Annotated in this window: 184 protein-coding genes, 2 tRNA genes, 2 other RNA genes, 23 pseudogenes and 2 riboswitches (2 of these 213 running past the window's edge); of the genes and pseudogenes, 136 read left to right on the top strand and 75 right to left on the bottom strand. The window is 64.6% G+C overall.

Translation table 11 applies throughout. From position 1 onward, the window contains the following. Positions 1–717: the 3' portion of an NAD-dependent epimerase/dehydratase family protein gene (locus D1F64_RS16940; protein ID WP_117413375.1), read on the top strand. The gene continues 261 nt to the left of window position 1, outside the view; 717 of the gene's 978 nt are visible here — the last part of the coding sequence; the start codon falls outside the window, past its left edge; the stop codon is at positions 715–717. A gap of 123 nt (positions 718–840) precedes the next feature. Here the strand turns inward: D1F64_RS16940 and D1F64_RS16935 are convergent. From D1F64_RS16935 to coxB, 10 genes and pseudogenes are all read right to left on the bottom strand, one after another. After that, a tRNA-Arg gene (locus D1F64_RS16935) sits at positions 841–917 on the bottom strand. Between the two features lie 313 nt (positions 918–1,230). Next, on the bottom strand, positions 1,231–2,445 hold the full coding sequence (locus tag D1F64_RS16930) for an HlyD family efflux transporter periplasmic adaptor subunit (RefSeq protein ID WP_117413374.1): 1,215 nt from the start codon (positions 2,443–2,445) through the stop codon (positions 1,231–1,233). A 3-nt stretch (positions 2,446–2,448) separates the two neighbouring features. Next, positions 2,449–4,827, bottom strand: a complete 2,379-nt coding sequence (locus tag D1F64_RS16925; RefSeq protein ID WP_117413373.1) for an FtsX-like permease family protein — start codon at positions 4,825–4,827, stop codon at positions 2,449–2,451. Between the two features lie 6 nt (positions 4,828–4,833). After that, a complete protein-coding gene (locus D1F64_RS16920; RefSeq protein ID WP_117413372.1) occupies positions 4,834–5,577 on the bottom strand; it encodes an ABC transporter ATP-binding protein in 744 nt (247 codons plus the stop codon). A gap of 575 nt (positions 5,578–6,152) precedes the next feature. After that, positions 6,153–6,356, bottom strand: coding sequence for a dodecin family protein (locus tag D1F64_RS16915; protein WP_117413371.1), 204 nt, complete (start codon positions 6,354–6,356; stop codon positions 6,153–6,155). A gap of 239 nt (positions 6,357–6,595) precedes the next feature. Further along, positions 6,596–6,963 (bottom strand): annotated as a pseudogene (locus D1F64_RS16910) (cytochrome C oxidase subunit IV family protein). A 10-nt stretch (positions 6,964–6,973) separates the two neighbouring features. Next, positions 6,974–7,645 carry a heme-copper oxidase subunit III family protein gene (locus tag D1F64_RS16905; RefSeq protein WP_117413370.1) on the bottom strand — a complete coding sequence of 224 codons (672 nt, stop codon included), beginning with the start codon at positions 7,643–7,645 and terminating at the stop codon, positions 6,974–6,976. Between the two features lie 88 nt (positions 7,646–7,733). Continuing rightward, complete coding sequence (locus tag D1F64_RS16900) at positions 7,734–8,393, bottom strand: cytochrome-c oxidase (RefSeq protein ID WP_117413369.1); 660 nt, start codon at positions 8,391–8,393, stop codon at positions 7,734–7,736. Next, positions 8,390–10,210, bottom strand: coding sequence for a cbb3-type cytochrome c oxidase subunit I (locus tag D1F64_RS16895; protein ID WP_117413368.1), 1,821 nt, complete (start codon positions 10,208–10,210; stop codon positions 8,390–8,392). Before D1F64_RS16895 ends, D1F64_RS16900 begins: the two co-directional genes overlap by 4 nt. Positions 10,211–10,313: 103 nt before the next feature. Beyond that, positions 10,314–11,180, bottom strand: a complete 867-nt coding sequence (gene coxB, locus D1F64_RS16890; RefSeq protein ID WP_117413367.1) for a cytochrome c oxidase subunit II — start codon at positions 11,178–11,180, stop codon at positions 10,314–10,316. A 199-nt stretch (positions 11,181–11,379) separates the two neighbouring features. On the opposite strand from coxB, the gene cyoE reads away from it, so the two are divergent. Together cyoE and D1F64_RS16880 are read left to right on the top strand one after the other, a co-directional pair. Continuing rightward, positions 11,380–12,243 carry a heme o synthase gene (gene cyoE / locus D1F64_RS16885; protein WP_117413366.1) on the top strand — a complete coding sequence of 288 codons (864 nt, stop codon included), beginning with the start codon at positions 11,380–11,382 and terminating at the stop codon, positions 12,241–12,243. A gap of 515 nt (positions 12,244–12,758) precedes the next feature. Beyond that, positions 12,759–13,766 (top strand): hypothetical protein, encoded by a 1,008-nt coding sequence (locus D1F64_RS16880; RefSeq protein ID WP_205470511.1) that lies wholly within the window; start codon positions 12,759–12,761, stop codon positions 13,764–13,766. A 368-nt stretch (positions 13,767–14,134) separates the two neighbouring features. Here D1F64_RS16880 and D1F64_RS16875 read toward each other — a convergent pair whose 3' ends face one another. From D1F64_RS16875 to D1F64_RS16860, 4 genes are all read right to left on the bottom strand, one after another. Further along, complete coding sequence (locus D1F64_RS16875; protein WP_117413365.1) at positions 14,135–14,929, bottom strand: DUF2189 domain-containing protein; 795 nt, start codon at positions 14,927–14,929, stop codon at positions 14,135–14,137. Between the two features lie 478 nt (positions 14,930–15,407). Continuing rightward, the gene (locus tag D1F64_RS16870) at positions 15,408–16,718 is read right to left on the bottom strand and encodes a lytic murein transglycosylase (RefSeq protein ID WP_346432257.1); all 1,311 of its coding nucleotides are present in this window, start codon (positions 16,716–16,718) and stop codon (positions 15,408–15,410) included. A gap of 93 nt (positions 16,719–16,811) precedes the next feature. Then, positions 16,812–19,268 carry an EAL domain-containing protein gene (locus tag D1F64_RS16865; RefSeq protein WP_162901619.1) on the bottom strand — a complete coding sequence of 819 codons (2,457 nt, stop codon included), beginning with the start codon at positions 19,266–19,268 and terminating at the stop codon, positions 16,812–16,814. Between the two features lie 660 nt (positions 19,269–19,928). Next, complete coding sequence (locus tag D1F64_RS16860; RefSeq protein ID WP_117413363.1) at positions 19,929–20,186, bottom strand: hypothetical protein; 258 nt, start codon at positions 20,184–20,186, stop codon at positions 19,929–19,931. 248 nt (positions 20,187–20,434) lie between these two features. On the opposite strand from D1F64_RS16860, the gene ettA reads away from it, so the two are divergent. Beyond that, the gene (gene ettA, locus D1F64_RS16855) at positions 20,435–22,087 is read left to right on the top strand and encodes an energy-dependent translational throttle protein EttA (protein WP_117414672.1); all 1,653 of its coding nucleotides are present in this window, start codon (positions 20,435–20,437) and stop codon (positions 22,085–22,087) included. Between the two features lie 362 nt (positions 22,088–22,449). Here the strand turns inward: ettA and D1F64_RS16850 are convergent, their stop codons facing one another. Next, positions 22,450–23,097: a hypothetical protein gene (locus D1F64_RS16850; protein WP_117413362.1), complete on the bottom strand. Its 648-nt coding sequence runs from the start codon at positions 23,095–23,097 to the stop codon at positions 22,450–22,452. Positions 23,098–23,642: 545 nt separating this feature from the next. Between D1F64_RS16850 and D1F64_RS16845 the strand changes: the two genes are divergently transcribed. Both D1F64_RS16845 and D1F64_RS16840 read left to right on the top strand, forming a co-directional pair. Beyond that, complete coding sequence (locus tag D1F64_RS16845) at positions 23,643–24,008, top strand: hypothetical protein (protein WP_117413361.1); 366 nt, start codon at positions 23,643–23,645, stop codon at positions 24,006–24,008. A gap of 58 nt (positions 24,009–24,066) precedes the next feature. Continuing rightward, complete coding sequence (locus D1F64_RS16840) at positions 24,067–26,661, top strand: M10 family metallopeptidase (protein ID WP_117413360.1); 2,595 nt, start codon at positions 24,067–24,069, stop codon at positions 26,659–26,661. A gap of 110 nt (positions 26,662–26,771) precedes the next feature. Here D1F64_RS16840 and D1F64_RS16835 read toward each other — a convergent pair whose 3' ends face one another. Beyond that, positions 26,772–27,089, bottom strand: coding sequence for a DUF2293 domain-containing protein (locus D1F64_RS16835; RefSeq protein WP_117413359.1), 318 nt, complete (start codon positions 27,087–27,089; stop codon positions 26,772–26,774). A 225-nt stretch (positions 27,090–27,314) separates the two neighbouring features. On the opposite strand from D1F64_RS16835, the gene D1F64_RS16830 reads away from it, so the two are divergent. The 5 genes from D1F64_RS16830 (at position 27,315) to D1F64_RS16810 (ending at position 33,375) form a co-directional block, all read left to right on the top strand. After that, positions 27,315–29,063, top strand: a complete 1,749-nt coding sequence (locus D1F64_RS16830; RefSeq protein ID WP_117414671.1) for a radical SAM protein — start codon at positions 27,315–27,317, stop codon at positions 29,061–29,063. Positions 29,064–29,435: 372 nt separating this feature from the next. Further along, positions 29,436–30,044, top strand: a complete 609-nt coding sequence (locus tag D1F64_RS16825; RefSeq protein ID WP_117413358.1) for an MOSC domain-containing protein — start codon at positions 29,436–29,438, stop codon at positions 30,042–30,044. 159 nt (positions 30,045–30,203) lie between these two features. After that, complete coding sequence (locus tag D1F64_RS16820; RefSeq protein WP_117413357.1) at positions 30,204–31,169, top strand: GAF domain-containing protein; 966 nt, start codon at positions 30,204–30,206, stop codon at positions 31,167–31,169. A 152-nt stretch (positions 31,170–31,321) separates the two neighbouring features. Continuing rightward, the gene (gene adh, locus D1F64_RS16815) at positions 31,322–32,839 is read left to right on the top strand and encodes an aldehyde dehydrogenase (protein ID WP_117413356.1); all 1,518 of its coding nucleotides are present in this window, start codon (positions 31,322–31,324) and stop codon (positions 32,837–32,839) included. 197 nt (positions 32,840–33,036) lie between these two features. Beyond that, positions 33,037–33,375 (top strand): DUF779 domain-containing protein, encoded by a 339-nt coding sequence (locus D1F64_RS16810; RefSeq protein WP_117414670.1) that lies wholly within the window; start codon positions 33,037–33,039, stop codon positions 33,373–33,375. Positions 33,376–33,391: 16 nt separating this feature from the next. Here D1F64_RS16810 and D1F64_RS16805 read toward each other — a convergent pair whose 3' ends face one another. Continuing rightward, positions 33,392–34,333: a hydrogen peroxide-inducible genes activator gene (locus D1F64_RS16805; RefSeq protein WP_117413355.1), complete on the bottom strand. Its 942-nt coding sequence runs from the start codon at positions 34,331–34,333 to the stop codon at positions 33,392–33,394. 272 nt (positions 34,334–34,605) lie between these two features. Here D1F64_RS16805 and katG point away from each other — a divergent pair, with 272 nt between their 5' ends. Then, the gene (gene katG, locus D1F64_RS16800; RefSeq protein ID WP_117413354.1) at positions 34,606–36,789 is read left to right on the top strand and encodes a catalase/peroxidase HPI; all 2,184 of its coding nucleotides are present in this window, start codon (positions 34,606–34,608) and stop codon (positions 36,787–36,789) included. A gap of 278 nt (positions 36,790–37,067) precedes the next feature. Here katG and D1F64_RS16795 read toward each other — a convergent pair whose 3' ends face one another. Further along, the gene (locus D1F64_RS16795) at positions 37,068–37,877 is read right to left on the bottom strand and encodes a DUF1194 domain-containing protein (protein WP_162901618.1); all 810 of its coding nucleotides are present in this window, start codon (positions 37,875–37,877) and stop codon (positions 37,068–37,070) included. 131 nt (positions 37,878–38,008) lie between these two features. Then, on the bottom strand, positions 38,009–38,470 hold the full coding sequence (gene tsaA, locus D1F64_RS16790; RefSeq protein ID WP_346432329.1) for a tRNA (N6-threonylcarbamoyladenosine(37)-N6)-methyltransferase TrmO: 462 nt from the start codon (positions 38,468–38,470) through the stop codon (positions 38,009–38,011). A 337-nt stretch (positions 38,471–38,807) separates the two neighbouring features. On the opposite strand from tsaA, the gene D1F64_RS16785 reads away from it, so the two are divergent. The 6 genes from D1F64_RS16785 to D1F64_RS25165 all read left to right on the top strand — a co-directional run bounded on the left by D1F64_RS16785 (position 38,808) and on the right by D1F64_RS25165 (position 47,903). Then, positions 38,808–39,896, top strand: a complete 1,089-nt coding sequence (locus tag D1F64_RS16785; RefSeq protein ID WP_117414669.1) for a DUF2336 domain-containing protein — start codon at positions 38,808–38,810, stop codon at positions 39,894–39,896. A gap of 517 nt (positions 39,897–40,413) precedes the next feature. Next, a complete protein-coding gene (locus D1F64_RS16780) occupies positions 40,414–41,541 on the top strand; it encodes a metalloregulator ArsR/SmtB family transcription factor (protein WP_248304493.1) in 1,128 nt (375 codons plus the stop codon). Between the two features lies 1 nt (position 41,542). Then, positions 41,543–42,451 carry a methylenetetrahydrofolate reductase [NAD(P)H] gene (metF, locus tag D1F64_RS16775; protein ID WP_117413351.1) on the top strand — a complete coding sequence of 303 codons (909 nt, stop codon included), beginning with the start codon at positions 41,543–41,545 and terminating at the stop codon, positions 42,449–42,451. Continuing rightward, positions 42,451–46,200 (top strand): methionine synthase, encoded by a 3,750-nt coding sequence (metH, locus tag D1F64_RS16770; RefSeq protein ID WP_117413350.1) that lies wholly within the window; start codon positions 42,451–42,453, stop codon positions 46,198–46,200. The genes metF and metH overlap by 1 nt, the downstream gene beginning before the upstream one ends. A gap of 636 nt (positions 46,201–46,836) precedes the next feature. Then, positions 46,837–47,805, top strand: coding sequence for a DUF2336 domain-containing protein (locus D1F64_RS16765; protein WP_117413349.1), 969 nt, complete (start codon positions 46,837–46,839; stop codon positions 47,803–47,805). After that, positions 47,781–47,903, top strand: coding sequence for a hypothetical protein (locus D1F64_RS25165; RefSeq protein ID WP_256372876.1), 123 nt, complete (start codon positions 47,781–47,783; stop codon positions 47,901–47,903). Before D1F64_RS16765 ends, D1F64_RS25165 begins: the two co-directional genes overlap by 25 nt. 59 nt (positions 47,904–47,962) lie before the next feature. Here the strand turns inward: D1F64_RS25165 and D1F64_RS16760 are convergent, their stop codons facing one another. The 3 genes and pseudogenes from D1F64_RS16760 to D1F64_RS24755 form a co-directional block, all read right to left on the bottom strand. Continuing rightward, positions 47,963–49,153: an osmoprotectant NAGGN system M42 family peptidase gene (locus tag D1F64_RS16760; RefSeq protein ID WP_117413348.1), complete on the bottom strand. Its 1,191-nt coding sequence runs from the start codon at positions 49,151–49,153 to the stop codon at positions 47,963–47,965. A 50-nt stretch (positions 49,154–49,203) separates the two neighbouring features. Further along, positions 49,204–50,975, bottom strand: a pseudogene (gene ngg, locus D1F64_RS24760) (N-acetylglutaminylglutamine synthetase). Between the two features lie 10 nt (positions 50,976–50,985). Continuing rightward, a pseudogene (locus D1F64_RS24755) lies at positions 50,986–52,752 on the bottom strand (N-acetylglutaminylglutamine amidotransferase); the annotation flags it as partial. A gap of 221 nt (positions 52,753–52,973) precedes the next feature. Between D1F64_RS24755 and D1F64_RS16750 the strand changes: the two are divergent. Both D1F64_RS16750 and D1F64_RS23535 read left to right on the top strand, forming a co-directional pair. Beyond that, positions 52,974–53,393, top strand: coding sequence for a MarR family transcriptional regulator (locus D1F64_RS16750; protein WP_346432256.1), 420 nt, complete (start codon positions 52,974–52,976; stop codon positions 53,391–53,393). A gap of 91 nt (positions 53,394–53,484) precedes the next feature. Continuing rightward, positions 53,485–53,661 carry a hypothetical protein gene (locus tag D1F64_RS23535; RefSeq protein ID WP_162901617.1) on the top strand — a complete coding sequence of 59 codons (177 nt, stop codon included), beginning with the start codon at positions 53,485–53,487 and terminating at the stop codon, positions 53,659–53,661. Positions 53,662–54,011: 350 nt separating this feature from the next. On the opposite strand, the gene D1F64_RS16745 is transcribed toward D1F64_RS23535, so the two are convergent. Then, on the bottom strand, positions 54,012–54,815 hold the full coding sequence (locus D1F64_RS16745) for a sulfotransferase (protein WP_117413346.1): 804 nt from the start codon (positions 54,813–54,815) through the stop codon (positions 54,012–54,014). Positions 54,816–55,202: 387 nt separating this feature from the next. On the opposite strand from D1F64_RS16745, the gene D1F64_RS16740 reads away from it, so the two are divergent. The 3 genes from D1F64_RS16740 (at position 55,203) to arsH (ending at position 56,788) form a co-directional block, all read left to right on the top strand. Beyond that, a complete protein-coding gene (locus tag D1F64_RS16740) occupies positions 55,203–55,586 on the top strand; it encodes a metalloregulator ArsR/SmtB family transcription factor (RefSeq protein WP_117413345.1) in 384 nt (127 codons plus the stop codon). 70 nt (positions 55,587–55,656) lie between these two features. Next, on the top strand, positions 55,657–56,073 hold the full coding sequence (gene arsC / locus D1F64_RS16735; protein ID WP_117413344.1) for an arsenate reductase (glutaredoxin): 417 nt from the start codon (positions 55,657–55,659) through the stop codon (positions 56,071–56,073). Between the two features lie 4 nt (positions 56,074–56,077). Next, positions 56,078–56,788 carry an arsenical resistance protein ArsH gene (arsH, locus tag D1F64_RS16730; RefSeq protein ID WP_117414667.1) on the top strand — a complete coding sequence of 237 codons (711 nt, stop codon included), beginning with the start codon at positions 56,078–56,080 and terminating at the stop codon, positions 56,786–56,788. Between the two features lie 42 nt (positions 56,789–56,830). Here the strand turns inward: arsH and ppk2 are convergent. Then, positions 56,831–57,600, bottom strand: a pseudogene (gene ppk2 / locus D1F64_RS16725) (polyphosphate kinase 2); the annotation flags it as partial. A gap of 403 nt (positions 57,601–58,003) precedes the next feature. Here ppk2 and D1F64_RS16720 point away from each other — a divergent pair. Continuing rightward, positions 58,004–58,987: a zinc-dependent alcohol dehydrogenase family protein gene (locus tag D1F64_RS16720; protein WP_117413343.1), complete on the top strand. Its 984-nt coding sequence runs from the start codon at positions 58,004–58,006 to the stop codon at positions 58,985–58,987. A 21-nt stretch (positions 58,988–59,008) separates the two neighbouring features. Here the strand turns inward: D1F64_RS16720 and D1F64_RS16715 are convergent, their stop codons facing one another. Next, positions 59,009–59,635: a LysE family translocator gene (locus tag D1F64_RS16715; RefSeq protein WP_117413342.1), complete on the bottom strand. Its 627-nt coding sequence runs from the start codon at positions 59,633–59,635 to the stop codon at positions 59,009–59,011. A gap of 419 nt (positions 59,636–60,054) precedes the next feature. Here D1F64_RS16715 and D1F64_RS16710 point away from each other — a divergent pair, with 419 nt between their 5' ends. Next, entirely contained in the window at positions 60,055–61,011 is a 957-nt protein-coding gene (locus D1F64_RS16710) for an extensin family protein (protein ID WP_162901616.1), read from the top strand. Here the strand turns inward: D1F64_RS16710 and D1F64_RS16705 are convergent. Beyond that, positions 61,005–61,340: a hypothetical protein gene (locus D1F64_RS16705; RefSeq protein WP_117413340.1), complete on the bottom strand. Its 336-nt coding sequence runs from the start codon at positions 61,338–61,340 to the stop codon at positions 61,005–61,007. The two genes, D1F64_RS16710 and D1F64_RS16705, sit on opposite strands and share 7 nt — an antisense overlap. A gap of 497 nt (positions 61,341–61,837) precedes the next feature. Here D1F64_RS16705 and D1F64_RS16695 point away from each other — a divergent pair, with 497 nt between their 5' ends. After that, on the top strand, positions 61,838–63,061 hold the full coding sequence (locus tag D1F64_RS16695; RefSeq protein ID WP_117413338.1) for an alanine racemase: 1,224 nt from the start codon (positions 61,838–61,840) through the stop codon (positions 63,059–63,061). A gap of 205 nt (positions 63,062–63,266) precedes the next feature. Here the strand turns inward: D1F64_RS16695 and D1F64_RS16690 are convergent, their stop codons facing one another. Together D1F64_RS16690 and D1F64_RS16685 are read right to left on the bottom strand one after the other, a co-directional pair. Further along, positions 63,267–63,629 carry a cytochrome c gene (locus D1F64_RS16690; protein WP_117413337.1) on the bottom strand — a complete coding sequence of 121 codons (363 nt, stop codon included), beginning with the start codon at positions 63,627–63,629 and terminating at the stop codon, positions 63,267–63,269. A 164-nt stretch (positions 63,630–63,793) separates the two neighbouring features. Then, on the bottom strand, positions 63,794–65,047 hold the full coding sequence (locus D1F64_RS16685) for a PQQ-dependent sugar dehydrogenase (protein ID WP_117413336.1): 1,254 nt from the start codon (positions 65,045–65,047) through the stop codon (positions 63,794–63,796). A gap of 366 nt (positions 65,048–65,413) precedes the next feature. Here D1F64_RS16685 and D1F64_RS16680 point away from each other — a divergent pair, with 366 nt between their 5' ends. Together D1F64_RS16680 and D1F64_RS25515 are read left to right on the top strand one after the other, a co-directional pair. After that, a complete protein-coding gene (locus tag D1F64_RS16680; protein WP_346432255.1) occupies positions 65,414–66,391 on the top strand; it encodes an MFS transporter in 978 nt (325 codons plus the stop codon). Then, the gene (locus tag D1F64_RS25515; protein ID WP_346432328.1) at positions 66,295–66,747 is read left to right on the top strand and encodes an MFS transporter; all 453 of its coding nucleotides are present in this window, start codon (positions 66,295–66,297) and stop codon (positions 66,745–66,747) included. Before D1F64_RS16680 ends, D1F64_RS25515 begins: the two co-directional genes overlap by 97 nt. A gap of 15 nt (positions 66,748–66,762) precedes the next feature. Here the strand turns inward: D1F64_RS25515 and D1F64_RS16675 are convergent, their stop codons facing one another. Further along, positions 66,763–67,335: a BA14K family protein gene (locus D1F64_RS16675; protein WP_117413335.1), complete on the bottom strand. Its 573-nt coding sequence runs from the start codon at positions 67,333–67,335 to the stop codon at positions 66,763–66,765. 300 nt (positions 67,336–67,635) lie between these two features. Further along, positions 67,636–67,686 (bottom strand): annotated as a pseudogene (locus D1F64_RS24750) (BA14K family protein); the annotation flags it as partial. Positions 67,687–67,778: 92 nt separating this feature from the next. Between D1F64_RS24750 and D1F64_RS24745 the strand changes: the two are divergent. Continuing rightward, on the top strand, positions 67,779–68,144 hold the full coding sequence (locus D1F64_RS24745; protein WP_248304492.1) for a hypothetical protein: 366 nt from the start codon (positions 67,779–67,781) through the stop codon (positions 68,142–68,144). Positions 68,145–68,219: 75 nt separating this feature from the next. Here the strand turns inward: D1F64_RS24745 and D1F64_RS16665 are convergent, their stop codons facing one another. Both D1F64_RS16665 and D1F64_RS16660 read right to left on the bottom strand, forming a co-directional pair. Next, positions 68,220–69,518, bottom strand: coding sequence for an FAD-binding oxidoreductase (locus D1F64_RS16665; protein ID WP_117413334.1), 1,299 nt, complete (start codon positions 69,516–69,518; stop codon positions 68,220–68,222). A gap of 110 nt (positions 69,519–69,628) precedes the next feature. Next, complete coding sequence (locus D1F64_RS16660) at positions 69,629–70,144, bottom strand: MauE/DoxX family redox-associated membrane protein (RefSeq protein ID WP_205470509.1); 516 nt, start codon at positions 70,142–70,144, stop codon at positions 69,629–69,631. Between the two features lie 204 nt (positions 70,145–70,348). Here D1F64_RS16660 and D1F64_RS16655 point away from each other — a divergent pair, with 204 nt between their 5' ends. Beyond that, positions 70,349–71,485: a hypothetical protein gene (locus tag D1F64_RS16655; protein ID WP_205470508.1), complete on the top strand. Its 1,137-nt coding sequence runs from the start codon at positions 70,349–70,351 to the stop codon at positions 71,483–71,485. Between the two features lie 159 nt (positions 71,486–71,644). Here D1F64_RS16655 and D1F64_RS25510 read toward each other — a convergent pair whose 3' ends face one another. The 3 genes and pseudogenes from D1F64_RS25510 to D1F64_RS16640 form a co-directional block, all read right to left on the bottom strand. Continuing rightward, positions 71,645–72,163: a BA14K family protein gene (locus D1F64_RS25510; RefSeq protein ID WP_117414664.1), complete on the bottom strand. Its 519-nt coding sequence runs from the start codon at positions 72,161–72,163 to the stop codon at positions 71,645–71,647. Between the two features lie 519 nt (positions 72,164–72,682). After that, positions 72,683–76,278: pseudogene (locus tag D1F64_RS16645) on the bottom strand (hydantoinase B/oxoprolinase family protein). A 790-nt stretch (positions 76,279–77,068) separates the two neighbouring features. Continuing rightward, entirely contained in the window at positions 77,069–77,755 is a 687-nt protein-coding gene (locus D1F64_RS16640; RefSeq protein ID WP_117413332.1) for an MBL fold metallo-hydrolase, read from the bottom strand. A gap of 204 nt (positions 77,756–77,959) precedes the next feature. Between D1F64_RS16640 and D1F64_RS16630 the strand changes: the two genes are divergently transcribed. From D1F64_RS16630 to recN, 33 genes and pseudogenes are all read left to right on the top strand, one after another. Continuing rightward, positions 77,960–78,952, top strand: a complete 993-nt coding sequence (locus D1F64_RS16630; protein ID WP_117413330.1) for a TRAP transporter substrate-binding protein — start codon at positions 77,960–77,962, stop codon at positions 78,950–78,952. Between the two features lie 100 nt (positions 78,953–79,052). Then, entirely contained in the window at positions 79,053–79,610 is a 558-nt protein-coding gene (locus D1F64_RS16625) for a TRAP transporter small permease (protein WP_117413329.1), read from the top strand. Beyond that, positions 79,610–80,914, top strand: a complete 1,305-nt coding sequence (locus D1F64_RS16620) for a TRAP transporter large permease subunit (protein WP_117414663.1) — start codon at positions 79,610–79,612, stop codon at positions 80,912–80,914. Before D1F64_RS16625 ends, D1F64_RS16620 begins: the two co-directional genes overlap by 1 nt. 213 nt (positions 80,915–81,127) lie before the next feature. Continuing rightward, positions 81,128–81,661 carry a winged helix DNA-binding protein gene (locus D1F64_RS16615; protein WP_117413328.1) on the top strand — a complete coding sequence of 178 codons (534 nt, stop codon included), beginning with the start codon at positions 81,128–81,130 and terminating at the stop codon, positions 81,659–81,661. 162 nt (positions 81,662–81,823) lie between these two features. Then, positions 81,824–81,931, top strand: a riboswitch (guanidine-I (ykkC/yxkD leader). Between the two features lie 104 nt (positions 81,932–82,035). Continuing rightward, positions 82,036–83,117, top strand: a pseudogene (locus tag D1F64_RS16610) (putative urea ABC transporter substrate-binding protein). Positions 83,118–83,337: 220 nt separating this feature from the next. Continuing rightward, complete coding sequence (locus D1F64_RS16605) at positions 83,338–84,159, top strand: ABC transporter permease (RefSeq protein ID WP_117413327.1); 822 nt, start codon at positions 83,338–83,340, stop codon at positions 84,157–84,159. Then, positions 84,156–84,935 carry an ATP-binding cassette domain-containing protein gene (locus tag D1F64_RS16600; RefSeq protein WP_117413326.1) on the top strand — a complete coding sequence of 260 codons (780 nt, stop codon included), beginning with the start codon at positions 84,156–84,158 and terminating at the stop codon, positions 84,933–84,935. Before D1F64_RS16605 ends, D1F64_RS16600 begins: the two co-directional genes overlap by 4 nt. Before the next feature lie 12 nt (positions 84,936–84,947). Continuing rightward, the gene (locus tag D1F64_RS16595) at positions 84,948–86,180 is read left to right on the top strand and encodes an agmatinase family protein (RefSeq protein ID WP_117413325.1); all 1,233 of its coding nucleotides are present in this window, start codon (positions 84,948–84,950) and stop codon (positions 86,178–86,180) included. A 163-nt stretch (positions 86,181–86,343) separates the two neighbouring features. After that, a complete protein-coding gene (locus D1F64_RS16590) occupies positions 86,344–86,850 on the top strand; it encodes a hypothetical protein (protein WP_248304491.1) in 507 nt (168 codons plus the stop codon). Positions 86,851–86,937: 87 nt separating this feature from the next. After that, positions 86,938–87,628: pseudogene (locus D1F64_RS16585) on the top strand (DnaJ family molecular chaperone). Further along, positions 87,628–88,386, top strand: coding sequence for an N-acetylmuramoyl-L-alanine amidase (locus D1F64_RS16580; protein ID WP_117413324.1), 759 nt, complete (start codon positions 87,628–87,630; stop codon positions 88,384–88,386). The pseudogene D1F64_RS16585 and the gene D1F64_RS16580 overlap by 1 nt, the downstream one beginning before the upstream one ends. A gap of 346 nt (positions 88,387–88,732) precedes the next feature. Continuing rightward, a complete protein-coding gene (locus D1F64_RS16575) occupies positions 88,733–89,311 on the top strand; it encodes a lytic transglycosylase domain-containing protein (protein ID WP_117413323.1) in 579 nt (192 codons plus the stop codon). Positions 89,312–89,419: 108 nt separating this feature from the next. Further along, positions 89,420–89,819, top strand: an RNA gene (gene rnpB, locus D1F64_RS16570) — RNase P RNA component class A. 459 nt (positions 89,820–90,278) lie between these two features. After that, positions 90,279–90,767, top strand: a complete 489-nt coding sequence (locus D1F64_RS24735) for a division/cell wall cluster transcriptional repressor MraZ (RefSeq protein ID WP_248304490.1) — start codon at positions 90,279–90,281, stop codon at positions 90,765–90,767. Next, positions 90,764–91,789, top strand: a complete 1,026-nt coding sequence (gene rsmH, locus D1F64_RS16565; RefSeq protein WP_248304489.1) for a 16S rRNA (cytosine(1402)-N(4))-methyltransferase RsmH — start codon at positions 90,764–90,766, stop codon at positions 91,787–91,789. The genes D1F64_RS24735 and rsmH overlap by 4 nt, the downstream gene beginning before the upstream one ends. Positions 91,790–91,794: 5 nt before the next feature. Further along, complete coding sequence (locus tag D1F64_RS16560) at positions 91,795–92,154, top strand: hypothetical protein (RefSeq protein WP_117413321.1); 360 nt, start codon at positions 91,795–91,797, stop codon at positions 92,152–92,154. Between the two features lie 124 nt (positions 92,155–92,278). Next, positions 92,279–93,880, top strand: a complete 1,602-nt coding sequence (locus tag D1F64_RS16555; RefSeq protein ID WP_248304790.1) for a penicillin-binding protein 2 — start codon at positions 92,279–92,281, stop codon at positions 93,878–93,880. An 81-nt stretch (positions 93,881–93,961) separates the two neighbouring features. Next, entirely contained in the window at positions 93,962–95,437 is a 1,476-nt protein-coding gene (locus D1F64_RS23530) for a UDP-N-acetylmuramoyl-L-alanyl-D-glutamate--2,6-diaminopimelate ligase (RefSeq protein WP_162901615.1), read from the top strand. Further along, positions 95,437–96,663 (top strand): UDP-N-acetylmuramoylalanyl-D-glutamyl-2,6-diaminopimelate--D-alanyl-D-alanine ligase, encoded by a 1,227-nt coding sequence (locus D1F64_RS23525; protein ID WP_346432254.1) that lies wholly within the window; start codon positions 95,437–95,439, stop codon positions 96,661–96,663. Before D1F64_RS23530 ends, D1F64_RS23525 begins: the two co-directional genes overlap by 1 nt. Beyond that, entirely contained in the window at positions 96,660–96,884 is a 225-nt protein-coding gene (locus tag D1F64_RS25505; RefSeq protein ID WP_346432253.1) for a hypothetical protein, read from the top strand. The genes D1F64_RS23525 and D1F64_RS25505 overlap by 4 nt, the downstream gene beginning before the upstream one ends. A gap of 13 nt (positions 96,885–96,897) precedes the next feature. Further along, a pseudogene (mraY, locus tag D1F64_RS16545) lies at positions 96,898–97,985 on the top strand (phospho-N-acetylmuramoyl-pentapeptide-transferase). Between the two features lie 7 nt (positions 97,986–97,992). Then, positions 97,993–99,396: a UDP-N-acetylmuramoyl-L-alanine--D-glutamate ligase gene (gene murD, locus D1F64_RS16540; protein ID WP_117413319.1), complete on the top strand. Its 1,404-nt coding sequence runs from the start codon at positions 97,993–97,995 to the stop codon at positions 99,394–99,396. Continuing rightward, positions 99,396–100,496 (top strand): annotated as a pseudogene (gene ftsW, locus D1F64_RS16535) (putative lipid II flippase FtsW); the annotation flags it as partial. The gene murD and the pseudogene ftsW, both read left to right, overlap by 1 nt. 67 nt (positions 100,497–100,563) lie before the next feature. Next, positions 100,564–101,691, top strand: coding sequence for an undecaprenyldiphospho-muramoylpentapeptide beta-N-acetylglucosaminyltransferase (gene murG, locus D1F64_RS16530; protein WP_117413318.1), 1,128 nt, complete (start codon positions 100,564–100,566; stop codon positions 101,689–101,691). Then, a pseudogene (gene murC, locus D1F64_RS16525) lies at positions 101,688–103,105 on the top strand (UDP-N-acetylmuramate--L-alanine ligase). The gene murG and the pseudogene murC overlap by 4 nt, the downstream one beginning before the upstream one ends. Then, a pseudogene (gene murB, locus D1F64_RS16520) lies at positions 103,102–104,060 on the top strand (UDP-N-acetylmuramate dehydrogenase). The pseudogenes murC and murB overlap by 4 nt, the downstream one beginning before the upstream one ends. Positions 104,061–104,077: 17 nt before the next feature. After that, positions 104,078–105,006 (top strand): annotated as a pseudogene (locus tag D1F64_RS16515) (D-alanine--D-alanine ligase). After that, entirely contained in the window at positions 105,003–105,902 is a 900-nt protein-coding gene (locus D1F64_RS16510) for a cell division protein FtsQ/DivIB (RefSeq protein ID WP_205470507.1), read from the top strand. The pseudogene D1F64_RS16515 and the gene D1F64_RS16510 overlap by 4 nt, the downstream one beginning before the upstream one ends. Next, the gene (gene ftsA, locus D1F64_RS16505) at positions 105,902–107,221 is read left to right on the top strand and encodes a cell division protein FtsA (RefSeq protein ID WP_117413317.1); all 1,320 of its coding nucleotides are present in this window, start codon (positions 105,902–105,904) and stop codon (positions 107,219–107,221) included. Before D1F64_RS16510 ends, ftsA begins: the two co-directional genes overlap by 1 nt. Before the next feature lie 105 nt (positions 107,222–107,326). Continuing rightward, on the top strand, positions 107,327–109,048 hold the full coding sequence (gene ftsZ, locus D1F64_RS16500; RefSeq protein ID WP_117413316.1) for a cell division protein FtsZ: 1,722 nt from the start codon (positions 107,327–107,329) through the stop codon (positions 109,046–109,048). A 340-nt stretch (positions 109,049–109,388) separates the two neighbouring features. Next, on the top strand, positions 109,389–110,339 hold the full coding sequence (gene lpxC, locus D1F64_RS16495) for a UDP-3-O-acyl-N-acetylglucosamine deacetylase (protein WP_117413315.1): 951 nt from the start codon (positions 109,389–109,391) through the stop codon (positions 110,337–110,339). Positions 110,340–110,673: 334 nt separating this feature from the next. Beyond that, complete coding sequence (locus tag D1F64_RS16490) at positions 110,674–111,456, top strand: outer membrane protein assembly factor BamD (protein WP_248304789.1); 783 nt, start codon at positions 110,674–110,676, stop codon at positions 111,454–111,456. Between the two features lie 29 nt (positions 111,457–111,485). Beyond that, positions 111,486–113,153: a DNA repair protein RecN gene (recN, locus tag D1F64_RS16485; protein ID WP_117413314.1), complete on the top strand. Its 1,668-nt coding sequence runs from the start codon at positions 111,486–111,488 to the stop codon at positions 113,151–113,153. A gap of 18 nt (positions 113,154–113,171) precedes the next feature. On the opposite strand, the gene D1F64_RS16480 is transcribed toward recN, so the two are convergent. Further along, the gene (locus D1F64_RS16480; RefSeq protein ID WP_117413313.1) at positions 113,172–113,384 is read right to left on the bottom strand and encodes a hypothetical protein; all 213 of its coding nucleotides are present in this window, start codon (positions 113,382–113,384) and stop codon (positions 113,172–113,174) included. Between the two features lie 310 nt (positions 113,385–113,694). On the opposite strand from D1F64_RS16480, the gene D1F64_RS16475 reads away from it, so the two are divergent. The 5 genes from D1F64_RS16475 (at position 113,695) to D1F64_RS16455 (ending at position 120,932) form a co-directional block, all read left to right on the top strand. Continuing rightward, positions 113,695–114,540 (top strand): arylamine N-acetyltransferase, encoded by an 846-nt coding sequence (locus D1F64_RS16475; RefSeq protein ID WP_162901613.1) that lies wholly within the window; start codon positions 113,695–113,697, stop codon positions 114,538–114,540. A gap of 63 nt (positions 114,541–114,603) precedes the next feature. After that, positions 114,604–116,760, top strand: coding sequence for an NAD-dependent DNA ligase LigA (gene ligA / locus D1F64_RS16470; RefSeq protein ID WP_117413311.1), 2,157 nt, complete (start codon positions 114,604–114,606; stop codon positions 116,758–116,760). A gap of 105 nt (positions 116,761–116,865) precedes the next feature. Next, complete coding sequence (locus tag D1F64_RS16465; RefSeq protein ID WP_117413310.1) at positions 116,866–117,417, top strand: cytochrome b; 552 nt, start codon at positions 116,866–116,868, stop codon at positions 117,415–117,417. Positions 117,418–117,534: 117 nt separating this feature from the next. Then, positions 117,535–119,985, top strand: coding sequence for a UvrD-helicase domain-containing protein (locus D1F64_RS16460; RefSeq protein ID WP_117413309.1), 2,451 nt, complete (start codon positions 117,535–117,537; stop codon positions 119,983–119,985). A 659-nt stretch (positions 119,986–120,644) separates the two neighbouring features. Continuing rightward, complete coding sequence (locus D1F64_RS16455) at positions 120,645–120,932, top strand: GIY-YIG nuclease family protein (protein ID WP_117413308.1); 288 nt, start codon at positions 120,645–120,647, stop codon at positions 120,930–120,932. 172 nt (positions 120,933–121,104) lie between these two features. Here the strand turns inward: D1F64_RS16455 and D1F64_RS16450 are convergent, their stop codons facing one another. Then, positions 121,105–122,034 (bottom strand): IS110 family transposase, encoded by a 930-nt coding sequence (locus D1F64_RS16450; protein WP_117411581.1) that lies wholly within the window; start codon positions 122,032–122,034, stop codon positions 121,105–121,107. Positions 122,035–122,365: 331 nt separating this feature from the next. Then, positions 122,366–122,848 (bottom strand): tetratricopeptide repeat protein, encoded by a 483-nt coding sequence (locus tag D1F64_RS23520; protein ID WP_162901612.1) that lies wholly within the window; start codon positions 122,846–122,848, stop codon positions 122,366–122,368. A 274-nt stretch (positions 122,849–123,122) separates the two neighbouring features. On the opposite strand from D1F64_RS23520, the gene D1F64_RS16440 reads away from it, so the two are divergent. After that, on the top strand, positions 123,123–124,010 hold the full coding sequence (locus D1F64_RS16440; RefSeq protein WP_117413306.1) for a 50S ribosomal protein L11 methyltransferase: 888 nt from the start codon (positions 123,123–123,125) through the stop codon (positions 124,008–124,010). Between the two features lie 54 nt (positions 124,011–124,064). Here D1F64_RS16440 and D1F64_RS16435 read toward each other — a convergent pair whose 3' ends face one another. Beyond that, positions 124,065–124,283: a hypothetical protein gene (locus tag D1F64_RS16435; protein ID WP_117413305.1), complete on the bottom strand. Its 219-nt coding sequence runs from the start codon at positions 124,281–124,283 to the stop codon at positions 124,065–124,067. Positions 124,284–124,666: 383 nt separating this feature from the next. On the opposite strand from D1F64_RS16435, the gene D1F64_RS16430 reads away from it, so the two are divergent. Both D1F64_RS16430 and D1F64_RS16425 read left to right on the top strand, forming a co-directional pair. Then, the gene (locus D1F64_RS16430; RefSeq protein ID WP_117413304.1) at positions 124,667–126,481 is read left to right on the top strand and encodes an aminopeptidase P family protein; all 1,815 of its coding nucleotides are present in this window, start codon (positions 124,667–124,669) and stop codon (positions 126,479–126,481) included. A 70-nt stretch (positions 126,482–126,551) separates the two neighbouring features. Next, positions 126,552–127,589, top strand: coding sequence for a phytanoyl-CoA dioxygenase family protein (locus tag D1F64_RS16425; protein ID WP_117413303.1), 1,038 nt, complete (start codon positions 126,552–126,554; stop codon positions 127,587–127,589). A gap of 14 nt (positions 127,590–127,603) precedes the next feature. Here D1F64_RS16425 and phaZ read toward each other — a convergent pair. Next, a pseudogene (gene phaZ / locus D1F64_RS16420) lies at positions 127,604–128,817 on the bottom strand (polyhydroxyalkanoate depolymerase). A 127-nt stretch (positions 128,818–128,944) separates the two neighbouring features. Between phaZ and D1F64_RS16415 the strand changes: the two are divergent. From D1F64_RS16415 to D1F64_RS16390, 6 genes are all read left to right on the top strand, one after another. After that, complete coding sequence (locus D1F64_RS16415) at positions 128,945–129,595, top strand: glutathione S-transferase (protein WP_117413302.1); 651 nt, start codon at positions 128,945–128,947, stop codon at positions 129,593–129,595. 1,055 nt (positions 129,596–130,650) lie between these two features. Then, positions 130,651–132,309 (top strand): chloride channel protein, encoded by a 1,659-nt coding sequence (locus D1F64_RS16405; RefSeq protein ID WP_117413300.1) that lies wholly within the window; start codon positions 130,651–130,653, stop codon positions 132,307–132,309. 70 nt (positions 132,310–132,379) lie between these two features. Further along, positions 132,380–133,234, top strand: coding sequence for an AraC family transcriptional regulator (locus D1F64_RS16400; protein WP_117413299.1), 855 nt, complete (start codon positions 132,380–132,382; stop codon positions 133,232–133,234). Between the two features lie 281 nt (positions 133,235–133,515). Further along, positions 133,516–133,647, top strand: coding sequence for a hypothetical protein (locus D1F64_RS25160; protein WP_256372875.1), 132 nt, complete (start codon positions 133,516–133,518; stop codon positions 133,645–133,647). Beyond that, entirely contained in the window at positions 133,629–134,279 is a 651-nt protein-coding gene (locus tag D1F64_RS16395) for an AzlC family ABC transporter permease (RefSeq protein WP_248304488.1), read from the top strand. The genes D1F64_RS25160 and D1F64_RS16395 overlap by 19 nt, the downstream gene beginning before the upstream one ends. Positions 134,280–134,305: 26 nt before the next feature. Beyond that, positions 134,306–134,611, top strand: coding sequence for an AzlD domain-containing protein (locus D1F64_RS16390; RefSeq protein WP_117414659.1), 306 nt, complete (start codon positions 134,306–134,308; stop codon positions 134,609–134,611). Between the two features lie 80 nt (positions 134,612–134,691). On the opposite strand, the gene D1F64_RS16385 is transcribed toward D1F64_RS16390, so the two are convergent. Then, positions 134,692–135,198: a thioesterase family protein gene (locus tag D1F64_RS16385; RefSeq protein WP_117413298.1), complete on the bottom strand. Its 507-nt coding sequence runs from the start codon at positions 135,196–135,198 to the stop codon at positions 134,692–134,694. Positions 135,199–135,370: 172 nt separating this feature from the next. Here D1F64_RS16385 and D1F64_RS16380 point away from each other — a divergent pair, with 172 nt between their 5' ends. From D1F64_RS16380 to D1F64_RS16370, 3 genes are all read left to right on the top strand, one after another. Continuing rightward, positions 135,371–136,783 (top strand): FAD-linked oxidase C-terminal domain-containing protein, encoded by a 1,413-nt coding sequence (locus D1F64_RS16380; protein WP_117413297.1) that lies wholly within the window; start codon positions 135,371–135,373, stop codon positions 136,781–136,783. 128 nt (positions 136,784–136,911) lie between these two features. Continuing rightward, positions 136,912–140,628 carry an AsmA family protein gene (locus tag D1F64_RS16375; protein WP_117413296.1) on the top strand — a complete coding sequence of 1,239 codons (3,717 nt, stop codon included), beginning with the start codon at positions 136,912–136,914 and terminating at the stop codon, positions 140,626–140,628. Continuing rightward, complete coding sequence (locus D1F64_RS16370; RefSeq protein WP_117413295.1) at positions 140,625–140,897, top strand: hypothetical protein; 273 nt, start codon at positions 140,625–140,627, stop codon at positions 140,895–140,897. The genes D1F64_RS16375 and D1F64_RS16370 overlap by 4 nt, the downstream gene beginning before the upstream one ends. A 24-nt stretch (positions 140,898–140,921) precedes the next feature. Here D1F64_RS16370 and D1F64_RS16365 read toward each other — a convergent pair whose 3' ends face one another. The 5 genes from D1F64_RS16365 to ssrA all read right to left on the bottom strand — a co-directional run bounded on the left by D1F64_RS16365 (position 140,922) and on the right by ssrA (position 144,440). Then, positions 140,922–141,137, bottom strand: a complete 216-nt coding sequence (locus D1F64_RS16365; protein WP_117414658.1) for a ribbon-helix-helix domain-containing protein — start codon at positions 141,135–141,137, stop codon at positions 140,922–140,924. A 175-nt stretch (positions 141,138–141,312) separates the two neighbouring features. Then, positions 141,313–141,501 carry a DUF4169 family protein gene (locus tag D1F64_RS16360; RefSeq protein WP_117413294.1) on the bottom strand — a complete coding sequence of 63 codons (189 nt, stop codon included), beginning with the start codon at positions 141,499–141,501 and terminating at the stop codon, positions 141,313–141,315. 185 nt (positions 141,502–141,686) lie between these two features. Next, positions 141,687–143,087, bottom strand: a complete 1,401-nt coding sequence (fumC, locus tag D1F64_RS16355) for a class II fumarate hydratase (protein WP_117413293.1) — start codon at positions 143,085–143,087, stop codon at positions 141,687–141,689. 135 nt (positions 143,088–143,222) lie between these two features. Then, positions 143,223–143,864, bottom strand: a complete 642-nt coding sequence (locus tag D1F64_RS16350; RefSeq protein WP_117413292.1) for a ClpXP protease specificity-enhancing factor SspB — start codon at positions 143,862–143,864, stop codon at positions 143,223–143,225. A 208-nt stretch (positions 143,865–144,072) separates the two neighbouring features. Beyond that, positions 144,073–144,440: a transfer-messenger RNA gene (ssrA, locus tag D1F64_RS16345) on the bottom strand. A gap of 152 nt (positions 144,441–144,592) precedes the next feature. Between ssrA and D1F64_RS16340 the strand changes: the two genes are divergently transcribed. The 7 genes and pseudogenes from D1F64_RS16340 (at position 144,593) to D1F64_RS16310 (ending at position 151,365) form a co-directional block, all read left to right on the top strand. Beyond that, positions 144,593–145,399 carry a thymidylate synthase gene (locus D1F64_RS16340; protein WP_117414657.1) on the top strand — a complete coding sequence of 269 codons (807 nt, stop codon included), beginning with the start codon at positions 144,593–144,595 and terminating at the stop codon, positions 145,397–145,399. After that, complete coding sequence (locus D1F64_RS16335) at positions 145,396–146,499, top strand: NAD(P)/FAD-dependent oxidoreductase (RefSeq protein ID WP_117413291.1); 1,104 nt, start codon at positions 145,396–145,398, stop codon at positions 146,497–146,499. The genes D1F64_RS16340 and D1F64_RS16335 overlap by 4 nt, the downstream gene beginning before the upstream one ends. 33 nt (positions 146,500–146,532) lie before the next feature. Next, positions 146,533–147,074 (top strand): annotated as a pseudogene (locus D1F64_RS16330) (dihydrofolate reductase). Positions 147,075–147,396: 322 nt separating this feature from the next. Further along, positions 147,397–148,548, top strand: a complete 1,152-nt coding sequence (gene hflK, locus D1F64_RS16325; RefSeq protein WP_117413290.1) for an FtsH protease activity modulator HflK — start codon at positions 147,397–147,399, stop codon at positions 148,546–148,548. Continuing rightward, on the top strand, positions 148,545–149,471 hold the full coding sequence (locus D1F64_RS16320) for a protease modulator HflC (protein ID WP_117413289.1): 927 nt from the start codon (positions 148,545–148,547) through the stop codon (positions 149,469–149,471). The genes hflK and D1F64_RS16320 overlap by 4 nt, the downstream gene beginning before the upstream one ends. Continuing rightward, positions 149,468–149,653 carry a DUF2065 domain-containing protein gene (locus tag D1F64_RS16315; RefSeq protein ID WP_117413288.1) on the top strand — a complete coding sequence of 62 codons (186 nt, stop codon included), beginning with the start codon at positions 149,468–149,470 and terminating at the stop codon, positions 149,651–149,653. Before D1F64_RS16320 ends, D1F64_RS16315 begins: the two co-directional genes overlap by 4 nt. A 236-nt stretch (positions 149,654–149,889) precedes the next feature. Beyond that, positions 149,890–151,365, top strand: a complete 1,476-nt coding sequence (locus tag D1F64_RS16310) for a Do family serine endopeptidase (protein WP_117413287.1) — start codon at positions 149,890–149,892, stop codon at positions 151,363–151,365. An 80-nt stretch (positions 151,366–151,445) separates the two neighbouring features. Here D1F64_RS16310 and serB read toward each other — a convergent pair whose 3' ends face one another. After that, positions 151,446–152,345, bottom strand: a complete 900-nt coding sequence (gene serB / locus D1F64_RS16305) for a phosphoserine phosphatase SerB (protein WP_117413286.1) — start codon at positions 152,343–152,345, stop codon at positions 151,446–151,448. Between the two features lie 20 nt (positions 152,346–152,365). Here serB and miaA point away from each other — a divergent pair, with 20 nt between their 5' ends. Beyond that, positions 152,366–153,310, top strand: a complete 945-nt coding sequence (gene miaA / locus D1F64_RS16300; RefSeq protein WP_248304487.1) for a tRNA (adenosine(37)-N6)-dimethylallyltransferase MiaA — start codon at positions 152,366–152,368, stop codon at positions 153,308–153,310. Further along, complete coding sequence (locus tag D1F64_RS16295; protein ID WP_205470506.1) at positions 153,310–153,765, top strand: GIY-YIG nuclease family protein; 456 nt, start codon at positions 153,310–153,312, stop codon at positions 153,763–153,765. The genes miaA and D1F64_RS16295 overlap by 1 nt, the downstream gene beginning before the upstream one ends. Here the strand turns inward: D1F64_RS16295 and D1F64_RS16290 are convergent. From D1F64_RS16290 to D1F64_RS16265, 6 genes and pseudogenes are all read right to left on the bottom strand, one after another. Continuing rightward, positions 153,762–154,505: a pseudouridine synthase gene (locus D1F64_RS16290; RefSeq protein WP_117413284.1), complete on the bottom strand. Its 744-nt coding sequence runs from the start codon at positions 154,503–154,505 to the stop codon at positions 153,762–153,764. The two genes, D1F64_RS16295 and D1F64_RS16290, sit on opposite strands and share 4 nt — an antisense overlap. Continuing rightward, on the bottom strand, positions 154,502–155,431 hold the full coding sequence (locus D1F64_RS16285) for a class I SAM-dependent methyltransferase (protein WP_117413283.1): 930 nt from the start codon (positions 155,429–155,431) through the stop codon (positions 154,502–154,504). The genes D1F64_RS16290 and D1F64_RS16285 overlap by 4 nt, the downstream gene beginning before the upstream one ends. 136 nt (positions 155,432–155,567) lie before the next feature. Continuing rightward, a pseudogene (locus tag D1F64_RS16280) lies at positions 155,568–157,123 on the bottom strand (2-isopropylmalate synthase). A gap of 410 nt (positions 157,124–157,533) precedes the next feature. Further along, positions 157,534–157,995: a DUF305 domain-containing protein gene (locus D1F64_RS16275; RefSeq protein ID WP_117413282.1), complete on the bottom strand. Its 462-nt coding sequence runs from the start codon at positions 157,993–157,995 to the stop codon at positions 157,534–157,536. A gap of 85 nt (positions 157,996–158,080) precedes the next feature. Further along, complete coding sequence (locus D1F64_RS16270; RefSeq protein WP_117413281.1) at positions 158,081–158,503, bottom strand: hypothetical protein; 423 nt, start codon at positions 158,501–158,503, stop codon at positions 158,081–158,083. Positions 158,504–158,537: 34 nt separating this feature from the next. Next, positions 158,538–159,452 (bottom strand): PhzF family phenazine biosynthesis protein, encoded by a 915-nt coding sequence (locus D1F64_RS16265; RefSeq protein WP_117413280.1) that lies wholly within the window; start codon positions 159,450–159,452, stop codon positions 158,538–158,540. 641 nt (positions 159,453–160,093) lie between these two features. Here D1F64_RS16265 and D1F64_RS16260 point away from each other — a divergent pair. Both D1F64_RS16260 and D1F64_RS16255 read left to right on the top strand, forming a co-directional pair. Next, positions 160,094–162,031: a cache domain-containing protein gene (locus D1F64_RS16260; RefSeq protein ID WP_162901611.1), complete on the top strand. Its 1,938-nt coding sequence runs from the start codon at positions 160,094–160,096 to the stop codon at positions 162,029–162,031. 450 nt (positions 162,032–162,481) lie between these two features. Then, positions 162,482–166,090 (top strand): tetratricopeptide repeat protein, encoded by a 3,609-nt coding sequence (locus D1F64_RS16255; RefSeq protein ID WP_162901610.1) that lies wholly within the window; start codon positions 162,482–162,484, stop codon positions 166,088–166,090. Between the two features lie 66 nt (positions 166,091–166,156). On the opposite strand, the gene ilvC is transcribed toward D1F64_RS16255, so the two are convergent. Both ilvC and D1F64_RS16245 read right to left on the bottom strand, forming a co-directional pair. Next, entirely contained in the window at positions 166,157–167,176 is a 1,020-nt protein-coding gene (ilvC, locus tag D1F64_RS16250) for a ketol-acid reductoisomerase (RefSeq protein WP_117413277.1), read from the bottom strand. A 103-nt stretch (positions 167,177–167,279) separates the two neighbouring features. Beyond that, positions 167,280–167,915 (bottom strand): TetR/AcrR family transcriptional regulator, encoded by a 636-nt coding sequence (locus D1F64_RS16245; RefSeq protein ID WP_117413276.1) that lies wholly within the window; start codon positions 167,913–167,915, stop codon positions 167,280–167,282. 464 nt (positions 167,916–168,379) lie between these two features. Here D1F64_RS16245 and D1F64_RS16240 point away from each other — a divergent pair, with 464 nt between their 5' ends. Together D1F64_RS16240 and D1F64_RS16235 are read left to right on the top strand one after the other, a co-directional pair. Further along, on the top strand, positions 168,380–169,006 hold the full coding sequence (locus D1F64_RS16240) for a LysE family translocator (protein ID WP_117414655.1): 627 nt from the start codon (positions 168,380–168,382) through the stop codon (positions 169,004–169,006). A 164-nt stretch (positions 169,007–169,170) separates the two neighbouring features. Then, a complete protein-coding gene (locus tag D1F64_RS16235; RefSeq protein ID WP_117413275.1) occupies positions 169,171–170,415 on the top strand; it encodes a cation:proton antiporter in 1,245 nt (414 codons plus the stop codon). A 150-nt stretch (positions 170,416–170,565) separates the two neighbouring features. Here D1F64_RS16235 and D1F64_RS16230 read toward each other — a convergent pair whose 3' ends face one another. Continuing rightward, positions 170,566–171,189, bottom strand: a complete 624-nt coding sequence (locus D1F64_RS16230; RefSeq protein ID WP_162901609.1) for a quinoprotein dehydrogenase-associated SoxYZ-like carrier — start codon at positions 171,187–171,189, stop codon at positions 170,566–170,568. A 510-nt stretch (positions 171,190–171,699) separates the two neighbouring features. Here D1F64_RS16230 and D1F64_RS16225 point away from each other — a divergent pair. Continuing rightward, on the top strand, positions 171,700–171,882 hold the full coding sequence (locus tag D1F64_RS16225) for a hypothetical protein (protein ID WP_117413273.1): 183 nt from the start codon (positions 171,700–171,702) through the stop codon (positions 171,880–171,882). A 16-nt stretch (positions 171,883–171,898) separates the two neighbouring features. Beyond that, complete coding sequence (locus D1F64_RS16220) at positions 171,899–172,609, top strand: HAD family hydrolase (RefSeq protein ID WP_117413272.1); 711 nt, start codon at positions 171,899–171,901, stop codon at positions 172,607–172,609. A gap of 35 nt (positions 172,610–172,644) precedes the next feature. Here D1F64_RS16220 and serA read toward each other — a convergent pair. The 4 genes and pseudogenes from serA to D1F64_RS16200 form a co-directional block, all read right to left on the bottom strand. Beyond that, positions 172,645–173,888, bottom strand: a pseudogene (gene serA, locus D1F64_RS16215) (phosphoglycerate dehydrogenase). Positions 173,889–174,154: 266 nt separating this feature from the next. After that, positions 174,155–174,424: a hypothetical protein gene (locus D1F64_RS16210; protein WP_205470505.1), complete on the bottom strand. Its 270-nt coding sequence runs from the start codon at positions 174,422–174,424 to the stop codon at positions 174,155–174,157. A gap of 143 nt (positions 174,425–174,567) precedes the next feature. Further along, entirely contained in the window at positions 174,568–175,140 is a 573-nt protein-coding gene (gene ilvN, locus D1F64_RS16205; protein ID WP_117413271.1) for an acetolactate synthase small subunit, read from the bottom strand. A 26-nt stretch (positions 175,141–175,166) separates the two neighbouring features. Next, complete coding sequence (locus tag D1F64_RS16200; protein WP_117413270.1) at positions 175,167–176,933, bottom strand: acetolactate synthase 3 large subunit; 1,767 nt, start codon at positions 176,931–176,933, stop codon at positions 175,167–175,169. A 632-nt stretch (positions 176,934–177,565) separates the two neighbouring features. Between D1F64_RS16200 and D1F64_RS16195 the strand changes: the two genes are divergently transcribed. From D1F64_RS16195 to D1F64_RS16155, 9 genes are all read left to right on the top strand, one after another. Further along, positions 177,566–177,641 (top strand) — tRNA-Lys (locus D1F64_RS16195). A gap of 234 nt (positions 177,642–177,875) precedes the next feature. After that, a complete protein-coding gene (locus D1F64_RS16190) occupies positions 177,876–178,514 on the top strand; it encodes a TetR/AcrR family transcriptional regulator (RefSeq protein ID WP_117413269.1) in 639 nt (212 codons plus the stop codon). Beyond that, positions 178,511–179,119 (top strand): dihydrofolate reductase family protein, encoded by a 609-nt coding sequence (locus D1F64_RS16185; protein ID WP_117413268.1) that lies wholly within the window; start codon positions 178,511–178,513, stop codon positions 179,117–179,119. Before D1F64_RS16190 ends, D1F64_RS16185 begins: the two co-directional genes overlap by 4 nt. A gap of 58 nt (positions 179,120–179,177) precedes the next feature. After that, complete coding sequence (locus D1F64_RS16180; RefSeq protein ID WP_117413267.1) at positions 179,178–179,657, top strand: VOC family protein; 480 nt, start codon at positions 179,178–179,180, stop codon at positions 179,655–179,657. Positions 179,658–179,687: 30 nt separating this feature from the next. After that, positions 179,688–180,092: a DUF1428 domain-containing protein gene (locus tag D1F64_RS16175; RefSeq protein ID WP_117413266.1), complete on the top strand. Its 405-nt coding sequence runs from the start codon at positions 179,688–179,690 to the stop codon at positions 180,090–180,092. A 2-nt stretch (positions 180,093–180,094) separates the two neighbouring features. Next, the gene (locus D1F64_RS16170; protein ID WP_117413265.1) at positions 180,095–180,538 is read left to right on the top strand and encodes an SRPBCC family protein; all 444 of its coding nucleotides are present in this window, start codon (positions 180,095–180,097) and stop codon (positions 180,536–180,538) included. Positions 180,539–180,640: 102 nt separating this feature from the next. After that, complete coding sequence (locus D1F64_RS16165) at positions 180,641–181,006, top strand: hypothetical protein (protein WP_117413264.1); 366 nt, start codon at positions 180,641–180,643, stop codon at positions 181,004–181,006. A gap of 143 nt (positions 181,007–181,149) precedes the next feature. Further along, complete coding sequence (locus D1F64_RS16160) at positions 181,150–181,431, top strand: type II toxin-antitoxin system RelE/ParE family toxin (protein ID WP_117413263.1); 282 nt, start codon at positions 181,150–181,152, stop codon at positions 181,429–181,431. A gap of 64 nt (positions 181,432–181,495) precedes the next feature. Then, positions 181,496–181,771 carry a HigA family addiction module antitoxin gene (locus D1F64_RS16155; protein ID WP_117413262.1) on the top strand — a complete coding sequence of 92 codons (276 nt, stop codon included), beginning with the start codon at positions 181,496–181,498 and terminating at the stop codon, positions 181,769–181,771. Between the two features lie 10 nt (positions 181,772–181,781). On the opposite strand, the gene D1F64_RS16150 is transcribed toward D1F64_RS16155, so the two are convergent. Together D1F64_RS16150 and znuA are read right to left on the bottom strand one after the other, a co-directional pair. Then, positions 181,782–183,335: an adenylate/guanylate cyclase domain-containing protein gene (locus D1F64_RS16150; protein WP_248304788.1), complete on the bottom strand. Its 1,554-nt coding sequence runs from the start codon at positions 183,333–183,335 to the stop codon at positions 181,782–181,784. A gap of 149 nt (positions 183,336–183,484) precedes the next feature. Further along, the gene (gene znuA, locus D1F64_RS16145) at positions 183,485–184,426 is read right to left on the bottom strand and encodes a zinc ABC transporter substrate-binding protein ZnuA (RefSeq protein ID WP_117413260.1); all 942 of its coding nucleotides are present in this window, start codon (positions 184,424–184,426) and stop codon (positions 183,485–183,487) included. A 219-nt stretch (positions 184,427–184,645) separates the two neighbouring features. On the opposite strand from znuA, the gene D1F64_RS16140 reads away from it, so the two are divergent. From D1F64_RS16140 to D1F64_RS24730, 6 genes and pseudogenes are all read left to right on the top strand, one after another. Then, positions 184,646–185,524, top strand: a complete 879-nt coding sequence (locus D1F64_RS16140; protein WP_117413259.1) for a metal ABC transporter ATP-binding protein — start codon at positions 184,646–184,648, stop codon at positions 185,522–185,524. Next, positions 185,514–186,340: pseudogene (locus D1F64_RS16135) on the top strand (metal ABC transporter permease). Before D1F64_RS16140 ends, D1F64_RS16135 begins: the two are co-directional and overlap by 11 nt. Beyond that, entirely contained in the window at positions 186,337–186,765 is a 429-nt protein-coding gene (locus tag D1F64_RS16130; RefSeq protein WP_117413258.1) for a Fur family transcriptional regulator, read from the top strand. Before D1F64_RS16135 ends, D1F64_RS16130 begins: the two are co-directional and overlap by 4 nt. Before the next feature lie 12 nt (positions 186,766–186,777). Next, positions 186,778–188,061, top strand: a complete 1,284-nt coding sequence (locus D1F64_RS16125; protein WP_117413257.1) for an adenylate/guanylate cyclase domain-containing protein — start codon at positions 186,778–186,780, stop codon at positions 188,059–188,061. 80 nt (positions 188,062–188,141) lie between these two features. Next, complete coding sequence (locus tag D1F64_RS16120; protein WP_117413256.1) at positions 188,142–189,227, top strand: isocitrate/isopropylmalate family dehydrogenase; 1,086 nt, start codon at positions 188,142–188,144, stop codon at positions 189,225–189,227. 31 nt (positions 189,228–189,258) lie between these two features. Next, positions 189,259–190,227 (top strand): annotated as a pseudogene (locus D1F64_RS24730) (Ldh family oxidoreductase); the annotation flags it as partial. 117 nt (positions 190,228–190,344) lie between these two features. Here D1F64_RS24730 and D1F64_RS23515 read toward each other — a convergent pair. The 3 genes from D1F64_RS23515 to D1F64_RS16105 form a co-directional block, all read right to left on the bottom strand. Further along, a complete protein-coding gene (locus D1F64_RS23515) occupies positions 190,345–190,800 on the bottom strand; it encodes a GNAT family N-acetyltransferase (protein ID WP_248304787.1) in 456 nt (151 codons plus the stop codon). Between the two features lie 136 nt (positions 190,801–190,936). After that, positions 190,937–192,388 (bottom strand): HWE histidine kinase domain-containing protein, encoded by a 1,452-nt coding sequence (locus D1F64_RS16110; protein WP_248304486.1) that lies wholly within the window; start codon positions 192,386–192,388, stop codon positions 190,937–190,939. A gap of 216 nt (positions 192,389–192,604) precedes the next feature. Then, positions 192,605–193,531 (bottom strand): AraC family transcriptional regulator, encoded by a 927-nt coding sequence (locus tag D1F64_RS16105; RefSeq protein ID WP_117413253.1) that lies wholly within the window; start codon positions 193,529–193,531, stop codon positions 192,605–192,607. A 237-nt stretch (positions 193,532–193,768) separates the two neighbouring features. Between D1F64_RS16105 and D1F64_RS16100 the strand changes: the two genes are divergently transcribed. The 8 genes and pseudogenes from D1F64_RS16100 to D1F64_RS24725 all read left to right on the top strand — a co-directional run. Further along, a complete protein-coding gene (locus D1F64_RS16100) occupies positions 193,769–195,220 on the top strand; it encodes an aldehyde dehydrogenase (protein ID WP_117413252.1) in 1,452 nt (483 codons plus the stop codon). A 46-nt stretch (positions 195,221–195,266) separates the two neighbouring features. Continuing rightward, positions 195,267–196,469, top strand: coding sequence for an amino acid ABC transporter substrate-binding protein (locus D1F64_RS16095; protein WP_117413251.1), 1,203 nt, complete (start codon positions 195,267–195,269; stop codon positions 196,467–196,469). 77 nt (positions 196,470–196,546) lie between these two features. Beyond that, positions 196,547–197,413, top strand: a complete 867-nt coding sequence (locus D1F64_RS16090) for a branched-chain amino acid ABC transporter permease (protein WP_117413250.1) — start codon at positions 196,547–196,549, stop codon at positions 197,411–197,413. Then, positions 197,410–198,402, top strand: coding sequence for a branched-chain amino acid ABC transporter permease (locus D1F64_RS16085; RefSeq protein ID WP_248304485.1), 993 nt, complete (start codon positions 197,410–197,412; stop codon positions 198,400–198,402). The genes D1F64_RS16090 and D1F64_RS16085 overlap by 4 nt, the downstream gene beginning before the upstream one ends. Next, positions 198,399–199,133: an ABC transporter ATP-binding protein gene (locus tag D1F64_RS16080; RefSeq protein WP_117413249.1), complete on the top strand. Its 735-nt coding sequence runs from the start codon at positions 198,399–198,401 to the stop codon at positions 199,131–199,133. The genes D1F64_RS16085 and D1F64_RS16080 overlap by 4 nt, the downstream gene beginning before the upstream one ends. After that, positions 199,126–200,181: an ABC transporter ATP-binding protein gene (locus D1F64_RS16075; protein WP_117413248.1), complete on the top strand. Its 1,056-nt coding sequence runs from the start codon at positions 199,126–199,128 to the stop codon at positions 200,179–200,181. The genes D1F64_RS16080 and D1F64_RS16075 overlap by 8 nt, the downstream gene beginning before the upstream one ends. 36 nt (positions 200,182–200,217) lie before the next feature. Next, entirely contained in the window at positions 200,218–201,678 is a 1,461-nt protein-coding gene (locus D1F64_RS16070) for an aldehyde dehydrogenase family protein (protein ID WP_117413247.1), read from the top strand. Positions 201,679–202,258: 580 nt separating this feature from the next. After that, positions 202,259–202,399 (top strand): annotated as a pseudogene (locus D1F64_RS24725) (BA14K family protein); the annotation flags it as partial. Between the two features lie 30 nt (positions 202,400–202,429). Here D1F64_RS24725 and pgi read toward each other — a convergent pair. After that, positions 202,430–204,054 (bottom strand): annotated as a pseudogene (gene pgi / locus D1F64_RS16060) (glucose-6-phosphate isomerase). 365 nt (positions 204,055–204,419) lie between these two features. On the opposite strand from pgi, the gene D1F64_RS16055 reads away from it, so the two are divergent. Continuing rightward, a complete protein-coding gene (locus D1F64_RS16055; protein ID WP_162901608.1) occupies positions 204,420–206,123 on the top strand; it encodes a long-chain fatty acid--CoA ligase in 1,704 nt (567 codons plus the stop codon). 114 nt (positions 206,124–206,237) lie between these two features. Beyond that, a complete protein-coding gene (locus tag D1F64_RS16050) occupies positions 206,238–207,152 on the top strand; it encodes a helix-turn-helix transcriptional regulator (protein ID WP_117413246.1) in 915 nt (304 codons plus the stop codon). A 15-nt stretch (positions 207,153–207,167) separates the two neighbouring features. Here the strand turns inward: D1F64_RS16050 and D1F64_RS16045 are convergent, their stop codons facing one another. After that, positions 207,168–208,163 (bottom strand): DMT family transporter, encoded by a 996-nt coding sequence (locus D1F64_RS16045; RefSeq protein WP_117413245.1) that lies wholly within the window; start codon positions 208,161–208,163, stop codon positions 207,168–207,170. Positions 208,164–208,332: 169 nt separating this feature from the next. Further along, positions 208,333–208,485, bottom strand: a complete 153-nt coding sequence (locus D1F64_RS23510; RefSeq protein WP_162901607.1) for a hypothetical protein — start codon at positions 208,483–208,485, stop codon at positions 208,333–208,335. A 210-nt stretch (positions 208,486–208,695) separates the two neighbouring features. Between D1F64_RS23510 and D1F64_RS16040 the strand changes: the two genes are divergently transcribed. The 3 genes from D1F64_RS16040 to D1F64_RS23895 all read left to right on the top strand — a co-directional run bounded on the left by D1F64_RS16040 (position 208,696) and on the right by D1F64_RS23895 (position 212,121). Then, a complete protein-coding gene (locus D1F64_RS16040) occupies positions 208,696–211,005 on the top strand; it encodes a xanthine dehydrogenase family protein molybdopterin-binding subunit (protein WP_117413244.1) in 2,310 nt (769 codons plus the stop codon). A 136-nt stretch (positions 211,006–211,141) separates the two neighbouring features. After that, positions 211,142–211,951: a DMT family transporter gene (locus D1F64_RS16035; RefSeq protein ID WP_205470504.1), complete on the top strand. Its 810-nt coding sequence runs from the start codon at positions 211,142–211,144 to the stop codon at positions 211,949–211,951. After that, entirely contained in the window at positions 211,948–212,121 is a 174-nt protein-coding gene (locus tag D1F64_RS23895) for a hypothetical protein (protein WP_205470503.1), read from the top strand. The genes D1F64_RS16035 and D1F64_RS23895 overlap by 4 nt, the downstream gene beginning before the upstream one ends. Positions 212,122–212,136: 15 nt before the next feature. Here D1F64_RS23895 and D1F64_RS16030 read toward each other — a convergent pair whose 3' ends face one another. The 3 genes from D1F64_RS16030 to D1F64_RS16020 form a co-directional block, all read right to left on the bottom strand. Then, positions 212,137–212,400, bottom strand: coding sequence for a hypothetical protein (locus D1F64_RS16030; protein WP_117413243.1), 264 nt, complete (start codon positions 212,398–212,400; stop codon positions 212,137–212,139). An 87-nt stretch (positions 212,401–212,487) separates the two neighbouring features. After that, on the bottom strand, positions 212,488–212,886 hold the full coding sequence (locus D1F64_RS16025) for a hypothetical protein (RefSeq protein ID WP_117413242.1): 399 nt from the start codon (positions 212,884–212,886) through the stop codon (positions 212,488–212,490). Positions 212,887–212,995: 109 nt separating this feature from the next. Then, complete coding sequence (locus D1F64_RS16020) at positions 212,996–213,232, bottom strand: Lrp/AsnC ligand binding domain-containing protein (protein ID WP_117413241.1); 237 nt, start codon at positions 213,230–213,232, stop codon at positions 212,996–212,998. Positions 213,233–213,408: 176 nt separating this feature from the next. Next, positions 213,409–213,507, top strand: a riboswitch (TPP riboswitch). A gap of 159 nt (positions 213,508–213,666) precedes the next feature. On the opposite strand from D1F64_RS16020, the gene thiM reads away from it, so the two are divergent. From thiM to D1F64_RS16005, 3 genes are read left to right on the top strand one after another with little or no spacing between them, the layout of a single operon-like run. Beyond that, positions 213,667–214,476: a hydroxyethylthiazole kinase gene (gene thiM, locus D1F64_RS16015; RefSeq protein ID WP_205470502.1), complete on the top strand. Its 810-nt coding sequence runs from the start codon at positions 213,667–213,669 to the stop codon at positions 214,474–214,476. Continuing rightward, positions 214,473–215,285, top strand: coding sequence for a bifunctional hydroxymethylpyrimidine kinase/phosphomethylpyrimidine kinase (thiD, locus tag D1F64_RS16010; RefSeq protein ID WP_117413240.1), 813 nt, complete (start codon positions 214,473–214,475; stop codon positions 215,283–215,285). Before thiM ends, thiD begins: the two co-directional genes overlap by 4 nt. Continuing rightward, positions 215,282–216,403: a TRAP transporter substrate-binding protein gene (locus D1F64_RS16005; RefSeq protein WP_117413239.1), complete on the top strand. Its 1,122-nt coding sequence runs from the start codon at positions 215,282–215,284 to the stop codon at positions 216,401–216,403. The genes thiD and D1F64_RS16005 overlap by 4 nt, the downstream gene beginning before the upstream one ends. A gap of 82 nt (positions 216,404–216,485) precedes the next feature. Here the strand turns inward: D1F64_RS16005 and D1F64_RS16000 are convergent. Next, positions 216,486–217,327, bottom strand: a pseudogene (locus D1F64_RS16000) (fumarylacetoacetate hydrolase family protein). 563 nt (positions 217,328–217,890) lie between these two features. On the opposite strand from D1F64_RS16000, the gene D1F64_RS25155 reads away from it, so the two are divergent. Both D1F64_RS25155 and D1F64_RS25150 read left to right on the top strand, forming a co-directional pair. Then, positions 217,891–218,634, top strand: a complete 744-nt coding sequence (locus D1F64_RS25155) for an outer membrane protein transport protein (protein WP_205470501.1) — start codon at positions 217,891–217,893, stop codon at positions 218,632–218,634. Positions 218,635–218,645: 11 nt separating this feature from the next. Next, a complete protein-coding gene (locus D1F64_RS25150; protein WP_256372874.1) occupies positions 218,646–219,125 on the top strand; it encodes an outer membrane protein transport protein in 480 nt (159 codons plus the stop codon). Between the two features lie 88 nt (positions 219,126–219,213). On the opposite strand, the pseudogene D1F64_RS15990 reads toward D1F64_RS25150, so the two are convergent. After that, positions 219,214–219,992, bottom strand: a pseudogene (locus D1F64_RS15990) (SDR family oxidoreductase). 171 nt (positions 219,993–220,163) lie between these two features. Between D1F64_RS15990 and D1F64_RS15985 the strand changes: the two are divergent. The 3 genes from D1F64_RS15985 to D1F64_RS15975 are packed head-to-tail and all read left to right on the top strand — an operon-like array spanning position 220,164 to position 223,025. Further along, complete coding sequence (locus tag D1F64_RS15985; protein WP_117413238.1) at positions 220,164–220,967, top strand: UDP-2,3-diacylglucosamine diphosphatase; 804 nt, start codon at positions 220,164–220,166, stop codon at positions 220,965–220,967. Further along, the gene (locus D1F64_RS15980; RefSeq protein ID WP_117413237.1) at positions 220,964–221,989 is read left to right on the top strand and encodes a glycosyltransferase family 1 protein; all 1,026 of its coding nucleotides are present in this window, start codon (positions 220,964–220,966) and stop codon (positions 221,987–221,989) included. The genes D1F64_RS15985 and D1F64_RS15980 overlap by 4 nt, the downstream gene beginning before the upstream one ends. Positions 221,990–222,047: 58 nt before the next feature. Further along, positions 222,048–223,025, top strand: a complete 978-nt coding sequence (locus D1F64_RS15975) for a threonine/serine dehydratase (protein WP_117413236.1) — start codon at positions 222,048–222,050, stop codon at positions 223,023–223,025. A 125-nt stretch (positions 223,026–223,150) separates the two neighbouring features. On the opposite strand, the gene D1F64_RS15970 is transcribed toward D1F64_RS15975, so the two are convergent. Next, a complete protein-coding gene (locus D1F64_RS15970) occupies positions 223,151–224,518 on the bottom strand; it encodes a protein phosphatase CheZ (protein WP_117413235.1) in 1,368 nt (455 codons plus the stop codon). Between the two features lie 111 nt (positions 224,519–224,629). On the opposite strand from D1F64_RS15970, the gene D1F64_RS15965 reads away from it, so the two are divergent. The 5 genes from D1F64_RS15965 to D1F64_RS15945 all read left to right on the top strand — a co-directional run bounded on the left by D1F64_RS15965 (position 224,630) and on the right by D1F64_RS15945 (position 230,483). Next, positions 224,630–225,808: an MFS transporter gene (locus D1F64_RS15965; RefSeq protein WP_117413234.1), complete on the top strand. Its 1,179-nt coding sequence runs from the start codon at positions 224,630–224,632 to the stop codon at positions 225,806–225,808. 147 nt (positions 225,809–225,955) lie between these two features. Further along, positions 225,956–227,101: an ABC transporter permease gene (locus D1F64_RS15960; RefSeq protein WP_117413233.1), complete on the top strand. Its 1,146-nt coding sequence runs from the start codon at positions 225,956–225,958 to the stop codon at positions 227,099–227,101. A gap of 14 nt (positions 227,102–227,115) precedes the next feature. Then, the gene (locus D1F64_RS15955) at positions 227,116–227,922 is read left to right on the top strand and encodes an ABC transporter ATP-binding protein (protein WP_117414649.1); all 807 of its coding nucleotides are present in this window, start codon (positions 227,116–227,118) and stop codon (positions 227,920–227,922) included. A gap of 110 nt (positions 227,923–228,032) precedes the next feature. After that, on the top strand, positions 228,033–229,697 hold the full coding sequence (locus tag D1F64_RS15950) for an MlaD family protein (RefSeq protein WP_117413232.1): 1,665 nt from the start codon (positions 228,033–228,035) through the stop codon (positions 229,695–229,697). Positions 229,698–229,862: 165 nt separating this feature from the next. Then, the gene (locus D1F64_RS15945; RefSeq protein ID WP_117413231.1) at positions 229,863–230,483 is read left to right on the top strand and encodes an ABC-type transport auxiliary lipoprotein family protein; all 621 of its coding nucleotides are present in this window, start codon (positions 229,863–229,865) and stop codon (positions 230,481–230,483) included. A gap of 86 nt (positions 230,484–230,569) precedes the next feature. On the opposite strand, the gene D1F64_RS15940 is transcribed toward D1F64_RS15945, so the two are convergent. Continuing rightward, positions 230,570–230,686: the end of an antitoxin gene (locus D1F64_RS15940; RefSeq protein WP_117413230.1), read on the bottom strand. It continues 5,001 nt past the right edge of the window; 117 of the gene's 5,118 nt are visible here — the last part of the coding sequence; its start codon lies beyond the right edge, outside the window; the stop codon is at positions 230,570–230,572.

Here is a 230,686-nt window from a genome sequence, read left to right as displayed (position 1 = left end):
GAAAATGCCCGTGGTGCCGAGGCCGTCATGTGCGCGGCTTCAAGTGCCGGTCTCCGGCGCCTTGTTTACATCAGTTCGGATTCAGTACTGCAGGACGGCCGCCCCCTTCGGAATGTCAATGAGGGCCATCCAGTGCCCGCACGTCATGCGGGGGCCTACTCCTCCGGCAAGGCCGAAGCAGAGCGGATCGCACTGAAAGCCAACAGTGACACTATGGCCGTGATTGCCCTCAGACCCCGCATGATCTGGGGGCGCGACGACACTACAGCACTGCCGACGCTCGCGGCCATGGTGCGAAGCGGACAATTCGCCTGGATCTCCGGCGGTCATTACCTCTGCTCCGCAACGCATGTGGGCAATCTGTGCCATGCGGTCGGCCTGGCACTGACCAATGGGCGCGCTGGCGAAGTTTATCATATCTCCGATGGCCCAGCCCGGTCGTTTCGCGATACCGTGACAGGCTTGCTTGCGACACAGGGTATTTTACCCCCGGACAAGTCAGTACCGCGCCCGCTTCTGCGCCTGCTGGCGCGAGCGGGTGATGGTCTTTATCGTCTGTCCGGAGGCCGTCTGCGCGGACCTCTAAGCTTTCAGGAATATGCGACGAGTGCTGTTGAGATCACGCTCAACATTTCCAAGGCGAAACAGGAGCTCGGCTATCTGCCGATCGTCGGCTGGGAAGAAGGCCTGGAAGAGCTCAGGGCCCGAAACCGATAAGCGCGCGAGGCAGGCACATATTCGCCTGAATCGCGCCTCCGCATACCGCTGTAATGCTTTCGAAGCCGTCACGCTGTGATGCGCTAGGTTCTTGCGTCGCAAGGCACCGAATTTAACTGGAAATGGTGCACCCGACAGGATTCGAACCTGTGACCTCTGCCTTCGGAGGGCAGCGCTCTATCCAGCTGAGCTACGGGTGCGGCGCGGCGCATGATGCCGGTGCGGTTTCAATAGCGGATCGGCGCGGGACAGGCAACCGGTTTGCGCGGGGCCCGTCCGCTCATCCACCGGAGGCGGAAGGATCAATTCCCCCGGGATCGAGCCCAGGATCCAGCGCCTTGCCACGGCAGGCATCGGGAGGAGCAATCCCGACCCGGTTTCTCAGCGTCGCTTGGCCGTCCGGGCGAGCACGCTCCGTGCGTTTGGCATCCTCGGAGGGCGTGCATCATGAAATCGCAAGGGGTCTTCGCGTGGCTGCCTGCAGATCGGCCTGGTCCCTGTACGCCGCGCGCCTCACTCCTGCTGCCGCGCGGCGACCCGCGTGCCGTCGGCGATCTGGTTGGCGGGGTGGACGACCACGGTGTCGCCTTCGCCGAGCCCCTCGAGCACCTCCACCTGCAGCCCGTTGGCGTGGCCGATGCGGACTTCGGTGGCATGGGCGCGGCCGTCGCGCACGGCGAACACCGTCCAGGCGCCGTCCTTGCGGAACAGCGCGGTCAGCGGCAGCACCAGCACGTCCTCGCCGCGCCACAGGACGATGGAGGTCTCCACCCGGAATCCATGCGCCAGCCGCGCGTAGGCCCCGGGCGGGTCGGTCAGGTCGATCACCACCTTCACCCGCTGCTCCTCGATGCCGAGCGCGGAGACCTTGGTGAAGCCGAAGGGCTCCACCCGGCGCACGACGCCCGACAGCGGCGCCTCGCCGCCCCAGTCGTCGATGATCACCGCAAGCCCCGGCTCCACGCGCACCGCGTCCGCCGACAGAAGGTCCGTCACCACCTCCAGATTGCGCGGATCGCCGATTTCGGCGATCGTCGCGCCGGCGTTGATCACGCCCTCGCTGGTCTGCATCAGCCGCAGGATCTTGCCGTCGATCGGCGCCTGCACCGGCACGCAGGCGCAGCCGTCGCGCTGGTCGATCAGCTCGCCCGGCGGGATCAGCTGCGCCCTGGCGCGTTCCAGTTCGTGCATGCGCATGTCCAGCGTCGCCTGGGCCGTGGCCAGCTCCGCCTGGCGGGTGTCGTACGTCAGCTCGGCCTGGTCCAACTGCCGCCTGGAGGCGGTCTCGGTTTCCGCCAGCTGGCGGATGCGGGCGCGGTCGGTCTCCGCGAAGGCCAGCTCGGCGCGCGCGCGGGCCACATTGGCCTGGGCCAGGTCGCGCGCGGCTTCCGCCGCCTGCAGCGCCGCGCGCATTTCGGCCTCGGTGCGCAGATCGAGAAACGCCGGATCGATCGGCTGCAGCTGCGCGATGATCGTCTGGTTGGCGACCACGTCGTCGCCCACCTCCAGCGTGATGCGCAGCACCCGCCCGGTCACCGGCGCCGAAACCTCGTAGATGTCGCGGATGCGGGTCTCGGCCTCCTCATCGATGCTGACGGTCAACGGCCCGCGGTCGATCCGCGCCAGATCCACCGGAACCGGCCGCGGCCACAGGGCGTAGGCGATGCCCAGCGCCACGAGAAGCGCGAGAATTCCCCACAGGATCAGACGGCGAAGGGTGATGCTCATTGGTTATTCCCGTGTCTTGAGAACGGCGATCAGGTCGAGCCGGTCGAGCCGCCGGCGCACCATCAGGGCGGAGACGGCGGCGGCCGCCAAGGTCACCAGCATGGCGATGCCATAGGACGAGGGCTCGATGACGGCGGGCACCCGGTAGAGTTCGGTGTCGAAGGAGGCCGCCATGCCCAGCGCCAGCCAGGTGCCCAGCAGACAGCCGACGGGCAGGGCGGCAAGGGTCAGAGCCAGGCTCTGGCCCAGCAAAATGTAGGAGATCTCGAAGCGGGTGAAGCCGATCACCCGCAAGGTGGCCAGTTCGCGGCCGCGTTCCGACAGCGCGATGCGCGCGGAATTGTAGACCACGCCCACGGCAAGGGCTGCCGCGAAGCCGGCGAAAATGCCGACGAAGACGTAAAGCGTGCGCGCCATGGTGTCGTTGAAGAGCGTGATCGCCGCCTCGCGCAGATTGACGAAGGAGACATAGGGCGTGTCCTTGAGCCTTTTAAACAGCGCTGCCTGGTCGCGCGGGTCGACGCGCAGGTGAACGGTGGTGATCGTGTCGCCCTCGCGCATCAGCCGGTTGACCGCGGCAAGCCGCATGTAGGCGGGATAGCCGATGTAGGTCTCAAAAATCTGCACCACGGGCACGGTAACGGTGGGCCGCCGGCCCTCCAGCACCTCGAGCGTGATCCGGTCGCCGACCCGGGCGTTCAGGATCTCGGCGAGTTTAGACGAGATCACCAGCCCGCCGGGCGGCATGTCGATGGCGCCGCCGGCCTCGTCATAGACCCGGTTGAGGCCCTGGTGCGCCGGCACGCCGTTCAACCGCAGCCGCTTGGAGCGCGCCTGAAAGCGCAGCCGCACATCGATGCCGCGCTCGCCTTCCACCGCCATCACCCCGGGCAGGCCCTCGAAGGCGCGCAGCACGGATCCGTCGCGCACCTCCGTGAGGCTGATGCTGACGTCCTGGCGCTGGGCGGCGATGAAATAGGTATCGACCATGCGCGCGATCGAGTCCATCCACTGCAGCGCCATCACCAGCACCGCGACGGACATGCCGATGCCCAGCACGGTGAGGCTCGAGCGCAGCGGCCAGCGGAAGATCTGGCGAAAGATCATCCGCGTCGGCTGGTCCAGGCTCGCGGCGATGCGGCTGCTGGCCAGAAGGCTCCGGGCGAAGACGGGCGGGGCGGGCGCGCGCATCGCCTCGGACGGCGCCAGTCTCACCGCCCGGCGCACGGCGCTCAGCGTTCCCAGCACCGCCGCGGCAAGGCTCAAGCCGCCGGCAATGGCGAAGCTCTCGGGCGCGGGGCGGAAGATCAGGAACGGGAAGGCGTACATCTCGGCGTAGATGCCGGTGGTCATGTGCCCGAGCGCCGCGCCGAGCGCCGCGCCCAGCGCGATCCCGATGCCGGCGATGGCCATCACCAGCTTCATGTAATGCCAGCCGACCTCGAGATCCGAGTAGCCGAAGGCCTTCAGCAGGCCGATGACGCCTCGCTCGGTGGCGATCAGCCGGTTGATGACCATGTTGGTGAGAAAGGCGGCGACGGCGAGAAAGATCGCGGGCAGCAGCCGCGCCATGACGCTGAGCTGGTGGATTTCGCTCATCAGGAACCAGTTGGATATCTGGTCCTTGCGGGCATAGGCGCCGCTGCCGCCGTAGCGCGCCAGCATCCGGTCCAGCCGCTGGATGACGTCCTCGGGATCCGTGCCCGCCAGCAGCGTCAGCGTCACGTCGTTGAAGGCGCCGTCGAGATCAAACGCGCCCGCCAGCGCCCGCTCGCCCATCCAGAAGATGGCATAGCGCTTGTCGTCGGGCATCAACTGGCCGGGGCCGATGGCGTAGGTGTGTTCGGGCGACAGCGCGATTCCGACGATCCGCAGGGTGCGTTTCTGCGTGTTGATGAGCGCGCGCACCGTGTCGCCGATGTCGAAGCCGTAGGCCTCGGCGAACCGCGTGTTGACGATCACCTGGTCCGGCTTCGAATGATCGACCAGACGGCCCTTCTTCAGCGTCAGGCGGTTGAGCACGGGTTGCGATGCGTCGGGCAGGGAGGAGAGCAGGGCGGTGGCCGGTTCCCCGAAGCCGTCGATGTCGAGCGTGGCGTATTGGACAATGCGCGGTTCCACGCTTTGCACGCCCGGCAGCGCCGCGATCTTGCGCGCAAGCGCCTTGGGCGCGCGTTTCACATGCGCGAAGACGTCGGCGAAGCGGTTGCGTTCATAGTAGGCGTCCGCCGTCGCCTCCAGCGAATTGGTGACCCCCAACGCCATCACCAGAACGCCGACGCCGGTGGCGATCACCACGGCGATGGCCAGCACCTGGCCCTTCAGATGCCACAGGTCGCGCAGCAATTTGCGGTTCAGCGGGTGCGCGATGCCTCGGATCATCGGGGTCTACCAGTCGATCTGCGATGCGGCGGTTTTTGTCTCGTTGCGCGAGACGCCGGTGATGCGGCCGTCGGCCAGCCGCACCACCCGGTCGGCCATGGCGCTGATGCCCGCGTTGTGGGTGATCAGCGCCGTCGTGGTGCCCAGCTCCTTGTTGATGCGCTCGATGGCTTCCAGCACCACGACGCCGGTTTCGCTGTCCAGCGCGCCCGTCGGCTCGTCGCACAGAAGGATGCGCGGCCGCTTGGCGATGGCCCGCGCGATCGCCACCCGCTGCTGCTCGCCGCCGGAAAGCTGGGCGGGGAAATGGGTGAGCCGGCCGCCGAGACCGACGAGTCGCAGTGCATCGGCCGGTGTCATCGGATCGGCGGCGATCTCGGTGACGAGTGCGACGTTCTCCTCCGCCGTCAGGCTCGGCACCAGGTTGTAGAACTGGAACACGAAGCCCACGTGGTCGCGCCGGTAGCGGGTCAGCGCCGCGTCGTCAAAGCCGGTGACCTCGGCGCCGTCAAAGGCCACCGTGCCGTCGCTGGGGCGGTCCAGCCCGCCGATGATGTTGAGAAGTGTCGACTTGCCGCTGCCCGAAGGCCCCAGCAGCACGATCAGCTCGCCCTCGTAAAGCTCGAGATCAACCCCGCGCAGAGCCCAGACGGCCAGATCGCCCGTGCCATAGACCTTCGTCAGTCCGTGCGCGCTGAGCGTCGCGCGCGCCGCCGCGTCGTTCGCCGTTTCCGTCTGTGCCGCCTGCATGCGCCCGTCCGTTGGTTGCTGCCTCGGGGTTCATTGTCGCCCTTCGCGCCTCATACGCACATGCGATTGATCAAATCGCCGCTGATTGAATGCGTCTGCTTGCCGAAGAGACCCATTTCGTGGTGAGGAATTGTGTCGATGACCAAAAGGAGCGTCGAGAGACCCATCTCCGATATCGTGGGGAAAAGCCTCGCGGATGATCAGAAGACGTCATTGCGTCTCCAGGGCCGTCCCGGGTCCGCCAAAAGCGTTGGCCCAAACCGGCCGCCCGCCGCGTCGACAATCTCGGGCGTGGGGCGCAGCCCTCTGTCCGGCTCCTTGCGGGTCAATCCGGTTTGGCCCAAAAGGATCGATCCTGTTTGTCGGGGAAATTCTCTTGGCGCGACTGGGCGGGATCCGCCGTGCGCTCAGGAAATCGAGCCGCAACGAATGCGGCGCGGCTGATACCGCGCCGTCGCTTCAGTGGTGCAAGCCGCGCCCGGAGCGCCGTACGAACTGATGAACCCGGAACGGGCGCCCCGGGATCTGTATCCGCATCGGACGCAAAACCGGTGTCCGATTTCGCGTCTGAAGCTCTATTCGTCGAGAAGGAATGAAATCTTGGCGTTGATGCGATACATCGCGATTGTTCCGTTCTCGACGGTCGCTTCCATGTTCTTGATGTAGATGGACTTGATGTTGCGCACCGACTTGGAGGCGTCCGCAATGGCATTTTTGGCCGCGTCATCCCAGCTCTTGTCGGATTGGGCGAGGACTTCGATCACTTTCAACATGGACATGGTTTTCTCTTTTCTTTTGGGCGGTTTTGGCGAGCGGAAGCGGCACGGTCAAACCGCGCCGTCGCAACTATGCCTGCATGCGCTGCGAGCTGTCGGATCGCACGGCCGCAGGCACGCAGGTCATCCTTGCGCTGGCGCGCCAGACCCGACACTTCCCTCGTGTATTAAAACGCGTGCAAACCCAATATGGTTCCACGGAAGACCGCAGCCGGCGTCAATTGAATTCAGATGCCCGACACTCAGCCCGCCGCGCCGAAGAACAGCATGCGGGTGAACAGCGTGTGGTCCGCCTCGATCACCATGATCGCCACGAAGATCAGCACGGCGACGGGGGCAGCAGGATGGCGTAGATCAGCGCCAGCCGCTCCCAGGCCATGTGCATGAAATAGGCGACGATCATCCCCGCCTTGGCCATCATGAAGAGCAGGATCAGCGACCAGCGCAACAGCCCCTGCACGTGCAGATAATCCACCATGTAGGAAAAGAAGCTGAGCACGAACAACAGCCCCCAGACCCAGAAATAGGTGGAGATGGGGTGTTCCTGCGTGTGCGCCGGCTCCGCGACTGCCGTGCCGCGCGTGCCTTCGTGGGTTGCCTCATGTGCCATGCGCCTTGCCTCACCACAGATAGAAGAATGCGAAGATGAAAACCCACACCAGGTCGACGAAGTGCCAGTACAGGCCGGTGATCTCGACGATCTCGTAGCGGCCGCGCCGCGAGGTGAAAAAGCCGGGCTTGCCGGTATCGAAGTCGCCGCGCCAGACCTTTCGCGCGATGATCAGCAGGAAGATCACGCCGATCGTCACATGGGTTCCGTGGAAGCCGGTGATCATGAAGAAGATGGCGCCGAACTGCGGCGCGCCCATCGGGTTGCCCCAGGGCCGCACCCCCTCCTCGACGATCAGCTTGGTCCATTCGAACGCCTGCATGCCGACGAACATCGCGCCGAAGAAGGCGGTGGCGAGCATCAAAAGCGCCGTGGTCTTGCGGTCCTTGCGGTAGCCGTACATCACCGCCATGGCCATGGTGCCCGACGAGGAGATCAGCACGAAGGTCATGATGGCGATCAGCAGCAGCGGGAATTCCGTGCCGCCGACGTGCAGCGCGAAGACTTCCGAGGCCAGCGGCCAGTCGACCGTCGTCGACATGCGCACCGTCATGTAGGACAGCAGGAAACAGGCGAAGATGAAGGTGTCCGAGAGCAGGAACACCCACATCATCGCCTTGCCCCAGGACACGTTGCGGAACGCCTGCTGGTCGGTGGACCAGTCCTCGACGAAGCCGTTCATGTTGTTCGGCTCGTGTGTTGCAGCGTTTGCCACGTCCTTCCCCCTTCCAATAAGCCCGCCTTGCGGCTCCGGTACGTCGGCCGGGCCCTTATCTCAGTCCGCAGAGCGTGAGCAGGAAACCCAGGTTCTCGTTGCCGGAGAACAAAAGCCCGAACAGCACCAGCCAGATGATCAGCAGGGTGTGCCAGTAGAGCGCGCAGCGCCCCAGGCTTCCCTGAACCTCTTCCGTGTCGCCCTCGCGCCACAGCCGGGTCGTCACGCGTCCGAGCGCCACCATGCCGCCGCCCATGTGCAGTGCGTGCGCGATGGTGATCATGTAGAAAAACGCGATCGCCGGATTGGTAACCTCGAACGCCGGCAGAGTGCTGAGCTGGTTCCAGGCGACGATCTGCCCGCCGAGAAAGGCCAGCGTGAAAATTCCGCCGAACGCCACGCCGCGGTTGAGCCAGTGCGTGCGGCCGGTTTCCGAGCCGATCAGCGCCAGCTGCAGCGCGCCGCTGCCAAGGATCAGCAGCACCGTGTTGGTCCACAGCAGGCTGATCGGGGGCGTGGGGCGCCAGTCCTCCTGCACCATGCGCGCGCCATAGGCGGTGATCAGCAGCACGAACAGCACCGTGACCACGCCGAGGAACACCCGCAGCCCGAGCGACGCCCTGGGCAGGGCGAACGTGGGACCCGTATGCGCGTTGTCGATCAACGCCTGCGCCTGCGTCCAGGGTTTCGCCGTGATCTGGCTGAACAGGCTCATGTCGCCCCCGCCGTCTGGCCGGCCGCCGTCCGGCCCGCGGACGTCCGGCTCACCTCATTGGGAGGAACGTTCTGCGGGATGAAGTCGTCCACGACGCCGGGCACGGAGTAGTCGTACGGCCAGCGGTAGACCACCGGCAGCTCCTCGCCGAAGTTGCCGTGCTCGGGCGGCACCACCGGGGTCTGCCATTCCAGCGAATTGGCCTTCCACGGATTGGGCTCCGCCTTCTCGCCGTGGCGCAGGCTCCAGATCAGGTTGAACAGGAACACTATCTGCGCGGCGCCGACGGTCAGCGCCATGACGGTGATGAAGGCGCTGAGCGACATGGCGGATTCGGGGATGAAGGCGGTCTCGCCCAGCTCGAAGTAGCGCCGCGGCACGCCGAGGAAGCCGAGATAATGCATGGGGAAGAAGATCAGGTAGGCGCCCAGGAAGGTCACCCAGAAGTGGATGTGGCCGAGCGTGGTGTTGAGCATCCGGCCGCTCATCAGCGGATACCAGTGATAGATCGCGCCAAAGATCACCAGGATCGGCGCGACCCCCATCACCATATGGAAGTGGGCGACCACGAACATCGTGTCCGACAGCGGCACGTCGACCACCACGTTGCCCAGAAACAGCCCCGTGATGCCGCCATTGACGAAGGTGACGATGAAGGCCAGCGAGAACAGCATCGGCAGGGTCAGGTGGATGTTGGCCTGCCACAGGGTGAGCACCCAGTTGTAGACCTTGATCGCCGTGGGCACCGCGATGATCAGCGTGGTGGTGGCGAAGAAGAAGCCGAAATAGGGGTTCATGCCCGAGACATACATGTGATGCGCCCAGACGATGAAGCTCAGCGCGCCGATCGCGACGATGGCCCAGACCATCATCCGGTAGCCGAAGATGTTCTTGCGCGCGTGGGTGGAGAGCAGGTCGGAGACGATGCCGAAGGCCGGCAGGGCGACGATGTAGACCTCGGGATGGCCGAAGAACCAGAACAGATGCTGGAACAGGATCGGGCTGCCGCCGCCATACTCCAGCCGCTGGCCGAATTCCGCGATCGCGGGAATGAAGAAGCTGGTGCCCAGCACCTTGTCCAGCAGCATCATCACGCAGCCCACCAGCAGCGCGGGGAAGGCCAGAAGCGCCAGCACGGTGGCGGTGAAGATGCCCCAGATGGTCAGCGGCATGCGCATCAATGTCATGCCGCGCGTGCGTGCCTGCAGCACGGTCACCACATAGTTGAGCCCGCCCATGGTGAAGCCGGCGATGAACAGGATCAGCGAGACCAGCATCAATATGATGCCCGATTCCTGCCCCGGCGTGCCGCTGAGGATGGCCTGCGGCGGATACAGCGTCCAGCCGGCGCCGGTGGGTCCGCCCGGCGTGAAGAAGCTGGCCGCCAGAACGATCACGGCGAGCAGGTAGATCCAGAAGCTGAGCATGTTGACATAGGGGAACACCATGTCGCGCGCGCCGACCATCAGCGGGATCAGATAATTGCCGAAACCGCCGAGGAACAGCGCCGTGAGCAGGTACACCACCATGATCATGCCGTGCATGGTGACGAACTGGTAGTAGGCGTTGGCGTCGATGAAGTCGAAGACCTCCGGAAAGCCGAGCTGCAGCCGGATCATCCATGACAGCACCAGCGCGACGAGGCCGATGGCCATGGCCGTGGCCGAATACTGGATCGCGATGACCTTGGCGTCCTGGCTCCAGACGTATTTCGTCCAGAAACTGTGCGGGTGGTAGAGTTCCATCTCTCCCACCTGGGCCTCGCGAATGTGCCCGTCCGCGGTGGGGGACACGTCTGTCGGCGTGATGTCGGCCATGTCTGTACTCTTCCGTTTCCTCCCGCCGGGGCCATTCTCGAGCGGCTCCTCGGCTCACGGGATGCGTCCGTGTCTGTTTCGCGCCGGCGCGGTGTCGGGCGCGCTATTGCGGCGTGGCGTCGGCCGTCGCCTTGGCCGCCGGTTCGCCTTGCGCGACCTCCAGCGTGCGAGGCGCGGCGTTGCGGGCCATATACTGCTCGTAGGTTTCCTGCTCGGCGACCCAGGCGTCGTAGTCCTCCTGCGCCTCCACGACCACTTCGCCGCGCATGACGTGGTGGCCGACGCCGCAGAGCTCGGCGCACAGGATGTCGTAGGTGCCCGCCTTGTTCGGCGTCAGCCAGAAGTAGGTCACCATGCCCGGAACCATGTCCATCTTGGCGCGGAACTGCGGCACGTAGAAATCGTGCAGCACGTCGATCGAGCGCAGCTGAACCTTCACCGGCTGGTCGAGCAGCAGGTGCAGATCGGCGGCCTCGATCAGGATGTCGTCGCGGCCGGCGGGATCGTCGGGATTGAGGCCGAAGGCGTTGTCGTCGATGTGCTCGACCGCGGTGGTGCCCAGCTTGCCGTCCGCGCCGGGCAGGCGGTAACTCCACTGCCACTGGTTGCCCATGACCTCGACGACGACGGCGTCCTCGGGCACGGTGACGTACTGGTTCCACACGAAGAGCCCGGGCGCCAGCATGCCGGCGACGCCGATCGCGGTGATCGCCGTCAGCCAGACCTCCAGCCGCTTGTTCTCCGGCTCGTAGTCCGCGCGCCGGCCCTCGACGTAACGGAACTTGATCAGGCAATAGACCATGAAGCCGACCACCAGCACGAAGGCCACGCCGGTGATCCAGAACGTGATGGTGATCGTGTTGTCGATATAGCCCCAGTTCGACGCAATGGGCGTGGACCACCAGGGGCTCATGAAGTGGAAAAGGACAGAGCCGGCGGCCAATATTATCAGTGCAATCGCTATTATCATGGTTATTATGCCCCAACTCTGAACGTATCGAGTCGAACTCGCGATCCATGCGTGCCGGAACGTTAACACAGTTAAATGGGTCGTGGAAGATACTAAGACTTCCGCTCGGTCAGGCGACAAATTCGATTGTGCCGCAACCGGTTATGGTGTGTTATTGATCTGGTTCCTGTTACGGATGCGTGATCGGGGGGAAGCAAGAATGACCATGACGCTTGGTAAATTGTCGGCGCTTTTCAAGCTGCGGATCGGGTTCGCCATCACCTTGTGCGCGGCCGCCGGAATGGCGATGACCCAGGGTCCCGCGCTGCCCGCCTGGAAGGTTTCCGTGCTCCTGCTGGCGGTGTTTTTGTCGTCGGGCGCGGCCGGCGCCTTCAACCAGTATGCGGAGCGGGATCTCGACGCGCGCATGGCGCGCACGCGGCGCAGGCCGTTCGTCACCGGCGAGTTTCACGCCGGTCCCGCCTGGCTGGCGATCATCCTCGGCATTCTCGCGTTCGCCGTGGCCGCCGCCGCCTGGGCGCTCAACGTGATGTCCGCGCTCTATGTCTTCTCCGGCGCCTTCGTCTACGGCGTGGTCTACACCGTGTGGCTGAAGCAGCGCACGGCGTGGAACATCGTGGTGGGCGGGCTCGCGGGCAGTTTTGCGGTTCTCGCCGGTTCGGCCGCCGTGGACCCGGCCCTGTCGCCCGCCGCCATCGCCCTGGCGGTCGTGCTGTTTCTGTGGACCCCGCCGCACTTCTGGAGCCTCGCGACCGTGCTGCACAAGGACTATGCCGCGGCCAACGTGCCGATGCTGCCCGTCATCGTCGGCGACGCGAAGGCCGCGCGCATCACGCTGGGCCACACCATTGCCTTGGTCGCCGTCTCGGTGGTTCCGGTGGTCTTCGGCATGGGCGTGATCTATCTTGCCGGCGCGCTGGCGGGCGGGGCCTATTTTGTTCTCAAGAGCGTCGATCTGGTCCGCGACCCCGGCCCGAAGGCCGCGCGCGCCAACTTCCTCGCCTCCTTCGTGCAGCTCGGCCTGCTGCTCACCGCCGCCATCGTCGACCGCGCGGTGGGGTAGGGGGCAAACCAGCGGCGCCACCGTCATCCCGTGCGCGGTGCGGCACGCAGTGATGCGCCGCAGACACGTGCCGTGATGTCACGGGGCGGGCTGGCCTCACGATATCATGGGCCACGTCCCTGCTGGCTCCTGTCAGAATGGATGCCAGGTCAGGCATGAGTGCGCAGGCTGCATTACCTGCTCCACGCCATCCCACCCACCGATGTCATCCCCGACTTGATCGGGGATCCACTCTGCGCGCGGCAGGCAAAAGGGTCTGCAATGGGCACATGCGTGCTCTCGAACGCGATCCGGAAAATGCCGAGACTTGGATTGGATTCTCGATCAAGTCGGGGATGACGGCTGAGGGCTGGAAGGAAACAATCGAACTTCGGATTTCGGCCCGGAGCCGACGTTTGCACCGGGTGCCGCGAAGGACCGCTTCGGGCCCATTTTGACAAATGCTGCACTTTGGTCAATTTGCCGCGAAGCAGTGCAAAGCGGACACGCCTAACTGGGATGCGGCTCCAAGAGCAATGCAGCCCGTGACCTGCATCAAGATGAGAAGAGGGCTGATATGCAATCATTTTCGGATGAGTGATGTAGCAATCATTGACTGGCTTCTCGAGGGTGATCCAGCGATCCAGTACCAAACGTGTCGTGACCTTCTGGATGAGGAACGGCCCGACATAAGAGCGCAGATTGCGACTGAGGGGTGGGGCGCCAGATTTCTCGCCGCCCGCAATCCTGACGGGTCTTGGGGTGACAGGTTTTATCAACCCAAATGGATCAGTTCGCACTATACGCTGCTTGATCTTAAAACACTGTGTGTCGCGCCGGACCACCCGCTGATCCGCGACAGCATTCGGGACATCTTTGCCGATCTCATGGGCCCCGATGGCGGGATACTCTGCAACCGCGGCAATGAAACAAGCGATGTCTGCGTCAACGGCATGGTGCTGAACTATGCCAGCTACTTTGGAATGCCCGAAGATCAGCTGAAATCGGTGGTGGACTTCTTGCTGAGCGAGCATATGACGGATGGCGGGTTTAACTGTCGAAGCAACCGCTCCGGTGCGCACCACTCCTCGTTGCATTCCACGCTGTCCGTGCTGGAGGGCATTCAGGAATATGCCGATACTGGCTATCGCTACAGGCTGGGTGAGTTGCAGCAAGCCGCAGCCAAGGCGCGAGACTTCATCTTGCTACACCGGCTGTTCAAATCGGACCGTACGGGCCAGATCATCAACAAGAGTTTTCTGAAGCTGTCGTTCCCGCCGCGTTGGTATTACAATATCCTGCGCTGTCTGGATCACTTCCGCGTCGCTGGGGCACCGTGGGACGATCGCATGGCGGATGCCTTTGGCGTTCTGATGTCGAAGCGAAGACCGGATGGTCGCTGGCCACTGCAGGCCGCCCATCCGGGACAGGTGCATTTCAAAATGGAAGAACCGCGGCAACCCAGTCGGTGGAACACGCTTCTGGCGATGAGGGTGCTGAAGACCTATCCACAAGGGAAGCGCGACGATCCCGCTCTCTCCTGAGGTATGGGTCGCAATGCGCCATTATGCGGACCTTAGAATTGTTTTGGCCAACGGCAGCAAAGTCCGCAGAGCCGCCGTTGGTTCACACCGCAGCAAACGCCCGGTCCCCGTCCACTTCAACTGCCAGACGCGCACCTCACCGCGCCGCTGCGCGATGGCAGCGGATCTGGAGAGCGGTCGTCGGGTGACTCTCGTGCCGGAGGGGACGCCAAGGGCGCGCGCTCGGCCTCCCCCGTCATCCTCGGCCGAGGATCCAATTCTTTCAATACCTTATGGATGCCCGGGACAGGCCCATGCATGACAGCTCCGGGGATTTCGCGCGCCGGCCGTGGGGCAGGAGGCTTCTCCGGCGCTTCGCCGCCGCTCCCCTACCGCGGCACTGCCGCGCGATAGAGGTGCCATGTGGCATGGCCCAGCACCGGCATGGTGATGGCCAGGCCGACGAACAGCGGGATGGAGCCGAGGATCAGCCCGGCCGCGACGATGCCGCCCCAGGTCAGCATGACCTTCGGGTTGCGCCGGAAGACGGCGACGGAGGTCAGCGCCGCGGTGGTGGCCGAGACGTTGCGTTCCAGCAGCATGGGAAACGAGGTGGCGGCCACCGCCAGAACGATGACGGCGAAGACGAAGCCCACGGCGGTGCCGGCGATGATCAGCGTCCAGCCGGCCGACGTGGTGAAGACGTCGGTGGCGAATTGCGCCAGCGAGGTCGGCGCCAGTCCGCCGAAGGTCATCCAGTGGATGACCATGGCCGAGGCCAGCCAGACGAAGTAGATGATGCCGAGAAACACCGCGAGCGTCGCGATCGCGCCAATCGTCGGCTTGGCGAAGATGCCGAGGCTGTCGCGCCACTCATACGGGCGGCCTTCCTCGCGGCGGCGGCTGATCTGGTAGAGCCCGAGGGCGGCGACGGGACCGACCAGCGCAAAGCCCGACATCAACGGGAAGATCAGCGGCAGCATGTCGTAGCCCGCCGCGATGCGGCCGGCGAACAGCCCGACGATCGGATAGATCACCATCAGCATGATGATGTGGCTCGGTTTGGCCTTGAAGTCGTCGATGCCCTTGTGCAGCGCCTGGCGCAGGTCGTCGGTCGTGATCGTGTTGACGGCGGGAAGCTCGGCGCGCAGGCCTGCGGTGGAGAATGTCGGTGAGAGCGGCATGGTCGCGTGTCCTGAGAATGAGGTCAGAACGGGCGCGGCAAATTTTGTGACGTAAAGGTATTTGAGTTGTTAAGTCACACCTGTCGCGTCCAGTGTAGGACTATAGTACACCATGCCGTGTCACTTTGTCGCATTCATTCGAATTCCGTCGCTAATTTGACTCGAAAATCAGTCTAAAAACCTTCTAATTAGCGCGAATTCGACAGAAGTTTTTGAGTCAGTAGAATTGAGTTTTATACGTGAAGTTACGTATATATGACCGCTTTCTGTGCATGCCTGAGGAATGCTCATTCGGGTCGTGCCGGGAGTGCGGGTGCCGCGGTCGCAGGATATCCGTGCGGGGTTAGCGGGGATATTACCGAGCGCAGGTTGGCGCTCCGGCAGTCGCGCCGCTGCCCCGCAGGTGCGGGGACTTTTACGGGCCCGGCGGTTCCCGTCATGGGGGCGTCGACGGCTCCCCTTCCGACGCCAGCCGTGTTCAGCGGATCGCGCCGATCAGCGCCTTGTCGGGGAAACAGGTCGCCGGCAGCCCCGCCTTCTCCTGCCACAGCCCGATCGCCGTGCGCGTCTTGAAGCCGATCAGCCCGTCGGCGCCGCCCACGTCATAGCCCGCGCGCTCCAGCCGCTGCTGCATCTGCTGCACGTCGCGGCGCGAGAAGCCGCCGGTGACGCTCCAGTCCGCCACGAACGGCTTGTTGCCGCCGAAGCGGTCGGCCAGGTGGCCGATGAACAGCGCGTAGGCGTCGGACTCGTTGTAGGTCTTGAGCACATAGAAGTTCGGCGTGGCGACGAAGGCCGGACCGAGACGCCCGGCGGGCATCAGGAGGTGGCCGTGGCTCGCCAGTTCGTGCGCGGGAAACGGCCGGCCGCTGATCCGCGCGGCCCCGGCGCCCACCCAGTCGCTGATCGGCCAGCCGCGTTCCGGACCCTCCAGCGTGCAGGAGATCTTTTCCGGGATGCGCGCCTCAAAGCCCCAGTCGCGCCCGGTCTGCCAGCCGTGCGCCTTCAGGTAGTTGGCGATCGACGCCAGGCTGTCGGGCACCGAATTCCAGATGTCGCGCTTGCCGTCGCCGTCGAAGTCCACGGCGAATTTCAGGAACTTGCTGGGCAGGAACTGCGGATGTCCAAGCGCGCCGGCCCAGGAGCTTTTCAGCGCGTCGCCGGGAAAATGATCTTGTTCCAGAATCTCCAGCGCCGCCAGCACCTCCTCCTCGAACACCTGCTTGCGCCGGCCCATGAAGGCCTGCGTCGCCAGCACGCGGATGGCGTTGTGCGGCAGTCTTGCGGCGCCGAAGCCGGTTTCCCGGCCCCAGATCGCCACCACAATGCGGCTGGAGACGCCGTAGCGCTGCTCGATGGCCGCCAGCGTGTCGCGCCATTTGGCAAGCTGCGTGCGGCCATGGGCCACCAGCGTGTTCAGATTGGCTTCGCTGAAATAGCGCTGCGGGCTGCGGAATTCCGCCTGCTGCTGGGTTCTCGGAGCCTGTCCGGGCGCGCCGGGGGCGCGCAGGTCGGGGAGTTTCCAGTCCAGCGCGACGCCGGAAAATGCGGTGTCAAACGTGGCTCTGGAGACGCCCCGCGCCTTCGCCCGCGGCCAGAGGTCCCGTGCCAGCCAGCTGCGGAACTGCGCTTCAACAGTGGCTTTCGACGGTGCGGCGGAGGCGGGCTGCGCCGCGAAGCAGAACGCGAGCGCCAGGAGAAGAACGGCGGCGCGCAAGCCTGCCGGCGGATGCGGAGCCGGCGCGCGCGCGGGGGTGGCGTGTGGTTTCATCGCCGCAGGATAGAGCATCGGACCCGCGTCTGGGAACCGGCGGCGGGATCATTTCTTCGCGCTGCGAAGGCCGCGCCGCGAAGGCCGGGGTGCGTCAAGCTGCGGCCGCTCTCAGGCGACCTTGCGCGCCACATCGGCGAAGAGTTTCTCGCCCTGCTCGAACATCTTCGGCAGGTCCTCCGCCGGGCGCGGCCGGCTGAACAGATAGCCCTGCACGTCGGTGCATCCCTGGTCGCGCAACCAGTCGAACTGCGCGCCGGTCTCGACGCCCTCGGCCGTGCTGGCCATGCCCAGGCTGGCGGCCAGACCGATGGTCGCCTTGACGATCGCCGCGCAATCGGGCCGCTCGATCGCGTCGCGCACGAAGGACTGGTCGATCTTGATCCGGTCGAAGGGGAAGCCGCGCAGATAGGACAGCGAGGCGTAGCCGGTTCCGAAATCGTCGAGCGCGATCCTGACGCCGATGGAGCGCAGGTGGTTGAGCGTGTTGACGGTGGCGGTGCTGTGGGTCAGCAGCGCCGTCTCCGTGATCTCCAGCTCCAGCCGGCGCGGGGACAAGCCGCTGGTGCCCAGTGCGCCGAGAATGATGTTGAGCAGTTGCGCGTTGTGGAATTGGGTCGGGGACAGATTGACCGCCAGCGTGACCGCGCGCGGCCAGCTTGCGGCCTCCGCGCAGGCGGTGCGGATCACCCAGGCGCCGATCTCGTCCATCAGCCCGCTTTCCTCGGCCACGGGGATAAAGTCGGCCGGGCTGATCGCCCCCTTGACCGGGTGGGTCCATCTCAGCAGCGCCTCGAAACCCCTCAGGGAGTTGTCGCAAGCGGAAATAACAGGTTGATAATGCAGGGAGAATTCGTCCGCCTTCAGGGCCGCCTGCAGATCCTCGGTCATGGTGCGGCGCTTGCGCACCTCCGCGTCGATGGCGGGACCAAAGACGCGGAACTGACCGTGGCCCTCGTTCTTGGCGGTGTAGAGCGCCAGGTCGGCGTTGTTCATCAGCTGCTCGGGCGAACAGGCGCCGTCGCCGGTCAGGGCGATGCCCGCGCTCGCGCCGATTTGTACTTGTTTTCCATGCAGTTGGTAGGGCAGGCTGATGATGGCGATGACCTTTCTGGCGAGTTCGACAACGTCCTCTTCGCGCAGCGGGCCGGACGGCAGCACCGCGAATTCGTCGCCCGCCAGACGCGCCACGATGGCGGTATCGCCGACCGTGTCCGTCAGCCGTCCGGCAATGCAGACCAGAAGCCGGTCGCCGACCGTATGTCCCATGGAATCATTGACGGATTTGAACTGGTCGAGGTCGATGCAGATCAGCGCGGGCGGCGATGTGGCCGCCTCGCCGGCGATCCGCGCGCTCAACAGTTCGCGGAAATGCGCCCGGTTGGGCAGCCCGGTCAATCCGTCAAACCGCGCCATCTGGGCGATGCGCTCCTGCGCGCGGCGGCTCTGGGTGACATCGGATCCCACGCCGCGATAGCCGCGATAGGCGCCTGTCTCATCGAACACCGGCTTGCCGCACAGGGACCACCAGCCATCGATTCCGCCGATGGTTACGGCCACCACCTGGTCGCGGAACGGCGCGCGCTTGGCGATCAGGTCTTCGACCAGTTGCAGGTTGCCCGTGCCCGCATGTCCGGCGTGGGGGCAGAAAACCTCGCGAAAACGCCGGTTCTGGAGCGCGGCGGCCGGCTGGCCGAGCATTGCCGCGAGACGCATGGAGACGTGTTGTAGCCGGCCTTGTTCGTCGATTTCCCACAGCCAGTCGCTGGCGCTTTCCTCGAAATCGCGCAGCAGCAGGCCGATCAACTCGTTCTGTTTCACCAGTTGTGCCTGGTCGATCAGGCGGCTGATGAACATGTCGGCCTTCCAGGTGGTGGTCTTGGCCAGGATCCATGTGTAGATCAGCAAGATGACGCCGATGTAGACCAGAACGGGTTCCGCGGCCGAAATCAGCGCGAAGGCGGAGGCCAGCGCCAGCATGAATGTGTAGGTCAGCGCCGCCAGCGGCACGGTGGACAGCGCCAGCGCGCCCGCGCTCATCATTCCGCTGGTCAGCACCGCGATGAACATCCGGGCGCCGGGTTCCGCCTGCGCGAACAGCGTTATGGGCACCATGCTCCACAGCAGCGCCAAGACGGCGGAATTGATGATCATGCGGCGGATGCTTTTGGACGAGCGCGACCGTCGCGGCAGGCCGTCATTTTGCAGCAGCGGCCGGTTGCGCCACCAGGACCGCAGGCCGGTTACGGCCAGAGTGATGGTCAGAGCGGACCAGGCAATGAGAAACACCTGATGATCGCTTTGCCAGAACAGCCAGTCGACGGTGCCGACGTTGAGCAGGTTGGCGATCATCATGACAGGCGTCAGGCGCAGGATCGCCGCGATCTGCCCGGCTCTGATCTTGCCGGCCAACGGCTCGGGAATGTGGTCGGTGTTCGGCAGGTGTACGCCGAGAGCGGCGACAAGGCTGTGCAACATTGCCTTGCAGGCATGCGCAATGTCCCGTGCTTTCGTCTGGCGCCGCGCGCCGGCATTGCGTGCCTGGTGGGTGTCTTGGTTCGTGCTCAACAAAGCTCTCCGCCGCCGCGCATGTGCCTCGTGTTTCGTCAACTGCATGTTCGAACAAGCCGTGGCCGATGCCGTAGCGGACTGATGCGTCACCCGTTGATCACCAGGGTCCGGACAAGCAATTCTTGGATGCGATCCGGGTGCCGCAGGTCGCTGGGAGGCGAGCATCATTTCGATAGTCGGTATATTATCTGAGTAACGACGTATTTTTTCTTAACGTTGGCATATTGCGTCAACATGTCTTAGAAATCGTAAAATTACATATATATACTTATGTAGTTTATACTTATGTCGGTCCGCGCCGCCGCGACAGAGGACATGACCGCCTCGATCACCGAAATCGGCCAGCAGGCCACCAAGTCCCGCGATATCGCGCGTCAGGCGGTGCGCACAAGACCAGCGAGTCCGTGCGCGGGCTGGCCGGGGCCGCCGAGGCCATCGGCTCGGTCATCGGGCTGATCTCCGACATCGCGGCGCAGACCATCCTGCTGGCGCTCAACGCCACGGGCTGGCCGGCGAGATGGGCAAGCGGTTGTCGCCCCCGAGGTCAAGGAGCGTCTTCGACCGGGTGCTGGCGGCCTGATCCGCTTCCCCTTCGCTTCGCCAGAGTGTCATCTGTCGTCAGCCGCCGCGGTCACATCCGCGGCGGCTGATTTGTTATCAGCAGTTCTTGGGGCGGCGGGGTCCCAGATCGATCTGGCACTCGTCGGTGACCGCGCCGATGACGGCACCACCCACGGCGCCCACCGCTGCTCCGGCGAGGATCGGTCCGCCGGCAATGGCCGCCACACCAACACCGGCCGCGGCGCCGATGCCCGCGCCGCTCGCGCTTCGCTCCAGGCGGCTGGAGCCGCAGGCGGCGAGCGAAAGGCCGAGGCCGGTCAGGACCACGAGACGGAAAACGCTGTTGTTACGCATAAAATACTCCGGTTGGACTGTGTCCCAGCAGAGAGACAGTCAACAAAAGGTTTAAACGATCGGTAAAGGTGCCCGGACGCGCCGCCGTCCGCGACGCGCGCCAGACCGGATCGTGCCGGCGGTTGGCGAATTTGACGAATACGCGCAATTTCGTGCGTCTTTTTGAAGCGCGTTTGTTGCTCTTCGCCCTTGCTTCGCTTATGTGTGCGGCCAACGTTCCCACCCCATTTTCGGAGCATTTTGAGCCCATGGCGCGGCAGTTCATCTACCACATGCACGGACTGTCCAAGTCCTACGACGGCGGCAAGAAGGTCCTCGACAACGTCAATCTGTCTTTCTATCCGGACGCGAAGATCGGTATCCTCGGCCCCAACGGCGCGGGCAAGTCGACCCTGCTGAAAATCATGGCGGGACTCGACAAGGAATACACCGGCGAGGCCTGGGCGGCCGAGGGCACCAAGATCGGCTATCTGTCTCAGGAGCCGCAGCTCGACGAGAGCAAGACCGTGATGGAAAACGTCATGGAAGGCGTTGCCCACAAGCAGGCGATTCTCGACCGCTACAACGAACTGATGATGAACTATTCCGACGAGACGGCGGAAGAAGGCGGCAAGCTGCAGGATCTCATCGACGCGGAAGACCTGTGGAATCTCGAAAGCAAGGTCGAGATGGCGATGGAAGCCCTGCGTTGCCCGCCTTCGGACTCCGAAGTCACCACTCTTTCGGGTGGCGAGCGCCGCCGCGTGGCGCTGTGCAAGCTGCTGCTCAGCGAACCGGATCTGCTGCTGCTCGATGAGCCGACCAACCATCTCGACGCCGAGACCGTGCACTGGCTGGAACGCCACCTGCGCGAGTTCAAGGGAAGCGTGCTGATCATCACCCATGATCGCTACTTCCTGGACAATGTCACCGGCTGGATCCTCGAGCTCGACCGTGGTCAGGGCATTCCCTACGAGGGCAACTATTCCGCCTATCTGGAGAAGAAGTCCAAGCGGATGCTGCAGGAGGGCCGTGAGGACATGGCCCGCAACCGCGCGATCGCGCGCGAGCGCGAGTGGATGGGCATGAGTCCGAAGGGCCGCCAGACCAAGTCCAAGGCGCGCATCAGGGCCTATGACGATCTGATCTCCAAGCAGGAAGAGCGGATGCCGTCGATCGAGCAGATCCTGATCCCGGTCGGCGAGCGGCTGGGTCAGAACGTCATTGAGGTCGAGCATGTCTCCAAGGGGTTTGAGGACCGGCTGCTGATCGACGATCTCACGTTCAAGCTGCCGCGCGGCGGCATCGTCGGCGTGATCGGCCCCAACGGCGCGGGCAAGTCGACCCTGTTCAAGATGCTCACGGGCCAGGAGAAGCCGGATCAGGGCACGATCACGATCGGTGACACCGTGCACCTGGGCTTCGTCGACCAGTCGCGCGATTCACTGGATCCCGAGAAGAACGTGTGGGAGGAAATTTCCGGCGGCGCCGAGGTGATCTATCTCGACGACAAGGAAATCAACTCACGTGCCTATTGCTCGTCCTTCAACTTCAAGGGCCCGGCCCAGCAGGCCAAGGTCGGCAATCTGTCGGGCGGTCAGCGCAACCGGGTGCATCTGGCCAAGGTGCTGAAGACCGGCTCCAATGTGCTGTTGCTCGATGAGCCGACCAACGATCTCGACACGGAGACGCTGGCGGCGCTCGAGGACGCCTTGGAAAACTACGCCGGCTGCGCCGTGGTCATCTCGCATGACCGCATGTTCCTCGATCGCCTTGCCACCCACATGCTGGCGTTTGAGGGCGACAGCCACGTGGAATGGTTCGAGGGCAACTTCGAGGACTACGAGAAGGACAAGGTCCGCCGCCTTGGCGCACACGCCGCCGACCCGCGCCGCATCAAGTACAAGCCGCTGACGCGTTAGGCGCCCAGGATTTTCGCACAGACGGATCGGCGGGTCGCAAGACCCGCCGTTTCGCGTTCCGAGCCTGCGCCCGGCTTTTCTACGTGCCGGGGCCTAGAGCGTTTCCTTGTTAAATGGACCATTCTGCGGCGATGAATTTTGTCGAGGATCAAGAGGATTGGCGAAGGGCATATCGCGGATATGGCCGAGACGAGCCTCGCCGATAATCGGGAAAATTCATCCCGCCCAAAGGGTTGGTCGAAACCGGCCGTCCGCCGCGTCAACGGCCTCCGCCGTAGCATGGGCTATGCCGTTCGCCCGTTTCCTCGCGGATCGAACCGGTTTGGACCAACAGAATTGATTCCATTTAACAAGGAAACGCTCTAGAGGGGCTTGCCGATGCGGCTCAGGAGCGGCTGCGGCGAGACGAAGGGCTCGAACTCGCGGCAGGTGTCTCCCGCGCGACACAGTTGCGTCAGGCGGTCCATGAGCACATCGTCGGAAATGCTGGCGCTGTCACGGCAGATATCGCAGGGCACCGCGCGGCATCCGTCGTAGACGCAGCCGCACCGCGTGCATTTCTTGCCGCCGCGCTGGCCTGTGCAGCGGCGCCATGAGCACGAGTCGCCCCGCACGGAGACGCCGCCGACATGGAAATACAGCCCATCGCAGGCAAAGACCTCTTCGAGACCGACAATGGTGCTGTCGGACGGGGTGGGGATGTAGAGGAAGCCGTCCGACCCTTCGCGCAGCCTCGGCTCCGGCATGTAGATCGCCAGCGCGCCGTCGGCGGAGAGAACCGCCTCGATGGTCCGGAAATCGCCCCGCAGGTCGTTTTGTCTGCCGTAGCCGGCGCCCCTGAGTATTTCGAGTGCCTCCGGCCCGGGAATGACGAGCGTTTCCGTTGGAGCGCCGGTGTCCATGAAGACCGGATTGTCGAAGAGTTCGAGCAGGTTGACGGCCAGGCGGGCTTTGATCTCGCCGACGGTCTGGTCATAGTAGACGACCTGTGGCTGTTGTGACGTCGCCAATGATTCATTGGCGTAACAAGCGCCGCGAAAACCAGTAGTACGAATGAGAGGGCTTCATGATGCCGCTCCTTTGTTCAATTTTTCATATTTTGAAAATTCACTGTTATTAATAAATATCGCATATATACTCTGAATGTGGTTTGTATTGCATGTTTTCAGGTCAAATTGAACTCTCCTTTTCTGATGAAAAGCTGTGAATTGAACTTGGTATCATATATTCCTTTGCGTCATTTTTGGGTGGCTGGCCGTCTCGCGGCGCAAGCCTCGCGGGTGCCAAGCGACCAACCGCGACCCCGTTGCGCCCACATTTTGCCGTTTCCGGTCATTCGGCGGTTGCCGGTCCATGGCAATTGTTGCAGGATTGGGGATGTTTCGTCGCGTTAAGCCATCGTGGGCAGGGCCGTTGTACGATGACGGTGTGTGACAAGCGGCGGCGGCGGATGAAACGATAGATTTATTGATTTTGGCGATCAATGCTTTCTTGTGACCGAGTATTGCGGCTTGTTGGAGCAATCGTGCCTGGAAATCCGAACCCCTGCGAAGCCATGGTCGACGTGATGCCGAAACGGTCTGCATCCCGCTCGCCCCTTCTCCTTGCGGGTGTCGTCTTCCTGGTGCTGGGGTTGCTTCTGCCTGGGCGCCCTTTCCCGCCGATGGTGTTTGCCGGGGATGGAACCAGCGGGCGGGCTGCCGGTGACGGCAGCTTTTCAAGCACCGCGCGCCCGGCGCGCGATGGCGACGTTGCCGTTCGTGAGGAGTTCGACGCGGCCGTGCGTCGCGACACTCCGGAGGGCTACGAACTGTTCATTCTGCGGCATCCCGACCATCCTTTGGCGGAGGAGGCGCGCAGACGGCAAGACAAGGCACGCGGGTCGACTGACAAGGACCGGCAAGACTTCAACCCCAACTGACCCTCAGGGCGCCGTTGCATTGCCTGAGTGGTCTGACTTCCAATTTTGAGGACATACGATGAGCGGAACGGGAAACACCACCAAGTCGGTCGCCTCGACCGGAAATCAATTCATTGATGGCGTTCTCACCTATGACGCATGGGCCGATTCGACGCTGTACTATTCGTTTTCGACGAGTTCCGCCGCCTATTCCTATACCGGCACGGGCAACGAGGATCTGCCCGCCAATTTCAACGCCATTACCGCGGCCCAGCAGACAGCGGCGCATTTTGCGCTGAGTGCGGATGACGGGCCGTCCGCGAGCGCGGGTTTCTCGCTCGAAGGATTTACCGCGATCAATGTGGCTTCGCTGGGGAGCACCAACAGCTCGACGGCGGAGATCCGTTTTGGCGAAACGTCGTCGTCAAGTCTCGGAACAGCCCAGGTCGCTGACTTTCCCGGCAACTATATTACGGGTCCGTCCGGCGACAACGGGGACGTCTGGTTCGGTTCTTACAGCGGCTATATCTACCGCACGCCGGTGGCGGGCAATTACGCCTGGCATACCCATCTGCATGAGATCGGCCATGCGCTTGGTCTCAAGCACGGTCAGGAAAACTCCGGCGCCGGGCCGACGCCGGCGGCCTACGATTCCATGGAATATTCCGTGATGACCTATCGTTCCTATGTGAACGATCCGCTGATCGGCGGCTATTCCAACGAGACCTATGGTTATGCGCAGTCCTACATGATGGCGGACATCGCCGCGCTGCAGCACATGTATGGCGCGGACTTCACGACCAACAGCGGCGACACGGTCTACAAGTGGAATCCGAATTCCGGCGACACGCTGGTCAATGGTGCAGTCGCGATCGATGCGGGCGGCAACCGGATTTTCGCGACCGTCTGGGATGGCGGCGGCACCGACACGTATGATCTCAGCAGCTACACGACCGCGCTGATGCTGGACTTGCGCCCCGGCGAGCATTCGGTGTTCAGCGCCGTTCAGCTCGCCTATCTCGGGGACGGCAACTACTCGCGTGGCAACATTTTCAATGCGCTGCAATATCAAAGCGATACCCGCTCGCTGATTGAGAACGCCATTGGCGGCTCCGGCGACGACACGATCACCGGTAATGCGGCAAACAACACCTTGCAAGGCGGCAACGGCGCCGACATGCTGTACGGCGGCCTTGGGAACGACACGCTCGAAGGCGGCGCCGGCGCCGACCTGCTCGACGGTCAGGGCGGCTGGGACATGGCGAGCTACGCGGGCTCATCGGCCGCCGTGACCGTCAATCTGGGTGACGGGCTGACCGAAACAGGCGGCGACGCTGAGGGCGACCAGCTGTTGCGTATCGAGCATCTAGAAGGATCGGTCTTCCACGATACGCTTATCGGCAACGCCGGCATCAATTACCTGTATGGCGGTAACGGCAACGACACGCTCGAAGGCGGCGCCGGCGCCGATCTGCTCGACGGCCAGGGCGGGTGGGACAGGGCGAGTTACGCGGGCTCGTCGGCTGCTGTGACCGTCAATCTCGGCGACGGGCTGACCGAAACAGGCGGTGACGCCGAGGGCGACCTGCTGTTGCGTATCGAGCATCTCGAAGGATCGGCCTTCGACGACACCCTTATCGGTAGCGCCGGCATCAACTACCTGTATGGCGGGGATGGCAACGATACGCTCGAAGGTGGCGCCGGCGCCGACCGTCTTGACGGTCAGGGCGGCTGGGACAGGGCGAGTTACACGGGCTCATCGGCCGCTGTGACCGTCAATCTCGGTGATGGACTGGTCGAGTCCGGTGGCGATGCGGAGGGCGACCAGCTGCTGCGTATCGAGCATCTCGAAGGATCGGCGTTTCATGACACGCTTATCGGCAGCGCCGGCATCAACTACCTGTATGGCGGGGATGGCAACGATACGCTCGAAGGTGGCGCCGGCGCCGACCGGCTTGACGGTCAGGGCGGGTGGGACATGGCGAGCTACGCGGGCTCATCGGCCGCCGTGAGCGTCAATCTGGGCGACGGGCTGGTCGAGTCCGGCGGTGATGCGGAGGGCGACCGGCTGTTGCGCATCGAGCATCTCGAAGGATCGGCTTTCAGCGATACCCTTATCGGCAGCGCCGGTATCAACTACCTGTTTGGCGGCGATGGCAACGACACGCTCGAAGGTGGCGCCGGCGCCGACCGTCTCGACGGTCAGGGCGGGTGGGACAAGGTGAGCTACGCGGGCTCATCGGCCGGGGTGAGCGTCAATCTGGGCGACGGGCTGGTTGAGTCTGGTGGCGACGCCGAGGGCGATCAGCTTCTGCGTATCGAGCATCTCGAAGGCTCAAGCTACGCCGATATCCTGACCGGTTCTGCCGGGATCAATTGGATGGGTGGCGGTGCCGGTGCCGACGAACTGGCCGGCGGCGGGGGCAACGACCGCTTGAGCGGCGGCACGGGCGCTGACGATTTCATCTTCAACACCGGCGACGGCAGCGACACGATCACCGACTTCGAGCTCGGCCTCGACGACATCCGGATTCTCTCCGGCGCATCGAGTTTCGGCGATCTGACGATCACCGACAGCGGCGCCAACGCTCTGGTGCAGTTCGCCGATGTGTCCATCACACTGCTGAACGTCGACCACACGCTTCTCATGTCGGATGACTTTCTTTTCGCCTGAGACTTGCTCAAAGGGCGGAGCCTGCGGCGGCGGGCTCCGCGCCTCGCGGCTCGGGCTTCCGGCGCGTGTTATGGCAGGACCCGTTGGGAGCGACCTTCGGCACCGGCTGCCTATTCCTCGATTTCTTCCGTCTCGCCGATCTGCCGTGCGCTGCCCCACGTCGTCAGCACGCCGTTGATGGCATCGCATGTGAAAAAGCGCGCCGCATCGCGATCGTAGCCATCGCCGAGAAGATCGTCGTAGTCTGTATGGGCGTGGCGGATTCGGCTGGTGGCCGCCAGCCAGACCGCGATGGACGGTGGCAGATGGCGCAGGTGACCGGCCAGCGCCTGCTCCAGGATGCATTCCGCTTCGTCATAGGGTACAAGCGGCACCAGGGCTCGCAACGCCTTGCGCATATCTCTTTGTCTCTTGGTGCCGCCGCTCATAGCCACTTCCCGTGGGCGATCCCGCGTCTGTTACAATTCACCTTGCGTAACAGTTGCTCAGTCCTCAGACTGGCAGCGGTCGCCTTCGTTAGACCCGTACCGCTTTGGAGTGCCGTCGACATGCAAAATATCGCCAGCGACGTGGCTTCAGCCACGACCTCTCCCCAGACTCCCGCGAGCCCGGTCGAGATCTCGGGCGGGGATGCGGGCACCTTCCACTTCGTCATGATCAAGCCGACTCATTATGACGATGATGGCTATCCGATCCAGTGGCTGCGCTCCGCCATTCCGTCGAACACGCTGGCGTGCCTGAACGGTCTGGCCGAGGACGCGCGCTCGCGCGACATTCTCGGTCCCGGCGTCGACATCCGTCTGCATACGTTTGACGAGACCAACCGGCGGGTGCGGCCGGAAAAGATCGCGCGCCAGCTCCGCCGCGACGGGGGCCGGGTGCTGATCGGCCTGGTGGGCGTTCAATCCAACCAGTTTCCGCGCGCGGTCGATCTGGCGCGGCGCTTCCGTGCCCAGGGGCTCACCGTCATGATCGGCGGGTTCCATGTGTCGGGCTGTATCTCGATGCTTCCCGAAATGCCGCCCGAGATGGTCGCAGCCCAGGCCGAGGGCATCAGCTTTTTTGCCGGCGAAGCGGAGGAGGGACGTCTCGATGAGGTTTTCCGCGACGCCTACAAGGGCGAACTGAAACCGCTCTACAACTACATGAAGGATCTGCCGGGTCTCGTTGGCGAACCCACACCGATCCTGCCCAACCAGCATGTCGGGCGCACCGCCGGCTCGCATTCGTCGTTCGATCTCGGGCGCGGCTGTCCTTACCAGTGCTCGTTCTGCACCATCATCAACGTCCAGGGCCGCAAGAGCCGGTTCCGCTCGCCTGACGATCTGGAAGGCATCATCCGCGACAATCTCGCGCAGGGCATCAACCGGTTTTTCATCACCGACGACAACTTCGCCCGCAACCGCGAGTGGGAGGCGTTTTTCGACCGGCTGATCACCATGCGCGAGGTCGAGAAGCTCGACATCAAGTTCATCATCCAGGTCGACACGCTGTGTCACCAGATCAAGGGCTTTGTCGACAAGGCCGCGCGCGCCGGCGTCAACCGGGTGTTCATCGGGCTTGAGAACATCAATCCCGACAATCTGATCGCCGCCAAGAAGCGTCAGAACAAGATCACCGAATACCGCGATATGCTGCAGGCCTGGCGCGATCACGGCTGCACCACCTATGCCGGCTACATCCTGGGCTTTCCCGGCGACACGCGCGAGAGCATCCTGCGCGACATCGCCATCATCCAGAAGGAGCTGCCGCTCGATCTCCTGGAGTTCTTCTTCCTCACGCCGCTGCCCGGTTCCGAGGATCATCTCACCCTCTACAAGAAGGGTGAGTGGATGGATCCGGATCTCAACAAGTACGATCTCAACCACCGCGTGTCGCATCATGGCAAGATGAGTGATGCGGAATGGGAGCAGGTCTACCGCGAAGCGTGGGACGCCTATTACTCGCCCGAGCATGTCGAGACGATCCTCAAGCGCGCGGCCGCGCACCCGAAGGGTCGCCCCGGCAACAAGCTTTTCCTGATGATGTGGTTCTACCTGATGGTGAAGTATGAGGGCGTGCATCCGCTGGAGGGCGGCTACATGCGCCTGAAACACCGCCGCGACCGGCGCTCCGGCATGCCGATCGAGAGTCCGCTGGTGTTCTACCCGAAGTTTTTCGTGGAATCGCTGGCCAAGCAGCTCGCCTACGGCATGGAGTTCCTCAAGGTCTATTTCCGCTACCGGCGGGTGAAGCGCGCGCCCGACCGGCGCAGCTACACCGACAAGGCGCTGTCGACGGCGGTCATGGACGATCTCGACGCGATGGAGATGTTCACCCAGACCGACGGCGGCAAGGCGGCGGTGGCCAAGTCGCGCCGCGACAAGGAGCTGCGCGCCGCGGCGCGGACGGCGGCGGAATAGGACAGTGCTAGAGCGTTTCCTTGTTAAATGGGATCAATTCTGTTGGTCCAAACCGGTTCGATCCGCGAGGAAACGGGCGAACGGCGTAGCCCATGCTACGGCGGAGGCCGTTGACGCGGCGGACGGCCGGTTTCGACCAACCCTTTGGGCGGGATGAATTTTCCCGATTATCGGCGAGGCCCGTCTCGGCCATATCCGCGATATGCCCTTCGCCAATCCTCTTGATCCTCGACAAAATTCATCTCCGCAGAATGGGTCCATTTGACAAGGAAACGCTCTAGGCTGTTGGCGCGGCGGAGTATCCGGGTCTCTCGACAGCTTCAGGCTTTGCGCCTATTTCTGGGGCCTGTCCTGATATTCGCGAGAGGTCCCATGACCGCAGAGCTGTTTCCCGATGATGCCACGCGCATTGTTCCCGCACGCAGGCTGACGGGGCGTGTTTCCCGCGTTCTGGCCGCCATGGGCGAGGATTTCGCGACCACCCAGGTCGACGACCTCCCGTTTACCTTTGACGGCATTCCCGGCGATGTGCACGCGGGCACCACCCGGCGTTCGGGCGGACGCGAGCCGTGGTATCCGCGCGGCACCGAAATGCGCAACGAGCGCCAGCTCTCGGTGCTTGCCGCCGATGAGCTGGAGGAGGTCGCGCGGCTGATGGAGATCGATCGGCTGCTGCCGGAATGGATCGGCGCCAATCTGGTGCTCGAGGGACTGCCGAGGCTGTCGATGATTCCGCCGCGGACGCGGCTTGTGTTCGAGAACGGCGCGGTGCTGCGGGTGGACGGCCAGAACGCGCCCTGCCGCTCCGCCGGCAAGGGGATCGCCGCGCATTTCCCCGAGCGCGAGGGGTTGGACCTGTTGTTTCCCAAGGTGGCCAAGCGCCTGCGCGGGCTTGTGGCCTGGGTGGAGAAGCCGGGTGTTGTCACGCCGGGCGAGACAGTCATCGCGAACATGCCCGAGCAGTGGATCTATGAGGAGTAAGCGCACGGGCGGCTGGCGCCTTTGCCGTTCGACGAATTGACCTGCGTTCGGGAACGCGGGATAAAGTAGTGTGTCCGTTCGCCAGCCGCCGCGGGGAGGAAGCCTGTGGCAGGGAGTTGGCGTACGGGCGAGCCCAAGGGCGTGTTCTGGGAGGAACACATGGACGTTGTGCACGGCGGCCATCATGCGCATCGTGTCGAGGCGGCGCTGGGGTCTGGCGCCGCGGCGACCTCGTCGCTGGTCGCGTCCTGGCAGCGCTCGTCGCGTCTGCACCGGCTCGATCCGGCCGATTACAAGCCGCCGCGGAGGCTCGGTTCCCGCGAATTCGATCAAGCGCGCCAGCGCATGGAGCCGTTGCTGCGCGCGGCCCAATCGAGTCTTGACCGGCTTTATCTCGCCGTCGGCGGCGTCGGCTGTTGCGTGCTCCTGGCCGATACCGACGGCGTTCCGGTCGATCGCCGAGGCGCGGTTGCCGATGATGATACGTTCCGTGCCTGGGGGCTGTGGACCGGATCGGTCTGGAGCGAGGACGCCGAGGGGACCAACGGTATCGGCACCTGTCTGGTCGAGCGGCGGCCGCTGACGATCCACTGCGATCAGCATTTCTTTTCCCGCAACACCGCGCTCAGTTGCACCACGGCGCCGGTCTATGACCACGAGGGCAATCTGGCGGCGGCCCTCGACGTGTCGTCGTGCCGGGCAGATCTGACGGAGAGTTTCGTCAATCTGATTTCCGTGGCGGTCGGCGATGCGGCGCGGGCCATCGAAGCGGTTGCTTTCCGCCAGGCCTTTCCCGATCGTCGCATCGTGCTCACGCCGGATGCAAAAAGCGGTTCCGCCAGTCTGCTTGCTCTCGACAAAGACGATCTCGTCGTCGGCGCCACGCGCGCCGCCCGGCGTGTGCTGGGTCCAACCAGCGAATGGCTCGGCAAGCCGGTTCCGGCCGGTGACGACGCTGGCGGCCGCACGTGTCCCTCGGAGGATCTCGCACGGGCGGAGCGTGCCGCCATGAAGCGGACACTTGCGCGGGTGGACGGCAACGTTTCGGCGGCGGCCAAGGCGCTCGGCATCAGCCGGGCCACGTTCTATCGCAAACTCGGCCGTGTCCGTCGCGACCCGCATTAGTGCCGGGCGCGGTGACGCGCGGCGCCCCGAGTGTCGCAAATCTGAGACACTTGCCTTCCACGCTCCGGTTCCCCCGGCTGACAGTGCTCTGTCGCTGCGGCAGGCTGACTCCCAGACGCCGCGTGTCGCGGCATCACGTTTGGGAGGACAGCATGAACAAGATGGACGTGACCCGTTCGGTCAAGTCGCCGTTTGCGACGCGATACGACAATTTCATCGGCGGTCAGTGGGTCGAGCCGGCCACGGGCGCCTATTTCGAGACCACTTCGCCGGTCAACGGCCAGGTGCTGTGCCAGATTGCCCGCTCCAACGCCGAAGACGTCGAATGCGCCCTTGATGCGGCCCACGCGGCCAAGGATGGCTGGGCGGCCACCAGCGTTGCGGATCGCGCGCTGGTTCTGAACCGCATCGCCGATTGCATGGAGGACAATCTCGATCTGCTGGCGCTGGCCGAGACCTGGGACAACGGCAAGCCGATCCGTGAGACGACGATCGCCGATCTGCCGCTCGCCATCGACCATTTCCGCTATTTCGCCGGTGTCCTGCGCGCCCAGGAAGGCGGGATCTCGGAGATCGACAAGGACACGGTCGCCTACCATTTTCACGAACCGCTCGGCGTCGTCGGTCAGATCATCCCGTGGAACTTCCCGCTGCTGATGGCCTGCTGGAAGCTGGCGCCGGCGATTGCCGCGGGCAATTGCGTCGTGCTGAAGCCGGCCGAACAGACCCCGGCCTCGATCATGCTGCTTATGGACCTGATCGGCGATCTGCTGCCGCCTGGCGTGCTCAACGTCGTCAACGGCTTCGGCCTGGAGGCCGGCAAGCCTCTGGCGTCAAGCCCGCGTATCGCCAAGATCGCCTTCACCGGCGAGACCACGACCGGCCGGCTGATCATGCAGTATGCCAGCCAGAACCTCATCCCCGTCACGCTGGAGCTCGGCGGCAAGTCGCCGAACATCTTCTTCGAGGACGTTCTGGCGGCCGATGACGACTTCTTCGACAAGGCGATCGAGGGGTTTGTCATGTTCGCGCTCAATCAGGGCGAGGTGTGCACCTGCCCGAGCCGCGCGCTGATTCAGGAATCGATCTACGAGCGCTTCATGGAACGGGCGTTGAAACGGGTGGAGGCCGTCATCCAGGGCGATCCGCTCGATCCCGCGACGATGATCGGCGCTCAGGCATCCAGCGAACAGCTCGAGAAGATTTTGAGCTACATCGACATTGGCAAGCAGGAAGGGGCCGAGTGTCTGATCGGCGGGGAACGCAATCAACTGCCGGGCGATCTCGCCGGCGGCTACTACGTCAAGCCGACGGTGTTCAAGGGTCACAACAAGATGCGGATCTTCCAGGAGGAGATCTTCGGTCCCGTGGTCGCGGTTACGACTTTCAGGGATGACGCCGAGGCGCTCGAAATCGCCAATGACACGCTCTATGGCCTCGGCGCCGGCGTGTGGACCCGCGACGGCAACCGCGCCTACCGCTTCGGCCGGGCGATCCACGCCGGTCGCGTGTGGACCAACTGCTATCACGCCTATCCGGCACACGCCGCATTCGGCGGCTACAAGCAGTCGGGAATTGGCCGCGAGACCCACAAGATGATGCTCGACCACTACCAGCAGACCAAGAACATGCTGGTCAGCTACGCTCCGCAGAAGCTCGGCTTCTTCTGAGCGGCTTTGCGCGATGTCTGGCAAGGAGCGGTTCGCAGGGCGATGCGGGGCATCGTTCGAGAAGCGCGACGCGGTCCAGTCGTTGTGACCATTGGTATCAAATGCTGCGCGCGGACGGTCTCCCGACGTACTTCGGGCGCAGTTCCTCCAGGCGGCCCGGTTTCGGCCGGGTCGCCGACATTCCTTGGGCATTTGTCATGCAGATCTCCGTAACCGGCGCCGCGCTGGACCTTCTCGCCGAGATTGTTGCAGACGCGGGACCGGTCCTGTTTCACCAGTCCGGCGGCTGCTGTGATGGTTCGTCGCCGATGTGCTACGCAATCGGTGACTTCCTTCTTGGCGATCATGATGTGCTCGTTGGCGACGCCGGGGGCGCAGCGTTCTATATTGGCGCCGCGCAATACGAGGCCTGGAAGCACACCGACCTGATCCTCGACGTGGTGCCCGGGCGCGGCGGCATGTTTTCGCTCGACAATGGCCGCGAGCGCCGTTTCCTGATCCGCTCCAGTGTGTGCGGTGTGGCGGCGCCGAGATAGGCAGCCGTCCGATCGGCTATTGGGCCGCCTCGCCGGGGAACCGCATGGCGCAGGGGCCGCTGAGTTCTTCGGCGACCTCCGCGATCAGTTCGCCAAGAGCGATGAAATCCTGCTTGCGCGGCGATGTCTTGCGCCAGAGAAGACCGATGGTTCGCGAGGGCTGCGGTTCCGTGAAGCGCAGCAGGGCGATGCGCTCGTCGCGGACCTCGACGTCGATGCACATTTCGGGAAGCAGGGTGACACCGTAGCCGGCGGCGACCATCTGCATCACCGTGGTCAGGCTGGTGGCGCCGAAATCCGACGTCCGGCCGGAACGGCCATGCAGGTTGGCGCAATAGGTCAGGGCCTGATCGCGCAGGCAGTGGCCTTCTTCAAGCAGCATCAGGTTTTCATCGGCGATCGACGACGGCTTGACCCGTTTGCGCTCGTCAAGATCCGGCCGCGCGTGGGTTGCGAGCAGGAAGCGGTCCTCGAACAATCCAAGGGATTCCGTTTCCGGCGTATCGGCGGGGAGCGCGGCGACCACCGCGTCCAGTTCGCCGCGCAGCAGTTCCTCGATCAGCGTCGCCGTCAGCGTCTCGCGCAGTTTCAGTTCGATGTCCGGATAGGTCCCGTTCAGCCGCGCCAGCATGCGGGGCAACAAATAGGGCGCGATTGACGGTATAATTCCCAGGCGCAGCGGACCGCTCATGACGCCCGCTGCGTGATGGCCATAGTCCATCAGGTCGCGGATCTCGGCGAGTATGTTGCCGGCCCTGCGCGCGATCTCGTCGCCCTCGCTGGTCAGACAGACATCGTTTGGGCGGCGCTCGACGAGGTTGATTCCCAGATGGCCCTCCAGGTCTCGGATCTGGATCGACAGCGCCGGCTGCGAGATGGCGCAGGCCTTCGCCGCCTTGCCGAAATGACGGTGGCGGGCCAGGGCGTCAAAATATCGAAGCTGTTTGATCGTGATCATGGACGATAAGATATTCTTATCGCGATGATCATGCAATCAAATTAGAATTTATCAAAAGAAGGGTGCATTCTGTCTGTGCAAGTTTCAATCATGGGAGATTCGCCATGATCTTTAACTCAATCCTGACGACGAGCGCCGGCGCGCCGTATCGGACAAACAGAACTCGGTGACCGTTGGCGAAAGCGGGTCTGGCTCAGGCGGGATGTCCTGCCATCGGAGTCGTCGACCCGCATTTGCCGCGAACGCACTGCGGAACACAATCGGAGAGAAAAATGGACGCTAAGCTGAAAGACGTGAACGACAGTTCGGCGAAATGCCCGGTGATGCACGGTTCGATGACCGAGACCGGCTCGTCGAACATGGCGTGGTGGCCGAATGCTCTCAATCTCGACATTCTTCACCAGCACGACACCAAGACCAATCCGATGGGCCCCGACTTCGACTATCGCGAAGAGCTGAAGAAGCTCGACGTCGACGCGCTGAAGAACGACGTCCGCGCGCTGATGACCGACAGCCAGGAGTGGTGGCCCGCTGACTGGGGACACTACGGCGGCCTGATGATCCGCATGGCGTGGCACTCCGCCGGTTCCTACCGTCTGGCCGATGGCCGTGGCGGCGGCGGCACGGGCAACCAGCGCTTCGCGCCGCTGAATTCCTGGCCGGACAACGTCAGCCTCGACAAGGCCCGCCGCCTGCTGTGGCCGATCAAGAAGAAATACGGCAACAAGGTCTCCTGGGCCGATCTGATGATCCTGGCCGGCAACATGGCCTATGAGTCCATGGGCCTGAAGACCTTCGGCTTCGCCTTCGGCCGCGAGGACATCTGGCACCCGGAAATCGACATCTACTGGGGTGCCGAGAAGGAATGGCTTGCGCCGAGCGACAACCGCTATGACGACGTCGGCAAGCCGGACACCATGGAAAACCCGCTCGCCGCCGTGCAGATGGGCCTGATCTATGTGAACCCGGAAGGCGTCAACGGCACTCCGGATCCGCTGAAGACCGCCGCGCAGGTGCGCGAGACCTTCGCCCGCATGGCGATGAACGACGAGGAAACCGCGGCCCTGACCGCGGGCGGCCACACCGTCGGCAAGACCCACGGCAATGGCAGCGCGGAAGCGCTGGGTCCGGAGCCGGAAGCCGCCGGCATCGAGGAGCAGGGCTTTGGCTGGTCCAACCCGAACATGGGCGGCAAGGCCGCCAATGCGGTTACCTCGGGCCTCGAGGGCGCCTGGACGACGCATCCGACCCAGTTCGACATGGGCTACTTCGATTTGCTGTTTGGTTACGAGTGGGAACTGCGCAAGAGCCCGGCCGGCGCCCAGCAGTGGGAGCCGATCGATATCAAGGAAGAAGACAAGCCGGTCGACGCGAGCGATCCGTCGATCCGTCACAACCCGATGATGACCGACGCCGACATGGCCATGAAGATGGACCCCGCCTATCGCGCCATCTGCGAGAAGTTCATGGCGGATCCGGAGTACTTCAAGGACACGTTCGCGCGGGCCTGGTTCAAGCTGACTCACCGCGACATGGGTCCGAAGGCGCGCTACGTCGGCCCGGACGTGCCGAAGGAAGACCTGATCTGGCAGGATCCGATCCCGGAAGGCCCGGTCAACTATGACATCGGCAACATCAAGTCGAAGATCGCCGCCAGCGGCTTGAGCATCAGCGAACTGGTCTCCACCGCCTGGGACAGCGCCCGCACCTATCGCGGGTCCGACATGCGCGGCGGCGCCAATGGCGCCCGCATCCGCCTGGCTCCGCAGAAGGACTGGGAAGGCAATGAGCCGGCGCGTCTGACCAAGGTGCTGTCGGTTCTCGAGCCGATTGCGGCTGACGCCGGCGCGAGCATCGCCGACGTGATCGTTCTCGCCGGCAACGTCGGCGTCGAAAAAGCCATCGAGGCGGCTGGCTTCTCCGTCTCCGTGCCCTTCGCGCCGGGCCGCGGCGACGCGACCGACGCCATGACGGATGCGGAATCGTTCGAGCCGCTCGAGCCGATCCACGACGGCTTCCGCAACTGGCTCAAGAAGGACTATGCGGTCAGCCCGGAAGAGCTGATGCTCGACCGCACCCAACTGATGGGTCTGACCGCGCATGAGATGACCGCTCTGGTCGGTGGCATGCGTGTGCTGGGCACCAACCATGGCGGCACCAGGCACGGTGTCTTCACCGACCGTGAAGGAGCCCTGACGACGGACTTCTTCGTCAACCTCACGGACATGGCCTACGAGTGGAAGCCGACGGGTAACAACCTGTACGAGATCCGCGACCGCAAGACCGGTGCCGTTGCCTGGACGGCGACGCGCATGGATCTGGTATTCGGCTCGAACTCGATCCTGCGCGCCTACGCCGAAGTCTATGCCCAGGACGATTGCCAGGAGAAGTTCGTGAAGGACTTCGTGGCTGCGTGGACCAAGGTCATGAACGCGGATCGGTTCGATCTGGCCTGATCCGCCGCTGAACACGGGAAGCGGGCGCGCTGTCCGCTTCCGCCGCCGGCGGCTGTGACCGGCAGGCACGATTGCCCGCCTCCTCAGAGGGTGGGGCAATTGGGAATTCGGTTCCCGGGTGCCCGATTTCAGCGATCTCGGAGGGACAGGCGCCTGTCGTCTTTCTCTCCAGGACCGCACGAGCGAAATCGGGTGGGTGCGACTGGCCGGTATCTTCGGATACCGGCCTTTTTTTTGATTATTGTGCTCGGCGCTACGGACGGGCCTTCGCGGGATGGTCAGAAGCGCCGGGCCAACAGTTCGCGCAACAGCTTGCGCTTCAGCGCCGCCGAAAAGGCTCTGTAGTCGCGGGCCTCGACGACGAAGCTGCCGTCGCCGCCGATGATTTCACGGCGATAGAAATTGGCGATGCCGCCGGGTCTCTGACTGTTGGCCGAATAGGTCAGCTGGCCGTTGATGGTGCCCAGCGGATGATCGTCAACGATCGGCAGCGCGTTGATGGTGATACCGGCCTTGACGGCGGCGTCGCGCGCAGAGGCCGAGCGGCCGAAGTCGGATGCATGGTCGCTGGCGATGTCGATAACCTTGCGCGCCGTCCCGAAATTGCCGCTGGTGAGCAGATATGTGGCCTGGCGCAGGCTGGCGGCGAGCGCGGTGTTGCCGGCGCTGGATCGTGGCGCGGCGGCGACAGCATCGCCGAAGGCGCGGGTCGAGGGCTCGTCGGTGATCACGCTCCATTCCTTGACGGTAACGATCTCATCCTTGCCGGAAAATTCCACGTAGGTGATGGCGATGCCGCCCGCGTTGGCCTGCACCGCGGCGAGGATGTCCGGATCCGAGAAGGCCGCGCGATAGCCGTTCTTGATCATTTCAAACTCGTCGTTGTCGATGCTCTTGGACACGTCGTTGAGCAGCACCAGCGCCAGAGCGACACCGGAGGTGGGGGAAGGCGCGACTTCCGCGAGCGTCGGGGGCGGCGTCATCGCGCTTGCGCCGGTCAGTGGCGGAACCACGAGTGCCGCAAGGACGGCGAGCTGCGTGAGGGTGCGGCACGGTTTGGGGCCGGGCCATCCTGCGGGTATGCGCATCAGCGTCTCCTCAAAAATTCCGTGGTGGCGCCGCTGCGGACGGCGCATGGGCGCGGCGGCAGTCTATCACGCAGGGGAAGGGGACCGGTATAGGCTAAACGAACGCTATCTGGACGGGCGCCGCGATGCGGTCAGACGGTGTCTTCCGGCACGGGATCCGTCCGGCCGGTGGACCGCCGTCCCGGATGGGTGATCGTCTCACGCCAGGCGACACGGGCGTGCGGCACGGAATCGGTCGCGGCGAAATACGGCTTGATGTCGATAAGCGGCGTGCCGTTCAGGCAATCGAGCCCGCGCACCGACAGGCCGTCGTCGTGCACTGCCAGCAACTCGACCACCGAAAGTGCGATCGGATTGGGCCGCGCCGGCGAGCGCAGGGCGAAAACCCCATGCGTCGTCTCGTCGAAGGCCGGGGCCTGTACGATCAGGTCGCGCCGGGCCTCGTGCATCCAGTAGAGAATGTGGAGGTGGCTGCAGCCCTCGACGGACTTCAGCCCCGGCAGGAATTGCGGTTTCATTGCGATTCTGCAAACCGCATCGCTGTCCTTGCCGCGTCTGGGGCAGGCGTGACGGTCGCTCCAGGGAGTCTCGATATGGCCGATGAAGACGAGGGACGCGTCATTGGCGACCCGGGCCGGATCGTCGATGAGCTGAATTTCGCCGGGGCGCCTGCTGTCCATGGCGGCAGTATAGCGTGAACGCGCCTGCTGGAAAGGCCATCGGGTGGCGGATCTCCCGGCTTTTTTGCATGACGATAAGATTTTAGGTGAATTTGAATTTTATTGTATTCGTATATGAACTGAGGTGTATTCAAAATATATGAAATAGAGGATCAACTACGTATCAATTATTTCTCCCGCGAATGCTTTTTGATTAATTTATCGATGTTAGAAAATTGCAAATTGGGATTGATTGGACACCGAGGTAATCATGGGCGAGCCGATTAAAACAGAGTTGGTCAACTTCTCGATGCTGGAACGCGGCGCATCCGCGGAACAGCGCGCCGAGCTTACGCGGCATGTCGTCAGTCTGTTCAGGTTGACGTCCAAGACCTGCTCCAAGGAGCAGATGGACACCTATGACGCGGTGTTGCTGCGCCTGGCCGACTTCGCCGACGATCCCTCCCGACGCTACATGGCCGAGGAACTGGCCGAGCTTCGCCGCGCGCCCGAAACCATCGTGCTGCGCCTGGCCAATGACATTATCGACGTGGCGATGCCGCTGCTGGAGAGATCCACCCTGTTGCGCGATCCCGACCTTGTCGAGATCGCTCGCCACAAGGATCAGGAACATATGCTGGCGATCGCCGGGCGCGACGTCTTGTCGGAAATGATCACCGACGTTCTCGTCGACCGGGGCGATCCGTCGGTCAAGCGCCGGGTGGCGGGCAATCAGGGCGCGACCTTCTCCGAGCAGGGGATGGCGACGCTGGTGGATGCCGCCGCGCAGGACGAACGGCTGCAGATGGAACTGGGCCGTCGCAACGATCTGCAGGAAGAGGCCATCGTCAAGCTCATCTCCGTGGCCACGCAGCAGGTGCGCCAGGAGTTGCTCGACCAGGGCGAAACGGGCACGGCCGACAAGATCCCGGAAGCCGCGCGTCTCGCGGCTCAACAGATGTCCAATGAATACTGGCTCTCACGCTACGATTTCGAGACCGCTCATGAGACTGTCATGGGCATGGCGAGCCGCGATCAGGTGACCGAGCAGGTGTTGCGCCGCTTTGCCGAGGAGGACCGGTTCCCCGAGGCCGTCGCCGCCTTTGCCTATCTTGGCGGGATTTCTCTGGAAGCGGCCAAGCACTGGATGGTGCGCACCGAGACCGACCCGTTCATCATTGTCGCCCGCGCCTGCGGTCTGTCGCCGATGACCGTTCAGGCCCTGATCAAGGTCGGCCCATGGCGCCATCGCCTGTCGGCCGAGGAGCGGATGACCACGTTCAACCGCTTTCAGGCCCTGACCATGGAAAAGGCGCGTCACGCGCTGGGACTGTGGACAGACCAACGCATCGCGAGCTGAACAGCCGCCGCTCCCGGCCTTCGGGGGCGGCGCTTCGCGTTTCGATTGTTTTTTGGATCCACTGGCGGGTCCGTCAGGCGGATGGGCGGCTTGGTATTGATGAGGCTGTTCGTCCCTGTGTGATTTGACACGGACGCGGCCATGATTTCCTGACCATTTGCACAAGAATTCGGTGCCCTGCGCAAACCCCGCGCGGCACCGCTCCCGGGCACGCGCGTGGCGGACGTGCGAGCCGGATGATCCGGCCGGGACCGAGGCCAATACCCGGCCGGATCGTTTGGCTGCCGCGCGCGCTTGCCAGCCACGCTTTCCTTCAGGCTCATGTCCTCCGCTGAGGGCGCGGAGCCACGCCGGCGTGCGGCACGGTTCTCTCGACGCTCCAGGATACGCCTTTCCCCCATTTTGACGCCCGTTTCACCTTCACGGCGGCGTGCCGGTGCATGCGGTCCTTGCATCCCCTTTCGATTTAGGTATAAAGATATCTTTATATCCGACTATTGCATTGGAAGTGGTGACAATGGATCCGACCCTGGTTCTCGATCACGCCGAGCTCATGGACGCCGGCCGCGATGCGGTCTCCGGCCCTGCTGCGTCCAGTGTCGCAGCGCGAAGCCCCGCGGCGGAGCGAGACGCAACCGGTGACGGGCCGCGTTTGTCGCTCGACGATTTGCTGGCCGGCCTGCGTGCGGCAGGAGAGGCGACGCGCGTACGGCTGCTGGCGCTGCTGGAAGAGGGCGAACTGACGGTCAAGGACGCCACCGCCATTCTCGGCCAGAGCCAGCCGCGGATCTCGCGCCACATGAAACTGCTGACGGAGGCGGGTCTCGTGCAGCGCTTTCCCGAGGGCTCCTGGGTCTACTACCGGCTGGCGGAAGGCGCGCGCGGCGCGCTCGTCTCCTCCGTTCTGTCGAAGATCGAGCCCGACGATCCGGTGATCGCGCGGGACCGCGTCCGGCTCGCCGCCATCAAGCGCGCCCATGCGGAGGCGGCGGCGGCCTACTTCGGCGCGCACGCCGAGCTTTGGGACACCATGCGCGCCCTGCATGTTGCCGAAGACGCGGTTGAGTTGGCGATGCGGGAAATCGTGGGACCGGCGCCCTTTGAGCGATTTCTCGATCTGGGCACGGGTACGGGCCGGCTGCTCGATCTGTTTTCCGATCGTTACGAATTTGGTCTGGGTCTTGATACCAGTCACGACATGCTCCGGGTGGCGCGGGCCAATCTCGAGCGCAGCGGCGTTTCCGGCGCCCAGGTCCGGCATGGCGACATCTACGCGCTGCCGGCGCAGCCGGAGGCCTTCGACGTGGTGGCGGTGCACCAGGTGCTTCACTACCTCGACGATCCGGCTGGCGCGATCGCCGAGGCGGCGCGGGCCCTGCGCCCCGGCGGGCGGCTTCTGGTGGTGGATTTCGCGCCCCATGATCTGGAATTCCTGCGTGTCGAGCATGCGCATCGCAGGCTCGGTTTCTCGCATGAACATGTGGCCGCGTGGATGACCGCGGCCGGACTGGACCTTGTGTCCATTCGTGATCTGGCGCCCGAGGCCGGCCGCACGGATCAGCTGACAGTAACTTTATGGCTTGCGCGCAATACGCCTGAAACCGGCGATGCGCGGCGAGCTGTCTCAAGACGTGAGGTCGCCTGACATGTCCCCTTCAGCCAAGCACGCGCCATCCGCGCGCGACGCCGCGATCGAAGTCTCCTTTGAATTCTTTCCGCCCAAATCCGAGGCGATGGAAAAGACCCTGTGGCGGTCGATCGAAAGGCTGGCGCCGGTGGCGCCGTCCTTCGTCTCCGTCACCTATGGCGCGGGCGGATCCACCCGCGAGCGCACCCACAACACGGTGGCGCGGATCCTGCGCGAGACCGAGCTTAAGCCGGCCGCGCATCTGACCTGCGTGGCGGCCAGCCGCGCGGAGGTCGATGCGGTGATCCAGGATTACTGGGACATCGGCGTGCGCCACATCGTGGCGCTGCGCGGGGATCCGGTCGACGGGTTGGGCGCCGCCTATAAGCCGCATCCCGAGGGCTACGTGAATGCGGCCGGGCTGGTCTCGGGTATCCGGGCCATTGGCGATTTCGACATCTCGGTCGCCGCCTATCCCGAGCGCCATCCCGAAAGCGCGGACTGGGGCGTGGAGCTGGACAATCTCAAGCGCAAGGTCGATGCGGGCGCCAGCCGGGCGATCACGCAGTTCTTCTTCGACAACGATCTGTTCGAGCGCTTTCTGGAGCGGGTGCGCGCGGCCGGCATCACCATTCCGATCGTCCCCGGCATCACGCCGATCCACAATTTCACCCAGGTGGCGTCGTTTTCGAAGAAATGCGGAACGTCCATTCCGGCGAAGCTGGCTGAGAATTTCCAGGGCCTGGACGACGACGAGGAGACCCGCAAGCTGGTCGCCGCCGCCGTCGCCGCCGAGCAGGTGATGGATCTCGTCGGCCGGGGCATTTCGGATTTCCACTTCTACACGATGAACAAGGCGGATCTGGTGTTCGCGATCTGCCACTTGCTGGGCCTGCGTCCGCGCAATGGCGAACAGAGGGCCGCGTAATGACATCTGACGCCACCACATCGGTCACGCCGCAGGAACGGCTGCGCGCGATCGCCCGGGATCGCATTCTGGTGCTCGACGGCGCCATGGGGACGATGATCCAGGACTTGCGGCTGGACGAGGCGGGCTTTCGCGGGCCGCGCTTCGCCAACTGGTCGCAGGACCTGAAGGGCAACAACGATCTGTTGAACCTGACCCAGCCGGATGCGATCCGCGACATTCACATCGCCTATCTGGAAGCGGGCGCGGACATTGTCGCGACCAACACGTTTTCCTCCACCACCATCGCGCAGGCCGACTACGCGATGCAGGACCTCGCCTACGAGCTGAACGTGGAGGGCGCGCGGCTCGCCAAGGATGCCTGCCGCCGCGTCGGCGAGAGCGACCCCTCGCGTCCGCGCTTCGCCGCCGGCGCCATCGGGCCGACCAACCGCACGGCGTCGATCTCGCCGGACGTGAACGATCCCGGCTATCGCGCGGCGAATTTCGACGATCTGCGCGCCACCTACGCGGAAGCCGCGCGCGGGCTGATCGACGGCGGTGCGGACATCCTCCTGGTCGAGACCGTCTTCGACACGCTGAACGCCAAGGCGGCGCTGTTCGCGATCGAGGAAGTGTTCAACGAGAAGGGTGTGCGGCTGCCGGTGATGGTGTCCGGCACGATCACCGATCTGTCCGGGCGCACGCTCTCCGGCCAGACGCCGGAAGCCTTCTGGAACTCGATCCGCCACGCGTCGCCGCTGACCGTGGGTCTCAACTGCGCGCTCGGCGCGCGCGAGATGCGCGCCCATATCGCCGATCTGTCGCGCCACGCCGACACGCTCGTGTGCGCCTATCCCAACGCCGGGCTGCCGAACGAATTCGGCGAATACGACGAAAGCCCGGAGGCCATGGCCGAGATGCTGGGCGAGTTCGCGCAAGCCGGGCTGGTCAATGTGGTGGGCGGCTGTTGCGGCACCACGCCGGATCACATCCGCGCCATCGCGGATGCGGTGGCGGGCAAGGCGCCGCGCGCGATACCCGATGTGCCGCGGCACATGCGGCTGTCGGGCCTGGAGCCCTTTACGCTCACGGCGGAGACGAATTTCGTCAACGTCGGCGAGCGCACCAACGTCACCGGCTCGGCGCGGTTCCGCAAGCTGGTCAAGGAAGGCGACTATGCCGCCGCGCTGGATGTGGCGCGCAGCCAGGTGGAGAATGGCGCCCAGATCATCGACGTCAACATGGACGAGGGCCTGCTCGACTCCGAGCAGGCGATGGTCACGTTTCTCAACCTGATCGCCGCGGAGCCGGACATCGCCCGGGTGCCGATCATGATCGACTCGTCGAAATGGACGGTGATCGAGGCCGGGCTGAAGTGCATCCAGGGCAAGGGCATCGTCAACTCGATCTCGATGAAGGAAGGCGAGGAGGCGTTCATCCATCACGCCCGGCTGGCGCGCGCCTATGGCGCGGCCATCGTCGTGATGGCGTTCGACGAGACCGGCCAGGCCGACACCCAGGCGCGCAAGCAGGAAATCTGCAAGCGCAGCTACGACATTCTGGTCGACACGGTGGGCTTCCCGCCGGAAGACATTATCTTCGATCCGAACATCTTCGCGGTGGCGACCGGCATCGAGGAGCACAACAACTACGGCGTCGACTTCATCGAGGCCACGCGCTGGATTCGCGCGAATCTGCCGCATGCCCATATCTCGGGCGGCCTGTCGAACCTGTCGTTCTCCTTCCGCGGCAACGAGCCCGTGCGCGAGGCGATGCACTCGATCTTCCTGTATCACGCGATTGCCGCCGGCATGGATATGGGCATCGTCAACGCGGGCCAGCTCGCGGTCTATGACGAGCTTGATCCGGAACTGCGCGACTGCTGCGAGGACGTGGTGCTCAACCGCCGCGCCGACGGCACCGACCGGCTGCTCGAGGTAGCCGAGCGCTGGCGCGGCGAGGGCGGCAAGGCGCGCGTCGTCGACATGGCCTGGCGCGATCAGCCGGTGATCAAGCGGCTTGAACACGCGCTGGTCAACGGCATCACGGATTTCATCATCGAGGATACCGAGGAAGCGCGGCTTGAGGCCGAACGTCCCCTGCACGTCATCGAGGGGCCGCTGATGGCCGGCATGAATGTGGTGGGCGATCTGTTCGGCGCGGGCAAGATGTTCCTGCCGCAGGTGGTGAAGTCGGCGCGCGTCATGAAGCAGGCTGTGGCCCACCTGATGCCCTTCATGGAGGAGGAGAAGCGCCTGCGCGGCGGCGAGGGCCGCTCGAACGCCGGCAAGGTGCTGATGGCGACGGTGAAGGGCGATGTGCACGACATCGGCAAGAACATCGTCGGCGTCGTGCTCCAGTGCAACAATTTCGAGGTCGTCGATCTGGGCGTGATGGTGCCCCCGGCCAAGATCCTGGAGGCGGCGCGGGCCGAGAAGGTCGACATCATCGGCCTGAGCGGGCTGATCACGCCGTCGCTCGATGAGATGTGCCATCTGGCCGGCGAGATGGAGCGGGAGGGGTTCGACATTCCCCTGCTGATCGGCGGTGCGACCACGAGCCGGGTGCATACGGCCGTCAAGATCCATCCCAATTACGCGCGCGGCCAGTCGATCTATGTGACCGACGCCAGCCGGGCGGTGGGCGTGTGCTCGCGGCTGATGAGCGACGACCGCGGCGCCTTCTACGACGAGGTGCGCGAGGAATACGTGCAGATCGCCGAAACGCACGCGCGCAGCCGCCAGAACAAGGCGCGGGTGTCGATCAAGGATGCGCGGGCCAACAGCTTCAAGCCGGACTTCAAGACCCATCGGCCCGTTCGGCCGGGCTTTTTCGGCACCAGGGCGCTGACCGATTTCCCGCTTGAGGAGCTTGTCGATCTGATCGACTGGACGCCGTTCTTCTCCGCCTGGGAGATCAAGGGAATGTTTCCCGGCGTGCTCACGGACAACCGTTACGGTCCCGCCGCCAAGGCGCTCTACGACGACGCGCGCAAGATGCTCGACGAGATCGTGTCGGGCAGGAAGCTGAAGGCCAATGGCGTCGTCGGGTTCTGGCCGGCGGCGGCCGACGGCGACGACATCGTGCTCTATCAGGATGAGGCGCGCGCGCAGGAGCATGTGCGTCTGCACACGTTGCGCCAGCAGATGGCGCGTACGGGAGGGACCTCCGGCGGCCGCGCCAATCTGGCGCTTGCCGATTTCATCGCACCCGTGGAGTCTGGCGTTTCCGACTACATCGGCGGGTTCGCGGTGACCGCGGGCATCGGTGAGGCGGAACTCGCGAAGGCCTACGGGGAGGCGAACGACGATTACAACAAGATCCTCAGCCAGGCCCTGGCCGACCGGTTGGCGGAAGCCTTCGCCGAGCGGCTGCACCAGATTGTGCGCAAGGAGCTGTGGGGCTATGCGCCCGAGGAGCATCTCTCGGACGCGGATCTGATCGCCGAGAAATACGCCGGCATCCGTCCCGCGCCGGGCTATCCCGCCCAGCCGGACCACACCGAGAAGGGCACGCTGTTTGCGATGCTCGATGCGGAAGCGCAGACCGGGATATCATTGACCGAGAGCTTTGCCATGTGGCCGGGCTCCGCCGTCTCCGGGCTCTATTTCTCGCACCCCGAAAGTCACTATTTCGGTGTTGGCAAGATCGAGCGCGATCAGGTGGCCGATTATGCGGCGCGCAAGGGATGGGATCTCGAGACGGCCGAGCGGTGGCTGGCGCCGATTCTCAACTACGATCCGCTGCGCATGGAGGCGGCCGAATAGGGGCCGTCCAGGCAATGGATCAGGGCACACCCGGAACGCAAAAACGCCGGCGAATGTCGCCGGCGTTTGTCGCTGTCTGAATGCTTGTGGCTCCGCCGCGATCCCTTGGGCTCTGTCAGCCGGATCGCGGGACCCTTACGCGCCTTGTTAACCGTTGCGGTTGTCAAAGCTGGGGAGCGATGGTGGCGTCTTGTTCAAACAAGGCCGAAAACAATGGCCGCGATGAACAAGAAAGCCGCACACATGGCTAGGACGTTGACGCTACGTGTTAATATCATATCGCTGCCTCCCTGGTAGACAGATGATGTCTCGACGATAAGTGCGGTCCGATCCAAATTGAAGAGAAAAATATGGTGCCGTGCCGCGCGACCTGCGCGTCCGCTTCGGATCTTCTAAAATATCATATTAATATCAATATGTTGAGTTTGCTGCAGCGCAGCGACGATAGTTGTGCGGGCAGAGCCCGCGCGGGGCGCGCTTAAATTGTTAATCTTTCGTGAATGGAATATCGGGTAGTTTTCCGGGGCGGTGACACATGCCGCCGGTCGCGGAACTGGGCTGGCGTTAAGAAATACGAAATTAACCGTCGCTACGAATGGTCGCTGGGACGGATAAACGGCGGAAGTCGGGTCGCGAATGCAAGCTCTTGAGAGATTGACAGAACTGGCGAGCAACGGCGGCGAAGTGGATCGCGGCGAACTGGTCGAAGCGCTGACCGACCTGTTCGTTGCCTTCAACGGCGCCAAGGCCGACAAGCTCGGTTTGCTCTTCGGTACCGTCGTGAGCGGTATCATCGACCATCTTGAGGACGAATCGCGCAAGATTCTCGCCGAGCGGGTGGGGGATCACGACCGTTTGCCGCGCGTTCTTGCCAAGCGTCTCGCCGAAGACGACGTCATTGAAATCGCCCGCAAGATCATCGAAAATTCCACTGTCCTGACCACCGAGGATCTCGTGTCGATCGCGGAAACGCAGTCGCAGGACCATCTGCTGGCGCTTGCCGAGCGCAGCAACGGCCTGAACGCCATGGTCACCGACGTGCTGGTGCGGCGCGGTTCAAGCGAAGTGCTCAAGACCGTGACCGACAATGAGCAGGCGTCGATCTCCATTGACGGATTCGATGTCCTTGTCGGCAAGGCGCGCAAGGATACCGATCTCCAGGAAGCGCTGGTCAAGCGCTCGGACCTGCCGCCCGATCCGGCCAAGCGGCTGATTCCGTTCCTCGACAAGGGGATTCGTGAGCGTCTGGAGGAAATCGCCGGTAATCCGCGCCTCGTGGAGCTGTTCTCGCAGGTCGCGGCGGAGAAGGTGCGCTCGCAGTTGCGCGAGTTCGGCGCGGCGCAGACCCAGACCGATCAGGCGATCGTGGCGCTGCAGACCGGCAAGGCCACGATTGATGACGTGGTCATCTTCTTCTCCAAGAACGACAAGCCTGTCGATCTCGCGCTCGTTCTGGCGAAAATCGGCAACGTGGCGGAAGCGGTCGCGACGCGGCTGGTGCTGAAGGGCGACGACGCGCCGCTGATCCTTCTGTGCCGGGCCTGGACGTGTCGCCCAAGGCGTTCAACCACGTCGTCAAGATGCGGGCCCGCCGGCTGCGGCTGACCGGCCAGAATTCGCAAGCCAGCCTGCAGCGCTATGAAGCGATGACGGTGGAGAAGGCCCGTGAGACGCTGGCGGGCGGAATCAAGCAGTCCGCCTGAGGCGCCCAGGCCCTGCGCGATTTCACGTCGACCTGACCGACGCTTCGAACCGCGCTGATTTATGTCTGCGGCTCCGCTTTCGCCTCCCCAATCGCTTCTTCCGGCTCCTTCACTTCCGGCGTCAACGCCTGGTCGGCCTCGCTCATCGGCTGACGGGTGAAACCCTTGAGGCCCGCGGTCTCGTCGGCGTCGCGGCGGATCTTGATTGGGCTCGCCACATAGCACGTCACCAGTTCCGCCAGGGAGCGCAGCGCGTGCATGTGGATGCGCTCGTAGCCGTGGCTGGCGTCGACGCCGAAGGTGGCGAGCGCGGTGCGCACGTCCGCGCCGGCCTCGATCGCCGATGCGGCATCCGAACGATAGTAGCGGAAGACATCCTTCTGGTAGCGGATGTCGTTGTCGCGGCACAGTTTCACCAGCTTGCGGGTCAGATGGTAGTCGAAGGGCCCGCTCTGGTCGGCCATCGAAATGGTGACGCCGAATTCATCCGAGTTCTGCCCCGGCGCGGAAGTGCCATTGTCGATGGCGACCATCGATGCGATCTCCGGTGTCAGGATCGAGGAGGCGCCGTGGCCGACTTCCTCGGCGATCGTGAAGATCCAGAAGATGTCGACGGGCAATTTGGTGCCGTCCTCGGTCAGGGCCTTGATCGCGGCCAGCATCACCGCGACGCCCGCCTTGTTGTCGAGGTGCCGCGAGACGATGAAGCCGTTGTCGAGCAGTTCCGGTTGCGGGTCGATTGCGACGGTGTCGCCCACCTCGATGCCAAGCCGTTCCAGGTTCCCGGCGTTCCGCGCGAAGGCATCCACCCGCAACTCGACGTAATTCCATCCCACCGGCTGGGTGTCGATTTCCTCGTTGTAGGTGTGTCCGGACGCCTTCATCGGCAGGATGGTCCCGCGATAGCTGCCGTTCTCGGTGAAGATCGTGGCGCGCGCGCCTTCGGCGAAGCGGGCCGACCAGGTGCCAATGGGCACCAGCGCCAGCCGGCCGTTGTCTTTCAGCGTCTTCACCTGAGCGCCGAGCGTGTCGAGATGCGAGACGATGGCGCGCGCGGGACGCCGGTCGCGACCCTTCAGGCAGGCCCGGATGGCGCCGCGGCGGGTCAGTTCGTAGGAAACGCCCAACCGATCCAACATGCCGCAGACGTTGCGCGCGATGGCGTCGGTGTAGCCGGTGGGGCTGGGCGTGGCCAGCAGGTCCTGAAGGGTGTTCGAGAGGTACTCGGTGTCGATGGAAAGCAGGGACATCGTGGTTCCTTTGGGGCTTCGCGGGCTTGTGCCCGTCGGGCTCGGGGAGCCTATTTTCGTCGTGCTTCGCGCGCGGCCTGCGGCAGCGACAGCGGAAACAGCAGGTCGATGAACCGTTCCGCCGTCGGCTGCGGTTCGTGGTTGGCGAGGCCCGGGCGTTCGTTGGCCTCGATGAAGCGGTAATCGGGCACGCGGGGGCTCTTGACCATCAGATCGATGCCTGTCACCGGGATCTCGATGGCCTTCGCGGCAGCGACCGCGGCCTCGACGAGCACGGGATGGACCTCGCCGGTGACATCGTGGATGGTGCCGCCGGTGTGCAGGTTGGCGCTGCGGCGCACGGTGAGTTCGGTGCGGGCGGGCAAGACCTCATCCAGGGTGTGTCCCGCGTCGGCCACGCAGCGCCGGGTTTCCTCGTCCAGCGGAATGGCGGATTCGCCGCCGGTTGCCGCCGAGCGCCGCCGGCTTTGCTTGGCGATGAGCTCGCGGATCGAGGTTTCGCCGTCGCCCGTGATCCGGGGCGGCCTGCGGACGGCGGCGGCGACGACGCGATAGTCGATGACGATCAGCCGCAGATCCTCGCCGGTAACGAACTCCTCGATGAGCACGCGGTCGCAGAGCTGCCGGGCGGCGTCGATCGCCGCGGTGATCTCGCCCATGGTGGTGAGATGCACGAAGACGCCGCGGCCCTGCTCGCCGCGCGCGGGCTTGACCACCACGCTGCCGTATTTTTCCAGGAACGCTTCAATGGCGGTTTCGTCGTCGGTTTCCAACTGCTCGGGTACATGCACGCCGGCGGCGGCGACCACGCGCCGGGTGACCGCCTTGTCGTCGCAGATGGAGACGGCGATCCCGGTGGTGAATTCGCTCAAGGATTCGCGGCAGTGGACCGAGCGTCCGCCATAGGTGAGGCGGAAGAAACCGCCTTCGGCATCCGTCACTTCAACGTGGATGCCACGCCGCCGCGCCTCGTTGACGATGATCGCGCCATAGGGATTGAGCTTGGCGTCGGTGGCGGGCCCGGCGAAGAATTCCTCGTTGATCGGGTTCTTGCGCTTGACCGTGAAGAAGGGCACGCGGTGGAACCCGAGCTTTTCGTAAAGCGCGATCGCCTGCTCGTTGTCATGCATGACGGAGAGATCGAGATTGGCCGCCCGCGCGCCTGAAACTGTTCCGCCAGCCGGCGCACCAGGGCCTCGCCGATGCCCGGGTGACGGGCCTGCGGGTTGACGGCCAGACACCACAAGGAGCAATCGAACCCCTGGTCGCCGATGGCCTGCTTGTGATCGATCCCGGTAACGGTGCCCAGGATTTCGCCGCTCTCCTCGTCTTCCGCGACCAGCACCGTGATTGCCTGGGCGCTGCGCTTGGACCAGAAGAATTCCGGACGAACCGGCACCATGCCGCGTGTCGAATAGATGACGTTGATGGCCTCGGCGTCCGCGCGGGTGCTCAACCGGCGGACGAAAAACCCTTTCGGATTCTTGCGCGCCGGGCGGTAGGTGGAGAGGTCGAGCCGGTAGGTGTGCGAGGGATCGAGAAACAGCTCCTGGGGGGCAGCGGCCAGCAATACATGCGGATCGCGCACGTAGAACGCGATGTCGCGGCAGTCGGGACGCTCCTCGCGCAAGGTGGCGACCAGATCCTCGGGCCTGGTGAAGGTCTCGGCGAAGACCAGCCGTCCCCAGCCGCAGTCGATCGTGGATCCGGACTTGGCGGAGTCCTCGCCGCCGTCGATCGGCGGCTTCAGTCCATGGTCGCGCATGCGGCGGAGCCGATGGTCGTAGGCCGCCTTCGGCCGCCTGGGCGTCTTCTCCGCCATGCTCAGACCCTTGCGCCTGCAGCCACATCTCGAGTTGCGCCACCTGCCACAGTTCCGAACCGCGCAGCTTGGTGATGTGCTCGGTCGGCGCGTCAAACAGCGTCTGCAGGTACTCCTGACGAAACAGGCCCCGGGACCGCGCCGCGTCGTTGGTCAGCGCATCGCGAACCATGTCCAGATAGACCCCCTGAATGTACTTCAGCGCCGGCACCGGGAAATAGCCTTTCGGCCGGTCGATCACGGCGGCGGGAACCACCAGGCGGGCGGCTTCCTTGAGCACGCCCTTGCCGCCTTGCGCGAGCTTGTGTTCGGCCGGGATGCGGCCGGCGAGCTCGACCAGCTCGTGGTCGAGGAAGGGCACGCGCGCCTCGAGCCCCCAGGCCATGGTCATGTTGTCCACCCGTTTCACCGGATCATCGACCAGCATCACGTTGGTGTCGAGCCTGAGCGCCTTGTCGACCGGATCATCCGCGCCGGGCCTGTTGAAATGCGCCTCCACGAAGGCGCGGCTGGCGTCGTGATCGGCGAGATACTCCGGCGCGACATGCCGGCTCAATTGGGCATGGGTGCGGTCGAAGAAGGCGTCCGCATAGTCGCCCACGGGATCGTTGGAATTGATCAGCGGCGGATACCAGTGATAGCCGCCGAACACCTCGTCGGCGCCCTGGCCGGACTGGACCACCTTGATGTGCTTAGAGACCTCGCGCGAGAGCAGGTAGAAGCCGATGTTGTCGTAGGAGACCATCGGCTCGGACATGGCGGCGATGGCCGAGGGCAGGTTCTCCATCATCTCGGCGGAGGGGATGAAGATCTTGTTGTGCCTGGTGCCGTAGTGATCGGCGATCAGATCGGAATACTGAAACTCGTCGCCCTTCTCGCCGTTGGCTTCCTCGAAGCCGATGGAGAAGGTGGTCAGGCCCGACTGGCCTTCTTCCGCCAGCAGTCCGACGATGAGGCTTGAATCCACACCGCCCGACAACAGCACGCCCACGGGCACGTCGGCGACCATGCGGCGCTTGACCGCCAGGCGCAGGGCATCGAGCACCCGGTCGCGCCAGTCCTCGGCGCTCAAGCTGAGGTCTGCCTGGGATTTCGAGAAATCGGGACGCCAGTAGGTGGTGTCCGAGGAGGATCCGTCCGGCTGGAAGATGCGGATGGTGGCGGCGGGAAGCTTGCGCACGCCCTTGAGGATGGTATGCGGCGCGGGCACCACTGCGTGCCAGCTCATGTAGTGGTGCAGCGCTATGGGGTCGATCGATGTGTCGACGTCGCCGGCCTTCAGCAGCGCGGGCAGGGTGGAGGCGAAGCGCAGGCGGCGGCCTGACTGGCTGAGATACAGCGGCTTGATGCCGAACCGGTCGCGCACCAGCGCGAGCCGGCCGCTGTCGCGGTCGTGGATGGCGAAGGCGAACATGCCCTGGAGCTTTTCGACGGCGTCCGGTCCCCATTGCGACCAGGCCTTGAGGATCACCTCGGTGTCGCCATGCGAGGCGAATGTGTGCCCCAGGGCCGTGAGCTCGGCGCGCAGTTCCTGGTAGTTGTAGATGCAGCCGTTGAAGGCGATCGTAAGCCCCAGCGCCGTGTCGACGAACGGCTGGGCGGCCTTTTCCGTGAGATCGATGATTTTCAGCCGGCGGTGGCCGAAGCCCGCGTTGCCGCGGATGACGATGCCCGCGCCGTTCGGCCCGCGTGGCGCCATGCAATCCGCCATCCGCTCGATGGCCGCCGCGGACGCCATGGCGCCGTTGAAATTGATCTCACCGCAAATTCCGCACATCTGGGCCGCGCACCCCCGCTTTCGAATTGATTTGACGCCATATAGTTAGGGTCATATCGATTAGAGTTCAAATAACTACCTGGGCCGGTTCGATGCGCGGCGCGCGGACATCCGGATGGCGAAATGCCTCATCCGACAGTGTCAACGCAAAGCGGCCCCTGGCGCAAGTCAGCGCTCTGCGAACGTCAATGACCCTCGAAACCAGACGATACCGGCACAGCATGACATCCAAAGACGACGCAGCGAAACTCTTCAAGGCGATCCGCCGGATTGTCCGGGCGATCGATCTGCGCTCGCGCGAGGTGGCGCGTGCCGTGGGTCTGACGATCCCGCAGATCGTGGTGCTGCAGGCGGCCCGGGATCTCGGCAAGGTCACCACCAAGGCGCTGTCGCAGCATGCCGATCTCTCGGCGCCGACCGTGGTCATCATTCTCGACAAGCTCGAGGAGAGGGGGCTTGTGGTGCGGCATCGCTCGCCGATCGACCGGCGCATCGTGCACACGCGGCTGACGCCGGAGGGGAGAGGGTGCTGCGCTCCGCGCCGCCGATGCTGCATGACGAATTCCGCAAGCAATTTGCGGCATTGCCGCCGGAGGAGCAGGCCGCGATCCTCGCGTCGATGGACAAGGTCGCCGGCATGATGGGCCCGAAGGGCGCCGAAGCGGCGTCAATTCTGGTTACGGGAGAGACACTGGAGTAGGGGGCTTTTCGGCATGCCCGAACGGGCAGCCCATGGCGAGCAGGACCATGGCGCGTGCCGTCGATGCGCTTCTCGTAGTCGCGCACGAGGCGTCGATGCTCTTGACCAGAAAGCGACGGGCCAGTTCACGAATCCGGCCGCAGACGGTCTGCCGGGGACTGAAGCGGATCGGCGGCATTCGCCTGCCGCAACTGGTGCACACCGGCTAACGCACCGCGTTGATCACCTTGCGGAAATCGACCTCGTGCGGTCGCCCCCACGTTCTGCATCCGGCATCAACGGCGCGACGTGCGCCCACGCCTTGCTGGTCAGATTCGACGGATAACGTTTGGTTGGCGACCCCGGCCATTCGCCCACGGCTTCGCTCTGTCCACATTCAGAGCTTGAATCACGAGGCGCACCGCCGTGAAGGCCCGGCAAACTGATTTTCCAAACGGGCTCTGCGAACGCTTCGCTTTGGGTGTGCTTTATGGATACGTTCTTGTAACAGCTCGCGGAAAACGCCTTTCGGCTTTTCTGACTGACATTTTACGCGCTCATTAACGGCTATCCGAAGCAACTAGGGGCAATTGGGCCATAAGACATTTGTAATCGGAAACCGTCTCTGGCATTCGACGTACTGATCCACAAATTTGGTTTTGATGATTTCTCTAATGCCTGGTGGGAGATCAACCTGAGGGGAGGCATTGATTTTTTCATCAAGATCAATATCTCTCAATTCAATCTCCAAGAAACCTTCAAGTCTTTCAACCGATCGCTCAGTAAACAGATTTTCGAACAGAGAATAATGTATCTGATGCGTGTCAAAGACAGATTCCAGATTGTTCATCGTTGAAATATAATCGGATCGGCTGATTTGCTGTGGATGATCGACGGCGATCAGGACCGTTTCAGTTAATTGATCGTCAGAAATTGTCTCACTTTTGTGTTCTGCGATCCGCTTTGACAGCCGTAAAGCTGACCAGAGCCTCTCTACCGGTTCGCGTAGCAAAAATATTACTTTGACATCAAATCCGTGCCTTTCGAGCACATTCTTGATGTGCCCGAAATCCTCAGAACTCAGATACGAATAAGATGGCGTAATGTCACCCGTCACATTGACATCGTTATCAATGAGCCCCTTAAAATATGCGCCGTAAATATCGTGATCGGCCTGCATTAATCTGCGAAGTGCTGCGGAAGAATTATCAGGTTTGATTGGCTTGGATTGAAATTCTTGGCCCAGGAGACTAAATTTCGCATCCCAGATATGGTATTCCTTTGTAAATCCCATATTGACATTGCTTTGCGCCATCAGGGCTTTGTGGAGCCAAGTAGTCCCGGCTCTCTGGGCCCCTACGCCAAGTATGAATTTCGGTTTCATTTCCAATATTGCTCTTAAATGAGGCGCGTTTCAGCATCCTGGTGGAATCTCGAACTTCCGGAAGAGCTCTTTCAGTTCCCTTGGTTCTGCAGCGCGTGCGCTCTCTTCTCAGCCATTTTCCGTTGATGTGTTTCCATTTAAGCGTTCAGTTCCAATCAGGACTATAGTTTTTCAACTCTTGTTTGTGCGCCTGATCGTACTTTTCTTATATGGAACTGTCCCGGATCCGTTGCTTTCGGCCGAGCTTGATCTATCGCCGTGGGATGCGCAACCGCTGGCCCGGCTCTGCGGTCTCGGGAGGTGCCCTGATCGGTCCTCCACGCTCATATCTGCCGCCAATCCGCATCTTTTATTGAAACGCTCCAAATATCCTTGTAGGATCGTGGCATGAACGATGCTCATGCCGTATCCGCGCTCACGGCGCTCGCCCACGACGACCGCCTCAGGGCCTTTCGCCTGCTGGTGACGACCGGGCCGGAGGGATTGCCGTCGGGCGAGATCGCGGAGCGGCTGGACGTGCCGCCGACGCGAATGTCGTTTCATCTCGCGACACTGGAGCGCTCCGGCTTGCTCGGCGCGACGCGCCGCGGGCGCAATATCGTCTACGCGGTCGACTACGCCCGGATACGCGCGCTTTTGATGTTCCTGACCGAGGATTGCTGTGGCGGTCATCCGCAAATCTGCGGCGATCTCGCCGCGTTGTGCTCCGCGTGTGAGACAGAGACCGGGGAGCCGGGCAAGGCAAGCGTGGCGGCGGAGGAACCGGCATGACCGCCGTTCCGGAGAACGACTGCGCAGGACATCGCCTGCATCCTGACCCCCACTCAACCAAGGAGCCTTCATGGCGACGACGATCTATCACAACCCCGCCTGCGGCACCTCGCGCAACACGCTTGCGATGATCCGCGCCGCCGGGGAGGAGCCGCGCGTCATCGAATATCTGGTGACCCCGCCGGCGCGGGAGGATCTGGTGCGGCTGATCAATGAGAGCGGGCTCTCCGTGCGCGACGCTCTGCGGCGCAAGGGCACGCCCTATGACGCGCTCGGTCTCGATGACCCCAAGTGGTCGGACAATGAGCTGATCGACTTCATGATGGCCCAGCCGATCCTGATCAACCGCCCCTTTGTCGTGACAGGCAAGGGCACGCGGCTGTGCCGGCCGTCCGAAGTGGTTCTGGAAATTCTGGAAGCGCCGATCGGGCGTTTCGTCAAGGAAGACGGCGAGGTCGTCTCGGTGGATGGTGCCCCGCGTGACTGAGCGCATGGGCGACACGCCGAATATCGACGACGCCTGCTTCCGGGAAATCGATGAGGACCGGTTGTTCAGCGCGCCGGAGATCGCCCACAAGCCGCGCGTTCTGCTGCTGCACGGTTCGTTGCGCGAACGCTCCTACAGCCGGCTGCTGAACGAGGAAGCGGCGCGGGTGCTGCGCCGCTTCGGCGCGGAGACGCGGCATTTCGATCCCTCGGGCCTGCCGCTGCCCGATGATGCGCCTGCCGATCATCCCAAGGTTCAGGAGCTGCGTGAGCTGGTGATGTGGTCCGAGGCGCAGGTCTGGTGCTCGCCCGAGCGCCACGGCGCGATGACCGGCATCATGAAGTCGCAGATCGACTGGATTCCGCTGGCGCTCGGCGCGGTGCGGCCGACCCAGGGCAAGGTGCTGGCGGTGATGCAGGTTTGCGGCGGCTCGCAGTCCTTCAACGCCGTCAGCCAGCTTCGCGTGCTCGGCCGATGGATGCGCATGGTGACGATCCCCAATCAGTCGTCTGTTGCCAAAGCCTATCTGGAGTTCGATGAGGACGGCCGGATGAAGCCCTCCAGCTATTATGATCGCGTCGTCGACGTGATGGAGGAACTGGTCAAGTTCACGCTGCTGCTGCGTGGCCGCTCGGACTATCTGGTCGAGCGCTATTCGGAACGCAAGGAAAGCGCGGCAAAGCTTTCGGAGCGGGTCAACCAGCGTTCGATCTGACCCCGGTTCTGGTCGTGGATCCATGACCTGAGGGGCCAGAGTCTAGGCCTCCGCTGCCTCGCTTTTTTGTTCGGGATGCAGGCGTTTGCCCAGAATATGGGTGTCGTGGCTGATGATATGCTGCGTCGTGCCGACGATCAGAGGGTCGGGCTTGCCGACGACGGAGACAGATTTGTCGGGGTAGGGAAGGGCGTTGAGGAAATGCGCCATGCAGTTCAGGCGGGCGCGTTTCTTGTCGTTCGCCTTGATCACGGTCCAGGGCGCGTCGGCGGTGTCGGTGTAGAAGAACATCGCCTCCTTGGCCTCGGTGTAGTCGTCCCATTTGCTCAGTGACGCGAGATCGATCGGCGAAAGTTTCCACTGTTTCAGAGGGTCGGTTTCGCGGGCGTTGAAACGGCGGTGCTGCTCGTCCTGGGTGATCGAGAACCAGTATTTGAACAGGTGGATGCCGTCGCGAACCAGCATGCGCTCGAAGTCCGGGCACTGGCGCATGAATTCGAGGTACTCGCCGGGCTCGCAAAAATTCATCACCCGCTCGACGCCGGCGCGGTTGTACCAGGAGCGATCGAACAGCACCATTTCGCCCCCGCCGGCAGATGTTCGACATAGCGCTGGAAGTACCACTGACTGCGTTCGCGCTCTGTGGGTTTGGGCAGGGCGACAACGTTGGCGCCGCGTGGATTGAGATGCTCCATGAAACGCTTGATGGTCCCGCCCTTGCCGGCGGCATCGCGGCCTTCGAAGAGGATCAGAACACGCTCGCCCGATTCCTGGATCCACCTCTGCGCCTTCAGCAGTTCTACCTGCAGCTTTTCCTTGCGCGCCTCATAGACCTTGCGGCGCATCTTCGTGGCGTAGGGATATTCGCCGGTCTCGAAGAGATGGTGGATGGCGTTCGGATCATGGCGCATTTCCGCGAGCCGGTGGTGCGGCTCGTCGCGCAGGTCATCCGCTCCATTGCCGGAACCGGATTTGGGGGGCTCAGGTGTATCTGCCATTGCGCTTCTTCCGCCCGCGATTCCTGATTGCTCTGGCGCACCTGCCGCATGTGCACCGTGTGGGACCATCATAGCGGTGGCGGGATTGATGTAAATTGTGTCGCCGGCAAATGAATGGCGCGCGCGCCGTGTTTGATCGCGCGCAAGGTCACGCGGGCGCGGCTGGCCGATGCTGACGGGGGCGGAGAGTACAAGGAGCGGCATGATGCAAAGGGGCATGCGGGCGATGGTGCTGGAGCGGGCCTGTGAACCGCTGGTGCCGCGGGAGAGGCCGGTCCCGGTGCCCGGCCCGGGGCAGGTGCTCGTTGAAATCGCGGCCTGCGGTGTCTGCCGCACGGATCTGCACGTGGTGGACGGGGAGTTGCCCGACTGTCCCTTGCCGATCGTGCCCGGACACGAAGTGGTGGGCCGGGTCGCGGCGCTCGGGCTGGGCGTCACGGATCTTAAACGCGGCATGCGCGTCGGCGTGCCCTGGCTGGGCCACACGTGCGGCGCCTGCCCCTATTGCGCGTCGGAGCGCGAGAACCTGTGCGATGCACCGCTGTTCACCGGCTATACGGTCGACGGCGGCTATGCCTCGCATATGCTGGCGGACGCCGGCTACTGTTTTCCTTTGCCGGATGCCTATACCGATGTTGAGGCCGCGCCGCTTTTGTGCGCGGGGCTGATCGGCCACCGCAGTCTCAAGATGGCGGGGGACGGGGCGGTGATCGGCATCTACGGTTTTGGCGCCGCGGCCCATATCGTGGCGCAGGTGGCGCGCTTTCAGGGGCGCACGGTTCATGCCTTCACCCGTCCCGGCGACACGCAGGCTCAGGCCTTCGCCCGGTCCATGGGATGCGCCTGGGCGGGCGATTCAGGCGAGGCGCCGCCGGAGCCGCTCGATGCGGCGCTGATTTTCGCGCCCGTCGGCGCGCTGGTGCCCGAGGCTCTGCGCCGGGTCAAAAAGGGCGGCACCGTGGTTTGCGGCGGCATTCACATGTCGGATATTCCGTCGTTTCCCTATCGCGATCTATGGGAGGAACGGGTGATCCGGTCGGTCGCCAATCTTACGCGGCGCGACGGGCTGGAGTTTCTGCCCCTGGCGGCCCGGGCCGGCGTGCGCACCGAGGTCATCGAATATCCGCTTGAGCGGGCCAACGAGGCGCTGGCCAATCTGCGTGAGGGGCGCCTGTCCGGCGCCGCCGTGCTGGTGCCGTAAATCTCGCGTGAACGCCTTAATTCAGGCGCTCGCGCGGCGCACCATCGCGGTCATGAGGCCGGCGCCGATGAGAACGCTTCCGCCGACCCGGTTGATGATCTGCATGGTGGCGGGCTTTTTCACCTGCGTGCGCACAGCGGAGGCAAGCCAGGCGTAGGCCAGTGCGTTGATGATGGCGAGGACCACGAAGGTCACACCCATCAGCACAAGCTGCGGCGCAATGGGCGCGCCGGGCGCGATGAAATGCGGCAGGAAGGCGATGAAAAACGCGATCCCCTTGGGGTTCAGCGCTGTGACGATCCAGGCGTGCAGCACGATCGTCCGGCTGCTGCGGACGGAAAGGTCATGCGTTCCCAATGGAACCGGTTTGCTCCGCCAGAGTTTGACTCCCAGCCACACGAGGTAGGCGGCGCCGATCCACTTGAGCGCCGAGAACAGCATGGCCGAGGTGGCAAGCAGCGCGCCGAGGCCGAGGAGCGAGAGCGAGGCGGCGGTGGCGTCGCCCAGGGCCACGCCCGTCACGGTCGCCAGAGCCGAGCGTCTTCCGTGCGAGAGCGCATAGCTGACGACCAGCATGATGGTCGGGCCGGGAATCGCGAGAACCAAGAGGGTTGCAAGCACATAAGCGGTGTAGAGTTCGAGTGTCATCGTTTGTTTCCTGCAGCGAGATAAAGATGATAGCGCCGAAACCAGGCAACCGGAACATCAGATACGACATGACACACCGCACCGCGACGACTGCCTCAACCCTGGCCCTTGCCGCACTGCTGATCGCCTTTCTTCTGGCGGCCGGCGCACCCCACGCCATGGCCGGTCCGTTGTCCCCCTGGGACGTCCAGAGGGCGCTTGGGCGCGGCGGCAATGCAATTCTCGACAAGGTCGATCCCAATCGCAAATCTCCCGGGACATCCAAGGCCCAACGCGTCGCGCCGAAGAAAAAGCGCCCGGTCGTTCGATCGGGGGAACCCGCTCCGGTGCCGGCGGCAAGACCCGCCGAGGACGATGGACCGACCGCGGGCCCTGAGACTCCGGCGGAGGCGGATGCGCCCGACGCCTCGATCGGACCCGTGACGCCCGACGCCCCCGGGACCCCGGATGCCTCCCAGGCGCCTGATACCCCAGAGACGCCGGAAATTCCGCAGGCTCAGGAGAGCCCGAAGGAGCCCGGGAACGACCGGGCTCCCGAGGCGCCCGAGCAGCCATCCGGCGCCTCGGGGGCTTCTTCGGACGCCGCTGTTCAGGAGAACGCCGAGCGGCTCGGTCCGCAGTCGGTCGAGCCCCGGGAGTCCGCGCCGGTGTTGAAACCCCTGCCTGGCGGACCGCTCCCCACCGGTAAACCCGACGGAAAAGGCGCGGCAAGACCTCTCGCCAAGCCCGACAGCTCTGTTGCCGGACGCGCGCCGGGGGTGAAAAAGCCCGCCTTGAAAGCCGTGCCGGCCGGTACGACGCCGGTGGCGCCCGTGACGGATCAGAAGAAGATTGCGGTTTGCCGGATCATCAATGCCCGTGTCGAGCGGATGGATCAGCCCGAGCCGGGCGATCTGTCCTGCCAGGTGCCGCGGCCCGTGGCGCTCAAGGACATGGGGAAAGATTCGGTGGTGACCTTCTCGCCGCAGGCCGTGCTGGATTGCGAAATGGCCGAGACGGTGGCCGCCTGGGTGCGCGAGGTCGTTCGCCCCGCGGTCCGTGAAATTTTCGGCACCTCGCTGAAGCAACTCCGGGTGGCTTCGTCCTTTGTGTGCCGCAGGCGCAACAACCTGCCCGACGGCAAGCTCTCCGAGCATGGCCGCGGCAACGCCATCGACATTTCCGCGTTCACGCTCGGCGACGGCCGCGTGGTGACGGTGAAGGCCGGATGGCACGGCGAGGCGGATGAGCGCAAGTTCCTCGCGCAGGTGCGCAAGCAGGCCTGCGACCGGTTCACCACCGTCCTCAGCCCCGATGGCGACGCCTATCATCAGGATCACCTGCATCTCGACGTCGGCTGTCACGGCAAGACCTGTACCTACAGGATCTGTCACTGACGGGCGTTGATCCAGTCGCTGAATTGGGACGGCAGGCCGCCGGGCTGCGACTGAAGCGTCCTTGCGACCGCCGGACAAAACGCAACAGGGCTTTTCGCGAGACCGAGTTCCTCGATCAGCATGGTGGTGCCCTGGACGAAGGCCGCGGGCGTCGCGGCCGACCAGAACGCCGTGTCGCAAGTGAGGGTGTTGCAGCCGCCGCCATAGGTTACGAATGCGCCGGTTTGCTGGATCGCGCAGGCGCAGATCGCCTTGAGCGGATCCGACGGATCGACCGTGCACGGCTTGTCGAGACAGTCGGTCCATGACTTCCCCGAAGGGCATGCCATGACCGGTTTCACCGCCGCCTGGCCGAAGGAATATTCGGATCTGATCTTGACGGTCCCGTCGGGCAGTGTCCTCGGCTTGCGCGCGTCGCAGGCGATTGTTCCGAAATTGGGCCCCGTGGTGACTTCGCATGTGCAGATGGCCCTGAGATCCGGTGCCCGCGGATCCGGAATGCATTTCGCCGACGTGCAAAGCGCATAGCGTTCGGTGTCGTCGCAGTAGATCCCGGTGCCGATCGGCGAGTCCTGAGGCGTGGCGTCCTGTGCGCTCGCGTGAGCGTGGTGAGTATCGATGCAATAACAAGCTGAAATGTCTTCATCCCATGTCGTCCCTCTAAAACAACGTCCGCAGAGTAGCGAAAAAACCTTTCGTTCAAACGTGAACGGGCACGCTTGTGGACGTGCCCGCCTCTCCCGAAATGCGGTGGTTGTGACGTGCCGTCCCGGCTGTCATCCTGCGGACGACTGCCGATTCCGGGTCAAACAGTGAAAGGCGACCGATGGACCTATACGAAAGCGCTCGCGCAATGGCGCTCGCCCTGCGACCCGATCAGTCGATTTACTGCTTTCACCCCAAGATGCTGACCCGCGACGCGAAGGCGTTTGTCGAGGGCTTTTCCGGCAAGACCGCCTATGCGGTGAAGACCAACGGCGAACCCTTCGTGCTCAAGACCGTGGCCGAGGCGGGCATCACCTGTTTCGATGTGGCGTCTCCGGCCGAATTCGCGGCCGTGCGTGCGGCGGCGCCAAACGCGGAGATGCTCTACATGCATCCGGTGAAGGCGCAGTCGGACATTCGCCTGGCGCTGGAGACCTACGGCATCCGCACGCTGGCGCTTGATCACGAGGATGAAGTCGCCAAGATTCTGCGCATCGTGCGCGCGCTCGATCTCAATCCCGGCGACATCACGCTGTTCGTGCGCATCGCCACCAAGGGACACGCGGCCTATGAGCTGTCGCGCAAGTTCGGCGCGGCGCCCGGGCACGCGGTCGAGCTTCTGCAGCGAATCGACCGGATCGGCTTCAAATGCGGACTGTGCTTTCACGTCGGCAGCCAGATCGAGGAGGCCGAGACCTACGAGCGCGCGCTGGCGTCTGCCGACTGGGTGCGCGGCCGGGCAGGGGTGGAGCTTGCCGGGCTCGATCTCGGTGGTGGATTTCCGGCCGAATACGGTCACGATCCGCGCCGCAAGGCGCCGCCCACGCCGTCGACCGCGGCAATTCTGCGCACGTTGAAAAGCGACATCGTCGAATGGGGCTTTGACGGCCTGCCGCTGGTGGCCGAGCCGGGACGCGCGATCTGCGCCCGTTCGATCTCGCTGGTGGTGCGCGTGCTGCTGAAGAAGGGCCGTCGTCTCTACATCAACGACGGCATCTGGTCGTCGCTGTCGGACAGCTGGACCGGCAAGATCACGCTTCCGGCGCGCCACATTCCCGACCCCGCGCGGCGGCGGCGCAACGGCGATCCGTCGAAAATCGTGCCGTTCAAGGTCTGCGGCGCCACCTGCGACAGCGTCGATATCCTGTCGCGGCCGTTCTGGCTGCCGGAGACCGTGGATACGGGCGACTGGATCGAGATCGGCCACATCGGCGCCTACTCACTGGCGCTGCGCACCCATTTCAACGGCTTCTATCCCGACACCATCGTCGAGGTGGAAACCGCCTTTCATGAGGAAGAGGGCGCGCCGGAAAGTTTCGCCTCGATCGAGACCATGGCGGATTGAGGGCGACGCAGGACCGCGCGGCTCCTCCACCGTCATCCTCGCGAAAGCGAGGATCCATGCCGTTTCCTGTCCACTCGGGTGCGGGCTGCGACGTCACGGTCTGGATCCCGGCTCTGCGCTGCGCTTCGGCCGGGATGACAACCACGGGATGCGGCACCGCGGCCGCTGACCGCGGATCTCCGATTTCATGAAAACCGGATCTGTATCACGGCAGCGTCACCTCGACCTTGATCTTCGAATAATAGGTCGCGACATTGGCGATGTCCTCGTCCGACAGACCCTTGGCGATGATCGACATCTGCGCGTGGGTCCGCTCGCCGGAGCGGAAGGCCTTGAGCTGGCGGGTGATGTACTGCGGGCTCTCCCCGGCGAGGTTCGGCACGTCGGGGTTCTTTCCGATGCCGTCGAGCCCGTGACAGACCTGGCACATGCGGGCCTTCTTGCGCCCCGCCTCCAGATCGCCTGCGGCGAACGCGGGCGTCGCTGCAAGCGCCGCGGCAAGGACGCAAAGCGTCCCGCGGAGAGTGAGGGGGCGGATGGTGGCGCGGTACGCGGGCAGGCGGCTCATGAGCGTCTCCGAACTGTTTCTCGCATCCTCTGTGGCGGGATGCCTTTGTTACATCGGCTGTATTCAGACATATCGAACCCGCCGCCGGAACTGGAAATTCCGGCGGCGGGTCTGTTTTGTCACGTTGCGTTCGTCACGCGAACGTCGCCGCAAGGATCCCGGATCTATTGCGCCGAGTAGGAGATCCGGTAGATGGCGCCGACAAGATCGTCGGAGACCAGCAGGGAGCCGTCACGCAATTGCGCCACGTCCACCGGCCGGCCGAGATATTCGCCGTTCTCGTCGATCCAGCCTTCCGCAAACGGCTTTGCGGTCGCCTGGCCTTCCGCGTCGATGGTCGTGACCATCACCCGCGCGCCGACCGGCGTGACGCGGTTCCACGAGCCGTGCTGCGCGGAAAAGATCGCGCCCTTGTATTCGGCCGGGAACATGTTGCCCGAGTAGAAGGTCATGCCGAGATCGGCCGCATGCGCGACCATTTCCACGGCCGGAAACACCACGTCGGACGGCGGTTCGTCGTTCTTGTATTCCTCGGTGCGCACGTGGCCGCCGCCGTACCACGGGAAGCCGAAATTCTGGCCCGCGGCGGTGGCATGATTGATTTCACCCGGAGGGATGTCGTCGCCCATGCCGTCGACCTGATTGTCGGTGAACCACAAATCGCCCGTGTCGGGATCGAAATCCTGGCCGACCGAGTTGCGGATGCCGGTGGCGAAGACCTCGCGGCCGGTGCCGTCAGTGTTGAGGCGGATGATCCCGCCGATGCCCCATTTGGTATAGATTTCCGACTTCTCCGGCGCGGGCACGTTGAAGGGCTGGCCGAGCGAGATGTACAGCTTGCCGTCGGGGCCGACGTCGCACACGCGGGCCGTGTGGTTGTAGCTCTCTTCCTCCGGCGGGATCAGCTCGCCCTGCTTGACCACCTCGAAGGCCGCCACATCCGGGCTTTCATAGAAGAATTCCGCGGCCGGGAACCACAGCACGCGGTTCTGTTCGGCCAGATACAGATGCCCGTCCTTGGAGAAGCACGGGCCGTTGGGAATGGCGAAGGTGAGCGAGGGCGCGAAGTCCTTCACCTCGTCCGCGACCCGGTCCTTGTTGCGGTCTGTGACCGACCAGACCTTGTCCTTGCGCGTGCCGACGAAGGTGACGATGCCCTGCGGCCCCACCGCCATGTGGCGCGCGTCGGGCACCACGGCATAGAGATCGATCGAGAAGCCCGCCGGCAGCTTGATGCGCTCGAGGGTTTTCTTGATCTGCGCGGCATAATCGCCGCCCTGCTCGATGTATTGAAACTCCGTGACGCCGGTTGTCTTGAATCCGGAGAGCTTCTCCAGGTTGCCCTGTGCGAGCGCCGGGCCGGCGAAACCGGCAAGGATCGTGCACGACAAGAGGGTCTTCCAGACGGACGTTGTCATTGCTACCTCCCAAGGTTCTGATCTTGCTTGCTTGTTTGTCGATCTTTTTCCAAGCAACAGGCAAACGATACCACGACGCGAGGCCGCGGATTTTTCGTATTATAGACAATTTTGAATATATCTTTTGAAACTTCGTCAAAGATGGCGCCACCGTACCAAAGGACGATGCCGCGCCGCGCAGTGTGCCGGTTCATTTCTTCTGCCATCCGTGCTTGGCTCTGAGTTGCGCCGACACGTCTTTAATTTCCGACGGTTTGCAGACCTTTCCCTACGGAATGCACGGCGGATGCGGCGGATTGTCAGCGCCGCGCATATGGCCGATGATGCGTGGAATCCTCTTCTGCCCCTCGTCGATCAGGACGCTTTGTGTCTGAAAGAAACACGATCTATGCCCGCCTGCCGATTTTCTACGGTTGGGTGGTGATTGCCGTTGCGTTTCTGACGCTGGCGGTGGCCGTGAACGCACGCACGGCGTTCTCGCTGCTGTTTCCGCCCATTCTGGATGAATTCGGATGGTCGCGCGGCGTCACCGCGGCCACGCTGACGGTCGGCTTCCTTGCCTCAACCGCCATGAGCCCGGTGATCGGCGCGATGATGGACCGCTTCGGCCCGCGGGTCGTCATTCCCTTGGGCGCCTGCGTCGTTGCGCTGGGGTTCGTCGCGGCGACCGAAATCTCGACGCCCATGGGGCTCTATGCCACGCTCGGTCTGCTGATGGTCGGCGGCTCGATTTCCATGAGCTTCATCGGTCATTCGATGTTCCTGCCGAACTGGTTCGTGCGCCGCCGCGGGCTCGCCATCGGCATCGCCTTCTCCGGAGTGGGCCTGGGCTCGATCACCTTGCTGCCTTTGCTGCAGGCGATCATCGACGCCGATGGCTGGCGCGCCGCCTGCATGGTGCTGGCCGGGCTCATTCTCGTGACGCTGATCCCGCTGAACGCCGTGTTTCAGCGTCGCAGGCCTGAGGATCTGGGCCTGCTGCCCGACGGCAATGGCCGGGGCGCGCGCGAACTGCGCCCCATGACGGACACGGTTGTCGACCGCGCCTGGGCGGAGACGGACTGGACACTGCGCATGGCGTCCCGCACCGGGCGTTTCTGGTGGATTTTCGGCGGCTACTATTGCGCGCTGTTTGCCTGGTATTCGGTGCAGGTGCACCAGACCAAATATCTGGTCGAGGCGGGGTTCAGCGCGCAAAGCGCGGCGTTTGCGCTGGGGCTTGTGGGCTTTTCGGCGTTGGCGGGCAGATCGGCATCGGCGCGCTGTCTGACCGCATCGGCCGCGAGCGGGCGTGGAGCGTGGCGTTGCTGGGATTCGCCGGCTGCTACGCCGCGCTGCTGCTGATCGCGCATCGCCCGGAGGCGTGGCTGATGTACACGATGGTGATGCTGCAGGGGCTGTTCGGCTATGGCATCGCGGCGCTATATGGCGTCATTCCCGCCGATATTTTCGGCGGCCGGCGGTTCGCCTCGATCTTTTCGGTGATGACGCTGGGCGGCAATCTCGGCGCGGGCACCGGCCCCTGGATCACCGGCTATCTCTATGACGTCACCGGGTCCTACGCGCCCGGATTTGGCCTGTGCCTGCTGTGCAGCCTTGCGGCGCTCGGCTGTATCTGGATGGCCAGCCCGCGCAAGATCCGGCTTGCGGCCGGACCGGCCGAGCGGCGCGCCGCGGCACGCGCCGCGCCGTTGCTGTGAGACGGTCCCTGCCGATCAGCGGCAGAACCGGTACTGGCCGGAATAGGCGAGATAATATCCGGTCCGCGGATTGAAGCTGCGGTATTTGCGGGCGCAATAGGCATACCATTCCGGGCTCCAGGCCGCGTGGCGGCCGCGGTAGACCGGCGGCGGCGGCGCGGGACGGTAATAGGTGCGCGACCGGCCATAGTACGGATCATAGTAGCGGCCATAGTCGCGGTCGTTGTAGTAGGGGCGGTTCAGCGCGCCGCCCAGGATCAGACCGGTTGTCAGTCCCACGATGCCGCCGACGATGGCCGCACCGTCGTTGTTGCGATGGCGCCGGTAGTTGCGGCGGTGGCGATAGTTGCGGTCTCGCACGCGCCAATTGGGGGAGTAAGCGCGCGGTCCGTAGCGCCGGTCATCGCTCACCTGAATGACCAGGTTGTTTTGCGCCGCAAAAGGCGCGCTGGCCGCGTTGCCGGCCGCAGCCGCGATTTGCGGCGCGGACAGTTGTGCCTGGGCCGGAACAATGGATGTCGCGGCGATCAGGGCGCTTGTCGCGATGGCCGCCCATGATGACGTGATCTTTTTTCGAACGCCGGGCATTGTGTACTCCTGCGGTTGACGTGCGAAACGGGATTTCGCTTTTCCGGTATTCGGGCCGCCGTCGTCTCGAGTTCACGCCGATCGGGCCTGAAAGCAGTTCATGGTGTCGGATAGCAGGCCGATAGGGTGTAATTGTGACTCTCTCGGCAGTATTGCGTATCCGGTTTCCGTGGCCAAGCCTCCGGCCGGGAGTTCTCTCCAGCATACCCCTTGGTCGGCCGCGAGGTCATCGGGTCCGGTCGGGCTGCCCGCCTGGGGCGGCCCGTACAGGGCCTTGGGGCGGGCAGCGTTCGGGGCCGGTTAGCGGCAGAAGACGTAGTCGCCGGAGTAGCTCTGGAAGTAGCCGGTGCGCGGATTGAAGCTGCGGTACTTGGAGCCGCAATAGGCGTACCAGTCGTTGCTCCAGGGCGCGGGTGGGCTGCGGGGCGATACGCGGGACGGGCATGCGACTGGTTGGACAGCGCGGAGCCGATGACGATCGCCGCGCCGAGACCGATCAACCCGCCGACGATGGCCGCATTGGTGTTGTCGCGGCGGCGGTTGTCGCGGTGATGGTCGCGGCGGTGATCGCGGCGCCGCTCGGCCCAGCGGCCGTCGCGCTGCCAGTCGCGGCCGCCGTCGCGGTCGATCTGCTGTCCCTGGCGCCAGTAGCGGCCGTCATTCGGGCCGGCAAAGGCGGGGCGGATGTGACGCCGACCATGGCGATGATCGCGATGGCGGTTGCGGAAGCGGCGGTCTTCTTCATGGCGGTGAACATTGTGGCTCTCCAGTCTGACCCGGTGGGGCTGTGTCGTTGGAAAGCACAATGACGCATCCGCACTGAACCCATTCTGAGAGCGCCGTTCAGCTGGCGTTCAGGTTCGCAGGACCGCCATTTGCAGGCGTTAACGGGCCAGTCTTCGCAGCCTGAATGGGGCGGGGTCCACGCACGGCGTCTCGCTCCTGATAAGTTCGGCGGCGAGCCGTCCCGCACCTGGACCAATGCCGAAACCGTGGCCGGAAAAACCGGAGGCAATGAAAAAGCCCGGAACGCCGGCAGCCTCGTCGATCACCGGCACCGCGTCCGGCGTGGTGTCGATGTACCCCGCCCAGCGCTCCGCGATCCGGACACCGGCGAATGCGGGATAGCTCTTCACCAGATCGTTCCATGCCCAGGCAAGCGTTGAGGCATGGGGCGTGGGATCAAGAACACGCATGGCCTCGAACGCGGTGGGCTCATCCAGTGCCCAGTGCCCGCGCTGACTGAGGCTGTCGAGGAATTTTCGGCCGATGCGCAGGCGGATGGTCTTCCACTCGTCCTTGAGGATCGGCAGGAAGTCGGTGAAGAAACGAAAACTGTCCAGCGTGATATCCGCTGTCGACATGCCGCCATGGGCGATGGTGTAACCACCGTCGAGCCGCTTACGGATGGCGAATTTCGGGGTCCACAGCCCGCCCTCCGTCAGCTCCGGTCCGCCATGCGTGCGCATCACCGTCGAGCGCACGGTGAGCTGCGGTAGGCGCACGCCCAGCGAGCGGGCGAACAGCGACGACCATGCGCCGCCGGACAGCAGCACCGCGGAGGTGCGGATGCTGCCTCTTTCCGTGACCACGGCGGAGATTTTGCCGCCCGTGCGCTCCAGTCCGCGCACCGCGCATCCGGTGAGCACTGACGCGCCCGCACGCATGGCCGCGCGGGCGATCGCGGGGGCGGCGAGCGCGGGCTCCGCGCGTCCGTCAGACGGGGTGATCAGCCCGCCCGCCCAGGTGCGCGTGGGGCTTGGCAGCGCGGCGTTGATCTCGGACGCGCTGAGCAGCCGCGTGTCGAGACCATGGGCGCGGGCATGCGGCATGAAGTCTTCAAAGCGTTTCATGCCGGCCTCGTTGGCGGCCGCATAGTGCACGCCCGTCTGACGGAAGCCGACGTCCTCGCCCAGCGCCTGGTGCATCTCGCGCCACTGGCGCATGCTCTCGATGATCAGCGGGATTTCTCCCGGATCACGACCCTGCTGGCGGCAGTAGCCCCAGTTGCGGCTAGACTGCTCGCCGGCGATCACGCCCTTCTCGCACAGCGCCACCGAGACGCCGGCCCGCGCCAGGTGCCAGGCGGCGGACACGCCGATGATCCCGCCGCCGATGACGACCACATCGGCGGAGGCTGGGAGCGCTTCGGTCGAGACGACGGGCGAGACGGGAGGCGACATGGGGCGGGATCCGGGGAGGGCGGGCGAACAGCACTCTCATGCTCTCGCACTTTTTTCGCATCCGCCAGAGCCCCGCGCGGCATTTACCGGTTTTCAACCGTCTTCGCACGTCACGTCGCCAGCAGCACGGCCGCCATGACGATCATCGCGATGTCCTCTGTCAGCGTCACGGTCGACAGCGGCACCGAGAGGATGTTGCCCATGCACGGACACTCGATGTCCACGCCCTCCTGCAGCGCCTTGAAGACGCCGGCCGCGCCGAAGGCGAAGACGGCGATGGTGATGATATAGGTGGCCGTCGGCATGAAGAATGCGAGGAAGGCGAGGCCCAGCGCCAGTTCGATGAAGGGATAGACGTAGCCATAGGGCTCGGCCTTCTTCGCCAGCAGGTCGTACATGTGGAAGCCGTCCTTGAAGCCTTCCAGGTCGAAGAGTTTCAGAAGCGCGAAGATGATCAGGAACATGCCCATATAGGCATGCATCACCGGGCGCATGGCGAGGTCGCCGAAGCCGGCGCCGATTGCGAAGGCGGCGAGCCCGGCGACGCCGACCAGGCTGATCAGCGGCCAGTAGTCTGACAGGGCCGTGCCCCGGCCTTCCTCGCGAACATGAATGCTGTCGCTCATGGTTTCGTCCTCCATTCGTTGCCATAGTGCGTGTTGCTCCTGGTCAACGCGGCGGCGGACGTATGGTTTCATGCGTTCCTGTCATGCGGTGAGCGGCAAATTGCTTTACAATGAAGGTCACGGAGCATCGACGAGGCCGGATTATTTCATTTCCGGCCGCTCCCGATTGCCTGAACAGACATTTTCAGACCGAGGAGGCCCATCATGGCCATGGAAAGCTTCAAGCTCACAAGCTGGAACATCGAGCACGCGGACAAGCTGCTGAGCGCCCTGTCGAGCTCCAGCCCGGACAGCAGGCGCAAGGCGGAGGCGCGGCGCGACGCGATTCGCGAAGAGATCGCGCTGCTGGCGCCTGACATTCTGCTCGTGAGCGAAGGGCCAAAGGGAGAGCAGCGGGCGCGCGACTTCTTTGCGCTGGTGGCCGCCGAATACGATGTGGTCGTGCGAGGGAGCGAGAATTGGCGCGACTACGACATCCGCGGCGCGCAATGGATCTGGTTCCTCATCAGGCGGAACCGGCCGATTTCGGCAAGGCTGCTGCACATTGACCAGTGGCGCGACGCGGTGGAGGCTGATTCCGAGACCAGCGTCGACTACGACAACGGCAAGTGGCCGGTTTCCTATCCGTCATTGGTGGAGGACCGGCTGGAATTCGAGATTGGTCAGCAGCATTTCCACTACCGGCATCCGCAGGTGCTGATCGTTGAGATCGATGGCCACCTCTTGGAAATCATCGGCTGCCACCTGAAGAGCAAGTTCACCAAGGTGCGGCCCGTCGGCGACGCGTCCGACAAGACGTTCTTTGACGAAAATCGGGAGCTCGTCGCGGAAATCGTCAAGGCGCGCACCAAGATCACGACCGAATGCGCGGATGTCCGGCATTATATCGATCACCGCTTCAAGACGGACACGAGTGCCCCGATCATTGTCTGCGGCGATCTCAACGACGGGCCCGGCAAGGAGCGGATCGAGCGCCGCTTTCTCTACCACGATCTGATCGGAACGCTGCAGGGCGAGGTGTTTTTCGCGCAGCGTTTTCTGAACCATGCGCTCTTCGATGCGCCGCAGGGCGAGCGATGGAGCGTCTTCTTTCGCGATGTGCTCGATCCCGGGCGCAACCCGATGATTCTGCTCGATCACATCCTGTTCAGCCAGACCTTCACCAACAATCCGGCGGTTGAGCACTTCGAATTCCAGGCGCTCCGCGGCGGCGGGCTCGTCGAGCACGAAGTGCATCACGCGGTCAACGGAACCCGGCCCAAATATGCCGAGACCAGCGACCACAAGCCGGTGTCGATGACCTTCGGCCGGCGTGCGGAGGAGGGGGACGGCGGCGGTTAGGCGCCGGCGGCGCCCGCCAAAGCAGAATGCCGCCCGAAGGCGGCATTCCCGGCTATCGTTCCGCTGCGCGCTACTCGGCCTTGCCGAAACCGCCGCCGGTCGGGGGTGATGACGATCTCCGTCTCTCGCCATATCGGCTGTTGCGCTATCGGCTATGCGTTAGCGGCAGAAGTGACGACGGCCGTCGTAGCCCATGTAGTAGCCGGTGCGCGGGTTGAAGCTGCGATAGCGGCGATCGCAATCGCGATACCAGCCCCGGCTCCAGGCCGGGTATCGGCCCGTTGAACGAGGTGCGGAATTGCCGATCGCAAGGCCGGCGCCCAGGCCGAGGATTCCGCCCAGGATGGCGGCGCCGGCGTTGTTGTTCCGGTGGCGATTGCGGTGATTGTTGTGACGGTAGCGGTAATCACGGTTGCGGTAATTGTTGTTGTAATTGTTGTTGTGACGCCGGTTGCTATTCGAATAGCTGTTTTTCGGGCGCGGACCCTGCTTTTCCTCGTTCCATTGTCCGGACGGGCCTTCGGCGTAAGGGCTGAGGCCGTTCTGCGCGAAGGCCTGGGGGCGGCCCCGGCTCCGAACAGAGACGTCGCCAGGACAAGCGAAAAAATCCGGGTCATCTTGCCAGCATGATTGAACATCTTCATTGCTCCCGCATTCCAGGATTGAGGGTATCGGCATGCGCCGCAGCACCCGTCGTCGGCTGGCATGATCTGCTTAGCGATGACGGCATCTATCCAAGGCATATGATTCATAACGTTCCGGAGCGTTATCTGTTCCATCCGCGCCGACATTTGTGACGCCACCGGGCATTGGCGGTCGCTGTGGTGGCACCGGGCATGGCGACGACGGCGAGCGCGGAGAGGGCAACTGCGGTCTTCATGAAAGCGAACATGGAGAACTCCGATGCCCTCGGGTTTGAGCGTCAGGGAACACAATGGCGCGATGCGGCTGAACCGGATCTGAGACGGGTGTTCACCCGGCGTTCAGAAATAAGAATGCGCCCGGATCGCCGCGATCCCGGGCGTCGCTGCCCCTCGTCTGAAGGACAGCGGCGCTCTCCAAACATATTGGGTGCCGTCATCGTTCCCGCAAGCCAACAAAGACGATGCATGAGACGAAACGACTGCGCCCGCCTCTTCAGGCGTTCGATCGCCGGCATCGGAGAGCGCCGCGTTCGCCGCCCTCCAATTGCGCCTCTCAGTTCGCCTTGCCGAAACCGCCGCCGGTCGGGTGATGACGATCACCGCCTCGCCGGGTTTCAGGATCGTCTGGTCGCAGCCGCGCAACTCCTCGATCTCGCCGTTCTGGCGCCGCACCAGCGTCTGGCCGAGTTCGCCCGGCTCGCCGCCTTCCAGCCCGTGCGGACGGACCGTGCGGTGGGAGGCGAGGATGGCGCAGTCCATTTCCTCGAGAAAGCGCAGCGTGCGCCTGGTGCCGTTGCCGGCGTGCCACTTGCCCTTGCCGCCCGAGTTTTCGCGGATGTGGAAATCCTCCAGCAGCACGGGGAAGCGGAATTCCAGCACCTCCGGATCGGTCAGGCGCGAGTTCGTCATGTGCACATGGACGCCGTCGGTGCCGTTGAAGCCGGGGCCGGCGGGCGAGCCGGAGCAGATGGTCTCGTAGTACTGGTAGGTGTCGTTGCCGAAGGTGAGATTGTTCATCGTGCCTTCCGACGCCGCCATGGCCTTCAGCGCGCCGAACAGCACGTTGGTGACGTGCTGCGAGGTCTCGACATTGCCGGCGACGACGGCCGCAGGATAATGCGGCCGCAGCATGCAGTCGTCGGGGATGACGATGTTGATCGGCCTGAGACAGCCGGCGTTCATCGGGATGTCGCCGTCTACCATGACGCGGAAGCAGTAGAGCACAGCGGCGCGGGTCACCGGTTCCGGCGCATTGAAGTTGGACGGCTGCTGGCCCGAGGTGCCGGTGAAATCGACGGTGGCCTCGCGCTTGTCCTTGTCGACCGTGATCTTGACCGCGATCGTCGCGCCCTGGTCGGTGGTGATCGAGAACGTGCTGTCGTGCAGCGCGTCGATGACCCGGCGCACGCTTTCCGCCGCGTTGTCCTGCACGTGGCCCATGTAGGCCTGCACCACGTCGAGGCCGAAGTGGCTGACCATCTTGCGCAGTTCCTGCACGCCCTTTTCGTTGGCGGCGATCTGCGCCTTCAGATCGGCGATGTTCTGGACCGGGTTGCGGCAGGGATACTTGTGGTCGGTCAGCAGCGCGTGGGTCTCCGCTTCGCGGAAATGGCCCTTGTCGACCAGAAGGAAGTTGTCGATCAGCACGCCTTCCTCGTCCACCGTGGTGGCGCGCGGGGTCATGGAGCCCGGCGCCGTGCCGCCGACGTCGGCGTGGTGGCCGCGCGAGGCCGCCCAGAACAGGATCTTGTCGCCGTCATCGTCGAAGACCGGCGAGACGACGGTGATGTCGGGCAGGTGGGTGCCGCCGTTATACGGCGCGTTGAGCGCGAAGACGTCGCCGGGGCGGATCCTGCCCTCGTTGAGCTTGATGACGGTTTCCACCGAGCGGTCCATGGAGCCTAGATGCACCGGCATGTGCGGCGCGTTGGCGACCAGCGTGCCGTCGGCGTCGAAGACGGCGCAGGAGAAGTCGAGCCGCTCCTTGATGTTGACCGAATAGGCGGTGTTCTGCAGCGTCACCCCCATCTGCTCGGCGATCGACATGAACAGGTTGTTGAACACCTCCAGCATGACCGGATCGGCCTCGGTGCCCAGCGCCGCGTTGCGCCTGAGCGCCACGATCCGCTTGAGCACTACATGGTCCTTGGGTGTGACCGCGGCCTGCCAGCCCGGCTCGACGACGATGGTCGCATGCGGCTCCATGATCAGCGCGGGGCCGGTGACCGTCATGCCCGGGGTGAGGGTGTCGCGTTTGAAGATCCCGGCCTCGTGCCAGCCGCCGGCGGCGTAGAAGCGGGTGCGCGCCGTGGCCTCCGCCTTGGCGTCCGTGACGTCGCGGTCGGGCTCGTCCAGCCCCGCGCCGCCGCCGATGGTCTCCACTTCCAGCGCTTCCACGACGATCGGCTTGTTCTCGTAGACGAATCCGAACTGCGCCTTGTGCGCGGCTTCGAATTCCCCGAGCATCGCGGCGATTGCGCCGAGCGTCACCGGCATGGGCGTGTCCGTGCCCTCGTAGCGCAGATGCGCGCGCGCCAGCGTCTCGCGTTTGTCCGCCGTGATGCCCTGGCCGTCGAGTTCCGCTTCGGTGATGGCGGCGAGCTCGGCCTTGAGCGCGTCGAGATCGGGCAGCAGCGCCTCATCCAGCCGCTTGACCACCGCCTGCTGGCGCGTGGAGCGGACGTCGGCGAGCCCCATGCCGTAGGCCGAGAGAATGCCGGACAGCGGATGCACGATGACGGTGGTCATGCCGAGGCTGTCGGCCACCATGCAGGCGCTTTGCCCGCCCGCGCCGCCAAAGCACGTCAACGCGTATTCGGTGACGTCGTAGCCGCGCTGCACCGAGATCTTCTTGATGGCGTTGGCCATGTTCTCGACGGCGATCTTCAGGAAGCCGTCTGCGACCTCTTCCGGGGTCTTGCCGTCGCCGATCTTCTCCGCCATCGCGGCGAAGGCGGACTTCACCGCCTCGACATCCAGGCTTTCGTCCTGGTTGGGGCCGAAAATCCTCGGGAAGAACTCCGGCGCCAGCTTGCCGGTCATCACGTTGGCGTCGGTCACGGCGAGCGGCCCGCCGCGGCGGTAGCACGCCGGGCCGGGGTTGGCGCCGGCGCTGTCGGGGCCGACCTGGAAGCGGCCGTCGCGGTAATGCAGGATCGAGCCGCCGCCGGCGGCCACCGTGTGGATCATCATCATCGGCGCGCGCATGCGAACGCCGGCGACTTCCGTCTCGAAAGCGCGCTCGTATTCCCCGTTGAAATGCGAGACGTCGGTTGAGGTGCCGCCCATGTCGAAGCCGATGATCTTGCCGAAACCCGCCATCTTCGAGGTCTCGACCGCGCCGACGACGCCGCCGGCGGGACCCGACAGGATGGCGTCCTTGCCCTGGAACAGCTCGGCCGCCGTCAGCCCGCCCGAGGATTGCATGAACATCAGCCGGCAGCCGGTGCCCTCGATCTGCAGTTCCTCGGCCACCTGCTCCACATAGCGGCGCAGGATCGGCGACAGATAGGCGTCGACGACCGTCGTGTCGCCGCGGCCCACCAGCTTCATCAGCGGCGAGACCTCGTGGCTGACGGAGATCTGCGGGAAGCCGACCTCGCGGGCAAGCGCCGCGATCTGCTTTTCATGCTCGGGATAGGCGTAGGCGTGCATCAGGACGATGGCCGCGGAGCGGATGCCGTCGTCAAACGCGGCCTGAAGCGCGGCGCGCGCAGCCTCCAGATCCGGTGCGCGTTCCACCGTGCCGTCGGCGCGCACGCGCTCGTCGATCTCGGACACGCGCTCATAGAGCAATTCCGGCTTGATGATTTCCTTGGCGAAAATGTCCGGCCGGTCCTGGTAGCCGATCTCCAGCGCGTCGCGAAACCCCTTGGTGATCAGCAAAAGCGTGCGGTCGCCCTTGCGCTCCAGCAGCGCGTTGGTGGCCACCGTCGTGCCCATCTTCACAGCCGAGATTTTTTCCGCCGGCACGCGCTCGCCGGGGGTCACGCCCATCAGCTCGCGGATGCCCTGGATGGCGGCGTCGCGATAGGCTTCCGGGTTTTCGGACAGCACCTTGTGGGCGCGAATCTCGCCCTCAGGGTCACGCGCCACGATGTCGGTGAACGTGCCGCCGCGGTCGATCCAGAAGTCCCATTTCGCCGTCATGTGCCTGTCCCGAGTGTCTGGTGCCGGAAGGAATTTTCGTGATGCTGACAATTTGTCGATAAATTGTCAATGAGGAGGTGTGGCGGCTGGGCGGGAAGGGGGAAGGGAAGATTAAGCACCAGGGCCTTCTGGCGGTCGGCAAAACCCCCGATGTCATCCCGGGCGCGGCGCAGCACGAGAGTGCTGCTCCGCAGGCCCGGGATCCATTCCGTGATCCCCCGGCACGGGTGATGGTCGCGGTTTTCTGCGATGCGTGTGACGACTCTCGACACCGTCCCCGCGGGGCGGCATCGCGGAATGGATCCCGCATCATGTGCGGGATGACGGCGTGGAGAGGTATGTGCGCGACCAATCCGACGCCGGCCCCACATTCGGTGTCATCCCCGGCTGGACCGGGGATCCACTCTGCTGTCCTCAGCCGACGCCCTGTCCCCGGCGCGCTAGCGCAGCTTCGACCCGGAGCGGTGCCGCGATCATCGACGCCAACACCGTGTATATCAGCCTCGATGTCATCCCGGGCGCGGTGCGGCGTGAAACGATGCTCCGCAGACCCGGGACCCGAACCCTGCGCCCGGACCTGCAAAGCGGCATTGCATGTCGCATTGCGTCCGGGGTGACGGTGGAGGGCTGGGCAGCAACGACGCATGCCGAGGCAAGTCCGGCCATATACTTCGTGTCATCACCGCGAAGGCGGAGATCCAGTAGCCACAGGCCCCACCGCCTTTGCGCCAATGCCAGCTCCACCCTCGATGACATCCAGCGTGGGGCGAAGGTCTGGGGGTGGCCACTCTCACCTGATCAGCAGCGGCATCTCCTGAATCCCCGTCCACGACAGCTTGCCGTCGTCGGCGCGGTGGATGGTGGGGAAGTGGCCGGGCACGATCGTGCGGCCGCGGCGCAGGCATTCCTGAATGGAGGCCGCGCCGCGCTTGAGCGGGTCGATCTCCATGTCCGGAATGCCGGTGGACGCCTCGCGCACCGTCTTTAGCGCGTCCGCCGCCAGCACCACCGGGCCTTCGTCCGCCGCAAGTTCCAGCGCCACATGCCCGGGCGCGTGGCCGGGAGTGGGGAATAGCGTCACGCCGGGCAGGATTTCCGCCTCGCCGTCGATCAGCTGCACGTCGCGCGGATCGAGCAGCTGCGGCAGGTAGCGCGGCGTGGCGGGATCGTCGGGGAAGGGGCTTTCGATATAGTCGCGCTCGTCGCGGCTCATCAGGATCGGCGCGCCGGGAAACAGATCCATGTTCAGCACGTGATCGAAATGGCCGTGCGAGAAGACCAGCAGATCGATGTCGTCGGGCTCAAGCCCGCGCTGTTTCAAGGCGGTGAGCAGAAGCCGCCGCGTGACCCCGTGGCCGCAATCGAACAGCGCCTTTGTGTCACCCACCGTGACCAGGACGATCGACGATATGCCGAAGAAGCCACCCTCAAACGCCAGGCTCGAGCCTGGCACCAGCACGTCGTATTGCACGCTCATTGGTCGGAGTCCTGCCTGTTATTGAGTATGGTGCTCGGGTTTTGGGCGCATAGCGACATTTTGTCGATAAATTGTTGATGTTTGTTTCTGCCCGGACTAGCCTGAAACGCGTACCATGCGCTCCGACGGATCTTGTCCAGCAAGGTTACGCCGTTCGCGGTGCTGAAACGAGGATCAAAGTCCCGCTTCCAAGAGGAGAATATCATGCTGCATTCACGTCGCATTTCCGCCGTCCGGCTCGCCGCCGCCGCTGCCATCGGTCTTGCCGGTATCGCCTCCGCCTCCGCCGAAACAAAGTGGGACATGCCGACGCCGTACGGCGACAGCAACTTCCACACGATGAACATCGCCGAATTCGCCAAGGACATCTCCGAGAAGACCGGCGGTTCGCTGACCATCCAGATCCATTCGGCCGGCTCGCTGTTCAAGCACCCGGAAATCAAGAACGCCGTGCGCAAGGGCCTGGCGCCCATCGGCGAGGTGCTGGTCTCGCGCCTGTCGAACGAGGACCCGGTCTTCGGCGTCGACTCGGTGCCCTTCATGGCCAATTCCTACGACGCCGCCTGGAAACTCTACCAGGCGTCCAAGCCGCTTCTGGAGCAGAAGCTCGAAGCACAGGGCCTGCAGCTCCTGTTCACGGTGCCGTGGCCGCCGCAGGGCATCTACACCAAGAAGGAAATCAACACGATCGATGACCTGAAGGGCCTCAAATTCCGCGCCTACAACGCCGCCACCGAGCGTCTGGCCCAACTGGCCGACGCCGTGCCGACCCAGGTGGAAGTGCCGGATCTGCCGACCGCCTTCTCCACCGGCCGCGTCGAGGCGATGATCACCTCGCCGTCCACCGGCGCAAATTCCAAGGCCTGGGATTTCCTGACCCATTATTACGACACGCAGGCCTGGCTGCCGAAGAACATGGTGTTCGTCAACAAGGCCGCCTTCGATGGTCTGGCCGACGCCGAGAAGGCCGCCATCCTGGAAGCCGCCGCCACCGCCGAGACGCGCGGCTGGGAAGCGTCCAAGACCGAGACCGCCGAGAAGACCAAGGTGCTTGCGGATAACGGCATCAAGGTGCTGGAGCCCTCCGCCGAGCTTCAGGAAGCCCTCAAGGGCATCGGCGCGACGATGGTTTCCGAATGGGAAGCCAGCGCGGGCGACGACGGCAAGGCCGTTGTCGAGGCCTACTCCAAGCAGTAACGAAAACGAGGGGCCGGTCGTGTGACCGGCCCTTTCTCGTCCCGGGTCCGTCTCCGGCGGACCCGCATCCCGGACCTTCGCCGCTGATCGGACCCTTGCCATGCGCGCAGCTCTTGACGGGCTCTACCGCGCGGCCGCCGGACTGGCCGCCGCTTGCCTCGTTTCCATTGCCTTGCTGGTCGTCGCCCAGGTGGGCTGCCGGCTGATCGACGGCGCCCGGGGGCTCATCGGGCTCGATCCGCTCGGGCTTCTGGTCCCCTCGCTCGCCGAGATCGCCGGCTTTCTGCTGGTCGGAGCCTCATTCCTGGCGCTGGCCTCGACGCTGCGGCACGCTGCCCACATCCGGGTGTCCATCCTGCTGCAGCACGTACCGCGAAGCGTCGGCCGCATGCTGGAAGTCTGGGTGCTGGCCGCAGCGTCCGCCCTGATCTGCTATTTCGCCTGGCACGCCGCGTGGCTGAGCTACGACAGCTACTTCTACAACGAAGTCTCCTTCGGCATCGTGCCGGTGCCGCTGTTTATTCCGCAAACGGTGATGACGCTGGGCATCATCGTCTTCGCCGTCTCGCTGATCGACGATCTCGTTGTGGCGCTGAGCGGGCGCGAACCAAGCTACGTGCTGGCGGAAGCCGACCGTTCCATCGAAGGAACCGAATGATGGATCTGTCGCTTGTCGCCCTGTTTCTCGGCCTGGGCATGCTGGCCGCGCTCGCCACCGGACTTTGGGTCGCGGTGGCCCTGTTCGGCGTCGCGCTCGCCGCCATGGTGCTTCTCGTCTCGGCCCCCACCGGCGCCGTCCTCGCCACCACTGTCTGGGGCGCGTCGAATTCCTGGGACCTGACCGCGCTGCCGATGTTCATCTGGATGGGCGAAATCCTGTTCCGCTCGAAGCTGTCGGAGGACATGTTCGCGGGGCTGGCGCCATGGATGCGCAACCTGCCGGGCAGGCTGCTGCACGTGAATATTTTGGGCTGCGGCATCTTCGCCGCCGTCTCAGGCTCGTCCGCCGCCACCACCGCGACCATCGGCAAGATGTCGCTGCCCGAGCTGGTCCGGCGCGGCTACGACGAGCGCATGGCGATCGGCACGCTGGCAGGTTCCGGCACGCTCGGCCTGCTGATCCCGCCGTCGATCATTCTCATCGTCTATGGCGCGGCCACCGAGCAGTCGATCGCCCGGCTGTTCATCGCCGGCGTTCTGCCCGGCGCCATGCTGTGCGCGCTGTTCATGGGCTATGTCGTCATCTGGGCGCTGCTGAACCCGTCGAAGATGCCCGAGAAGGAACCGCCGGTGCCGTTCATCGAGCGGATCAAGGCGACCCGCCGGCTGTTTCCTGTCATCGGTCTGATCGCCGGCGTCATCGGCTCGATCTACGCGGGGCTTGCCTCGCCGACGGAAGCCGCCGCCATCGGCGTGGTGCTGTCACTGGCGCTGTCGTGGTCGTCCGGCACGCTGACCCGGCCGAATTTCATCGATGCCTTGATGGGCGCGACCCGGACCTCCTGCATGATCGCCTTCATTCTCGCCGGCGCCGCCTTCATGACGGTCGCCATGGGTTTTACCGGGATCCCGCGCGAGCTGGCCGGCTGGATCGGCTCGCTCGGCCTCAGCCCGATCGAACTGCTCGCGGCCCTGACGCTGTTCTTCATCGTGCTGGGCTGCTTTCTCGACGGCATTTCCGTCGTGGTGCTGACCACCTCGGTGATCCTGCCGATGGTCGAGCAGGCGGGTCTCGACCTGATCTGGTTCGGCATCTACCTGGTGCTGGTCGTCGAGATGAGCCAGATCACGCCGCCGGTCGGCTTCAACCTGTTCGTGCTGCAGGGCATGACGGGGCGCAACATCTTCACGGTGGCGCGCATGGCGCTGCCGTTCTTCCTGCTGATGATCGTCGCGGTCGCGCTGATCGTCGCGGTTCCCGGCCTGGCGCTCTGGCTGCCGCAGACGATGATGTCGCATTGAGGCAAGACGGGTGGGCGTTTGGGCAAATGTCATCCCGGGCGAGCATCGCGAGACCCGGGAGCCAGTAAACGACGCCGCCAGCGATGTGACCAGACCGTGAGGTCAATGGCTACTGGGTCCCGGCTCTCCGCATTCGCTCCGGCCGGGATGACATTTATTGTTGAACGCGCGTTGAGGCAGTTTGGGCTGCGCTCTGGTTGAGGAGGAACCATCATGTCATCGAACGACGCACCGAAATCGACCGGCATCGGGCCGGTGGTCTCCTCCGCGCATCTGGCGTCCGGAGCGCTGCCGGCGCTGTCGGAGGTCGAGTTCGCCGTGACCATGATGGTCAACGCCTATCACCGCTGGATGGTCCGCTGCATGACGGCGGCCGGTGTCGAGGGGCTCGGGCCTCTCGATGTGCTGGTGCTGCATTCCGTCAACCACCGCGGCCGCCCCAAGACCCTGGCCGACATCTGCTTGGTTCTCAACATCGAGGACACCCACACCGTCACATACGCACTGAGGAAACTCGAGAACGGCGGGCTGATCGCCACCGGCAAGCGCGGCAAGGAAAAGACCGCGACGATCACCGAATCCGGCGAGGCGGCTTGCATGGAGTACCGCCGCATCCGCGAGGCGCTGTTGGTCGAGCCGGTGCGCACGCTGGGGCTGGACGAGACGGAACTGTCGCGCCTCGCCGCCGTGCTGCGCTCGGTTTCCGGCCACTATGATCAGGCGGCCCGCTCGGCGGCCGCCATGTGAGGCGCTGCCTAACCCCTGTGCATCTCGATATTTTGCATATTTTTTAGACGCGCTCTGCGCACAATTCATGGCCGCCGGGTTTTTGTAGCGGCCTGCAAGGCGTCTTCTTGGCGAAAACGCGGGCATCCGGCCGTTTGGCACGGCCCTTGCGACTGTTGGCCTGTGCAGCGCGTCTAGGGTTCCGGCCGGTCTTCTGACCGGCGTCTGGTCCGAGAGACGCACTCCGGGGGAACAGCCCCGGAGACACGGCGGGCCAAAATCCCGGGAGGTCACTGCACAGGTTTGCCGGCGCAAACCTCCTTCCGGATGCGCGCGGCGGACCTCGACGGACCGAGGACGGGGCTTTCCCCGTCCGGATCATGTGCGAGGGTGTCATGCGATTGTTTTCGAAGTTTCTCAAAACCACGGCCGCGGTTTGCGGTCTTGCTGCTGCGGCAGTGATGCTGCCGGCGCCGGCGTCGGCCGAGGTCAAGACCGAGTTCAAGGTCTGCTGGTCGATCTACGTCGGCTGGATGCCCTGGGGCTACATCCAGGATTCCGGCCTCATGAAGAAATGGGCCGACAAATACGGCATCACGGTCGATGTGGTGCAGATCAACGACTATGTGGAATCCATCAACCAGTACACGGCCGGCGAATACGACGGCTGCTCGATGACCAACATGGACGCGCTGTCGATCCCGGCGGGCGGGGCATCGACACCACGGCTCTGATTATCGGCGACTTCTCCAACGGCAACGACGGCATCGTGCTCAAGGGCAAGGACACGCTTGCCGACATCAAGGGTGAGAGCGTCAATCTGGTGGAACTCTCCGTCTCGCACTATCTGCTGGCGCGCGCGCTTGACAGCGTTGGGCTGTCCGAGAAGGACCTCACCGTCGTCAACACGTCGGACGCCGACATGGTGGCGGCCTACGCCACCGATGACGTGACCGCGGTTGTGACCTGGAACCCGCTGCTGTCGGAAATCCTCGCCATGCCGGCTTCCACCAAGGTGTTTGATTCCGCCGGCATCCCCGGCGAGATTATCGACATCATGATGGTCAACACCGAAACGCTCACCGACAATCCGGCGTTCGGCAAGGCGCTGGTTGGCGCCTGGTATGAGGCGATGAGCATCATGTCGGGCGAGGACGACGCGGCCATCGAGGCGCGCACGGCGATGGCCACCGCCTCGGGCACGGATCTCGCGGGCTATGACGCCCAGCTCGCAACCACCGAGATGTTCTACGAGCCCGCCGACGCCGTGGCCTTCAACGGCAGTCCCGATCTCATCAAGACCATGGACTATGTGCGCAACTTCCTGTTCGACCACGGCATCCTCGGCGAGGCCGCGCCCAGCGTCGATTTCGTCGGCATCGAGTTCCCCGACGGCGAGGTGCTCGGCGACAAGGCGAACGTGAAGCTGCGCTTCGACCCCGCCTACATGGCGATGGCGGCCCAGGGAGAACTTTGAAGGGTTCGGGACGCCCACCTGGACTACCTCTCCCATGGGGAGAGGTCGGACCGCAGGTCCGGGTGAGCGGCGGGGAAATCTCGGTGACCCGCCGCCCTCGAAACCCCTCACCCTAACCCTCTCCCCTGGGAGAGGGGACGCAGACGTCGCAACCAACGCCTCCTCCGCGAAAAGCAACGTAGCGAGGCGCGACTGGCGGAAGCCGCCGCAGGAAGAGCGCATGCGCCTGATCAACCAGACCGTCAGCCGGCGGGGCCGCTTCCTGCTCGGCGCCATTCCGTTCGTGGCGCTGATCGCGGTCTACGCGGTGGCCAGCCACATCCGCCGGGCGGAAAACCCGGCCGACAAGCTGCTGCCCTCGCTCGGCGCCATGTCCGATGCTTTCGTGCGCATGGCGTTTTCACCCGAAAAGCGCTCGGGCGACTATCTGCTGTGGGCGGACACGGCCGACAGTCTCGTCCGGCTGGGGTTGGGCGTGGCGATTTCCGCGCTTCTGGCGCTGTGCGTGGGCATCGCCATCGGCTTCATCCCGAAGGTGCGCGCGGGACTGGCGCCGGTGGTCGCGGCGATCTCGCTGATCCCGCCGCTGGCGGTGCTGCCGATCCTGTTCATCGTCTTCGGGCTCGGCGAACTCGCCAAGGTCGCGCTGATCATCATCGGCATCATGCCGGTGATGACGCGCTCGATGGCGCAGGCGGTGGGCGAAATCCCCACCGAGCAGATCGTCAAGGCCCAGACGCTCGGCGCCTCCACCTGGCAGATGATCGTGCGCGTGGTGCTGCCGCAGGTGGTCCCGAAACTGATCACCGCCACGCGGCTGGCGCTCGGTCCCGCCTGGATCTTTCTGATCTCCGCGGAGGCCATCGCCGCCACCGGCGGGCTGGGTTACCGCATCTTCCTCGTGCGGCGCTATCTGGCGATGGACATCATCCTTCCCTACGTCGCCTGGATCACCTGTCTTGCCTTCCTCCTCGATCAGGCCCTGCGCGGCGTCTCGCGCCGATTGTTCGCCTGGGCGCATTTGAGCGGAGGTGAGCTGTGAGCCAAGTCCGCGTCGACAGTCTCCACCTGCGCTACGGCGATACGCCGATCCTCGAGCGTCTGTCGCTCGAGGTGGACTCGGGCGAATTCTGCACCATCGTCGGCGCCTCGGGTTGCGGCAAGTCGTCGTTCCTGCGGCTGCTGCTGTCACAGGAGCGGCCGACCTCGGGCACCATCCGCATCGACGGCGAGCCGATCGCTCCCGAACCCTCGACCGACCGCGGCATCGTGTTCCAGAAATACTCGGTGTTCCCGCATCTCAGCGTCGAGGAGAACCTGATCCTGCCGGGCGAACTCAACGCCTCGGGCCGCATCGGCCGGCTGTTTGGCGCAGCCCGCCGCCGCGCCCGCGAGGAGGTCGCCGAGACGCTGCACGGCATCGGCCTGCATGAGGCGCGCGACCGCTATCCCGCGCAACTCTCAGGTGGCATGCAGCAGCGCCTTGCCATCGCCCAGGCGCTCTTGAAGAAGCCCAAGGTGCTGCTGCTCGACGAGCCCTTTGGCGCGCTCGATCCCGGCATCCGCACCGATATGCACGAGATCCTGATGCGGATCTGGCGCGAGACGTCCATGACCGTCTTCATGGTCACCCACGACATCACCGAGGCCTTCAAGCTCGGCACGCGGCTGCTCGTCTTCGACAAGATCCGCCACGACCCCGATCACCCGTCCGCCTATGGCGCGACGGTGACCTACGACCTGGAACTCAGCACCGGAAAGACGCCGCTTGAGGCCTCCGGCGATCCAGATCCTTCCGACATAGACCCGCCTGCATAAGGAACACGATCAATGCGGCACACGTCCCGTTCCACCCGACTTCAGGACCGCACGCAACTGAGCGAAGGCCTGCCGGCCCGCGCCCGCCGCCACCACCCCGATTTCGACAAGCTGTCGATGCGCGGCTGGAAGGCGGCCGAAAAGGAAGCGCTGCTTCCTTCGGCCGCCTGGGAGAAGGAGAAGGCCTGGGCGCTGCGCATGGGGCTGACAGGCTCCGACAGCATCAACGACAAATCGATCCCGACGTTCGCGCGCGGCGAGCTGCCGCATTACGCCGGCATCAACACCTTCCTCAAGGCGCCCTATATCGAGGACGTCACCAAGGTCGGCGCCTATGATGCGGCCGTCATGGGCATTCCGTTCGACGGCGGCACGACGTATCGCCCCGGCACCCGCTTCGGCCCGCAGGGCGTGCGCAAGATCTCGGCGCTGTATACGCCCTACAACTACGAGATGGGCGTCGATCTCAGGGAACAGATGACCCTGTGCGACGTCGGCGACGTGTTCACGATTCCCGCCAACATCGAAAAGACGTTTGACCAGATCACCCGTGCGGTCTCCCATGTGGTGTCCTCGGGCGCGTTGCCGATCATGATCGGCGGCGATCATTCCATCGGCTTTCCCTGCGTGCGCGGCATCGCCCAATGCACCTCCAAGCGCATCGGCATCGTGCATTTCGACCGCCACATCGACATCCAGGAAAAGGATCTCGACGAGCGCATGCACACCACGCCGTGGTTCCACGCCACGGATCTCGCCAATGTGCCGGCGGTCAATCTGGTGCAGGTGGGCATCGGCGGCTGGCAGGTGCCGCGCGAGGGCGTTCAGGTGGCGCGCGAGCGCAACACCAACATCTTCACCATGCGCGACGTGGAGGAACTGGGTCTGGCGGAAACCGCCGCCCGCGCCTTGGAGCTCGCCTGGAAGGACGCGGACGCGGTCTACATCTCGTTTGACATCGACAGCGTCGACTGCGGCTTCGTGCCGGGCACCGGCTGGCCGGAGCCGGGCGGCTTCCTGCCGCGCGAGGCGCTGGAGCTGGTGGGTCTCGTCGCCAAGGAAGGCATCTGCGGGCTGGAGGTCGTCGAGGTCTCGCCGCCCTACGATTGTTCCGACATCACCGCGCTGCTCGCCACCCGCGTCATCGTCGATGTGCTCGGCACGCTGGTTTCCCATGGCAAGATGGGCTCGCACAAGCACATCATCGACAAGCCGGTCGAAATCCCGGCCGGCCCGGACGTGTAGGGGGAAGACCTGCGTCTGGGGTAGCCGCCTTCAAGCGGGTCAACCGCATCCGCCCCCTCTCCCGGGGAGAGGGTTGGGGTGAGGGGCCCGGTATCGCGATCCGGCGCGATCCAAACCCCTCACCCGGCGCTTTCGCGCCGACCTCTCCCATGGGAGAGGTGCAGTGAAGACAATCGAGGAATGTTTCATGGGTCACCACCACGACCATCACCACGACCACGGCCACTCGCACGATCATGCCCATCCGCACGATCACGCGCATGACCACCCGCATCCCCACGGCCACAATTCCGCCGATGCCGATCACCTGCACTCGCACTTCCACGGCAACAGCCGGGCGGCGCGGATCGAGGAGCTGCAGACCCTGTCGGAAAGCTTCATCGACGGCTTTCGCAAGGCGGACGACAAGACCAGCTACCTGCGGCTGGCGCATATCCCCTTCGACCGCCTCGGCTCGGACGGGCTGACCATGCGGCTGGTGGATGTGGAAATCGCCGCCGCCTTCCAGGTCGCCACCGCTTCACCGGGGTTCGGCTCGAAGGAACTCGTCTACATGCCCTATCCCGGTTCCATGGTGAAGGAACGCACGACGATGCGGTTTGTCTATGTGTCGACGACCGAACGGACGGACGTGGATCTGCTGGATCTCTTGCCGAAAATCGACGGGTAGGGGCTGCGGCGGTTGCGACACCGTGCAGCCGCCGCGCTTGCGGATTTTCTGTTCGATCCTCACCGTGACTCATCTAAAGTCCCGGCCATGAGCATCTGGACCACCATCGGCTCCGTCGTCTCCGCCATCGGCGCGGGCGGCGTGCAGCTTTTCGATCGCCTTGCGGGCTTCATCGGCGTCTCCGCCGAGCAGCGCAAGGCCGTCGCCTTCACCGTGTCGATGATCGCGCTCTCGGCGAAGATGGCCAAGGCGGACGGGGTCGTGACCACCGATGAGGTGATCGCGTTTCGCGAGCTCTTCGCCATCCCCAGGGCGAGGAACGCAATGTGGCGCGGCTGTTCGATCTGGCCAAGCAGGACGTCGCCGGCTTCGAAAGCTATGCGCAACGCATTCGCGAACTCTTCGCCGAGGAGCCGGAAACCCGCCAGGACATTCTCGACGGGCTGTTCCATATCGCCAAGGCGGACGGCATCCTGCATGACTCCGAGCTTGGATTTCTCGAACGGGTCGCCGGCATCTTCGGAATCGAGGAGCGCTGCTTCAACCAGATCCTCGCCCGCCACGCGGTGGTGGGCCGGATCCCTATGTGGTGCTCGGGATCGAGCGCGATGCTGCTGACGAGGCGGTGCGCAAGCGCTATCGCGATCAGGTGCGCCAGACCCATCCCGATCAGCTGATCGCGCGCGGGGTGCCGGAGGAATTCGTGAAGATCGCCAACGACAAGCTGGCGGCGCTCAATGAAGCGTGGGCCCAGGTCCGTCTGGAACGGGGTCTCTGATGGTCGCCAGCGATTGCACCGTGAAGGCCATCGTGCGGCCATCCTCCAACCACGGGGAACGCCGCGCGGGCGCCGCGGTCGACATGATCGTGCTCCACTACACGGGCATGAAGACCGCCGAGGAGGCGATCGCGCGGCTGTGCCATCCCGCGTCCGAGGTGTCGTGCCACTATGTGGTCGATGAAGGCGGCATCATCACGCAGCTCGTGCCGGAGGCGCGCCGGGCATGGCACGCGGGCGCATCCGCCTGGGGCGGCGAGCGCGACATCAATTCGTGCTCCATCGGCATCGAGATCGTCAATCCCGGCCATGAGCACGGCTATGCCGACTATCCGCCCGCACAGGTCGAGGCGGTGATCGCGCTGGCCCGTGACATCGCCGCACGGCACGGCATTCCCGATGCGCGCGTTCTGGGGCATTCCGATGTGGCGCCGGGCCGCAAGATGGATCCGGGCGAAAAGTTCCCCTGGGACCGGCTGGCCGCTGCCGGCGTCGGGCGCTGGGTCGCGCCGGAGCCGGTCACCGGCGGACGCTACTTTCAGGAAGGCGAGCGGGGCCAGCCGATCGAGGCGCTGCAATCCATGCTGGCGATCTACGGCTACGAGCTTCCGGTGACCGGCGTCTTCGACGCCCGCACCCGCGACGTCGTGGAAGCCTTCCAGCGTCACTTCCGGCCCGCCCGCGTGGATGGCGTTGCCGACGCCTCGACCATCGCCACCTTGCACAGGCTGCTGACATCCGGGCCGGCCGAGGGCTGACGATCCCACCTGCGGGCGATGAATTCGGCCTCCGGTCGCTCGCATTTGTCTCAAATTCGATGTTTTTTCACACAATTGGGCCCTGAGCCTGTGGACAACTTTCCAGGGGTGCCCATGAGCGTCGCCTTGGCGCCGGTTTGAGGCCGCCTTCTGGTCACGGTCGCGCCTTATTCTTGACCATTTGGACAACTTTGAGTTGCTGCATTGCCGCATAATGCAAGTGTGCAGTGCAAAAATAGGTATAATTGTCTGAATTTCTTGTAATATTTTGTGATGGAACCGGGCCAATTTTGGTCCCTCCGCCCTCCATACCGCCGCCTCCCATCAGCAGATAGAAGGCGGACCGATGTTCCGTAGTTTCCAAGTTCTCCTTGCGTGCGCGCTTTTCCTCGCCACCCCCGTATTCGCCGGCCTGACCACCAGCCAGGCGGCTTCCCTCGTTCACAACGATGCGACCAGTCCGCTGGCCGTGCTGCGTGCCCATATCGCGCGCACCGGCGATGCTTCGGGCGCGGAGCAGGCCGTTGCCAAGAAGGAAAAGCCGGTCAACGCGCGCCGCAAGAAGCTTTCCGTTCTCGTGATGCAGATCGCCAAGAAGCATGGCGTGCCGACGGCGCTGGCCAATGCCGTCGTGACGGTTGAGAGCAACTACAATCCCGGTGTGCGCGGCGGCGCCGGCGAGGTCGGCCTGATGCAGATCAAGCCCGCGACCGCGCGGGGCATGGGCTATCGCGGCGGCACCAAGGCTTTGTACCAGCCGCAGGTGAATCTCGAGTGGGGCATGCGCTATCTGGCCGAGGCGCACCGCCTTGCCGGCGGCGATGTCTGCGGCACCATCCTGCGCTACAACGCCGGCCATTATGCCCGCCGGATGAACCCCATCAGCAAGCGCTATTGCTCAAAGGTGATGCGCATCCTCGGCTGAGGCTTCGCGGTTCCTGACAAACCCGTTCCGGTGCAACCGGGACGGGTTTTTTTGTTGCGGGTGTCACGGGGCTTGACCTGCGACACCGCGATGCATACTCCACATTTGTCAGCCGGCTGGACGGCCGCTCCGGCAAGCACCGAAAGGTCGCCGGGGAGGAAAGTCCGGGCTCCATGAAGACACGGTGCCGGGTAACGCCCGGCGGGGAAACCCTAGGGAAAGTGCCACAGAAAGCAAACCGCCCCGGATGCAGGCCTCGAGCCTGTAGGCGGGGTAAGGGTGAAAGGGTGGGGTAAGAGCCCACCGCGTGCCCGGCAACGGGCATGGCACGGTAAACCCCACCGGGAGCAAAACCGAATAGGGGCGGCGCGGGGAAACCCGGTCCGTTTTCAGACCAGCCGCCCGGGTTGGTTGCGTGAGGCGTCCGGCAACGGGCGTCCCAGATGAATGGCCGTCAGGCGGGGCTTGCCCCGTTCTACAGAACCCGGCTTACAGGCCGGCTGGCATTTTTCCTCCGTTTTCAAAAGTCATGCGTCCATCGCGCCCCGCATCGGGTGCTGCGCGGGCGCGTGCCCATGACGCCCGCCCGGCGCGCGGCGTTAACGGTTTGCTAACCTTGATGATTTGTTTCCGCCCGTATTCGGCGGGGCGGAGCCATGGCAACGAGGCGTTAAGCCTAACCGGTTTTTAATGGCCTTGGGGCGAGGGAATGTACGGTCAGAATCCATGAGTTTCCATTGACGCCCATATGGTCCCATGATATCCCAAAATAACCCACAACATGATCCCGCTCGTGCTGTTTCAGGATCCGATGTTTCGCTGAAAAGCGGGCGATTTGTGCGGACTTCCGCGGGTTCCCGGCTGTCCTGCAGCGCCATCGGGCTCCGGTGGGATGGGATGGGGCTGAACGCAACGCGCAACAGGGCTGCAGCGGCCCGGCCGCAAGGCGCAATGAGCAAGGATCGCAATGGCCGGCTTCGTGTCGCATTTCACCAACCGGCTGGACGCGAAGGGACGTGTTTCCGTTCCCGCGACGTTCCGCGCGGCGCTGGTGCGCGACGGGTTCGACGGCCTGTATTGCTTTCCCTCGCCGCATCTGGAAGCGGTGGACGCGGGCGGCAACGACCTGATCGCCGAAATCCAGAAGCGGCTCGATGGCTACTCCACGCTTACGGCGGACCACGATTCCGTCTCCACGGCGCTGTTCGGCATTTCCGAAATTCTGAAGATCGATGGAGACGGCCGTGTAGTGCTGTCGCAGGCGATCCGCGAGCATGCCGGTATCAACGATCAGGTGACCTTCGTGGGTCAGGGCTTCAAGTTCCAGATCTGGGAGCCGGAGCGGTTCAAGGCGCACCGGGCGGAAGCCATGAAGCGCGCTCTGGCGGTGCTCGCCGCCCCGCAGCCCTCCGCGGCTCAGGCTGGCGGCGATGCCGCGCCGGGGGTGGTTCAATGAGCGCCACGCAATCAGATCCCGTTACTGATGCCGCGCGGCACGTGCCTGTTCTTCTCGACGAGGTTCTCGATGCGCTCGCGGCCCGGCCCGGCGAGGTCATCGTCGATGGCACGTTCGGCGCGGGCGGATACACCCGCGCGATCCTGGCGACGGGCGCCGAGGTGATCGCGGTGGATCGCGATCCCAACGCCATTCGCGACGGACAGGCGCTGGTCGCGGAATCCGGCGGGCGGCTGCATCTGGTGCAAGGCCGCTTCGGGCAGCTCGACCAGCATGCCGCGGCGTGTGGCTTTGACGCCGTGGACGGCGTGGTTCTTGATCTCGGCATCTCCTCGATGCAGGTGGACGAGGCCGAGCGCGGCTTCTCCTTCCGCCAGGACGGGCCGCTCGACATGCGCATGGAGCAGGCGGGCGTGAGCGCCGCGGATGTCGTCAACACCATGGACGGCCGCGATCTCGCCCGCGTCATCGGCGTGCTGGGCGAGGAAAAGCGCGCCGGCTCCATTTCCCGCGCCATCGTCGCGGCGCGTGAGGAGACGCCATTCACGCGCACCTCGCAGCTCGCGGATCTGGTGGAGAAGACCATCGGCCGCAAGCCCGGCAAGGCCATCCATCCGGCCACCAAGACGTTTCAGGGCCTGCGCATCTACGTCAATGACGAACTGGGCGAGGTGGTCTCGGCCCTTGCGGCCGCCGAACGCGCCCTGCGCGCGGGCGGCCGGCTCGTCGTGGTGTCGTTCCATTCGCTGGAGGATCGCATCGTCAAGCGTTTCCTCGCCGATCGCTGCCGCACGATCGCCGGCGGCTCTCGCCACTTGCCCGAGGCCGATGTCCCGCCCGCCACCTTTTCCTACGGGGTGAAAGGCGCGGTGGATCCCGGCGAGGCCGAAGTCGCGCGCAATCCGCGCGCCCGTTCCGCGAAATTGCGTGCCGGTGTGCGCACTGACGCGCCCGCGCGTAATCTCGATACCCGCGCCCTGGGCTTTCCCAGGGTACCCGCATTCAAGACGCTTGGGGGCTAAAAGTCATGGTTCGCTTGCTCAATGTGCTGTTCATGCTCGCCGTCATCGCCGGCGCGGCCCTGGTCTACAACATGAAGCGTGATGCCGAGCTGACCGCTGAGCATACCGCCTTGCTGCAACGTCAGATCGACGAGGAGCGCGAGACGATCTCGCTGCTCAAGGCCGAGTGGAGCCTGCTCAACCAGCCCTCGCGGCTGCAGAAGCTGGTCGAGCGCTACAACAGCTATCTGCAACTCGAGCCGCTGGAAGTCGAACAGATCGCCGCGCTCGAGGACCTTCCGGCGAAACCGATGAATCTCGATCCCTTTGGCAACGATGCGTCGCTCGGCGGATACGCCGGCGGCAGCAGCAACGTGATCCGCTAGGACCCCGACGATGGCCAGCTTCGTCAGCGAATTCTCCCCCCTGCTCGCGCAGCGCGGTCCGCGCGTGAAGGCTGCTGCGCCTGTCAGCGAGGATGTCGGCAGCCCGGCCCGCGTGGCGATCGCCATGGTGTTCTTCGCCGGCGTCTACGGGTTGATCGCCCTGCGGCTCGTCAGCCTCGGCATGGCGACCGAGGCCCCCGCGACCGCGTACATCGGCGCCCAGCAGGCGATCGCCGCCTCGCGTCCCGATCTGCTCGACCGCAATGGCGAGATCCTGGCCACCGACATCAAGACCGCGTCGCTCTACGCCGAGCCGCGCAAGATCCTCGACGTCGAGGAGGCCATCGACAAGCTCTCCGGCGTGCTCCCTGAACTGGGCTCCGAGAACCTGCGGCGGCGCCTCGAAAGCGGCTCGGCCTTTCAATGGCTGAAGCGTGAGCTTACCCCGGACCAGCGTCGCGCCATCCATCATCTGGGGCTTCCCGGCATCGGGTTTCTGACCGAAAGCCGGCGCTTCTATCCCGGTGGCCCGACCGCCAGCCATATCGTCGGCCACGTCAACGTCGACAACCAGGGCATCGCGGGCATCGAGAAATACCTGGACGGGCAGGGCCTCGCCGATCTGCAGAGCGCCGGCTTCGCGACCGACCGGCCTCTTGAACCCGTCACGCTCTCCGCCGATCTGCGCGTCCAGCACGTGGTGCGCGACGAACTGGTCAAGGCGATGGACCGTTTCCAGGCCATTGCCGCGGTGGGCATCGTGCTGGATGTGGACACCGGCGAAGTCGTCGCCATGTCGTCGCTGCCCGACTACGACCCCAATAACCCGGCGGGGGCGCTTGAGGACGACAATCTCAACCGCGCCACGGCCGGCGTCTACGAGATGGGGTCGGTGTTCAAGACCTTCTCCGTGGCGATGGCGCTGGACTCCGGCAAGGTGTCGATCGAGGACAGTTTCGACGCGAGCAAGCCGATCCGCGTTTCCCGCTTCACCATCAACGATTTCCACGGGAAACACCGTGTTCTTTCGGTGCCGGAGGTGTTCATTTTCTCTTCCAACATCGGCACCGCCAAGATGACGCTGGAAGCCGGCATCGACCATCAGCAGGAGTTCTTCGGGCGCATCGGGCTGCTGTCGCGGCTGCAGACGGAGCTGCCGGAGGTGGCGAGTCCCATGCTGCCGCCGAAATGGTCGGAACTGGCGGCCATGACGATCTCCTTCGGGCACGGGCTGTCGGTAACGCCCATGCAGACCGCCGTCGCGGCCGCCGCGCTGGTCAATGGCGGCACCCTTCTGCCGCCCACGTTCCTGGAGCGTGACGCGGCAACCGCCGCGCAACTCGGCAAGCGCGTGGTCTCCCAGCGTGTCAGCGATGCCATGCGCTACCTGTTCCGTTTGAACGCGGTGCAGGGATCGGGCCGCCAGTCGCGCGTTCCCGGCTATATGGTCGGCGGCAAGACCGGCACCGCGGACAAGGTTGTCAATGGCCGCTACGTCAACGGAAAGCGCCGCAATTCGTTCCTCGCGGCCTTCCCGATGGACAATCCGAAATATGTGGTCCTCGTGGTTCTCGACGAGCCCAAGGCCGCGCGTGAGGGCGGGGGCACCACGGCCGGCTCCAACGCCGCGCCCACGGTTGCCTCGATCATCCGCCGTGCCGCGCCTATGCTGGGCGTGGCGCCGCACTTCGACGACGACAGCGATACGGTTTTGATCTCCTATTGAGCCTGTCGGGTGAAGGTGAGATACCGGGACCCGATGGCCCATGCGGCAAAGCGTTAACCATAATCAATTGCGACTGAACACATGCTTCTGGAAGACCTCGCCGCCGAACTGACACTGCCGGAACGCGCCCGTGGCGTGCAGGTCTCGGCTGTCACCGCGGACAGCCGTGCGGTGGTCGAGGGAACCCTGTTCGCGGCCCTCAGGGGCAGTGTCGTGGATGGCGCGCGCTTCGTGCCCACCGCCGTGGCGCAAGGGGCGGTCGCGGTGCTGGCCGCGAATGACGCCGAGATCGGCGAAACCTCCGTGCCGGTGCTGCGCTGCGCCGATCCGCGCCGCGCGCTGGCCCTGATGGCGGCGCGTCTTGCGGGACGCCAGCCGGAAACCATCGTCGCGGTCACGGGCACCTCCGGCAAGACGTCGGTCGCCGTGTTCACGCGCCAGATCTTCGAGGCTGCCGGACTGCACGCAGCGAGCATCGGAACCGTCGGCATCCAGACGTCTTCGGGTGGCGACTACGCGAGCCTGACCACGCCGGATCCCGTCAGGTTGCACGCGAGCCTGGCCGCGCTCGCGGACGAGGGCGTCACCCATGCCGCCATGGAGGCCTCCAGCCACGGGCTCGACCAGCGCCGGCTCGACGGCGTGAAGCTGACGGCGGCGGCCTTCACGAACCTCGGGCGGGACCATCTCGACTATCACGCCACCGTCGAGGAGTATCTCGCGGCGAAACTGCGCCTGTTCGACACGCTGCTGCCCGACGGTGGCACGGTTGTGACCGATCCCGGCGAAGCCTACGCGGATCGGGTGATCGCCATCGCCGAGGACCGCGGCCTGCCGCTTTTGACCGTGGGCGAACAGGGCGGCGATCTGCGCCTCGTCGGGCTGGAGCGCGACGGCTTTCATCAGCGCCTGACCATTCGCGCCGGGGGGCGGGATCATACGGTCATGCTGCCGCTGCCCGGGCGCTTTCAGGTGTCGAATGCCCTGATCGCGGCGGGTCTGGCCGTGGCTGGCGGCGTTGCGGTGCCCGTGGCGCTCAAGGCGCTGGAGGGGCTGAAAGGCGCTTCTGGCCGGCTGGAATTCGCGGGCAAGACCGCCGCCGGCGGCTTGGCGTTCATCGACTACGCGCACAAACCGGAAGCGCTGGACAACGCCCTGACAGCCTTGCGCCCCTATGCGAGCGGACGGTTGATCCTCGTCTTTGGCGCGGGCGGCGACCGGGATCCGGGCAAGCGTCCGATCATGGGGCGGATCGCCGCCACCCGGGCCGATGTGGTCATCGTTACCGACGACAACCCGCGCGGGGAGGATCCGCAGACCATCCGCAGCGCCATTCTGGCAACGGCCCCCGATGCGATCGAAATTGGCGACAGGGGCAAGGCCATCGAGACGGCCATAGGCATGCTGGGGGCGGGCGATGTTGTGTGCGTCGCCGGAAAAGGCCATGAAACGGGCCAGATCTTGACCGATAGGACCGTACCGTTTTCCGATCACGAAGCCGTGCGCGCCGCATTGGCGGCGCTGGCTGTGCCGGGCGCAGCCGAGGAGACACGTTGATGCGCGACGCGCTTTGGACCAGTGACGCCCTGATTGAAGCCGTGGACGCGCGTTCTGTCGGAGGCGTGGAGGCGCTTGTCACCGGCATTTCCATTGACAGCCGGACGATGAAACGCGGCGAGGCGTTTTTCGCCATAAAGGGCGATCGCTTCGACGGGCATGATTTCGTGACCGCCGCCATGGAACGCGGCGCCGCGCTGGCGGTCGTCGCGGACGACCGGCTCGACGAGCTGCCGCGCAGCGGCCGCTACGTGGTGGTGCCTGACGTGCTGGCTGCGCTGGAAGATCTCGGCCGGGCGGCGCGGGCGCGCACGGAGGCGCGGATCGTCGCGGTCACGGGCAGCGTTGGCAAGACCTCCACCAAGGAGATGCTGCGGCTGGCGTTCGAGGCCTGCGGGCGCACCCACGCCTCGGTTGCCTCCTTCAACAATCATTGGGGCGTGCCCCTGACGCTCGCACGCATGCCGCAAGCCACCGAATACGGCGTCTTCGAGATCGGCATGAACCATCCCGGCGAGATCGAAAGCCTCGTCGCCATGGTGCGGCCGCACACGGCGATCATCACCACCGTCGAGGCGGTGCATCTGGAACATTTCGGTTCGGTTGAGGCCATCGCCAAGGCCAAGTCGGAGATTTTCTCCGGGCTTGAGCCGGGCGGCGTCGCCATCCTGAATGCGGACAACGATCAATACGATCTGCTGCGCTTCCTGGCGCACACCGCGTCGGTGCCCCGTGTGGTCAGCTTCGGCGTCCGCCGCGACGCCGATATCCATCTCGAGCAGGTGGTCTGTCACGAGGATTGCAGTTGCGCCTCCGCGCGCGTCCTCGATGTGCCGGTGAGCTATAAAATCGGCGCGCCGGGCCGGCATCTGGTGCAGAATTCGCTCGCCGTCCTCGGCGCGGTGTCGCTTTCCGGCGCCGATCTGGCGCGCGCCATGCAGCCGCTTGCCCGAATGAAGCCGCCGAAGGGGCGCGGGGAGCGGCATCAGTTGGCTCTGGCCAATGGTCCCGCTACTCTGATCGACGAGAGCTACAACGCCAATCCCGCCTCCATGCGCGCGGCGATTTCCCTGCTCGGGGCGACGCCCATCGAGCGGCCCGGCCGCCGCATCGCGGTGCTGGGCGACATGCTGGAGCTGGGCGAGGCTTCCGCGTCGCTGCACCGGGCGCTGGCGCGGCCGCTGGAGGAGGCGCATGTGGATCTGGTCTACTGCGCGGGCCGATGATGGGCGAGTTGTGGGAGGCGCTGCCGCCGCGGCTGCAGGGCGTCCAGGCACAGGAATCCCGGGAACTCGAAGCGGCGCTGCTGGCTGATCTGCGGCCCGGCGACGTCATCATGATCAAGGGGTCGCTGGGTTCGAAGATGGGGCCGCTGGTCAGCGCGCTTCTTGCCGCCTATGCCTCCAGGCAACAACCGGTCCGGCAGGACCGCGTGTCGACAAACTAACGGACGGAATTGAATGCTGTACTTCCTCGTTGACCTTGCCGATACGATCTCGGTTCTGAACGTCTTCCGCTACATCACCTTCCGCACCGGGGGGCGATCATGACGGCGCTCTTGTTCGTCTTCCTGTTCGGGCCAAAGATCATCGACAGCCTGCGGGTGCGTCAGGGCAAGGGCCAGCCGATCCGCGAGGACGGTCCGGCCAGTCACCTGCTCACCAAGAAGGGCACGCCCACCATGGGCGGGCTGATGATCCTCTCCGGCGTGCTCGTCTCCACCCTGTTGTGGGCCAACCTGTCCAACCCCTACGTCTGGGTCGTGATCGGGGTGACCGTCGGCTTCGGCCTGATCGGGCTTTACGACGATTATCTAAAAGTGACGCGCGCATCGGCGAAAAACGGCTTCAGCGGCCGGGTGCGCCTGACGCTGGAGGCGATCATCGCCGGCATCGCCGCCTACGCGGTGACGCATCTGCAGCAGGAACCCTTCGCGACCTCCGTGGCGTTTCCGTTCTTCAAGGATTTCCTGCTCAATCTCGGCATCTTCTTCGTGCCCTTCGCGGTCCTCGTGATCGTCGGCGCCGGCAACTCGGTCAACCTCACCGACGGACTGGACGGCCTGGCCATCGTGCCGGTGATGATCGCCTGCGCCAGCTTCGGCATGATCGCCTATCTGTCCGGCAACAAGGTGTTCGCCGACTATCTGCAGATCCATTTCGTGCTCGGCACCGGTGAGCTTGCGGTGCTTGCCGGAGCGGTGTTCGGAGCGGGACTGGGCTTTCTGTGGTTCAACGCGCCGCCGGCCGCCATCTTCATGGGCGACACGGGATCGCTGGCGCTCGGCGGCATGATCGGCGCGATCGCCGTCGCCACCAAGCACGAGATCGTGCTCGCCATCATCGGCGGACTGTTCGTGCTGGAGGCCATGTCGGTGATCATCCAGGTGATCTCTTTCAAGCTCACCGGCAAGCGGGTGTTCCGCATGGCCCCGATCCATCATCATTTCGAGCATCTGGGCTGGACCGAGGCGCAGGTGGTGATCCGCTTCTGGATCATCGCCGTTGTGCTGGCGCTGCTCGGTCTCGCCACCTTGAAATTGCGGTGACGCGATCATGGTGCCGGTGACATCTTTCCAGGAACAGGGCGTCGCGGTCTTCGGCCTCGGCGGCTCGGGCCTTGTCACGGCCCGGGCGTTGGTCGCGGGCGGTGCGCGGGTTGTCGCCTGGGACGATGCGCCGGCGCGCGTCGAGGCGGCCCGCGAGGCCGGTATTCCCGTCGGCGATCTCAAGACGGCCGACTGGTCGGCGTTCGCCGCCCTCGTGCTGGCGCCCGGCGTGCCGCTGACGCATCCTGAGCCGCATTGGACGGTTGTGCGTGCCCGTGACGCTGGTGTCGGGATCATCGGCGACGTCGAGCTGTTCGCGCGCGAGCGCCGTGCGCAATGTCCGGCCGCGCCTCTGATCGCCATCACCGGCACCAACGGCAAGTCGACGACGACGGCGCTTGTGGCCCACCTGCTGCGCCATGCCGGTCTCGACGCGCAGATGGGCGGCAACATCGGCGTTCCGGTCCTGGAGCTCGCGCCGCCGCAAACCGGTCGCCCCTATGTGGTGGAATGCTCGTCCTATCAGATCGATCTGGCGCCGACGCTGGATGCCGATGTGGGCGTGCTGCTCAATCTCGCGCCCGACCACCTCGACCGGCACGGCACGATGGACAACTACGCCGCGATCAAGACACGGCTGGTGGCGCAAGGCCGCACCGCTGTCATCGGCGTCGATGACGCGCGCTGCGCGGCCATCGCCGATGCGCTGGAGGCCGATGGCCACACGGTGGTGCGCATCTCTGGCCATACGCGGCTTGAGAAAGGCGTCTTCGGCCACGATGGCGCTCTCTATGCGGCACAAGGCGGCAAGACCGTGAAGGTCGCTGATCTCGCTGGCATCGACACCTTGCGCGGCGACCACAACGCCCAGAACGCGGCCGCTGCCTTCGCCAGCCTGCGCGCGCTCGGCATCGCGCCGGATGTGATCGCGGCGGGCTTTGCGACGTTCTCGGGCCTCGCGCACCGCATGGAACTGGTAACAAAGCGCGAGCACGTGCTGTTCGTCAACGACTCCAAGGCGACGAACGCCGATGCCGCCGCGCGCGCGCTGTCGTCGTTTGACCGCATCTACTGGATCCTCGGCGGCAAGGCGAAATCCGACGGCATCGGTGATCTAACGGGCTATTTTTCCCGCATCAAACGGGCGTATCTCATTGGCGAGGCGGCGGAGGCCTTTGCCCGGACCCTGGGCGACGCCGTGCCGCATGTCACGAGTACGACAATCGCCCGCGCGGTCGCGCAGGCGGCCAGCGACGCGGCGGCCGACAGCAGCGGTGGAGAAGCCGTGGTGCTGCTGTCGCCGGCCTGCGCCAGTTTCGATCAGTTCGCCAATTTCGAGAAACGCGGTGATGCCTTCCGCGCCGCCGTCATGGCGCTCGGCGAGAGCAACGATGGCAAGGAGGTTGCCTGATGACCAGCCGCGCCGACCGCAGCGCTTTGTCCGAATGGCTCTGGACCGTCGATCACATGCTGCTCGCGGGCACCATCGCGCTGATGATCGGCGGTGTGGTGCTGTCGTTCGCCGGCAGCCCGCCGGTGGCCGAGCGGCTGGGGCTGGAAAGCTATTTCTTCGTCAAGCGGCAGGCGGTGTTCCTGATCCCGGCGCTGGTCGTGCTTCTGGCGGCCTCCACGCTGGATCCCCGGATGCTGCGCCGCGTGGCGCTGGCGATCTTCATCGTCTCGCTGGTGATGCTGGTGATCACCCTGTTCGCGGGCAGCGAGGTCAAGGGCGCGCGGCGCTGGATCTCCGTGCTGGGCGTGTCCATCCAGCCGTCGGAATTCATCAAACCGGCCTTCGTGGTGCTGATCGCCTTCCTGCTGTCGGAAACCGGCAAGCGGCCGGAAATGCCCGGACGGCTGTTCTCCATCCTGTTGGCCGTGATGGTCTCCGCATTGCTGGTGGCGCAGCCGGATTTTGGTCAGACCATGCTGGTGCTGATTGTCTGGGGCGCGTTGTTCTTCATGGCCGGGCTGTCGTGGATCTGGATCATGGCGCTCGGGCTCATGGGTCTTGTCGGCATGGGGGCGGCCTATTTGCTGCTGCCGCACGTCACCGAGCGCATCAACCGCTTTGTTGATCCATCCTCGGGCGACACATTCCAGGTCGACACCGCGATCGAGGCCTTCGTCAAGGGAAGCTGGTTCGGGCGCGGGCCGGGCGAGGGCACCATCAAGCGGATTCTGCCGGACAGTCACACGGATTTCATCTTCGCCGTGGCGGCGGAGGAATTCGGCATCATCCTCTGTCTGGTGCTGCTGGCGATCTTCGCCTTTGTCGTGCTGCGCGGACTTGGTCACGCACGCCGCGAGAGCGATCCCTTCGTGCGCCTGGCCACCGCCGGGCTGATCGTGCTGTTCGGAATCCAGTCGAGCATCAACATGGCGGTGAACCTCAATCTGATGCCGGCCAAAGGCATGACGTTGCCGTTCATCTCCTATGGCGGTTCGTCGATGATATCCGTGGCGCTGGTGATGGGCTTCGTGCTGGCCCTGACGCGGCGGCGGCCGAAGCAGCGTCGCCAGAGTGCTCCCATGGTGACCCGCCGAGCACCCCCAGCGCGGCGCAGTGAGAGTGTTGATGGACAAGACCGTTCTTCTGTCGGCCGGTGGCACGGGCGGACATCTGTTCCCCGCCCAGGCGCTGGCCACGGCCCTGGGCAAGCGCGGCTGGACGGTCGAGCTTGCAACCGACGAACGGGCCGACCAGTACGGTCAGGTCTTCCCCGCGCGCGCCGTGCATATCGTGTCCTCCGAGACGATCCGGTCGAAAAATCCGCTGGCTCTGGCGCGCACCGGCCTGAAGCTGTTTCGCGGCTTCCTGCAGGCGTCTCGCGTCGTCAAGCGGATCCGCCCCTCCGTCGTCGTCGGCTTCGGCGGCTACCCGACCTTTCCGCCGCTGGCGGCCGCGCTGCGACACTCCGTGCCCACCATCCTGCACGAGCAGAACGCGGTGATGGGCCGGGCCAACCGGCTGTTGGCGCGCGGCGTCTCCGTCATCGCCAAGAGTTTTGGCGAGACGCGTGGTCTCGAGGCTTATGCGGGCAAGGCGGCGCTGACCGGCAATCCTCTCCGCGAGGCCGTGATCGCGGCGGCCGAAACGCCCTATGACGCGCCGTCCGCCAACGGCGCCTTGAAGCTTCTGGTCTTCGGCGGCTCGCAGGGCGCGCGGTTCTTCTCGGATCTGCTGCCCGCCGCATTGGCCGAGACCGACGCCGATGTCCGCGCGCGCATCGTGCTTGCCCAGCAGTGCCGGCCGGAGGATCTGGAACGGGTGCGCGCGGCCTATGAGGGGCTCGGCGTGCAGGCGGAGCTCGCCAGCTTCTTCGGCGATCTGCCGGCGCGCATCGCGCAAAGCCATCTGGTCGTCTGCCGCTCCGGCGCCACGTCGGTGTGCGAGCTCGCGGCCATCGGCCGTCCGTCCATACTTGTGCCGCTTCCGCATGCGCTGGATCAGGACCAGAGCGCCAACGCCGCCGTGCTGGAGCACGCGGGTGGCGCCTGGCCCATCGCTCAGAAGGATCTGACGCCGTCCCGGCTGGCGCGGGAAATCACTGACTTGATGACACATCCCGAACGGCTGTCGCAGGCGGCCATGGCCGCGCGCGCGCAAGGGCGGCCTGACGCGGTCGAGCGGCTGGCCGATCTCGTCGAACATGTCGCCCAGGGCGGCTCGGCGCGGGATTTTGACAAAGGAGTACGGGCATGAAGATGCCGCATGACATCGGACCCGTTCATTTCGTCGGCATCGGCGGCATCGGCATGAGCGGCATCGCCGAGGTGCTGTGCAATCTCGGCTACCGGGTGCAGGGTTCGGACATGGCCGAGAGCGCCAATGTCCAGCGGCTGCGCGCCAAGGACATCGCGGTCTCCATCGGCCATGACGCCGCCAATCTGGGCGAGGCGCGGGTGCTTGTGGTCTCCTCGGCCATCAAGCGCGACAATCCGGAACTGGTGGAAGCCCGCCGCCGCGCGCTGCCTGTGGTGCGCCGCGCGGAGATGCTGGCCGAACTGATGCGCTTCAAGCAGGCGATCGCCATCGGCGGCACCCACGGCAAGACCACGACCACGTCGATGGTGGCCGCGCTGCTGGAGGCCGGCGGCTTCGACCCCACCGTGATCAACGGCGGCATCATCAACGCTTATGGTACCAACGCGCGCATCGGCGAGGGCGACTGGATGGTGGTGGAGGCCGATGAATCCGACGGCACCTTCGTCAAGCTGCCCGCCGACATCGCCGTGGTCACCAACATCGATCCCGAGCATCTCGACCATTATGGCGATTTCGACAACGTCCGCGCGGCGTTCGAGCAGTTCATCGAGAACGTGCCGTTTTACGGCTGCGCGGTGATGTGCCTCGACCATCCGGAAGTGCAGGCGCTCGTGGGCCGCATCGAGGATCGGCTGATCATCACCTATGGCGCGAACCCCCAGGCCGATGTGCGTTATTTCGGCGTCGATACCAAGGGGGCAAGTCGCACTTCTCCGTCGTCATCCGCGATCGGGCGAGCGGCCGCGAGGAGACGCTTGAAGACCTCGTGCTGCCCATGCCGGGGCTACACAACATCTCCAACGCCACCGCCGCCGTCGCCATCGCCGATCACCTCGATATCCCGCATGAGGCCATCCGCAAGGGTCTGGCCGGCTTCGGGGGCGTCAAGCGGCGCTTCACCCATGTGGGCGCGGCGCGCGGCATCGACGTCTACGACGACTACGCCCATCACCCGATCGAGATCCGCGCCGTCCTCGCCGCCGCCCGCTCGGCCGCGCAGGGCAAGGTCATCGCGGTGATGCAGCCGCATCGCTACACGCGCCTGCAGAGCCTGTTTGACGATTTCTGCGCCTGTCTCAACGACGCCGACACGGTAATCGTCGCCCCGGTCTATCCGGCGGGCGAGGCGCCGATCGAGGGCGTGGATCGCGATGCGCTGGTCTCGGGCATCCGGGCGCGCGGCCATCGCAATGTCTATGCGCTCGAAGGACCTCAGGCGCTGGCGGGGCTCGTCGCGGGCCTCGCGGAGGAGGGTGATTACGTCGTCTGTCTCGGGGCTGGCAACATCACCCAGTGGGCGGCCAGCCTTCCCGGCCAGCTCGACGCCATGGGCGAGGGCAAGGCATCGTGAGCTTTCCCGATCTCTTGTCGGAGCTGGGACAGGGACGCTTTGCCGGTATCCGCGGTAGCCTGTTGCCGAACCACGCGCTTTCCACGGTCACGTGGTTTCGCGTTGGCGGACCCGCGCAGCTTCTCTTCCAGCCCGCCGACGAGGCGGATCTGGCGGCGTTCCTGGCGCTGCTGCCCAGTGAAATCCCGGTGCTGCCGATCGGCCTCGGCTCCAATCTGCTGGTGCGCGACGGGGCATCGAGGGCGTTGTCATCCGGCTCGGCGCGCGCGGGTTCGGCCAGATCGAGGACGCCGGCGCGAACCGGCTGCGGGTCGGAGCGGCGGTGCCGGACAAGCGTCTGGCGGAAGCCGCCGCCAAGGCGGGGCTGAGCGGCTTTGCGTTCTACACCGGCATTCCGGGCGCCGTCGGCGGCGCGTTGCGCATGAACGCCGGCGCGCACGGCACGGAGACGCGCGAGCGCATGGTGGAGCTGACCGCCGTGGATCGCGAGGGACGCCTCCACGTGCTCTCCAACGCGGATATGGACTATGCCTACCGTCACTCGAATGCCGCGAAGGACTGGGTCTTCACCAGCGCCGTGTTCGAGGGCGTTCCCGGCGATGAAGCGGTCATCCGTGCCGAGATGGCTGCGGTCGTTGAGCATCGCGAGAACGCCCAGCCGATCCGCGAGAAGACCGGCGGCTCCACATTCAAAAACCCGCCCGGCAGCTCCGCGTGGAAGGAAGTCGACGCGGCCGGCTGCCGCGGTCTGACCATCGGCGGCGCGCAGATGTCGCCGATGCACTGCAATTTCATGATCAACACGGGCGATGCCACGGCGAGCGATCTGGAGCGTCTCGGCGAGACCGTGCGCGGCCGCGTGCGCGCGCATTCCGGCATTGTCCTTGAATGGGAAATCAAGCGTCTGGGTCTGTTCCCCGACGGCGTCGCGATCGAAGAATTTTCACAAGTCTGAACGTATGGGGTCGAAAGATGACCGGTAAGAAACACGTCGCCGTCCTGATGGGGGCTGGTCATCGGAACGGCCCGTCAGCCTGTCCTCCGGCAATGCCTGTGCGGACGCGCTGGAGGAGGCTGGCTACCCCGTCACGCGCGTTGACGTTACACGGGATATCGCCACTGTTCTCAAGGACTTGAAGCCGGATGTGGCGTTCAACGCGCTGCATGGACCCTACGGGGAAGACGGCTGTATCCAGGGTCTTCTGGAGGTGCTGGGCATTCGCTACACCCATTCCGGTGTGATGGCTTCAGCGCTGGCGATGAACAAGGACCGCGCCAAGGCGGTGATGAAGGCCGCCGGCGTTCCGGTCGCCGAGCACAAGGTCATGCATCGGCTCGAGGCCGCCAAGGCGCACCCGATGAAGCCGCCCTATGTGGTCAAGCCGGTCAACGAGGGGTCGAGTTTTGGCGTGCTGATCGTCGGCGAGGATGCCGAGCATCCCCCTCAGCAGCTCTATGCCGACGATTGGCCCTACGGCGACATCGTCATGGTCGAACGCTATGTCGCGGGGCGCGAACTGACCTGCGCGGTGATGGGCGACGTCGCTCTTGGGGTTATCGACATTGTTGCCGAAGGGCACCACTTTTACGACTTTGACGCGAAATATGTGGCTGGCGGATCTAAACACATCCTCCCGGCAGAAATTTCACCGAATATTTACCAAGAAGTACAGAAATTAACCCTGACGGCTCATCGTGCGTTGGGTTGTGCAGGCGTGACACGGGCGGACTTCCGCTATGACGACCGCCTTCACGGCATCGGCGAACTGATTTGCCTGGAAGTTAATACGCAGCCGGGAATGACGGCGACCTCGCTGGTGCCGGAAATGGCGGCCCACGCGGGGCACGGTTTCCCCGAGCTTGTAAGTTGGATTGTGGAGAACGCGAGTTGCGATCGGTGAAGAGACGACAGGACGAACCGCGGCAGGCGCCGGCGAAAGCCGTTTCGCGTCGCAGCGGCGTCGCGCGTCTGCACCAGAGGCCTGTCTGGCGTTCCGCCGGCTTCCTCGCCTTCCTGCCGCGTTGGGCCGGACGCGCGGGCGCCGCGGGCTTCCTCGCGGCCACCGGGCTGTATGGCATCGTGCTCGGCGGGCACACCCTGGCGGTCGCCGACACGGTGACGGCGGCGGCGGGCTTCTCCTTCGAGGCGATCAAGCTCTCCGGTCAGCGCGAGACCGACGAATTCCAGATCCTGGAAGCGCTCGAAATCCGCGATGGCTCCTCGCTTCTGTTGTTCGACGCGCAGGCCGCGCGCGACCGGCTCGCCCGGATCGCCTGGGTCAAGAACGTCTCGGTTCAGAAATTCTATCCCGGCACGCTGCAGGTCACGGTCGAGGAGCGCGAGCCCTTCGCCCTGTGGCAGCGCGGCCAGATCATCTCGATCATCGACGCCGACGGCCGCGTGATCACCGACGATGTCGACGAGCGCTATGCCAACCTGCTGCTGCTGGTGGGCCACGGCGCCCAGGAACGCGGCAAGGCCATGGCGGACATGCTCGACGCGATGCCGTCGTTGCGCTCGCGGGTGCGCGCCGCCGTCCTCATCGCCGACCGCCGCTGGAATCTCGTGCTTGAGAACGGCATCACCGTGCGGCTGCCCGAAGAGGGCGTCGACGCGGCGTTGAGCGAGCTGGTGCGTCTGGACGACGACAGCGGCCTGCTGTCGCGCGACATCGTCGCGGTGGACCTGCGGCTTGCCGACCGCGTTGTGGTGCGGCTCACCAAGGATGCTGCGCTGCGCCGGCAGACCTCCGGCCAACCGCGCCATGGCGCTGACAAGAACGGGAAGGACACCTGATGGCGTCGCCGTCCTCTCCCTATCTGCCGCGCATGCAGCCGCTGCCCAGCCGCCGCTCCGTGATCATTTCCGTGCTCGATGTCGGCTCGACCAAGGTGTGCTGCCTGATCGCCAAGCTGACCCCGCGCGAGGAAAACGAAACCCTGCCCGGCCGCACCCATTCGGTCGAGGTGCTCGGCTACGGCTACCAGCGCTCCCGCGGCATCAAGTCCGGCGTCGTCATCGATCTGGACCTGGCCGAGCAGGCGATCCGCCTGGCGGTGGATTCCGCCGAGCGCATGGCCGGGGTGACGGTCGAGAGCCTGCTGGTCAACACCACCTGCGGCCGGCTTTCCAGCGAGATCTTCTGCGCCAGCGTCGATCTCAACGGCGACGCGGTCACCGAGGCCGACATCAAGCGGGTGCTGACCGCCGGCGGCGATCATTTCGCGGTCGACGGGCGCGCCATCGTGCACGCGCTGCCCATCGCCTACACGCTGGACGGCAACCGCGGCATCCATGATCCGCGCGCCATGATCGGCCGCAAGCTCGGCGTCGACATGCATGTGGTGACCGCCGACACACCGCCGGTGCGCAATCTCGAGCTTTGCGTCAACCGCGGCCATCTGCAGGTCGAGACCATGGTGGCCACGCCCTTCGCTTCTGGCCTGTCGACCCTGGTCGACGACGAGGCGGAACTCGGCGTCGCCTGCATCGATTTCGGCGGCGGCACCACGTCGCTCGCCGTCTTCGTCGAGGGACAGGCCGTGCATGTGGACGCCATCGCCATCGGCGGCCATCACGTCACCACGGACATCGCGCGCGGGCTCTCCACCCGGCTGCGCGACGCCGAACGCATTAAGACGCTGTATGGTAACGCCTTGCCCGGCGGCGGCGACGATTTCGATCTGCTCAGCGTGCCGCCGGTCGACGAGGAAAGCGACCTGCCGCAGCAGATCCCGCGCAGCGTGCTGACAAAGATCATTCGCCCGCGCATCGAGGAGACGCTGGAGCTGGTGCGCGACCGTCTCAACGCCTCGGGCTTCGCCGGCCAGGTCGGCAAGCGCGTCGTGCTCACCGGCGGTGCGAGCCAGATGACCGGCCTCGCCGAACAGGCGCGGCTGATCCTTGGGCGCCACGTGCGCCTCGGCCGCCCGCTGGGCATCACAGGATTGCCGGAAGCGGCGAAAGGCCCTGCCTTTTCGACCGCCGTCGGCCTGCTGATCTATCCGCAAGTCTCGCAGATGGAGCAGTTCGTACCCGATCGCAGCCGGCAGCTGCGAATGACCGGAACCGGTTATCTGGCGCGTGTGGGCCAGTGGTTCCGGGAGAGTTTCTGAATTGCGGCTCGTGGTGGGGCCGTGTAGCGGCGAAAGCCGGTTTGATACTTGCGAGGGAAGTCCGCCCGCCCGTCTCAGGGCGCGCGGGAAGGATATGAGGAAGCCATGACCATCAATCTCAAAATGCCCGATATAACGGAGCTGAAGCCGAGGATCACCGTCTTCGGAATCGGTGGCGCCGGCGGCAACGCCGTCAACAACATGATCCAGGCCGGCCTGCAGGGGTGCGACTTCGTCGTCGCCAACACCGACGCCCAGGCGCTGGCCCTGTCGCAGTCCGAGCGCGTCGTCCAGATGGGCGTCGCGGTCACCGAAGGTCTGGGTGCGGGGTCGCAGCCGGAAGTCGGCCGCGCGGCAGCGGAAGAAGTTCTCGACGAGCTCAACGACCACCTGACCGGCGCGCATATGGTGTTCATCACCGCCGGCATGGGCGGCGGCACCGGCACCGGTGCGGCTCCCGTGATCGCCCGGGCGGCGCGCGAACGCGGTATTCTCACCGTCGGCGTCGTCACCAAGCCGTTCCAGTTCGAAGGCCAGCGCCGCATGCGCCTGGCCGAGCACGGCATCGAGGAACTGCAGCAGAATGTCGATACGCTCATCGTCATTCCCAACCAGAACCTGTTCCGGCTCGCCAATGCCCAGACGACCTTCGCGGATGCCTTCGCGATGGCCGATCAGGTGCTCTATTCCGGTGTTGCCTGCATCACCGATCTGATGGTCAAGGAAGGCCTCATCAACCTCGACTTCGCCGATGTCCGCTCGATCATGCGCGGCATGGGCAAGGCGATGATGGGCACCGGTGAATCCTCCGGCGACGGCCGCGCGCTGCAGGCCGCCGAGGCGGCGATCGCCAACCCGCTGCTCGACGAGACCACGATGAAGGGCGCCAAGGGCCTGCTGATCTCGATCACCGGCGGCAAGGACATGACCCTGTTCGAGGTGGACGAGGCGGCGACCCGCATCCGCGAGGAAGTCGACGAGGAAGCCAACATCATCATGGGCGCGACCTTTGACGAGGGCATGGAAGGCTCCATCCGCGTCTCCGTCGTCGCCACGGGCATCGACCGCGACATGCGCGAGGATTCCTCGCCGGCCGAAGCCCGCATGGCCGAACTGGCCGAGCGGCTGAAATCGGCGACCACGCGCTCCTCCGCACCGCGCGAACAGGTCGCTGCCACGCCGGCAGCCCCCACCCGCATCGAGCCGGACCCGGCCGAGCGTCTGGAAGCCGAGCTGGCCATCGCCATGCCGACCCCGGTCGCGACCGACCCCGGCGTGACCATCGAAAGCTACCAGCCGAACCCCGCGCTGGTCAGCGAGCCGGACGTGCCGGTGGAAGTGGATGCCCTTCCGGTGGCCCCGCGGGCCGCGCCTGAGCCCGCGGCCGAACCCTACATCCCGCCGGTGGCGGCGGATGCCGCGCCGCGGATGCCGCGTGTGGAAGACTTTCCGCCGATGGTGCAGGCTGAAATTCATCAGGCTGGTGAACATTACGACGAGCATGGCGAAGACGATCGTCGGCCGATGAGCCTGTTGCGCCGTCTGGCCAGCGGCCTCGGCCGCCGCGAGGACGACGCCGAAGGCTATGAGGGCGAGGATGCCTACGCCCATCATGCGCCCGAACAGCGTCAGCCGGCTCCGGCCGAGTACACCCAGCGTCCGGCGGCGCCTCAGCCGCGCGGCGCGGCGGGTCAGCTCGATCCGCATGGCCGTCAGGATCCGCATCCCCGTCAGGATCATCAGGGTCGCATGGCGTCTCAGGCTCACCACGCCTCGGATGACGATCAGCTGGAAATCCCGGCGTTCCTGCGTCGTCAGGCCAACTGACGCACAGGCTTTCTCACTGCCCTTCGCAAGGCGGCGGCTCGGCATTTTGCCGGGCCGTTTGCGTTTGAGCACCCCTTGTGGCTCGGTGGGCGGCCGTGGGTTGGGCCGATGCCGGCGCGACTTTCGTTACAATGCGTAATAAAGCTTTATTTCGGCCCCTGCGGCGCGAGCGCTATTGTCCGTTCACGGTTGATGAACGGAATCGATTCAATGCCACCCTCTGGTCTTTCCAGGAGCGGCTCGGTCCCGGAAAACGGCGAAAAACAGCGAATGATAGACGCATCGGCGGGGCGCTGATGCGGCGAGGGGAGCGGCCTCCGGGCTGCGCGGGGATTTCTGAATGACGGACATGAGCAGCAAGCAGCAGACTCTCGCAGACCAGATTCGCTTGTCCGGCATTGGCGTTCACTCCGGTGAACCCGCCTCGCTCACGCTCTATCCCGCGGATGAAAACACCGGAATCGTGTTCGTGCGCACGGGCGCCGACGGATCGGAAGTTGAAATCGACGCCATCTGGTCGGCTGTTTCCGCAACCGCGCTGTGCACGGTGATCGGCAAGAAATCCGCGTCTGTCTGCACGATCGAGCATCTGATGGCGGCCCTGCGCGGCCTCGGTGTCGACAACGTGCTCGTCGAACTCGACGGCGACGAAGTGCCTGTGATGGACGGAAGCGCCATCCAGTTCGTCGACGCCATTGATCAGGTCGGTCTCGTGAAGCAGGCCGCGCTGCGCCGCTACATCCGTATCAAGAAGCCCATTCGTGTCGAGAACAAGGGCGCGGTCAGCGAACTGCGGCCCTATGAGGGGATGCGGTTCGACGTCACCATCGATTTCGAGACGCCGCTGATCGGCCGCCAGTCGTTTGTCGGCGATCTGACGCCGGAGCTGTTCCGCACCGAGATCGCGCGCGCGCGCACCTTCGGCCGCGTCAGCGACGTCGAGAAGCTCTGGGCCATGGGGTTTGCCCGCGGTTCGTCGCTGGAAAACTCCGTCGCCATCGATGGCGATCGGGTGCTCAATCCCGAAGGCACCCGCTGGGCGGACGAGTTCGTCCGCCACAAGACGCTGGACGCGGTTGGCGATCTGGCGCTCTCCGGTCTGCCTATTCTCGGTGAGTACCGCTCGTTCAAGGCCGGGCACGCCATGAACAATGCCGTTCTCATCGCGCTGTTCAGCGACGAGGATGCCTATGAGATCGTCGAGGGTCCGGCGCGCCGCGAACGCGAATCACGCCCGGTCGATCTGACGAGCGACATTTCCGCCCCCGCCTACGGCCCGGACCATTCCTGAGCGGCCATTATTCCAGAGCGTTTCCGCCTGGGTTCCCCTCACGCCTTAAAAAAGTTGCAAAGCCGCGCGATTTCGCATGCACGGGAATTGTTCGGTCGAGCCGTTGAACGAAAGCGCGCGCTGGCGCTTACGCTGAAGGCAATATTCGGCTAGAAGCACGGATATCCGGTTGCCGTTTGAATGGCTGGCCGTATGGTATGGCCATGTTTAGGGATCGCAAGCAGCGGTCCGTCACGCGAGGGAGAGCCTCCAGGTGCTGCGTAGTCTGACGTCAACGAGCCGCGCGAAGCGCAACGGTTTCACACGCGCCTTGCGCGCCGCGTCCCTGGTGGGACTGTTGGCGGTCGCCGCCTGCGCGTCCAACGAGACCGACGACCTGGCGCTCGACGACACGCCGGCGGATCAGCTCTACAACGAGGGTCTCGCCCTGCGCGCCAGCGGAGATCTGAGTGGCGCCGCGAAGAAATTCGAGGAAGTCGACCGGCTTCATCCCTATTCCGAGTACGCGCGCAAATCGCTGATCAACATCGCTTTTGCCAATTATTCGCGCGGCAAGTACCAGGAAGCCATCAATTCGGCGCGGCGCTTCGTGACGCTGCATCCCGGCAGCCCGGACGCGGCCTACGCACTCTACATCATCGGCCAGTCCTACTTCCGTCAGATGCCGGACGTGACGCGTGACCAGAAGACCACGGAGAAGGCGCTCGAGGCGATGTCGGAGCTGGTGCGCCGCTATCCCGACAGCGAATACGCCGCCGACGCGAAGAAGAAGATCCGGGTGACCCAGGATCAGCTGGCCGGCAAGGAAATGGAAGTCGGGCGCTACTATCTGGACAAGCGCAATTATATCGCGGCCATCAACCGGTTCCGCGAAGTGGTCATGCGCTACCAGACGACGCGCCACGTGGAAGAGGCGCTGGCCCGCCTGACGGAGGCGTATTTCTCGCTCGGCGTCGTATCCGAAGCGCAGACAGCCGCCGCCGTTCTGGGTCACAACTTCCCCGACAGCCGCTGGTACAAGGACGCCTACACGCTGCTCAAGAAGGGCGGCTATGAACCCAGCGCCGATGAAGGCAGCTGGATCAGCAAGGCGTTTGACGGTATCAACATTCTCTAGTTTTCTCTTTTAGAGACATCACACCGCCCATGCTGGCAGCGCTTTCGATCCGCGATATCGTTCTGATCGACCGGCTGGATATCGATTTCACCGCCGGAATGACGGTTCTGACCGGCGAGACCGGCGCGGGCAAGTCGATCCTCCTCGACGCGCTGTCGCTGGCGCTTGGCGGACGTGGCGACGCCTCGCTGGTGCGGCACGGCGAAAGCCAGGGCCAGGTTACCGCGGCCTTCGATGTCGCGGTGGATCACCCCACGCGGTCGCTTCTCAGGGCCAACGATATCGAGGATGACGGCGACATCATCCTGCGCCGCGCCCAGAGTGCCGATGGCCGCACCCGCGCCTTCATCAACGACCGTCCCGTCAGCGCCAGCCTGCTGCGCGAGATCGGCACGCAACTCGTCGAGATCCACGGCCAGCACGATGACCGGGCGTTGGTGGATCCCGCCAGCCACCGGGCGCTGCTGGACGCGTTTGGCGGGTTGGAAGCCGACGCGGCGGCCGTCACCGAGGCCTATCGCGCCGTTCGCGCCGCGGACAAGGCGCTCAAGGATCATCGCGCCCGCATCGAGGACGCGCGCCGAGAGGCGGATTTCCTGCGCGCCGCCGTTGACGAGTTGACCACACTCGCCCCGCAGCCGGGCGAGGAGGAGGATTTGGCCGCGCGCCGTCACCAGATGATGCAGGTGGAGAAGGTCGCCGGCGACATCGGCGAGGCGCATGAAGCGCTGCACGGCAACGGCTCGCCGATTCCCGAGCTCGCCGGGCTGTTGCGCCGGCTTGAGCGCAAGGCTGATCAGGCGGGCGGCTTGCTGAGCGCTCCGATCACCTCGCTGGGTCAGGCGCTGGATGCGCTGGAAGACGCACGCGGCAGTCTCGAACATGCCTTGCGTGAAACCGATTTTGATCCCCGTGAGCTGGAGCAGACCGAGGAGCGGCTGTTCGCCCTGCGCGCCGCGGGCCGCAAGTTTTCCGTGCCGGTGGACGAACTGCCCGCCCTGCGCGACCGCATGGCCGCCGATCTCAGCGATCTGGACGCGGGCGAGGAAAAGCTCGGCAAGCTGGAAAGCGCGGTGCAAGAGGCACGCGCCACCTACGATGCGCTTGCTCTTGCACTCAGCGGCAGGCGGCACGAGACGGCCGCCGCGCTGGAAGCCGTCGTGGCCCTGGAGCTGCCGGCGCTGAAGCTGGAGCGCGCGCGGTTCATCGTGCAACTCGCCTCCGACCCGCAAGCGCGCACGGCCGATGGCATCGATCAGGCGGAATTCTGGGTGCAGACCAACCCAGGCACCCGTCCGGGGCCGATGATGAAGGTGGCGTCGGGGGGTGAGCTGTCGCGCTTCCTGCTGGCGCTGAAAGTCTCGCTGGCCGACAAGGGCTCCGCACCGACGCTGGTCTTCGATGAAATCGACACCGGCGTTGGTGGGGCTGTGGCGGAAGCCATCGGTCACCGCCTGGCGCGCCTCGCTGCCACCGTGCAGGTGCTCACCGTCACCCATGCGCCGCAGGTTGCCGCGCGCGCCATCGGTCATCTTCTGATCGCCAAGGAAGCGATCGACGCGGATCGGGTCGCCACCCGCGTCAATCCGATCGGTGAGGCAGAACGCCGCGAGGAAATCGCCCGCATGCTGGCGGGCAGCGTCATCACGGACGAGGCGCGCGCTGCGGCCCAGCAGTTGATGGCCGGCGCGCACTGAGTGTCGCGGGCGCGGCTGTTATTCGGCCGGTGCGGCTGGCGCGGCCGGTTCGGTCGCGGCGGGCGGCGTCGTCACCTCGATATCGACCGTCCTGTCCGTCGAAATCCCGCCATTCATGAAGAACAGGCCGCCGGCGATCAATGCGACCACCAGGGCGCCGGCGATAAACCATCCGGCGCCCGATCCGTTGGCGCTGTGGACGACGGTTGTCTCTCGGTCACGGTTTTCCATTGCGATTCTCCTTGGTCAGGTTGTGTGATCATCCAACCCCTCACGGAGGCGGAAGTTCCACGCTCGCGCGGGCATGGCGTTTCCCGAGCGCCGAGCCGGTTGGATACGCCGCGAAATTGTCCGGACATTTGACAAGGGTAAAAATTGTGGCGCGCATCACAGCCTGGACGGCGGGAGGGGCGTAGAGATGTGGGCATGAAAAGGCCAATGTGGCGTAGGCAGAACGCTTGAAGTGCCATGATCATGGGGCGAAACGTCCCGTCAGCGAACGCGGGCCTGTTGCGTGTCGCGGATTGAACTGGAGCCGGCTGTGACCTTCGACATCGATTGCTATCTGGATCGTCTGGGAATCGCCGCGCCCGCGACGACGGCCGCGGGCCTGGCGATTCTGCAGGAGCGCCAACTTTGCTCCATTTCCTTCGAGGACATTGATCCGTTGACCGGCGTCGTGCCGGCGCTGGACCCGGAGGCGCTCAGCGACAAGCTGCTCAAAGGCGGCCGCGGCGGCTACTGCTTCGAGCTCAACGGTCTCTTCCGGCTCGCGCTCGAGGCGCTGGGCTTTTCCGTCGCACCGGTGCTGGCGCGGGTGTATCGGGACGGTGGCGAGCCCGGGCCGCGCGCGCATCTCGCGTTCATCGTCACCATCGAGGGGCTGGAGTGGCTCGCCGACGTGGGGTTTGGCGGACCGGGCGCGCGCTGGCCGATCCCGGTCGCGCTCGGCCGGATCGAGCGGCAGATGGGTCAGGCCTACCGTCTGATCAATGACATGGAAACGGGAGAAACGGTGCTGCAGCGCGAAGAGTATGATGGCTGGAGTTCACTGTATGGCTTCGACCGCGCGCCGGTCCCGCCGTGTGACGTAGAGGCCGCCAATTTCCTGTGCGCGCGCTGGGACAAGATGCCGTTTTCAACCAACCTGACAATCAACCGGCTGACACCGGGCGGCCGCGTCAGCGCCTTCAACACCTCGGTGACCGAGGTGTGCGGCGACGTCGTGAGCAAGCGCCAGATCACGGATGCGAAGGATCTGGCGCGGCTGCTGGCCGATGCGTTCGCCCTGACGATCGAGCCGGCCACGCTTGCGGTGATCGTCCGGCGCCTGGGGCTTGTTGACGACGTCAACGCCCTTCCGCAAACCGGGGTCCCGGCGGCATAATGGGTGAAGCGATTCCCGGCGTCGGGGACCGCTCTCGCACGTTGTCTCGCTCGAAGGCCCTTCATGACCCGATCCGATCCCGCCCTGCTCGATGTTGACGATCTGACGCCGGAGCAGGCCGCCGCCGAGCTCGCCCGGCTGGCGGAGGAAATTTCCGCCCACGACGCGCGCTATTATCGCGACGACGCGCCGAGCATCTCGGATGCCGAATACGACGCCCTGCGCCAGCGCAACGCGGCCATCGAGAAGCGCTTTCCCGATCTGGTGCGTGCGGATTCCCCGTCGGTGAAGGTCGGCGCGGCGCCCCAGGAAGCCTTCGGCAAGATCACCCACGCGATCCCGATGCTGTCGCTGGACAATGCGTTCTCCGACGACGACGTGCGCGATTTCGTCGGCCGGGTGCGCCGCTTTCTCAAATACGATCCGCTGAAGGGGCCGCTGGCGGTCACCGCCGAGCCGAAGATCGACGGCCTGTCGCTTTCTTTGCGCTTCGAGCAGGGCAGGCTGGTCTCCGCCGCCACCCGCGGCGACGGCGCCACGGGCGAGAACGTCACCCGCAACGCCGAGACCATCGACGACATTCCGCGGTCTCTCCCCAAGGACGTGCCGGACATCGTCGAGGTGCGCGGCGAGGTCTACATGGCGCACGCGGATTTCACGGCGCTGAACGAGCGCATGGTCGGCAACGGCGGCAAGCCCTTCGCCAATCCGCGCAACGCCGCTGCCGGCTCCCTGCGCCAGCTCAACGTCGAGATCACCCGCCAGCGGCCGCTGCGCTTCTTCGCCTATGCCTGGGGCGAGATGAGCGCCATGCCGGCCGACACCCAGATGGGCATGATCGATGTGTTCAGCCAGTGGGGTTTCGCGACCAACCCGCTGATGAAACGCTGCGAGAGCGTCGAGGAACTGATCGACGTCTACCATCATATCGAGGAGACGCGCGCGACGCTCGGCTACGACATCGACGGCGTCGTCTACAAGATCGACCGGCTGGATCTGCAAAAGCGGCTGGGCTTCGTCTCGCGCAGTCCGCGCTGGGCGATCGCGCACAAGTTCCCGGCCGAGAAGGCCTTCACCATCCTCAACGCCATCGAGATCCAGGTCGGCCGCACCGGCGCGCTGACGCCGGTGGCCAAGCTCGAACCCGTCACCGTCGGCGGCGTGGTGGTTTCCAACGCGTCGCTGCACAACGAGGACTACATCAGGGGCGTGGGCCAGGATGGCGAGCCGTTGCGCGGCGGCAAGGACATTCGCGTCGGCGACACGGTGCGCATCCAGCGCGCCGGCGACGTGATCCCGCAGATCATCGACTTGGACCTGACCAAGCGCCCGCCGGATGCCGAACCCTTCGCCTTTCCGACCACGTGCCCCGCCTGCGGCAGCCACGCGGTGCGCGAGGTGCATCCCAAGACCGGCCGCATCGACGCCATCCGCCGCTGCACCGGCGGGCTGATCTGCCCCGCGCAAGCGACCGAGAAGCTGAAGCATTTCGTCTCGCGCAACGCCTTCGACATCGAAGGTCTGGGCGACAAGCAGGTCGACGCCTTCTACGCCGACGGGATGGTGAAGAACCCCGCCGACATCTTCACGCTGCGGAGGCGCGACGCGGCCTCGCTGACCAGGCTCAAGAACAAGGACGGCTGGGGCGAGACGTCGGCGAAAAACCTCTTCGACGCCATCGACGAGCGGCGCGAGATCGATCTGCACCGTTTCATCTATGCGCTGGGTATCCGCCATGTGGGCGAGGGCAACGCCAAGCTGCTGGCGCGCGCCTACGGCTCGTGGGAGGCCTTCGCCAGGGCCATGCGCGCGGCGGAGGACCACGCGGGCGACGCCTGGGCGGAGCTCAACAACATCGACGGTGTCGGCGAGGTCGTGGCGGAGGCTCTCGTGCAATTCTTCTCCGAGCCGCACAACCGCGAGGTGCTCGAGGCGTTGCTGGCCGAGGTCACCCCGGTTGATGCGGAAAAGATCGCGGACACCGGCTCGCCGGTGGCCGGCAAGACGCTGGTGTTCACCGGATCGCTGGAACGCATGACGCGCGACGAGGCCAAGGCCATGGCCGAGCGCTTCGGCGCCAAGGTCGCGGGCTCGGTGTCGAAGAAGACCGATCTGGTCATCGCCGGACCGGGCGCCGGTTCGAAACTCAAGAAGGCCGAGGAGCTCGGCGTCGACGTGATCAGTGAGGACGACTGGTTCGATCTGGTGGGAGAGATCTGAGCAGTGTTCGATAAGTCTTATCTCACATTCACCATTACGAATGTTTAACTTGTCGCGGCGCCGCACCTGTTCTTTTCTCGCACCACAAGACATTGGTGGAGATGGATGATGGCGCTGACGGATACGCGGGCTGGCTACGGCTGGATTTCAATCGCCCTGCATTGGCTGGTCGCCGTTCTGGTGATCGCGCTTTTCCTCATCGGTGAGCAGTTCGAGGATCTCGGGCGGGAGGCGGGTGCATCGCTGCGCGCGCTGCACGTCTCGATCGGCATGATCGCCGTGGTCACTGTGCTGGCCCGCATTGCCTGGCGCTTCACGCAAGGCAATCCCAAGAAGGCCGAGGATCCGCGGCTGATCCTGCTTCTTTCCATCCTTGTGCAATGGGGCCTGATCCTGGCGACGCTCGCCCTGGTCATCACCGGTCCCCTGTCCATCTGGACCACCGGCCAGCCGATCGACGTCTTCGGGATGGTCCAGCTCGCATCGCCGCTCGAGCGCAACCGCGAGCTGCACGAGGCGATGGAGGAGATCCACGAAGTGGCGTCCTCGGTGCTGCTGCCGCTGGTGGCTCTGCATGTGCTCGGCGCGCTGAAGCACGCGGTGCTGGACCGGGACGGCATCTTCATGCGCATGCTGCGCCCCGCGCGCGAGGGCTGAGCGGCGGTCTTGTGTGCCTGCGAGGCGGGGGGCTAAAAAACGCGTCCACACGCCTCGCATGCGCCCCATTTGTTGCTATATTGTTCCGCAAAGCATCACGGATTCGCAAGGCGGCGCATGACAGACCCGAACGGGTATTCCGACGACGATTTGGATGATTGGGGCGTCGGAGCGCCACAGCCTGTGTCCGGATCCGTGCAAGCACACGGCTCAACGCCCGGGCAGGACGCTCCGGCCGGCGGCGGCATTGCGGCGCGGGCGCTCGCCGCGCGGTCCCAGCGCGCGCCGGATTATCTCAATGGCCTCAACCCCGAGCAGGGCCGGGCGGTGGAAACCATCGACGGGCCGGTTCTGGTGCTGGCGGGCGCCGGCACCGGCAAGACTCGCGTTCTGACCACCCGCATCGCGCATATTCTGGCGACCGAGCGCGCCTATCCGGGCCAGATTCTGTCCGTCACCTTCACCAACAAGGCGGCGCGCGAGATGAAGGAGCGCATCGCGGCGCTGGTCGGCCCCACGGCCGAGGGCATGACCTGGCTCGGTACCTTCCATTCCATCGGCGTGAAGATCCTGCGCCGGCATGCGGAGCTGGTCGGCCTGCGGCCCGATTTCACCATTCTCGACACCGACGACCAGTTGCGGCTGATCAAGCAGTTGATCAAGGCGGAGGGGCTGGACGACAAGCGCTGGCCGGCGCGGCAGTTCGCGCAAGTCATGGACGGCTGGAAGAACCGCGGCCTCGCGCCATCCGAGGTGCCCGAGGGCGAACGGCGCTCCTTCGGCAACGGCACGGCCGGAAAACTCTACGAGGACTATCAGGAGCGGCTGCGGATCCTCAACGCCGCCGATTTCGGCGATCTGCTGCTGCATTGCATCCGGCTGTTTCGCGAACACCCGGACGTGCTCAAGGGCTTCCAGGACCGCTTCCGCTACATGCTGGTGGACGAGTATCAGGACACCAACGTCGCCCAGTATCTTTGGCTGCGGCTGCTGGCGCAGGGCAACCGCAACATCTGCTGCGTGGGCGACGACGACCAGTCGATTTACGGCTGGCGCGGCGCCGAGGTCGACAACATCCTGCGCTTCGAGCACGATTTTCCCGGCGCGGTGGTCATCCGGCTGGAGCGCAACTACCGTTCCACGCCGCATATCCTCGCCGCCGCCTCGCACCTGATCGCCAAGAACGAGGGGCGTTTGGGCAAGACACTGTTCACCGACAGCAAGGATCCCGACGCCGAGCGCGTATCCGTGGCCTCCGTCTGGGATTCGGAAGAAGAAGCGCGCGCGATCGGCGAGGACATCGAGCAGTTGCAGCGCGATGGCCACGCGCTCAACGACATGGCGATTCTGGTGCGCGCGTCCTTCCAGATGCGCGAGTTCGAGGACCGCTTCATCACCCTGGGTCTGAACTACCGCGTCATCGGCGGCCCGCGCTTCTATGAGCGCATGGAGATCCGCGACGCTCTCGCCTATTTCCGCGCCATGCTGCAGCCGTCGGACGATCTGGCATTCGAGCGCATCGTCAACACGCCCAAGCGGGGCCTTGGCGAAGCGACGCTGGGGCTGGTGCACGGGCTGGCGCGCGCCAAGGGCATTCCCCTGATGCAGGCGGCGGCGGAGCTGGTCCAGACCGAGGAGCTGCGCGCCAAGGCGCGCGGCGTTCTGCAGGGCGTGCTGAGCGATTTCGCCCGCTGGCGCGGCCAGCTCGAGACGCTCAAGCACACGGATCTCGCGGAAATCATTCTCGACGAGAGCGGCTACACCGAGATGTGGCGCAACGACCGCTCGGCGGATGCGCCGGGGCGGCTGGACAACCTCAAGGAACTCATCCGCTCCATGGACGACTTCGAGTCCATGCAGGGGTTCCTGGAGCACATTGCGCTGGTGATGGACCGCGATTCCAGCGACGCCCACGACGCCGTCTCCATCATGACGCTGCATTCGGCCAAGGGGCTGGAGTTCGACACGGTGTTTCTTCCCGGTTGGGAGGAGGGGCTGTTTCCGCATCAGCGCGCGCTCGATGAATCCGGCCGCTCAGGGCTCGAGGAGGAGCGCCGGCTGGCCTACGTGGGCATCACACGGGCCAAGAAGCGCGCGAAAATCTGGTTCGCCACTAACCGCCGTATTCACGGGCTGTGGCAGTCGAGCCTGCCGTCGCGGTTCCTCGACGAACTGCCGGAGGACCATGTGGAGATCATGGAATCGTCGACCTCCTACGGCGGCATGGGCGGCGGCTATGGCGCCAGCCGGTTCGACAATCGCGATCCCTTCCAGAGCGGCAGCTATGAGACCCCTGGCTGGCAGCGCGCCCAGCGCAACCGCGCCAAGTCCGGCGGCTTTGCCGACAGCGGCGCGAAATACGGCGGCTACGGCGGCAAGACGATCGAGGGCGAGCTGATCGCCAAGAGCGTCACGGACGCCAAGTCGGACTATTCGACGGGCGAGCGCGTGTTCCACCTGAAATTCGGCTACGGCACGATTTCCGGCATCGACGGCAACAAGCTGACGATCGAATTCGAAAAAGCCGGCCAGAAACGCGTGCTCGACAGCTTTGTCGAGAAGCCGTGAAGGGCAGGGGCCGAGCGCCGGGGATAAGCGTTGGGACCGAGCGCCCCACGCTCGATTTGCGGCTTTCAGGAAATTGCGGCGCCAAACCTCGATGTCATCCCGGCCCCCGAGCCGGGACCCACTATGCCGCGCTCCAGCCGTTGACGTGGCTGTGCGAGCGGAAAGCGCACCGCTGATCATGAGCGCCTTGGCAAGTGGATGTCAGAGTGGATCCCGGCTCGGCGGCCGGGATGACACCATGATGGGTGGCGCGTTTCGGACGTAGCGGCGCCCCACCGCCCCGGATCTGCAAGGCGGCACTGCGCGCCGCATTGCGTCCGGGGTGACGATGGAGAGCGCGGTGATGGACAATTGCCTCCCCGTCATCACCCGGCGAAGTCCGGGTAATCTACTCCGGGTTCCACGTGGCATGAGCGATCTGTGGCGCGAAGTGGCTGACCGTCTTTCGAGTCGTCATTCATGTCATTCGTTGCGGGCGCGATTGGATTGCCCGGACGAACCCGCTCCTTATTGGCTCCTTGCGATTGATGTCCGACTTGCTTTCTCACAGACTATCCCAAGGTCATCCCGGACGCGCTGCGGCATGAAATGACGCTGCGCAGATCCGGGACGGGGCGCGGGAGGCTCGCTCTGCACGTCTCGTGGTCAGAGGGCTGCCGATGGTCGCTTGGGTTTATATCATGGCGTCAAAGCCGGACGGGGTCCTGTACGTTGGCGTGACGAACGATCTTGCCCGTCGGGTTTTCGAACATCGTAACGACATCCTCCCAGGCTTCACGGCAAGCCGTGGATGTAAGCGGTTGGTGTTCTATCGGGATTATCCGACCTTCCAGGACGCGATTCTCGACGAGAAACGTATCAAGCGATGGCGACGTGCATGGAAGATCAGGTTGATTGAAGAGATGAACCCGACGTGGTCCGATCTTTATGAGCGCTTGCACGGGTAGCGGCACCTCACCGCCCCGGATCTGCAAGGCGGCACTGCGCGCCGCGTTGCGTCCGGGGTGACGAAGGAGAGGACCGAGCGCCTCACGCTCGATTGGCCGGCTTTCGGGAAATCACCGCGCCAAACCTCGATGTCATCCCGGGCTTGACCCGGCAACTGTGTTGTTGAGTGTGTCATGCGTGGAACGGGACACCGTCTCTTAGGATGGCGTTTGCGGTGACGAGGATTTTTCTGGCCAGCGCGATCATGGTGACCTTGAAGGGTTTTCCGCGATCGACCAGGGCCCGGGCATAGGCCTTGAAACGCGAGTTGGAGCGCGCCGCGGTGACGGCGGCCATGTAGAGGGCGTCGCGCACCCGCTTGCGCCCACCCTTGATCGCGCGGTGGCCCCGGAAACGGCCGCTGTCGACATTGAAGGGCGCAAGACCCGCAAGCGCCGCGATCGCCTTGGGCGATGTGGTGCCGAGCTCACGCATCAGCGCGATCAGCGTCGTGGCGGCGACCGGGCCGATACCGGGAATGGAGCGCAGCAGCCTTTCCATCCCCGCGAACGTCGCATTGGCCCGGATGAGGGCGGCGCGCTCGGCCTCCACAGCGGCGATCTCCTCATTCAGCCAGGCAAGGTGGCGCTCCAGGCTCGACCGCTCGCACTCATGGGCCTCGGCAAGACGAAGCTTTTCCTGCTGGCGAATGGCGACCAACTGGTCGCGGCGCTTGTGTACGCCGGAGAGCCGGTCACGCGCCTCGTCGGCCGCCGGCGTGGCCTGCGGATCGAGGCACTGCCCCATGGCGGCGAGCATGCGGGCGTCGATGGCATCCGTCTTGGCGATGAGGCCGAGTGAGCGGGCAAAGTCGCGGGCACGGGAGGGATTGACCCGGGCAAAGCGCAGCGCGTGTCCGGCCAACGCCCGGGCAAGCGTGCGGTCAAAGCGGCCCGTCGCCTCGAAGACGACGAAGAGCTGACGCTCACCAAGGCCTGCGAGCCATGCCTCGATGGCCTCGGCCGTGTTGTCAACGCGCCGATGGGTGTCGTAAAGCCCATCAAAAATATCGAGATGATGCTTGGAAACATCGATTCCAATGAAGCCAGGGTGTATCCTCATGGCGCCTGTCCCTGTGCTGCGAGGTCCGGTTGCGGCGGCCTCGATCAACTGTTCAGGTTTGGATCTGTCTGCGCGGGCGGGGATCCGTGCCGGTTCTCGGTCTGCAAAACCTGGGACCCAACGATCTCCCGTCCGCACCCATTCTGACACATCGACAATACACAGGGGCCCACTATGCCGCTCGGCGAATGAGGACGTTTGTGCGTAAGCTCGTGCCTCACCACCAAACCCGCAAGCGCCTCAACAAGCAGAGACCAGAGTAGGCCCCGGCTCGGAGGCCGGGGTGACATCGCATTGCGTGGCGCGCTTCGGACGTGGCCACGCCTCCCCCTCAGATCTTCTCGCCCTTCGGCTCCAGGAGCATGCGCCGTTCCTTCAGCCACGGGTGGATGTCGATGGCTTGGCGCAGGGCCTTTTGGGCGAGTTCCACGCGGCCCTGCATCATCAGGATGTTCGCCTTGCCGGCCAGCGCGCCGAAATGCCTGGGCTCCAGCTCCAGGCAGCGGTCGATGTCCTCCAGCGACTTGTCGGGCTTGTTCTGCAGGAACAGGATGAAGGCGCGCTGGTTCCAGCCCTCTGCGTAGTCCGGCGCGTTGCGGATCACCTCGTCGAGAATGCCGCGCGCGGTCTCAAAATCGTAGCTGCTGCGCGCCCGCATGGCCTCGGTGAGGCGCGCCTCGATCTCGGGTGTGGGCGCGCTGCGCACCCAGAACTGCCAGATGGCGTTCTCGGCCTGGCGGCCGGAGCGTTCGTCGGGCGCGCTTTTCAGCGTCTCGAACAATTTGTCGCGCTCGCGGGCCATGGCTTGGCTCATGGGGCGGAGTCCGCGGCCATGGCGGGCGAGGGCGCGCCCGCGGTTCCCAGCGCAAGCACCACGGCGAGCGGGATGAGAAGGCAGGGAGATCGGGACATGGCGCGGCTCCTGATGATGAACGCCCTCCAACCTAATTGCGCCGCGGACAGCGTTCAAATCGCGCTTGCGTGAAGGGTGGCGGCGGCCGTGGCGAGCGCCTATAAGGCGCGAAACGCAACCGGCCGGACCAAATCTCCCGGGTGCGGCCTCTCGGGTTTTCATGAAGGAATGACGCATGCCGACGATCCGCGCACGAATGACGGCGGACGAACACGAAGCCCGGCGGATCTCGGATCTGCTGGAGGTGGCGTTCGAGACCGAGGGCTATCCCGTCAGCGTCTATGAGAAGGTGATGGACGGTCCATGGACCGCCGAAATCCTGTTTTTCGACGGCTCGCCGGAGGACGCGGCGCCGCGCATTGTCGAGCGGCTGGGCAAGGACGCGTTCGCGGCCCAAATCGAGGCGGACGTGCTGCCGGAAACCGACTGGGTGGTGAAAAGCCTCGAGGGGCTGAAGCCGGTCACCGCGGGCCGCTTCATGGTCTATGGCGGGCACGACGCGGACAAGCTGCCGGCCAATGCCATCGGCATCCGGATCGAGGCGGCGCAGGCCTTCGGCACCGGCCATCACGGCACCACGGCGGGCTGTCTTGAGGAGTTGGGCCGCGTTCTGACGCGCCGCAGCTATTCCCGCGTGCTGGATCTGGGTACGGGAAGCGGCGTGCTGGCCATCGGCATCGCCAAGCTGGCGCATGTGCGGGTGCTGGCCACCGACATCGATCCGCTGGCGACGAAAATCGCTGCGGAAAACGCCCGGCTCAACGGGGTGCAGGGGTATCTGGAGGTTCTGACGGCCACCGGCGTGACCCATCGGCGCTTTGCGGAGTGCGCGCCGTTCGATCTCGTGGTGGCCAATATTCTCGCGCGCCCCTTGATGGGGCTGGCGGCGCCGATCGCGGCGCTGATGGACCGCAACGCGACCCTGGTGCTGTCGGGCCTGCGGGTCTCTGACGGACCGCGGGTGATCGCGGCCTATCGGTCTCAGGGGTTTCGGCTCGTCCGCCGCGGCGTGCGTGAAGACTGGCTTACGCTGACGCTGGCGAACGGACGGGCCGAACCATAGGCGTATTCAGTATGTGCCGGCCCCGGAGATGATCCGGGGTCGGGACCGGTCCGATCAGAACGGGCCGGTCATCGCGCCCTGACGCTCGAGCTCGCGGCGGTCGTAGCCGTAGCCGGCCAGCGTGGCGTCGTCGAGCGACAGCAGGTAGCCGTTGACGTAGCGGCGGGCCTGCTCTTCACGGGCCGTCATCAGACGGTCGAGCGCGCGGCGCAGAACGCCCTTGTGGTTGCTGGTGCCGGCGAAGCCGGTGGAAGTCATGGATGCCATTGCCATGGTGCAATCTCCTTGAAGGTTGGGGCAGAGCCCCGTCTGGAGCCATGCTCGGGAGCGCCTGGCGGCCGGGGGAGGCCATGCCGCGGGAGCGTTCCCTGTTGTCTTGAGAGACTATATGTGCACCGCGGGCCGATTGAGTATCCGGTTCAAGTGCATAGCAGCCTTGCTCTTTTTGCATGTGCGAAGTTATACGCGTGCGATGCAGCATCTCCCTCCGGCGCCAACCGCTGGAACTCCGCGGTTTGCGAACGCCGTGGCTGATTGCCCTCATTTTGTGCGTGGGCATTTTCCGGGCAGGCGAGGCGGGCATTTTCTTGCGTCACACGCGCGGATTCACGGAAAAGCGGTTCGCAGTTGCGCGAGATCTGCGCTAGCTTCGCGTCATGTTTCAAACATTCGATGATATCGCCGATCCCACACGCGGCACCGAGCGCCTTGCCCTTCTGCGCAAGGAATTGTCCCAACGCGGTCTCGACGGCTTTCTCGTGCCGCGCGCCGACGCCCATCAGGGCGAATATGTGGCGGCCTGCGACGAGCGGCTCGCCTGGCTCACCGGTTTTGGCGGCTCCGCCGGAACGGCGGCGGTGCTGGGCGACAGGGCCGCGATCTTTGTTGACGGCCGCTACACCCTGCAGGTGCGCGACCAGGTCGATTGCGAGGCCTTCGAGCCGCAGCATCTGATCGACAATCCGCCGTCGAAATGGCTCGCCGGCATCCTGCAGCCGGGCCAGAAGCTCGGCTATGATCCGATGCTGCACACGATTTCGGGCGTCAAGCGGCTCAGGGAAGTCTGCGAAGCGGCCGGCGCGGAGCTGGTCGCCGAGACCGACAACCCGGTCGATGCGATCTGGCGGGACCGGCCGCAGCCGCCGATCGGCCCCGTGACGCTGCACCCGATCGAGTTCTCCGGCGAGGCGGCCAGCGACAAGATCGCCCGGCTGCAGGAGATCCTGCGCGCGCAGAAGGCGGATTCCGCCGTGCTCACGCAACCCGAATCGATCGCCTGGGCGTTCAATATCCGCGGCTGCGATGTGCCGCACACGCCGTTGCCGTTGTCCTTCGCCATCCTGCATGCCGAAAGCGCGCCGGAACTGTTCATCGACGGGCGCAAGCTCAGCAACGCCGTGCGCGCAGAACTCGACGAGATCGTCCGGGTGGAGGCGCCGGAGGCGTTCTTCGTGCGGCTTGGCGCGATGGACGGGCAGGCGGTGCTGGCCGATCCGGCAATGACGGCCGAGGCCATCGGCCGGATCGTGGAAACCGCCGGCGGGCGCATCGTCAAGGGCTCGGATCCCGTCGCCCTGCCGCGGGCCAGGAAGAATGCCGTCGAGATCGCCGGTGCGCGCGCCGCGCACCTGCGCGATGGCGCGGCCTTCGCCCGGTTCCTCGCCTGGTTCGACGCCCACGCGCCGGCGGGTGATCTCGACGAGATCATCGCCGCGAGGGCGCTTGAGGGCTTTCGCCAGGAAACCGGCAAGCTGCGCGAGATTTCCTTTGATACGATTTCCGGCGCGGGCCCGAACGGCGCCATCGTGCACTATCGCGTCAGCCATGAGACCAACCGGGCGATTGAGCCGGACTCGCTGTATCTGGTGGATTCCGGCGCGCAATATGAGGACGGCACCACCGACATCACTCGCACGCTGGTCGTTGGCGAGCCGACGGCGGACATGCGCCGGCACTACACCCTGGTGCTCAAGGGCCACATCGGCATCGCCACGGCGCGGTTCCCGGTGGGAGCCTCGGGCGCGCAGCTCGACACGCTGGCGCGCATCGCGCTGTGGAAGGCGGGGCTGGATTTCGATCACGGCACCGGCCACGGCGTCGGCTCCTATCTATCGGTGCACGAGGGACCGCAGCGGATCTCGAAGCTCGGCACCGTGCCGCTCGAGCCGGGCATGATCCTGTCCAACGAGCCCGGCTACTACCGCACCGGCGCCTATGGCATCCGCATCGAGAACCTGGAATGCGTGACGGGGCCGTCCGAGATCGCCGGCGGCGAGCGGCCGATGCTGGGCTTCGAGACGCTGACGCTGGCTCCGTTCGAGCGGCGGCTGATCGATGTGGCGCTGCTGGACGAGGCGGAACGCGCCTGGGTCGATGCCTATCATGCGCGGGTGCGCGCCGAGGTCGGTGCTGAGCTCGACATGGAGACGCGCGGCTGGCTGAACGCCGCGACCGATCCGTTGACGCCATAAGCGGCTTCGCAGATCTTACGATGTGCGTTACCGTTTTCCGTCGTCCAGGGTCTGCGAAGAGGGTGCTGCATTGAAAGCCGTCGATATCGTCAAGGCGCCGATCTGGCTCGCGGAACTGGCCACGGGCGCCAAGTCCTTCGTCGGCAACCCGATCATCGGCAGCCCACGGCTTAACCGCCTCGGCCTGCACGAGAAGCGGGTGATGCTGGCGCAGCGGATGGCGGATGTCCGTCGCCGCCAGATGCGTCATCTGGTCGATGCCGAGGACGCGGAGGCCTTCGCGCGCGACGGCTATGTCGTGCGCCGCAACGCGCTGCCCGACGACGCCTTCGCTCGCCTGCGCGATGAGGTCGAGGGCAATGAATTTTCCGCCCAGGAGATGGTGCAGGGCCAGACGGTGACCCGCTTCTGCCCCATCACACGCGCCATGACGCGGGCGTTTCCCGAGTTGGGCGCCTTGGTGAACGGGCGGCTGTTTCAGGGGCTGTTGCGCTATGTCGCCTCGCGCAACGCGGACCCGATCACCTTCATTCACACCGTCTTTGCCGATCCGCACCGTGGCGGCCGCGATCCGCAGACCGTGTTTCATTCGGACACGTTCCATCCCACGGCGAAAGCCTGGTATTTCCTCACCGACGTGGAGGACGACGGCGGCCCTTTTACCTTCGTTCCCGGCTCGCACCGGATGACGCCGCAGCGTCTCGCCTGGGAGCGCGAAAAGGCGATCACCGCGCGCGCGGGCGGCCCGTCGATGCATGGGCTTGGGTCGTTCCGGGTCACGGACGAGGAGCTGTCGCAGATGGGGTATGCGGAGCCGGTGCGCGTCGCCGTTCCGGCCAACACGCTGGTGGTCGCCGACACGCACGGCTTTCACGCCCGCGCCGTCAGCCACAAGCCGACCGTGCGGCTGGGGATCTACGGCTCGCTGCGCAAGAACCCCTTCGTGCCGTGGGCGGGGCTCGATCCCTTCGACCTGCCGGGCCTGTCCGGCCGCCAGGCGGAGATCCACGACGCGATCAACAATTGGGCCGCGAAACGCGGCAAGACCGGCCAGCCGCCGGTCGGCATGGTGAAACCGCTCGATCCGCCGGTGCGCTGGAAGGGGTAGGGCTGCGTTAGGCCCTATTCCATCGCCAGGATCATGTTGCGCACCACGGGATAGATCTCGCGCTGCCAGCGCTTGCCGTTGAACACGCCGTAGTGGCCGACGTTGGCCTGCAGGTGGTGGCGCTTGAGGTGCGGGCGCAGCGAATTGCACAGCTCGTGCGCGGCGGACGTCTGGCCCAGCGCGCAGATGTCGTCGCGGCCGCCTTCCACCGTCAGCAGCGCCGTGCGGGTGATGGCGCCGGGATCCACCGCGCGGCCGCGGTACGTGAAGTCGCCGGTGGCCAGCTCCGCCTTGTGGAACACCCGGTCGATGGTCTCGATATAGAATTCCTCGGTCATGTCGAGAACCGCGAAATACTCGTCGTAGAACGTCTTGATCTTTTCCGCTTCCTCCACGCGGCCCGCGGCCAGATGCTCGTAGAGGCTTTTGTGCGCCTTCTTGTGGCGGTCCATGTTCATGGCCATGAAGGCGGTGAGCTGGAGGAACCCGGGATAGACCCGGCGTCCGCCGCCGGCGTAGCGCCCCGGCACGGCGGTGATCACCGAGCGCTTGAACCAGCCCAGCGACTTGGCGACGGCGAACTCGTTGACTTCCGTCGGGCTTTCGCGCGGATCGATCGGACCCGCCATCAGCGTCATGGTGCGCGGCGTGCAGGGATGCTTGTCTTCCGACATCACGGCCACGGCGGCGAGCGTCTGCACGCAGGGCTGGCACACGGCGAGCACATGCGCCCCGGTCCGATCTCCTCCAGAAACGTGATGATGTATTCGATGTAGTCCTCGACACCGAATTTTCCCGCCTCGACCGGCACGTCGCGGGCGTTGGCCCAGTCGGTGATATAGACCTCGTGGTCGCGCAGCAGCGTCTCGACCGTGCCGCGCAGAAGCGTCGGGAAATGGCCCGACAGCGGCGCCACAACCAGCACCTTCGGCTGCGGCGTCTCCACGTCCTTGGTGAACTTCAGCAACTGGCCGAACGGCAGATCCAGCGCCACTTCCGTGCTCACCGGCACCATGCGGTTGCCCACCGGGACCGCCGGAATCGCGAAATCCGGGCGCACATGGGTAATCTCGAAGCGGCTGATCATCTCGAGACTGGCGGAGAACTGGCGGCGTGCCGACTGGCCAAAGGTCCCGAACACGCTGTCCATCATCGCGTTCGTGGTCTGCGCGAACAGGCGCATGGGCGCGACGAGATCATCGTGGAACTGGTAAGTCTGATACAGCACGTGTCTGTCCTTTCGTCTCGCCCGAGCGCGTCGATCAGGCTGACTGAAAAAAGCTAGTGCAATTCATGTTGCATTGCGAGAGGATTGTACGGAACTGTTGAATGATGCCCAAAGGACGCCCCCGGCGATGAACACGCTCACGATCTCGTCGAAAAACTACTCTTCCTGGTCGCTGCGCGGCTGGCTGCTGTGCAAGATGGCCGGCCTCAAGTTCGAGGAACGCATCGCCGAACTGGACGACGAGGCCCGCCAGGAACTGCTGCTGCTGTCGCCCTCGGTGCTGGTGCCGCGGCTGGTGCATGGCGAGGTGACGGTGTGGGACACCCTGGCGATGGCCCAGTATCTCGCGGAAACCTTTCCAAAAGCTGGCATGCTGCCCAAGGACAAGGTGGCGCGCGCCCATTGCCGCGCGGTCTCGGGCGAAATGCACTCGGGATTCTACAACCTGCGCTCCGCGCTGCCGATGAACCTCAAGGCGCGCCATGAGTCCTTCAAGATATTTTCCGGCGCCCGGCCCGATGTCGAGCGGGTCAAGACGATCTGGTCCGAATGCCTCGAGGCTTATGGCGGCCCGTTCCTCTTTGGCGACAAGCCGGTGATCGCCGACGCCATGTACGCTCCGGTCTGCACCCGATTCGTCACCTATGCGGTGGATCTCGACGACCCGAAGCTCGATGCCTACGTGCAGACGATTCTCGACTGGCCCTTGATGAAGGAATGGACCGAGGGCGCGTTCGCCGAACCCGACGAGATCATCGAACTCGAGGTTGAGTTTTAGTTGGATCCGTTTTCATGGAAACAGAGGGCAGTTTCCATCAATCGGGGACCCAGATGAGAATCGGGCTGGCCTGCGGACATGTGGCCGATCCTTCGAGACGCGCCTTCGGCGCTCCTCAGGATGATGTCTTCGAGACGGCCCTTCGGGCCTCCTCGAGGCATGAGGTCTTCGAGACGGCGCGGAGCCTGTCCTTGGGCTGACCACAGGCCAGACCCGAGGGCGCCTCGTTGAGGCATGACGTTGAGCAAGTGGCTATTTCATAAATATACCAACACGATGACCTCATCCTGAGGAGGCCCGAAGGGCCATCTCGAAGGATCGGGCGGCTTGTTCGGCCGGCCCCCAGCACTTGTTCTTCAGGCCCTGTCGCGGCCGCTCGGGCATGGCGAGACCGCCGGTTCCACGACGGGTGGATTTGCTCGCGGGACCCATGCCACGTGGCCTTCTTTCGCGCGGCCTGCAATGCGGGCCGTCATCCCGACCCGGGCTTCGCCCTCTCGCGGATGACGCCGGAGCGTTGCGACAGGCGGCCCGAGAGCCATCGGCACGAGCCGATAGCCTGTCGGTTGACTTACTCCCGGCTCCTGCGGACACGGGAACGATCGCGGACAGACATGACGGACCAACTTCTTCAGAAGGATTACGACGGACGAGGGCGGCGCCGGCCCAGAGCGCGCGCGCTGTATCAGGCACCGGAAATGTCGCGCGCATGCGACTCGCAAGTGGCTGAACGGCTGCCCGGAGAGACGGTTGCCCGTCCGGGCGATTCCACCTCGACAACGCGGTAAGTGGCTGAAGACGGGCTCGGTCTGAACCTGTGGGAATTGAAAATCAAGGGGAAATCCGCGCCTTTTTATCCATGCCGGCTCCCCGTGCGCCAAGCCCCCTATCGCCTTTCGGTGATTAAGGCTCTAATGACGCAACGGTGTTTGGGGATGCCGCAGCGACGGGGCTCTGTCCCGCCCCGGATTTCTTTGCTCTTGGACCGTCAGGTTTCCCAACTGCCGTCAAGTCGGCGCCAAGCCAGCCTTGCGTAAATTTCAGGCCGTTTTTCGATGCCAGACGAGATCCCGCCCGCCTCCGACCGCCTCTTTCCCCTGAGAACCGGCTCTTCGGTCGTCATGGCCAGCATCCGCTCCAACCTCGCCGAATTCATCGCCCGCCGGCAGGCGTTGAGTTGGCTGCTGGCGCTGGTTATCGGCGCTGTGGTCGCCGCCGCCGCGATTCTCTTCCGCCTGGCGATCGGGCTGGTCCAGTGGCCGTGGCTGCGCACAACCTCCGAACACGTGGTGACCGCCGCCGTCAGCCAGCCGTTCTACGTGATCCTGTGCGCGCCGATCATCGGCGGGCTGATCGTCGGCGTTCTGCTGCAAACCGTGCAACCCAGGCAGCGCACCTCGTCCGTGGCCGACGTCATGGAAGCCCGCGTCAAGGGCGTCCAGGACCTGTCTTTCTGGAGCGGCATCTCGTCCGCGGTGCTCACGGTGCTGTCTCTGGGCTCGGGCGCCAGCGCCGGGCGCGAGGGCCCCATGGTGCATCTGGGCGCGACCATCGGACTGGCGCTGTGCCGGACCTTCCACCTGTCGGACACCACGCGCCGCATCCTGCTGGCCTGCGGCGTGGCGAGCGCCGTCTCCGCCTCGTTCAACGCGCCGATTGCCGGTGTCCTGTTTGCCCACGAGGTGGTGCTGGGGCACTACGCGCTGTCGGCCATCGTGCCGATCTCGATCGCGGCCGTCACCGGCACCGTGCTGTCGCGGCTGTGGTTTGGCGACGTCGCCGCCTTCGTGATCCCTGAGCACCAGATCACGTCGTACTGGGAGTTTCCCGCCTTCGCGCTGCTGGGCGTGACCTGCGCCATCGTTGCGGTGATCTTCCAGTTCGCGCTGATCGGCACGGACTGGGTGGCCCGCCATGTCAGCATGCCGACGTGGACGCGCCCGGCGGTCGGCGGTGCCGCCGTGGGCGTCATCGCGCTGGCCTTTCCGGAAGTCCTCGGCGTGGGCTACGAGACCACCGACGCGGCGCTGAAGAACAATCTGCCGCTCGTTCTGATGCTGACGCTGCTGGTCGCCAAGACGGCGGCCACCGCCATCACCCTGGCCTCGCGTTTTGGCGGCGGCATCTTCTCGCCCGCGCTCTATCTGGGTGCGATGACCGGCGGCGCCTTCGGGCTGATCGCCGCGAAGGTGTTTCCGCAACTTGCCTCAAGCGAGGGGCTCTATGCGATCCTCGGCATGGGCGCCGTCGCCGCCGCCGTGCTCGGCGCGCCGATCTCCACGACGATGATCGTCTTCGAGCTGACCGGCGGCTACACGCTGTCGATCGCGCTCCTGATCACGGTCTCGATCGCCACCGGCATCACGCTGGCGGTGCACGGCCGCTCCTATTTCCACTGGCAGTTGGAGATGCGCGGCATCGCGGTGCGCGAGGGCAGTCACCGCTGGCTGGTGCATTCGGTGCATGTGTCGGACTTCATGGAACCGCTGCCCAAGGACGAGACGCCCGAACCGCTGGAGGCCGGCGCGCCCAGCCTGAAACCGGGCGACGAGCTGGAAACGGCGCTGCGCGCCTTCGATGCCAGCGGCCAGGCGCGCATCGCCGTGGTCGACCGTAACGACCCGGAGAAGATCATCGGCTGGGTGCTGCACGTGCGCGCCCTGCGCTACTTCAACAAGGCGCTGATCGACGCGACGGTGGAGGAGCACCGCTGAGGCGCGGCGTCCGGTGAAAAGCGCAATTCTGTCCAAGACAGGCGCGGCACGCTTGCATAAAATCGCGGCCATGACGATCACTCAGTTCCAGGCCCTTGAGGCAACACCGCTTGCGAGCACGGAGCGCGCGCTGTTCTGGCGCGAGCCGCGCTACGGTGCGCTCGAATGCCTGTCGGCGACGTTCCGCACCCACGCCTATGCGCCGCACACCCACGAAACCTACGTGGTGGGCGTGATCGAGGCCGGATGCGAGGCCTTCACCATCGGCGGTGAGGCTCGGGCCGCGCGCCCCGGCGACGTGTGTTTCGTCAACCCTGGCGTGCTGCACGATGGCGCGCCGCTTGACGACGGCTATGCCTATCGCATGACCTATCCGAGCGTGGAGTTCATCCGGGCGATCGCCGAGGACATGCTGGGTTGCGCCGTGTCCGGCACGCCGCGGTTCATCTCGCCGGTGATCCGCGATCCCGCCCTGGCCGCGCGGTTCGCCCGCGCGCACCGGCGGCTTGAGGCCGGCGCCGCCAGCCTGGAGGACGATGAGGCGATGCAGCGGTTCTTCGCCTCGGCCCTCGCCCGGTACGCCGATCTGACGCCGCCGCCTGCGTCCGCGCGCGTTCATCCCGCGATCGAACGCGCCCGCGACTACATGGACGCGCATCTGGCGGACAATCTCGAGCTGACAACGCTGGCCGGCATCGCCGGGTTAAGCCGGCATCACTTTTTGCGCGTCTTCGCGAAGGCCTACGGTCAGGCGCCGCATGCCTGGCTGCTCGATCGCCGGGTGCACGCCGCCCGCCGCCTACTGGGCGCGGGGCTGCCGCCGCCCGAGGTCGCCGTGGCCTGCGGTTTTTGCGACCAGAGCCACCTCAACCGCGCCTTTAAGCGCCGCATCGGCGTGACACCGGGCGCGTTTCGCGCGGGATGAGTCGGCCGGCACCGCGACCTTCACCGCTTTCAAAGCGCGGTCGCGAAAGGCAACTGGCGCGCTCCACACGCGTCGCCGATCCTTCGAGACGGCGCTGGCGCGCCTCCTCAGGAGGACGTTGAACGAGGTTTTTTAGGGATATCAATACGATGACGTCATCCTGAGGAGCCGTCCCTCGGGTCTGGCCTGTGACCAGCCCAAGGACAGGCTCCGCGGCGTCTCGAAGGATCGGCAACCCCACCGGCATGCTTTCATTGACCACCAGATCGAGCAATCACCCCATGTCCCCTGCATCCGATTTCCGCGCGGGCTTCTTCAAGGGCCTGCCGATCATCCTGGCGACCGCCCCCTTCGGGCTGCTGCTGGGGCGATTGCCGCGCAGAAGGGCCTGTCGGTGCTGGAAATCTCGCTGATGAGCGCCATCGTGTTCGCCGGCAGCGCGCAATTCGTCGCCGTCGACATCTGGAGCTCCCCCGCGCCCTGGGCGGCGCTGGGCTTCTCGGCGCTGCTGATCAACATGCGCCATGTGCTGATGAGCGCCTCGATCGCCCCGAAGATGGGCGGCTTTCACCCCGCCGCGCGGATCCTGGGGCTGTTCTTTCTCGCCGACGAGATCTGGGCGCTGTCGGAAGCCCGCGCGGCGCGCGAGCGCTTCACCCCGGCGTTCTATTTCGGCCTCATCACCGTGTTCTACGTCTTCTGGAATTTTTGGTCGGTGCTCGGCGCGCTGATCGGCCCGGCGCTGGGCGATCCGGTGGACACCGGCTTCGATTTCGCCTTCACCGCCATTTTCATCGCGCTGATCGTCAATTTCTGGAAGGGACCCTCGACCGGCGCGGTGCTGGTCGCCAGCGCCGCCACCGCCGCTCTCGTGCATCAGCTCGTCGCCGGGCCTTGGTACATTCTCGCCGGCGCCATCGCCGGCATGATCGCCGCCGCACTCGCCTGGCGGCCCGAGCCGGACGCGCCGCGGACCGAAGCCGTGCAAGGCGACTGGAGCGCCGACGTGCCCGGTGCGCGGCTTGAGCCGGAGGAACGCCCGTGAGTATCGGGGACATGGATTTCGGCGGCATGTTCAGCGTCGATCCGCACACGCTGGCCGCCATCCTCGCCATGGGAGTCGCCACCTACGCCACCCGGCTGGCGGGTCTCGTTCTCGTCCGCCACATCCCCGCCACAGGCCGCGTCAAGGCGGCGCTCGAGGCCGTGCCGGCGGCCGTGCTGATGGCGGTCATCGCGCCGGTCGCCATCGCCACCGGTCCGGCCGAGACCATCGCCGCGGCCCTGTGCGCGCTGGCCGCAACGCGATTGCCGCTGATCGTCGTCGTGGCGATCGGGGTGGCGAGCGTGGTGGGGTTGCGGATGGCTCTCGGGTAGGAGGGGCGTCGGAAAGGGGCCCAAGCGCCTTTCCCCGGAGCACCCCGCGCCGGAAGCCGGCTCCCCTGATTCCGCCGGCTCTACTTTCGCCGGATTGCGATTTTGCGGCCGACGCGCTCGGGAACGGCGAGGGTGGCTTGGCTGGCGTGCAGGGTGCCCAGCGCCGCGCGAATGGCTTCCGGCCACGGCGTGACCTTCTTGGCGGTCATGTCGATGTGCAGCGCCAGTTGCTCGGAGGTGGCGGAAATCCAGCCTTCCTCGGCGTGAAACAGCTCCTGGTAGAAATGCATCCGCTTGTCGTCGAAATCGATGAGCTGGAAGGTCGAATAGACGGGATCGCCGGACGCCAGTTCGCGCAGGTAGCACACATGCACCTCGGCGGTGAAGAACGAGCCCTGGCATGCGTCGAGGTACTCCGGACCGAGGCCGAGGGGAATGGCCGCCTCGTCCACGCCCTGATCGAACAGCACGTTGTAGTAGGCCATGTTGAGATGGCCGTTGTAGTCGAGCCATTCGGGCTTCACGCGCATGATCGAGGAGCGCACGAGACGGCGCGCGCGCTCGGTGTTCTCTGACGTGTCCGGCATCAGGCGAAATCTCCCGTTGTCGTGCGGATTGCGGCCGCGCGAACGGCGATGATCGCGCGTGGCGCGGGCGTCAAAGCCGCGTATAAACTACCGATGTCTTTGTTGATTCCCTGGCATTTTGCTACGGTGCAGCAAACAGGCCGATAAAACAAACGATGTGGAGGGACGGTGCATGGGTCTTGCGGCAGTTCAGGCAACGATGGATCGCAACGAAACAGGCATTCGCACGGTGATCGGAATCCTCGGCGCGCGTTTCGCCGACCGCTGCGTGCTGTCGAAGGCGGTGCGCGAGCAGCATGCTCACACCACCACGTGGATTGAAAACCAGCCGCCCGACGCGGTGGTCTTTCCGCAATCCACCGAGGAAGTCGCCGAGATCGTGCGCGCCTGCGCGGCCCATGCGGTGCCGGTGATCGCCTTCGGCACAGGCACCTCGCTTGAAGGTCACGTGAACGCGCCCGCAGGCGGCATCTGCATCGACATGGCGCGGATGAACGCGGTCGTGAAGGTCAACGCCGAGGATCTCGATTGCGTGGTCCAGCCCGGCATCACGCGCAAGCAGCTCAACGACTACCTGCGCGACACCGGCCTGTTCTTTCCGATCGATCCGGGCGCCGACGCCTCCATCGGAGGCATGGCCGCCACCCGCGCCTCCGGCACCAACGCCGTGCGCTACGGCACCATGAAGGACAACGTGCTGGCGCTCACGGCCGTCATGCCGGACGGGACCATCATCAAGACCGGCACCCGCGCCAAGAAATCCTCCGCCGGCTATGACCTGACCCGTCTCCTGGTCGGCTCGGAAGGCACGCTCGGCGTGATCACCGAGCTGACGCTGCGCCTTCAGGGCATTCCCGAGGCGATCGCCGGCGGCGTCTGCCCGTTCCCGGATGTGGAAAGCGCGTGCAACGCGGTGATCATGACCATCCAGTGCGGCATTCCGGTGGCCCGCATCGAACTGGCGGACGCGCTGCAGGTGAAGGCCTGCAACGCCTATTCCAAGCTCGATCTGGAAGAGACGCCGACGCTGTTTCTCGAGTTCCACGGCACCGACGCGGGCGTCAAGGAACAGTCCGAGCTCTTCGCCGAGATCGCGCGAGACTGCGGCAGCGGCGCGTTCGTCTGGACCGTGAAGCCCGAGGAACGCACGAAACTGTGGCAGGCGCGGCATGATGCCTATTGGGCCTGCCTGGGGCTGCGTCCCGGCTCCAAGTGCTTTACCACTGATGTCTGCGTGCCCATTTCTCGGCTGGCGGAATGCGTCGGCGCGACGCGGGCCGATATCGAGGAAAGCGGCCTGATCGCCCCCATCGTCGGCCATGTGGGCGACGGCAACTTCCACACCTCCATCCTTGTGGACATGGATGACCCCGACGAGATGGCCCGGGTCGAGGCCTTCGCGGAGCGGCTCAACTGGCGCGCCATCGAGATGGAAGGCACCTGCACCGGCGAACACGGCGTCGGTCAGGGCAAGATGAAATACCTGATGCGCGAGCACGGTGCCGCGCTTGAGGTGATGCGAACCTTGAAAATGGCCATCGATCCGCAGAACATCATGAATCCGGGCAAGATCGTTCCCATCTAGGTGGAGCATCCCCCGGCCTCCCGGCGCGCACGTCGCCGGCAGTATTGGAAAGCGGAGCGTAACAGACCGGTTTTCCGCGACCACGGAGACGAACACTGAATTCGCTCTACATCTCGGTCGGAGTAGCCTTGATCGTCGCCCTCATGGTGGCGCTCGTCGGGCCGTTCTTTGTGGACTGGAACGCGTATCGCTCGACCTTCGAGAGTTACGCGGAGCGTGCGCTCGGCCACAGCGTCACCGTCCTCGGGCGCGCCGACGCGCGGTTGCTGCCGACGCCGACGCTGGTGTTTTCCGACGTGCGCGTCGGCGAGGCCGAGGACCCGCTGATGGTGGTGTCGCGGTTCGAGGTGCGCATCGAGCTTACGCCATTGCTCAATGGCGAGATCCGGGTCGTCGACATGCGGCTGGAACAGCCGGAGCTGCATCTGGCGCTGGACGAAAGCGGCCGGCTCGACTGGCTCACCGCGGCCACGCTGCACAATGGCAGTCAGATCGATCCCGCCAATGTTCAGCTCGACAGCGTCGATATCCAGAATGGCAGCGTCGAGGTCATCGACGCGCGGACCGGCAGCATCCACACCGTCAGCGACGTCAATCTCAACCTGTCCGCGCGCTCCCTGCAAGGTCCTTACAAGCTTGAGGGCGCCTTGGCGCTCAATGGCGCGCGGCAGTCGGTGCGCGTGTCCACCGGCCGGCAGGACGCGGACGGGAAGATCCGGGTCAAGGCCGAGTTCGTTCCCACCGAGGTGCCGGTCACGCTGCGTCTGGACGGATTGCTGGGAGATTCCAACGGTGCGCCGGAGTATGTGGGCGACTTCGTGCTGGCCAGCGTGGCCCAGGTGGAAACGCCGGAGGGTGAAGACGACATCACCTTCAACGGCGGACAGCTCAGCCGTCAGGCCGCGCAATTGTGGGAAGGCGAGGGCAAGTTCGAGCTCACCCCGGTGCAACTGGACATCAGCGAACTGGCGTTTCGCTACGGGCGTGAGGACCGCCCCTTCCGGCTCGATGGCGACGGCACGGTGCTGTTCGGCGCCGCGCCTCGGTTCGATGCCAGGATCACGGCGAAGCAGGTGGACCTCGACCGCATCTTCGGGGCGGGGCCGAAGGATCCCCTCGCCATCGATCAGGCGGCCGCCTCCCTGCTGGCTTCCTTGAAGAACCTGCCATTGCCGCCGATTCCCGGCGCCATCGGTCTCAGCCTTCCGGGACTGGTGGCCGGCGGCGGCATCATCCAGGACATTGAGCTCAACGCCGAGACGCTGCCGCGCGGCTGGCGGATTTCGTCGCTGGAGGCACAACTGCCGGGCCGTTCCGAGTTTTCCGCAAGCGGCGAATTGCGCCTTGGCGAGACGCCGGACTTCGAGGGCAAGATGCACCTTGCCTCCAGCCAGCCGTCGGCCTTTGCCGCGTGGTGGCGCAAGGGACAGCCGGCGCGGCCCCTGTCGCTCGATCCCTTTTCCGTGGATGCGCGCGTCGAGATATCGCCCACGGCCCTGCTTCTGACCGGGCTCGAAGGCGATGTCGGTTCTTCCGCGTTCACCGGAGCGGTGACCTGGCGCAAGCTGACCGGAAGCGACCGCTCCGTCGTCACGGCGGACCTTGACGCCGACCGGCTCGATGTCGATCAGCTCCAGGCGCTTGCGAGCTTGCTGCGCGGCGCCGGCGGGGATGCCGAAGGGCGGGACGCGGCGGCGGAACAACAGGCCGGAAAATTCGGCAAGACCGACGTGTCCGTGCGCATGGCGATCGCCGACCTGCGCGTCAGCGGAACCCGCGCGGACCGCGTCGAGCTGATCGCCAGCTACGCGCAGGACGCGCTGAATGTGGAGCGCTTTCAGGCGGCGAATTTCGCCGGCGCCCGGGTCGAGGCGGAAGGCCGCGTCAATGCGCTGACCACTGCGCCGGACGGGCAGTTCACCGCCACGCTGGAGGCCGAGACGCTTGACGAATTGCGCGATGTCCTGGTGCGGCTGTTTCCCGACGTGGACGCGGTGCGCCAGTTCGCGGCCGCATCCCCGGCACTGGCGCCGGCCAAACTCACCGCGAATTTCTCCGCCCGCGCGGGTGTCTCCGGGGGCAGCAAGGCGGCGCTGACGCTGAACGGGCAGATGGGCGGCAGCACGCTGGAGGCCAAGGCCGATTTCTCCGGCCGCACGGATGCCTGGCGCGATGCGGAGGTGGACGTCGAGGCGCATGTGCGCGCCAGCGACGGGCTTGAAATGCTGCGCCAGTTCACCTTCGACGTCTTGCCGATCGATGGCGTCGGTCCGGCGCGCCTGGATGTGACGGCTTCCGGCGACGTGGAAAGCGGCCTTTCGGTGGGACTGGTGGCCAGCGGCATCGGCTCGGAATTCGAGGCGCAGGGATCGGTGGGCTTCCCGGCATCGAAACCGGTGCTTTACGGGTTTGATGTCGTGGCGCGCAGCGATGATCTCACGCCCTTCGGCCTGATGAGCGGCCGGGTTCTTCCCATTCTGGCGGGAGCCGTTCCGTTGCAGGCCTCCGCGCGCCTGGATGGCGAGGCGCTCGCGATGACCCTGAGCGACATCGACGCACGGGTTGGCGCGGTCACGCTCACCGGCAGCGTGGAGGGCGATTTCGCGCAGCGCGCGCAGTTGACCGGCGCGGTGCGCGTGAGTTCCGTCGACGCGGGGCTGCTGAGCGAACTGGTGCTGGGCGCGGACGCCTGGTCGTCGGTGAATGCGGCGGCGGAGAACCGTCAGGGCTGGCCCTCGGGCGCCTTCGGCGCGCCGTTTCTCGGCGATCTGTCGTTGCGGCTGGACGTCACCGCGGACAAGGCGGATCTCGGTCTGCCGAAGCTGGCCGAGCGGGCGACGTTCTCGCTTCAGGCGAGCAACAGTGAACTGGCGGTCGACGGTTTTGACGCCGCCTTCGAAGGCGGGCGTCTTTCGGGCAGCCTGCTGATCAACCGCTCCGGCGGTGAGGCCGCGGCTTCTGGCACGGTCAAGGCGAGCGCTGTGGATCTGGAAGGCCTTGTGTGGCGGCGCGCGGGACGGCCGCTGGCGCGGGGTCTGCTGGATTTGTCGGTGGATTTCGAGGGCGCGGGGCGTTCGGTCTCGGGCATCGTCGCCGGACTCGCCGGCGGCGGCACCTTCCATGTGGGCAACGGCGAGCTGCGCGGTATCAGCACCGCGGCCTTCGGCTCGGTGATCCGCGCCGCGGACGCGGGGCTTGCGCTTGAGGACGCCGCGATCCGAAAGGTGTTCCTCAGCCATCTTGATGCCGGCAATCTTCCGTTCAAGGCGCTCGACGGCTCGCTGACGCTGGCCGCCGGCACCGTGCGCGCGCGCAACGTGACCGTCGATACGGACCGGGCCAAGGCCTTCGGCACGGCCACGATCGATCTGGAACGCTGGGAGCTGGAAAGCGACTGGGCGTTGAAGGTGGATCCGGGCGAAAACGCGGTCACCGGGGCGGAGCCTCAGGTCGGGCTGCTGTTTCGCGGCCCGCTCGACGATCCGTCCCGCAGCATCGACATCGCGCCGTTGACCGCCTTTCTGACCCTGCGCGCGTTTGAGCAGGAGGTCCGCCGCGTCGAGAACCTGCAGGAAGAGATCCTGGAGCGCGATCGCTTCCTGCGGCAACTGCGGCGGCAGCGCGAGGAGCGCTCGCGCGCCAGACAGAAAGCCGACGAGCAGGCCGCCGCCGGGAATGCCGAGCGCGAGCAGGGCTCGGACGCGGACGAGGCCCGCGGGCCGCGCCGGAACCCGCGTCGCAAAGCCGCAACGGCGCTTCCGATGCGAAACCCGGGGCAGGGGGGCTCGATGTCGAGGATTTCGCCCGGCGCATTCGTCCGGCCATCGAGCAGGCGGTGCCGTTGAACCTAGCGCCGCTGCCGCAGTCCGGACAGGTGTTGGTGCCCGCCGAGACGCCCGTCAGCGAGTCAATCGGCCTGAAGCCGATGGAGCTGCGGCCCCGGAGTGAAATCTTTGAACCCGACCCCGAGCCCACCAGCAGCGCGAGCGTGGAGCCGCCCGCGCCGCGCGCTACCAGCCAGCCCCGCAGGCTTGAGCCGCGGGAAAAGATACCGCGCTATATCCTGGGGCCGCAGAATCTGGTGATCCCCAATCCCGACTATCCGGGGAACTGACCCCGGCGCGTGCGGATCGTTTGCCTATTGCCTCTCGCGGTAGTGCGCGAGAATGGCAACCCGAACGGCCGAGGCGAGCGCGGAGGGTTCCGCGCGGGCATCATCGATCTCGGCGATCAGGGCGGCGACCGGCATCTTCCGGGCCTGGGCGATCTCGTCCAGGGCGCTCCAGAATTCACGTTCCAGCGCGAGGCTGGTCCGGTGTCCGCGCAATGTCAGCGATCGTTTCTTCAAGGTCATGTCGCTGGACTTCAAATGGAGGCGTGGTCGGTTCGAAATGCTCTCGAATTTGAGTCGAAAATCATTCAAAAATCCGTCAAAAGACTCTCAAAACACGAGAAATTTGTAGCCCAATTTGAACAGACAATCGGTCACTTCGGTATTTGAATACCGCAACTGTGGATCCGGCGTCCGGTCAGTCTTCCGGATGTTCCAGCCGATGGCCCTCGATATCGCGCAGGCGCTTGCTGGCTTCTTCCTCCTGGCGGGTCCGTTCCGCCTTGGTCAGCCCGTGGCGGACCCGGTTTTCGTCGGCCGATGCGGCCTCGCTATCCCTTTGACGTTGCTTGCGTACCTGACGCAGGTTGATGATTTCCGCTGACATGTCGTGTCTCCGCAGGGTGTTTCCGCAGGACGGCCTGCCCGGCGCCGGCGCTGCCGGCGTTCTCCGGCCGCGTGCGGCTGCTCGGGATGGTCATGACTTCGGCGCCGCGCCGTCCTGGGCCTGGCGAAACGCCGCTCTTCCTTGAATTTAGGGCAGGATTGACGCGGCTTCCAGAGCCTATCGCACTATTTGTCGGCCCGCGGGGCCAGCATGTTTTCCGGCCGCACCGTGGCGTCGAACTCCGCTTCGGTGACGAACCCGAGCCGGACGGCTTCCTCGCGCAAGGTGGTGCCGTTGGCGTGCGCCGTCTTGGCGACCTTGGCGGCGTTGTCGTAGCCGATCTTGGGCGCCAGCGCTGTGACCAGCATCAGCGAGCGCGCCATCAGATCGCCGATGCGCTCTTCGTTCGCCTCGATTCCGATGACGCAGCGATCGGTGAAGGACCGCGCCGCATCGGCGAGAAGCCGGATTGACTGCAGCAGGGTGTCGGCCATCACGGGCTTGAAGACATTGAGCTCGAAGTGCCCCTGCGAGCCGGCGAACGCCATGGTTGTCTGGTTGCCCATGACCCGCGCGCAGACCATCGTCAGCGCTTCCGCCTGGGTGGGATTGACCTTGCCGGGCATGATCGACGAGCCGGGCTCGTTTTCCGGCAGGATCAGCTCGCCCAGGCCGGAGCGCGGGCCGGAACCAAGGAAGCGGACGTCATTGGCGATCTTGAACAGCGAGGCGGAGAGCGTATCCAGTGCCCCATGGGCGTGCACCATCGCGTCGTGCGCGGCCAGCGCCTCGAACTTGTTCGGCGCCGTGACGAAGGGCAGCCTGGTGAGCCGGGCGATCTCGGCGGCGAATTTTTCCGCGAAATCGGGCGCCGCGTTGAGCCCGGTGCCCACCGCCGTACCACCCTGGGCGAGCTCGAACAGGCCCTCGCGCGCCTGCTTGACGCGCGTGATGCCATTGGCCATTTGCGCCGCGTAGCCGGAAAACTCCTGGCCCAGGGTCAGCGGGGTCGCGTCCTGGGTGTGTGTGCGGCCGATCTTGATGATGTCCTTGAAGGCCTCGGCCTTGGCGGCGAGGGCTGCGCGCAGATGCTCCAGCGCGGGCAGCAGCCGGCCGTCGATCTCGAGCGCGCTGGCGACATACATCGCGGTCGGGAATGTGTCGTTGGAGGACTGGCCGCAATTGACGTGATCGTTGGGATGAACCGGGGTCTTGCTGCCCATGGTTCCGCCCAGGATCTCGATGGCGCGGTTTGAGATCACCTCGTTGGCGTTCATGTTCGATTGGGTGCCGGAGCCGGTTTGCCACACGACCAGAGGAAAATGGCCGTCGAGCTTGCCGGTGGCGACTTCGCCGGCCGCCTGCACGATGGCGTCGGCGATGTCGGACGGCAGCTTGCCGAGACCCGCATTGACGGTCGCCGCCGCCTGCTTGACGAGGCCCAGGGCATGGACAAGGGCTGCGGGCATGGTCTGCGTGCCGATCGGGAAATTCTCGATCGAGCGCTGGGTCTGCGCGCCCCAGTAGCGATCCGCGGGAACCGCGATGTCGCCAAACGTGTCGGATTCCAGGCGTGTTTCGGCCATTGTCGAACTCCCAGTCGCCGCCCGTGGCGAACGGGCAGCCGTGATGTCATGTCAGGTTCGAGGGTTGCCAAGGGCGGATTGGATCGTGCGGCGCCTGGCGCGAGCGGGCCGGACACGGTCCGGCTGCTCCCGGGATCAGCTCTTCTTGCGGAAAGCGTCGAGCGACACGACGTCCGCGCCGTCCTTGTCGCCGGATTTTTCGCTCTTGTCGTCGCTCTTGCCGCCAGCGGCCTCCGCGGACGCGTCCTTTGCCGGCCGGACGGGCTCCGCCGTGTCCTCGTCCGCGACCGATGTCTTGGCGAGGGCGAGCGGGGTCACGGTCTTCGCCTCATCGTCGCGTTCGGTCAGCTCGGCGACACGTTCCAGCGTTTGTGCTGCGTCGCCCGCGGCGCGGATTTCCTCGGGCAGTTCCTCGGCCGTCTTGCCGGGCTCGAATTCGAGCGCGAACTGCACCGACGGGTCGAAGAAGCCCTTGATGGCGGAGAAGGGGATCACCAACCGCTCGGGGATGCCGTTGAACGACAGGCCGACTTCGAACGTGTGCTCGCCGACGACCAGATCCCAGAACTGGTGCTGCATGACCACGGTCATTTCCTGCGGGTAGCGTTCGCGGATCCGCGGCGAAATGCGCACGCCTGGGGCCGTCGTGTCGAAGGCAATGTAGAAATGATGTTCGCCGGGCAGGCCGGTGCGCAGCACTTCTTCCAAAATCTTGCGAACGGCGCCGCGCAGGGCGTCCTGAATGACGATATCGTAACGGATCAGGTCTTCGGACATGGTCTGACTTTAGCACTGCCGGAATCGTGTGAAGCGTGCGACGAACATGAACCGTCGCGCCGCAAAAAGAAAGTGCGTAGCCCGCCGCATTGTTCAATGACGGCCGTTTTCCCGCAAGAGGTTATCTGGAAACGCGATCCGTCGAGTCGTATCAATCCGGCGGCCGGGCTGGCTGGGCCCCGGCTGTCATGCACGCACGTGTGATGGAAGCGAAGGCTTCTGTTGCCAGGTGCCTTCAAACCCCGCCTTACGGTGCTAACCGCAAGGGCTTAAGCGGACTACCGGCACTGCATTACGCAGCGACAGCGTTGTCCATAGCATAGTTGTCATTTGCAACTACAGGTTTGGCCCGATAACGGCGGAACCATGCCGAGCGAAAGAAAAGTCTTTACACCCTCGTCGATCCTATTTCGCCCCGCCGAAACCCACGTTTGTCCACTGGACGTTCATGGGCTTGGGTGGAGGCGCCGGGTACCGCCCCCGGGTCCGAAAGGCTTATTTCACTCACCGTTTATCGCCATAGCCGACTTGCGCCGACACGGTGAATATAGGGGCGGGGGGCCTCGTGAAAAGGGCTGGTCTGCGTATTCCTGTGCGCAGGCGCGATGCGCCGCCGCAATGTTGGAAGGATGCGCCCGCGGATGCGATGCCTCTTGCCTTGGATTGGAGACGGGCAGACCCTAGGTGCTGATGACGAATCGACGATGCAAGCGGAGCACACGCCCTCGATGCGGCAATATCTCGACCTGATGCAGCGCATTCTTGACGACGGCGCGACCAAGACCGACCGCACCGGCACGGGCACAAAGTCCGTCTTCGGGCACCAGATGCGGTTCGATCTGGCGCAAGGCTTTCCGCTGGTAACTACCAAGAAGCTGCACCTGAAGTCGATCGTCCATGAGCTTCTGTGGTTTCTGAAGGGCGACACCAACATCGCCTATCTCAAGGACAACGGTGTTTCCATCTGGGACGAATGGGCCGACGAGAACGGCGATCTCGGTCCTGTCTACGGCGCCCAGTGGCGCTCGTGGCCCGCGCCTACGCCGGGCGATGCCGGCGGCGCCATCGACCAGATTTCGAACCTGCTCGAGCAGATTCGAAAAAATCCCGACAGCCGCCGGCTGATCGTCTCCGCCTGGAACCCGGCGCTCGTCGACCAGATGGCGCTGCCGCCGTGCCATGCGCTGTTCCAGTTCTATGTCGCCGACGGAAAACTCTCCTGCCAGCTCTACCAGCGCTCGGCCGACGTGTTTCTCGGCGTGCCGTTCAACATCGCGTCTTATGCGTTGCTGACGCTGATGGTGGCGCAGGTGACCGGTTATGCGCCGGGCGATTTCGTCCACACGCTGGGCGATGCGCATCTCTATTCCAACCATTTCGAGCAGGCGCGCGAGCAGTTGTCGCGCGCGCTGCGTCCTCTGCCGGTGATGCGGCTGAATCCGGATGTGACCGATCTCTTCGGCTTCATCTTCGAGGATTTCGCGCTGGAGAACTACGACCCGCATCCGCACATCAAGGCGCCGGTGGCGGTATGACGGAAACCGTCGATACGGTCGTCATCGGCGCGGGCGTCGTGGGACTGGCGGTGGCGCGCGAACTGACGCTGGCCGGCCATGAGGTGATTGTGCTGGAGCGGCACGGGCTGATCGGTTCGGAAGTGTCTTCGCGCAATTCCGAGGTCATCCACGCCGGCATCTATTACGACAGCGCCTGGCTGAAGACGCGGCTGGCGGTTGAAGGCAAGGCGCTGCTCTACGACTATTGCGCCAGCCACGGCGTCGCCCACGACCGCATCGGCAAGCTGATCGTCGCCTGCGACGAGGCGCAACTGGCGCGGCTTGATGGGATCCTCGCGCAGGGACGCCGCAACGGCGTGACCGACCTGCGCCTGATAGGCCGCGACGAGGCGCGGGAGCTTGAGCCCAATGTCGCCTGCGTCGGCGCGATCCTGTCGCCCTCCTCCGGCATCATCGACGCGCACGGCCTGATGCTGGCGCTGCAGGGCGACGCGGAAAGCCATGGCGCCATGGTCGCCTTCAATGCGCCGGTCACGGGCGGCCGCGTCGTGGACGGCGGCATCGAGATTTGCGTGGGCGGCGCCGAGCCGATGGACCTGCGCGCGCGTCAGGTGGTGATCGCGGCAGCCCTTGGCGCCCAGGACGTGGCCGATGCCATCGACGGCTATCCGGTGACGCGAATTCCGCCGATCCACAAGATCAAGGGCAACTATTTCAACATCGCCGGCCGTGCGCCGTTCAACCACCTGATCTACCCTGTCCCCGTGCCCGGCGGTCTCGGCACCCATGCCACCCTGGATCTCGGCGGACAGGTGAAATTCGGACCCGACGTGGACTGGGACGCGGAGCCCGACTTTTCGGTCGATCCGGCGCGCGCGGAGGAGTTCTACGGGGCGATCCGCAGCTACTATCCCGATCTCGCGGATGGCGCGCTTCAGCCCGACTATGCGGGCGTGCGCCCGAAACTCTCGGGCAAGGGCGAGCCAGCAGTGGATTTTTGCATTCAGGGTCCGAAGGATCATGGTATTGCTGGGCTCGTGGCGTTGTTCGGCATCGAATCGCCGGGGCTGACCTCATCGCTGGCCATCGCCCGGCATACCGCGCGATTGCTCCCCTGAGGATTGGGCCCGTTGCGGGGCCTTTCATCGGATATGATACGGCACGTTTTCCAACCGGGAATTACTTTGACCCACACGATTTCCCTCATTGCCGCCGTCGCGACGAACGGTGTCATCGGCCGCGATAACGACATGCCGTGGCATCTCACGTCCGACCTGAAGCGGTTCAAGGCGTTGACCCTGGGCAAGCCCATCGTCATGGGCCGCAAGACGTTCCAGTCCATTGGCCGGGCGTTGCCGGGCCGGATGAACGTCGTTATCACGCGGGATGCGGATTTTTCGGCCGAGGGCGCGACTGTGGTCGCCTCTCTGGAGGAGGCCCTGCGCGCCGCCGAGGATGCCGCAGGCGAGGGCGGGGAAATCATGGTGATTGGCGGTGGGCAGATCTATGCTGAGGCCATCGACCGGGCGCAAACGCTCTATGTCACGGAAGTCGAGGCGGCGCCGGAGGGGACGCGCGGTTTCCCGACATCGACCCCGCTCAGTGGCGCGAATGCTCGCGCGAGCCGGTGGAGCGCGATCCGCGCGACAGCGCCGCGATCGAAGTGGTCGTTTACCGCCGCAGGCCCGTCTGAGGGGGGGTGCGGCGCCGCGCATTCGCTCGCGATCTCAAGTGTGCTGAGCTTCTGAATTCTGCCAAGGCTTGAATTCCAAATGTGAAAACCCAATTGCGAGGTGGGTGCGCCATGGCGCGTTCCACCCGGAATCGGGAGGAGGAGCTGTTTGCGCCGAGCGGCGGCACACACCGCGTGTGGGCGCAACGTCAGGCAATTCGTTGAAAGCGCCCGGCAAGTCGCCTATAACGCGGCACGGGAACGACCAAATTATGATCGAGGCCCCCGAACCCGCGGCGCACCGCCGCGCGGGACGGGAGGACCGGCGGAAAAGGATATATTGATGCCTTGGAGCAACCAAAGCGGCGGCGGCCGGAAGGGTGGCAGTGGCGGCCCTTGGGGAGGAAACGGGGGCGGACAAGGTCCCTGGGGCGGCGGCTCGCAGCGTGGAAGCGGCGGCAACCCGCCCGATCTTGAAGAGCTCCTGAGGCGCAGCCAGGACAAGCTCAAGAGCGTCCTGCCCGGCGGCGGCGGCAATCTCGGCGCCAAGGGCGTCGTGCTGGCGGTGATCGTCGCGATTGGCGTGTGGCTGGCGACCGGTTTCTACCAGGTCGAGCCCGACGAGCTTGGCGTGGAGCTGATTTTCGGCGAGCTGCATGAGCAGACGCAGCCGGGTCTGAACTACAACTGGCCTTATCCTGTCGGCGCGGTTTACACGCCCGGCGTGCTGCAAATCCGCGAAGTCACCGTGGGTCTGCGCGAGGTGGCCAGCGGCCGGTCCATGACCGTGCGCGACGTGGCCGAGGAAAGCCTGATGCTCACGGGTGACGAGAACATCGTCGACGTCGACTTCAAGGTGCAGTGGCGCATTTCCGATGCCGAGTCCTATCTGTTCAACGTGCAGAACCCGGAAGCGACCGTGAAGGCGGTGGCCGAGAGCGCGATGCGCGAAGTGGTCGGCACGTCTCAGATCGACTCGATTCTCACCGAAAACCGCGCGCCGATCCAGATTTCGGTGCAGGAGCTGATGCAGAAGACGCTCGATACCTACACCGCGGGCATCCAGATCACCCAGGTGCAGATGCAGAAGGTGGATCCGCCGCAGCAGGTGATCGATGCCTTCCGCGACGTCCAGGCCGCGCGCGCCGACCAGGAGCGCATTCAGAACGAGGCCCAGACCTACGCCAACCGCATTGTGCCGGAAGCGCGTGGTGAGGCGGCCCAGGTGCTGGAACGCGCCAGCGCCTATCGCGACCAGACCGTCGCCCAGGCGGAGGGTGAGGCCAACCGCTTCATCAAGATCTACGACGAGTACCGCAAGGCGCCCGACGTGACGCGTCAGCGCATGTATCTTGAGACCATCGAGCGGGTCTTCGGCGGCACGGACAAGATCATCATCGACAACAACGGCACGGGTCAGGGCGTGGTTCCTTATCTGCCGCTGGATCAATTGAAGCGCGGTAGCGCGGCTGCTGCCGGGGGTGATGCACGATGAAAAACGGTATCTTCGGCGTATTCGCCATTCTCGTCGCGGCCCTTGCCGTCGTCGCCTATTCCTCGCTTTACACCATCTATCCGACCCAGCAGGCGCTGGTGGTGCAGTTCGGTGAAGTGCGGCGTCCGGTGACCGAGCCGGGTCTCTACTTCAAGTGGCCGTTCATTCAGGACGTGATCTTTATCGACAAGCGCATTCTGAACCTCGACATGCCGTCTGTGGAGGCGATCGCCTCGGACAAGAAGCGGCTGGTGGTGGATGCCTTCGCGCGCTACAAGATCGCGGATCCGGTGCGCTTCTATCAGACGGTGAACAATGTCACGCAGGCCGAGGCGCGGCTGTCGACGTTCCTGCAGTCGTCGCTGCGCTCGGAACTGGCTCGGGCGACCTTCACCGATGTGGTGCGCGACAAGCGCGCCGAACTGATGGAGCAGATCCGCAACCAGATCGACGGCAGCGCTTCGGAAATCGGCATCGACCTGGTGGACGTGAAGATCCGCCATGCCGATCTGCCGGAAGCCAACAGTCAGGCGATTTTCCGCCGCATGCAGACCGAGCGTCAGCGTGAGGCGACGGAAATCCGGGCCCAGGGTGAGGAGCAGTCGCGGCGCATCAAGTCGCGTGCCGATCGCGATGCGACGGTGCTTGTCGCCGAAGCCCGGCGTGATGCCGAAAAGCTGCGTGGCGATGGTGATGCGGAACGCAACAACATCTTCGCGGACGCTTATGGCCGCGATCCGGAGTTCTTCGCGTTCTATCGCTCGATGCAAGCCTATGAAACGGGCCTGAATGCGGGAGACACCAGTCTGGTGATTTCGCCGGATTCGGCGTTCTTCCGCTTCTTCAACGATCCGATGGGCCGGGAGGGCGCTGGTTCCAACAGCTCTTCCGCTCCCGCCGGTTCCGCCGCACCGGCTCAATGAATGACTTTCTGACGGCGCTCGGGCTTGTGCTGGCATTGGAGGGAACTCTCTATGCGCTCATGCCCGGCGCCCTGAAGGCGTTTATGCGTCAGGCGCTGGAATTGCCGGACCAGGTGCTGCGTTTGAGTGGTCTGGGAGCCCTTGTTCTGGGTGTCGTGCTGGTCTGGCTGGTGCGCGGATGACAATACCGTGTGAACCGGGCGTGGAAGGGCTCTCCCCTTCGGCGCCCGGTCGCAAAACCGGTATTTTGCTCAATGCTTTATGGCGAGTTGAGTCGCTTCGGGCCGGGCCCTCCCGGTCTGGTAGATCATACAGTCGATTTTCCGCCTCATTTCGGGTTTCATTGGAGGCGGTAATTTTTGCGGGCTGGACGGAAGTTTCGTCTCAGCGCGCGCCACCTCGTGGAGGAGATCGGCCGATGGCCATCCAAGTCCTGAATCCGTTCCGTTTTTGCCGCACCGCGGTCCTGTCCGCCGCGCTGGCGGCCAGCGTGCTCGCCGCGGCCGCGCCGCCGGTTGCCGCGCAGGGACCGGCCTCCGTCGCCGACCTGGCTGACGGTCTGCTCGACGCGGTGGTCAACATCTCCACGGCGCAGACGGTCGCAGCCCAGCGCACCGTGCCCATGCCGCAAGTGCCCGAAGGGTCACCCTTTCAGGAATTCTTCGAGGAATTCTTCAACCGGCAGAACCGCGATCAGGACCGCCCGCGTCGGGTGCAGTCGCTCGGTTCCGGGTTTGTGCTTGACGGCATCGAAGGCATCATCATCACCAACAATCACGTCATTGAAGGCGCCGACGAGATCGTCGCGAACTTCAACGACGGCACGAAGCTGACGGCTGAGTTGATCGGAACCGACAAGAAGACCGACATTGCGGTCCTCAAGGTCAAGCCGCCCAAGCCGCTGAGGGACGTGAAGTTCGGCGATTCGGAGAAGCTGCGCGTCGGCGACTGGGTGATGGCCATCGGCAACCCCTTCGGCCTCGGCGGCACGGTCACCGTGGGCATCGTCTCCGCGCGCAACCGCGACATCCACTCCGGTCCCTACGACAATTTCATCCAGACGGACGCCGCCATCAACCGGGGCAACTCCGGTGGCCCGCTGTTTGACATGAACGGCAATGTCATTGGCATCAACACCGCGATCATTTCGCCCTCAGGCGGCTCGATCGGCATCGGTTTCGCAATTCCGTCCTTCACCGCGACCCAGGTCGTCGATCAGCTGCGTGAATTCGGCGAGACGCGCCGCGGCTGGCTCGGCGTTCGCATTCAGGAAGTGACCGACGAGATCGCCGAGAGTCTCGGCATGGAGACGGCTGCGGGCGCGCTTGTGGCCGGGGTCGACGAGAAGGGCCCCGCCAAGGCCGCCGGCATTCAGCCCGGCGATGTGATCCTCTCGTTCGACGGCAAGAACGTGGATGAAATGCGTGAGCTGCCGCGCATCGTCGCCGATACGGAGATCGGCAAGGATGTGAGCGTTCTCGTGTTGCGCCGCGGCGAGGAGGTCGAGTTGACCGTCGCCGTCGGCCGCCTTGAGGAAACGGAATCCGCGGCGGCCGAAGTGACGCCGGAGGAAGAGGCCGCCCCCGAGGTCACCAGCGTTCTGGGCATGACCCTGGCGCCGCTGGATGACGCCGCCCGCGAGGCGTTCAAGATCACCGATGACGAGGTCAAGGGCGTCGTGGTGATGGAAGTCGAGCCGGGAAGCGCCGCGCAGGAGAAGCGGGTGCAGCCGGGCGACGTGATCGTCGAGGTGTCGCAGGAAAGCGTGCGCACGCCGGAAGACGTGATTGCGAAGATCGAGGCGTTGAAGGCTGAGGATCGCCGCACGGCGTTGCTGCTGCTGGCCAACGCGGCGGGCGACTTGCGCTTCGTCGCGGTGCGCATCGAGGAATAGGCGTTACGCCTTGCGGGAAATGAAAACGGGCTGCCGATCGGGCAGCCCGTTTTGCTTTGTGGCTCTGGAAGTCCAAGCCCTCAGTCGGTGACGAAGTCGCCCGCGCCATATCCCTGCAGGTACAGAAGCGCCGTCAGGTCGCCGTGGTCGATGCGGGCGTCGGCCTTGGCCGCGACCGCCGGCTTTGCGTGATAGGCCACGCCAAGACCCGCATCGCCGATCATCGCGAGGTCGTTCGCGCCATCGCCCACCGCCAGCGTTTCCGCAATCGCGATGCCGCGCTCGCGCACCAGATCGTGCAGTCTCTGGCGTTTCGCCTCGCGGCCGAGAATGGGCTCGCCGACGGTGCCGCTCAGCATGCCGTCCTCGGTGAGCAGCGTGTTGGCGCGATGCTCGTCAAAGCCGATGCGCGCGCCGATGGGGCCGGTGAAGACGGTGAAGCCGCCTGAGACCAGCGCGCAATAGCCGCCGTTGCTCTGCATGGTGCGCACCAGCGTGCGGCCGCCGGGAGTCAGTGTGATGCGGCTTGCGATCACCCGGTCGACCACGCCGATGTCGAGACCCTTGAGCAGACCCACGCGCTCGCGCAAGGCCGGCTCGAATTCGATCTCGCCGCGCATGGCGCGCTCGGTGATCGCTGCGATCCGCTCCTTGAGGCCGAGTTCCGCCGCCAGTTCGTCGATGCATTCCTGGCCGATCATCGTCGAATCCATGTCGGCGATCAGCAGACGCTTGCGCCGGCCGGCCTCGGGCTGCACATAGAGGTCGACCGGCGCATCGTTAAGGCTGTCGCGCAGGCGGTCCTCGATCGCCGGCAGGTCATCCGCAGCGGTCGGGGAAAATGGCACGTCGGCGGCGATCTCATCGGCCAGCACGCGCGGCGTACCCGCATTCGGAAGCAGGCCGCGCAGGCGCGCGGCGAGGGCGGCGTCCACGGCGGGCTTTGCCGGGCTGGAAACAAGCGTTACGACGTGTGTCATGAAAATCGTGCATCCGAACGGTGACTGAAGTGGGCGAGAAGCGCTTTCGTGCGATCCTGATAGCCGGGCCGACGGCGAGCGGCAAGTCGGCGCTTGCGCTCGCGCTGGCGCGGCGGCTTGGCGGCCGCGTGGTCAACGCCGACAGCATGCAGGTCTACCGCGAACTTCGTGTTCTCACGGCGCGGCCGTCGGAGCAGGAAGTGGCCAGCGCGCCGCATCTGCTCTACGGGCATATTGGTGTGGACGAGCCCTATTCGGTTGGCGGGTGGCTCAGCGATGTCGAAGCGGTCCTGGCGCAGGCGCGCGCAGACGGCGTGGTTCCGATCCTGGTGGGCGGCACGGGCCTCTATTTCAAGGCGCTGACGGAAGGGCTGGGCGAGGTGCCGGAGATCCCGCAGGCCGTCAGAAGCCTGTGGCGTGGCAGGGCGACAGCCATGCCGGCCGAAGAGCTGCATGGCTGTCTTGCCGAGCGCGACAGCGCCATGGCGCATCGGTTGAATCCATCGGACGCGCAGCGCGTCGTCCGCGCGCTGGAGGTGATCGATGGCACCGGACGGTCGCTTGCGGAATGGCAGCAGGAAAAGACATCGCCGCTGCTGGGCGCGGACGAGACGCTGCGGCTCGTCCTGGCGCCTGATCGCGCGTGGCTGCACGCGCGGATCAATCAGCGGTTCGAAGCCATGGTGGAGATGGGCGGGCTGGAGGAGGCCGTGCGCGTGGCGGGTCTGGAGTTCGATCGCAGCTTGCCGGCATGGAAGGCCATCGGCGTCCGGCCTCTGTCGGAAGCAGCCCGCGGCACGCGGACGCTGGAGGACGCCATCGAGCGGTCCAAGACGGACACGCGGCGCTACGCCAAGCGTCAGGAGACCTTCTTCCGCAATCAGATGGGCGATTGGGAGCGTGTGGATCCGCTGGCGCTGGAGGCCGCCGCCGAGTCGATCGCCGATGATTGGGACGCCGCGTGATGATCCCACCGGTTGGGCTTGTCGCAAATCTGGAGACAGCTTTCCCGGACGGTGCGGTTTGCATTCACAGTGGCGTCGCGATGCTGCCGGAAGGGCCGGGCGCCTATGTGCTGCTGATCCATATTGCTGAGCCTGCGCGCATCGACCTGTCCCAGTTCAGTGCGTCGACGTTTGCCGCGGGCTGGTATCTCTATTGCGGCAGCGCCAAGGGACCGGGAGGCATGCGCGCCCGCGTGGCCCGGCATATGAGGCAAAACAAGCGCCCGCGCTGGCATGTGGACCGGCTCACCAATGCGGCGGACGCCGTATTCGCCGTGGCGTTTCCCGACGGGCTTGAATGCAAACTGGTCGAGGCGCTGCGCGCTGCTGGCCTGTCGTTCCCCATGCCCGGTTTCGGCGCAACCGATTGTCGCCATTGCGAAGCGCACCTGCTGCGCTGGACGCCGCAAGATTAGCCTTCTGCGAACACCGCCTCGATGTCGTCTTCCGTCATCAGCCGGTAGTCGCCTGGCTCCAGATCTCCGGGCAGGTCGAGACCACCGATCCGGTCGCGGTGCAGGTCGGTCACGTGGTTGCCCATGGCGGCGAACATGCGCCGGACCTGATGATAGCGGCCCTCGGTGAGCGTCACATGCGCCGAAGTCTCGCCGAGCGGCTCGATCAGCGCCGGCTTCAGCGGCGTGTCGTCGCTTTCCAGCATCAACGTGCCGGAGGCTGCGATCTCGGCCTCGTTGCCGGAAAGCGGCCGGTCCAGTGTCACCAGATAGCGCTTGGAAACGTGGTGTTTCGGCGAGATGATCCGGTGCAGCAGCGCGCCGTTGTCGGTGAGCAGCAGCAGGCCCGAGGTTTCCTTGTCCAGCCGTCCGACGGTGGACAGTGCCGGATCGCGCCGCCGCCAGCGCTCGGGCAGCAGGTTGTAGACAAGGGGACCGGCCTCCTTGTGCGAACACGTCGTGCCCAGCGGCTTGTGCAGCATCAGGATCATGCCCGGAAGCGGGTCGATCGGCTCGTCGTCGATCTGCAGGTCGGCGCCGAGCTCCGGGGTGATGGCGAAGCGCTGGTCGGCCGCGGTGACAGGCGCGCTGTCGAGCGTGATGCGGCCCGCGCGCGCCAGTTGCTGGATCTCGCGGCGCGAGCCGTAGCCCATGTTGGCGAGCAGCTTGTCAAGCCGCGATGTGGGGATCTTCTTGCTCATTTGCGCGCCTCGTAGACCTTGAACCCGTGCTCTTCGACCTTCAGGGTGACGCGCGAGAAGGTGTCGCGCAGCACCGCCTCGTACGGCAGGTGGCGGTTGGCGGTCAGCCACAGCGAGCCGCCCTTGCGCAAGGTCCCGGCGGCCGCGGCGATGAAGGCCTGGCCCAACGCGCGGTCCTCCGCGCCGCCGTCGTGGAACGGCGGGTTCATGACGATGAAATCGAGCGCGGTGGGGCACAGTGTCGCCAGGCTGCCCGGCTGGCGGACATCGGCCCATTCGATGCGCGCGCGCGGGTCGTCGATGTTGCGCCGCGCGGCCTCGATGGCGCGCCGATCAATGTCGAGCAGGATCACCTGGGTGACCTTGGGCGAGCCGAGGATGGTTTTGGCGAGAAGGCCCGCGCCGCAGCCGAAATCCGCACCGCGGCCCTCCAGTGGCGGTAACTGCCCAATCAGCGCCGCGCTGCCCGGATCCGTGCGGTTCCAGCTGAAGATGCCGGGCTGCGACCACAGGCCGAGGTCCTCGACGAAGCGCGGGGCGCCGTCCTCGATGGCTTGCGCGATGCCCTCAAGCGCCTCGGGGCGATAGCCGGAGCAGATCTTGTGATGGTGTTTGGAGTACGGCTCGATGGCGCAGCCGAAGGCTTTCAGTTCCTTGGCAAGCCGTGCGCCGCCCTTGTCCTTGGGCGCCAGCACGGTGAAGGGCGCGCCGGGGGCAAGCGCCCGCAATCCCTGCGCCATTGCGTAGCGGCGCTCCACGGTGCCTGGAGGGGCCAGCATGACGAACTCCGAGAGGCTGCCGTCGGGCTGGTCCTCGAGCGAACGGGCACCGGGGATCAGCGGCGAGAACTGAATTGCGCCGGCGGACATGTCGGCGAGGTCGGATGGCGGCGTGCCGTACAGGCCGAAGGCCCCGGTTTCAGGCATCAAGGTATCCAGACAATGGAGTGCGTTGGGGCGGACATATCAGACTGGCCGCGCAAAAGCCAAAGGCCAAACGCAAACGGCGAAGGCGGAGGCCGCCTTCGCCGAAGTGAATGTGCCGGACAGCGAGTGTTTCCGCTCAGCTCGCCTTCAGCGCGCCGGGGTTGGACGATTTCTGCCGCTGAGCCAGCTTGTTCATGGCCGAGACATAGGCGCGTGCCGAAGCGACCAGCGTGTCGGTGTCCGCGCCCTTGCCGGTGGCGATGCGCCCCCCGACTCCAGCCGTACCGAGACTTCCGCCTGGGCGTCCGTGCCTTCCGTCACCGCGTGCACCTGGTACAACGCCAGCTTGGCGTCGTGCGGGACGATGTCGCGGATGGCGCGGAAGGTTGCGTCGACGGGACCGTCGCCGGTTGCTTCGCGGGTGATGTGCTGGCCGTTGACGTCCATCGTGATGATGGCCTTCTGCGGCCCGCCGGTGCCGGCGATGACGGTGAGTGCGATGACCTTGCACAGCTCGCCCTGGGTCGCGATCTCGTCCTCGACCAGCGCCTCGATGTCCTCGTCGTAGACGTGCTTCTTGCGGTCGGCGAGGTCCTTGAAGCGGCGGAAGGCGTCGTGGAAGGCGTTGTCGCCAAGCTCGAAACCCAGTTCCGTCAGCTTTTCGCGGAAGGCGTGGCGGCCCGAATGCTTGCCCATGACCAGCGAGGTGGCTTTCACGCCGACGTCCTCGGGGCGCATGATCTCGTAGGTCTCGGCGTTCTTCAGCATGCCGTCCTGGTGGATGCCGCTTTCGTGCGCAAAGGCGTTCTTGCCGACGATCGCCTTGTTGTACTGCACGGGGAAGCCGGAGACGGCGGCGACCAGCTTGGACGCGCGGGTCATGTAGTGCGGATCCACGGAGCAGGCATAGGGCAGGACGTCGGAGCGGGTGCGGATCGCCATGACGATCTCTTCCAGCGCGGCGTTGCCGGCGCGTTCGCCCAAGCCGTTGATCGTGCACTCGATCTGGCGTGCGCCGCCGGCCACACCGGCCAGCGAGTTGGCGACCGCCAGGCCCAGGTCGTCGTGACAATGAACGGAATAGACGGCCTTGTCGGAATCCGGCACGCGGTTACGGATGTCCTCGAACATCTGCCGGTATTCGTCCGGCACCGAGTAGCCCACCGTGTCCGGCAGGTTGATGGTGGTGGCGCCGGCCTTGATCGCGGCGTCGACGCAGCGGCACAGATACTCGATCGGCGTGCGCGTGGCGTCCATGGCGGACCATTCCACGTCGTCAATCAGGTTGCGCGAACGGGTCACCGTGTCGGTGATGATCTCCAGCACTTCCTCTTCCGTCTTGTTCATCTGGAACTTCAGATGGATCGGCGAGGTGGAGACGAAGGTGTGGATGCGGCCGCGTTCGGCATGGCGCACCGCCTCGCCGGCACGGTCGATGTCGCCGTGGATGGCGCGGGCCAAGCCGGCGATCACAGCCTTCTTCGAGCGCTTGGCGATCTCCGAGACGGCTTCGAAATCGCCGTTCGATGCGATCGGAAAGCCAGCCTCGATGATGTCGACGCCCATGTCATCGAGCAGTTCGGCGACCTGCAGCTTTTCTTCCAGCGTCATGGAAGCGCCGGGCGATTGTTCGCCGTCGCGCAAGGTGGTGTCGAAGATGAAAACGTGGTCGGTGTCTGTGGTGCCGGTCATGGCGCGATCGTCCTTATCAGTCTCGCCCGGAGTCGCCTGTGCGCTCAATGGGCCTCAATCTCTCGTGGCTCGTTGTCAGATGAGTCCCCTGAGAGCGCGCCCGGGTGGGGCTGCCGGCGCTCAGGGGCAGATAAGGAGGAGGGTCAGCTCGAGACGGGAAAGCAGCGCGCATGACTTCAGGCCGCCGCGCGTGTGCGCGTCGATCGCAGGTGCCGGAATGGTGCGGCTGGCGATCATGGTTTGGCCCGGTCCTCTCGCTTCTCGTCCGCTGTCAGTCTGATGCAATCGACTGAACCGGCGGTTAACGGTCACTTCGATACTGGAAATTTCCGCCGGTGGCAAGAGGAGACGGTCCGCGCGCGCCGGAGGTTCCGCCAGGCGGGAGGACTGACGCCGCGAGGCTTTCGTGGCTACTGAACGATGGGCGCGTTTTCCAGATCCGCGATCAGCGCCTTCATCTGGGCGATTTCCTTGCGCTGGGTCTCGATGATGCTGTCGGCGAGTTCGCGCACGCGCGGGTCCAGGATCTGGGCGCGTTCAGAGGTGAGGATGGCGATCGAGTGATGCGGGATCATCGCCTTCATCCACGAGACGTCGTCGATCGTCTGCTGGCTGCGCACCAGCGCCAGCGAGACCGCGAAGACCAGCGCGGCGCCGAGATAGATCCCGATGTTGAGCTGCGGCTTGTCGTACATGTCGAGCATGAAGCTCAGCATGACGATGGCCATCGCAGCGCCCATGATCAGCGCCATGTAGCCGCGGGTGTCGCTCCAGAAGACATGATCGAGGCTGTAGGTGTTGAGATACATCAGCGCCAGCATGACCACGGTCGAGGTGGTGATCATCGCGGCGAATTTCAGATACCGGGACATGGCGAACGTTTCCTGTGTCGTTTCACACGACACCAACGCTACGGGGACGGGATCGTTCCCTTTGCCGCCTGAGGACTGCGCATCCTTACGAGAACGCCAGCACCGCCAGCGCCACGGTCAGCGGGCCGAGGACCGCCGAGGCGATGCCCAGTTTCGGCATCAGCGGCAGCAGCGGGGTGGATTGACCCGCCTTCATGCGGCGGATGGTGAGGCGCATGCTTGCCACCACAAGCGTCAGCGCCACGGCGCTAGCCATCTTGGCGTGGAACATGGGCCCGAGCCCCGCGCCGCGGTCGTAGGCGAGCCACAGCAGCAACGGACCGGTGATCCACAGAAGGATGATCGAATGCGCGCCCATGGCGCCGAGGCGGGGGGCGACGCCGCGCAGGGCCGCGGCGGCTTGCGGATCGGCGGTCTTCGCAGCGCGCATCACGATGAGGCCGGACAGGCTGGCGCCGACGCCGCCGGCAATGGCGATGAAATGCAGGATTTTCAGAAATTCGATCACGGCGCCATTCCCCCATTGAAGCCATGCGTCGGGACTAAACGTAAAGCTCCCCGCTGGCCACCACAATCGCCTGGCCGCCGATGCGGGTGGCCTTCAGGGCGTCGTTGTGAATGTCGATTTCCAGATCGATGAGGGATGGGCGGTTCATCTCGAAGCCTTGCTCGATGCGGATGAAGTGGGTGCCGTCGGGCAGGTCGTCGTGATCCTTGACGGCGCCGGCGAAGGCGGCGACGGCCGCGCCGGTCGCCGGGTCTTCGGCAATGCCCATGGAGGGGGCGAACATGCGGGCGTGGAAATCCGCGTCGTGGTACTTGGTTTCGCGGCAGTAGACATAGGCGTCGGTGGTGCCGCCGTTGCCGAAGGCGATGCTCCACGCCTTGGGTTCCGGTTTCGCCTGGGCGAGCGCCGCCATGTCGCGCACCGGCACGAACGCGAAGGGAACGCCTGCCTCATAGGCCGTCGGGCGGTGGTTCTCAAAGCCGATGTCGGATGTGCTGAGGCTGAGGGCGGCGGCGACCTCGGACCGGTCGCCCAGGCTGATGCCGTGCGGCTTTGACTGGCGCGGGCAATCGAATTCGGCGAAGCCGGCGGCCTTGGGTTTCAGCTTCACGCCGCACCGGACCGTGCCGATATTCTCTTCCAGAACGATGACCGCGTCCTGATCCTTGTCCAACTCACCGAACCGCTCCTGCGCCAGAAAGATCGCGGTGCCGACCGTCGGGTGACCGGCGAACGGCAGTTCGCGCGTCGGCGTGAAGATTCGCAGGCGCGCCGAATGCATGGGGTTTTGCGGTTTCTGCACGAAGACCGTTTCCGACAGGTTGAACTCCGAGGCGATGGCCTGCATGTCGCCGTCCGTCATCCCGTCGGCCTCGAGGACAACCGCCAGCGGGTTTCCGGACAGCGGGCGGTTGGTGAAGACATCGAGAATGGCATAACGGCGTGACATGCGGTGTTTCCCAGGGCTGGTTTCGGTACGGCAGGCTGACCTGGCGGCGATCCTAACATCAAAAATCCGGACGATTGTCAGTCTTGAAGGGGGTGGATGCGAATTGGTGAACAATTTCTTCGGTCGCGGCGGACCGCACTTTGGTCACGATGCGGAGCCGAAGAGCGTGTGGCAGGTGGAGGAGCGTCGGTTTCGTCGCCTGGGAGCCCGGCGGCGGGCGGCCGCCCGCGTGGCTTGATGCGGCGCTAGGCCGTCAGGATGGAGGTCAGGCGCCGGATGACGAGTGTGCGGGCCATTGGCTCATGCGGGGAGACCGGCTTGTTGGCTGTCGCAGCGTCAGCGGCGAGCCTCATTGCTTTGCGCGTTTCGACATACGTGCCGCTCCGCCCCGGCGCCCAAGCTCCAGGTTCTTGTCTCAGTGCCGGGAGGTCGTCGGCCTTGCGGAGGACCGTCTTGCCGCCCCGGTATACTGGCGCACAGGGCATCTCTATCTATTAGAAAGTTATAATATTCTGAAATTCATATAAAATTCATTCAGAAACATACATTTTAAACATTCTTACATAGATCAGGCGGTTGAGTGAGTTTCAGCCGAGCGGAGATACATGCCGCTTGTGGTGTCGTTTTGCCGGAGAACTCGCATGAAAACCATTCGCGCCAAGCTGAGCCTCGTCATGATCGGGCTCGCGATCTTGGGATCTGTCGCAACCTTTGGCGTGACGCAGTGGGTGTCCGGCGACCTGATCCAGACGGCTCTGGACCGCGAGGTCGACAGCGCCAAGCAGCAGTTGACGTCCGCCATCGCATCGGAAAGCCGGCAGGCCCTGATGCTGGCCAGCTTCGTCGCGAGCCAGACGGGCGTGCAGCAGAAGTTCGCCTCCGGTGACCGCGACGGACTGGCCGCCGAATTCGGGCCTGGCTTCGAGGTGTTGAAGCGTGACTACGGCATTCGTCAGTTCCAGTTCCATTTGCCGCCGGCCACCTCGTTCCTGCGGGTGCACAAGATCGAGAAGTTTGGCGACGACCTCTCGAGCTTCCGCGAAACCGTGGTGCAGACCAACAAGACCCGGCAGATCATCTCCGGACTGGAGAAGGGCGTCGCCGGGATCGGCAACCGCGGGGTGGTGCCCGTTGCCCACGAGGGCAAGCACATCGGTTCGGTCGAGTTCGGCCTCGGTTTCCACGACAAGTTCGTCGCCAAGTTCACCGATCGGACCGGATACCCGCTGGCCATCCTGCGCGAGGGGAAGGCCGGACGCGAGGTCATCGGCAACACGCTTCCCGCGAGCATGACGCCGACGGATCTGCTGGCCGACGCGGGCGAAGGCCGCATTGTCGCTGACGACGGCCGGTATGTCGTGGAACGTGTTTCGGTTACCGACTTTTCCGGCGCCGAGATCGCCGTGGCCCTGTTGGCCGTTGATCAGACGGCCTACGTCAGCATCGCGCGTTCCGCCATGATGTCGGGCATCGCAGTGAGCCTGCTGTTGCTGGCGGTTGCCGGTGGCGTGGTTGCCTTTGCCAACCGGGGCGTCTTCCTGCCGCTGCGCAGTGTCGCGAGCCAGTTGCTCGGCCTTGCGGACGGAAATCGCGACTTCGATGTCATGGGAACCACCCGTCAGGATGAAATCGGCGACATGGCGCGCGCGGTCGATGTGTTCCGCCTCAACGCCATCGAACAAGTGCGGCTGGAAGGCGAGCAGTCCTCCAGCCAGCTTGCCCGCGAGGAGCGTCAGCGCCGCATCGAGACGCTGATCGAGACCTTCCGCACCACCTCTGTGGCGTTGCTCAGTTCCGTGGACGCCACCAACGCCAGTCTGGAGAACACCGCGCGCGGCCTGGACGGGCTTGCCGCATCATCGGCCCAACAGGCGCAAGGAGCCGCCAGCGCCTCGGAAGACGCTTCCAACAACGTGCAGACGGTGGCCTCGGCCGCCGAGGAACTGGCTTCGTCGATCTCCGAGATTTCGCAGCAGGTCAGCCGCACGACCGAGATCGTCAGTCAGGCGACGGGGGCGGCGCAATCCTCCAACGACAAGGTCGCGAGCCTGGCGCTGGCCGCCAGCAAGATCGGCGAAGTCGTGGGCCTCATCCAGGACATCGCCGAGCAGACCAACCTGCTGGCGCTGAATGCAACGATCGAGGCGGCGCGGGCCGGAGAGGCCGGGCGTGGCTTCGCGGTCGTGGCCGCGGAGGTGAAGGAGCTGGCGACGCAGACCTCGAAGGCGACCGAGGAAATCGGCAGCCAGATTTCCGCCATCCAGAGCTCGACCGAGGAAGCGGTGCAGGCGATCGGCGGCATCACCAGGACGATGGATTCGGTCAACGAATACACCGGCGCCATCGCGGCGGCGGTCGAGGAGCAGGGTGCCGCCACCAACGAGATCAGCCGCAACATCCAGTCGGCCGCCGCGCGCACCCAGACGGTGGTCGACAGCATCAATGAGCTCGACAAGGCCGTCGTGGAGACCAACACCTCGGCCGCGTCGGTTTTGAATGCGTCGACGGAAGCGGCGAAAAACACGGAGCGTTTCCGCGAGGAGATCGCGGCGTTCCTCAAGGACGTCGCCGCGGCGTAACCTGTCTGGCCGCGCGCAACGCACGAAAAACCCTGCCGGGCAGCCGGCGGGGTTTTTGTTTTTGAGCCGCATCGTGGGTACAAGAAGGCCGGGCGACGATGCCCGGCCTTCTTCATTCAAAAGTGCGCCTCAGGCGAGGAAGCTTGGTTCTTCGACTTGTTTGACCAGGGCACTGGGCTTGATCCCCCGCACCGGCGCGATGCATCGTTTGAGGATACTGCAGGGTCGGTTTGTTGGCGTGGTCTGCATTGGTTGATTTCCTCGGTTGTTTGCGTACCTTGATATTTATTGCAGGGCTTTATCCGGTGCGCGTTTTTTCAGTGGGTCGGTTCACGGGAGTAACTGATGTCGCGGTATTGTTTGATCGGCTTGTGTCTCACTTCCCTCGCGTTCAGTCCCGGGGCCGACGCTGCGGCAACGATGAACTCCGATTATCGCGGAATTTCGGGGGTGGAATCCCCGATTGAAACCTTTCGAAACGAGCTCAGTGGCGATGAGCGACGATCGGGGACCCACCAAAATCCGATCTCAGGCGCTGATTTCGACCGTATTCGCGCGGAGGCTATGCTTGGCGACGCGCATGCTCAGTATCAACTTGCTTTGGCCTTCGATGACGAGAATGGCGGGCGCACTGATTTCGCCAAGGCATTTGAATGGTTTCAAAAGGCGGCGGATCAGCAATATCCCGCGGCGTTTTCGAGCCTCGGCTGGTATTATCTGCGAGGAATTGTCGTTGAGGCTGATCCGGAAAAGGCCGCCCGACTTTTTTGGCTTTCGGCAGAGCTCGGCGATACGTGGGGTGGATTGCAACTCGGCCTGAGTTATCTCAAAGGTCTCGGTATCGCCCAGAGCAATCTGCGGGCGTTTTTCTGGGTGAAATGGGCTGCCGAAAGAGGCCATCCGTTGGCGCTCGTGAATTTGGCGCGCCTATATCAAATGGGTTGGGGAACAGCAGCAGATAGCCAGAAAGCGCTACAGTACTACCTGCAGGCTGCTGACGGTGGTGCTGACATTGCCTATGCGTATATCGGGCTTCTTTATGAGCACGATGACTTGGGTGAGCCGAATATCGCCAAAGCTGTCGAATATTACAAGATGGGCGCGGATCTTAAGGATCCGCGCGCTCAGTACTATCTTGGCAATATGTATTATTGGGGAGCAGGAGTTGATAAGGACGACGTCCGGGCCGTTGAGTATTTTCGTCTGGCGGCAGGTCAGGGCTGGGGTGATGCGAAAGTTTCGCTGGGAGAGGCTAATCTCAAGGGGCGCGGCGTCGAGCAAAATGTTGAACGCGCCGCCGCGCTCTTTCAGGAGGCCATGGAAGATAATGGAAACCTCCGTGCCGGGGCTCTCTTCGGTTATATGCTGGAGAATGGACTTGGCGTTGCGCCGGATCCGGCACGAGCGGTGACTCTCTATCGTCACGTCGCCGACGAACAGATGGCTGTCGGCCAGTATCTCCTTGGGCGTTGCTACACAAACGGTATGGGGGTTGAGCAAGACTATACGAAGGCCAGACAGTATTTCCGTGAAGCTGCAGACCAGGGAGACAGCGATGCCCAGTTTGAACTTGGTCGGTTGTACACTTTGGGCCTCGGTGTCGCGATTGATCCAGCCGAAGCTGTGCGCTGGTATGCGAAGGCCGCGGATCAGGGAGGTAGCGCTGCCCTGAACGCGCTTGGCGTGATGTATATGAATGGCGCAGGCGTCGACCAGGACCATGCCCGTGCGCTCCAGCTGTTCGAACAAGCCTCGGCGGCGGATGCGCCAATTGCCTATGCGAATATAGGCACCCTGTATCAGGGAGGGCTGGGCGTTGAAAAAAATCTCACGAAAGCAGCCGAATACTTTCGGAAGGCCGCCGTGTCTGGAGAGCCTCACGCTCAACTTCTGTTAGGTGAAGCCTATTTTGAAGGCGTCGGTGTCGAGACAGACCATGTTGAGGCTTTCAAATGGTTTCAGAAGGCGGCCGACCAGGACGATGACGTTGCGCTTTCGTGGCTTGGTTATTATGCCGAGAAGGGATTTATCGGACCGCAGGATCCCGACGGAGCCATTGAGTGGTATCGCAAGGCTGGGGAGGCGGGCGATCTCTTCAGTCAGCGATGGCTGGCAGAAGCCTACGAGACCGGAATGGGGGCGGAGAAAAATGCATCGTACGCCTTGAAGTGGCGCACAGCCGCTGGCGAAAACGGCGACGCGGAATCAGCGATGATCGCGGCGCATCAACTCGAGCAGGGCAGGGAAATTGAGCCGGGCCTGGCGACCGCGGTGCGGCTCTATCGCGCCGCTGCCGATGAGGGCGATGTTGACGCGGAGGTCGCGTGGAGCCGGATGCAGATTGAGGCGCGTGGTACTGCAGGTGACTATTGGGCAGGCGTTCGCGCGCTGGGTCGCGTCTTTCAAAAACATCCGATTGCCGCTTCAATCGCCATTAAAGCGCTGTTCAAAGTGGATGGTCGTCCGGCCGGACAGAGATCTCGCTATCGTAATCTCTATTTTGGCATCGGGCTCGCAAATGGAATTTTGTTACAGAAGGACGTCGACCGGGCTGAGAACCGTTTGCGGTTGGCCGCTGATGAATGGCACCCTGAGCCGGCTGCCCAGTATGCGCTTGCTGAACTGCTCTATGCGGAATTTCCGGGCCGCGCGGGGGCCATTGCAGAGGCCCTCGACTTGCTGATCAAAGCTGCAAATGCGGGTTATGGAGGGGCACAAGTCGCGCTTGGCGCGACCTACTTTGACGGCAAGCTTGTTGAGCAGGACTATGATAAGGCCGCTTGGTGGTTTCGCCTCGCGGGCGGCAAGTCGCCGTTAGGAAAAGCACGGCTTGGTTCTCTCATTGCCAGAAATCTGGCGACCCCTCAGGCGGGAGAGGACGGATTGGCGATGCTCACGGAGGCTGCTGAAAACGGCGTAGGTGTCGCGGGCGTATTACTTGGTGACTACTGGAATCTGCACGCGCCGAAGCGGGATGGAGAGCGCGCTGTATATTGGTATGAGCGTGCTGCGCGCTTCGGTGATGCGGAGGGGCTCGTTCAGATCGGTCGAATGTATGAAGCCGGCAGACATGTTTCCAAGGACCCTGTCAAGGCATTCAGCTATTACGAACGGGCGGCCAAAGCTGGGGAGGCTCAGGGTTATTATCGACTGGGATTGAGCCATCTTTGGGGTATCGGAACCGATAAAGATGAAGTCAAAGCGCTCGAGTGGTTGCAGCGAGCGACGGATCGCGGCGTTTCGGGTGCGCAATACGAACTTGGCATCTACATTCTCGAAAAGGGGAACGAACCAGGACAGAAGGCGGAAGGTCTTGCCCTGATCACGGTTCTTGCTGAAAAAGGTGACTCTTTGTCTCAACTCGAATTGGGCCGACGATACATGCAGGGTGATGAGGTGGCGGCGGACTCCAGCAAGGCGCTGTATTGGTTGGAAAAAGCCGCGAGGCAAAAGCCTGGTCGGGCTTACCTGAGGATCGGCAACTGCTTTTACTTCGGCCATTGCGACGGGAAAGATTATTCGAAGGCTTTAAGATACTACACTTTGGCCGCGGAGGCGGGAAACACGCTGTCCAAAAACAACGTTGGTTGGCTGTACGAGAACGGACTTGGTGTCGCGCAGAACTATGAAGAGGCGGTCAAGTGGTATCGAAGAGCCGTCGAAGAAAAGAACAGCTATGCGCTGGTCGCCCTTGGTCATCTGTATCGCGAGGGTAAAGGTGTCGTGCAGGATGATGCTGAAGCCGTCAATCTGTTTCGGCAAGCCGCTGCGCAGGATTTCGAGGGTGGCATTGTCAATCTCGGCTGGATGATGCTGCAGGGGCGTGGCGTGTCACGAGACACCGAGCAAGGACTGGCCATGGTTCGGCAAGGCGTTGAAAAAGAGGATCTAGACGCGCTGTATTTTATGGGCGTGCTCTTGGAGGAGGGGACGTTGCTTCCCAAGGACATGGCGAACGCTGTCGCCTATTATCGCCGCGCTGCGCAGGCTGATAGTTATCGCGCTCAGGATGCCTTGAAACGCCTCGGACTGTCGCAGGAACAGTCCGACGCGCAGTAGCTTCTGCGACCATAAAAAGGCCGGGCGTCGCCGCCCGGCCTTTGTTGTCTTGAGAGCCGCTGAGCCTTAGTTCTTCGACTTGTCGACCAGGGCGCCGGACTTGATCCAGGGCATCATGCCGCGGAGCTTCTCGCCGACTTCCTCGATCTGGTGACGGTCGTTGAGGCGGCGGGTCGCCTTGAACTTGGCGCCGCCGGCGCGGTATTCCTGCATCCAGTCGGACGTGAACTTGCCGGTCTGGATGTCGGTGAGGATCCGCTTCATCTCCGCCTTGGTCTCCGAGGTGACGACGCGCGGGCCGGACACATACTCGCCCCACTCGGCCGTGTTGGAGATCGAGTAGTTCATGTTGGCGATGCCGCCTTCGTAGATCAGGTCGACGATCAGCTTCACTTCGTGCAGGCACTCGAAATAGGCCATTTCCGGCGCGTAGCCGGCTTCCACCAGCGTCTCGAAGCCGGCGCGGATCAGCTCGACCAGGCCGCCGCAAAGCACCGCCTGCTCGCCGAAGAGATCGGTCTCGCACTCTTCCTGGAAGGTGGTCTCGATGATGCCCGAGCGGCCGCCGCCGACGCCGCAGGCGTAGGACAGGGCGAGGTCGAGCGCGTTGCCGGAGGCGTCCTGCGCCACGGCGACGAGGCAGGGCACGCCGCCGCCCTTCTGGTACTCGCCGCGCACGGTGTGGCCGGGGCCCTTGGGCGCGACCATCAGCACGTCGACGGTGGATTTTGCTTCGATCAGGCCGAAGTGGATGTTCAGGCCGTGTGCGAAGGCGATGGCCGCGCCGTCGCGGATGTTGCCGGCGATGTGGTCGCGGTAGATGTCGCCCTGCAGCTCGTCAGGCGTCGCCATCATCATCAGGTCGGCCCAGGCAGCGGCGTCGGCCACGTTCATGACCTTGAAGCCGTCGGCCTCGGCCTTCAGCGCGGTCGTCGAGCCTTCGCGAAGGGCGACAGCCAGTTCCTTGGCGCCGGAATCCTTCAGGTTCAGCGCATGGGCGCGGCCCTGGGAGCCGTAGCCGATGATGGCGACCTTCTTGCCCTTGATGAGGTTCAGGTCGGCATCCTGATCGTAATAAACGCGCATTGGTCTTCCTCTCTTGGCACTGTCTCCCCATCGGGGGAGGGTGTTTTGTGGGCCGGCAGCCGGTCCCTGGTTTGTCTGTTCCGGTCCTGACGCGCGAGCGCCTTCAGGGGCCAAAAAGCCTGTAGAACTTCTTCACCGCCTGTTTCGCCTGCGCGGCGAAATCGGCGTCCGCGCCGTCAAGCCGTTCGCCGAGCATCAGGCGCAGATGCACATCGCGCACGATGAGTCCGTAGAACGTGCGGTAGGCGTCGGTGGGGTCGTCAAAGGCGAGATAGCCGAAGCGGCGGCCCGTCTCAAGCAGCGTCTGGCCGCGGGCGTTGACCGTGCGCTTGCCGCGCTCGATCAGCAGGCGGCCCAGCGGCGCTTCGGTGCTCGACGCCTGGCCGATCGCCAGCCGGTTGAGCGCCAGCGACACGTCGCCCGAGAGCACCTCGAGCAGGTTCTGCGCGAACGCCTCGAGGCGTTCGCGATAGGCCTCGGCGCTCGGCGCCCGCGTGTCCGCGCCCGGCGTGCGCACCTTGGCCGCCTGGAAGGTGATCACGGCGGCCAGCAGTCCGTCGCGGTCGCCGAACCATTTGTAGAGCGACTCCTTGGAGCAGTTGGCGGCGCGCGCCAGCCCCGCCGTGGTCAGCGCCTTCTCGCCGCCGGCCACCAGCAGGTCCAGCGCGCAGGCCAGCACATCGCCCTGGCGCGGCGTGAACGCGCTCTCCGGCTCTGCGATGGTTTGTGCCTGCGGCATTGCTGTCCTGACGTTTCCCCGGCGCGCTCGGCTGCGCCACTTTCCGGCGCTTGCTGCGCCTGTTGCCGTTGCGCCTTCAGCGCGCGGCCGTTCATTCCAGCGCCGGTGGCGCTTCGTGTCCTGCTGTCTCCGGCCGATGTCCCGTCACGCCTAGGCGCAAATGGAAGTGATGCTGGTACCGTACCGTACGGTTCGGCATCTAACCGAAGGGCGTTGGCGGGGTCAAGGGGAAATTGACCAATGCGTCGAACAGTGCTTCCTTGGCCGCGTCGCTCTTTCAATCGCAAGCGTGGTGACACGGCTCATGCCCCTCGATCGTCATCCGGGCCCTTGTGCCGAGGGCTCATGTTGTCGATGGCTCATGGATGGTCGGGACAGGCATGACCATGATGAAAAGCGGGCATTATGATTTTGCAGGCGGTCTGAATTCCCAAACCAATTCCATGCTGCTCAGAAGGTCTCTCATGCTCGAAGCCGTCAATCTGCCCATTATTCTTGTCGCCGCCCTGATCGCGGTGGCCAGTCCCGGCCCCGCGACGCTGGCGATCGCCGGCACCTCGATGGCGTCGGGCCGCAGGAGCGGTCTGGCGCTCGCATCCGGGATTTCCTGCGGATCGCTGACGTGGTCGGTCGCCGCGGCGGCGGGACTGTCGGCGCTCATGCTCGCCAACGCCTGGATATTCGAGGTTATCCGGTATTGCGGAGCGGGCTACCTGATGTGGCTGGCGGTCAAGTCGGCGCGTTCGGCGATGCGGCCGGGGGATCCGCCCGCCCGGGACATTCGCGAGGCACGGCTGCTGCGCGTGTTCGGCCGTGGACTGGCCCTTCACCTGACGAATCCCAAGGCCATTCTGTTCTTTGGAGCCCTCTATGCGATCGGTGTTCCGGCCGGGACAAGCCCCGCGGCACTTTCATTCGTCATCCTCGCGGTAGGCCTGCAGAGTGCTCTCGCCTTCCATGCGATCGCCTTGCTGTTTTCCAACAAGGCAACGATGCGCGGCTACATGCGCCTGCGCCGCTGGTTCGAAGGCGCCTTCGCGATCGCTTTCGGCGCTGCCAGCCTTAAAATTCTGACGGCGAGGCTGAACTAGCCAGCCCGCTTGGCGCCCGTGCCCAATCGGAAAATCCTGGTTCCAGGCGTCGCCGTCGCGATCGGTGACGTGAATGCGCGGGGTGTCCGCGCCTATGCCAACTGTTCGTCAGATGCTTTTCACTGTAGGACAACGGTTGCCACACTCCGGCATGGGATCCAAATGTGCTGCACGAACCCTTTTTTGCCCTGAATTCCTATCACGTGGCGCTGGCCGTCATCGGCGTGATCGTGATCGTTGCGCGGTGGCTGCCACGTCTGATCTCCAAGCGCGAACCCGCGTCGGCGCCCTTGATGATCCTGTTCGGCGCTGGCGCCGCAATGCTGATCCCGGGGATGCCGACGCTGCCGGACCCCCGCCAGACGCCCTTGCCCTGGGAGCTGGTGAGCGAACTGACCGTCATTGTGGCGTTGTTCGGCGCAGGGATGCGCATCGACAGACTGCGTCCCTGGAAGCGCTGGATTGGCACATTCCGCATGCTCGCGATCGCGATGCCATTGACCATTCTGAGCGTCGCCCTGCTGGGGATCGGTCTTGTGGGGATGACGGCGGCCGGCGCGATATTGCTGGGCGCGGTGCTGGCGCCGACGGATCCGGTGCTGGCTGCCGATGTTCAGGTCGGACCGCCGCATGAAGGGGCGGAACATCCGGTACGGTTCACTTTGACCACGGAGGCAGGCCTGAACGACGGGCTGGCATTCCCCTTCGTCTATCTCGGGCTGATCGTGGCCGCCGAAGGCCTGAATCCTGGCACATGGGCTCTGGACTGGTTCCTGCGCGACATCGTCTATCGCATCGCTCTGGGTGTCGGCATGGGATGGGTCGGCGGAAAGGCTTTGGGATACATTCTTTTTCTGGTGCCAAGGGGAGCCATTCTCGCCGAAACCGGATCCGGGGTCATCGCCCTGGCGGGCGTGTTGCTCTGCTACGGCTCGACCGAACTGATCGAAGGGTATGGCTTCATCGCGGTTGCGGTTCTGGGCCTGACACTGCGGCGTGTCGAGGAAGACCATCATTTCCATCGGCAGTTGCACGACTTTTCGGAATCGATTGAACACGCGCTGACCGCGCTGCTGCTGATCGCGTTGGGCGCCGCCCTGCCGATCCTGTTCACCGATCTGACGTGGACGCATTTTGCCGTGGCTGTTTTGCTTATCTTGGTGGTTCGCCCGCTGTCGGGATGGATCGCTCTCCTGAAGTCGGATCTCGATACCCGGGACAGGGCTGTGGTTTCCCTCTACGGGGTCCGCGGCATCGGCTCGATCTACTACCTGTGCTACGCGGGGAGCCATATGGAGTTCACCAACGAGGCCCAGCTCTGGTCCCTCATCGCTCTTGTTATTCTGATGTCGACGGTCCTGCACGGGTTCACCGTCGGCTGGGCCATGGACACTCTGAAAGAAGAGTGAGCGGCAGGATATCGAGACGATTCCGTCACCTGGAGAAATCCGCGAGGCGGCTGTCCCGACGGATCCGCGGCGCGCGGTGGCTGGCCTGACAAGCGCGACGTCGTCCGGCAAATCGGCAATGCCGTTTCGGCTCAAGAACAGCAGACCCGTTCAGCTCCCGTGCCCTATGGCGAAATCCTGGTCCCAGGCCGCACCGTCGGTGTCGGTGACGTGAACGTGCAAGGCGTCCGCGCCGTTGGTGCGGTAGTCGAAGGTCACTTGCGGGTCCTGCGACAGGGTCATGGAGCCCTGCATGGAAAACACCAGATCATCGCCCTGGCGGACTTCCACCTCCTCGACGGTGCGCAGGGGGATGTAGAGCAGGCTGATCTGGTCGAGCACCATGCCGGAATGATTGGGGTGATTGATGGTCAGCGTGGCGCCGGGGCGAAGCTGGGTGGCGTTGGTTGCGGGCTCCTCGAGCGCCAGCTCCATCTTGCCCATGGAGGCGGCAATCGACGCCGCATCGCCTGTCGGCGGGGCGGAGCAGGCGGCCTGGCCGCCGGCGAATTTCACAAAGCGCTGCGCCATGTAGAGCTGGCCGTCGCTGGTCTCGACAACCGCGCGCACATCCGTTTCCCGGTTCAGCCGCATGCGGGTCGCCAGCTTGAGTTTCTGCCGGCCCTCGCCGATGGAAAACACGGCGGCCACCGGCACCGGGTTTTCGTCGACGATGAAAGTCACGGATTTGACGGTGCGGCCATCGCGGAAATCCGCCTGCATGGCGATGGGCACGAAACTCTGGTTCTCCGGCCGCGCGGGGCCTGCAGACTGATCATGCCGTCGCCGGGCTGGATGGGGCGGGCGTCAAACACCTGCGGACGGAGGTCGTCCCAAGTGGAGCCCGCCTGGCCGGCGGTGGGCGCAAGCATGAGGCCGCCGATGACGGCGGCGGCGATGGAAAGCGTGGAACGGCGCATGGGCGGTGTCCTTCCCTTTGGGCAGGTCCGGCCGGGCAGGGGGGCGGACGCCCACGTCATGTATTCCGGTCACCGCGACGGGAAAACGCCGCAGTGAGCAGGAAACGGGGAACAATGGCCGAATGTGCCAGGGTTGCCTAGCTGTACCTTGGGCCCACTTGCCGCCCGGACCGCGCCGTCACGTGTTGCGATGACGCGCGCCGCTTATGCATGGGGGTAGACGCACGCTGAGACGTGCCCCCGCGCGCGCGATGTGCTAAACCGCCGGATATGGATTGCGCGTTTGGCCGCTGGGGCCGACAGCGGCGCGATCAAAGGAGAGCCAATGGCGAGAAAACCCAACTACAATTTCGAACGGATGGAACGCGATCGGGCGAAGGCGGCGAAGAAGGCCGAGAGGCTTGCCGCGAAGCAGGAAAAGGCCGACGCGAAGAGGGATCCCGATGGTTCGGACGCGCCGTCGGAGACCACCGACGGGCAGGATACATCGGAAGCGTCCAGCGACTGACGGATCCGTTATCGCCATGTCTGCGCGCTCCGCCCCGCTTTCCGTCATCGGCTTCGATGCCGACGACACGCTTTGGGAAAACGAGCAGTTCTTCCGCCTGACCGAGGACCGGTTCACGAGGCTTCTGGCGGATTTCGCCGAGGCCGACCACCTGTCCGAGCGGCTGCTGGCGGCGGAGCGGCGCAATCTCACGCACTACGGCTTCGGCATCAAGGGGTTCACCCTGTCGATGATCGAGACGGCCATCGAGGTGACCGGCGGACGGGTGCCGTCCCACGTGCTGGGAAAGATCCTGGACGCGGGGCGCGAGATGCTCAGCCATCCGGTCGAGCCGTTGCCGCATGCGCATGACGTGCTCAAGCGGTTGACGGAGGTCTACCGGCTGGTTCTGATCACCAAGGGCGATCTGTTCGACCAGGAACGCAAGCTCGCGCAGTCCGGGCTGGGCGACTTCTTCGATGCGGTCGAGATCGTCTCGGACAAGCAGGTCGTCACCTACGAGCGGATCTTCAGCCAGCACGGCGAGGGTGCCGAGCGCGCCATGATGGTGGGCAATTCGCTCAAGTCGGACGTGGTGCCCGCCCTTCGCGCCGGAAGCTGGGGCGTGTATGTGCCGCATGCGCTCACCTGGTCGCTGGAACACGAGGAGGCGCCGCGCGCCGCGCCGCGGTTCCGCGAGATCCCGCATTTGGGCGAACTGGAAGTATTGCTCCAGGGGATCGGGTAGGGCACCGCGCAACGAGCGAGCGATGCCCGAATTCGTTATACCCGGTTGAGCAACCGCGCACGGATCGTGCCCGAGAGGGTGCGGATTTCGTTGAGAATGTCGACCGCGTTTTCCAGCCGCCCGTCCACATCCACCACCACATAGCCGATTTCGCCGTCCGTCTGGTAATGCTGGGCGGCAATGTTGAGCGCGTGCGCGGCGAACAGGTCGTTGAGCTTGCCGAGCTCGCCGGGCGCATTCGTCTGAACCTGGATGAAGCGGGTGTTCTCGGTGCCCTTGGGCAGTTGCACCTGCGGGAAGTTGACGGCGCCGATGGTCGAGCCGACGTCGGAGTATTCGACCAGCCGCCTGGCGACTTCCTCGCCGATGCGTTCCTGGGCCTCTTCCGTCGAGCCGCCGACGTGCGGCGTCAGGATCACATTGTCGAAGCCGCGCAGGCGGCTGATGAACTCATCCTTGTTGGACTTGGGCTCGCTGGGAAAGACGTCGATGGCGGCGCCGGCAAGGTGCTTGCTCTCAAGCGCCTCCACAAGCGCGTCGATGTCGACCAGCGACCCGCGCGCGTTGTTGATGAGGTAGCTGCCGGGCTTCATCTTTTCCAGTTCGGCCGCGCCGAACATGCCGCGGGTCTCCGAGGTGTCGGGCACATGCAGCGACACCACGTCGGAGCGCTCGAGCAGTTCGTCGAGGCTCTTGGTCGGTTCCACGTTGCCATGACGCAGCTTGTCGGTGCGGTCGTAATAGATCACCGACATGCCCATGGTCTCGGCCAGCATGGCGAGCTGGGTGCCGATGTTGCCGTACCCGACGATACCGAGCGTCTTGCCGCGCACCTCGCGCGAACCCGCGGCGGATTTGATCCAGCGGCCGTCGTGGGCGGCGACGGATTTCTGGAAGACGCCGCGCATCAGCATGACGATTTCGGCGATCGTCAGTTCCGCCACCGAACGGGTGTTCGAGAAGGGCGCGTTGAACACCGGGATGCCGCGCTTGTTGGCGGCCTTCAGGTCGACCTGATTGGTGCCGACGGAAAAGCAGCCCACGGCCACCAGCGCGTTGGCGGCTTCCAGCACCTCGGCGGTGAGTTGGGTGCGCGACCGAATCCCCACCACCTGCACGTCTTGCAGGGCGTCGATCAGCGCGTCCTTGTCCAACGCCGTGCTGATCTGTTCGATGTTGGTGTAGCCGTCCGCTTCGAGCACGGCGCGGGCTGTGGGGAGATGCCTTCAAGCAGCAGCCAGCGGATCTGGTTCTTCGGCCGGGACAGGACCTTGCTCATGGCACTCTTCTTTCGACTAAACGTTCTGCGTGGTGGGAGCGCCGCAAGACACGGCGCGGCTGCCTGGGAGGGCGCGTGCGCAGACATATACGCCTTTGAGAGTTGAGATCAACGGATGCTCAGGAGCCTTTTGCCGCAGCGCGCAGGGCGCGCGGCCAAGAGGCCACGTCTCCGCAGGAAATTGCGGATTTATCGAGGGATGCGAATTCAACGCTGTCGCGAGCGCGGGCCGCCCCGGAGACCCCCGGGACGGCGCCTTGAAGAGCTTACCGGCAGCGGACGTAATGCTTGCGACCGCGCCTGTCGCGATAGTAGCAGCGCCCGGGGCGCGTCGCGTCGGCAATGATGGCCCCCGCCGCGGCGCCGATCACGCCCCCGGCAACCGCGCCGCCGACCGACTTGCCCGCAACCGCGCCGATGACGGCACCCGTGCCCGCGCCAATCGCTCCGCCGGTGAGAGCGCGGTCCTGGCGGGCCGTCTGGCACGAGGCGAGAGCCAGAGCCGCCGCCAGCACTATGACAATGTTCTTCATCATGGTCCCTTTCGGTTGAAATTCATCGTCCGAGATTGGGCCCAATCGGCGGTGTTCGCGTTGATGTGCGTCAAGCGGTGTGTCGGGCAGGAATTGGTCGGGCGCGGCGGCGCATGCCGCCGCGCTGCGTCTCAGGTGACGTTGTCCTACATGCCCTCGGCGCCGCGGTTCACCGCCGCGATGCCGGTGCGCGAGACTTCCACCAGGCCGAGCGGCTGCATGATGGTGATGAACTGCTCGATCTTGGACGAGCGCCCCGTGATCTCGAAGGTGAAGTGTTCCGTCGTCGCGTCGATGACGCTGGCGCGGAACGCGTCGGCCAGGCGCAACGCCTCGAGCCGCCTTTCTCCCGTGCCCTTGACCTTGACCAGCGCCAGTTCGCGTTCCAGCGGCTTGTCCTGGCTGTTGCGCTGGGCGACGAGCGTCAGATCGGTCACCCGGTGCACGGGCACCAGCCTCTCGAGCTGATGCCGGATCTGGGTGATGATCATCGGCGTGCCGGTGGTGACGATGGTGATGCGCGAGAGATGCTTCTCGTGCTCGGTCTCCGACACCGTGAGGCTGTCGATGTTGTAACCGCGGCCGGAAAACAGGCCGATGACGCGGGCAAGGACGCCCGGTTCGTTGTCCACAAGAACCGATAGCGTGTGGGTTTCTTCCGTCTCGCTGACACTGGTCAGGAAGTAGGCCGACGGAGCATTGACGTTTTGTGCGTTCATGATGTTCTCAAGCTTTCCTGATCGGGTCAGACCAATGCCTTGCCTTCGTCGGAGATGGCATTGGCCACCGCTTCGTCGGAGGCGTCCTCGGGCAGCAGCATTTCGTTGTGCGCCTTGCCCGAGGGGATCATCGGGAAGCAGTTGGCGAGATTGGCCACGCGGCAGTCGACGATCACCGGTTTGTTGGTGCTGATCATCTGCTCGATCGTCTCGTCCAGATGGCTCGGCTTCTGCACCCGCAGGCCGACGCCACCATAGGCCTCCGCCAGCTTGACGAAGTCCGGCATGGCCTCGGTGTAGGAATGCGACAGCCGGTTGCCGTGCAGCAGCTGCTGCCACTGGCGCACCATGCCCATGTACTGGTTGTTGAGGATGAACACCTTGACGGGCAGCTCGTGCTGAATGGCGGTGGCCATCTCCTGGATGTTCATCTGCACCGAGGCGTCGCCCGCGATGCAGCAGACCAGCGCGTCGGGATGCGCGACCTGCACGCCGATGGCGGCGGGAAAGCCGTAGCCCATGGTGCCCAGGCCGCCGGACGTCATCCAGCGGTTGGGCTGCTCGAAGCCGTAGTATTGCGCGGCCCACATCTGGTGCTGGCCGACTTCCGTCGTGATGTAGGTGTCGCGGTCCTTGGTCAGCTCATACAGCCGCTGGATGGCGTATTGCGGCATGATGACGTCTTCGTTCGGCCGGTATCCGAGCGACTTGCGCTCGCGCCAGGTGCCGATCTGCGTCCACCAGTTCTTCAGGGCCGCCTTGTCGGTGATCGGCGACGACGTGCGCCAGATGCGGACCATGTCTTCCAGCACGTGGGCGATGTCGCCGACGACCGGAACGTCCACGTGGACGTTCTTGTTGATCGACGAAGGATCGATGTCGATGTGGATCTTGATCGAGTTGGGCGAAAACGCGTCGACGCGGCCGGTGATGCGGTCGTCGAAACGCGCGCCGATGCAGACCATGACGTCGCAATCGTGCATCGTCATGTTCGCTTCATAGGTGCCGTGCATGCCCAGCATGCCCAGCCACGCGTCGCCGGACGCGGGATAGGCGCCCAGGCCCATCAGTGTCGAGGTGATCGGGAAGCCGGTCAGTTTGACCAGCTCGCGCAGCAGCTGGCTGGCCTTGGGACCCGAATTGACGACGCCGCCGCCGGTGTACAGGATCGGACGCTTGGCCGAGGCCATCAGTTCGACGGCGCGGCGGATCTGGCCCATGTCGCCCTTGATCTGCGGACGGTAGGTCTTGTGCGCGACGTGGGTCGGGCCCTCATAGACGCCGGTGGCGAACTGGACGTCCTTGGGAATGTCGACGACGACGGGGCCGGGGCGGCCGGTGGTGGCGACCTGGAAGGCCTCGTGCAGGACGCGCGGCAGATCCTCGATCCGGCGCACCAGCCAGTTGTGCTTGGTGCAGGGGCGGGTGATTCCGACCGTGTCGCATTCCTGGAAGGCATCGTTGCCGATCAGCGGTGTCGGCACCTGACCGGTGATGCAGACCAGCGGGATGGAATCCATCATCGCGTCGGTCAGCGCGGTGACCATGTTGGTCGCGCCGGGGCCCGAGGTAACGAGGACGACGCCCGGCTTGCCGGTGGAGCGCGCATAGCCCTCGGCCGCGTGGCCGGCGCCCTGCTCGTGCCGCACCAGGATGTGCTGGACCTCTTCCTGCTGGAAGATCTCGTCGTAAATGGGGAGTACCGCGCCGCCGGGATACCCGAACAAATGCTCGACCCCGTGGTCTTTCAGCGCCTGCAGCACCATGGCGGCGCCCGTCATCTCCCGTGTCATCGTCCCGTTCCTTGCGATGCGCCCGAAGGCGTTCAGTTTCGATCGTCGTTTGGTGCCGGATGTCCGGCGGCGTTCAGGCAATAAAAAAGGGCCCCCGGAGGTGCCCTGCATGCGCGCCTGCATTCCCGACGGGGATCAACCCATCGTGGAGGCGCGCCTTCCTACTACAAGAATGACCTTCGAAAAGGTCGACGTCATGCCGGTCATGATCTGTCCATCAAGCGCCGCGCATCCGCGCGGCAAATCCTCAAGTGTGTGGTCCCGATACATGCGACGGCGCAAGGCCGCCTGAGCGCAAAGCGGGAACGTGGCGGCACCCTAGTGCGGTGAAAAATGGCGGTCAAGCGCTAAATGGCGGATGTTGCGCCGGTTGGCCCAAAGGCTTGCCGATTGTTGCGTGTCATCGTTTGCGCCATTGTGGTTACCGCCGGACGCAGGCGCGCGGGACGCGCGCCGCCACGCGCAAGTTGTCCCCAACCATGATCAAAACCCGCGCCAATGTCGATTTCCGTGCTTGCACTCCGGTCAAGCCATGGATATATACCGGCTCACGTTTCGCGCGGCGCCAACCAACCGCCGCATTTTTCGGTTCTCCGCCACACGGGCAGCGAGCCATTCGCGAGACGTAAAGTGGGTGTGTAGCTCAGTTGGTAGAGCAGCTGACTCTTAATCAGCGGGTCCACGGTTCGAGCCCGTGCTCACCCACCATTTTCCTTTCCTTTGTATTTCAGGCGATCGTCAGGCGGCCTTCAGCCGCAGGTCGGTATCCGTGTCGTGATGCCGGTTGGCAGTTCTTCCTCCGGATTCAGGATCGCAAGGTCCCGCCGCTCTCCTCGCCATCCAGGCAATCCCAGGTCTGTCTCCTGCCGCAGCGGTGTTTGATTTCATGTATATTGACACCATACCGACTAGTTGGTATTTAAAAGAATGAGGGAGTGGTCGATGGTGAAAGTGGCAAAACGGAATGCGCGGGCGAAGCTGCTGGACGCCGCTTTGTCGGTGATCCGGACGAAGGGGTTTGCGGCCACCACGGTCGACGAGCTCTGCGCGGCCGCCGGCGTCACCAAGGGGGCGTTCTTCCACCATTTCAGGAGCAAGGACGAACTCGGCGTCGCCGCGGCCGATTTCTGGTCGGAGATGACGGGACAGCTCTTCGCGCAGGCGGCCTATCACGGCCACGCCGATCCGCTGGACCGGGTGCTCGCCTATGTTGATTTTCGCAAGGATCTGCTGCAGGGCGGGGTGCCGGAGTTCACTTGCCTCGTCGGCACCATGGTGCAGGAAACCTATGAGACCGCGCCCGCGATCCGCGACGCCTGCGCGCGCAGCATCACCGGCCACGCCGCGACGCTGGAAGCCGATATCGAGGCCGCGATGCGCGCGCGGAACATGACGCCGGAGTGGACGGCCAAATCGCTCGCGCTGCACACGCAGGCCGTCATCCAGGGCGCCTTCATTCTCGCCAAGGCGACCGGCGGCGCGGAACTGGCCGCCGACAGTATCGATCATCTGCGCCGCTACATCGAGATGTTGTTTGGCGCGCGCGCCGCGGCGCATGGCACGGGAGACATCGCGCAATGAGGACGGTCAGGATCATCGAACACATCTCGCTGGACGGCGTGATCCAGGCTCCGGGCGGGCCCAGGGAGGATCCCGAGGGCGGGTTCGGACACGGCGGATGGGCCATGCCGCATTCGGATCCGGCGGTGGGCGAGGCCATCGGCACCGCGCATGGCGCGCGGTTTGATCTGCTGCTTGGTCGGCGCACCTATGATATTTTTGCGGGCTACTGGCCGCGCCAGACCGGTCCCATGGCGGACAGCCTGAACGCGGCGACGAAACACGTCGCGACCCACAGGCCGGAGAGCCTCGCCTGGGGTCCGGCCGAGGAGCTGGGCACCGACATTGTCGCGGGTCTTCGCCGCGTCAAGGCGACGGACGGCCCCGACCTGATCGTCTGGGGAAGCTCGACGCTGGCGCCCGTGCTGCTCGAACACGGGCTCGCCGACGTGGTCCTGCTGCTCGTCTGTCCGATCGTGCTCGGCACGGGGAAGCGCTTCTTTTCGGACGCGCCTCCGCGCGAACTGGCGCTCGTCGACACCAAGGCCACGGCCTCGGGCGTTCTCATCAGCACCTACAGGCCTGTCGGTCCCTTGCGGACCGGGTCCTTCGAGGACGCGGCGTAAATCGGATATCGCCGCCTGCCGCAACACCTTCGCAAACTCAAGTCCAGGGAGGCTCTTCATGACGGAACTCGTGACCTGCGTGTGGTTCGACCACGGAGAAGCAAGCAAGGCAGCAAACTTCTACGCCGCGACCTTTCCCGACAGCTATGTGGGCCGGTCGAACGCCGCGCCCGGCGACTTTCCCGGAGGGCGCGAAGGCAGCGAACTGACGGTGGAATTCACCGTGCTCGGGCAACGGTTCATCGGCCTGAACGGCGGGCCGATGTTTCAGCCGAACGAGGCGGTGAGCTTCATGGTCGTCACCGAAACCCAGGAAGAGACCGACCGCTACTGGAACGCGATCATCGGCAACGGGGGCGCCGAGAGCGCCTGCGGCTGGTGCAAGGACCGCTGGGGCTTCTCCTGGCAGATCACGCCCAGGCGCCTGCTGGAGCTTACGACGAGCGCCGACGGCGCCGAGGCGAAGCGTGCGTTTGCGGCGATGATGGAGATGAGGAAGATCGATATTGCGGCACTCGAGGCCGCGGTCGTGGACTGAGCAAGACCCGGAACGTGAGGGAGGGATGAGATGAGCTATATCGACGGATTTGTGATTGCCGTTCCGACGGCGAACCGGCAGAAATTCATCGAGCACGCAAAGGCTGGCGACGGCGTGTTCATGGACCTTGGCGCCACGCGCGTGGTCGAATGTTGGGGCGACGACGTGAAGGACGGCAAGGTCACGGACTTCCGCAGGGCCGTGCAGGCAATGGACGACGAGACGGTCGCCTTCTCCTGGATCGAATGGCCCGACAGGGCAACGCGGGATGCGGCGTACGCGATCATGGCCGAGTGGATGAACAATCCGGAAAAGGCCGACCCGCGCATGAACCCCGAAACCAACCCGATGCCGTTCGACGGCAAGCGGCTCATCTTTGGCGGGTTTGCGCCGCTGGTCGACCTTGGTGGCGGTGTCCAGGACAAGGAGGCGTGATCATGCCCAACACCGTCACGCTGCATCGCGTCTTCGCCGCCAGTCCCGAAAAGCTCTATCGGGCCTTCGTGGAGCCTGACGCCGTGGCAAGCTGGCTGCCACCGTTCGGCTTCACCTGCACTGTGCATGAGCTGGACGCAAGGGAAGGCGGCCGGCACCGGATGTCCTTCCGCAATTTCACGACCGGCGACAGCCATGCCTTCGGCGGCACCTACCTGAAACTCGTGCCCGGCGAGACGCTGGTCTACACGGACACGTTCGACGACCCCAACCTGCCGGGCGACATGACGGTGACGGTGAATCTGAAGGCCGTGTCGGTCGGCACCGAGCTGACCGTCGTCCAGGACGGCATCCCCGACGTGATCCCGGTTGAGGCCTGCTATCTCGGCTGGCAGGAGTCCCTGCGCAAGCTCGCGCGCCTCGTGGAGCCCGATATTCCTCATTGAGCGGTGGGCCACGCCGCATGACCTTCATGCCGCCGGCTGGCCGCGCGCCGTGTTGACAGCATTCGCAGGTGCGGCGACGGTCGGGTGATCCGGGAGGCTCACATGGAATTCAATGAGGCGCGCGTGCGGGGTGCTCTTTTCAGGTCCTGGTTATCGGCGAGCGCCGTGCAATGGACACCCGCCAACCCGGCACTGGGACAATGCAATGTGACGGCGGTCGTCATTTTCGACCTGTTCGGCGGCGACATCCTGCGCACGCGGCTTGGCGACTGTTACCACTACTATAACCGGGTCGACGGGCGGGCCGTTGACCTGACCGACAGCCAGTTCGCCGCTCCGGGTGCGCTCTTTGCGCGACCGGATCCCTATGATGATGAGCCGGCGTCCCGCGCCGCCGCGATGAGTGGCATCGCGCAGAGGGAGTATGACGCGCTCCGCAGCGCCCTGTCCGGGTTTCTCGCGGATTAGGTCGAGCGCTTTCAATCATCCTTGCTCAAATACGCGACGATGCGCTTCGCACGGTCATAAGGGCGGATTGTATCAGGGTGTGATACACGTCTGTTGATCTTCGCTTTGTATCATATTATGATACAGGTCGATCGAGGCGAGGGATGATCCGGTCTTACAAGGGCAAGATGGTTCTGGCGGTGGCGGTTGGAAGAGCCGCGAAGGGGTTTCCTACCGATCTCGTAAAACCGGCCATTCGCAAACTGACGATGATCGAGTATGCGGCCGCGCTCGGCGACCTTCGTTCTCCTCCCGGCAACCGGCTCGAAAAACTGTCGGGCGATCGGGTCGGCCAGTACTCGATCCGCATCAACGACCAATGGCGGATCTGTTTCGTTTGGACAGACGGCGGCGCCGAAGAGGTCGAAATCGTTGACTATCATTAGCCGGTGCACTTGCCGAAACAGGAGCCTGAGCCATGCACGCTAAGACGCGCCCAATACTTCCCCGGTGCACCCGGGGGAGATTCTGCGCGAGGAGTATCTGCTTCCGATCGGGATGAGCGCCGGCGCTCTGGCAAAACGGCTCGGCGTGCCCCGCACGCGTATCGAGCGGGTCGCCACGGAACAGACGCCGATCACGCCCGACACCGCGTTGAGGCTTGCGAAATTCTTCAAGACGACGCCCGAGTTCTGGATGAACATGCAGACCGGTTACGACATCAAGATCGCGGCCGCCGCCAAAGCCGAGGAGATCGCCGCTATCCCGACGTTCGAGGCCGCCTGATGCCGCCCGCCTACCCATCCCCCTTCTTCTGCTTCAACGCCTCGAGCATCGACGCCAGCATCTCGGCGGTCTGCTCTGCCTGTTCCGAATCGAGGCGGTTGATGTCGAGGAACAGCCGCACGCCGTCGGCGCTTTCGTTGAAGAAGCCGCTCTCGTTGGTCAGCCCTTCCGTGTGGATGTCTTCGACCCGGTAGGGCACCACGTCGCGGCTGATGCCCTTCAGCCGGATCGGCTCCATGGCGCTGGCGCGCACGTGGTCCTCGACCAGCGCGTAGGTCTCGTAGCTCATGACGATGCCGCCAGGTTCGGCGATGGATTCCAGCCGCGCGGCCAGATTGGCCTCCGCGCCGATGATCGTGTAGTCCATGCGGTCCTCGGAGCCGAAGTTGCCGACGTTGCAGTAGCCGGTGTTGATGCCCATCCGCGCCTGCAGCGGCTTCTCGATGCCGCGCCGGCGCCAGTCCGCGTTCAGCGCCACCATCCGCCGCTGCATCGCGATTGCCATGTTGAGGCAGGCCAGCGCATCTTCCTCCGCGCCCATGGTTTCCGGATCGCCGAAGAAGGCGAGGATCGCGTCGCCGATAAACTTGTCGACAGTCGCGCCGTGTTCGGTGGCGATCTTCGACATCTCCGTGAAATATTCGTTCAGCAGCGTGGTCAGTTCCTCCGGCTGCAGCCGTTCGGAGGAGACGGTGAAATCCTTCAGATCCGAGAAGAAGATCGTCAGCTTCTTGCGCTCGGTGGAGATCACCACGTCGCGTTCGCCGGAGAAGATGCTTTTGTAGACCTGCGGCGAGAGATATTTCGAGATCTTCATGGAGACGGAGGCGAGGAATGAGTTGGCTTCCTCCAGCTCCATGTTCATGCGCCGGAAGTGCAGCGCCTGACGGATCTGCAGCCCGGTGAAGGCAAAACCGAAGAGGCCTGCGCCGGCGAAATAGGTCAGCAGGTATTTCAAAGACCAGATGTTCTCCGCGATCGGCTGGGCGATGCTGATCGCCTGGATGCCGCGCACATCGCCCACCTTCCAGTCGCGATTGGGGCTTTCGGGATGCGTGTTGTGGCAGGCGACGCAGGCCGCCCCCATGATGACCGGTGCGGCGATGCGGATCTTGCGGTCGAAGATCGAGCCGGTGATCTCCGTTTTCACGGCCTTGGGATCGCGGCTTTCCCGGAAGGCGGCGAGGGCGCTGCTCTCGAAAGCATCTAGTTGGTGTGCGGCGCGGTTTGCGAACTGCTGGTCGGAGACGAAGCGGTAGCCGATGTCTTCTTCCTGGCCGCCGATCACCTCGGCCATCTCGATCGACAGGGTGGCGGGGATCGGAATAGCGCCAGGGATCGCCTCGTAGTTGTGCGCCGCCTGCGTCGTGCCGTTGGCGGCGAGCACCCGGCCGACCACGTTGCGCGCGTAGTAGCTGCGGATGCCGGTGATCATCGTGTTGAGGCTGGTCGCCTGGGCGTTCAGTGACGCGTCCGATAGATTGCGCAGGTCAAGCCAGACGGCGACCGGCAGCAGTACCAGCGCCGCCACCACCATCACCGCGATCCACTGCGGCTTGCTCATGAAATAGCGCCACAAAGCGTCCATGGTCCAACCTCACGCGGCCTGAACAGCGGGCTCGCCGCGCCGCTGTTCAGGCAAGTTGTGTCTCGTCGCGTCAGGATAGGCGGCACGGCCGATTCTGGGAATGGGAAAGGCGCGTGCCGTTTCGCTCAGTCTTTTCCGGATAGGCAATCGCCGAGTGATTTGGCCATCTGGCGGATCAGCGTGAAATACAGATCCGGACCGTTGGCGATCGTCGCACCGAGCGGGTCGAGCGTGCCGGAGCGGGCCTCCGTGCCCTCGGTGACCACGGAAATCAGCTTCGGCTCGAACTGCGGCTCCGCGAACACGCAGGTTGCCTCGGTTTCCTCGATCTTGTGGCGGATCTCGACCACGCGGGCCGCTCCGGGGATTGCATCTGGGCTGACGGTGACCGATCCGGCCGCCTGAAGGCCGAAACGGTTTTCGAAATAGTGGTAGCCGTCGTGGAAGACGACGAAGGGTTTTTCGCGGACCGGTGCAAGCATGATCTCGACCTCGGTGGTCAGGTCATCGAGCCGTACCATCAGCGCATCGGCGTTGGCTTCGTATTTGATCGCGTTTTCCGGATCGGCCCGCGCCAGAGCCTCTTCGATCGCCTGCGCGAGCACCTTGGCGTTGTGCGGGTCGAGCCAGATGTGCGGGTCCGTCTCATCGTTCCCGTGGTCGTCCTTTTCCTCGTGCTCACCCTCATCCGCATGGGCTTCGAACGCGCCGCCCTCGCGGAACGCTAGCCGCGTCAGCCCATCGGTGTCCATGAGTTCGACGATCGCCGCGTCGGTCGCGAGGCTTTCAAGCGGCTTTTCCAGAAACGCTTCCAGTTCGTGCCCGACCCAGAACACGACTGCCGCGTTCTGGAGATCCCGCGCCTGTGACGGTTTCAGCGAATAGGTGTGCGGGGAGGCCGCGCCATCGACGATGATCGCCGGTTCGCCGACACCTTGCATGACGCTTGCGACGAGGGAATGGATCGGCTTGATCGAGGCAAGCACGGCCGGATCAGCCGCGGATGCATGGGTGGCCGCGGCGAGCAGGGCCGCAGAGCCCATCACGATGGAACGGAACGCAGTCATGGAAACCTCGATGTGCGATTGAAGATGGATGCGGGACGCTTATGTAATGTTATGTCATTACATGAATTGCGTAACGGTATAACGTGTGCCATATAGATCGGCAAGCCTTGGCTCGCTGTTTTTTTCGACCGTGAAAACCCGCTGCCGCGGTGGCTGAAGCCCGCGGCTTCCGCCCCGCCGTCCGACGGTGACTGCCCTGCAACCGACTGGATCCGTCCGATGCTCAGTCCCTCTCCCGTTCTCGTGTCGCTGCGCAATGCGGGTGTTTATCGCGACGGCCGCTGGCTGGTGCGCGGGGTGGACCTGTCGGTGTCGCGCGGCGAGATCGTTTCGCTGATCGGGCCGAACGGGTCGGGCAAGTCGACCAGCGCCAAGATGGCGCTGGGCATTCTCAAGCCGGACGAAGGGGAGAGCGCGCGCGCGTCCGGAGTGGTGGTCGGATACGTACCGCAGAAGGTGTCGATCGACTGGACCCTGCCGCTCACGGTCGAGCGCTTCATGCGGCTGACCTCGAAGCTCCCCAAGGCCGAGCTGGAGGCGGCGCTCGCCAGCACCGGCATCGCGCATCTGGCGCAAGCGGAGGTGCGGCATCTGTCGGGTGGGGAGTTCCAGCGCGCCATGCTGGCGCGCGCCATTGCCCGCAAGCCGGATCTGCTGGTGCTGGACGAGCCGGTGCAGGGGGTGGATTTTTCCGGAGAGATCGCGCTTTACGAGCTGATTTCTGGAATCCGCGAAAGGCTGGGCTGCGGCATCCTGATGATCTCGCACGATCTGCACGTGGTGATGGGCGCCACCGATCAGGTGATCTGTCTCAATGGTCACGTGTGCTGCAAGGGCGCGCCGAAGATGGTCGCCGAAAGCGCCGAATACCGCCGGCTGTTCGGCGATCGCGCGGCGGCGACGCTGGCGGTCTACGAACACAACCACGACCACACCCATCTGCCGGACGGCCGGGTGAAGCACGCCGACGGCACGCTCACCGATCATTGTCATCCCGAGGATGGGCATCATCATGACGGGCATGACCACAGTGGTCATGATCATGCCGCGCATCTCCATGGCGGGCACGGGCTAAAGGAGGGTCGCGATGCTGGATGATTTCTTCGTGCGCGCGCTCATTGCCGGGGTGGGCGTGGCGCTGGTGGCCGGCCCTCTGGGCTGCTTCATCGTCTGGCGTCGGCTGGCCTATTTCGGCGACACGCTGTCGCACGCGGCGCTGCTGGGCGTGGCGCTGGCGTTCCTGTTCCAGATCAACATCACGGTTGCGGTCTTTGCGGTCTCGGCCGCGGTGTCGCTGCTGCTGCTGACCCTGCAGCGGCGAGGAACCCTGTCGTCGGACGCGCTTCTGGGTCTACTGGCGCATTCGGCGCTGGCGTTGGGACTTGTCTGCCTGGCCTTCATGACATGGGTGCGGATCGACCTGATGGGCTTTCTGTTCGGCGATATCCTTGCGGTCTCCAGGCTGGACATCGCGCTGATCTACGGCGGCGGCGCGCTGGTCATCGCGGTGTTGTGGCTCATCTGGCGACCTTTGTTCGCCTCTACTGTCAATCGCGAGATCGCCGAGGCCGAGGGCATGCGCGCGGACGTTTCCAATGTCGTCTTCATGCTGCTGATGGCGCTGGTGGTGGCGATTTCCATGAAGATCGTCGGCGTGCTGCTGATCACCGCGCTTTTGATCATTCCGGCCGCCACCGCGCGGCGGTTCGCCCGCGGTCCCGAGCAAATGGCCGTTATCGCGGGGTTCATCGGTGCGGCGGCCGCGGTCCTGGGCCTGTTCGGCTCGCTGGAATGGGACACGCCCTCCGGCCCTCTATCGTCGTTGCCGCGCTGGGGCTGTTCGTCCTCAGCCTGACGCCGCTGGCCGGCCTTGTCACGCGCCGGCGTCTTGTTTCCGGGAGCCGCCCGTCATGACCGACCACATCCACAGTGCCCATCACACCCATGATCGGCCGCAACTGACCAAGAATCAGGCGCTGGTGTTCGGCGCACTGGAGCACGCGGTCGAGCCGCTGAGCGCCTACACGATTCTTGATCGCCTGCGCGACAGCGGGTTCCGCGCGCCGCTGCAGGTCTACCGGGCGCTGGAAAAGCTTGTGGAACTCGGCATGGTGCATCGGCTGGAAAGCCTCAATGCCTTCGTCGCCTGCAGTCATCCCGAGTGCGGGACCCATGCGACCATGGGATTCGCCATTTGCGACAAGTGCGGCAAGGTCACCGAGTTCGCCACCGAATCCGTTGCAGGTCAGCTCCAAGACTGGGCGCGGTCGCAGGATTTCGCACTGAAAAAGACCACCATCGAGTTGCGCGGTCTGTGTCAGCTCTGCCAGGCGGCGTGAGGCGTTCGGGTCGTGGTGGCACGGGATCGCGACCGGCCCGCGGATGAGCCGACTGACGAGCCGTTCCCGCTCCGGCGCCATTTCCGGCGGCGCTTCGTTCCCGCGTTTGTTGTGTTCATTGCGGTCTTCCTGTTTCTCGTCGCGCTGAGCGCCTGGAGCGTGGCGGAGCATATCTATCTGGAACTGGCGGAACGCCGGGCCGAGACCATCGCCCGGGCGGTTGCGGAGCAGACGCCTGAGGGATGGGAGAACCTGATGCGCGGTCGTCGAGTCGCCGGTGCGGACGACGGCCTGGAGGAAGCCTTCCGTGCCGAGGTGCGGGAACATCAGTTTAGTGATCTGAAGGTCTATGATCTCGATCGCAAGGTGCTGTTTTCCACAAACGCCGCGCAGATCAACACGATCGAGGAGGGGGCCGCGCTTCACCGAGTGATCGAGGACGGGGAGCCGCTCGTCGATTCGGCGATCGCGGCTGACGGCAGCACTCAATTCGAGCTCTATGTTCCCTTGCACGATGATTTGGGCGCACTGCGCGCCGTGTTCGAGCTCTATGAGCCGGTCGGCTATCTGAATGGGATCGTGCTGCGCGCGGGCGCGATCACCGTGGTCGTGCCCGGCGTCCTGCTGCTCGTGCTGGCACTGGCGCTGGGTCATTTGGTGAGAGCCGCCCAGAGCGATATCGATGCGCGCAACCGCGCCCTGATCGAGCTGCGCCGGCAACTCGAGACGTTCGTGTCCGGGTCCGCCGTCTCCGCCGCCCGCAAGGCGAAGGGTGAAGGGCCCATCGCCTCGGAAAAGATCGTCACCACGCTGCTGTATTCGGACATCCGCCGCTTCACCGATTACGCCGAAACCCATACGCCGGAAGAGGTCGTGGCATTCCTCAACGAGATCATGAGTGTTCAGGTCGCGGCGGTGGCGGAACACGGCGGTGATGTGGACAAGATGATCGGCGATGCGCTGCTGGCGCGCTTTGATGGCGGTGAGGGAGCGGCGCACGCGGTGGCCGCCGCGCGTGAGATCCTGCGCGTGGTGGCGAAGGGCGGCTACCCGCGAAAGCTGGGCATCGGGGTCTATCGCGGCGAGGTGATCCTCGGCTCTATCGGACCGGCCGCGCGCAAGGACTTCACGGTGATCGGCGACAGCGTGAACATGTCGGCGCGGCTATGCTCGGCGGCCAGTGAAGGGGAATTGGTCGTGGACGCGGCCTTGGCGGACGACGGTTTCGGCCCGCCGGAGACGTTGCGCGTGAAGGGACATCGCGAGCCGCTCACGGTTCGGCGCTGGAAGGTGTGACATCCGGTCTTGGCGCGTCTCCGATTTCCGGCTAAACCATAAAAGAATACATCGGTATACAAAATGAAAGGCGCAGCCCGATGCCGCGATCCCCATCGCCCGCGACCGTCGACCTTCTGGTTCTGGAAGGTGACGGAATTGGGCCGGAAATCACCTCCGCCACTCTGGACGTGCTGCGCGCAGTGGATAGTCTTCTGGGTCTTGGCTTGCGCTTTGAACGGGCCGACATCGGGTTCACCGCGCTGAAGGCTTCGGGCACCACTTTTCCCGATGCTGTCGAGGCGCAGGCCCGGGCCGCCGATGGCGTGATCCTCGGGCCGGTGTCGCACAACGACTATCCGCCCGTCGCCGAAGGCGGGGTCAATCCGTCGGGTCTGCTGCGCAAGCGGCTCGATCTCTTCGCCAACATCCGCCCGGCGCTGACCTATGACAATCTGCCGCCGCGCTGCGGAAAACCGGTGGATCTGGTCGTGGTGCGCGAGAACACCGAGGGCTTTTACGTCGATCGCTCGATGTTTGCCGGCCCCGGCGAATTCATGCCCGACGAGGACATGGCCTTGGCGGTGCGAAAGGTCACCCGAAAGGCCTCCATGCGCATCGCGGAAGCCGCGTTTCAGCTCGCCATGGAGCGGCGGCGCAAGGTCACGGTCGTGCATAAGGCCAATGTGTTGCGGCTCTCCGACGGGCTGTTTCTCGACTGCACCCGTGCGGTGGCGCGGCGCTATCCGGAGGTCGAGGTCGAGGAACAGCTGATCGATGCGATGGCGGCGCTCCTGGTGCGTGACGCCAGCCGTTATGACGTGATCGTCACCACAAACATGTACGGCGATATTCTTTCTGATCAGGCGACGGAAATCGCCGGCAGTCTCGGCATGGCCGCCTCGCTCAATGCCGGTGAGGATCATGCGGTCGCCCAGGCGCAGCATGGCTCGGCGCCCGGGATTGCCGGGCAGGACAAGGCGAATCCGTGCTCACTGATCGGTTCGGCCGCCATGCTGTTGCGCTGGCTCGGCCAGCGGCGCGAGGCGCCGGCGCTTGCCGAGGCGGCGGAGCGCATCGAGGCGGCGGTGGCGCGCGCGGTGGGTCGGCCCGAGACGCGCACCGCGGATCTAGGCGGACCGCTGGGAACCAGGGCCTTCACGCAGGTGCTGATCGGTTTTCTGTAGGAATCCGGCATCCGCCCGTGCGGATGCCGGCATGAATATTTTTGGGGAGGAAACAGCCGTGGCCGCCAACACCATACCGATCGCGCCGGAAGCGGCGACGTCATTCGCCCGCGATCTTCTGGGCCGCGCCGGACTTTCGGCCTCCGACGCGCAGATCGTCGCCGAAGCGCTGGTGCTCGCGGATCTTCGCGGGGTCGACACCCACGGCATCGCGCGATTGCCGATCTATCTGGGCCGCTTGCGCGACGGGCGGGTGAAGACGGCACCAGCGATGGTTCTGGACAAGCCAACGCCGGTGGCCGCGAGCCTCGACGGCGACAACGCTCTGGGGTTTCTCGTCGGGCGCCGCGCCATGGATGAGGCGATCGCGATGGCCTCCGAGTTCGGCATCGGAATGGTGTCGGCGCGCAACTCAAACCATTTCGGCATGGCGGCGACCTATGTGCTGCAAGCGGTCGAGGCGGGCCATATCGCCTTTGTTTTCACCAATGCGTCGCGTGCCATGCCGCCGTGGGGCGGGCGCGAGCCGTTGTTCGGCACCAGCCCCTTCGCCGCCGGCGCGCCCTCGGGCAAGGAAATCCCCTTCGTCCTCGACATGTCGCCTTGTGTTGCGGCGCGTGGAAAAATCCGCAGGGCCGAACGTCAGGGCCTGGAAATTCCCGAAGGTTGGGCGCTGGATGCAACAGGCCGCCCGACAACAGACCCAACGGCCGCGATGAAAGGCGTCGTTCTGCCGATCGGCGGCCCGAAGGGCTCGGGACTGGCAATGCTGATGGACATCATGGGCGGCGTGTTTTCCGGCGCGGGCTTCGCCGGCGGCGTGCGTGACCAGTACAAGGAAACCGAGCCGCAGAATGTCGGGCACTTCTTCATGGCGATCAAGCCGGGCCTGTTCATGAGCGATGCGGATTTTCGCGCCCGGATGGATGTTCTGGTGCAGACGGTTCACGGCGCGCCGTTGGCCGACGGTTTCGATGAAGTGCTCGTGCCCGGCGAAATCGAGGGTCGCCTTGAGGCGGATCGCCGCAAGAGCGGTATTCCCTACGCGGAGCGCGACCTTGCCTTGCTGCGCGCGACGGCCGCCGAATTCGGGGCGCGGCGCTGGCGTGACGGCGCCTCACCGGCTCGCCCTTTCGAAATCCTCGCGCGACAGCGTGTAGCGAAGATGGGGCGTGTCGGCCCGCCGTGTCATCGCGGCGGCGCGCAGTCCGAGTTTTTCCGCCACCCGGATCGATGCCGTATTGGCCGGATTGATGCCCGCTACGATGCGCGTCAAGGCCAACTGTGTGAACGCATGCGCGATGACCGGGCGCGCCGCCTCCGTGGCGAAGCCTTGTCCCCAGGCGGATCTTTCAAGACGCCAGCCGATCTCGACCTCGGGTCCGACGGTGTCTTCCGGGATGAGAAGGATCCAGCCAAGGAATGCGGCGTCCCCTATGCCGCGGAACACGCTCCAGTAGCCCAGACCCGCGGGATAGGGTCCGCGCGTGCGTTCCACGACAAAAGCGCGATGCGCGTCTTCGTCGTTCCAGGGGCCAAGTACGAACCGGGTGACCAGCGGGTCGCGGTCCATTGCCATGCAGGCGTCGGTGTCGGCGAGCGCGCGCGGCCGCAGAACGAGACGCCGGGTGCTGAAGGGCGGCAGGGTCACGGCTTTTTCCCAGGTGGCCACGCGACGGCGGTGTCGGCACACACCCGCGCCATGCCGGTCACGAGTCCCCGTTGTTGTCAATCTGGTGCAGGTTTTCGATCGGCGCGGTCAGGGTGACCTCCAGACCCTCGGGATCATAGCGGACGTCGATGTCGGCGCCGAAGTCCGCCGTCAGCGTGCGGCTGATCAACTGCGACCCAAAACCCTTTCTGGTGGGCGGTGTCACGCGCGGACCGTCGTGTTCTTTCCAGTGGAACGTGAACACCGGCTCGCCGTTCGCGGATGTCTCGTGCCAGTCGATGTCGACCGTCCCGCGGTCGTTGGACAAGGCGCCGTATTTGATCGCGTTGGTCGAGAGCTCGTGGATGGCGAGCGCCAGCGACAGGGACTGCTTGGAGCCGAGGGTGAGAGGCGGGCCGGACACCCGGAAGCGGTCGTCACCGGTGCGGTGCGGAGCGAGGGCACTGTCGACGACCTCCATGATCGGGGCGGTTGCCGAGGTGGCGGCGGTCAGGATGTCATGCGCCTTGCCGAAGGCCCCGAGACGGTCCTGGAAAATCTTGACGGCGGCGTCCGCGCCTGCGCCGCGTAGCGTCTGCGACGCGATCGCACTGACGATCGCCAGCGTGTTCTTCACCCGGTGCTTCAATTCGTTGTTGATCAGCCGCAAGTGGGCTTCCGCCCGCACCTGTTCGCTCACGTCGATGCCTTCGACGAAAATTCCGCTCACCACGCCGTTTGTCTCGATGATCGGCTGATAGACGAAGTCGATATAGATTTGTCGTGTCGCTTCGTCTCCGCTGTTGTGAAGCGACAGCGGCATGCGCTTGCCGACGCGCGCTGTTCCGGACTCGAAGGCGTCGTCAAGCAACTCGAACAATCCCTGGCCCTCGAGTTCGGGCAGGATGTCGCGCATGGGCCGGCCGATGAAGTCGCGTTCACCGATGAGCGCGCGAAACGCGGCGTTGGTGAACTCGAAGACATGATCGGGTCCACGCAGGATCGTCATGAAGCCCGGCGCCTGATCGAAATATTGCGTCAACCGCTTTGTGTGGTTCTTCAGCGCCTCGTTTGCCAGGTGCTGGGCCGTGACGTCGTTGCAGATCACGAGCACGCCGCCGATGCCCTCTGCCGTATCGATCGGCCCATAGCTGTAGGTCCACCAGACATCTTCCCGCTGGCCGTGGCGGGTGATCGGCACCAGCCGGTCCTCGTCCCAGGTCGAACCCTTGCCGGACATCACATAGTCGATCTGTGGACCGATGATGTCCCAGATCTCATCCCAGCAATCGCGGCCGCGCTGTCCGAGCGCGCTGGGGTGGCGTTCCGGCCCCATCGTTTTGGCGTAGGCGTCATTGTAGAGCTGAATGAGGTCCGGACCCCACCAGATGAACATCGGATGGTTGGTATTGAGCATCAGCCTGACGGTCACGCGCAGGCTCTGCGGCCAGTTGTCCGGCGGTCCCAGTGGCGTGGCGGACCAGTCGTAGGCGCGTATTCGGGCTCCCATTTCGCCGCCGCCGGACAAGAAATCAGGTGTGCTTCTCGCAATGTCCATGCCTGGCGACCTTCAAAGCCATCGCTGATTCAGGGAGGAGCAGCGGGATGATCGGCTTGGCAAAACCCGCAAGTCTTTTCCCATTTATTCCGGTATTCCGCGCCTCATGTCCAGCGGTCTTTCGCGGGCACGTATCGTGAACGCCTGCGGATTGTTCGCCGGCCAACGTCAAGGCCAGTCGGCGAAACTTGCAGGCGAGCTCGACAGCCGGCGGGCGCCGGGCGCGGTCATGAGTTTCCTGTATTCGCCGGGACGAATGCCGGTGGTGCGCTTGAAGAAGTTACTGAAATGCGCGGGATCGCGGAACCCCAGGGAATGGCTGAGCTGCTCGATGGTCATCGCGGAGCGTTCCAGCCGCAGCCCGGCCTCGCGCGCCAGCCGTTCGGCCACCAGTGCCTTCGGAGTCTTGCCGAGTTCGCCGGTGCACACGGCGTGCAGGCGGTCGGAGGAAATCCCCAGCGTGTCCGCGTAACCCGAGATCTTCCAGTGCTCGCGGAAGTGCATCTCCACCAGTTGGCGGAACCGCTGCAAGAGATGCGATCGCGCGCCGTGGCTATGCAACGCCACTTCCTCGACGCCGGAAATCCGCATCATTGCCACCAGGATAATCCGCAGGTGTGCCGACAGCAACATCGGTGAACCCTTCTGGGGCTGCCGAAGTTCGCGCAGCAGGGCCTCGAAGCTCATCGTTATGTCGCTGCGCAGTGTCCGTTGTCCGCTCAGCGACAGCAGCATGCTGCGGTCGACCATGTAACGCAGATGCACCGCCTCGGCCTGGTCGCCGATGGCGTCGACAATGATCTCATTGCCGATTTCGGCCAGAAATCCGGTGGCGCCGGCCGCGGTCTGCAGCCGGACCGGTTGCCCGCCGCCTAGCCACAGCAGCACGGGCGCGGTCAGTGCGAATGTCTGGTCTTCGGATTCTGCCTCCCCGGCGCCGTCGCTGAGCAGGACGATCTGGCGGTTCGATATCGCGTCGCTGCGATTGAGCGACCACACCCTCGGCTGAAGGCCGCAAGCGATGGGCTCCGCCTTCATCGCGAGCGGGGAGGATGCGGAAATCGGGCCCTGGGAATGGCTGAATTGCTGTTCCATGACAGGTACTCTTGCGAAAAATCGGGGCAGGCTGCCCTTTGGGCATCATTATTGCGCCTGAAATATGCAGAATAAACCCATATTTTTGCATATCGCCGCATCCGCTTCCGAGATTTTATTTCATCCATGAGAACGCACGGCGACGCGCAATCGGCTTCCGACAGGCCGCGTATCGCCGAGGGAGAACCTGACCGGCTCCGCCGTATCAGGACGCGTTCCGCCAGGGAGGAGAAGAGGATGCTCGACGCGGCACTCCTCATACGCAACGAGTCCGTCGCGGCCAGCGGCGCGGCAACGTTCGATCGAATGGACCCGGTCACCCGTGGCGTCGCCACGCGTGCGGCTGCGGCCAGCGTCGAGGATGCCGTGCATGCAGCCAATGTGGCCGCGTCCGCATTTCCCGCGTGGTCTGGCATCGCGCCGGGCGAACGCCGCGAGATGCTCAACCGCGCGGCACAGGTTCTTCTCGACAAGACCGAGGAATTTGTCGCCGCGATCGTTTCGGAGACAGGTGGCACGCGCATCTGGGCGGAATTCAATTGCCGGATCGCCGCATCCCTGCTGCGCGAGGCCGGTGCCATGACCACGCAGATCACCGGCGAGGTCATCCCGTCCGAGCGGGCTGGTTCTTTCTCCATGGCCACGCGTCAGCCTTGCGGAGTGGTGCTGGGTATCGCGCCGTGGAATGCCCCTGTGATCCTGGGCGCACGTGCTGTCGCCATGCCGCTTGCCTGCGGCAACACCGTTGTTCTGAAGGCCTCCGAGCTGTGCCCGCGCACCCACGGTTTGATCGGCGAAGTGTTCCAGGAGGCCGGGTTTCCGGCGGGCACCGTTAATGTGGTCAGCAGCGCTCCGGAAGACGCGCCCCGGATCGTGGAAGCGCTGATCGCGCATGCGGCCGTGCGCCGGGTCAATTTCACCGGATCCACGCGGGTCGGCCGCATCGTTGCCGAAGTCGGCGCCCGCCACCTCAAGCGATGCCTTCTGGAGCTTGGCGGCAAGGCCCCGATGATCGTGCTCGACGATGCCGACCTCGAGGCGGCGGTGAACGCGGCCACCTTCGGGGCCTTCTTCCATCAGGGGCAGATCTGCATGTCGACCGAGCGCATCCTCGTCGACGAGTCGATTGCCGACGCGTTCCTCGAGCGCTTCCGGCTGCGGGCGGAGAGCCTGAAGGCGGGCGACCCGCGTGATCCCAAGGCCCGGCTCGGCGCGATGATCACCGAGCAGGCGGCGACCCGCGTCAAGGGATTGATCGATGACGCCGTGCACAAGGGCGCGCGTCTGGTCACGGGCGGAGGGCAGCACGATGTCTTCGTCGATGCGACCATCCTCGATGGAGTCACCTCGGCCATGCGCATCTATCACGAGGAATCCTTCGGCCCCGTGGCGTCCGTCATCCGGGTGGATGGCGTGGAGGAGGCGATCTCGATCGCCAACGACACCGAATACGGTCTGGCGGCCGCGGTCTTCGGACGCGATGTCGGTCGCGCGCTCGGCGTCGCCCAGCGCATTGAATCCGGCATCTGCCATATCAATGCCGCCACCATTCACGACGAACCGCAAATGCCGTTCGGCGGCGTCAAGGCATCCGGCTACGGCCGTTTCGGCGGCAAGGCCGGCATCGACGAATTCACCGAACTTCGGTGGATCAGCATCCAGACCGGAGAGCTGAAGTATCCGATCTGAATTCGCGACTTCGATAATCATAAAGCACTACCGAGGGAGGACTGACATGCATCGAAGAACAGCTCTGAAACTGGCCGCATCGGCCATTCTCGCGGGCGCCCTGTGCACCGGGGCGGCCTCGGCCGAGGACGTCATCAAGATCGGCGCCAGCGCCGCCAAGACCGGCCCGCTGGCCGGCGGCTCCACCGTCAGCCATTGGCCCAACATCCAGCTCTGGGTTCACAACGTGAACGAGAAGGGCGGCATCCAGGTCGGCGACAAGAAGATGAAGGTCGAACTGGTCGAATATGACGATCAGACCTCCGGCGCCACGGCGGTGAAGAATATCCAGCGCCTGGCGACCGTCGACAAGGTCGACTTCATCATCCCGCCGTATGGCACCGGGCTGGTGATCGCGACCGCGCCGATCTTCGCCAAATACGGCTACCCGATGGTGGCGGTGACGGCGATATCCGACAAGGTGGATGAGCTGGCGGCCAAGTGGCCAAACAGCTTCTGGACGCTCGGCACCTCGACGGCCTTCGCCGAAGCCGTCGCCGAAACGCTGACCAAGCTGCGCGACAAGGGCGACATCGGCAACAAGGTCGCCGTCGTCAATGTGGCCGACGCCTTCGGCATCGAGCTCGCCAACGCCGGCAAGCCGGCGCTCGAGAAGGCCGGCTTCGAGATCGTCTATGATACGTCCTATCCGCTCGGCACCCAGGATCTCGCACCCGTGATCAATGGCGCCAAGGCGGCCAATCCGGACGCTTTCGTGGCCTTTTCCTATCCGCCGGACACCTTCGCTCTGACCGGGCAGGCGCAGATTTCCGATCTTGACGTCAAGGCCTTCTACGTCGGTGTCGCCACGTCCTTCCCGGCATATGCCGGCAAGTTCGGCAAGGCGGCAGAGGGCGTGCTGGGTGCCGGTGGCGTCAACCCGGACACGCCGGAGATGCAGGCCTATATCGCCAAGCACACGGAAGTCACCGGCCAGGCGCCCGACTATTGGGCGAGTGCGGTGATGTACTCCTCGCTGCAGGTTCTGGAGCAGGCCATCGAGGCGGCAGGCAGCCTCGACAAGGCCGAGGTGATCAAGGCGATGACCGACGGGTCGTTCGACACCGTCATGGGCACCATGACGTTTGACAAGAACGTCAACCGCAAGTTCTGGACCATCGGCCAGTGGCAGGATGGCGTTTATTACGGCGTCGGCTCCACCGGTCTCGAGGGCGCAAAGGAGCCGGTCATCAAGACCGGCTGGAACTGATCGCTCTGCGAGAGCGTCGCATATCTGTCTCCCCGGTGCGGCATTGCCGCACCGGGATCTCTTCAAAGGCTTGAGTAATGGAAGTGCTTATCACCGGCGTGCTGCTGTCGGGCACCTATGCGCTGATCGCCATGGGTCTGACGCTGCAGTACGGCGTGTCGCGTATCATGAACCTGGCCACCGGCGAGACGCTTGTCGCCGCGTGTTTCGGCGCCTTCTGGTTCTACACGGCGCTCAACGTCAATCCCGTGCTCGGCGTCCTGCTGGTCGCCCCGCTGGCCTTCGTGCTGAACTGGGCCATCTACGCGCTGCTGCTGGAACCGCTGGTCAAGCGCGCCAAGAACCGCGGCCAGCTGGAAGTCGACAGCATTCTGTCGACTTTCGGACTGATGTTCCTGTTCCAGGGCTTCATGCTGCTGGGTTTCGGGGGTGAATACTTCAGCTACACGTTCCTTTCGACGGCCTTCGTCATCATGGATCATCCCTTCGGTCTCAACCGCGTCGTGGCCTTCGCCGCCGCCGTGGTGATCGCGGGCGTTCTGTATCTGTTTCTCAATCACACGCGCTATGGCACCGCCATTCGCGCGGTAGCCGTGGATCCGGTTTCCGCCGGCTTGGTCGCCATCGACGTGTCGCGCGCCTCGGCCTTCGCCTTCGCGCTTGGCGGCGCGCTCACGGCCGCCGCCGGCGTGCTGCTGTCGACCTTCTATACGTTCAACGCGTCCATGGGCGTCATCTTCACCATGAAGGCGCTGATCATCGTCATCATGGGCGGCGTGGGCGATGTGCGCGGTGCAGTCCTGGCTGCCCTGATCCTCGGATTGGCGGAGACCGCGGTCGCCACCTATCTCGACCCGGGCCTGACGCTGGCCGCCACCTATTTGCTGTTCGTCGTGACCTTGCTGTTCCGGCCTCAGGGCATTTTCGGAAGGGCTCCGTCATGATCACCATGAACGACACGGAAAAGCGGATCGGCCTGATTGCCGCGGCCGTGATCGCTGTGGTGGCCTGCCTGCCGCTGGCCGATGACGGCTACTATCTGTCGCTGGGCGTCAATATCGCCATGTACACCGCGCTGTGCACGGCGTGGACGCTGTTCTCCGGACCCACGCACTATATCTCGCTGGCCACGGCTGCCTTCTTCGGCATCGGCACCTATGCGGTGGGCCTGGGCATCGACGTGCTTCCGTTTCCGCTGCTGGTGCTGATCGGCGCGATCGTCAGCGCGGGCGTCGCCGGCCTCGTCGGCATCGCAACGCTGCGCTTGTCAGGCGTGTATTTCGTGATCTTCACGCTGGGACTGGCGGAGCTGATCCGTCAGCTGGTGACCTGGTGGCAGACGAATTTCACCTCCGGCGTCGGCCTCTATGTGTTCACCGATTTCACGGAAGCGCACATCTACTGGATGCTGCTCGCGCTGGCGGTGGTCGTCTACATCACCGGTTGGCTCGTCAACCGCTCGCGGCTCGGCTTCGCCATGCGCATCATCGGCAACGACGAGACCGTGGCCGGTCACGTCGGCATCGACACGGCGCGCGCCAAGGTGGCGCTGTTTGTGATCTCCGGCGCCTTCATCGGCATCGCCGGGGCGATCCTCGCGCCGCGTTTCGCCTATATCGAGCCGCCCGGTGCCTTCAATCCGATCCTGTCCTTCCAGGTGGTGATCATGGCGCTGCTTGGCGGCACCAATCGGCTGTGGGGTCCGATCGTCGGCGTCATTCCCTTCACCATCGTCTTCGATCTGGTTTCCGCCCAGTTCCCCAACCACACCAGCCTGCTGATGGGCGGCTGCTTCCTGCTGGTCGTCTACTTCATCCCCAACGGCATTCTGGGCCGTGTCGAGGGGCTGGTTCGGCGGCTGCGGCCCGCGCGTCGCAAGGCCGATGTGCCGGCGGCTGCTTCCGAGGCTTCCCATGCGGAGGGGCCGGCATGACGCGCGCACCCGTTCTCTCCGTTGTCGAGGCTCACAAGGCCTTCGGCGGCATCACTGCCATCAATCGCGTCAGCTTCGACGTGCGGCATGGAGAGCTGCTTGGTCTTATCGGACCCAATGGCTCCGGCAAGACCACGATGCTCAATCTCGTCTCCGGCGCGCTGAAGCCCACAAGCGGTTCGATCGCGCTGGACGGTGTGACCATCTCCGGTCAGCCGGCGCACAGGATCGCGCGCCGCGGCGTTGCGCGCACCTTCCAGCTGGTGCGGATCCTGCCCAGCCTGAATGCGCTGGAGAATGTCATTGCCGGCGGTGTCTTCGGCCACGTCCGCATCTGGGGCGAGGACGCGCGCGAGGCGGCGCACGCGCTGCTTGAGCGCGTGGGACTAGCTGGCCACGCCGATACCCCGACCTCGGCGATGACCTATATTGACCAGAAGCGTCTGGAACTGGCGCGCGCGCTGGCGTCTGATCCGCGCATCCTGCTGCTCGACGAGTGGCTGGCGGGGCTCAATCCGAGCGAATTGAAGATCGGCATAAAGCTGATCAACGAGCTGCGTTCGGAAGGCCGAACGATCATCATGGTCGAGCACGTGATGGATGCCATCCGCAGCCTGTGCGACCGCTGCGTGGTGATGAGCTCGGGGCGCAAGATCGCCGACGGGTCGGTGCATGACGTTCTCTCCGATCCGGAGGTGATCCGCGCCTATCTGGGAGATTCGGATGCTTGAGGCTCACAACCTGACCGTCTCCTATGGTCCTCACCGGGCGCTGGAAAATGTGTCCGTCGCGGTCGGCAAGGGGGAGATCTGCGTCATTCTCGGTGCCAACGGCGCGGGTAAGACGACCTTGCTCAAAGCATTGGCGGGGCTGGTGAGCGCGGGGCCGGCCTCACGCTGGTCCATTGGCGGGCGTTCGCTGGCCGGGATGAAGCCGCATGACATCGTCGAGAAGGGCATCGCGCTGGTGCCCGAGGGCCGCGGCATTTTCGGCGATCTGACGGTGGCCGAGAACCTGCAGCTCGGCGCCTATGGCCGCCGGGCCCGGTCGCACGAGAACGCCAATCTGGAGCGAGTTCTGGCGCTGTTTCCGAAACTCGCGGAACGGCGCGCTCAGATCGCTCGCACCATGAGCGGCGGTGAGCAGCAGATGGTGGCGATCGGCCGGGCGCTGATGTCCAATCCCGATATCCTGATGCTGGACGAGCCGTCGCTCGGCCTGTCTCCGCTCCTGTGCGTCGATTTGTTCAAGTCGCTCAAGACGGTCGGCGAGACCGGCGTCGGAATTCTGCTGGTGGAGCAGAACGCCAAGCAGAGCCTGGCGATTTCGGATCGGGGCTACCTGCTGGAAAATGGCGCGATTATTGGTGAGGATACGGCATCCGCGCTGGCGGCCGATCCCGCGGTACAACGGGCCTATCTCGGAGATGCGGGCAAACGGGTGACGCGGGCAAGCATCGTGTCGCCCACTGGCGCCATCGACCTGCCGGACCCGCTGCTCCTGCCGAGCGACCCCCACGCCCTGTCCGAAGAGGCGGCCGTCCTGGCCATCCGGGCAGGGGAGATCCACAGCGCCTATATCGCGACTCGGCGCAAGGATCTCGCGCGGCCGAGCGGCTTTTCCACATCCGTGACCCCAGGGCTCGGAAGCGTCGCCGACATGGCCAGGCGGGCCTCGGAAATCCAGATGGCGCACATACGCGCCCGGCGGGCAGCAAGGGAGGTGGGCTCTGCTCGGCCTGATCCTTCGAAAACGCCCAGAGACGACATCAACAACTGAGTCCAACAATTCGCTCATCCAATGAGGGAGACTGAAATGGCACGAGTTCTGGAAGGCATGTACATCGGCGGCGGCTGGTCGAATGCGGCCAAAACCTTCGACGATCTCAATCCGTCTGACGGTTCCGTCTGGGCGCGGGTGCCGGACGCGGGGCGCGAAGACGCGCGTCAGGCGATCGAGGCGGCGCAGGCGGCGTTCGCGGAGTGGTCCGCGCTGCCCTATACCGAACGCTCCCACTACATGTTGAAGGTCGCGGAGATCTTCGAAAAGCGGCAGATGGACATTGTCGAGGCGCTCCAGGGCGAGGGCGGCGGCTGGTTCGGCAAGGGCATGTTCGAGACCGGCTACGTTCCGGAAATCTTCCATGCGGCGGCGGCGGCCAACTACACGGCCATTGGCGAGGTGCTGCCGTCCGAGCATGGCAAGGTCTCGATGGCGGTGCGCCGGGCCATGGGCGTTGTCACCGTCATCAGCCCGTGGAACTTTCCCATCCTGCTGACCGCGCGCGGGATCGCGTTTGCCCTTGCCGCCGGCAACACCGTGGTGCTGAAGCCTTCCGAGGAGACGCCCTATACCGGCGGCCTGCTGTTTGCGGAGATCTTCGAGGAAGCCGGCGTGCCCAAGGGCGTGCTCAACGTGGTCACCTGCTCGCGTGACAATGTGGCGGCGGTCGGCGACGAGCTGATTGAGAACCCGTATGTCAAAGGCATCTCGTTCACGGGCTCGACGGCGATCGGGCGCCAGATCGCGGCGAAGGCCGGCGCGCATCTGAAGAAGTGCTGCGTCGAACTGGGCGGCAAGGACAGTCTGATCGTGTGTGATGACGCTGAGATGGAGCGCGCGACCCAGGCCGCGAACTTCGGCTCCTTCATGCACCAGGGCCAGATCTGCATGTCGGTTGAGAAGGTGCTCGTGCACGAGAAGATCTTCGATGAATTTCTCGAGAAATTCGTGGCCCGCGCTGCCAAGCTGAAGGTCGGCGACCCCGGCAAGGACAAGGGCAACATCATCGGCCCGCTGATCAACGACAAGCAGGTGGGCAAGGTCCGCGAGCAGCTTGAGGACGCCATCGCCAAGGGCGCCAAGGTGGTGCTCGGCGGCGGCATTAATGGCCGTTTCGTCGAACCGACGATCCTTACCGGCGTGACGCCGGAGATGAAGCTCTACCAGGAAGAGACCTTTGGCCCGGTCGTGCCGGTGATCCCGTTCGCGACCGATGCGGAAGCAATCGCCATTGCCAACGACACCGAGTACGGGCTGTCCGCCGGCGTCATGACGCAGGACGAGCAGCGGGGGCTTGCCATCGTCAACCGGCTGGAGACGGGCAATTGCCACGTCAACTGCTCCTCGGTCAACGATGAGCCGAATGTGCCTTTCGGTGGTGTCAAGGCCTCGGGACTGGGCAAGCACGGCGGCCGCTGGTCGACGGAGACCTTCACCGAGACACGCTGGATTACCCTGGAGCGCGGCGGACGTCCGTTCCCGCCGATGTTCTGAGCGCGTTCAGTGCGATTGTGATGCAAGGCCCGGTGCGGGTTCTCCGCACCGGGCCTTTCCATTCCGCGGCGAGCGCGTGCGATCCGGGTTGCGCGGAAACCGCAATTGTGTGGCGCAGGTCACTGCTTTTGCTGCATTTGCGGCATATCAAGGTGTTATAATCAATTATCGACTGATCATCAGTCAAATGGATTGGCTTCGAAAAATCAGGTTCAAACACTGGGTGGACGTCATGAGCTATCGATTGGTACGGAATTTCGGAATTGCGGCGGTCTCGCTGGCGAGCGTGATGGCGTTTATGCCGCAGGATGCAGCCGCGCAGTCGCGGCGGTATTGCGACAACTACGCGCGCGACTATGCCAATGCCCGCAATGACACTGGCCGCAACGTCGTCGGCGGCGCTGTTGGCGGCGCTGTCGTCGGCGGTATTATCGGCAGCGTGACCGGCAGCTGGGGCCGGGGCGCGGCCATCGGCAGCGGTGTTGGAGCCGCGGCCGGCATCGGCAAGTCGTCGGTCGGCTGGGATCGCGATTACCGGCGCGCCTACAACCGTTGCATGCGTGGCGAAGTGCGCGCGCAGCGGCCGGCGCCGGTTCGTTCTCGCGGCCTCGAGCCGTGGAGCCCGGCATGGTATGACTACTGCTCCAGAAAGTACCGCTCGTTTAACCCGGACACGGGCTACTTCACGACCTATGGCGGCAAAAAGCGCTTCTGCCGCTAAGCCGCTCGGCGATGCTGGCGCGCGATCCCGTCACCGCGTCGCGCGGATCCGGGCCAGCAATCCCGCGGTCGAAGAGTTGGCGCCGGCGAGTTCCGTCTCGCCGGTGACCGCCGGAAGCAGCGTCCCCGCCAATTCCTTGCCCAGTTCCACGCCCCACTGGTCGAAGGAATTGATGCCCCAGATCGCGCCTTCCACGAAGGTGCGATGTTCGTAGAGCGCCAGCAGGCGGCCGAGCATCTCGGGTGTCAGCTGCGGATAGAGCAGGGTCGTTGAGGGACGGTTTCCCGGAAATGTCTTGTGCGGCGCGAGGCGGGAGGCCTCTGCTTCGTTATGGCCAGCGGCGATCAGTTGTGCGTGGGCCTCGGCCTCGGTGCGGCCGGTCATCAGCGCCTCGCTCTGCGCCAGACAGTTGGCCGCGAGCATGGCATGGTGGTGGGCGAGATGCGGCTCATGCCCGCATGCGGCGATGAGGAAATCGCACGGGACCGCCTGCGTTCCCTGGTGCAGTGTCTGGTAGAAGGCATGCTGACCATTGGTCCCCGGCTCGCCCCACAGCACCGGTGATGTGTCGCCATCGACGGGAGATCCGTCCGCCTTCACCCGCTTGCCGTTGCTCTCCATGTCGAGCTGCTGCAGGTACGCCGGCAGGCGCGCCAGCCGCTGGTCGTAGGGCAGGACCGCGCGGCTTCCGAACGCCCAGAAGTTCCGGTACCAGACGCCGATCAGACCCATCAGCATCGGCATGTTTTGCTCAATCGGCGCCTCACGGAAATGCGTGTCCATGGCATGTGCGCCGCCGAGCATCTCCGCGAAATGCTTCGCGCCGACGGCGATCATCAGCGGCAGTCCGATGGCCGACCAAAGCGAATAACGGCCGCCGACCCAGTCCCAGAAGCCGAAGACGTGATCGGGGTGAATGCCGAAGGCATCGACCTTCTCAAGCGCCGTCGACACGGCGGCGAAATGCTTCGGCACCGCCTGTTCGCCCAACGCATCCACGATCCAGAGACGCGCGGTCGCGGCGTTGGTCATGGTTTCCGTGGTGGTGAATGTCTTGGAGGCAACGATGATCAGCGTGCCGCGCGGATCGAGATCCTTCAACGTGTCGCTGATGTGCGCGCCGTCGACGTTGGAGACGAAATGAACGCGTGGTCCGTCGTGATAGGGCGCGAGCGCGGCGGTCGCCATGGCGGGGCCGAGGTCGGAGCCGCCGATGCCGATGTTGACCACATCCGTGAAACGCGCGTCCGTGTGCGAGCGCACGGTGGCGTCGCGCACCGCTTCGGAAAACGCCCGCATCCGTCGCAGCACCGCCTCGATCTGCGGCATGACGTCGATGCCGTCGAGCAGAACCGGCGTTGCGGCCGTGTTGCGCAAGGCGGTGTGCAGCGCCGCGCGTCCTTCGGTCCGGTTGACGATCGCGCCTGAAAGCATCGCGTCGCGGGTTTGTTCCACGCCGCGCGCACGGGCGAGTTCTGTCAGCAATGCCAGCGTCTTCGGGGTGATCAGGTTTTTCGAGAAATCGGCCAGCAGCCCCCGGCCTCCACCGACAGCGTGTCGAAACGCGCCGGGTCCCCGGCAAACAGACTCCGGAGGCTGAGATCCCGAAGTTCCTCCTGATGCCGTATCAGGGCCTGCCAGCTCGAATCCGTCATTTCCAGCCGCTTCCTTCTGTTCGTCTCGGGGCGAACACTAACGCGACATCGGCAAAACGTGCAGTGGATTCTCGCGTCAACGTCCTGGCGACCGTATCGACGGCGGCGCTGGCTGCCGTAACGATATGGCGGCGTTTCGCGCTTTTGCGTTCTTCGCGAGTTGACGTTTGCGGTTGGAGTGGCACATTTGGAAGCGGCGGTCCGAAGAGGCCGCCGGCAAAACAACAGACCCCACCTTGTTCCATGATCAGGTGCGGGAGGAAATGTCCATGCGGCGCCCGGCGCATCGGTTCCAGCGGCCATCAAGGCTGCGCGATACGGTGCACCGGCTCCGACATATGATCGTGCTGCGGGAGGGTGGCGCTATGGCTCACACACAGGCTCACAATGATGCAGGGACGCCGGCGAGCGGTTCGGCTGTTTCCGGCGGCGCGCTCGCGTTCAATGCCCGGTCGATGGTTCACTATTGGGACGAGGTCGTGCGTCGGTTCGGTGAGCGCCCGGCGGTGGATTTCCTCGGCAAGGGCTGGAGCTACGGCGAGATGGGCGAGGCCGTGGACCGGGCGGCGGCCGGGTTCCGCGCGATGGGTGTCGCTCGGGGCGTGCGCGTGGGGCTGTGTCTGCCCAATACGCCGTATTTTGTGGTCTGCTACTTCGCGGTCCTGAAGGCCGGCGGCACGGTGGTGAATTTCAATCCGCTCTACGTTGAGCGCGAACTGGCGTTCCAGGCGCGTGACTCCCAGACCCGGATCATGGTGACGCTTGATCTGAAGGTTATCTACGACAAGGTCGAAGCGGTTCGCAGGGACGGTTTGCTGGATCGCATCGTCGTGTGCTCGATGGCCGATATCCTGCCGCAGCCGAAAAAGCTGCTGTTCACGCTGTTCAAGGCTAAGGAGCTGGCCAAGGTGCCGGACGATCACGGCCATGTTTCCTACGCGGACATGATTGGGAAAGCGCCACCGCCGCCGTTCGAAGCCGCGCCCTGCGATCCCCACACCGACGTCGCGGTCATCCAGTATACCGGCGGCACCACGGGCGTGCCCAAGGGCGCGTTGCTCAGTCACGCCAATCTCTCGGCCAACATCGAGCAGATGCTCTGCGTGTTCCGCGACGCGCAGCCGGGCCGGGAACGCATGCTCTGCGTGCTGCCGTTTTTCCATGTCTTCGCCATGACGGTTGCGCAGAACCTGTCGGTGGCGCTGGGCGCGGAAATGGTTCTGATGCCGCGCTTTGAGCTGACGATGCTGCTCAAGGCCATCAAGCGCAAGCGCGTGACGCTGTTCCCCGGCGTGCCGACCATTTACACCGCTATCAACAACTCGCCGAAAACCCGCTCCTACGACCTGACGTCGATCGGCATGTGCCTGTCGGGCGGCGCGGCGCTTCCCGTCGAGGTGAAGACGCAGTTCGAGAGCCTGACCGGGTGCACCCTCGTGGAGGGTTACGGGCTGACCGAGGCCTCCCCCGTCGTGACCTGCAATCCGCTTGACGAGCCCCCGCGCGCCGGCTCCATCGGCAAGCCGGTGGCTTGGACGGAGACCGAGTTCCGTGATCTCGACGATCTGTCCAAGCTCGTGCCGGCCGGGGAGAAGGGCGAGCTCTGCGTGCGCGGACCCCAGGTCATGCTGGGTTACTGGCAACAACCCGAGGAGACCGCGCGCGCCATCGAGGACGGATTCCTACACACCGGCGACGTCGGTTACGTGGATGAAGACGGCTACATTCATCTCGTCGACCGGATCAAGGATCTGATCATCTGCTCGGGCTACAATGTTTACCCGCGGGTGATCGAGGAAGCGATCTATGAGAACGAGGCGGTGGAAGAGGTGATCGTGATCGCGATCCCCGACAGCTATCGGGGCCAGGCGCCAAAGGCCTTCGTCAAGCTGAAGCAGGGCGCGGAACTGAGCGCCGACGATCTAAAGGCCTTTCTCAAGGATCATCTCTCGACCATCGAAATGCCGCGCGAGATCGAATTCCGCAAGGAGCTCCCCAAGACGCTGGTGGGCAAGCTGTCGAAGAAGGAACTGGTCGAGGAAGAGGCCGCCAAGCGGCAGGGCGCGTGAGACTGTCAGGAGCAGTGCGCTTGCGTGTGCGGCGGATCGCAGGCTATCGCTGGTAACATGTAACCGTCTCGCGGTTTCGCGTTCCCTGGTTCGTTTCTCACAAGTCTGGTGCCCATGTCCCAGTTGCAGCCGATATCGCCTTCGTTGCCGCTCTATCTCACGACCCGTGAATTGGCCGATCTGCTGCGCGTCAAGGAACGCAAGGTCTATGACCTGGTCGCCACCGGCGACGTGCCGCACTCGCGCGCGACCGGGAAGCTGCTGTTTCCACGCGAAGCGGTGCTGGCGTGGATCGAGCATGCTGGCAGCGGCACGCAGGGCTTTGCTGAGGACCTGCCCAATGTGGTTCTCGGAAGTCACGACCCTCTTCTGGAATGGGCGCTGCGCGAATCCGGGTCCGGGCTGGCGTCGCTGTTTGACGGCAGTTTCGACGGGCTCGAGCGGCTTGCGGAGCGCGACGGCGTCGCTGCGGGCGTGCATATCCCGGAAGATGCGCCTGAGTCCGGGGGAGAGACGGGCTGGAACGTTTCAACCGTGGCGGAGCGCTTCGGATACCGGCCGGTGGCGCTGGTGGAATGGGCGTGGCGCGAACGCGGGCTGATCGTCGCCAGGGGTAATCCTGTGGGACTGGAAGGGGTTGCTGATCTTCGCCGTGCTCGGGTCGTCCAACGGCAGCCGAAGGCGGGCAGTCAGAAACTCCTGGAACGCCTGCTGGCCTCGGCCGGCCATGACGCGGGCCCTTCAAGCGGGGTAGTGGCGCGCGATGAACGCGACGCGGCGCTTGCGGTTCTCGACGGGCGCGGCGACGCGGCCCTGGGCCTGGCCGCAGTGGCGCATCAGTTCCAGCTCGATTTCGTACCCCTCTGCCGTGAACGCTACGATCTTCTGGTCTGGCGGAAGGCCTGGTTCGAACCGCCGATGCAGCGGCTGTTCGACTTCTGTCGTACGCCCGCTTTCGCCGCGATGGCCGAGAGCCTCGGCGGTTATGACGTCTCGGGCCTCGGTCGGGTGCATTTCAATGGGCTTTGAGGCGTTGGTGCGCGATCAGTTCGAATAGCCACGACCGTCGGGAGCCCGGACGAGCGCCTGTTTGCGGCGCGCCTCGCGGTGCACGGTGTACAGTGAGGCGACAATAATGATGGCCGCGCCGATGAGCGTGTGGATGCCGGGCCACTGGGCGAAGAACACCCCGCCGATCAGCGTTGCGTAGAGCAGGCGGGTGTAGTCGAGCGAGGTGATGGCCGTCGCCTCGCCGACGCGGAAAGCCTGGATGTTGCACATTTGCGCGCCCCAGGAAATCACACCGATCAACAGCAGATAGCCGGCGTCCTCCCAGGTGGGTGTCACCCAGTAGTAGGCGGCGGGCAGGGCCATCACCAGACCGACGCCGACCGCCTGATAGGTGAGGATGGTCACCGGCTTGTCGGTCCGCGACATCAGCCGGATCAGGATCATCACCAGACCCGCGCAGGCCGCGCCGCCCACGGCCATCAGACCATAGAGGCTCGTGGCCGCGTCGCCCGATGGATTGAGCATGATCAGCACACCGATGAAGCCGACGATCGTCGCGCCCCAGCGGTGCAGGCCGACTACTTCCTTCAGGAAGATGATGGCGAACACGGTGACGAAGAAGCTCTTGGCGAAGGAAATCGCCGTGGCGTCGGCCAGGGGCAGCTTGATGATCGCGGTGAAGCCAAGCAGCATCGCGGTTGTCGCCAGCACGACACGCAAGCCATGCAATTCAAGGCGCGGTGTGTGCAGCGATTGCGGGAACGAGCGAAGGATCGTCGGTGCCACCACCAGCGTCATGACGATCTGGCGCGTGAGCAGGATCTCGGTCACGTGGATGCGCTGACCCACCAGCTTGATGAAGGCGGTCATGATCGTGAACTGGAAGGCCGCGAGCAGGATCCACATGCTGCCGCGCGCATTGTCGGGCAGTGTCGCCCACCAGTTGAGGTAGCGCTGGTGTGAGGCATTGCGGGCGGGCGTGGGAGCCACGGCTGCGTCGGGCGCCGACGAGGGATCTTTTTCGGTCATGAATTCGGGCACCTGGCTCAGCGGAAGTCCACGCTCGGGGGGCGGGCGAGGAAACACTGGGCGATCTCGACGGAACGGATCATGAGGTCCCGATTCCCTAGCGCGCATATGGGATGCAGCGGGATACAGGATGAACCGGCGGCATGCGCCGCTCCCGGAGCATAGCGCATTATATTCTCCCGACCAGACGCGCGGCCGCATTTTCCTGCAAGGGCTGCCCGGTTGAAAACTTTTTTGCTGACCGGATGGCCATATGGCGATCAGTCTGCAAACTGTTTATGGTTACGGGCAGATCGCCGATTTCCATGCCGGTTTCGCGCATGCTTTGCGCCGTATTGCGCGTCCTCGCGGATGCGAACATTCTGACCCGGGCGCTTGTCCTCCAGGTGCTTGGGCCGGGCGGATTGCCGCCGCCGAGAGACATCGCCCCAGGGCTCCGGCTCTGGCATTCTGTATTCAAACACCTCCATGCGCTCAGGCGAATCCGTCCGAACGCTTCCGGATCCAGTGCAATTCAAGAGGCATTACTCGTATGAACCAACCGGTACCCGCGAAATTCGGAGTCGGCGCGCCGGTGCGCCGCAAGGAAGATCCCGCCTTCATCACCGGGCACGGGAACTATGTGGGCGACGTCGCGCCCGAGGGCGCGCTGATCGGCTACATGCTGCGTTCGCCCGTGCCGCATGCGACCTTCAAGATCGTCGACAAGCAGGCGGCGGTGGACGCCGAGGGCGTGCATCTGGTGCTCACCGCCGACGACATCACCGATCTCGGCCTGATGCCGACCATGGCCGTGATGCCGCAGGTGGATGGCACCATGCACAATGTGCCGCCGCATGAGGTGCTGTGTTCGGACACCGTGCGCTTCGTCGGCGATGCGATTGCCTTCATCGTCGCGGACAGCCTGAATGCCGCCAAGTCCGCTGGCGAGCTGATCGAGATCGACTACGAGACCCTGCCGGTGGTGGTCGAGACCGGTCATGCGCTTGACGAGGGCGCGACGCTTGTCTGGCCGGACACGGGCACCAACCAGGCGTTCGAACTCGGCCAGGGCGACAAGGACAAGGCGGATGCGGCCTTTGCCAGGGCGACCAAATTCAGCGCCATCGACATCGTCAACAATCGTCTGGTCTCAAACTATCTCGACACGCGCGGCTGCGTCGCCGAATTCGACACGGACAGCGAGCGCTACACGCTGACGGTCGGAACCCAGGGCGGGCACAGCGTGCGCGACATCGTTGCGGGCAAGATCCTGAAGATCGAGCCGGCGCAGATGCGGGTGGTCACGCCGGATGTGGGTGGCGGCTTCGGCACCAAGATGTTCGTCTACCCCGAGTATCCGCTGGTCTGTGTGGCCGCCAGGCGGCTCGGCAAGCCCGTCAAATGGATCGGCGAGCGCATGGACCATTTCGTGTCCGACGCACACGGCCGTGACAACGTCACCCATGCCGAACTGGCGATGGACGATGACGGCAAGATCCTCGGCATGCGGGTGGATCTGATCGCCAACATGGGCGCCTATCTGCATCAGTTCGGCCCCTATATTCCGTTTGTCGGCACGTCGATGACCAGCGGGCTCTACGACATTCCGGCGGTGCATGTGCGTATCCGCGGCGTGTTCACCAACACGGTGCCGGTGGACGCCTATCGCGGCGCGGGGCGGCCCGAGGCCGCCTATCTGATCGACCGGCTGATGGACAAGGCGGCACTCGATCTGGGCGTCACGACGCATGAGCTGCGGGCCCGCAACTTCATCCCGTCGGACGCGCTGCCCTACACCACGCAGACTGGCCGCATGTATGACACGGGCGACTTCGCCGGTCATATGACCCAGGCGATGAAGGTCGCCGACTGGGCGGGCTTTGATGGCCGCGTGAAGGAAGCCGCCGGACGCGGCAAATATCGCGGCATCGGCATGTCGACCTATATCGAGGCCTGCGCCTTCGCGGGCTCCGAGGAGGCAAACCTGCTGCTCAGCGGCGACGGCACCGTCAGCCTGATGATCGGCACCCAATCCAACGGCCAGGGCCATGCCACGGCCTACGGCCAGTTGGTGGCGGAGTATCTCGGCATCGATCTCGAGCACATCGAGGTGATCCAGGGGGACACGGACCGGGTGCGCACCGGCGGCGGCACGGGCGGCTCCCGCTCGATCCCCATCGGTCTGCCCTCTGTCAATGAAGCCAGCAAGACGCTGGTGGAGCAGATCAAGAAGCTGGCCGCCGAAAAGCTGGAAGCGGGAACCGCGGATCTGGAGCTGGTTGACGGCGCGGTTCGCGTGGTGGGCACGGATCAGGCCGTCACGCTTGCCGAGATTGCCTCCACGGCCCCTGATCCGGAGATGCTGAAGGCGCGCGGCAAGGTCAAGCAGGACGAAAACACCTATCCGAACGGCACCCACATCTGCGAGGTGGAGATCGACCCGGAACTCGGCACCACCGAGGTTATCGCTTACACGATTGTCGATGATTTCGGCGTCACCGTGAATCCGATGCTGCTGGAAGGGCAGGTGCACGGCGGCGTGGCGCAGGCCATCGGCCAGGCACTGCTGGAACGCACGGTCTACGACGCGGACGGGCAATTGCTCACCGCCTCGTTCCTCGACTACACGATGCCGCGCGCGCAGGACCTGCCGGATTTCCACTTCGAGACGCGCAACATTCCCTCGACCACCAACGCCATGGGCATCAAGGGCGCCGGCGAGGCGGGCACCATCGGCGGCTGCGGCGCGGTGATGAACGCCGTGGGTGATGCGCTTCGGCGCGGCGCGGGCGTCACGCACATCGACATGCCGGCAACGCCGGCGCGGGTGTGGGAAGCGATCCAGGCGGCCAAGGCCTGATCCGGCTTGGTTGAACGTTCAGACGCCGCGCGGAAGACCCGTGCGGCGTCATGTCTTCTTCGGGGCAGTGGCGCTTCGTTCTCGAAATATCAATGTCTGGGGCGGACAAGGGGATTGCCTCCGATAAGGAAAATCCATGTCCGCTTCTTTCGATGCATCGGAAATCGGCCAGACTGAACAGCGGCCGCTGGCCGGCATCACGCTGAAAATCCTCTCCACCATCGTCTTCGTCATCATGGCGGCCATGGTGAAGCAGTTGAGCGGCGACGTGCCCACGGGCGAGATCGTCTTCGCGCGCAATTTCGCCGGCATGGTTCCCGTTCTCGTGTGGATGATGTGGCAGAGACGGTTGCTTTCGTCGATCAGGACAACCCGGCCCTTCGGGCACTTCTTCCGCTCCTTCATCGGCGTTACCGCCATGACGCTGAATTTCGCGGCGCTTGCCTATATCCCGCTGCCGGACGCCACCGCGATCAGCTACGCCGCGCCGCTGATGACGGTGGTGCTGGCGGTCTTCGTCCTAGGCGAGGTGGTGGGCATTTATCGCTGGAGCGCCGTCGGCGTCGGCTTCTTCGGCGTTCTGATCATCCTTTATCCGCATCTCGGCACGACCGACATGCATGGCGACACCGCATTCGGAGCCTTGCTCGCCTTCATCGGCACCATTTTCATGGCGCTGGCGGCGATCATCGTGCGCAAGCTGATCCTCACCGAACGATCCGCCACCATTGTGCTGTGGTTTTCGGGGTCGTCCTCCGTCATGGCGCTGATGACGCTTCCGATCGGCTGGGCCTGGCCGTCGTGGGCCTGGGTGATGCCCGACCCGCAGCAATGGGTGTTGCTGGTCGCCACCGGCCTGGTCGGGGGGTGGGGCAGATTTTCCTCACCCAGAGCTATCGCAACGCCGACGCCTCGACGATCGCGCCCTTCGACTACACGACGATGATCTGGGCGACGGCCGTCGGCTGGCTGGTGTTTTCCGAAGTTCCGGGGCCATGGGTCGTCGGCGGCGCCACGCTGGTGATTGCGGCGGGCCTGTTCGTCATCTTCCGCGAGCATCGCCTCGGCATCGACCGCACCCGCGCCAGGCGCGCGCAGACGCCGTCCAAGGCGTGACGAGGTCAGGACCGCTTATCGTGCTTTGAGAAGGCGCTGCCACAGCGTGCCGCCGAGGTACTTTCTGCCGATCCAGAAATAAGCGACGATCAAAGCGAACATGACTAGCGCCGGCATTCCGTTCAGCTTGAAACCATCATCGGTCGTGTCACCGGATACACGCGCGACGCTGTAGCCGATGACAAAGAATGCCGTCAGGAAATCGAGGATAGCGGCGAGAATGATCCGCCAATGCGCGATCGCCCGTGTGCTGTTCGGTGTAGAGATGTCGTCTTTCATCGTGCGCCCCCCTAGCCATAGTCCATCGCCGATCATGCGCGATGACACGGATCGTGTCCTTGGAAAATTGTCGCCCAGGACCCGCGCCTACTGCCCCACATCCGGATCATAGGCAAATGTCTCGATCGCGCTTGTCGTGCCGTCCTTGAAGGTCAGTTGCACAGAGATGCTCTGCGCCGAATTGGCGGGCAGGGAGAGATACGGGATCTCCTTGGTCACCGCGTTGGGCGCATTCGGGTTGCAGGCCTCCAGCGTCCAGACGGTTTCCACCGGATCGTCGTTGAGCCCGTAGCGCACGGCGCCGATGCCGCATTTCCAAGCTTCCAGGTGGGTGAAGTAGATTAACTGCCGCCCCTGCCAGTCGCGAAACGCCACCCAGTTGGCCTTGGTCATGGTGAGGATCTGCTTGACCTGCTCATCCGGCATCTGCGCACCGGCCGTGACCGGCCAAGCGAGGCACGCGACAAGCGCGGCGATGCGGATCATGACAGCCTCCCCAATCTCAGAACGCCTTGCCTGGTCGGCGCTGCCGGTCAGAACGCCTTGCCCGACCGGCCTGGCCGGTCAGAACGCCTTGCCCGACCGGCTTCGTCGGTCAGAACGCCTTGAACGTGATGATCGTCTTGGTGTCCTGGATGTTGTCGATGCAGTGGACCTTTTCGTTCACGAAATGGCCGATGTCGGCGTCGTCCTCGACGTAGAATTTTGCCAGCAGGTCGTAATCGCCCGCGGTCGAGTAGATCTCGGAGGCGATTTCCGCGTCGGCGATTTCGCCCGCGACCTCATAGGCCTTGCCGAGCCGGCACTTGATGAGGACGAAAAACGGCTTCATGAGTCTCTCCGGTTTTGCGTGCGTCGCGATAGCGGGCCGCCGCGCGCGTGTTCGCCGCAGTGAACCGGATTGTGACGCCGAGAACAAGAGGCCGTGGCTCCGGTTGCGGTGGAAGACGGCCGAGGCGGGGCCGCGCCCCGGGGGTTGCAATGGACCGGCGGGCGCGGTAGCTGTTGGCCGTCTCATGGGGGTGCCGATCCGGCTGAGAGGCATTTTGCCAACCCCTTGAACCTGAACCGGATCATGCCGGCGGAGGGAATGGGAATGATGTCAGCAGCAACGCCTGCGTCATGCGGCGCTCACGATTCCACCAACGATTTAACCGGCGCGAGCCTTACGGTGCCATTGCTCCAGTCGCCATTGCGGCCGGGACACGGGTCATCAGCGCGTTCACGCCTGTCAACGCGCGGCGGCCGCAAGGAGTGCCCGGGACAATGACACCGGTTGTCGATATGGATCATCTGGCGGACTCGCTGGAGCGATTGCGCGGCGCAAAGGTGCGGGTGCACTGCATCACCAACGCGGTGGCGCAGAACTTTTCCGCCAACATGCTGCTGGCGCTGGGCGTCAGGCCGTCGATGACCGTGGCACCCTCGGAGGTGCCGGCCTTCGTCTCCAGCGCTGACGCATTGCTGGTCAATCTGGGGACGCTCGACCGCGAGCGGCGCGACGCCATTGACCTGGCGCTTGATGCAGCGCTTGAGACACAAACGCCTTGGGTGCTGGATCCGGTGCTGGTCAACCGCTCGCCCGAGCGGCTGGCTCTGGCGCGCGCGCTGGTCGACCGGGAACCCATGATTGTGCGCGCCAATGCCGAGGAATTCGCCTCTCTGGCGGAACCCGGCGAGACGGCGGCGCATTACGCGGTGCGCAAGCTCACCTGCGTGGCGCTGACCGGCGAGGTTGACCGTATCAGCGACGGCGGACGTTCGGCGGCCCTGTCCAACGGTCATCCGCTGATGGCACGGGTGACGGCCATGGGGTGTGCGGCGACGGCGGTGGCCAGCGCTTTCCTGGCCGTCGAGCACGATCCCCTGCGCTCCGCCGTTTGCGCTTTCACTGTCGTCGGGGTCGCGGGAGAAATCGCGGCGGGCGAGGCGAGAGGGCCGGGGAGTTTCGCGGTCTCTTTGCTGGATGCGCTGTACACGCTGGATGGCGACACGCTGCGCAGGGCCGCCCGCGTCGCCGTCGAGGAAGCGGATGGGGATCCGCGCGCAACCGATTTGGGAGTAACAGCACAATGACGGCAATCGCCGTAACAATCGCCGGATCCGATTCCGGCGGCGGCGCGGGCATTCAGGCTGATCTGAAGACCTTTTCCGCGCTCGGCGTCTATGGCGCCAGCGTCATCGCGGCGCTGACCGCGCAGAACACGCTGGGCGTCACCGGCATCTACGATGTGCCGCCGGACTTTGTTCGCGCGCAGATGGACGCGGTGTTCTCCGATCTCAAGGTGGACGCTGTGAAGATCGGCATGCTGTCGCGGCCCGCCGTCATCGAGGCGGTGGCCCGTGGGCTGGACGCCTTCGATCGCACCGATGCCGTGCTCGATCCCGTCATGGTGGCGGCCTCGGGCGATCCGCTTCTCGCCAATGAGGCTGTGGCGGTGCTGGTTGCGGAACTGTTTCCGCGCGCGGCGCTGATCACGCCCAACCTGCATGAGGCGGCACGAATCCTGGATGCGCCGGTCGCCGAGACGCGCGCGCAGATGCAGGCGCAGGCGGAGGCGCTGCTGGCGCTGGGTCCGCGCGCCGTGCTGGTCAAGGGCGGCCATGGGGATGGGGCGGAGAGCGCCGATATTCTGCTGAGCGCCAATGGCGCGCGATGGTTCACCGCGCCGCGCCTTGAGACGAAGAACACCCATGGCACCGGCTGCACATTGTCCTCGGCCATCGCGGCGGGGCTGGCGCGCGGGCTGGATCTTGCCGCCGCCGTCGCTGCCGCCAAGGACTATGTAACCGCGGCGATCAGGGCCGCCGACGATCTGACGATCGGTGCCGGTCACGGGCCGGTGCATCACTTCCATGCTCAATGGACGGAGAACACGCAATGACCGAAACCAGTGACAAGGGGCTGCCAGGCGCTGCGATCTCGCGGCGGAATGTGTTGCTTGCCGGTGCCACGGGCGTCGCCGCGGCGGGGCTCGCTGCGCCCGCCATCGCCCAGTCTGGCGACGAGCAGCCGGTCATCGAATGGAAGATGGTCACCTCTTGGCCGAAGAACCTGCCCGGTCCGGGCGTCACGGCGCAGCGGATCGCCGACAACATCGGCCTGCTGAGCGGCGGCCGCATGCGCGTGCGGCTCTATGCGGCGGGCGAGCTGGTGCCTGCGCTGGAGGTCTTTGACGCGGTGTCCAGCGGCACCGCGCAGCTCGGGCATTCGGCGTCCTTCTTCTGGCAGGGCAAGATGCCCGCGGCCGCCTTCTTCACCGCCGTGCCCTTCGGCCTGACGCCGCTGGAGCACATGATGTGGATCGAGCAGGGCGGCGGCCAGGAAGTCTGGGACACGCTCTATGCGCCCTTCGGCGTCAAACCCTTCATGGGTGGCAACACCGGGTTCCAGATGGGCGGCTGGTTCAACAAGGAAATCAACACGCTCGATGACATCGAAGGCCTGAAGATCCGCATGCCGGGCTTGGGCGGCGAGGTCATGCGCAAGCTGGGCGCCACACCCGTCTCGCTGCCGCCGTCGGAAATCCTCACCGCGCTTCAGACAGGCGTCATCGATGCGGCCGAGTTCCTCGGTCCCTGGAGCGATCTCGCCATGGGATTCCACAAGGCGACGAAACTCTATTATGGGCCCGGCTTCCACGAGCCCAACGGCACCGGCGAGGCGCTGGTCAACGGCAATGCCTTCGAGGGTCTGCCAGAGGACCTGAAAGCCATCGTCGAGCATGTGTTCAGGGCGGAAAACGCGCTGGCGCTGAGCGAAAGCGAATGGATGAATGCCGGCCAGCTCTTGGAGCTGACGGACACTTACGGCGTCACCGTGAAAAGCTATCCCGATGTCGTGCTGAAGGCGGCGCGAATGGCGGCCGACGAGGTGCTGGCGACGTTTGCGGAGAAAGATCCGGCCAGCCAGGCGGTCTATGAGAGCTTCAAGGCGGCGCGTGAGCGGATTGCGCCGTGGAGCAAGATCAGCCAGCAGGCGTTTTTGTCCGCACGCGGGTAGGAGACCCTGTCCATTCTGGACGTGAAAAAGCCGGCGGTTCCATTGGGGATCGCCGGCTTCTTCGTGTTCGATTGCAGACTGATCAGCCCGCGACGACCGTCTGACGCTGTTCGCCGAGGCCCTGGATGCCCAGGCGCATTTCGTCGCCGACCTTCAGGAACCGCGGCGGCTTCATGCCGAGGCCGACGCCCGGGGCGTGCCGGTGATGATCACGTCACCGGGTTCCAGTGCCATCAGCGTCGAGGTGTAGGCGATGCACTGGGCGCAGGTGAACACCATGGTCGCCGTGTTGCCGGTCTGCATGCGCTCGCCGCTCACGTCGAGGAACATGTCCAGCGCCTGCGGATCGCCGAGTTCGTCCGGCGTCACCAGCCACGGGCCGAGCGGGCCGAAGGTCGGCGCGCTCTTGCCCTTGAGCCACTGACCGGTGCCCTCGAGCTGCCAGCTGCGCTCGGAAACGTCGTTGCAGATCGTGTAGCCGGCGACACACGACAGCGCATCGGCTTCTGAAATATTGTAGGCGTGCGCGCCGATGACGATCGCCAGCTCGACCTCCCAGTCGCCCTTGGTGGCGTTGGTCGGCAGGATGACATCGTCATTGGGCCCCGAGAGCGAGCTCGGCGCCTTGGAAAACAGCAGCGGCTCCGAGGGGATCGGCATCCCGGCCTCGGCCGCGTGGTCGGCATAGTTCAGCCCCACCGCGATGAAATGGCCGATGGAGGCGATCGGCGAGCCGAGGCGGACGTCCGCGTCAACGGCCGGAAGCGTCGCCGCATCGTGAGCCGCGAGCGCGGCCAGCATGGCAGGAGCGATGGTGGAGTGGTCGAAATCGGCCACATGGGCGGACAGATCGCGAATCGTGCCGCCGGCGTCGATGAGACCAGGCTTCTCGGCGCCGCGCGGGCCAAAACGGACAAACTTCATGGTATCTCCCGGGAACGAGCTGATTATGTTTCTTGAATTGGCGCGGATGATGGGCGGCGGGTCTGTTTGATGCAAGGGGACGCGTGCAGAAATACCCGGACAATTGCGGTGTACCCACGTTCCCTTGGGGAAGGTGCTTTCCTAACGTAATGTAATGGTATTCAGCGCGCTAAATCTGTTGCCATTTTGCACCTATAGGTGGAATTGTTGCAACGGAATTGGTCTGGACGGCGTGCGGACACATGGATTGGAACGGGGTCCCGCCGTGCGTCATTCGCTAAAAAGATATTCAATTGCAAAAGGTTGGTTAGCGCATCCTATTTCTTGGGAGCGCTGCGATATGCTTCGCAAGAGCTTTTGAGCGATATTGGCGTCTGTTGGCAACGCCAGCCGGAACCGAAAACGATGTTGCTTGTGTGCAAATTTGATCGGTACGATGCGTGACAAATCAGCGCAAAAGCTGCTTGGCGGTCGCGTTGCTTCAAAAGATCACGAGCTCGGGTCTGGCTTGTTTGAAGCGCTTGCGGGACCGCACATGCGAAACAGTCTGGGTGGGAACGGCAATGCTGGAAAAAAGAGCGATACTTTTGGCGACGGTGGCGATGGCGATTGCCGGTACAGGCGATGCGTTCGCCGGCGCCTTCGCGTTGCGCGAGCAGAGCGCCTATTATCAGGGCATGTCGTTCGCGGGCAACGCGGCGGGCGGCCCGTCGATCTCTTCGATGTTCTGGAACTCCGCGACGGTGACGAACACAAAGGGGTTCACGGCGGAGTCAAACAGCACGTTCATCGTTCCGGAAGTCGAAATCACGCCGGACGCGACCGTTGCGACCGCGCCGTTCGGCGGGAGCGGCGACATGGGCTCCGACGCCTGGGTTCCGGCCAGCTATTTCGGCTATCAGGTCAACGAGGAAATCTATCTTGGCCTCGCGGTTAACAGCCAGTTCGGTTTGAGCACCAAGGCGGGGCCCGATTGGTCCGGCCAGGTTTACGCCCGCACGTCGGAAGTGTTCTCCGTCAACGCCAACCCGATCGTCGGCTACAAGTTCAATGACATGATCTCGGTCGCCATGGGACTGCAGGTGCAGTACCTGGATGTCCGGCTGACCCGGGCTTTGGGCGTTGCTCCCGGGACTCCTGGTCTCGAATTGACCGGTGACGATTTCGGCTTTGGTTTCACCGCCGGTGTGACCGTGACGCCGATGCAGGGAACCGACATCGGTTTGGGGTTTCGTTCGGGGTCAGCCACAAGCTGGACGGCAACCTTACGATTGGCGGTGTTGCGACACCGATCACTGCGAGCTTGATTACTCCTGAAATGGTGACCTTTTCCGTGAAGCAGCGGATCACGGATCAGTTCCGCGTGCTTGGTACGGTCGAGTGGACAAACTGGAGCCGCTTGAAGGCACCGGCTATCATTTCAAAGGCGACCGGTGCGACAATCAGCACCCTGCCGTTCAACTACGATGACGGCTGGTTCTTCGCCTTGGGTGGCGAGTACGACTGGAACGAACAGCTGACCCTACGCGCCGGCGCCGCCTACGAAATGTCGCCGATCGACACGGGCATCCGTTCCCTGCGCCTTCCGGACGACGACCGAATCTGGCTCAGCGCGGGCATGACCTACAAGCCGATGGAGAACCTGTCGCTCGATCTCGGCTATACCCACATCTTCACCGCCAACGACACGCGGGTGAACATCGTTGCGGGGCATCAGGATTTTGCAGGTCTGACCTACACCGGTGACGTCGATTCTTCGGTCAACATCGTGTCCGCGGCGCTGCGGTATTCCTTCTGATCCAAAGCTCCTGAGCGGATGCAATAGAAAAGGGCCGGTCGATTGACCGGCCCTTTGTCGTTCCGTTTCCAGCTTCCTGATCGCCTGATCAGAACGCTGCCGGATACAACCCGCCGTCGAGCAGGATGTTCTGGCCGGTGATGTAGCCGGCGTGGGCGGAGCACAGGAAGGCGCAGGTCTGGCCGAATTCCTCCGCCGTGCCGAAGCGCTTGGCGGGAACCTCGTCCGCCTGGATCTTGCGGACTTCCTCGAGGCTCATGCCCGACTGCTCCGCGGCGCGGGCAAATCCGCCGCGCAGGCGGTCGGTGTCCATCTTGCCGGGCAGGATGTTGTTGATCGTCACGCCCTTGTCGGCAACCGTCCGGCAGACGCCGGCGAGGAACGCCGTCAGTCCGGCGCGAGCGCCGCTCGACAGATCCAGCCCCTCGATCGGCATGCGCACGGACATCGAGGTGATGTTGACGATGCGGCCGAACCCGCGCGCCGCCATGCCGTCGATGGTCGCCTGGATGAGCTCGATCGGCGTGATCATGTTTTGCGTCACGCCGGCCAGCATCGCGGCGCGGTCGAGTTCCCGGAAATCCTTGCGCGGCGGGCCGCCGTTGTTGTTGACCAGAATGTCGGGATCCGGGCAGGCGTCCAGTAGGGCCTTCTGACCATCGGGGTCGAGACGTCGGCCGCGACCGCGATCACCCTGGCGCCCGTGGCGTTGCGGATGGCCTCTGCCGTGGCGTCGAGCCGTTCCTTGTCGAGGCCGTTGATCACCACTTCGCAGCCGGCCTGCGCCAGCGCCGTGGCGCAGCCGCGCCCCAATCCGCGGCTCGATGCGCAGACAATCGCGCGGCGGCCTGAAATACCCAGATCCATGATGTGTCCCCTCTGTGAACGATTGCGGTGTCCTGCCCGATCCTCTACCGCGCGGCGCGCGAGGGGTCAAAGACTATGTCCTTCTACCGTCGGGGAAGATCGCCGTCCCATGTCACAAATCTGAGACGTGAATCGGGTTAATGGGCGTCACATCAAATCGGAGAACGAACGATGACCGATCGTTCCGACACACGCCATTTCCGGGCACTGTTTCTCTCAGACGTTCACCTTGGAACGCGCGGTTGTCAGGCGGACATGTTGCTTGATTTCCTGCGCTGCCACGACGCGGAAACCGTCTATCTTGTCGGCGACATCGTCGACGGCTGGCGGTTGCGGCGCAACTGGCATTGGCCGCAGGAACACAATGACGTAGTGCAGAAGCTGCTGCGCAAGGCGCGCAAGGGCGCCCGTGTCGTCTACGTGCCCGGCAACCATGACGAGTTCCTGCGCGACTATCTGGGAACGCATTTTGGTGGCGTGGAGGTCACAGACAGCTGTTTCCATGAGACGGCGGCCGGCCGGCGCTATCTGGTCATTCACGGCGACCAGTTCGACGTGGTTGTGCGGCACGCGAAGTGGCTCGCCTACTTCGGCGACTGGGCCTATGTCACCGCGCTGGGCGTCAACACCTGGGTCAATGTCGTGCGCCGCCGCTTGGGCTTTTCCTACTGGTCGCTGTCGGCCTGGGCCAAGCTGAAGGTGAAGAACGCCGTCAGCTTCATCGGCAATTTCGAGCGCACTCTGGCCGAGGAGGCGCGCCGGCGCGGAGCGGATGGCGTGATTTGCGGCCATATCCATCACGCCACCAACCACCACACCTTCGGCATCAACTACATCAACACCGGCGACTGGGTCGAGAGCTGCACCGCGGTGGCCGAGCATCACGACGGCACCATGGAGCTGATCCGCTGGGCCGATCGCGCCCGGGTGCTGCAGCCGGTGGCGCCGCAGGCCGATCAGCAGGCCGTGGCATGACGAAGATCCTCATCGTCACCGATGCCTGGCATCCCCAGATCAATGGTGTGGTGAGGTCGCTCGACCGCACGGCGAGCGAATTGCGGCAGATGGGTGTCGAGGTGGACATCCTTACGCCGCTGGAATTTCGCACCATTCCCTGTCCGAGCTACCCCGAAATCAGGCTGTCGCTGACATGGCCCTCGCGGGTGCGGCGACGGATCGAGGACAGCGGCGCGCGGTACATTCACATCGCCACAGAGGGGCCGTTAGGCATGCTGGCGCGCAAGGTCGCGCTGGCGGCGGGGCGCAGCTACACAACGAGCTATCACACCCGCTTTCCGGAATACGTATCCGCCCGTGTGCCGGTTCCCGAGAGCTGGTCATACGCCATGCTGCGGCGGTTCCACAACGGTGGCTCCGGATGCATGGTGGCAACGCTCTCGCTCGAGCAGGATCTGGCGGCGCGCGGTTTCACCAACCTGATGCGCTGGTCGCGCGGTGTGGACCAGACCATCTTCAAGCCCGTGGACGTAATGGTCTACGATCTGCCGCGACCGATTTTCGTCAATGTCGGCCGTGTCGCGGTCGAGAAGAACATCAAGGCCTTTCTTGATCTGGACCTGCCGGGCAGCAAGGTGGTGGTGGGCGGCGGACCGCAGCTGGACTCGTTGAGGCGCGCCTATCCGGACGTCCATTTTGCCGGTCCCAGGGTCGGTGAGGATCTCGTGGCGCATTATGCCGCGGCGGATGTTTTCGTGTTCCCCAGCCTCACGGACACTTTTGGCAACGTGATGCTGGAGGCGCTGGCCTGCGGCGTGCCGGTCGCCGCTTATCCCGTGATGGGGCCGCTCGACGTGATCGGCGGCAGCGGCGCGGGCGTGCTCGACAAGGATCTTGGGAAAGCGGCACTCGCGGCTCTGGAAATTGACCGGGCGCACTGCCGCGAGGTCGCCTTGCGCTACACGTGGCGCAACAGCGCGCAGCAGTTTCTGGACAATGTGCTCGCCGCAAACGGGGACCTCGTGCGCGCGGCCGAATAAGGACTTTGCGTCAGTTGCCTTTTGAGTATCCTGCGACTCGGTTTCGCAGGAGATTCTCATGAACAGATTGCCTGGCTTTTCGGACGTGCAGGCCGCGCGGGCGCGCATCGCCGGCCACGCGGTGGTGACGCCGCTGCTGCGATCGGATGCGCTGGACGCGCTGACCGGAGGGCGGATCCTGCTGAAACCCGAGTGCTTGCAGCGCACCGGGACGTTCAAGTTTCGCGGCGCCTTCAACAGGCTTTCGATGATTGAGGACGCCGACAGGCCGCGCGGGGTCGTCGCTTGCTCATCGGGCAACCATGCCCAGGGCGTGGCCGAAGCCGCGCGCATGCTCGGCATGCCGGCGACCATCGTCATGCCATCCGATGCGCCGGAGATGAAACGCCTGCGCACCGAGGCCAGTGGCGCGACGGTCATTGCCTATGATCGCGAGAGCGAAGACCGGGAAGCCATCGCGGCGACGCTTTGCTCCGAGAGCGGCGCGACCCTTGTCCACCCCTACGACGATGCGGGCGTGATGGCGGGACAGGGCACCGCCGGTCTTGAGCTGATCGAGCAGGCCGGCGCCATGGGCATGGTGCCGGACGAGGTTCTGACACCCTGCGGCGGCGGCGGATTGACCGCCGGACTGGCGCTGGCGCTTGAGGGATTGTCGCCTAACACGCGGCTCTGCTCCGTGGAGCCGGAGGGTTTTGAGGATACGGCGCGCTCGCTTGCCGCGCATAGGCGTCTTGGCAACGAACGCGCGGGCGGCTCGGTTTGCGATGCCCTGCTTTCGCCCATGCCCGGCACGCTGACATTCCAGATCAACGAAAAGCGTCTGTCGCAGGGCCTTGCGGTCAGCGACGCGGAGGCGCTCGCCGCCGTTGCCTATGCGTTCCGGGAATTGAAGCTGGTGCTGGAACCCGGCGGAGCCGTGGCGCTGGCCGCGGTGCTGAGCGGGCATTTCCCAGTGGAGGGCAAGACCGTGGCCGTGGTGCTGTCCGGCGGCAACATCGAGCCGGCCATGATGGCGCGCGCCCTGGCCGGATAGGTTTCCGAAAAAAAGCCCCGGACCGCTTCCGGCCAGTGTGGCGGAGCGATCCAGGGCCTTGATCGACTCTCGAAAAGTCCAGCTCTAGCTGAACAGCGCCAGACGCTCGCCGGTGGAGAGGCTGCTCAGCGGGTTGGAGTCGTCGCTGTCAGCCTTGAGCACGGCGGGTTCCTCGGACGCATCCAGTTCCTCGAACGCCGCGTCGGCGTCGTCTTCCTCTTGTGCCTCGGCGTGAGGATCACCGGAGGCCGTCTCGATCGTGTCGAAGCCGTCAGCGTCTTCTTCCGGGCGGCATCGGTTGTGAGTTCGGACACGGCGGCAGACATGTCGTCGTCGGCGTCCCCGGAAATGTCCTCAGCCGCGTCATCCGCAGCGGCGAAAATATCGGCGCCCTCGGCCTCCGGTTCGTCGATTGGGTCGATCTCCGGCGTGTCGTCGGCGGCATCAGCGCCGACCATTTCGGCAAGCGTGGCGTTGATGTCGCCGCTGGCGAACACGTCCGCGCCCATCACGTCTTCGGAGGCATCCGTGGTCGCGTCCGGAGCGCTCTCGTCCGCGGCGGCCTCAGGTGCAAAAACGTCGGCCTGCGCATCGTCATCGGTTCTGCCGAATGTGAAATCGACTGTTTCGGTGCTCGCGTCGGGCGCGTCATCAGCCACGTCGGCTGCGGTGGCGACGTCCATCGCATCCGGGTCGGCGCCGGATTCTTCGGCGTGTGGTGTGATCTCGTCGGCGTCGTGCTCGATCGTCACAGCGGCATCAGGGTCCGCCGCGGCGCTGAAATCCATCAGCGCATCGATGTCGTTTTGATTGATCCCCTTGTTCTCAAGCTGCGGTCCGTTGAGCAGATGCGCATCGGGACGGGCATCATTCTGGTTTGTCGGCGCGCGTTCGACATCCATGTCGTCGCTTTCGAGGCCCCAGATTTCCATCATCTCGTTGATGCGCGATTCAAGGTAGCGCAGCACTTGCACGACCTTCTGGGTCCGCTGTCCGGTCAGATCCTGGAAGGAGCACGCCATGTAGATGTCGGTGGTGTGCGCGTCGATGTCGTCGCAGACCTTCTCGTCGATGCCCTGTTCGCGCAGCGTCCACGCCAGTTCCTGGATCTTTTCCGTGGTGTTCAGAATGTCCTGGGTGGCGCCTTCGGTCTGGCTGATGATCGCGTCGAGTTCATTGGAGGCTTCGGTGAAGCGGTCGCCGTCGTCCGACTCATGCTTGATCTGGGCGATCTCCTGCTTGGTGCGGGTGATCGCTTCCTGCATGTCGGCGAGGTCGAGCTGAATTCGGTTAATCTGCGGGCCCTTGCGTTCCCGCCGCATCGATTTGTCCAGCTTTTGAATGGCGTCGAGCAGGACATTCGTGTCCGCCGACCGGTTGCGCTGGGCAAACTCGGAAAGGAACCAGCGTCCGCGCGCCGTCTCCATGACGGCTGCTTCGATCGCTTCGTAGTCTTCCTCCCGCAGCGGGGAGGGGGGACTGGCTTGGACCATGGGGCTTCTGCCTCGGCTTTTCTTTCGGCGGCGTCGAACCGGCTGTGCTAACGAGACACAGCCTCCCGATCCTGTTTCTTAGCGCACGAAGTGTTAACGCGAGTTTAGAACGTGGAAAAAACCGTCACGACGCCGGAGAAATATGCGGCCCGAATGCCGATGCGAATCGGATCTCTGTTCGGCTTTCAGTTTCTGGCATTGGGCATATTCCTCCCGTTTTTCCCGATCTTTCTCGCGGACCGGGGACTTGACGACACCGAGATAGGTTTCATACTCGCCACCCCCTTGGCAATACGGATTGCTGCTAGTCCGCTGGTCACCGCCATCGCCGACCGCTTCGGGCGGCGTGTTTTGGCGCTCATCGTCACAGCGGGGGCAAGCGCCTTCGGATTTGCCTGTTATGCCTTTGTCGACGGTTTCGCCGCGCTTTTCGCGGTGGCGGTTTTCACGTCGCTGTTCCATGGCGCGATCATTCCGCTCAGCGACGCTTATGCCATGGACGCGGTGCGAAGCGGCATTGGCGACTATGGCCGGATGCGGCTTTGGGGCTCCGTCGCCTTTGTGATCGCGACACTGGCCGGCGGAATGGCGCTGGAGGTCTGGCCGTCGTCGCTTGTGCCGTTCGGTCTCGCGGGATCCATGCTGGCGATGGTCGTCGTCGCTGCGACTCTGCCGGAGCTTGGACACCAGGAAGGCGTCACGCCGGCGGCCGGAGGGCCGGCAATCTCGCTGCGAAATCCGGTGTTCCTGACGGTCTTGCTCGCGGTGGGCCTCATCCAGGGAAGTCACGCCGTCTACTATGGCTTTTCATCGTTGCACTGGCGCCGGGCGGGCATCTCGGAGACGACGATCGGCGCGCTGTGGGTCGTTGGCGTGATCGTGGAGATCGGGCTGTTTGCGGCCGCGACCCGGTTGCGCGCCTTCGTCGGGCCAATGACGATGGTCGCCATCGGTGGCTGTGCTGCCGTCGTGCGCTGGTTGTGCTTTCCGTTCGCCGAAAGCGTTCTTGCGGCCTTCTCTCTGCAGATCCTGCACGGGTTGACCTTCGGGGCCACGCACCTGGGCATGATCGGATTTGTCGCCGTTTCCATTCCGGCCCGCCGCGCCGCCACCGCGCAGGGACTTGCCTCGACGTTCGGCGGTATCGCGACGGCGCTCGGAACGCTCGCCGCGGGACCGCTTTACAGCGCCGATCCGGTGATTGCTTTCTGGAGCATGGCGGCCGGCGGCGCAATTGCTCTTGTGTTGCTCGGCGCGGTCGCTGTCAGGCGCCTGGCGCGGCAGCGCTAGCGTTTCGTGCGGCGTGTCATTTTCACAATAGCTTTTCGGATTCGTCGCAAATCTGCCGCTGTCGGGGACACCGCATTGCAACGCCCCTATAATCGCCGGGAATTCTGAAGGGGCCTGCGCGCCCGGAACTGGTGAAATCTGAAACGCATGACTGCTCACGCACCGGTTAATCCGCTGGACCTTTCCGTGCGCCATGACGGCGATGTGGCGCATGTGACAGCCTCGGGACTGTGGCTGCTCGACAACGCGCGCGACGTCGAGGCGATGGTCAATGCGCTCGATGTCGGCCGTCCGGGCAAGGTGCTGCTGGACCTGAGCGGCATCGACGCAATGGACACCTCGGGCGCGTGGTTGCTGCACCGGCTGCAGGCGAAGCTGGAGTTTCTCGGCGCGCGGGTGACGGTGGAGAACCTTTCCGAGGACTACGGCGAGCTTGTGTCCGGTGTGGAGTCGCATCATCCGCCGCCGTGGACGCCGCGCAAGCGCAAGATCTCGCTGGTCTGGCTGGCCGAGACGACGGGCCGGCAGATCGTCGAGATAGGCCGTGATGCGGTTGCCGTCATGAACATTCTCGGCACGTTGGTCATGGTGCTGGCCAATGTCGTCCGGCATCCCAGCCGTATCCGGCTGATATCGGTTGCCCACCAGTTTGACCGCGCCGGCATCGGCGCCGTGCCCATCGTTGTTCTGATGTGTTTTCTCATCGGAGGTATCATTGCGCAGCAGGGTGGTTTTTACCTGCGCCAGTTCGGCGCCGACCGCTATGTGGTGGATCTGGTTGGTGTGCTGGTGTTGCGGGAAATCGGCGTGCTTCTGACAGCCATCATGGTGGCCGGGCGTTCCGGCAGCGCGTTCACGGCCGAACTCGGCTCGATGAAGATGCACGAGGAGATTGACGCGCTGCAGGTCATCGGTATGCGGGTGACCGAGGTGCTCGTGCTGCCGCGGGTGATCGCCCTGATGATCGCACTGCCGATGCTGACGATTTTCGGCAATATCGCGGCGCTGATCGGCGGCGGCCTGGTGTCCTGGGTCTATCTCGATATTCCGCCATTCAGCTTCATGCTGTTTCTCAAGGAGGCGCTGACCGTCGAGACGCTTCTGGTCGGGCTGACCAAGGCGCCCTTCATGGCGCTGATCATTGGCCTCGTCGCCTGTGTCGAAGGCTTCAAGGTGCGCGGCAGCTCCGAATCGCTCGGTCTTCACACCACGCTGTCGGTGGTGAAGTCGATCTTCATGGTTATTGTGGTCGATGGTCTGTTTGCGATGTATTTCGCCGGTATCGGGGTTTAGCCATGGCGGAATCGATGCGCGAGCGGCCCACCGGCGAGACGCCTGGCTACCTTTCTCTGGCCAAGGGTGAGGTTGTGCTGCGCGCGCGTGGTGTCACCGTGGGATTTGGCGACACGCTGGTCTTGAAGGATCTCGATCTCGACGTCATCGGCGGCGAGATCCTCGGCTTTGTCGGCGCGTCGGGCACGGGCAAGTCGGTGCTGATGCGCGCCATTCTCGGGCTGACGCCGATGCGCGGCGGCACGGTTGAAGTGTTTGGCCAGGATCTGAAGACGTTGTCGGATGCCGGCCGCGCGGAAGTGGAGCGCCGCTGGGGGGTGCTGTTCCAGCAAGGCGCCCTGTTCTCGTCGCTCAACGTGCGGCAGAACATCCAGGTTCCCATGCGCGAACACCTGAAGCTGTCGCAGCGGCTGATGGACGAACTGGCGCTGTTGAAGATCGAGATGGTGGGCTTGCCCCGAGACGCCGCGGAGAAGTTGCCCTCGGAGCTGTCCGGGGGAATGATCAAGCGGGCAAGCCTCGCACGCGCATTGGCGCTGGATCCGACCATCGTGTTCCTCGATGAGCCGACATCGGGTCTCGATCCGATTGGCGCGGCGGCCTTTGACGATCTTATCATGCAGTTGCGCGACACACTTGGCTTGACGGTTTACATGGTCACCCATGACCTCGATAGTTTGCACACGACATGCGATCGGATCGCGGTCCTCGGCGAGAAACGTGTGCTGGTCGCGGGGCCGATGGAAACCATGCTCGCATTCGATCATCCGTGGGTGCGGTCTTATTTTCACGGGATCCGCGGCGCGCGGCGAAACGACTAGGAGCTGGTGTGCGGCTGACCCGTGCGCGCGGCTTTTGCACTTCGAGACGGATTGCCGTATTGCGGGCCTGATCGGCCGGTCAATGCACGGCGGTCAAGGGAAAGACGTCCATGGAAACGCGGGCTAATTACATTGCCATCGGATCATTCGCCTTGCTGACGCTGGTGACGACGTTCCTGTTTGTCGGTTGGCTGTCGACCCAGGACAATGGCAAGCAGATCCGGGAAGTGCGCGTCGTGTTTCCGGGCTCGGTCACGGGTCTTGCGGTGGGTGGCCTGGTATATTTCAACGGCATCAAGGTTGGCCAGGTGCGCGACCTGATGTTTGACCAGAACGATCCGACGAAGGTGATTGCCGTGGCGGCTATTGACGGCGAGTCGCCGTTGCGCAGCGATACGCGCGCCACACTGGGGTTCTCCGCGCTCACAGGCGTTGCCTATGTTGAGCTCGCCGGCGGCTCCCCCGATTTGCCATTGCTGTTTTCCCAGGCCGGCGTTCCGACCCTGCAGGCGGAACGTTCCGCCTTTCAAGACCTTGTTGACGGTGCGCGTCAGATTCTTGGCAAGGCGGACCAGACGCTGACGTCCGTGAATTCCCTTGTCGAGGACAACCGCAAGGGGGTCAGCGACACGGTGGGCAATGTGAAGCGCTTCTCTGAAGCGCTCGCCTCCAACTCCGAGGGTGTGGAGAAGTTCATGGCGGGGGTGTCGGATGCCACCGATGCCTTCACGAGTCTGTCGGGGCGGCTGGAAACCTTGGTGGTGACCGGCGAATCCGTGGTGGCCGCCGTGGACCCCGAGAAGGTCGCTCGTGTCGTCGAGAATGTGGCGAACGCGTCGGATCAGCTTGGGCGCGCGGTCGCCGGCATCGACGCGGTGGTCGAAACCGCGAAGACGACCATGGGCGAACTCGAGAATTTCGGATCCGGGCTGAATGAGACGTTGGCGCGGGTCAATGCGTTGGTCGCCTCCGTGGATCCTGCGCGGATCGAGTCGATCGTCGGCAACGTGGATGATGTGTCCGGCAAGATTGCCGAACAGGGCGAGAACCTCGCCGCTGTGATGGCCGATGCGCGCGCCGCGGCCAAAAGCATCCGGAGCATGAGCGAGGCGGTCGAGACCCGGACGCAGACGATCACCAGGTTCATCGACGACGCGGGCCGTCTGGGTGAGGACATGACGGCGCTCTCGGGACGCCTGAATTCCACGTTGACCAGCGTCGACGGTATCGTCAAGGCGGTCGATCCGGACAAGGTGGCCAATGTGCTGGCATCCATTGATACGGTCACCGAAGGCATCGCGGGAGAAACAGGGGCGATCCGCGAGGCCATCGCGGATGCGCGGCGCGCGGCTGGCAATGTCAGCGACTTCACGGCCGATTTGAAATCCAAGCAGCCGGACATCGATCAGATCGTCGCCGATGCGAAGCAACTGTCCGGCCGGCTCAACGAGGCGTCCACGCGTATCGATGGCATTCTCGCCAAGGTCGATGGCTTCGTGGATGGCGATGGCAAGGGCTTCATTGCGGAAGCCACGGAAGCGGCGCGCTCGATCCGGGTGATCGCCCAAGCCTTCGAGGGGCGCGCCGGGCCGATCGCCGATGGCTTTGCAAGGTTCTCCGGCCGGGGCCTGCGCGATCTCCAGGCGATGATCGAGCAGGGACGGCGGACGCTGGAACAGTTCGAACGCGCGGTGAGCGGTTTCGAGCGCAATCCGAGCCGCGTGATTTTCGGCGGAGACGATGTTCCTGTGTACGATGGCGCGCGGCGGCGCTGATCGCGGTGTGAGAACGCAATGAAACAACGCCCAACTAAATTTGATATGGTGACGGAATGCTCTATTGCTTTGAGCACGATTGCGTTTGTGATTTTCTGCTATCGCGGGCCGTGGCGCGCTGAAGCGGTTTGATGGCGTGGGCGAGGGAAAAGGGCGTTGGTTGGAATGAGTTTGGTTCGGCGTAAAAGACTGACGCTTGCCAGGATCCTCGCCGCGACCGCGCTGGCCGCGGGCGTGACCGGGTGTTCGGTTTTGGGTGCTGGCACAGCGCCGCGGGAGATCTATACGCTTTCCGCGCCGTCCGATTTTCCGGCCTCCATCGGTGGCAGCCGCGCGCAGATCCTCGTGCCGATCCCGCGGGCCGTTGCCGCGCTCGATACCGACAACATCGCGGTGGTCTCGGATCGCACCCGCATCAGCTATTTCGGCAATGCCGCATGGAGCGATCGGGTCCCGAAGCTGTTTCAGGCCAAGATGGTCGAGGCGTTCGAGAACACCGGACGGCTGCGGGCCGCCGGATTGCCCGGTGAAGGCCTGCTGATCGACTACCAGCTCGCGACCGATATCCGGGCATTCCAGCTGGACATCAACGGCAGCCGCGATGCGGTTGTCGAGTTTTCGGCGAAGATCATCAACGACCGCAATGGCCGCGTCGTGGCGACCAAGACGTTTGTCGCCAAAGCGCATGCGTCGAGCGACAAGGTGAACGATGCCGTGGCAGCGATGAACCGGGCGCTTGATCAGGCGTTGGGCGAGTTGCTTGTATGGACGCTGGGAAAGATCTGACAGGGCTTCTGCGACGTTCCAAGCTTCTGGCAACAAAAAAAGGCGCACTCCGAGGAGCGCGCCTTTTTTTTGGATTGGCCGAGGTCCTACTCGAGGCGGCCGCTCGCATGCGCCAGCATCGTGTAGACCTTGCCGGTGTCGGACGTGAGGTAGGTCTGGCTCAGCATGTTGTCGCGGTCGTTCTGCGACACCTGCTTGATGAG

This window comes from Breoghania sp. L-A4 (assembly GCF_003432385.1).
GTDB lineage: Bacteria > Pseudomonadota > Alphaproteobacteria > Rhizobiales > Stappiaceae > Breoghania.
This window is presented reverse-complemented; position numbering and strand designations above follow the sequence as displayed.

What these genes read in the sequence shown, in the direction of transcription:
- D1F64_RS16930 (WP_117413374.1), bottom strand. Translation starts at nt 2,445, where the DNA reads ATGAGCATCACCCTTCGCCGTCTGATCCTGTGGGGAATTCTCGCGCTT.
- D1F64_RS16925 (WP_117413373.1), bottom strand. Translation starts at nt 4,827, where the DNA reads ATGATCCGAGGCATCGCGCACCCGCTGAACCGCAAATTGCTGCGCGAC.
- D1F64_RS16920 (WP_117413372.1), bottom strand. Translation starts at nt 5,577, where the DNA reads ATGCAGGCGGCACAGACGGAAACGGCGAACGACGCGGCGGCGCGCGCG.
- D1F64_RS16915 (WP_117413371.1), bottom strand. Translation starts at nt 6,356, where the DNA reads ATGTCCATGTTGAAAGTGATCGAAGTCCTCGCCCAATCCGACAAGAGC.
- D1F64_RS16905 (WP_117413370.1), bottom strand. Translation starts at nt 7,645, where the DNA reads ATGAACGGCTTCGTCGAGGACTGGTCCACCGACCAGCAGGCGTTCCGC.
- D1F64_RS16900 (WP_117413369.1), bottom strand. Translation starts at nt 8,393, where the DNA reads ATGAGCCTGTTCAGCCAGATCACGGCGAAACCCTGGACGCAGGCGCAG.
- D1F64_RS16895 (WP_117413368.1), bottom strand. Translation starts at nt 10,210, where the DNA reads ATGGCCGACATCACGCCGACAGACGTGTCCCCCACCGCGGACGGGCAC.
- coxB (WP_117413367.1), bottom strand. Translation starts at nt 11,180, where the DNA reads ATGATAATAGCGATTGCACTGATAATATTGGCCGCCGGCTCTGTCCTT.
- cyoE (WP_117413366.1), top strand. Translation starts at nt 11,380, where the DNA reads ATGACCATGACGCTTGGTAAATTGTCGGCGCTTTTCAAGCTGCGGATC.
- D1F64_RS16880 (WP_205470511.1), top strand. Translation starts at nt 12,759, where the DNA reads ATGCAGCCCGTGACCTGCATCAAGATGAGAAGAGGGCTGATATGCAAT.
- D1F64_RS16875 (WP_117413365.1), bottom strand. Translation starts at nt 14,929, where the DNA reads ATGCCGCTCTCACCGACATTCTCCACCGCAGGCCTGCGCGCCGAGCTT.
- D1F64_RS16870 (WP_346432257.1), bottom strand. Translation starts at nt 16,718, where the DNA reads ATGCTCTATCCTGCGGCGATGAAACCACACGCCACCCCCGCGCGCGCG.
- D1F64_RS16860 (WP_117413363.1), bottom strand. Translation starts at nt 20,186, where the DNA reads ATGCGTAACAACAGCGTTTTCCGTCTCGTGGTCCTGACCGGCCTCGGC.
- ettA (WP_117414672.1), top strand. Translation starts at nt 20,435, where the DNA reads ATGGCGCGGCAGTTCATCTACCACATGCACGGACTGTCCAAGTCCTAC.
- D1F64_RS16845 (WP_117413361.1), top strand. Translation starts at nt 23,643, where the DNA reads ATGGTCGACGTGATGCCGAAACGGTCTGCATCCCGCTCGCCCCTTCTC.
- D1F64_RS16840 (WP_117413360.1), top strand. Translation starts at nt 24,067, where the DNA reads ATGAGCGGAACGGGAAACACCACCAAGTCGGTCGCCTCGACCGGAAAT.
- D1F64_RS16835 (WP_117413359.1), bottom strand. Translation starts at nt 27,089, where the DNA reads ATGAGCGGCGGCACCAAGAGACAAAGAGATATGCGCAAGGCGTTGCGA.
- D1F64_RS16830 (WP_117414671.1), top strand. Translation starts at nt 27,315, where the DNA reads ATGATCAAGCCGACTCATTATGACGATGATGGCTATCCGATCCAGTGG.
- D1F64_RS16825 (WP_117413358.1), top strand. Translation starts at nt 29,436, where the DNA reads ATGACCGCAGAGCTGTTTCCCGATGATGCCACGCGCATTGTTCCCGCA.
- D1F64_RS16820 (WP_117413357.1), top strand. Translation starts at nt 30,204, where the DNA reads ATGGACGTTGTGCACGGCGGCCATCATGCGCATCGTGTCGAGGCGGCG.
- adh (WP_117413356.1), top strand. Translation starts at nt 31,322, where the DNA reads ATGAACAAGATGGACGTGACCCGTTCGGTCAAGTCGCCGTTTGCGACG.
- D1F64_RS16810 (WP_117414670.1), top strand. Translation starts at nt 33,037, where the DNA reads ATGCAGATCTCCGTAACCGGCGCCGCGCTGGACCTTCTCGCCGAGATT.
- D1F64_RS16805 (WP_117413355.1), bottom strand. Translation starts at nt 34,333, where the DNA reads ATGATCACGATCAAACAGCTTCGATATTTTGACGCCCTGGCCCGCCAC.
- katG (WP_117413354.1), top strand. Translation starts at nt 34,606, where the DNA reads ATGGACGCTAAGCTGAAAGACGTGAACGACAGTTCGGCGAAATGCCCG.
- D1F64_RS16795 (WP_162901618.1), bottom strand. Translation starts at nt 37,877, where the DNA reads ATGCGCATACCCGCAGGATGGCCCGGCCCCAAACCGTGCCGCACCCTC.
- D1F64_RS16785 (WP_117414669.1), top strand. Translation starts at nt 38,808, where the DNA reads ATGGGCGAGCCGATTAAAACAGAGTTGGTCAACTTCTCGATGCTGGAA.
- D1F64_RS16780 (WP_248304493.1), top strand. Translation starts at nt 40,414, where the DNA reads ATGGATCCGACCCTGGTTCTCGATCACGCCGAGCTCATGGACGCCGGC.
- metF (WP_117413351.1), top strand. Translation starts at nt 41,543, where the DNA reads ATGTCCCCTTCAGCCAAGCACGCGCCATCCGCGCGCGACGCCGCGATC.
- metH (WP_117413350.1), top strand. Translation starts at nt 42,451, where the DNA reads ATGACATCTGACGCCACCACATCGGTCACGCCGCAGGAACGGCTGCGC.
- D1F64_RS16765 (WP_117413349.1), top strand. Translation starts at nt 46,837, where the DNA reads ATGCAAGCTCTTGAGAGATTGACAGAACTGGCGAGCAACGGCGGCGAA.
- D1F64_RS25165 (WP_256372876.1), top strand. Translation starts at nt 47,781, where the DNA reads ATGCGGGCCCGCCGGCTGCGGCTGACCGGCCAGAATTCGCAAGCCAGC.
- D1F64_RS16760 (WP_117413348.1), bottom strand. Translation starts at nt 49,153, where the DNA reads ATGTCCCTGCTTTCCATCGACACCGAGTACCTCTCGAACACCCTTCAG.
- D1F64_RS16750 (WP_346432256.1), top strand. Translation starts at nt 52,974, where the DNA reads ATGACATCCAAAGACGACGCAGCGAAACTCTTCAAGGCGATCCGCCGG.
- D1F64_RS23535 (WP_162901617.1), top strand. Translation starts at nt 53,485, where the DNA reads ATGGCGAGCAGGACCATGGCGCGTGCCGTCGATGCGCTTCTCGTAGTC.
- D1F64_RS16745 (WP_117413346.1), bottom strand. Translation starts at nt 54,815, where the DNA reads ATGAAACCGAAATTCATACTTGGCGTAGGGGCCCAGAGAGCCGGGACT.
- D1F64_RS16740 (WP_117413345.1), top strand. Translation starts at nt 55,203, where the DNA reads ATGAACGATGCTCATGCCGTATCCGCGCTCACGGCGCTCGCCCACGAC.
- arsC (WP_117413344.1), top strand. Translation starts at nt 55,657, where the DNA reads ATGGCGACGACGATCTATCACAACCCCGCCTGCGGCACCTCGCGCAAC.
- arsH (WP_117414667.1), top strand. Translation starts at nt 56,078, where the DNA reads ATGGGCGACACGCCGAATATCGACGACGCCTGCTTCCGGGAAATCGAT.
- D1F64_RS16720 (WP_117413343.1), top strand. Translation starts at nt 58,004, where the DNA reads ATGCGGGCGATGGTGCTGGAGCGGGCCTGTGAACCGCTGGTGCCGCGG.
- D1F64_RS16715 (WP_117413342.1), bottom strand. Translation starts at nt 59,635, where the DNA reads ATGACACTCGAACTCTACACCGCTTATGTGCTTGCAACCCTCTTGGTT.
- D1F64_RS16705 (WP_117413340.1), bottom strand. Translation starts at nt 61,340, where the DNA reads ATGGCATGCCCTTCGGGGAAGTCATGGACCGACTGTCTCGACAAGCCG.
- D1F64_RS16695 (WP_117413338.1), top strand. Translation starts at nt 61,838, where the DNA reads ATGGACCTATACGAAAGCGCTCGCGCAATGGCGCTCGCCCTGCGACCC.
- D1F64_RS16690 (WP_117413337.1), bottom strand. Translation starts at nt 63,629, where the DNA reads ATGAGCCGCCTGCCCGCGTACCGCGCCACCATCCGCCCCCTCACTCTC.
- D1F64_RS16685 (WP_117413336.1), bottom strand. Translation starts at nt 65,047, where the DNA reads ATGACAACGTCCGTCTGGAAGACCCTCTTGTCGTGCACGATCCTTGCC.
- D1F64_RS16675 (WP_117413335.1), bottom strand. Translation starts at nt 67,335, where the DNA reads ATGCCCGGCGTTCGAAAAAAGATCACGTCATCATGGGCGGCCATCGCG.
- D1F64_RS24745 (WP_248304492.1), top strand. Translation starts at nt 67,779, where the DNA reads ATGCGACTGGTTGGACAGCGCGGAGCCGATGACGATCGCCGCGCCGAG.
- D1F64_RS16665 (WP_117413334.1), bottom strand. Translation starts at nt 69,518, where the DNA reads ATGTCGCCTCCCGTCTCGCCCGTCGTCTCGACCGAAGCGCTCCCAGCC.
- D1F64_RS16660 (WP_205470509.1), bottom strand. Translation starts at nt 70,144, where the DNA reads ATGAGCGACAGCATTCATGTTCGCGAGGAAGGCCGGGGCACGGCCCTG.
- D1F64_RS16655 (WP_205470508.1), top strand. Translation starts at nt 70,349, where the DNA reads ATGGCCATGGAAAGCTTCAAGCTCACAAGCTGGAACATCGAGCACGCG.
- D1F64_RS25510 (WP_117414664.1), bottom strand. Translation starts at nt 72,163, where the DNA reads ATGCCGATACCCTCAATCCTGGAATGCGGGAGCAATGAAGATGTTCAA.
- D1F64_RS16640 (WP_117413332.1), bottom strand. Translation starts at nt 77,755, where the DNA reads ATGAGCGTGCAATACGACGTGCTGGTGCCAGGCTCGAGCCTGGCGTTT.
- D1F64_RS16630 (WP_117413330.1), top strand. Translation starts at nt 77,960, where the DNA reads ATGCTGCATTCACGTCGCATTTCCGCCGTCCGGCTCGCCGCCGCCGCT.
- D1F64_RS16625 (WP_117413329.1), top strand. Translation starts at nt 79,053, where the DNA reads ATGCGCGCAGCTCTTGACGGGCTCTACCGCGCGGCCGCCGGACTGGCC.
- D1F64_RS16620 (WP_117414663.1), top strand. Translation starts at nt 79,610, where the DNA reads ATGGATCTGTCGCTTGTCGCCCTGTTTCTCGGCCTGGGCATGCTGGCC.
- D1F64_RS16615 (WP_117413328.1), top strand. Translation starts at nt 81,128, where the DNA reads ATGTCATCGAACGACGCACCGAAATCGACCGGCATCGGGCCGGTGGTC.
- D1F64_RS16605 (WP_117413327.1), top strand. Translation starts at nt 83,338, where the DNA reads ATGCGCCTGATCAACCAGACCGTCAGCCGGCGGGGCCGCTTCCTGCTC.
- D1F64_RS16595 (WP_117413325.1), top strand. Translation starts at nt 84,948, where the DNA reads ATGCGGCACACGTCCCGTTCCACCCGACTTCAGGACCGCACGCAACTG.
- D1F64_RS16580 (WP_117413324.1), top strand. Translation starts at nt 87,628, where the DNA reads ATGGTCGCCAGCGATTGCACCGTGAAGGCCATCGTGCGGCCATCCTCC.
- D1F64_RS16575 (WP_117413323.1), top strand. Translation starts at nt 88,733, where the DNA reads ATGTTCCGTAGTTTCCAAGTTCTCCTTGCGTGCGCGCTTTTCCTCGCC.
- D1F64_RS24735 (WP_248304490.1), top strand. Translation starts at nt 90,279, where the DNA reads ATGGCCGGCTTCGTGTCGCATTTCACCAACCGGCTGGACGCGAAGGGA.
- rsmH (WP_248304489.1), top strand. Translation starts at nt 90,764, where the DNA reads ATGAGCGCCACGCAATCAGATCCCGTTACTGATGCCGCGCGGCACGTG.
- D1F64_RS16560 (WP_117413321.1), top strand. Translation starts at nt 91,795, where the DNA reads ATGGTTCGCTTGCTCAATGTGCTGTTCATGCTCGCCGTCATCGCCGGC.
- D1F64_RS16555 (WP_248304790.1), top strand. Translation starts at nt 92,279, where the DNA reads ATGGTGTTCTTCGCCGGCGTCTACGGGTTGATCGCCCTGCGGCTCGTC.
- D1F64_RS23530 (WP_162901615.1), top strand. Translation starts at nt 93,962, where the DNA reads ATGCTTCTGGAAGACCTCGCCGCCGAACTGACACTGCCGGAACGCGCC.
- D1F64_RS23525 (WP_346432254.1), top strand. Translation starts at nt 95,437, where the DNA reads ATGCGCGACGCGCTTTGGACCAGTGACGCCCTGATTGAAGCCGTGGAC.
- D1F64_RS25505 (WP_346432253.1), top strand. Translation starts at nt 96,660, where the DNA reads ATGATGGGCGAGTTGTGGGAGGCGCTGCCGCCGCGGCTGCAGGGCGTC.
- murD (WP_117413319.1), top strand. Translation starts at nt 97,993, where the DNA reads ATGGTGCCGGTGACATCTTTCCAGGAACAGGGCGTCGCGGTCTTCGGC.
- murG (WP_117413318.1), top strand. Translation starts at nt 100,564, where the DNA reads ATGGACAAGACCGTTCTTCTGTCGGCCGGTGGCACGGGCGGACATCTG.
- ftsA (WP_117413317.1), top strand. Translation starts at nt 105,902, where the DNA reads ATGGCGTCGCCGTCCTCTCCCTATCTGCCGCGCATGCAGCCGCTGCCC.
- ftsZ (WP_117413316.1), top strand. Translation starts at nt 107,327, where the DNA reads ATGACCATCAATCTCAAAATGCCCGATATAACGGAGCTGAAGCCGAGG.
- lpxC (WP_117413315.1), top strand. Translation starts at nt 109,389, where the DNA reads ATGACGGACATGAGCAGCAAGCAGCAGACTCTCGCAGACCAGATTCGC.
- recN (WP_117413314.1), top strand. Translation starts at nt 111,486, where the DNA reads ATGCTGGCAGCGCTTTCGATCCGCGATATCGTTCTGATCGACCGGCTG.
- D1F64_RS16480 (WP_117413313.1), bottom strand. Translation starts at nt 113,384, where the DNA reads ATGGAAAACCGTGACCGAGAGACAACCGTCGTCCACAGCGCCAACGGA.
- ligA (WP_117413311.1), top strand. Translation starts at nt 114,604, where the DNA reads ATGACCCGATCCGATCCCGCCCTGCTCGATGTTGACGATCTGACGCCG.
- D1F64_RS16465 (WP_117413310.1), top strand. Translation starts at nt 116,866, where the DNA reads ATGATGGCGCTGACGGATACGCGGGCTGGCTACGGCTGGATTTCAATC.
- D1F64_RS16460 (WP_117413309.1), top strand. Translation starts at nt 117,535, where the DNA reads ATGACAGACCCGAACGGGTATTCCGACGACGATTTGGATGATTGGGGC.
- D1F64_RS16455 (WP_117413308.1), top strand. Translation starts at nt 120,645, where the DNA reads ATGGTCGCTTGGGTTTATATCATGGCGTCAAAGCCGGACGGGGTCCTG.
- D1F64_RS16450 (WP_117411581.1), bottom strand. Translation starts at nt 122,034, where the DNA reads ATGAGGATACACCCTGGCTTCATTGGAATCGATGTTTCCAAGCATCAT.
- D1F64_RS23520 (WP_162901612.1), bottom strand. Translation starts at nt 122,848, where the DNA reads ATGAGCCAAGCCATGGCCCGCGAGCGCGACAAATTGTTCGAGACGCTG.
- D1F64_RS16440 (WP_117413306.1), top strand. Translation starts at nt 123,123, where the DNA reads ATGCCGACGATCCGCGCACGAATGACGGCGGACGAACACGAAGCCCGG.
- D1F64_RS16435 (WP_117413305.1), bottom strand. Translation starts at nt 124,283, where the DNA reads ATGGCAATGGCATCCATGACTTCCACCGGCTTCGCCGGCACCAGCAAC.
- D1F64_RS16430 (WP_117413304.1), top strand. Translation starts at nt 124,667, where the DNA reads ATGTTTCAAACATTCGATGATATCGCCGATCCCACACGCGGCACCGAG.
- D1F64_RS16415 (WP_117413302.1), top strand. Translation starts at nt 128,945, where the DNA reads ATGAACACGCTCACGATCTCGTCGAAAAACTACTCTTCCTGGTCGCTG.
- D1F64_RS16405 (WP_117413300.1), top strand. Translation starts at nt 130,651, where the DNA reads ATGCCAGACGAGATCCCGCCCGCCTCCGACCGCCTCTTTCCCCTGAGA.
- D1F64_RS16400 (WP_117413299.1), top strand. Translation starts at nt 132,380, where the DNA reads ATGACGATCACTCAGTTCCAGGCCCTTGAGGCAACACCGCTTGCGAGC.
- D1F64_RS25160 (WP_256372875.1), top strand. Translation starts at nt 133,516, where the DNA reads ATGTCCCCTGCATCCGATTTCCGCGCGGGCTTCTTCAAGGGCCTGCCG.
- D1F64_RS16390 (WP_117414659.1), top strand. Translation starts at nt 134,306, where the DNA reads ATGTTCAGCGTCGATCCGCACACGCTGGCCGCCATCCTCGCCATGGGA.
- D1F64_RS16385 (WP_117413298.1), bottom strand. Translation starts at nt 135,198, where the DNA reads ATGCCGGACACGTCAGAGAACACCGAGCGCGCGCGCCGTCTCGTGCGC.
- D1F64_RS16380 (WP_117413297.1), top strand. Translation starts at nt 135,371, where the DNA reads ATGGGTCTTGCGGCAGTTCAGGCAACGATGGATCGCAACGAAACAGGC.
- D1F64_RS16365 (WP_117414658.1), bottom strand. Translation starts at nt 141,137, where the DNA reads ATGACCTTGAAGAAACGATCGCTGACATTGCGCGGACACCGGACCAGC.
- D1F64_RS16360 (WP_117413294.1), bottom strand. Translation starts at nt 141,501, where the DNA reads ATGTCAGCGGAAATCATCAACCTGCGTCAGGTACGCAAGCAACGTCAA.
- fumC (WP_117413293.1), bottom strand. Translation starts at nt 143,087, where the DNA reads ATGGCCGAAACACGCCTGGAATCCGACACGTTTGGCGACATCGCGGTT.
- D1F64_RS16350 (WP_117413292.1), bottom strand. Translation starts at nt 143,864, where the DNA reads ATGTCCGAAGACCTGATCCGTTACGATATCGTCATTCAGGACGCCCTG.
- D1F64_RS16340 (WP_117414657.1), top strand. Translation starts at nt 144,593, where the DNA reads ATGCGGCAATATCTCGACCTGATGCAGCGCATTCTTGACGACGGCGCG.
- D1F64_RS16335 (WP_117413291.1), top strand. Translation starts at nt 145,396, where the DNA reads ATGACGGAAACCGTCGATACGGTCGTCATCGGCGCGGGCGTCGTGGGA.
- hflK (WP_117413290.1), top strand. Translation starts at nt 147,397, where the DNA reads ATGCCTTGGAGCAACCAAAGCGGCGGCGGCCGGAAGGGTGGCAGTGGC.
- D1F64_RS16320 (WP_117413289.1), top strand. Translation starts at nt 148,545, where the DNA reads ATGAAAAACGGTATCTTCGGCGTATTCGCCATTCTCGTCGCGGCCCTT.
- D1F64_RS16315 (WP_117413288.1), top strand. Translation starts at nt 149,468, where the DNA reads ATGAATGACTTTCTGACGGCGCTCGGGCTTGTGCTGGCATTGGAGGGA.
- D1F64_RS16310 (WP_117413287.1), top strand. Translation starts at nt 149,890, where the DNA reads ATGGCCATCCAAGTCCTGAATCCGTTCCGTTTTTGCCGCACCGCGGTC.
- serB (WP_117413286.1), bottom strand. Translation starts at nt 152,345, where the DNA reads ATGACACACGTCGTAACGCTTGTTTCCAGCCCGGCAAAGCCCGCCGTG.
- D1F64_RS16295 (WP_205470506.1), top strand. Translation starts at nt 153,310, where the DNA reads ATGATCCCACCGGTTGGGCTTGTCGCAAATCTGGAGACAGCTTTCCCG.
- D1F64_RS16290 (WP_117413284.1), bottom strand. Translation starts at nt 154,505, where the DNA reads ATGAGCAAGAAGATCCCCACATCGCGGCTTGACAAGCTGCTCGCCAAC.
- D1F64_RS16285 (WP_117413283.1), bottom strand. Translation starts at nt 155,431, where the DNA reads ATGCCTGAAACCGGGGCCTTCGGCCTGTACGGCACGCCGCCATCCGAC.
- D1F64_RS16275 (WP_117413282.1), bottom strand. Translation starts at nt 157,995, where the DNA reads ATGTCCCGGTATCTGAAATTCGCCGCGATGATCACCACCTCGACCGTG.
- D1F64_RS16265 (WP_117413280.1), bottom strand. Translation starts at nt 159,452, where the DNA reads ATGTCACGCCGTTATGCCATTCTCGATGTCTTCACCAACCGCCCGCTG.
- D1F64_RS16260 (WP_162901611.1), top strand. Translation starts at nt 160,094, where the DNA reads ATGAAAACCATTCGCGCCAAGCTGAGCCTCGTCATGATCGGGCTCGCG.
- ilvC (WP_117413277.1), bottom strand. Translation starts at nt 167,176, where the DNA reads ATGCGCGTTTATTACGATCAGGATGCCGACCTGAACCTCATCAAGGGC.
- D1F64_RS16245 (WP_117413276.1), bottom strand. Translation starts at nt 167,915, where the DNA reads ATGCCGCAGGCACAAACCATCGCAGAGCCGGAGAGCGCGTTCACGCCG.
- D1F64_RS16240 (WP_117414655.1), top strand. Translation starts at nt 168,380, where the DNA reads ATGCTCGAAGCCGTCAATCTGCCCATTATTCTTGTCGCCGCCCTGATC.
- D1F64_RS16225 (WP_117413273.1), top strand. Translation starts at nt 171,700, where the DNA reads ATGGCGAGAAAACCCAACTACAATTTCGAACGGATGGAACGCGATCGG.
- D1F64_RS16220 (WP_117413272.1), top strand. Translation starts at nt 171,899, where the DNA reads ATGTCTGCGCGCTCCGCCCCGCTTTCCGTCATCGGCTTCGATGCCGAC.
- D1F64_RS16210 (WP_205470505.1), bottom strand. Translation starts at nt 174,424, where the DNA reads ATGATGAAGAACATTGTCATAGTGCTGGCGGCGGCTCTGGCTCTCGCC.
- ilvN (WP_117413271.1), bottom strand. Translation starts at nt 175,140, where the DNA reads ATGAACGCACAAAACGTCAATGCTCCGTCGGCCTACTTCCTGACCAGT.
- D1F64_RS16200 (WP_117413270.1), bottom strand. Translation starts at nt 176,933, where the DNA reads ATGACACGGGAGATGACGGGCGCCGCCATGGTGCTGCAGGCGCTGAAA.
- D1F64_RS16190 (WP_117413269.1), top strand. Translation starts at nt 177,876, where the DNA reads ATGGTGAAAGTGGCAAAACGGAATGCGCGGGCGAAGCTGCTGGACGCC.
- D1F64_RS16185 (WP_117413268.1), top strand. Translation starts at nt 178,511, where the DNA reads ATGAGGACGGTCAGGATCATCGAACACATCTCGCTGGACGGCGTGATC.
- D1F64_RS16180 (WP_117413267.1), top strand. Translation starts at nt 179,178, where the DNA reads ATGACGGAACTCGTGACCTGCGTGTGGTTCGACCACGGAGAAGCAAGC.
- D1F64_RS16175 (WP_117413266.1), top strand. Translation starts at nt 179,688, where the DNA reads ATGAGCTATATCGACGGATTTGTGATTGCCGTTCCGACGGCGAACCGG.
- D1F64_RS16170 (WP_117413265.1), top strand. Translation starts at nt 180,095, where the DNA reads ATGCCCAACACCGTCACGCTGCATCGCGTCTTCGCCGCCAGTCCCGAA.
- D1F64_RS16165 (WP_117413264.1), top strand. Translation starts at nt 180,641, where the DNA reads ATGGAATTCAATGAGGCGCGCGTGCGGGGTGCTCTTTTCAGGTCCTGG.
- D1F64_RS16160 (WP_117413263.1), top strand. Translation starts at nt 181,150, where the DNA reads ATGATCCGGTCTTACAAGGGCAAGATGGTTCTGGCGGTGGCGGTTGGA.
- D1F64_RS16150 (WP_248304788.1), bottom strand. Translation starts at nt 183,335, where the DNA reads ATGAGCAAGCCGCAGTGGATCGCGGTGATGGTGGTGGCGGCGCTGGTA.
- znuA (WP_117413260.1), bottom strand. Translation starts at nt 184,426, where the DNA reads ATGACTGCGTTCCGTTCCATCGTGATGGGCTCTGCGGCCCTGCTCGCC.
- D1F64_RS16140 (WP_117413259.1), top strand. Translation starts at nt 184,646, where the DNA reads ATGCTCAGTCCCTCTCCCGTTCTCGTGTCGCTGCGCAATGCGGGTGTT.
- D1F64_RS16130 (WP_117413258.1), top strand. Translation starts at nt 186,337, where the DNA reads ATGACCGACCACATCCACAGTGCCCATCACACCCATGATCGGCCGCAA.
- D1F64_RS16120 (WP_117413256.1), top strand. Translation starts at nt 188,142, where the DNA reads ATGCCGCGATCCCCATCGCCCGCGACCGTCGACCTTCTGGTTCTGGAA.
- D1F64_RS23515 (WP_248304787.1), bottom strand. Translation starts at nt 190,800, where the DNA reads ATGGACCGCGACCCGCTGGTCACCCGGTTCGTACTTGGCCCCTGGAAC.
- D1F64_RS16110 (WP_248304486.1), bottom strand. Translation starts at nt 192,388, where the DNA reads ATGGGAGCCCGAATACGCGCCTACGACTGGTCCGCCACGCCACTGGGA.
- D1F64_RS16105 (WP_117413253.1), bottom strand. Translation starts at nt 193,531, where the DNA reads ATGGAACAGCAATTCAGCCATTCCCAGGGCCCGATTTCCGCATCCTCC.
- D1F64_RS16100 (WP_117413252.1), top strand. Translation starts at nt 193,769, where the DNA reads ATGCTCGACGCGGCACTCCTCATACGCAACGAGTCCGTCGCGGCCAGC.
- D1F64_RS16095 (WP_117413251.1), top strand. Translation starts at nt 195,267, where the DNA reads ATGCATCGAAGAACAGCTCTGAAACTGGCCGCATCGGCCATTCTCGCG.
- D1F64_RS16090 (WP_117413250.1), top strand. Translation starts at nt 196,547, where the DNA reads ATGGAAGTGCTTATCACCGGCGTGCTGCTGTCGGGCACCTATGCGCTG.
- D1F64_RS16085 (WP_248304485.1), top strand. Translation starts at nt 197,410, where the DNA reads ATGATCACCATGAACGACACGGAAAAGCGGATCGGCCTGATTGCCGCG.
- D1F64_RS16080 (WP_117413249.1), top strand. Translation starts at nt 198,399, where the DNA reads ATGACGCGCGCACCCGTTCTCTCCGTTGTCGAGGCTCACAAGGCCTTC.
- D1F64_RS16075 (WP_117413248.1), top strand. Translation starts at nt 199,126, where the DNA reads ATGCTTGAGGCTCACAACCTGACCGTCTCCTATGGTCCTCACCGGGCG.
- D1F64_RS16070 (WP_117413247.1), top strand. Translation starts at nt 200,218, where the DNA reads ATGGCACGAGTTCTGGAAGGCATGTACATCGGCGGCGGCTGGTCGAAT.
- D1F64_RS16055 (WP_162901608.1), top strand. Translation starts at nt 204,420, where the DNA reads ATGGCTCACACACAGGCTCACAATGATGCAGGGACGCCGGCGAGCGGT.
- D1F64_RS16050 (WP_117413246.1), top strand. Translation starts at nt 206,238, where the DNA reads ATGTCCCAGTTGCAGCCGATATCGCCTTCGTTGCCGCTCTATCTCACG.
- D1F64_RS16045 (WP_117413245.1), bottom strand. Translation starts at nt 208,163, where the DNA reads ATGACCGAAAAAGATCCCTCGTCGGCGCCCGACGCAGCCGTGGCTCCC.
- D1F64_RS23510 (WP_162901607.1), bottom strand. Translation starts at nt 208,485, where the DNA reads ATGCGCGAAACCGGCATGGAAATCGGCGATCTGCCCGTAACCATAAAC.
- D1F64_RS16040 (WP_117413244.1), top strand. Translation starts at nt 208,696, where the DNA reads ATGAACCAACCGGTACCCGCGAAATTCGGAGTCGGCGCGCCGGTGCGC.
- D1F64_RS16035 (WP_205470504.1), top strand. Translation starts at nt 211,142, where the DNA reads ATGTCCGCTTCTTTCGATGCATCGGAAATCGGCCAGACTGAACAGCGG.
- D1F64_RS23895 (WP_205470503.1), top strand. Translation starts at nt 211,948, where the DNA reads ATGATCTGGGCGACGGCCGTCGGCTGGCTGGTGTTTTCCGAAGTTCCG.
- D1F64_RS16030 (WP_117413243.1), bottom strand. Translation starts at nt 212,400, where the DNA reads ATGAAAGACGACATCTCTACACCGAACAGCACACGGGCGATCGCGCAT.
- D1F64_RS16025 (WP_117413242.1), bottom strand. Translation starts at nt 212,886, where the DNA reads ATGATCCGCATCGCCGCGCTTGTCGCGTGCCTCGCTTGGCCGGTCACG.
- D1F64_RS16020 (WP_117413241.1), bottom strand. Translation starts at nt 213,232, where the DNA reads ATGAAGCCGTTTTTCGTCCTCATCAAGTGCCGGCTCGGCAAGGCCTAT.
- thiM (WP_205470502.1), top strand. Translation starts at nt 213,667, where the DNA reads ATGACACCGGTTGTCGATATGGATCATCTGGCGGACTCGCTGGAGCGA.
- thiD (WP_117413240.1), top strand. Translation starts at nt 214,473, where the DNA reads ATGACGGCAATCGCCGTAACAATCGCCGGATCCGATTCCGGCGGCGGC.
- D1F64_RS16005 (WP_117413239.1), top strand. Translation starts at nt 215,282, where the DNA reads ATGACCGAAACCAGTGACAAGGGGCTGCCAGGCGCTGCGATCTCGCGG.
- D1F64_RS25155 (WP_205470501.1), top strand. Translation starts at nt 217,891, where the DNA reads ATGCTGGAAAAAAGAGCGATACTTTTGGCGACGGTGGCGATGGCGATT.
- D1F64_RS25150 (WP_256372874.1), top strand. Translation starts at nt 218,646, where the DNA reads ATGGTGACCTTTTCCGTGAAGCAGCGGATCACGGATCAGTTCCGCGTG.
- D1F64_RS15985 (WP_117413238.1), top strand. Translation starts at nt 220,164, where the DNA reads ATGACCGATCGTTCCGACACACGCCATTTCCGGGCACTGTTTCTCTCA.
- D1F64_RS15980 (WP_117413237.1), top strand. Translation starts at nt 220,964, where the DNA reads ATGACGAAGATCCTCATCGTCACCGATGCCTGGCATCCCCAGATCAAT.
- D1F64_RS15975 (WP_117413236.1), top strand. Translation starts at nt 222,048, where the DNA reads ATGAACAGATTGCCTGGCTTTTCGGACGTGCAGGCCGCGCGGGCGCGC.
- D1F64_RS15970 (WP_117413235.1), bottom strand. Translation starts at nt 224,518, where the DNA reads ATGGTCCAAGCCAGTCCCCCCTCCCCGCTGCGGGAGGAAGACTACGAA.
- D1F64_RS15960 (WP_117413233.1), top strand. Translation starts at nt 225,956, where the DNA reads ATGACTGCTCACGCACCGGTTAATCCGCTGGACCTTTCCGTGCGCCAT.
- D1F64_RS15955 (WP_117414649.1), top strand. Translation starts at nt 227,116, where the DNA reads ATGCGCGAGCGGCCCACCGGCGAGACGCCTGGCTACCTTTCTCTGGCC.
- D1F64_RS15950 (WP_117413232.1), top strand. Translation starts at nt 228,033, where the DNA reads ATGGAAACGCGGGCTAATTACATTGCCATCGGATCATTCGCCTTGCTG.
- D1F64_RS15945 (WP_117413231.1), top strand. Translation starts at nt 229,863, where the DNA reads ATGAGTTTGGTTCGGCGTAAAAGACTGACGCTTGCCAGGATCCTCGCC.